This window comes from Caulobacter sp. RHG1 (assembly GCF_013181195.1).
In the GTDB taxonomy this organism is placed as follows: Bacteria; Pseudomonadota; Alphaproteobacteria; order Caulobacterales; family Caulobacteraceae; genus Caulobacter.
Genome location: NZ_SMZP01000006.1, coordinates 57,094 through 284,912, shown reverse-complemented (window position 1 = coordinate 284,912; position 227,819 = coordinate 57,094). Strand labels below are relative to the sequence as shown.

General features: G+C 68.1%; 208 protein-coding genes, 1 tRNA gene and 3 pseudogenes (2 of these 212 only partly in view). 118 read left to right on the top strand and 94 right to left on the bottom strand.

Annotated elements, in window-relative coordinates; all coding sequences use genetic code 11:
- The 8 genes from E1H18_RS17835 to E1H18_RS17800 all read right to left on the bottom strand — a co-directional run.
- Positions 1–960, bottom strand: partial view of a TonB-dependent receptor gene (locus E1H18_RS17835; protein ID WP_206679089.1) — the 5' end (the start) only. 2,106 nt of this gene lie to the left of the window's left edge; only the first 960 of its 3,066 coding nucleotides appear in the window; its start codon is at positions 958–960; its stop codon lies beyond the left edge, outside the window.
- Between the two features lie 122 nt (positions 961–1,082).
- Entirely contained in the window at positions 1,083–2,027 is a 945-nt protein-coding gene (locus tag E1H18_RS17830) for a FecR family protein (RefSeq protein WP_172270938.1), read from the bottom strand.
- Entirely contained in the window at positions 2,002–2,583 is a 582-nt protein-coding gene (locus E1H18_RS17825) for a sigma-70 family RNA polymerase sigma factor (protein WP_172270936.1), read from the bottom strand. Before E1H18_RS17825 ends, E1H18_RS17830 begins: the two co-directional genes overlap by 26 nt.
- Positions 2,584–2,670: 87 nt before the next feature.
- Positions 2,671–4,197, bottom strand: coding sequence for a CRTAC1 family protein (locus E1H18_RS17820; protein ID WP_172270934.1), 1,527 nt, complete (start codon positions 4,195–4,197; stop codon positions 2,671–2,673).
- 11 nt (positions 4,198–4,208) lie between these two features.
- Positions 4,209–6,356, bottom strand: a complete 2,148-nt coding sequence (locus E1H18_RS17815; protein ID WP_172270932.1) for an acylase — start codon at positions 6,354–6,356, stop codon at positions 4,209–4,211.
- Between the two features lie 72 nt (positions 6,357–6,428).
- A complete protein-coding gene (locus tag E1H18_RS17810) occupies positions 6,429–9,209 on the bottom strand; it encodes a TonB-dependent receptor (RefSeq protein ID WP_172270930.1) in 2,781 nt (926 codons plus the stop codon).
- Between the two features lie 87 nt (positions 9,210–9,296).
- Positions 9,297–10,295: a FecR family protein gene (locus E1H18_RS17805; protein ID WP_194248062.1), complete on the bottom strand. Its 999-nt coding sequence runs from the start codon at positions 10,293–10,295 to the stop codon at positions 9,297–9,299.
- Positions 10,228–10,812 carry a sigma-70 family RNA polymerase sigma factor gene (locus tag E1H18_RS17800; protein ID WP_172270928.1) on the bottom strand — a complete coding sequence of 195 codons (585 nt, stop codon included), beginning with the start codon at positions 10,810–10,812 and terminating at the stop codon, positions 10,228–10,230. The genes E1H18_RS17805 and E1H18_RS17800 overlap by 68 nt, the downstream gene beginning before the upstream one ends.
- 326 nt (positions 10,813–11,138) lie before the next feature.
- On the opposite strand from E1H18_RS17800, the gene E1H18_RS17795 reads away from it, so the two are divergent.
- Positions 11,139–12,425, top strand: a complete 1,287-nt coding sequence (locus tag E1H18_RS17795) for an MFS transporter (RefSeq protein WP_172270926.1) — start codon at positions 11,139–11,141, stop codon at positions 12,423–12,425.
- A 159-nt stretch (positions 12,426–12,584) separates the two neighbouring features.
- Here E1H18_RS17795 and E1H18_RS17790 read toward each other — a convergent pair whose 3' ends face one another.
- Positions 12,585–14,441 carry an ABC transporter transmembrane domain-containing protein gene (locus E1H18_RS17790; protein ID WP_172270924.1) on the bottom strand — a complete coding sequence of 619 codons (1,857 nt, stop codon included), beginning with the start codon at positions 14,439–14,441 and terminating at the stop codon, positions 12,585–12,587.
- Positions 14,442–14,565: 124 nt separating this feature from the next.
- On the opposite strand from E1H18_RS17790, the gene rpmE reads away from it, so the two are divergent.
- Positions 14,566–14,796, top strand: a complete 231-nt coding sequence (gene rpmE / locus E1H18_RS17785) for a 50S ribosomal protein L31 (protein ID WP_172270922.1) — start codon at positions 14,566–14,568, stop codon at positions 14,794–14,796.
- A gap of 74 nt (positions 14,797–14,870) precedes the next feature.
- On the opposite strand, the gene E1H18_RS17780 is transcribed toward rpmE, so the two are convergent.
- Together E1H18_RS17780 and E1H18_RS17775 are read right to left on the bottom strand one after the other, a co-directional pair.
- Positions 14,871–15,290, bottom strand: coding sequence for a hypothetical protein (locus tag E1H18_RS17780; RefSeq protein ID WP_172270920.1), 420 nt, complete (start codon positions 15,288–15,290; stop codon positions 14,871–14,873).
- Positions 15,291–15,375: 85 nt separating this feature from the next.
- Positions 15,376–15,867: a YcgN family cysteine cluster protein gene (locus E1H18_RS17775; RefSeq protein ID WP_172270918.1), complete on the bottom strand. Its 492-nt coding sequence runs from the start codon at positions 15,865–15,867 to the stop codon at positions 15,376–15,378.
- 54 nt (positions 15,868–15,921) lie between these two features.
- On the opposite strand from E1H18_RS17775, the gene E1H18_RS17770 reads away from it, so the two are divergent.
- On the top strand, positions 15,922–18,294 hold the full coding sequence (locus E1H18_RS17770; protein ID WP_172270916.1) for a PBP1A family penicillin-binding protein: 2,373 nt from the start codon (positions 15,922–15,924) through the stop codon (positions 18,292–18,294).
- A 47-nt stretch (positions 18,295–18,341) separates the two neighbouring features.
- On the opposite strand, the gene E1H18_RS17765 is transcribed toward E1H18_RS17770, so the two are convergent.
- From E1H18_RS17765 to purE, 4 genes are all read right to left on the bottom strand, one after another.
- Positions 18,342–20,669, bottom strand: a complete 2,328-nt coding sequence (locus E1H18_RS17765; protein ID WP_172270914.1) for a GH92 family glycosyl hydrolase — start codon at positions 20,667–20,669, stop codon at positions 18,342–18,344.
- 43 nt (positions 20,670–20,712) lie between these two features.
- Entirely contained in the window at positions 20,713–22,014 is a 1,302-nt protein-coding gene (locus E1H18_RS17760; RefSeq protein ID WP_172270912.1) for a cation:proton antiporter, read from the bottom strand.
- A 229-nt stretch (positions 22,015–22,243) separates the two neighbouring features.
- Complete coding sequence (locus tag E1H18_RS17755) at positions 22,244–23,329, bottom strand: 5-(carboxyamino)imidazole ribonucleotide synthase (RefSeq protein ID WP_172270910.1); 1,086 nt, start codon at positions 23,327–23,329, stop codon at positions 22,244–22,246.
- 9 nt (positions 23,330–23,338) lie between these two features.
- On the bottom strand, positions 23,339–23,830 hold the full coding sequence (gene purE / locus E1H18_RS17750) for a 5-(carboxyamino)imidazole ribonucleotide mutase (protein ID WP_172270908.1): 492 nt from the start codon (positions 23,828–23,830) through the stop codon (positions 23,339–23,341).
- 273 nt (positions 23,831–24,103) lie between these two features.
- Between purE and E1H18_RS17745 the strand changes: the two genes are divergently transcribed.
- Together E1H18_RS17745 and E1H18_RS17740 are read left to right on the top strand one after the other, a co-directional pair.
- The gene (locus E1H18_RS17745) at positions 24,104–24,820 is read left to right on the top strand and encodes a GGDEF domain-containing protein (protein WP_172270906.1); all 717 of its coding nucleotides are present in this window, start codon (positions 24,104–24,106) and stop codon (positions 24,818–24,820) included.
- Between the two features lie 95 nt (positions 24,821–24,915).
- The gene (locus tag E1H18_RS17740; RefSeq protein ID WP_172270904.1) at positions 24,916–25,278 is read left to right on the top strand and encodes a response regulator; all 363 of its coding nucleotides are present in this window, start codon (positions 24,916–24,918) and stop codon (positions 25,276–25,278) included.
- On the opposite strand, the gene E1H18_RS17735 is transcribed toward E1H18_RS17740, so the two are convergent.
- The 3 genes from E1H18_RS17735 to E1H18_RS17725 are packed head-to-tail and all read right to left on the bottom strand — an operon-like array spanning position 25,275 to position 26,656.
- Positions 25,275–25,502, bottom strand: coding sequence for a YdcH family protein (locus E1H18_RS17735; protein ID WP_172270902.1), 228 nt, complete (start codon positions 25,500–25,502; stop codon positions 25,275–25,277). The genes E1H18_RS17740 and E1H18_RS17735 overlap by 4 nt on opposite strands.
- A gap of 57 nt (positions 25,503–25,559) precedes the next feature.
- On the bottom strand, positions 25,560–26,021 hold the full coding sequence (locus E1H18_RS17730; RefSeq protein ID WP_172270900.1) for a TIGR02444 family protein: 462 nt from the start codon (positions 26,019–26,021) through the stop codon (positions 25,560–25,562).
- A 5-nt stretch (positions 26,022–26,026) separates the two neighbouring features.
- Positions 26,027–26,656, bottom strand: coding sequence for a UbiX family flavin prenyltransferase (locus tag E1H18_RS17725; RefSeq protein WP_172270898.1), 630 nt, complete (start codon positions 26,654–26,656; stop codon positions 26,027–26,029).
- A gap of 129 nt (positions 26,657–26,785) precedes the next feature.
- On the opposite strand from E1H18_RS17725, the gene E1H18_RS17720 reads away from it, so the two are divergent.
- Positions 26,786–26,959, top strand: coding sequence for a YdcH family protein (locus tag E1H18_RS17720; protein ID WP_172270896.1), 174 nt, complete (start codon positions 26,786–26,788; stop codon positions 26,957–26,959).
- 77 nt (positions 26,960–27,036) lie between these two features.
- On the opposite strand, the gene E1H18_RS17715 is transcribed toward E1H18_RS17720, so the two are convergent.
- Both E1H18_RS17715 and E1H18_RS17710 read right to left on the bottom strand, forming a co-directional pair.
- Positions 27,037–27,750, bottom strand: a complete 714-nt coding sequence (locus tag E1H18_RS17715; protein ID WP_172270894.1) for a DUF1013 domain-containing protein — start codon at positions 27,748–27,750, stop codon at positions 27,037–27,039.
- 144 nt (positions 27,751–27,894) lie between these two features.
- Complete coding sequence (locus E1H18_RS17710; RefSeq protein ID WP_172270892.1) at positions 27,895–28,872, bottom strand: NAD(P)H-quinone oxidoreductase; 978 nt, start codon at positions 28,870–28,872, stop codon at positions 27,895–27,897.
- A 76-nt stretch (positions 28,873–28,948) separates the two neighbouring features.
- On the opposite strand from E1H18_RS17710, the gene E1H18_RS17705 reads away from it, so the two are divergent.
- Together E1H18_RS17705 and E1H18_RS17700 are read left to right on the top strand one after the other, a co-directional pair.
- Positions 28,949–29,155, top strand: a complete 207-nt coding sequence (locus tag E1H18_RS17705) for a DUF1192 domain-containing protein (RefSeq protein WP_172270890.1) — start codon at positions 28,949–28,951, stop codon at positions 29,153–29,155.
- A gap of 192 nt (positions 29,156–29,347) precedes the next feature.
- Positions 29,348–29,857 carry a DUF1465 family protein gene (locus E1H18_RS17700; RefSeq protein WP_172270888.1) on the top strand — a complete coding sequence of 170 codons (510 nt, stop codon included), beginning with the start codon at positions 29,348–29,350 and terminating at the stop codon, positions 29,855–29,857.
- A 142-nt stretch (positions 29,858–29,999) separates the two neighbouring features.
- Here E1H18_RS17700 and E1H18_RS17695 read toward each other — a convergent pair whose 3' ends face one another.
- The gene (locus tag E1H18_RS17695; protein WP_172270886.1) at positions 30,000–30,677 is read right to left on the bottom strand and encodes a COQ9 family protein; all 678 of its coding nucleotides are present in this window, start codon (positions 30,675–30,677) and stop codon (positions 30,000–30,002) included.
- 182 nt (positions 30,678–30,859) lie between these two features.
- Here E1H18_RS17695 and rpsU point away from each other — a divergent pair, with 182 nt between their 5' ends.
- Together rpsU and E1H18_RS17685 are read left to right on the top strand one after the other, a co-directional pair.
- Positions 30,860–31,093: a 30S ribosomal protein S21 gene (gene rpsU, locus E1H18_RS17690; RefSeq protein WP_096053900.1), complete on the top strand. Its 234-nt coding sequence runs from the start codon at positions 30,860–30,862 to the stop codon at positions 31,091–31,093.
- Positions 31,094–31,310: 217 nt separating this feature from the next.
- A complete protein-coding gene (locus E1H18_RS17685; RefSeq protein ID WP_172271229.1) occupies positions 31,311–31,652 on the top strand; it encodes a hypothetical protein in 342 nt (113 codons plus the stop codon).
- A gap of 6 nt (positions 31,653–31,658) precedes the next feature.
- Here E1H18_RS17685 and E1H18_RS17680 read toward each other — a convergent pair whose 3' ends face one another.
- The 15 genes from E1H18_RS17680 to E1H18_RS17610 all read right to left on the bottom strand — a co-directional run bounded on the left by E1H18_RS17680 (position 31,659) and on the right by E1H18_RS17610 (position 46,821).
- Positions 31,659–32,480 carry a PhzF family phenazine biosynthesis protein gene (locus E1H18_RS17680; protein WP_172270884.1) on the bottom strand — a complete coding sequence of 274 codons (822 nt, stop codon included), beginning with the start codon at positions 32,478–32,480 and terminating at the stop codon, positions 31,659–31,661.
- Between the two features lie 77 nt (positions 32,481–32,557).
- Positions 32,558–33,136: a nucleotidyltransferase family protein gene (locus E1H18_RS17675; protein ID WP_172270882.1), complete on the bottom strand. Its 579-nt coding sequence runs from the start codon at positions 33,134–33,136 to the stop codon at positions 32,558–32,560.
- On the bottom strand, positions 33,133–33,936 hold the full coding sequence (gene thiD / locus E1H18_RS17670; RefSeq protein WP_172270880.1) for a bifunctional hydroxymethylpyrimidine kinase/phosphomethylpyrimidine kinase: 804 nt from the start codon (positions 33,934–33,936) through the stop codon (positions 33,133–33,135). Before thiD ends, E1H18_RS17675 begins: the two co-directional genes overlap by 4 nt.
- 39 nt (positions 33,937–33,975) lie before the next feature.
- Positions 33,976–34,332, bottom strand: coding sequence for a response regulator (locus E1H18_RS17665; RefSeq protein ID WP_172270878.1), 357 nt, complete (start codon positions 34,330–34,332; stop codon positions 33,976–33,978).
- 80 nt (positions 34,333–34,412) lie between these two features.
- Positions 34,413–35,237: a dihydropteroate synthase gene (folP, locus tag E1H18_RS17660; protein ID WP_172270876.1), complete on the bottom strand. Its 825-nt coding sequence runs from the start codon at positions 35,235–35,237 to the stop codon at positions 34,413–34,415.
- A 10-nt stretch (positions 35,238–35,247) separates the two neighbouring features.
- Positions 35,248–37,731 carry a PAS domain-containing protein gene (locus tag E1H18_RS17655; RefSeq protein ID WP_194248061.1) on the bottom strand — a complete coding sequence of 828 codons (2,484 nt, stop codon included), beginning with the start codon at positions 37,729–37,731 and terminating at the stop codon, positions 35,248–35,250.
- Between the two features lie 185 nt (positions 37,732–37,916).
- Positions 37,917–39,797 (bottom strand): ATP-dependent zinc metalloprotease FtsH, encoded by a 1,881-nt coding sequence (gene ftsH / locus E1H18_RS17650; protein WP_172270874.1) that lies wholly within the window; start codon positions 39,795–39,797, stop codon positions 37,917–37,919.
- A 76-nt stretch (positions 39,798–39,873) separates the two neighbouring features.
- Positions 39,874–41,097 (bottom strand): tRNA lysidine(34) synthetase TilS, encoded by a 1,224-nt coding sequence (gene tilS, locus E1H18_RS17645; RefSeq protein WP_172270872.1) that lies wholly within the window; start codon positions 41,095–41,097, stop codon positions 39,874–39,876.
- Positions 41,088–41,933 (bottom strand): tol-pal system protein YbgF, encoded by an 846-nt coding sequence (ybgF, locus tag E1H18_RS17640; protein WP_172270862.1) that lies wholly within the window; start codon positions 41,931–41,933, stop codon positions 41,088–41,090. The genes tilS and ybgF overlap by 10 nt, the downstream gene beginning before the upstream one ends.
- Positions 41,934–42,008: 75 nt before the next feature.
- Complete coding sequence (pal, locus tag E1H18_RS17635; RefSeq protein ID WP_172270860.1) at positions 42,009–42,575, bottom strand: peptidoglycan-associated lipoprotein Pal; 567 nt, start codon at positions 42,573–42,575, stop codon at positions 42,009–42,011.
- Positions 42,576–42,820: 245 nt separating this feature from the next.
- Positions 42,821–44,122, bottom strand: a complete 1,302-nt coding sequence (gene tolB / locus E1H18_RS17630) for a Tol-Pal system beta propeller repeat protein TolB (protein WP_172271227.1) — start codon at positions 44,120–44,122, stop codon at positions 42,821–42,823.
- Positions 44,123–44,151: 29 nt separating this feature from the next.
- Positions 44,152–45,015 carry an energy transducer TonB gene (locus E1H18_RS17625; RefSeq protein ID WP_172270858.1) on the bottom strand — a complete coding sequence of 288 codons (864 nt, stop codon included), beginning with the start codon at positions 45,013–45,015 and terminating at the stop codon, positions 44,152–44,154.
- A gap of 19 nt (positions 45,016–45,034) precedes the next feature.
- Positions 45,035–45,556, bottom strand: coding sequence for a biopolymer transporter ExbD (locus tag E1H18_RS17620; RefSeq protein ID WP_172270856.1), 522 nt, complete (start codon positions 45,554–45,556; stop codon positions 45,035–45,037).
- Positions 45,557–45,560: 4 nt separating this feature from the next.
- Positions 45,561–46,259 carry a protein TolQ gene (tolQ, locus tag E1H18_RS17615; protein WP_172270854.1) on the bottom strand — a complete coding sequence of 233 codons (699 nt, stop codon included), beginning with the start codon at positions 46,257–46,259 and terminating at the stop codon, positions 45,561–45,563.
- Between the two features lie 106 nt (positions 46,260–46,365).
- The gene (locus E1H18_RS17610; RefSeq protein ID WP_172270852.1) at positions 46,366–46,821 is read right to left on the bottom strand and encodes a YbgC/FadM family acyl-CoA thioesterase; all 456 of its coding nucleotides are present in this window, start codon (positions 46,819–46,821) and stop codon (positions 46,366–46,368) included.
- A gap of 103 nt (positions 46,822–46,924) precedes the next feature.
- Between E1H18_RS17610 and E1H18_RS17605 the strand changes: the two genes are divergently transcribed.
- Positions 46,925–47,101, top strand: a complete 177-nt coding sequence (locus E1H18_RS17605) for a CopG family transcriptional regulator (RefSeq protein ID WP_172270850.1) — start codon at positions 46,925–46,927, stop codon at positions 47,099–47,101.
- A complete protein-coding gene (locus tag E1H18_RS17600) occupies positions 47,101–47,373 on the top strand; it encodes a type II toxin-antitoxin system RelE/ParE family toxin (protein WP_172270848.1) in 273 nt (90 codons plus the stop codon). Before E1H18_RS17605 ends, E1H18_RS17600 begins: the two co-directional genes overlap by 1 nt.
- Here E1H18_RS17600 and ruvB read toward each other — a convergent pair.
- The 7 genes from ruvB to E1H18_RS17565 all read right to left on the bottom strand — a co-directional run bounded on the left by ruvB (position 47,370) and on the right by E1H18_RS17565 (position 53,179).
- A complete protein-coding gene (gene ruvB, locus E1H18_RS17595) occupies positions 47,370–48,407 on the bottom strand; it encodes a Holliday junction branch migration DNA helicase RuvB (protein ID WP_172270846.1) in 1,038 nt (345 codons plus the stop codon). The genes E1H18_RS17600 and ruvB overlap by 4 nt on opposite strands.
- Positions 48,408–48,516: 109 nt before the next feature.
- Positions 48,517–49,134, bottom strand: a complete 618-nt coding sequence (gene ruvA / locus E1H18_RS17590; RefSeq protein ID WP_172270844.1) for a Holliday junction branch migration protein RuvA — start codon at positions 49,132–49,134, stop codon at positions 48,517–48,519.
- Entirely contained in the window at positions 49,131–49,637 is a 507-nt protein-coding gene (ruvC, locus tag E1H18_RS17585) for a crossover junction endodeoxyribonuclease RuvC (RefSeq protein WP_172271226.1), read from the bottom strand. Before ruvC ends, ruvA begins: the two co-directional genes overlap by 4 nt.
- A 50-nt stretch (positions 49,638–49,687) precedes the next feature.
- Positions 49,688–50,635, bottom strand: a complete 948-nt coding sequence (locus E1H18_RS17580; protein WP_172270842.1) for a nucleoside hydrolase — start codon at positions 50,633–50,635, stop codon at positions 49,688–49,690.
- Positions 50,636–50,672: 37 nt separating this feature from the next.
- Positions 50,673–51,368, bottom strand: a complete 696-nt coding sequence (locus E1H18_RS17575) for an MgtC/SapB family protein (protein ID WP_172270840.1) — start codon at positions 51,366–51,368, stop codon at positions 50,673–50,675.
- A gap of 39 nt (positions 51,369–51,407) precedes the next feature.
- Positions 51,408–52,385 (bottom strand): phosphoribosylaminoimidazolesuccinocarboxamide synthase, encoded by a 978-nt coding sequence (locus E1H18_RS17570; protein WP_172271225.1) that lies wholly within the window; start codon positions 52,383–52,385, stop codon positions 51,408–51,410.
- Positions 52,386–52,423: 38 nt separating this feature from the next.
- Positions 52,424–53,179 carry a YebC/PmpR family DNA-binding transcriptional regulator gene (locus E1H18_RS17565; protein ID WP_172270838.1) on the bottom strand — a complete coding sequence of 252 codons (756 nt, stop codon included), beginning with the start codon at positions 53,177–53,179 and terminating at the stop codon, positions 52,424–52,426.
- Positions 53,180–53,329: 150 nt separating this feature from the next.
- Between E1H18_RS17565 and E1H18_RS17560 the strand changes: the two genes are divergently transcribed.
- Positions 53,330–53,983 carry a glutathione S-transferase family protein gene (locus E1H18_RS17560; RefSeq protein WP_172270836.1) on the top strand — a complete coding sequence of 218 codons (654 nt, stop codon included), beginning with the start codon at positions 53,330–53,332 and terminating at the stop codon, positions 53,981–53,983.
- 146 nt (positions 53,984–54,129) lie between these two features.
- Here E1H18_RS17560 and E1H18_RS17555 read toward each other — a convergent pair whose 3' ends face one another.
- Complete coding sequence (locus tag E1H18_RS17555) at positions 54,130–54,543, bottom strand: organic hydroperoxide resistance protein (RefSeq protein ID WP_172270834.1); 414 nt, start codon at positions 54,541–54,543, stop codon at positions 54,130–54,132.
- Positions 54,544–54,686: 143 nt separating this feature from the next.
- Between E1H18_RS17555 and E1H18_RS17550 the strand changes: the two genes are divergently transcribed.
- From E1H18_RS17550 to E1H18_RS17520, 7 genes are all read left to right on the top strand, one after another.
- Entirely contained in the window at positions 54,687–55,841 is a 1,155-nt protein-coding gene (locus E1H18_RS17550) for a fumarylacetoacetate hydrolase family protein (RefSeq protein WP_172270832.1), read from the top strand.
- Between the two features lie 17 nt (positions 55,842–55,858).
- On the top strand, positions 55,859–57,295 hold the full coding sequence (locus E1H18_RS17545; protein WP_172270830.1) for an aldehyde dehydrogenase family protein: 1,437 nt from the start codon (positions 55,859–55,861) through the stop codon (positions 57,293–57,295).
- Between the two features lie 5 nt (positions 57,296–57,300).
- Positions 57,301–58,047 carry a D-xylose 1-dehydrogenase gene (xylB, locus tag E1H18_RS17540; RefSeq protein ID WP_172270828.1) on the top strand — a complete coding sequence of 249 codons (747 nt, stop codon included), beginning with the start codon at positions 57,301–57,303 and terminating at the stop codon, positions 58,045–58,047.
- 124 nt (positions 58,048–58,171) lie between these two features.
- Positions 58,172–59,038 (top strand): SMP-30/gluconolactonase/LRE family protein, encoded by an 867-nt coding sequence (locus E1H18_RS17535; protein ID WP_172270826.1) that lies wholly within the window; start codon positions 58,172–58,174, stop codon positions 59,036–59,038.
- A complete protein-coding gene (gene xylD, locus E1H18_RS17530; RefSeq protein ID WP_172270824.1) occupies positions 59,031–60,806 on the top strand; it encodes a xylonate dehydratase XylD in 1,776 nt (591 codons plus the stop codon). Before E1H18_RS17535 ends, xylD begins: the two co-directional genes overlap by 8 nt.
- A gap of 373 nt (positions 60,807–61,179) precedes the next feature.
- Entirely contained in the window at positions 61,180–61,398 is a 219-nt protein-coding gene (locus E1H18_RS17525; protein WP_172270822.1) for a hypothetical protein, read from the top strand.
- A complete protein-coding gene (locus E1H18_RS17520) occupies positions 61,395–62,036 on the top strand; it encodes an N-acetyltransferase (protein ID WP_172270820.1) in 642 nt (213 codons plus the stop codon). Before E1H18_RS17525 ends, E1H18_RS17520 begins: the two co-directional genes overlap by 4 nt.
- A 9-nt stretch (positions 62,037–62,045) precedes the next feature.
- Here E1H18_RS17520 and E1H18_RS17515 read toward each other — a convergent pair whose 3' ends face one another.
- Positions 62,046–64,226: an outer membrane beta-barrel family protein gene (locus E1H18_RS17515; RefSeq protein WP_172270818.1), complete on the bottom strand. Its 2,181-nt coding sequence runs from the start codon at positions 64,224–64,226 to the stop codon at positions 62,046–62,048.
- A 393-nt stretch (positions 64,227–64,619) separates the two neighbouring features.
- Here E1H18_RS17515 and E1H18_RS17510 point away from each other — a divergent pair, with 393 nt between their 5' ends.
- The 4 genes from E1H18_RS17510 to E1H18_RS17495 all read left to right on the top strand — a co-directional run bounded on the left by E1H18_RS17510 (position 64,620) and on the right by E1H18_RS17495 (position 69,677).
- Positions 64,620–66,056, top strand: a complete 1,437-nt coding sequence (locus tag E1H18_RS17510) for a sugar porter family MFS transporter (RefSeq protein ID WP_172270816.1) — start codon at positions 64,620–64,622, stop codon at positions 66,054–66,056.
- Positions 66,057–66,262: 206 nt separating this feature from the next.
- The gene (locus E1H18_RS17505; protein WP_172270814.1) at positions 66,263–67,891 is read left to right on the top strand and encodes a family 43 glycosylhydrolase; all 1,629 of its coding nucleotides are present in this window, start codon (positions 66,263–66,265) and stop codon (positions 67,889–67,891) included.
- A 106-nt stretch (positions 67,892–67,997) separates the two neighbouring features.
- Positions 67,998–68,855, top strand: a complete 858-nt coding sequence (locus tag E1H18_RS17500; protein WP_172270812.1) for a rhamnogalacturonan acetylesterase — start codon at positions 67,998–68,000, stop codon at positions 68,853–68,855.
- An 84-nt stretch (positions 68,856–68,939) separates the two neighbouring features.
- Positions 68,940–69,677, top strand: coding sequence for a TIGR00730 family Rossman fold protein (locus E1H18_RS17495; protein ID WP_172271224.1), 738 nt, complete (start codon positions 68,940–68,942; stop codon positions 69,675–69,677).
- Positions 69,678–69,703: 26 nt separating this feature from the next.
- On the opposite strand, the gene E1H18_RS17490 is transcribed toward E1H18_RS17495, so the two are convergent.
- Together E1H18_RS17490 and E1H18_RS17485 are read right to left on the bottom strand one after the other, a co-directional pair.
- The gene (locus E1H18_RS17490) at positions 69,704–70,378 is read right to left on the bottom strand and encodes a M23 family metallopeptidase (protein ID WP_172270810.1); all 675 of its coding nucleotides are present in this window, start codon (positions 70,376–70,378) and stop codon (positions 69,704–69,706) included.
- A 158-nt stretch (positions 70,379–70,536) separates the two neighbouring features.
- Positions 70,537–71,133, bottom strand: coding sequence for a TetR/AcrR family transcriptional regulator (locus E1H18_RS17485; protein ID WP_172270808.1), 597 nt, complete (start codon positions 71,131–71,133; stop codon positions 70,537–70,539).
- A gap of 186 nt (positions 71,134–71,319) precedes the next feature.
- Between E1H18_RS17485 and E1H18_RS17480 the strand changes: the two genes are divergently transcribed.
- The 4 genes from E1H18_RS17480 to E1H18_RS17465 all read left to right on the top strand — a co-directional run bounded on the left by E1H18_RS17480 (position 71,320) and on the right by E1H18_RS17465 (position 78,138).
- Complete coding sequence (locus tag E1H18_RS17480) at positions 71,320–72,495, top strand: efflux RND transporter periplasmic adaptor subunit (protein ID WP_172270806.1); 1,176 nt, start codon at positions 71,320–71,322, stop codon at positions 72,493–72,495.
- 12 nt (positions 72,496–72,507) lie between these two features.
- Entirely contained in the window at positions 72,508–75,678 is a 3,171-nt protein-coding gene (locus E1H18_RS17475) for an efflux RND transporter permease subunit (protein ID WP_172270804.1), read from the top strand.
- Complete coding sequence (locus E1H18_RS17470; RefSeq protein ID WP_172271222.1) at positions 75,678–77,090, top strand: efflux transporter outer membrane subunit; 1,413 nt, start codon at positions 75,678–75,680, stop codon at positions 77,088–77,090. Before E1H18_RS17475 ends, E1H18_RS17470 begins: the two co-directional genes overlap by 1 nt.
- Positions 77,091–77,277: 187 nt before the next feature.
- Positions 77,278–78,138 (top strand): hypothetical protein, encoded by an 861-nt coding sequence (locus E1H18_RS17465; RefSeq protein WP_172270802.1) that lies wholly within the window; start codon positions 77,278–77,280, stop codon positions 78,136–78,138.
- A gap of 6 nt (positions 78,139–78,144) precedes the next feature.
- Here the strand turns inward: E1H18_RS17465 and E1H18_RS17460 are convergent, their stop codons facing one another.
- Positions 78,145–78,612, bottom strand: a complete 468-nt coding sequence (locus tag E1H18_RS17460; RefSeq protein WP_172270800.1) for an Lrp/AsnC ligand binding domain-containing protein — start codon at positions 78,610–78,612, stop codon at positions 78,145–78,147.
- A gap of 443 nt (positions 78,613–79,055) precedes the next feature.
- On the opposite strand from E1H18_RS17460, the gene putA reads away from it, so the two are divergent.
- The 4 genes from putA to E1H18_RS17440 all read left to right on the top strand — a co-directional run bounded on the left by putA (position 79,056) and on the right by E1H18_RS17440 (position 86,598).
- Positions 79,056–82,145 carry a bifunctional proline dehydrogenase/L-glutamate gamma-semialdehyde dehydrogenase PutA gene (putA, locus tag E1H18_RS17455; RefSeq protein WP_172271220.1) on the top strand — a complete coding sequence of 1,030 codons (3,090 nt, stop codon included), beginning with the start codon at positions 79,056–79,058 and terminating at the stop codon, positions 82,143–82,145.
- A gap of 67 nt (positions 82,146–82,212) precedes the next feature.
- Positions 82,213–83,586 carry a S9 family peptidase gene (locus tag E1H18_RS17450; protein WP_172270798.1) on the top strand — a complete coding sequence of 458 codons (1,374 nt, stop codon included), beginning with the start codon at positions 82,213–82,215 and terminating at the stop codon, positions 83,584–83,586.
- The gene (locus E1H18_RS17445; RefSeq protein WP_172270796.1) at positions 83,583–84,899 is read left to right on the top strand and encodes a mannanase; all 1,317 of its coding nucleotides are present in this window, start codon (positions 83,583–83,585) and stop codon (positions 84,897–84,899) included. The genes E1H18_RS17450 and E1H18_RS17445 overlap by 4 nt, the downstream gene beginning before the upstream one ends.
- 85 nt (positions 84,900–84,984) lie before the next feature.
- The gene (locus E1H18_RS17440; RefSeq protein WP_172270794.1) at positions 84,985–86,598 is read left to right on the top strand and encodes a carboxylesterase/lipase family protein; all 1,614 of its coding nucleotides are present in this window, start codon (positions 84,985–84,987) and stop codon (positions 86,596–86,598) included.
- Here E1H18_RS17440 and E1H18_RS17435 read toward each other — a convergent pair.
- The 3 genes from E1H18_RS17435 to wrbA form a co-directional block, all read right to left on the bottom strand.
- Complete coding sequence (locus E1H18_RS17435; RefSeq protein ID WP_172270792.1) at positions 86,579–86,734, bottom strand: hypothetical protein; 156 nt, start codon at positions 86,732–86,734, stop codon at positions 86,579–86,581. The genes E1H18_RS17440 and E1H18_RS17435 overlap by 20 nt on opposite strands.
- A 171-nt stretch (positions 86,735–86,905) precedes the next feature.
- Positions 86,906–87,727 (bottom strand): flagellin, encoded by an 822-nt coding sequence (locus tag E1H18_RS17430; protein ID WP_172270790.1) that lies wholly within the window; start codon positions 87,725–87,727, stop codon positions 86,906–86,908.
- 539 nt (positions 87,728–88,266) lie between these two features.
- On the bottom strand, positions 88,267–88,866 hold the full coding sequence (gene wrbA, locus E1H18_RS17425) for an NAD(P)H:quinone oxidoreductase (RefSeq protein ID WP_172270788.1): 600 nt from the start codon (positions 88,864–88,866) through the stop codon (positions 88,267–88,269).
- A gap of 138 nt (positions 88,867–89,004) precedes the next feature.
- Between wrbA and E1H18_RS17420 the strand changes: the two genes are divergently transcribed.
- The 9 genes and pseudogenes from E1H18_RS17420 to E1H18_RS17385 all read left to right on the top strand — a co-directional run bounded on the left by E1H18_RS17420 (position 89,005) and on the right by E1H18_RS17385 (position 98,156).
- A complete protein-coding gene (locus tag E1H18_RS17420) occupies positions 89,005–89,904 on the top strand; it encodes a LysR family transcriptional regulator (protein ID WP_172270786.1) in 900 nt (299 codons plus the stop codon).
- Between the two features lie 37 nt (positions 89,905–89,941).
- Positions 89,942–90,202, top strand: a pseudogene (locus E1H18_RS27135) (helix-turn-helix transcriptional regulator); the annotation flags it as partial.
- Between the two features lie 181 nt (positions 90,203–90,383).
- Positions 90,384–90,734, top strand: coding sequence for a hypothetical protein (locus E1H18_RS26875; protein ID WP_370526542.1), 351 nt, complete (start codon positions 90,384–90,386; stop codon positions 90,732–90,734).
- A 196-nt stretch (positions 90,735–90,930) separates the two neighbouring features.
- A complete protein-coding gene (locus E1H18_RS17410; protein WP_172270782.1) occupies positions 90,931–91,284 on the top strand; it encodes a hypothetical protein in 354 nt (117 codons plus the stop codon).
- Between the two features lie 108 nt (positions 91,285–91,392).
- On the top strand, positions 91,393–91,842 hold the full coding sequence (locus E1H18_RS17405) for a hypothetical protein (RefSeq protein ID WP_172270780.1): 450 nt from the start codon (positions 91,393–91,395) through the stop codon (positions 91,840–91,842).
- A gap of 51 nt (positions 91,843–91,893) precedes the next feature.
- Complete coding sequence (locus E1H18_RS17400) at positions 91,894–93,066, top strand: acetyl-CoA C-acetyltransferase (RefSeq protein WP_172270778.1); 1,173 nt, start codon at positions 91,894–91,896, stop codon at positions 93,064–93,066.
- A 140-nt stretch (positions 93,067–93,206) separates the two neighbouring features.
- Complete coding sequence (locus E1H18_RS17395; RefSeq protein ID WP_194248057.1) at positions 93,207–93,839, top strand: glutathione S-transferase family protein; 633 nt, start codon at positions 93,207–93,209, stop codon at positions 93,837–93,839.
- A 152-nt stretch (positions 93,840–93,991) separates the two neighbouring features.
- Entirely contained in the window at positions 93,992–95,071 is a 1,080-nt protein-coding gene (locus E1H18_RS17390; RefSeq protein WP_370526541.1) for an efflux RND transporter periplasmic adaptor subunit, read from the top strand.
- Between the two features lie 10 nt (positions 95,072–95,081).
- Entirely contained in the window at positions 95,082–98,156 is a 3,075-nt protein-coding gene (locus E1H18_RS17385) for an efflux RND transporter permease subunit (RefSeq protein ID WP_172270772.1), read from the top strand.
- 136 nt (positions 98,157–98,292) lie between these two features.
- Here E1H18_RS17385 and E1H18_RS17380 read toward each other — a convergent pair whose 3' ends face one another.
- Positions 98,293–98,961, bottom strand: coding sequence for an arylesterase (locus E1H18_RS17380; protein WP_172270770.1), 669 nt, complete (start codon positions 98,959–98,961; stop codon positions 98,293–98,295).
- Between the two features lie 74 nt (positions 98,962–99,035).
- Here E1H18_RS17380 and E1H18_RS17375 point away from each other — a divergent pair, with 74 nt between their 5' ends.
- Positions 99,036–100,382, top strand: a complete 1,347-nt coding sequence (locus E1H18_RS17375) for a sorbosone dehydrogenase family protein (protein ID WP_172270768.1) — start codon at positions 99,036–99,038, stop codon at positions 100,380–100,382.
- Here E1H18_RS17375 and tetR read toward each other — a convergent pair.
- The gene (tetR, locus tag E1H18_RS17370) at positions 100,345–100,965 is read right to left on the bottom strand and encodes a tetracycline resistance transcriptional repressor TetR (RefSeq protein ID WP_172270766.1); all 621 of its coding nucleotides are present in this window, start codon (positions 100,963–100,965) and stop codon (positions 100,345–100,347) included. The genes E1H18_RS17375 and tetR overlap by 38 nt on opposite strands.
- An 82-nt stretch (positions 100,966–101,047) precedes the next feature.
- Between tetR and tet the strand changes: the two genes are divergently transcribed.
- From tet to E1H18_RS17300, 14 genes and pseudogenes are all read left to right on the top strand, one after another.
- Positions 101,048–102,247 carry a Tet(A)/Tet(B)/Tet(C) family tetracycline efflux MFS transporter gene (tet, locus tag E1H18_RS17365; RefSeq protein WP_172270764.1) on the top strand — a complete coding sequence of 400 codons (1,200 nt, stop codon included), beginning with the start codon at positions 101,048–101,050 and terminating at the stop codon, positions 102,245–102,247.
- A gap of 37 nt (positions 102,248–102,284) precedes the next feature.
- Entirely contained in the window at positions 102,285–103,736 is a 1,452-nt protein-coding gene (locus E1H18_RS17360) for a carotenoid oxygenase family protein (protein ID WP_172270762.1), read from the top strand.
- 45 nt (positions 103,737–103,781) lie between these two features.
- Positions 103,782–104,117 (top strand): hypothetical protein, encoded by a 336-nt coding sequence (locus E1H18_RS17355; RefSeq protein WP_172270760.1) that lies wholly within the window; start codon positions 103,782–103,784, stop codon positions 104,115–104,117.
- A gap of 77 nt (positions 104,118–104,194) precedes the next feature.
- Positions 104,195–105,583, top strand: a complete 1,389-nt coding sequence (locus tag E1H18_RS17350) for an NAD(P)/FAD-dependent oxidoreductase (RefSeq protein ID WP_172270758.1) — start codon at positions 104,195–104,197, stop codon at positions 105,581–105,583.
- Between the two features lie 121 nt (positions 105,584–105,704).
- Positions 105,705–105,953: a DUF2164 domain-containing protein gene (locus tag E1H18_RS17345; protein WP_172270756.1), complete on the top strand. Its 249-nt coding sequence runs from the start codon at positions 105,705–105,707 to the stop codon at positions 105,951–105,953.
- Between the two features lie 98 nt (positions 105,954–106,051).
- The gene (locus tag E1H18_RS17340) at positions 106,052–107,476 is read left to right on the top strand and encodes an NAD(P)/FAD-dependent oxidoreductase (protein ID WP_172270754.1); all 1,425 of its coding nucleotides are present in this window, start codon (positions 106,052–106,054) and stop codon (positions 107,474–107,476) included.
- Between the two features lie 52 nt (positions 107,477–107,528).
- Positions 107,529–108,164 (top strand): TetR/AcrR family transcriptional regulator, encoded by a 636-nt coding sequence (locus tag E1H18_RS17335; RefSeq protein ID WP_172270752.1) that lies wholly within the window; start codon positions 107,529–107,531, stop codon positions 108,162–108,164.
- A gap of 18 nt (positions 108,165–108,182) precedes the next feature.
- Positions 108,183–109,247 (top strand): annotated as a pseudogene (locus E1H18_RS17330) (alpha/beta hydrolase); the annotation flags it as partial.
- Entirely contained in the window at positions 109,247–110,224 is a 978-nt protein-coding gene (locus E1H18_RS17325) for an NADPH:quinone oxidoreductase family protein (protein ID WP_172270748.1), read from the top strand. The pseudogene E1H18_RS17330 and the gene E1H18_RS17325, both read left to right, overlap by 1 nt.
- Before the next feature lie 225 nt (positions 110,225–110,449).
- A complete protein-coding gene (gene rpmH / locus E1H18_RS17320) occupies positions 110,450–110,584 on the top strand; it encodes a 50S ribosomal protein L34 (protein WP_012284717.1) in 135 nt (44 codons plus the stop codon).
- Between the two features lie 104 nt (positions 110,585–110,688).
- A complete protein-coding gene (rnpA, locus tag E1H18_RS17315; RefSeq protein ID WP_172270746.1) occupies positions 110,689–111,153 on the top strand; it encodes a ribonuclease P protein component in 465 nt (154 codons plus the stop codon).
- Positions 111,154–111,160: 7 nt separating this feature from the next.
- Positions 111,161–113,017 carry a membrane protein insertase YidC gene (gene yidC / locus E1H18_RS17310; RefSeq protein ID WP_172270744.1) on the top strand — a complete coding sequence of 619 codons (1,857 nt, stop codon included), beginning with the start codon at positions 111,161–111,163 and terminating at the stop codon, positions 113,015–113,017.
- Positions 113,017–113,697: a ribosome biogenesis GTP-binding protein YihA/YsxC gene (yihA, locus tag E1H18_RS17305; protein ID WP_172270742.1), complete on the top strand. Its 681-nt coding sequence runs from the start codon at positions 113,017–113,019 to the stop codon at positions 113,695–113,697. Before yidC ends, yihA begins: the two co-directional genes overlap by 1 nt.
- A gap of 143 nt (positions 113,698–113,840) precedes the next feature.
- Positions 113,841–114,320, top strand: coding sequence for an ASCH/PUA domain-containing protein (locus E1H18_RS17300; protein ID WP_172270740.1), 480 nt, complete (start codon positions 113,841–113,843; stop codon positions 114,318–114,320).
- Between the two features lie 82 nt (positions 114,321–114,402).
- Here the strand turns inward: E1H18_RS17300 and E1H18_RS17295 are convergent, their stop codons facing one another.
- From E1H18_RS17295 to E1H18_RS17280, 4 genes are all read right to left on the bottom strand, one after another.
- Positions 114,403–114,855, bottom strand: coding sequence for a chemotaxis protein CheW (locus E1H18_RS17295; RefSeq protein WP_172270738.1), 453 nt, complete (start codon positions 114,853–114,855; stop codon positions 114,403–114,405).
- Between the two features lie 198 nt (positions 114,856–115,053).
- Positions 115,054–115,173 carry a cytochrome bd-I oxidase subunit CydX gene (gene cydX / locus E1H18_RS17290; RefSeq protein WP_035043223.1) on the bottom strand — a complete coding sequence of 40 codons (120 nt, stop codon included), beginning with the start codon at positions 115,171–115,173 and terminating at the stop codon, positions 115,054–115,056.
- Positions 115,174–115,185: 12 nt separating this feature from the next.
- On the bottom strand, positions 115,186–116,337 hold the full coding sequence (cydB, locus tag E1H18_RS17285) for a cytochrome d ubiquinol oxidase subunit II (RefSeq protein WP_172270736.1): 1,152 nt from the start codon (positions 116,335–116,337) through the stop codon (positions 115,186–115,188).
- 14 nt (positions 116,338–116,351) lie between these two features.
- Positions 116,352–117,917 carry a cytochrome ubiquinol oxidase subunit I gene (locus E1H18_RS17280; protein WP_172270734.1) on the bottom strand — a complete coding sequence of 522 codons (1,566 nt, stop codon included), beginning with the start codon at positions 117,915–117,917 and terminating at the stop codon, positions 116,352–116,354.
- 92 nt (positions 117,918–118,009) lie between these two features.
- Between E1H18_RS17280 and cydD the strand changes: the two genes are divergently transcribed.
- Together cydD and E1H18_RS17270 are read left to right on the top strand one after the other, a co-directional pair.
- Complete coding sequence (gene cydD, locus E1H18_RS17275) at positions 118,010–119,710, top strand: thiol reductant ABC exporter subunit CydD (protein ID WP_370526540.1); 1,701 nt, start codon at positions 118,010–118,012, stop codon at positions 119,708–119,710.
- On the top strand, positions 119,707–121,284 hold the full coding sequence (locus E1H18_RS17270) for an amino acid ABC transporter ATP-binding/permease protein (RefSeq protein ID WP_172270730.1): 1,578 nt from the start codon (positions 119,707–119,709) through the stop codon (positions 121,282–121,284). Before cydD ends, E1H18_RS17270 begins: the two co-directional genes overlap by 4 nt.
- A gap of 7 nt (positions 121,285–121,291) precedes the next feature.
- Here E1H18_RS17270 and E1H18_RS17265 read toward each other — a convergent pair whose 3' ends face one another.
- Entirely contained in the window at positions 121,292–121,393 is a 102-nt protein-coding gene (locus E1H18_RS17265) for a hypothetical protein (RefSeq protein ID WP_172270728.1), read from the bottom strand.
- Between the two features lie 131 nt (positions 121,394–121,524).
- Here E1H18_RS17265 and E1H18_RS17260 point away from each other — a divergent pair, with 131 nt between their 5' ends.
- Both E1H18_RS17260 and fixJ read left to right on the top strand, forming a co-directional pair.
- Positions 121,525–123,012: a PAS domain S-box protein gene (locus tag E1H18_RS17260; RefSeq protein WP_172270726.1), complete on the top strand. Its 1,488-nt coding sequence runs from the start codon at positions 121,525–121,527 to the stop codon at positions 123,010–123,012.
- Entirely contained in the window at positions 123,005–123,616 is a 612-nt protein-coding gene (gene fixJ / locus E1H18_RS17255) for a response regulator FixJ (protein WP_172270724.1), read from the top strand. Before E1H18_RS17260 ends, fixJ begins: the two co-directional genes overlap by 8 nt.
- Before the next feature lie 136 nt (positions 123,617–123,752).
- Here fixJ and E1H18_RS17250 read toward each other — a convergent pair whose 3' ends face one another.
- Entirely contained in the window at positions 123,753–124,118 is a 366-nt protein-coding gene (locus tag E1H18_RS17250; protein ID WP_304515720.1) for a nucleoside transporter, read from the bottom strand.
- Between the two features lie 171 nt (positions 124,119–124,289).
- Between E1H18_RS17250 and E1H18_RS17245 the strand changes: the two genes are divergently transcribed.
- On the top strand, positions 124,290–124,934 hold the full coding sequence (locus E1H18_RS17245; protein WP_172270720.1) for a helix-turn-helix domain-containing protein: 645 nt from the start codon (positions 124,290–124,292) through the stop codon (positions 124,932–124,934).
- On the opposite strand, the gene E1H18_RS17240 is transcribed toward E1H18_RS17245, so the two are convergent.
- A complete protein-coding gene (locus E1H18_RS17240) occupies positions 124,931–126,244 on the bottom strand; it encodes an MFS transporter (protein ID WP_172270718.1) in 1,314 nt (437 codons plus the stop codon). The two genes, E1H18_RS17245 and E1H18_RS17240, sit on opposite strands and share 4 nt — an antisense overlap.
- 135 nt (positions 126,245–126,379) lie before the next feature.
- On the opposite strand from E1H18_RS17240, the gene motA reads away from it, so the two are divergent.
- The 3 genes from motA (at position 126,380) to mnmD (ending at position 129,502) form a co-directional block, all read left to right on the top strand.
- A complete protein-coding gene (gene motA / locus E1H18_RS17235) occupies positions 126,380–127,246 on the top strand; it encodes a flagellar motor stator protein MotA (RefSeq protein WP_172270717.1) in 867 nt (288 codons plus the stop codon).
- Between the two features lie 81 nt (positions 127,247–127,327).
- The gene (locus E1H18_RS17230) at positions 127,328–127,666 is read left to right on the top strand and encodes a hypothetical protein (protein ID WP_172270715.1); all 339 of its coding nucleotides are present in this window, start codon (positions 127,328–127,330) and stop codon (positions 127,664–127,666) included.
- Positions 127,667–127,759: 93 nt separating this feature from the next.
- A complete protein-coding gene (mnmD, locus tag E1H18_RS17225) occupies positions 127,760–129,502 on the top strand; it encodes a tRNA (5-methylaminomethyl-2-thiouridine)(34)-methyltransferase MnmD (RefSeq protein ID WP_172270713.1) in 1,743 nt (580 codons plus the stop codon).
- Between the two features lie 230 nt (positions 129,503–129,732).
- Here the strand turns inward: mnmD and E1H18_RS27195 are convergent, their stop codons facing one another.
- Positions 129,733–130,944, bottom strand: coding sequence for an OmpA family protein (locus E1H18_RS27195; protein ID WP_172270711.1), 1,212 nt, complete (start codon positions 130,942–130,944; stop codon positions 129,733–129,735).
- 254 nt (positions 130,945–131,198) lie between these two features.
- Between E1H18_RS27195 and E1H18_RS17215 the strand changes: the two genes are divergently transcribed.
- Together E1H18_RS17215 and E1H18_RS17210 are read left to right on the top strand one after the other, a co-directional pair.
- Entirely contained in the window at positions 131,199–133,178 is a 1,980-nt protein-coding gene (locus E1H18_RS17215; RefSeq protein WP_304515719.1) for a M10 family metallopeptidase, read from the top strand.
- A 90-nt stretch (positions 133,179–133,268) separates the two neighbouring features.
- A complete protein-coding gene (locus E1H18_RS17210) occupies positions 133,269–133,493 on the top strand; it encodes a DUF5961 family protein (protein WP_172270707.1) in 225 nt (74 codons plus the stop codon).
- A gap of 2 nt (positions 133,494–133,495) precedes the next feature.
- Here the strand turns inward: E1H18_RS17210 and E1H18_RS17205 are convergent, their stop codons facing one another.
- From E1H18_RS17205 to E1H18_RS17165, 9 genes are all read right to left on the bottom strand, one after another.
- Positions 133,496–133,864 carry a hypothetical protein gene (locus E1H18_RS17205; RefSeq protein WP_172270705.1) on the bottom strand — a complete coding sequence of 123 codons (369 nt, stop codon included), beginning with the start codon at positions 133,862–133,864 and terminating at the stop codon, positions 133,496–133,498.
- 97 nt (positions 133,865–133,961) lie between these two features.
- Complete coding sequence (locus tag E1H18_RS17200; protein ID WP_172270703.1) at positions 133,962–134,651, bottom strand: hypothetical protein; 690 nt, start codon at positions 134,649–134,651, stop codon at positions 133,962–133,964.
- Positions 134,652–136,817: a TonB-dependent siderophore receptor gene (locus E1H18_RS17195; protein WP_172270701.1), complete on the bottom strand. Its 2,166-nt coding sequence runs from the start codon at positions 136,815–136,817 to the stop codon at positions 134,652–134,654.
- Positions 136,818–136,867: 50 nt separating this feature from the next.
- Positions 136,868–138,019, bottom strand: coding sequence for a PepSY domain-containing protein (locus E1H18_RS17190; protein ID WP_172270699.1), 1,152 nt, complete (start codon positions 138,017–138,019; stop codon positions 136,868–136,870).
- Between the two features lie 271 nt (positions 138,020–138,290).
- The gene (locus E1H18_RS17185; RefSeq protein WP_172270697.1) at positions 138,291–139,829 is read right to left on the bottom strand and encodes a phosphoesterase; all 1,539 of its coding nucleotides are present in this window, start codon (positions 139,827–139,829) and stop codon (positions 138,291–138,293) included.
- Between the two features lie 25 nt (positions 139,830–139,854).
- Positions 139,855–140,646 carry an iron export ABC transporter permease subunit FetB gene (gene fetB / locus E1H18_RS17180; protein ID WP_172270695.1) on the bottom strand — a complete coding sequence of 264 codons (792 nt, stop codon included), beginning with the start codon at positions 140,644–140,646 and terminating at the stop codon, positions 139,855–139,857.
- Positions 140,643–141,269, bottom strand: coding sequence for an ATP-binding cassette domain-containing protein (locus tag E1H18_RS17175; protein ID WP_172270693.1), 627 nt, complete (start codon positions 141,267–141,269; stop codon positions 140,643–140,645). Before E1H18_RS17175 ends, fetB begins: the two co-directional genes overlap by 4 nt.
- Before the next feature lie 49 nt (positions 141,270–141,318).
- Positions 141,319–142,710 carry an ATP-binding protein gene (locus tag E1H18_RS27365; protein WP_206679088.1) on the bottom strand — a complete coding sequence of 464 codons (1,392 nt, stop codon included), beginning with the start codon at positions 142,708–142,710 and terminating at the stop codon, positions 141,319–141,321.
- The gene (locus E1H18_RS17165; RefSeq protein WP_172270691.1) at positions 142,703–143,380 is read right to left on the bottom strand and encodes a response regulator transcription factor; all 678 of its coding nucleotides are present in this window, start codon (positions 143,378–143,380) and stop codon (positions 142,703–142,705) included. The genes E1H18_RS27365 and E1H18_RS17165 overlap by 8 nt, the downstream gene beginning before the upstream one ends.
- A 160-nt stretch (positions 143,381–143,540) precedes the next feature.
- Between E1H18_RS17165 and E1H18_RS17160 the strand changes: the two genes are divergently transcribed.
- Positions 143,541–144,068: a hypothetical protein gene (locus tag E1H18_RS17160; protein WP_172270689.1), complete on the top strand. Its 528-nt coding sequence runs from the start codon at positions 143,541–143,543 to the stop codon at positions 144,066–144,068.
- Between the two features lie 5 nt (positions 144,069–144,073).
- Here the strand turns inward: E1H18_RS17160 and E1H18_RS17155 are convergent, their stop codons facing one another.
- The 3 genes from E1H18_RS17155 to E1H18_RS17145 form a co-directional block, all read right to left on the bottom strand.
- On the bottom strand, positions 144,074–144,808 hold the full coding sequence (locus E1H18_RS17155; protein ID WP_172270687.1) for a tetratricopeptide repeat protein: 735 nt from the start codon (positions 144,806–144,808) through the stop codon (positions 144,074–144,076).
- Positions 144,809–144,881: 73 nt separating this feature from the next.
- Positions 144,882–147,191, bottom strand: coding sequence for a TonB-dependent siderophore receptor (locus E1H18_RS17150; protein WP_172270685.1), 2,310 nt, complete (start codon positions 147,189–147,191; stop codon positions 144,882–144,884).
- 226 nt (positions 147,192–147,417) lie between these two features.
- On the bottom strand, positions 147,418–149,610 hold the full coding sequence (locus E1H18_RS17145; protein WP_172270683.1) for a TonB-dependent siderophore receptor: 2,193 nt from the start codon (positions 149,608–149,610) through the stop codon (positions 147,418–147,420).
- Between the two features lie 244 nt (positions 149,611–149,854).
- On the opposite strand from E1H18_RS17145, the gene E1H18_RS17140 reads away from it, so the two are divergent.
- From E1H18_RS17140 to E1H18_RS17120, 5 genes are read left to right on the top strand one after another with little or no spacing between them, the layout of a single operon-like run.
- Positions 149,855–150,868, top strand: coding sequence for an efflux RND transporter periplasmic adaptor subunit (locus E1H18_RS17140; RefSeq protein WP_206679087.1), 1,014 nt, complete (start codon positions 149,855–149,857; stop codon positions 150,866–150,868).
- 1 nt (position 150,869) lies between these two features.
- Positions 150,870–153,953, top strand: coding sequence for an efflux RND transporter permease subunit (locus E1H18_RS17135; protein ID WP_172270681.1), 3,084 nt, complete (start codon positions 150,870–150,872; stop codon positions 153,951–153,953).
- Complete coding sequence (locus E1H18_RS17130) at positions 153,950–155,344, top strand: efflux transporter outer membrane subunit (RefSeq protein WP_172270679.1); 1,395 nt, start codon at positions 153,950–153,952, stop codon at positions 155,342–155,344. Before E1H18_RS17135 ends, E1H18_RS17130 begins: the two co-directional genes overlap by 4 nt.
- A 9-nt stretch (positions 155,345–155,353) precedes the next feature.
- Positions 155,354–156,028 carry a response regulator transcription factor gene (locus E1H18_RS17125; protein WP_172270677.1) on the top strand — a complete coding sequence of 225 codons (675 nt, stop codon included), beginning with the start codon at positions 155,354–155,356 and terminating at the stop codon, positions 156,026–156,028.
- Positions 156,025–157,401: a HAMP domain-containing sensor histidine kinase gene (locus E1H18_RS17120; protein ID WP_172270675.1), complete on the top strand. Its 1,377-nt coding sequence runs from the start codon at positions 156,025–156,027 to the stop codon at positions 157,399–157,401. Before E1H18_RS17125 ends, E1H18_RS17120 begins: the two co-directional genes overlap by 4 nt.
- A 2-nt stretch (positions 157,402–157,403) precedes the next feature.
- Here the strand turns inward: E1H18_RS17120 and E1H18_RS17115 are convergent, their stop codons facing one another.
- From E1H18_RS17115 to cpdR, 3 genes are all read right to left on the bottom strand, one after another.
- On the bottom strand, positions 157,404–158,933 hold the full coding sequence (locus E1H18_RS17115) for a hypothetical protein (protein WP_172270673.1): 1,530 nt from the start codon (positions 158,931–158,933) through the stop codon (positions 157,404–157,406).
- Positions 158,934–159,082: 149 nt separating this feature from the next.
- Positions 159,083–159,157, bottom strand: a tRNA-Val gene (locus E1H18_RS17110).
- A gap of 101 nt (positions 159,158–159,258) precedes the next feature.
- The gene (gene cpdR / locus E1H18_RS17105; RefSeq protein ID WP_172270671.1) at positions 159,259–159,615 is read right to left on the bottom strand and encodes a cell cycle two-component system response regulator CpdR; all 357 of its coding nucleotides are present in this window, start codon (positions 159,613–159,615) and stop codon (positions 159,259–159,261) included.
- A 175-nt stretch (positions 159,616–159,790) separates the two neighbouring features.
- Between cpdR and E1H18_RS17100 the strand changes: the two genes are divergently transcribed.
- Positions 159,791–160,717, top strand: coding sequence for an N-formylglutamate amidohydrolase (locus E1H18_RS17100; RefSeq protein ID WP_172270669.1), 927 nt, complete (start codon positions 159,791–159,793; stop codon positions 160,715–160,717).
- Between the two features lie 42 nt (positions 160,718–160,759).
- Here E1H18_RS17100 and E1H18_RS27130 read toward each other — a convergent pair whose 3' ends face one another.
- Positions 160,760–160,882 (bottom strand): hypothetical protein, encoded by a 123-nt coding sequence (locus E1H18_RS27130; RefSeq protein WP_255500982.1) that lies wholly within the window; start codon positions 160,880–160,882, stop codon positions 160,760–160,762.
- A 146-nt stretch (positions 160,883–161,028) separates the two neighbouring features.
- On the opposite strand from E1H18_RS27130, the gene E1H18_RS17095 reads away from it, so the two are divergent.
- The 3 genes from E1H18_RS17095 to E1H18_RS17085 all read left to right on the top strand — a co-directional run bounded on the left by E1H18_RS17095 (position 161,029) and on the right by E1H18_RS17085 (position 168,495).
- Positions 161,029–161,913: a LysR substrate-binding domain-containing protein gene (locus E1H18_RS17095; protein ID WP_172270667.1), complete on the top strand. Its 885-nt coding sequence runs from the start codon at positions 161,029–161,031 to the stop codon at positions 161,911–161,913.
- Positions 161,914–162,004: 91 nt separating this feature from the next.
- Positions 162,005–163,723, top strand: a complete 1,719-nt coding sequence (locus E1H18_RS17090; RefSeq protein ID WP_172270665.1) for an ATP-binding protein — start codon at positions 162,005–162,007, stop codon at positions 163,721–163,723.
- Between the two features lie 176 nt (positions 163,724–163,899).
- The gene (locus tag E1H18_RS17085) at positions 163,900–168,495 is read left to right on the top strand and encodes an ice nucleation protein (RefSeq protein WP_172270663.1); all 4,596 of its coding nucleotides are present in this window, start codon (positions 163,900–163,902) and stop codon (positions 168,493–168,495) included.
- A gap of 60 nt (positions 168,496–168,555) precedes the next feature.
- Here the strand turns inward: E1H18_RS17085 and efp are convergent, their stop codons facing one another.
- Positions 168,556–169,122, bottom strand: a complete 567-nt coding sequence (gene efp / locus E1H18_RS17080; RefSeq protein ID WP_172270661.1) for an elongation factor P — start codon at positions 169,120–169,122, stop codon at positions 168,556–168,558.
- Between the two features lie 121 nt (positions 169,123–169,243).
- Between efp and epmA the strand changes: the two genes are divergently transcribed.
- From epmA to E1H18_RS17060, 4 genes are all read left to right on the top strand, one after another.
- Positions 169,244–170,299 carry an EF-P lysine aminoacylase EpmA gene (gene epmA / locus E1H18_RS17075; protein ID WP_241736075.1) on the top strand — a complete coding sequence of 352 codons (1,056 nt, stop codon included), beginning with the start codon at positions 169,244–169,246 and terminating at the stop codon, positions 170,297–170,299.
- A gap of 61 nt (positions 170,300–170,360) precedes the next feature.
- Entirely contained in the window at positions 170,361–170,528 is a 168-nt protein-coding gene (locus tag E1H18_RS17070; protein WP_172270659.1) for a hypothetical protein, read from the top strand.
- A 59-nt stretch (positions 170,529–170,587) separates the two neighbouring features.
- Positions 170,588–171,628: a lysine-2,3-aminomutase-like protein gene (locus tag E1H18_RS17065; protein ID WP_172270657.1), complete on the top strand. Its 1,041-nt coding sequence runs from the start codon at positions 170,588–170,590 to the stop codon at positions 171,626–171,628.
- A gap of 125 nt (positions 171,629–171,753) precedes the next feature.
- Complete coding sequence (locus E1H18_RS17060) at positions 171,754–172,632, top strand: 3-hydroxybutyryl-CoA dehydrogenase (RefSeq protein ID WP_172270655.1); 879 nt, start codon at positions 171,754–171,756, stop codon at positions 172,630–172,632.
- 90 nt (positions 172,633–172,722) lie between these two features.
- Here the strand turns inward: E1H18_RS17060 and feoB are convergent, their stop codons facing one another.
- Positions 172,723–174,609, bottom strand: a complete 1,887-nt coding sequence (gene feoB, locus E1H18_RS17055; protein WP_172271213.1) for a ferrous iron transport protein B — start codon at positions 174,607–174,609, stop codon at positions 172,723–172,725.
- 30 nt (positions 174,610–174,639) lie between these two features.
- Positions 174,640–174,951, bottom strand: a complete 312-nt coding sequence (locus E1H18_RS17050; protein ID WP_172270653.1) for a ferrous iron transport protein A — start codon at positions 174,949–174,951, stop codon at positions 174,640–174,642.
- Positions 174,952–175,188: 237 nt separating this feature from the next.
- Here E1H18_RS17050 and tipF point away from each other — a divergent pair, with 237 nt between their 5' ends.
- From tipF to E1H18_RS17035, 3 genes are all read left to right on the top strand, one after another.
- Positions 175,189–176,463, top strand: coding sequence for a flagella assembly cyclic-di-GMP phosphodiesterase TipF (gene tipF, locus E1H18_RS17045; RefSeq protein ID WP_172270651.1), 1,275 nt, complete (start codon positions 175,189–175,191; stop codon positions 176,461–176,463).
- A 65-nt stretch (positions 176,464–176,528) separates the two neighbouring features.
- On the top strand, positions 176,529–176,756 hold the full coding sequence (locus tag E1H18_RS17040; protein ID WP_172270649.1) for an Ada metal-binding domain-containing protein: 228 nt from the start codon (positions 176,529–176,531) through the stop codon (positions 176,754–176,756).
- A complete protein-coding gene (locus tag E1H18_RS17035) occupies positions 176,753–177,439 on the top strand; it encodes a 2OG-Fe(II) oxygenase (protein ID WP_172270647.1) in 687 nt (228 codons plus the stop codon). The genes E1H18_RS17040 and E1H18_RS17035 overlap by 4 nt, the downstream gene beginning before the upstream one ends.
- Positions 177,440–177,599: 160 nt before the next feature.
- Here E1H18_RS17035 and E1H18_RS17030 read toward each other — a convergent pair whose 3' ends face one another.
- Positions 177,600–178,166: an NnrU family protein gene (locus E1H18_RS17030; protein WP_172270645.1), complete on the bottom strand. Its 567-nt coding sequence runs from the start codon at positions 178,164–178,166 to the stop codon at positions 177,600–177,602.
- 146 nt (positions 178,167–178,312) lie between these two features.
- Here E1H18_RS17030 and E1H18_RS17025 point away from each other — a divergent pair, with 146 nt between their 5' ends.
- From E1H18_RS17025 to E1H18_RS16995, 7 genes are all read left to right on the top strand, one after another.
- Positions 178,313–179,173 carry a TIGR01459 family HAD-type hydrolase gene (locus tag E1H18_RS17025; protein ID WP_172270643.1) on the top strand — a complete coding sequence of 287 codons (861 nt, stop codon included), beginning with the start codon at positions 178,313–178,315 and terminating at the stop codon, positions 179,171–179,173.
- 25 nt (positions 179,174–179,198) lie between these two features.
- Positions 179,199–179,624: a MaoC family dehydratase gene (locus E1H18_RS17020; RefSeq protein ID WP_172270641.1), complete on the top strand. Its 426-nt coding sequence runs from the start codon at positions 179,199–179,201 to the stop codon at positions 179,622–179,624.
- The gene (locus E1H18_RS17015) at positions 179,624–180,565 is read left to right on the top strand and encodes a bifunctional riboflavin kinase/FAD synthetase (RefSeq protein ID WP_172270639.1); all 942 of its coding nucleotides are present in this window, start codon (positions 179,624–179,626) and stop codon (positions 180,563–180,565) included. Before E1H18_RS17020 ends, E1H18_RS17015 begins: the two co-directional genes overlap by 1 nt.
- Positions 180,566–180,643: 78 nt before the next feature.
- Positions 180,644–181,735, top strand: a complete 1,092-nt coding sequence (locus E1H18_RS17010; protein ID WP_172270637.1) for a S1C family serine protease — start codon at positions 180,644–180,646, stop codon at positions 181,733–181,735.
- Between the two features lie 276 nt (positions 181,736–182,011).
- Entirely contained in the window at positions 182,012–184,951 is a 2,940-nt protein-coding gene (gene ileS, locus E1H18_RS17005) for an isoleucine--tRNA ligase (protein ID WP_172270635.1), read from the top strand.
- A 33-nt stretch (positions 184,952–184,984) separates the two neighbouring features.
- Entirely contained in the window at positions 184,985–185,485 is a 501-nt protein-coding gene (lspA, locus tag E1H18_RS17000) for a signal peptidase II (RefSeq protein WP_172270633.1), read from the top strand.
- Positions 185,486–185,597: 112 nt separating this feature from the next.
- Positions 185,598–186,164 (top strand): DUF3035 domain-containing protein, encoded by a 567-nt coding sequence (locus tag E1H18_RS16995; protein ID WP_172270631.1) that lies wholly within the window; start codon positions 185,598–185,600, stop codon positions 186,162–186,164.
- A 79-nt stretch (positions 186,165–186,243) separates the two neighbouring features.
- Here E1H18_RS16995 and E1H18_RS16990 read toward each other — a convergent pair whose 3' ends face one another.
- Positions 186,244–187,188 carry a TraB/GumN family protein gene (locus E1H18_RS16990; protein ID WP_172270629.1) on the bottom strand — a complete coding sequence of 315 codons (945 nt, stop codon included), beginning with the start codon at positions 187,186–187,188 and terminating at the stop codon, positions 186,244–186,246.
- A gap of 62 nt (positions 187,189–187,250) precedes the next feature.
- On the bottom strand, positions 187,251–188,225 hold the full coding sequence (locus E1H18_RS16985; protein ID WP_172270627.1) for a TraB/GumN family protein: 975 nt from the start codon (positions 188,223–188,225) through the stop codon (positions 187,251–187,253).
- Positions 188,226–188,366: 141 nt separating this feature from the next.
- Here E1H18_RS16985 and mutL point away from each other — a divergent pair, with 141 nt between their 5' ends.
- On the top strand, positions 188,367–190,277 hold the full coding sequence (gene mutL / locus E1H18_RS16980; protein ID WP_172270625.1) for a DNA mismatch repair endonuclease MutL: 1,911 nt from the start codon (positions 188,367–188,369) through the stop codon (positions 190,275–190,277).
- A 7-nt stretch (positions 190,278–190,284) separates the two neighbouring features.
- Positions 190,285–190,372 (top strand): annotated as a pseudogene (locus E1H18_RS27360) (hypothetical protein); the annotation flags it as partial.
- Between the two features lie 27 nt (positions 190,373–190,399).
- Here the strand turns inward: E1H18_RS27360 and E1H18_RS16975 are convergent.
- Together E1H18_RS16975 and E1H18_RS16970 are read right to left on the bottom strand one after the other, a co-directional pair.
- Positions 190,400–191,602 carry a hypothetical protein gene (locus E1H18_RS16975; protein ID WP_172270623.1) on the bottom strand — a complete coding sequence of 401 codons (1,203 nt, stop codon included), beginning with the start codon at positions 191,600–191,602 and terminating at the stop codon, positions 190,400–190,402.
- Positions 191,603–191,691: 89 nt separating this feature from the next.
- Positions 191,692–192,288 carry a GNAT family N-acetyltransferase gene (locus E1H18_RS16970; RefSeq protein WP_172270621.1) on the bottom strand — a complete coding sequence of 199 codons (597 nt, stop codon included), beginning with the start codon at positions 192,286–192,288 and terminating at the stop codon, positions 191,692–191,694.
- A 157-nt stretch (positions 192,289–192,445) separates the two neighbouring features.
- On the opposite strand from E1H18_RS16970, the gene E1H18_RS16965 reads away from it, so the two are divergent.
- Together E1H18_RS16965 and E1H18_RS16960 are read left to right on the top strand one after the other, a co-directional pair.
- A complete protein-coding gene (locus E1H18_RS16965) occupies positions 192,446–193,753 on the top strand; it encodes an acyl-CoA dehydrogenase family protein (RefSeq protein WP_172270619.1) in 1,308 nt (435 codons plus the stop codon).
- A gap of 177 nt (positions 193,754–193,930) precedes the next feature.
- Positions 193,931–194,443: a methylated-DNA--[protein]-cysteine S-methyltransferase gene (locus tag E1H18_RS16960; RefSeq protein ID WP_172270617.1), complete on the top strand. Its 513-nt coding sequence runs from the start codon at positions 193,931–193,933 to the stop codon at positions 194,441–194,443.
- Here the strand turns inward: E1H18_RS16960 and E1H18_RS16955 are convergent.
- Together E1H18_RS16955 and E1H18_RS16950 are read right to left on the bottom strand one after the other, a co-directional pair.
- Positions 194,440–194,865, bottom strand: coding sequence for a DUF4345 family protein (locus E1H18_RS16955; RefSeq protein WP_172270615.1), 426 nt, complete (start codon positions 194,863–194,865; stop codon positions 194,440–194,442). The genes E1H18_RS16960 and E1H18_RS16955 overlap by 4 nt on opposite strands.
- An 8-nt stretch (positions 194,866–194,873) precedes the next feature.
- The gene (locus E1H18_RS16950; RefSeq protein ID WP_172270613.1) at positions 194,874–195,284 is read right to left on the bottom strand and encodes a VOC family protein; all 411 of its coding nucleotides are present in this window, start codon (positions 195,282–195,284) and stop codon (positions 194,874–194,876) included.
- A 177-nt stretch (positions 195,285–195,461) separates the two neighbouring features.
- Between E1H18_RS16950 and groES the strand changes: the two genes are divergently transcribed.
- The 4 genes from groES (at position 195,462) to E1H18_RS16935 (ending at position 198,108) form a co-directional block, all read left to right on the top strand.
- On the top strand, positions 195,462–195,752 hold the full coding sequence (groES, locus tag E1H18_RS16945) for a co-chaperone GroES (RefSeq protein WP_172270611.1): 291 nt from the start codon (positions 195,462–195,464) through the stop codon (positions 195,750–195,752).
- A gap of 63 nt (positions 195,753–195,815) precedes the next feature.
- Positions 195,816–197,459 carry a chaperonin GroEL gene (groL, locus tag E1H18_RS16940; RefSeq protein ID WP_172270609.1) on the top strand — a complete coding sequence of 548 codons (1,644 nt, stop codon included), beginning with the start codon at positions 195,816–195,818 and terminating at the stop codon, positions 197,457–197,459.
- 161 nt (positions 197,460–197,620) lie between these two features.
- The gene (locus E1H18_RS26850; protein WP_241736074.1) at positions 197,621–197,752 is read left to right on the top strand and encodes a hypothetical protein; all 132 of its coding nucleotides are present in this window, start codon (positions 197,621–197,623) and stop codon (positions 197,750–197,752) included.
- 41 nt (positions 197,753–197,793) lie between these two features.
- Positions 197,794–198,108 carry a hypothetical protein gene (locus E1H18_RS16935; protein ID WP_172270607.1) on the top strand — a complete coding sequence of 105 codons (315 nt, stop codon included), beginning with the start codon at positions 197,794–197,796 and terminating at the stop codon, positions 198,106–198,108.
- A gap of 1 nt (position 198,109) precedes the next feature.
- Here the strand turns inward: E1H18_RS16935 and E1H18_RS16930 are convergent, their stop codons facing one another.
- Positions 198,110–199,114, bottom strand: coding sequence for an articulin (locus tag E1H18_RS16930; RefSeq protein WP_172270605.1), 1,005 nt, complete (start codon positions 199,112–199,114; stop codon positions 198,110–198,112).
- A 156-nt stretch (positions 199,115–199,270) separates the two neighbouring features.
- On the opposite strand from E1H18_RS16930, the gene E1H18_RS16925 reads away from it, so the two are divergent.
- Positions 199,271–200,434 carry a DUF3089 domain-containing protein gene (locus E1H18_RS16925; protein WP_172270603.1) on the top strand — a complete coding sequence of 388 codons (1,164 nt, stop codon included), beginning with the start codon at positions 199,271–199,273 and terminating at the stop codon, positions 200,432–200,434.
- A 36-nt stretch (positions 200,435–200,470) separates the two neighbouring features.
- On the opposite strand, the gene E1H18_RS16920 is transcribed toward E1H18_RS16925, so the two are convergent.
- A complete protein-coding gene (locus tag E1H18_RS16920; RefSeq protein WP_172270601.1) occupies positions 200,471–200,647 on the bottom strand; it encodes a DUF1328 domain-containing protein in 177 nt (58 codons plus the stop codon).
- A gap of 106 nt (positions 200,648–200,753) precedes the next feature.
- Here E1H18_RS16920 and cobT point away from each other — a divergent pair, with 106 nt between their 5' ends.
- From cobT to E1H18_RS16900, 4 genes are all read left to right on the top strand, one after another.
- On the top strand, positions 200,754–202,694 hold the full coding sequence (gene cobT / locus E1H18_RS16915) for a cobaltochelatase subunit CobT (protein WP_172270599.1): 1,941 nt from the start codon (positions 200,754–200,756) through the stop codon (positions 202,692–202,694).
- Entirely contained in the window at positions 202,691–203,767 is a 1,077-nt protein-coding gene (locus E1H18_RS16910; RefSeq protein ID WP_172270597.1) for an esterase-like activity of phytase family protein, read from the top strand. Before cobT ends, E1H18_RS16910 begins: the two co-directional genes overlap by 4 nt.
- Before the next feature lie 206 nt (positions 203,768–203,973).
- Entirely contained in the window at positions 203,974–204,285 is a 312-nt protein-coding gene (locus E1H18_RS16905) for a hypothetical protein (protein WP_194248056.1), read from the top strand.
- A gap of 256 nt (positions 204,286–204,541) precedes the next feature.
- Positions 204,542–204,841, top strand: coding sequence for a hypothetical protein (locus E1H18_RS16900; RefSeq protein ID WP_172270595.1), 300 nt, complete (start codon positions 204,542–204,544; stop codon positions 204,839–204,841).
- 88 nt (positions 204,842–204,929) lie between these two features.
- Here the strand turns inward: E1H18_RS16900 and E1H18_RS16895 are convergent, their stop codons facing one another.
- On the bottom strand, positions 204,930–206,087 hold the full coding sequence (locus tag E1H18_RS16895; protein ID WP_172270593.1) for an MFS transporter: 1,158 nt from the start codon (positions 206,085–206,087) through the stop codon (positions 204,930–204,932).
- 68 nt (positions 206,088–206,155) lie between these two features.
- On the opposite strand from E1H18_RS16895, the gene E1H18_RS16890 reads away from it, so the two are divergent.
- Positions 206,156–206,641, top strand: a complete 486-nt coding sequence (locus E1H18_RS16890) for a MarR family winged helix-turn-helix transcriptional regulator (protein WP_172270580.1) — start codon at positions 206,156–206,158, stop codon at positions 206,639–206,641.
- 88 nt (positions 206,642–206,729) lie between these two features.
- Here the strand turns inward: E1H18_RS16890 and rpmB are convergent, their stop codons facing one another.
- On the bottom strand, positions 206,730–207,029 hold the full coding sequence (gene rpmB / locus E1H18_RS16885) for a 50S ribosomal protein L28 (protein WP_125155294.1): 300 nt from the start codon (positions 207,027–207,029) through the stop codon (positions 206,730–206,732).
- A gap of 232 nt (positions 207,030–207,261) precedes the next feature.
- Between rpmB and E1H18_RS16880 the strand changes: the two genes are divergently transcribed.
- On the top strand, positions 207,262–207,738 hold the full coding sequence (locus E1H18_RS16880) for a DUF3617 family protein (protein WP_172270578.1): 477 nt from the start codon (positions 207,262–207,264) through the stop codon (positions 207,736–207,738).
- A gap of 285 nt (positions 207,739–208,023) precedes the next feature.
- Here the strand turns inward: E1H18_RS16880 and E1H18_RS16875 are convergent, their stop codons facing one another.
- Positions 208,024–208,599: a methylated-DNA--[protein]-cysteine S-methyltransferase gene (locus E1H18_RS16875; RefSeq protein ID WP_172270576.1), complete on the bottom strand. Its 576-nt coding sequence runs from the start codon at positions 208,597–208,599 to the stop codon at positions 208,024–208,026.
- A gap of 81 nt (positions 208,600–208,680) precedes the next feature.
- Here E1H18_RS16875 and E1H18_RS16870 point away from each other — a divergent pair, with 81 nt between their 5' ends.
- From E1H18_RS16870 to E1H18_RS16855, 4 genes are read left to right on the top strand one after another with little or no spacing between them, the layout of a single operon-like run.
- A complete protein-coding gene (locus E1H18_RS16870; protein ID WP_172270574.1) occupies positions 208,681–210,333 on the top strand; it encodes an amidohydrolase in 1,653 nt (550 codons plus the stop codon).
- 59 nt (positions 210,334–210,392) lie between these two features.
- Positions 210,393–211,772: an OprO/OprP family phosphate-selective porin gene (locus E1H18_RS16865; protein ID WP_172270572.1), complete on the top strand. Its 1,380-nt coding sequence runs from the start codon at positions 210,393–210,395 to the stop codon at positions 211,770–211,772.
- 24 nt (positions 211,773–211,796) lie between these two features.
- Complete coding sequence (locus tag E1H18_RS16860; protein ID WP_172270570.1) at positions 211,797–214,355, top strand: helicase-related protein; 2,559 nt, start codon at positions 211,797–211,799, stop codon at positions 214,353–214,355.
- Positions 214,352–214,639 (top strand): S4 domain-containing protein, encoded by a 288-nt coding sequence (locus E1H18_RS16855; protein WP_172270568.1) that lies wholly within the window; start codon positions 214,352–214,354, stop codon positions 214,637–214,639. The genes E1H18_RS16860 and E1H18_RS16855 overlap by 4 nt, the downstream gene beginning before the upstream one ends.
- A gap of 48 nt (positions 214,640–214,687) precedes the next feature.
- On the opposite strand, the gene E1H18_RS16850 is transcribed toward E1H18_RS16855, so the two are convergent.
- Entirely contained in the window at positions 214,688–216,784 is a 2,097-nt protein-coding gene (locus E1H18_RS16850) for an EAL domain-containing protein (protein WP_172270566.1), read from the bottom strand.
- Positions 216,785–217,039: 255 nt separating this feature from the next.
- Between E1H18_RS16850 and fdxA the strand changes: the two genes are divergently transcribed.
- From fdxA to E1H18_RS16810, 9 genes are all read left to right on the top strand, one after another.
- Positions 217,040–217,381 (top strand): ferredoxin FdxA, encoded by a 342-nt coding sequence (fdxA, locus tag E1H18_RS16845; RefSeq protein WP_172270564.1) that lies wholly within the window; start codon positions 217,040–217,042, stop codon positions 217,379–217,381.
- A 70-nt stretch (positions 217,382–217,451) separates the two neighbouring features.
- Positions 217,452–217,634, top strand: a complete 183-nt coding sequence (locus tag E1H18_RS26510) for a hypothetical protein (protein ID WP_206679086.1) — start codon at positions 217,452–217,454, stop codon at positions 217,632–217,634.
- A 109-nt stretch (positions 217,635–217,743) separates the two neighbouring features.
- Positions 217,744–218,247 carry a CarD family transcriptional regulator gene (locus E1H18_RS16840; RefSeq protein ID WP_172270562.1) on the top strand — a complete coding sequence of 168 codons (504 nt, stop codon included), beginning with the start codon at positions 217,744–217,746 and terminating at the stop codon, positions 218,245–218,247.
- A gap of 130 nt (positions 218,248–218,377) precedes the next feature.
- Positions 218,378–220,231 carry a DUF262 domain-containing protein gene (locus E1H18_RS16835; protein WP_172270560.1) on the top strand — a complete coding sequence of 618 codons (1,854 nt, stop codon included), beginning with the start codon at positions 218,378–218,380 and terminating at the stop codon, positions 220,229–220,231.
- A gap of 96 nt (positions 220,232–220,327) precedes the next feature.
- On the top strand, positions 220,328–221,635 hold the full coding sequence (locus E1H18_RS16830; protein WP_172270558.1) for a DUF5690 family protein: 1,308 nt from the start codon (positions 220,328–220,330) through the stop codon (positions 221,633–221,635).
- Positions 221,616–222,767, top strand: coding sequence for a Na+/H+ antiporter NhaA (gene nhaA / locus E1H18_RS16825; RefSeq protein WP_172270556.1), 1,152 nt, complete (start codon positions 221,616–221,618; stop codon positions 222,765–222,767). The genes E1H18_RS16830 and nhaA overlap by 20 nt, the downstream gene beginning before the upstream one ends.
- Before the next feature lie 71 nt (positions 222,768–222,838).
- Entirely contained in the window at positions 222,839–225,157 is a 2,319-nt protein-coding gene (locus E1H18_RS16820) for a TonB-dependent receptor (RefSeq protein ID WP_172270554.1), read from the top strand.
- Positions 225,154–225,717: a hypothetical protein gene (locus E1H18_RS16815; protein WP_172270552.1), complete on the top strand. Its 564-nt coding sequence runs from the start codon at positions 225,154–225,156 to the stop codon at positions 225,715–225,717. Before E1H18_RS16820 ends, E1H18_RS16815 begins: the two co-directional genes overlap by 4 nt.
- Positions 225,718–227,229 (top strand): PepSY domain-containing protein, encoded by a 1,512-nt coding sequence (locus tag E1H18_RS16810; protein WP_172270550.1) that lies wholly within the window; start codon positions 225,718–225,720, stop codon positions 227,227–227,229.
- Here E1H18_RS16810 and E1H18_RS16805 read toward each other — a convergent pair.
- Positions 227,219–227,819, bottom strand: partial view of a TonB-dependent siderophore receptor gene (locus E1H18_RS16805; RefSeq protein ID WP_206679085.1) — the end only. Its footprint extends 1,427 nt past the window's final position; the window shows 601 of its 2,028 coding nt (coding positions 1,428–2,028); its start codon lies beyond the right edge, outside the window — the gene reads right to left on this strand; the stop codon is at positions 227,219–227,221. The genes E1H18_RS16810 and E1H18_RS16805 overlap by 11 nt on opposite strands.

The window sequence follows — 227,819 nt, the reverse complement described above, 5'->3', positions numbered from 1 at the left end:
CAGCTTGCCGTCGAACCAGGTGTTGGAAGCCAGGACCGCGAAGCGCGGGTCCCAGGACTTGGAGAGGTCGTTGTAGCCCTGCTGGGCCGAGACCACGAGGGTCGCGCCCTTGTAGTCGAACGGCCGGCCGGTCTGCAGGTCGACCGTGGCGCCCAGCGAGCCTTCCTCGGTCTGGGCCGAGGCGGTCTTGCGCACCGTGATGCTGTTGAAGAGCTCCGAAGCGAAGACGTTGAAGTCGAACGCACGGTTGCGGTTGGCGCCGCCCGAGCTGTCGGTGCCGCTGGCCGTGCTCTGGCCTTCGACGCCGTTGATCCGTACGCGGGTGAACTGCGGACCCAGGCCGCGGACGGTGATCTGGCGGCCTTCACCGGCGTCGCGGGCGATCGAGACGCCCGGCACGCGCTGGATGGACTCGGCCAGGTTGGCGTCCGGGAAGTCGGCGATGTCCTCGGCCTTGATGACGTCGACCACGCCGCTGGCGCGGCGCTTGATGTTCATGGCGCTCTGCAGGCTGGCGCGGAAGCCGGTGACCACGACGGCCTCGACCTCGGCGGCGGCCTCTTCCGGCGGCGCGGAGACGGGGGCGACGGCCTGGGCGGCGATCAGCGGCACAGGGGCGGTCGAGGCCAGCTGCAGCGAAGCGGTCTGGCCCAGCACCGCGGTGCGGCCGTTGTTGGAGACGACGGTCAAGTCGCCGCCGCGCAGCAGGCGGGCGAGACCTTCCTCGACCGTATAGGCGCCGCGCACCGCGTTGACGTGCTTGCCCTGGACAGCGCCTTGCGGGGCCAGGATCTGCAGCTCGGCCTGCTTGCCGAACTGGGGAATGCCCGTGGCGGCGGGCTGCTCGGCCACGTCGAACTTGCGCACCTGCGCGTGCACGCCCGAGGCGGCCAGCAGCGCGGTCGCGCCCGCGGCGAGCATCAGATAGGACTTGTCTTGGTTGCGCAGCGACGTTCGCATGCGGCCCCTCCCTTTTTTCGTTTCCAGCGGCGCTTCTTGGAACGCCTGCCTAGAGCGATGCGGCGGAAACCGGTTTCCGTCAGACATCGGCAGATTTTTTTGCAGAGAGCCGCGAAAAACCCTCAGCCGGCCTGCAGGACGATGCTCTCGCCGCTGGTCAGGACCTGGCCGTTGAAGGTGGTGGCGGCGGCCTGCGCGAAGCCTTCAGGGTCGTTGGTGCGGAACCAGCCCACGAAGCGCTCGCCAGCCAGACGAGGGTCGGCGACCTCGATCTTGCGGTCGTTGTAACGGTTGAACTCGGCGGCGGCCTCGGCCAGCGTCTGGCCGTCCAGCACGATCTGGCCATCGCGCCAGGCTAGCTGACGCGCCAGATTGTCGTCGGCCTTGGGCGCGGCCTGGACGCCCACGCCGTTGTCGGCGAACACCCGCTGGCCCGCAACGACGCGGCGCGGCGCCTGACCGTCGGTCCAGACCTCGACCACGCCCTCGGTCACCAGGATGTCGCTGCCGGCCTCGTGCTTGCGCACCGAGAACGCCGTGCCGACCGCCCGCACCCGAACTGGGCCGCTTTCGACCACGAAGGGACGATCAGGATCCTTGGCCACCGCGAACCACGCCTCGCCGCGCTCCAACCGCACGGCGCGCAGGCGGGGACGCATCGAGATCTCCAGCTCGGAGCTGGTGTTGATCGCCGCCACCGAACCGTCGGCCATCGGCACGCGGCGGATCTCGCCAAGCGCGGTGCCGTAGCGCTTGGCCAGCAGGCGCGGCGCAACCACGACAGCGGCCAGGCTGGCCGCCAGAAGGCCCAGGCCGCCGATCACGCCCCGCCGGCGCAACAGGGGTGCGGGGACAGGCTCCGGTGTTTCGAGGGCCAGCACGCTGGCGCTGCCCAGGTGGGTCCAGCCGGCCTCGGCGCGAGCATAGGCGCCCCGGCGCCGGCGATCGCCGGCCAGCCAGGCCTCCAGCTCGGCGCGGACGCCGGGTTCATCGCCATCACGATCGACGCGGACCACCCATCGGGCGGCGGCCGCCTCGATGTCAGCGGCGCTTTCGCGATCGACCATCGGTCTTCTCTCTCAGTCCCTTGGCGCCCGCGGACGCGTCCTGTTCGGTCATGGCCGCGAGGATGGCCCGCAGCCCCCGCACTGCCTCGTTCTCCACGACATTTTCGGTGACGCCCAGCCGGCGCGCGATCTCGCGCTGGGGCAGGCCCTCGATCTTGCGCAGCTCGAAGATCTTGCGGCAGCGATCCGGCAGGGCCGCGATCAGCCCGCGCACCCGCTCCAGCTCACGCCGGCCCGAGACGATGCGCTCGGCCGACGGATCTTCCAGCGCCAGGTCCAGCGCCTCGATCTCGCTGACGGTCTCGATCCGCACCACGCGGGCGCGCCTGATCTGCTCCAGGGCGACGCTGCGCGCGGCCTGGAAGAAATAGGCGCGCGGCTCGCCGATGTGCTCGATGTTGCTGAGGGCGGCCAAGCGGCAATAGGTCTCCTGAAGGATGTCGTCGACGTCTCCGGCGGCGGCGAACGAGCGCCGCAGCCAGACGCGCACGGCGGCTTCATGAGGCAGGATTTCCCGCCCCAGCCACGCCACGACGCGCGCGCGTCCTTCCAACACCGTCCCTCCCCCGTTCTCGCGGTTCATAGAAAGCGATGCACGGGCGCGGAATTTCCGTCAAACAGACCTATCGATTTATCGCAGGCTTCAGGACGCCTTTCCCTCGCGGATGACCAGGGGCTTCTTGGCGAACGCCTTGGGATCGACGTTGCGGAGGGTCTGCTTCTTCACCCCGTCATTGCTCATGAACGACACCTCGACCGTCACCCGGTCGAAGGTCTTCAGGCCGAAGTGCACGGGCAGAGCGCTCTGGGCGTTGTAGCCGCCGCCGGTCGACACCAGACGGGTGGCGAGGATCTTGCCGGCCTTGTCGTAGAGGCGAACCTCGGCGCCGGCCCGGGTGTAGTGGCCCTTGGCGTCCAGAACCAGGACGCTGAGGCTGCGGCTCTTGGCGGGCGCGGCCAGGTCGTTGCGGAACAGGAAGTGGCCGCCCACCGGGCTGTAGCCGCGCATGACCGACAGATCGAGCGCGCCGTCGCCGTTGTAGTCGACCCATTCCACGCCGTGATCGCCGGCGTTCAGCAGGCTCTCGCGGGTCAGGATCTGGTCGAAGCCGCCCTTGCCGTTGTTGTGGTACAGCAGGTCCAGCGGCGTCTGCTTGCCGGTCTCGCCCTCGTAGCTGGTGACGTAGAGATCCAGATAGCCGTCGTTGTCGTAGTCGCCCCAGGCGGCCCCGACCGCGTGGCCGGCATCGTCGACGCCGGCGGCCTTGCCGACTTCCTCGAACGTGCCGTCGCCCTTGTTGCGGTACAGCAGGTTGGCCCCGTAGACGGCGACGAAGATGTCCAGATTGCCGTCGTTGTCGTAGTCGCCGATGGCGCAGCCCACGCCGCCTTCTTCCTTGGTGCGGCCCGGCGCGTCCAGGCCCAGGCTGGCGGCGACGTCGGTGAAGCCCTTGGCCCCGTCGTTGCGCCACAGGGCGTCGGTCGCGCCCGACTGGTTGGCCAGGAACAGATCAAGCTTGCCGTCGCGGTTGTAGTCGAACCAGCACGAACCGACGGTCGGCCGCAGGTCGGTCACGCCGCCGTCGGCGAAGGCCTGCTTGAAGGTCCCGCCTTCGTTGTGGAACAGCTGGTTGGGCCCCAGGCGGTTGGACGCATAGAGGTCGACCCGGCCGTCATTGTCGTAGTCGATCCAGTTGGCCTGCCGGCTCATGCGATCGGGGATGGTCAGGCCGATCTTCTCGGACACCTCGACGAAGCGCTTGCCGCCCTCGTTCTTCCAGACGAAGGATTGGTTTCCCTGCGCCGCCGGGACGTTCGAGCCGCCCAGCAGGTCCAGATAGCCGTCGCCGTCATAGTCGCCCCAGCTGACGCCGCGGACTTCCTTGCCGGTGGTGGGCAGACCCAGGGCCGGACCGATATTGGTCAGCACACCGTTGTCGTTGCGGTACAGGCGGACGTCGCCGCCCTTCAGCGACACGGCCAGATCCAGGTCGCCGTCCTTGTCGAAATCGGCCCAGGCGTTCGACAGCGAGCCGGGGACCGAAAAGATCTCGGGCTGGATCGAGGTGAAGGCCGGATCGGCCGCCCCCTTTTGTGCGGCATGAGCGGCGCCGGCCATCAGGACGGCGGCCAATAGAGACGAGGCCATCAAGGCGTGTTTCTTGGACATCGGTTCGCCTTTCAGGGCTTCAGGTCAGTGCGTTCGGAGACGTGAGCTTCGACCTGCTCGCGCCGCAGCCACAGCTCGCGGAACTGGTCCTTGGACAACATGTCCAGCTGGTCGGCATAGTGGGTCGTGCCGGGCTGGCGGGCGTTGCCGTAGCTCATCAGGCCATAGGCCTTCACGGGCGTGGAGAACTCGATCATCGCCACCCAGGTCTCGCCGTGGTTGGGCGTGCGGATCCCCTTGGCGTCGGGCTCCGACCAGGTGATGACCCGGAAGGCGCCCAGGTTGCCAAAGCCGCCGGTGCCGGGCACGTCGACGCCGTCCAGGATGAAGCGCGAGGCGTCGCCGAAGCGGCGATCGATCGCGCCGTACTTCTTCTTGGTGTTGGCGACCGCGGTGCGCAGTTGCTCGACGGCGGCGGCCGGATCCTTCAGGCCGTAGGGCGTGCTGATCGGGCGGGCTTCCGTCCACGGAATGGCGTAGCCGCCTTGGCCGGCGAAGGTCGGGCCGGCGAACAGCTTGGCCCATTCCTCGAACAGCAGGCCCGCGCGGCTGTCGGCCGTGAAGTTGCGGTCCCAGCCCGCCAGCAGGCGGGCGGCCGCCTGGACCTCGGGGTCCTTGTCCTTCAGCGCGGCCGGAACCAGTTCGGGCAGCACGCGATCGGCCATCAGGGCGTTGGTCGACAGCTTGAGTTCCTTGAAGCGGTCCAGGCTGATCTTGTCGTTCTCGGCCATCAGCTTGACGGCGTTCTGGGCGCGGAACGACTCCGGCGTGCGCGGGGCCAGGTACTTGGGATAGTCGTCCGGCTTCATGGTCACCGGCCAGCTGGCCACCCACGGCGGGTCGTTGGCGTTCTGGACGAAGCCGCCGACCGGGTCGGTGACGCGCGGCAGATCCTGGAAGGGGTGGGTTTCCGTCCACAGATAGCGCGAGCTGTCGCCCGGCACGAGGCCGCTCCAGAAGTTGATGTCGCCTTCGCTGCGCTTGGGCGCGATGCCGTTGAAGGTGTAGTCGATGTGGCCGTCACGGTCGGCGTACATGATGTTGAAAGTCGGCACCTGCAGCCGCTTCATCGCCGTCTCGAACGCCTTGAAGTTCGGCGCCGTGACCATGTCGAAATACTGTTCCAGCATCTTGGGCCGGTCCAGGCCGGCCACGCGAACGGCGACCTTGGAGCCGTCCTTGCGGTCGAACACCGGGCCGTGGACGGTCGAGCGGACCGTCAGCGGCTTGGTCGCCAGAGTCCCGTCGGCCTGGCGCACCTTGTAGGTCAGGCCCTGCGATTTGAACGGCAGCACCTTGCCGTCGAAGACGTAGCCGTCGTCCTTCAGGGTCAGCTTGTAGTTGGTCGCCCCCACCATGCTGTTGACGGTGTTGGTGATGCCCATCTGCTGGTTGAAGGCGAAGCGGATGATCGGCAGGCCGACCTGGGTCGCGCCATAGACCTCGAAGTTGGGCCCGGTCAGGTGGGCCTCGTAATAGATGAAATAGCCGGTGCCCCACGGCAGGTGGGGGTTCTGCAGCAGCAGCGCGTTGCCGTCGGCGGTCTTGGACGGCGACACGGCCCACGAGTTGGAGCCCTGGTCGGCGATGTCCGGCGGATCGCCCTCGCCGATCGTCTTGCCGGGCGAGGCCACGTAGATGAAGTTCATCAGCCGGTGGGCGTGGGCCACGACGTCGACGCCGCTGACCGGCAGCACTTGCTTCAGGTCGGCGTCGATCTTGTCGGGATGGGCCGCCGCATAGGCGTTGATGCCCTTGGCGAAGGCGTCGAGATTGGCGCGGAACGCGGGCGTCTGCTGCTTGTACCAGAGCTTGGCGCGGTCGGGCACGCCGTTGGTCAGCAGCCAGGTAGTGGTCTCTTCGTACTCGGGACCGAAGTACTCCGCGCCCTTCCCGCGCGCCTCGCCGTACAGGCGCAGGATGGTGTTGGCGTGGCTCTGGGCCTGGGCGAAGCCGTAGCCGTAGAACACCGCCTTGGCGTCCGTGCCGTAGATGTGCGGCACGCCGTAGGTGTCCCACAGGATCTCGTTCTTGGTCGGCTTGGCCGGCGCTACGGCGGCCGGCTTGGTCGCTGCCTCTTGAGCGATGACCGGTCCGGCCGCCAGGCCGATCCAGCCCGTCAGCAGCAGCGTCGCGACGGTGCGGCGAAGAATCGTCATGGCCTTGGTGCTCCCCAACCTAGTTCATTCTAAGGGGCCGCCGCAGCGGCCCCCGCAACCCACAACTCTTGATCAGAAGTCCCACTGCAGGCGCGCGTAGTACGAGCCGCCGGTGAAGCCGAACGGCGAGATGCCCGGATACTGACCCGTGCCGGTGTTGACGTTGTACGAGGCGTTGGCGGCCGTCGAAGGGCCGCTGCGCGACGGATAGACGTTCAGCAGGTTGTTGGCGCCGATCGCGATATTGACCGTGGGCAGGACGCGGTAGCCGATCTCCAGGTCGGTGATCCACTTGGCGCCATACGAGCGGTCGTTGGCGACGATGTTCTGCTGCACGGTGTAGCTGCCGAAACGGGTCTCGCGCAGGTTCACGTTCAGCTTGTCCCACGCCCAGTTGACGCCCAGGCTGACCTTGTCCTTCGGGAAGGCCTTGGTCAGGTAGCCCTGGCTGAGACGATCGAACAGCGCGTAGTTGGCGCCCAGCGCCGCCAGCTGGGGCGGGTTGGCGATGATGCCGGTGATCTTCGTCTCGTTGTGGTTATAGCCCAGGGTCAGGCGCAGCGTGCCGTAGTCGCCCAGCTCGTGACGATAGGCGGTGACCAGGTCGACACCGCGCGTGCGGGTGTCGATGGCGTTGGTGTAGTACTGGGCGCTCAGCGAGCTGGGCAGGCCGTTGGCCACCAGGATGTTCGACACCGCCGTCCCCGTCAGGGTGCTGGTGATGGCGATGCGGCCGTCGACGTCGATCTGGTAGGCGTCCAGGGTGACCGACAGGCGCGGCAGCGGCTCCAGGGTCACGCCGACGCTGTAGTTCTTCGACTTCTCCGGCGTCAGCGGCTGCGCGCCCAGGGCGATGGCCTCGCGCGAGCCGACCGGCAGGGTCTTGATCTGCAGCAGATCCAGCACGCCATTGACCTGACGGAACTGGCTGGAGCTGGCGGCGTAGCTGTTCTGGGCCAGGCCCGGCGCGCGGAAGCCGGTGCTGGCCGCGCCGCGGATGGCCAGCCAAGGCGTCAGCTCGTAGCGGCCGTTGATCTTGCCGACCACGGTGTCGCCGGAGGCGTCGTCATAGTCCTCGTAGCGGACCGCCGCGCCCAGGAAGAGCTTGTCGAGGCTGTAGCCGACCTCGCCATAGGCCGCGAGGTTGGTGCGCTTGGTCTTGCTGGCGTCGCTGGGCTGGAAGCCCGGCGCGGCCTGGGCGCCGGTCGCCGGACGCGAGCCCGCCGAGGGCTGGCCCGCCGGAATGACATAGGTCCCGGCCGCGTAGCTCAGCGGCTCGCCGGCGCCGACCTGATAGGTCTCGCGGCGGTGCTGGGCGCCGAACGACAGCTGCAGGTCGCCGCCGCCGGCCTGGAAACCACGGGTGACGTCCAGCGAGTTGACCCACTCCGACGAGACCAGCTTGCCGACGTAGAAGGTGGTCGGGCTTGCCGGACCCAGGCTGGCGTTGATGCTCTCGGAGACGTTTTCCTTGGCCAGGTTCTTGCCGAAGGTCGACGAGACGTCCCAGTCCCAGCCCTGGATCACGCCGCGCGCGCCGAAGGCCAGTTCGAAGTCCTGCTCCTTGATCACCAGGTTGGGGCGGAAGCCGTCCGGATAGACCTGGGGCAGCGAATTGACGTTGGTCGGGGCCCGGAACGTGAACGGCAGGTCCGAGACGCGGTGGCTGAAGGTGCCGAACGAATAGAGCTCGACCTCGCCGACGTCATAGCGGGCGTTGTAGCCCAGATTGACGCCGTTCTGCGGCAGGACGCCCGAGTTGCGGGTCACCATGCGGTTCACCGTGGCCTCGCGCGGGTCCAGCGCGCCGCCCACCAGCGGGTACAGGCGGATGGTGGAGGCGATCGGTTCGGCGCGGTTCGATAGCGCCTGGTCCTTGGTGGCGAAGAACAGGTTCAGGAAGCCATCCTCGCCGATCTTGGTCCCGTAGCTGCCCTGCACCTGGGTGAACTGGCCGTCGCCGCGGTCGAAGTTCTTGCCATGGGTCACGGTCAGCGAACCGCCGGGCGTGTCCTTCAGCATGATGTTGATGACGCCGGCGATGGCGTCCGAACCGTACTGGGCGGCCGCGCCGTCGCGCAGCACCTCGATCCGGCCGATCGCCGAAGTCGGGATCAGGTCCAGGTCGGCGGGCACCGAGCCGTTATAGAGCGACGACACCGAGTTGATCAGCGAGGTCTTGTGGCGGCGCTTGCCGTTGACCAGCACCAAGGTCTGGTCGGGGTTGAGGCCGCGCAGGCCGCCCGTGGCGATGACGGTGGCCGTGCCGCCGCCAGCGCGGGCCGGCAGGTTGAACGAGGGCACCAGGGTCTGCAGGGCCTGGAAGGCGCCGGCCTTGCCGGTGCGCTCCAGGTCGGCGGCGCTGAGCACGTCGATCGGGGTGGGGCTCTCGGTCACGGTGCGGGCGACGCCGCGCGTACCGGTCACCACGACCTCGGTGACTTCTTCGGGGGCCTCGCGCACCGGCGCGACGCTTTCCTGGACGGCGTAGCCCATCGGCGCGCTGGCCTTGATCAGGCCGGTCGGCGCTGCCGGCTCGGCGGTCAGGGCGATCAGCCCCTCCTTCATGATCGCCACCCGCAACGGCGAGCGCTCGATGATGGCGTCCAGCGCCTGGCGGGTCGGCATCCGGCCGTTGACCGCCGGCGAGCGCAGGCCCGAAACTTGGTCGTAGGGATAGAGCAACCGCACGCCCGACTGCTGGGACAGCGCGTTCAGCGCCCCCTGCATCGGCTGGGCCGCAATGTTGAAGTCCTTGGAAACCTCGGCCGCGGCAGCAGGCAGCGCGACCATTGCGACCGTGGCGAACAACGCGCCGCGATACAGAGAATTGAACTTAGAACCACCGGCCATTGGACGCCCCCGAGCGTGATTGAACAGTCTCAATCAAGTGCAACGAGCCGCCGCGCGGGGAACCGCCATCTAATTAGAGAATAATTTTCACGACCTTGTCACAAGCAGGATGCTGCCGTCCGCGGCGGGGATCACATTGACCGGGAAGCTGCCCTCGACCGCGGTCAGGAACTTGTCGGCCTCGTCCACCTCGAAGCGTCCGCCGACCCTCAGATTGGCCAGGCGCGGGTCGCCGATGACGATGGGCGGGCCGCGATAGCGATTGAACTCGGCCACTGCCTGGGCCAGCGTCTCGCCGTCCAGCTCGATCACCCCGTCCTGCCAGGCGGTGCGCTGGCGCAGGATGGCCGGCCCCAGCGCCGTGGGCGCCATGGCCCCAGAACCGATCACCGCGCCGCCGCCGGCCACGACCTTGGGCGCATCGGCGCGCTGCACGTCGGCCTGCGACTTGCCGCCGGCCTCGGCCACGGCCACCACGCCCTCGGTGACGGTCAGTTCGACCACGGTGTCGCGGATGCGGACATTGAAGGCCGTGCCGATAGCCCGCAGGCGGGCCGAGCCCGCCTCGACCAGGAACGGCCGGCCCGGATCATGGGCGACCTCGAACAAAGCCTCGCCCTTGATCAGCCGGACCTGCCGGCTGGTCTTGCGCAGCGCCACCTCAACGGCCGAGGCGGTGTTGAGGTGGATACGCGAACCGTCGGCCAGGGTGACCGTCCGCCGCTCGCCGGTGCGGGTGTGGTGCAGGTCGACATCGCCGAGATAGCGCCAGGCCGCCGTGCCGACCGCCGCGACGAACAGGGCCGCCACCGAACCGCCGACCAGAGCGCGGCGCGACACCATGGGCGGATCTTCGACCACCGCCGCGGGAATCTCGACCGGTGGCGGGCTGGCTCGTAGGCGCTCGCCGGCCTCCCAGGCCGCTTCCATCCGCGCGAAGGCCACCGCATGGCGAGGATCGGCTTCCAGCCAGTCGAAGATGGCCTGACGCTCGTCCGCAGCCGCGCCGGCGTGCAGCCTAACGAGGAGCGCCGAGGCCCTCTCGTCGATCTGCTGCCTTTCGGCCCCTGCGGGTGATGCGGTCAACACTGCCTTCCTCGCGCTCGGACATAGCCTTGGCCACGAGCATCACAGCTCTAGCAAGATGCTTCTCTACTGTCGAAACGGATAGGGACATGCGAACCGCTATCTCTTGGAACGAAACATCGTGCACGCGTCGCAAAATAAACACCTGGCGGCACTGGGCGGGCAGGGTTTCGATGATCGCGTGCAGTCGACGCAGCTCGTCGCGGGCAGTCAGCGAGGCTTCCAGGGTGTCGTCGCTGCGCAGGGTGTCCAGGTCGGCGACGAAATCCAGCGAGACGATGGTTTCGCGCCGCAGGGTGTCGATCAGCAGGTTGCGGGCGATGGTGAACAGATAGCCGCGGCCCGTGGGGATCCGGTCGATGTCCTTGGCCGCATAGGCGCGCGCCAGGCTCTCGGCCACCAGGTTGTCGACGTCGAAGCCGGGCGGGCAGGCGCGGCGCAGGCGCGCGCGCAGAGCCGCCTCATGGGGCAGGATCACCGCCTTGAACCAGCTCAGGCGCGTGGTCAGACCGTCCATGATTGGGTCCCTCCGCAAAAGGGGCGGTGCGCCATCGCGCCATATCCAGAAGGTCTCGTCAAATGGTCCGCGTCGATCGCAAAGGCGCGATCGGGGGCCAAGAGAGGTGGGTTCGTCCAAGTCCGACGCAGTTTGCGATCGAATATGGGCGCCGAGGCTCTTGCCGCGCGCGATCGCGATTGACGATACGATCCTATGGCGGAAATTTTCGCGCCGTTCGTTTTGACAGGACAGGGGGGCCAAGGCCCGGATGATTGCGTCGCCATTGCGCGCGCCGCCGGACCCTGCTCCGCCGCCAGAACGATGAAGACCGGGGAGAAGAGACCTTGAAGGATGCTTTGGACCGCCGCCAGCGGATCAAGTCGATCATCGGCGGCTCCGCCGGCAATCTGGTCGAGTGGTACGACTGGTACGCCTATTCGGCCTTCACCCTCTATTTCGCCCCGGCCTTCTTCCCCTCCGACCACCCGACCGCCCAGCTGCTGAGCGCCGCGGCCATCTTCGCGGTGGGCTTCATCATGCGTCCGGTCGGCGCGTGGATCATGGGGATCTATGCCGACCGCAAGGGCCGCAAGGCGGGCCTGACCTTCTCGGTCACCCTGATGTGCGCCGGCTCGCTGATGATCGCCGTGACGCCCGGCTACGACCAGATCGGCATCTTCGCCCCGGCCATCCTGCTGACCGCCCGCCTGCTGCAGGGCCTGTCGGTCGGCGGCGAGTACGGCGCCTCGGCGACCTATCTGTCGGAAATGGCCGGAAAGCAGAACCGCGGCTTCTTCTCCAGCTTCCAGTACGTGACCCTGATCTCGGGCCAGCTGATCGCCCTGTGCGTGCTGCTGCTGCTGCAGGCGATCATGCCGGTGCACGACCTGGAAAGCTGGGGCTGGCGCATTCCCTTCGCCGCGGGCGGGGTGCTGGCCATCGTGGTGTTCTACATCCGCCGCGGTCTTAGCGAGACCAGCAGCTTTGTGGCCGCCAAGCGCGACTCCACGGCCAAGTCCAGCGGCTGGGCGCTGTTTCGCCACCACCCCAAGCAGGCCTTGACCGTGGTGCTGCTGACGGCCGGCGGCACCTTGGCCTTCTATGCCTACTCGACCTACATGCAGAAGTTCCTGGTCAACACCTCGGGCTTCAGCCGCGAGTCGGCCACCGCGATCACGGCGGCGGCGCTGTTCGTCTACATGCTGCTGCAGCCTGTGGCCGGCGCCCTGTCGGACCGCATCGGCCGCAAGCCGCTGATGGTCGGCTTCGGCGTGCTGGGCGTGGCCTTCACCTTCATCATCTTCCGCACGCTGGAGACCACCAGCAGCTCGTTCGCCGCCTTCCTGCTGGTGCTGGGCGCGCTGGTGATCGTCACCGGCTACACCGCCATCAACGCCGTGGTGAAAGCCGAGCTGTTCCCCGCCCACATCCGCGCGCTGGGCGTGGCCCTGCCCTACGCCCTGGCCAACACCATCTTCGGCGGCACCGCCGAGTATGTGGCCCTGTGGTTCAAGGGCCAGGGGATGGAGCGCGGCTTCTACATCTACGTCACGGCGATGATCGGCGTGTCGCTGATCGTCTACCTGCGGATGCCCGACACCCGGAAGACCAGCCTCATCACCGAGGACTAGGTCTTCGCGAGCGGTCGGCGGGCGTGTTTCGTCGGCCATGGTCGCGTCGCCAGAAAGGAGCCGCCGACGCGAAGATCTCGCGTCGGCCGGTATCCGACCGTGGCGTCACAGAGCGGTCGCGACAAATCAGATCAATTTAGTAGGCATTAAGCCCTGCTATCAGGCCGCCTCGACGCCGAACTGCAGACGGGCCAGACGGGCATAGAGGCCGCCCCTGGCGTAGAGCTCGGCGTGCTTGCCCTGCTCGACCACGCGGCCTTCCTCCATGACCACGATCCGGTCGGCCTTCAGCACGGTGGCCAGGCGGTGAGCGATGACCAGGGTGGTGCGACCTTCCATGGCCGTGGCCAGGGCCTGCTGCACCAAGCGCTCGCTCTCGGCGTCCAGGGCGCTGGTGGCCTCGTCCAGCAGCAGGATCGGGGCCTCGCGGACCAGGGCCCGGGCGATGGCCAGGCGCTGGCGCTGGCCGCCCGACAGGGTCTTGGCGCGCTCGCCGACCGGGGTGTCGAAACCCTGCGGCAGGGCCGAGAGGAAGCCGGCGGCCTGGGCGGCCTGGGCGGCGGCCTTCAGCTCGGCGTCGCTGGCGCCGGCGCGGCCGAACCGGATGTTGTCCAGGGCCGAGCCCGAGAACAGCGGCGAGTCCTGGCCTACCAGCGCCATGCGCGCGCGCACCTCCGACGGATCGGCGTCGCGCAGGTCGACGCCGTCCAGGCGAATGCCGCCCACCTGCGGATCATAGAAGCGCAGCAGCAAGCGCAGGACCGAGCTTTTGCCCGCGCCCGAAGGACCGACCAGGGCGACGGTCTCGCCCGGCTGCACGTCCAGGGAAAAGCCGTTCAGCGCCGGCAGGTCCGGGCGGCCGGGATAGGCGAAGGTGACGTTCTCGAAGGCGATCGCGCCCCTGGCCGGGCTGGGCAAGGTCGCCGGCGCGGCCGGGGCGGCGATGTCGGGCTGCGAGTTGAGCAGCTCGGAGATCCGCTCCATGGCGCCCGAGGCCTTCTGGACGTCGCCCCAGACTTCGCCCAAGGCCCCGATCGAGCCCGCGGCCATCACCGCCAGCATGGCGAACTGGGCCAGGGTGCCGCCGGTCATCTCGCCGGCCAGGACCAGGCGCGCGCCCATCCACAGCAGCAGGGTGACGCCGCCGAACGCCAGGACGATGACCATGGCCGTCATCCGCGCCCGGGCGGTGATGCGCTTGACCGAAGCCTTGTAGGCGGTCTCGACGGCGTCGCCGAACCGGGCGGTCGAGGCCGCCTCGCGTCCGAAGGCCTGCACGGTCTCCAGGGCGTCCAGGCTCTCGCCGGCATAGCCCACGGCGTCGGCGAACCGGTCCTGGGCGGTGACCGACAGGCTGCGCACCTTGCGGCCGAAGAAGAACATCGGCGCCAGGATCACCGGCACCATCAACATGATGAAGCCGGCCAGCTTGGGCGAGACCACCGCCATGTAGCCCAGGCCGCCGACCAGGCTCAGCGTGTTGCGCAGCGCGACCGAGGCCGAGGTCCCGACCAGCTGCTCGACCAGGCCGACATCGGTGGTCAGGCGCGACAGCACCTCGCCCGTGCGGGTCTTGAGGAAATAGCGCTGATCCAGGCTCAGGACGTGGCCATAGAGCGCGCCGCGTAGGTCGGCGACCACGCGCTCGCCCAGGCGGGTGATGAAGAAGAATCGGGCCGCCGTGGCGATGGCCAGCACCAGGGCCACCACGCCCAGGCCCAGGAACGCGCCATTGATGTCGGCCTCCGCCCCGCCGCCGGCGAAGCCCTTGTCGATCACCTGCTTGAAGGCCGCCGTCAGGCCCAGGGTCGCGCCCGTGGAGAACAGCAGGAAGAAGCCCGCCGCCAGCCCATCGCCCTTGTGGGCCTTGATGAACGGCAGCAGATGCAACAGGGGCCGGATGTCCTTGCGACGCTCGCGCTTGGCGCCGGCTTCGGCCATGCCCTGGGCCAAGGCGGCCCCTGCGCCGGGGCGGCCATCAACCTTTTGCTCGCCGCCGTTCACGTCGGTCATCAACAGTCCCTTGCCAAATTCGCGCGGGTTCTTTATAGCCGCCCGTCTTCGAGGGCCACCCCGCGCGTGCGTGGATGGCGCTTATCCAAATTCACACTCGCCGGCTTAGTCGGACTGGATCGCCGCCATGAAACAAGACATTCACCCCGACTACCACTTCATCACCGTCACCCTGACGGACGGCTCGAACTACCAAACCCGTTCGACGTACGGCAAGGAAGGCTCGAACCTGGCGCTCGACATCGACCCGCGCACCCATCCGGCGTGGACGGGCGGCAACGCCCAACTGCTGGACCGCGGCGGCCGCGTCTCGCGCTTCAACGCCAAGTTCGCCGGTTTCACCGGCAAGAAGGCCTAAGCACCCTTCTCGCCGTAAGGGCGACGAAAAGCCGGCTCCGCGCATCGCGGGCCGGCTTTTTCTGTATCTGGGGGTCAGGCGAAGGCCAGGCCCCAACTGGGGTCGGGGTCATCTGAGACCTTGGCCGGAAGCGGGATCCTGCGTGCGCGCGCAGAGCGGGGCCGCAGTCCCACAACGCGTCGAACCCCGCTTCCAAGCAGCGCCCTGAACGACCGCCACCCCGGCGCCAGCCGCGTGACAAGCAGGGTCGCCGCGAACAGCTCGACCCAGCCGATGATGTCGAAGGCCAGCACCCAGACGAGATCGGCGATGACCAGCTCGGCGGCGAAGATGGCGAAGGCCGTCACGACAGCCCCGGCCAGCATCGTCCGCCAGCTCATCGCACCGAGCCGCCGCGCGGGCCAGTCCACGAGCATCCGCCATAACGTCCCGCCCGGCTCGCGCGAGACCGTCAGGGCCAGGAGCCCGATCAGGGCGGCGATCAGCAACGACATGCGCAGGCTCCGGTGAAGCTCTACCCGAGATGGGGAGGGCGCCGGCAGCCGCAAGCGCCCTCCCCGCCCCTTCGGGAGGGGGCGCTCAGTCTTGCTCGTCCGGCTCGTATGGATCGTCCCCACGGTCGCGCATCAGGTCGGTCGCCACGAAGTCCATGGCGTCCTCGGCGTCGACGAAGCTCAGCTCCGACACGGTCTGGTCGCGGATCGAGACGCCGGCCTTGTGGGTGCTGTCGGGATCGCCGGTGACCAGCGGATGCCACTGCGGCAGGTCCTTGCCTTCATGCAGCCGGCGGTAGGCGCAGGAGGGCGGCATCCACTCCAGGTCCTCGATATTGTGCGGGGTCAGCTTGATGCAGTCCGGCACCGTCTTGCGGCGGTTCGGATAGTCCTTGCATTGGCAGCGGTGCTCGTCGAACAGCTGGCAATGCACCCGCGTGGGGATGATCTCGCCGGTATCTTCGTCTTCGAAGCGAACGAGGCAGCAAAGTCCGCAGCCATCGCATAGACTTTCCCACTCGGGGACGGTCATTTGCACGAGCGTCTTCGTCTGCCAGAAATATTTGTGTGGCGTCATGGCGCCGTCCTAAACCCGATTGACCCGGGGACCAACAGAGCCTGACGACGCACCGTGAACGACTGGACGCTGCCGCCCTACAAGTTCGACGACAAGGAACCGCCCAGGAAGCCGGAAGGCCAGGGGCAGGGACCGACGCCGCCTGCGCCCCAGACTCCTACGCCCCAAGCTCCGGCTCCCCAAGCTCCAGCTCCCAGGACTCCAGCGCCCCAGGCGCCCAAGCCTGCGCCCTCCCGGCCCGCGCCTCAGCGGGCTCCGCCGCCCCCGCCTGCGCACGACCCGTGGGCGCCCGAGCCGCCGCTGCGCGATCCGTTCAAGTTCTCCGACAGCCCGCCCCTGCAGTGGGGCGGCTCGCCGCCGTCCAATCCGCCGCCGCCGCCTCCTCCTCCTCCCCCTGAGGAGCCCTTCCGTGCGGACCTCAAGCATCACGCGGCCAAGAAGAAGGCTCGCAAGTGGGGCTGGATCTGGGGCCTGCTGCTGGTTTCGTTCGTGGTCGGCGTGCTCGCGGCCGGCGGCGGCGCGGCCTATGTCTGGTTCAAGTACCTGAAGGACACCCCGCCCCTGCCCTCGCGCGAGGCGCTGTTCGCCGTCAACCGCGCGCCGGGCATCCGCTTCGAGGACCGCAACGGCCAGGTGATCGCCACGCGCGGCCCGCGCTATGGCCAGCGCATCACCGTGGGCTCGGTGCCCAACTACGTGCCGATGGCGTTCCTGGCGGCCGAGGACAAGCGCTTCTACAAGCATGGCGCCATCGACGTGCAGGGCATCGGCCGCGCCGTCTGGATCAACTTCCGCGCCGGCAAGACCCGCCAGGGCGCCTCGACCCTGACCCAGCAGTTGGCCAAGGGCCTGTTCCTGACGCCCGATCGGGTCATGAAGCGCAAGCTTCAGGAGATGCTGCTGGCCTGGCGGCTGGAGCAGGTGCTGAGCAAGGACGAGATCCTCGAACTCTATCTGAACCGCATCTATTTCGGGGCCGGCACCTTCGGCGTCGACGGCGCGGCCCAGACCTATTTCGGCAAGCCCGCCAGCCAGTTGACCCTGTCGGAAGCCGCTCTACTGGCCAGTCTCCCCAAGGCGCCGTCGCGCCTCGCTTTGACCAACGACATGGAGCGGGCGCTCGCCCGCTCGCGCCTGATCCTGGCCAATATGCGCAAGGAAGGCTGGATCACCGCCGAGCAGGAAAGCCGCGCGCTGGACGACACCCCGCGCCTGTCGCCGCTGGCCCTGCAGGACGAGGGCGACTACGGCTGGGTGCTGGACTACGCCACCACCGAGGCCGTCAAGATCGCCGGCCAGAACGCGCCCGACCTGGTGGTGCGCCTGACCATCGATCCGACCTTGCAGCACGAAGGCGCCGAGGTCGTGCGCCAGACCATGGCCACCGAGACCGTCCGCTCGGGCGCGACCCAGGCGGCCCTGCTGTCGCTGTCGGCCGACGGCGCGGTGCGGGCCATGGTCGGCGGGACCAGCTACAGCGAAAGCCCGTTCAACCGCGCGGTCCAAGCCAAACGTCAGCCGGGCTCGACCTTCAAGCCGTTCATCTACGCCGCAGCGGTCGAGAAGGGCGTGCTGCCCACCGACGTGCGCGTCGACGAGCCGGTCAAGTTCGGCGACTGGGCGCCGGCCAACTACAGCGGCGGCTATCGCGGTCCGATGACCGTCGAGCAGGCCCTGGTCAATTCGACCAACACCGTGGCCGTGAAGCTGGGCAAGGAAGCCGGCGCCGCCGCGATTGGCGACCTTGTGCGCCGCTTCGGGATCACCAGCTTGCCGCCGCGTCCGGACCTGTCGGTGTCGCTGGGCTCCTACGAGGTGAATCTCCTGCAGCTGACCTCGGGCTTCCAGGTCTTCCAGCAGGGCGGCGTGCGGCTTGAGCCCTACGTCATCGAATCGATCATCACCCAGGACGGTCGCCAGATCTTCCAGCATCAGGCCCCGCAGGCCGAGCGCCGCGTCTACGACATCAGCCACGCCTCGATCATGGTCAAGATGATGAAGAAGGTGGTCTCGGACGGCACCGCCAAGCGCGCCGCCTTCGGCCGCCCGACGGCGGGCAAGACCGGCACCAGCCAGAACTGGCGCGACGCCTGGTTCGTCGGCTTCACGCCCGACTATGTGACCGGCGTCTGGGTCGGCAACGACGACGAGAAGCCGATGAACAAGGTGGTCGGCGGCGACATCCCCGCCAGCATCTGGCGCCGCTTCATGATGACCGCCCACCAACCTCTGGCCATCCGCGACTTCGCCTGGCTGCTGCCTGACCCCGCGCCGCAGACCACGCCGGACCCGCGCAACGGCTATTACGAGACCCTGTCGGCCGAGTTCGCCCGGGCGGCCTCGGAGCTGGAGGCGGCGGCGAAAGCAGCCGAGACCCTGCAGCCCACCGCGCCCGCCCAACCGGCGCCGGAGCAGCTGCCTTACTAACCCCGTCATCCCGCGCTTTATGCGCAGGATGACGATGGCGGGTGGCCCTAGCGATATCCGGTCATCGACGCCGGCCGGTCCGCCGCCTTCGTCGCCCAGGTCTTGTTGGGCGTGGCGCTCATCGTGAAGACCAGGTCGCCGCCGGCGACGATCTCCTCGTGCTTGAGGTAGGCCCGCGTCAGCGGCTTGCCGTTCAGGGTCACTCTGGCCACGTAAGGCGTCGCGTCCGTCATGCCCTCGGCGCTCACCGTGAAGCGCTTGCCGTTCGGCAGGTTCAGGGCTGCCTTGTCCACGAAGGGGCGGCCGATGGCGTACTCGTTCGAGGCCGGAGTCACGGGGTAGAAGCCGAGGCTGGTGAACATCAGCCAGGCCGACATCTGGCCCAGGTCGTCATTGCCCGACAGGCCGTCAGGGGTCGGCTTGTACTGGCTCTTCACGATCTGGCTGAGCCGCGCCTGGGTCCGCCACGGCGCCCCGGCGTAGTTGTACATATAGGCCACGTGGTGGCTGGGCTCGTTGCCGTGGATGTACTGGCCGATGAGGCCAGCGATGTCCTCGGCGTGGCTGTAGTCGAGCTTGGAATTGTCGAAGTCGAACATGGCGTCCAGCTTCTTCACCGTCGCCGCGTCGCCGCCCAGCACCTTGACCACACCGCCCAGGTCCTGCGGCGCGAACCAGGAATATTGCCAGGCGTTGCCCTCGGTATAGTCCGAGCCATAGTTGATCGCGGTCGGGTCGAAGGGCTCGCGGAAGGCGCCGTCGCTCTTGCGGGCCCGCAGGAAGCCGGTCTTGGCGTCGAAGCTGTTGCGCCAGAAGCCGGCGCGCTTGTCGAAGGTCGCCGCGACGTCGGCTTGGCCCATGTCCTTGGCCATGCGGGCGATGGTCCAGTCGTCATAGGCGTATTCGACGGTCTTGGAGGCGGCTTCCGGCTCCTTGTCGATCGCGACATAGCCCAGCGTCATGTAGTCGCCGAGGCCGCCATAGGGGGCGTAGGTCGCGCTCTTGACCATGGCGTCCAGGGCCGCCTTGCCGTCATAGCCGCGGATGCCCTTCATCCAGGCGTCGGCGATCACCGGCACGGCGTGGTAGCCGATCATCGTCCAGGTTTCCTGACCGTGGAACTGCCAGACCGGCAGGAGGCCGTAAGGGCTGACGCGCTGCGAGGCGATCAGCGAGTTGACCACGTCGTTGGTGTAGCTTTCGGGCTGCACCAGGGTCAGCAACGGGTGCTCGGCCCGGAAGGTGTCCCACAGCGAGAAGGTCGAGTGGAAGGTGAAGGCCCGGCCGTCCAGCTTGCCCTCGTGCACCTGGTCGTCGGGACCGCGATAGCGGCCATCGGCGTCGGCGAAGACGCTGGGGGCCAGCAGGGTATGGTAGAGCGCCGTGTAGAGGGTCTTCTTCATCGGGGCCGGGGCCTCGATCTCGACCGCCCCCAGGGCCTTCTCCCACAGCGCCTTGGCGCGGCCGCGCTGGGCGTCGAAGTCGAAGCCGGGCTCGTCGCTGGCGAGGTTGGCGATCGCCCCGTCCTCGCTGACCGACGACAGCGCCACCTTGGCCGTCAGCGGGCCGTCGATCGGGCCGAAGTCGAAGACGCCGACCAGCGCCCTGCCCTGCACCTGGGCGCGATCGTTCGGCGTGCGCCCCGGCTGGGCGAAGCCCTTGTAGGGGATGTCGGCCTCGCGGTTGTGGAAGGCCTGGCCCACCAACGGCTTGTCGAACCTGATGGCGAAGAACAGCTTGCGGCCGGGCGCCCAGCCGCGCGTCTCGCGATAGCCGGTGATCGTCCCGTCCGGGGCCACGCGCAGCCGCGACCACAGCACCTTGCCCGGGTAGTTGTAGATCGAGGTGCGCAGATCGATCAGCACCTGGGCCTTTTGCCCCTTGGCGAAAGTGTAGCGGTGCAGGCCCGAGCGCAGGCCCGCCGTCAGCTCGGCGCGCACTTGGCTGTCGCTGAGCGTCACCGCGTAGTAGCCCGGCTGGGCGACCTCGCTGTCGTGGCTGTAGCGTGACCGGTAGCCCGAGCCCGGCTTGTCGGCCTCGCCCGGCTCCAGCTTCGCCTCGCCGGTCACCGGGGTCAGCAGGATGTCGCCCAGATCCGAGTGGCCCGAGCCCGAGAAGTGCGTATGCGAGAAGCCCAGGATGGTCGGGTCGCCGAAGCGATAGCCGGCCGCGCGGGCATAGCTCTGCTTGAAGGGCAGGATGTCGGTGTCGGGGCTCAGTTGCACCATGCCGAACGGCACGACCGCACCCGGGAAGGTGTGGCCGTCCCCGCCCGTGCCGATGAACGGATCCACCGACTCGTAGGCCGTCTGCGCCAGGGCGGGGCTCGCCGCCAGCATCGAGAGGCCGGCGAGCAGGGCGAGACGAAAGCGCATGGGAGGACTCCGCAACCTTGGCGAAACGCCACCCTAGCAGCGCCTACCGCGCCGTCGCCAGAGCCGGCGCGCCGTCGTCATCATCCTCGTTCAGCGCCCCCAGCTCGCCCCGCGCGCGGGCGGCCTTGCCGTAGACCCGCTCGAACAGCGGGCTGGCCATCAGGGTGGTGGCGATGGCCATGACCACCAGCATCGAGAACAGGGCCGGGCCGATGATGCCCTTCTGCAGGCCGATATTGATGATGATCAGCTCCATCAGGCCGCGGGCGTTCATCAGGGCGCCGATGCCCATGGCGGTGGCGTTGTCCTGGCCGTTCAGGCGGGCGGCGGCCCAGCAGGCGGCGCCCTTGGCCAGGATCGAGCCGGCCAGGATCACCAGGGCTACAGCCGCCAGGCTGAGACTGTTGACCATGGTCAGCTGCGTGTTGAGACCCGAGAAGGTGAAGAACATCGGCACCAGCAGGGCGAGCGCCAGCGGTTCAAGCTGCTTCTTCAATTCGCGGGTCAGCAGGCCGCGCGGCAGGGTCACGCCCAGGATGAAGCCGCCGAACACCGAGTGCAGGCCGACCGCGTCCATGGCCCAGGCCGACAACATGAACAGCGCCACGATCACCCCCAGCAGCGCGGGCGACAGCTTGCCCTCGCGCTCGGCGATGCGGCCCAGCGGGGCCAGCAGCTTCGGCCCCAGGGTCAACATGAACAGCGCGAAGGCTCCGCCGCCGACGATCGCCTTGACCGCCACGGCCGCGCCGCCGCCGAAGCTGGCCAGCACGATGGCCAGCACCGTCCAGGCGCCGGCGTCGTCGATGGCGCCGGCCGACAGCGACAGGGTGCCCAGCGGCGTCTTGGTCAGGCCGCGCTCCTGGATGATGCGGGCCAGCACCGGGAAGGCGGTGATCGAGATCGCCGCGCCCATGAACAGCGTGGCCTGCAGCGGCTGCACGCCCTTGCCGAACAGGCTCATGCTCATCAGCCACGGCGTCAGGGCGATGGCGACCAGGAACGGCGCGGCCATTCCCGACAGCGACACGGCCACGGCGCTCCTGGCGTTGGCCTTGAAATGGTCGCTGCGAAAGCCCAGCCCGACCAGGAACATGTAGAGTCCGACGCCCAGCTGGGCGCCGACGAACAGCACCGACTTGGTTTCCTTGGGGAACAGCGTCGCCTGCAGCTCGGGGGCCAGCAGGCCAAACAGCGACGGGCCCAGGATCACGCCGGCGATCATCTCGCCCACGACCTGCGGCTGGTCGAAGAACCGCTTCACCAGCCAGCCCATGGCCCGGCACGTGGCGACGATCACCGCCATCTGCAGGAAGAAGGCGACGCTGAGTTCAGCTGGAGTCATGGCGTAAATTCCCCCGGAGCGCCGCCTTTTGACGGTCGCGTTTCCAATCCCTGGCGGAACGCTAGCGGAGGGAGACAGCGTTGTCACGCAAGGAAGTAGAGCGCCCCCTCCGGCCCTTCGGGCCACCTCCCCCGTTTCACGGGGGAGGAGAAGGAAGCTCATCCTCCCCCGTGAAACGGGGGAGGTGGATCGGCGCCGATAGGCGGCGAGACGGAGGGGGCGCTAAGCCCTAATCCCGCAGCGGCCGCAGGCGGTTGACGTGGCCCATCTTGCGGCCGGGGCGGGCCTCGCCCTTGCCATAGAGGTGGACGCGGGTTTCGGGTTCGGCGGCCAGCTTCTTCCAGGCGTCGACGTCGGCGCCCAGCAGGTTGGTCATCTCGACGTGGTGGTGCGGGGCGGTGGGCCCCAGGGGCCAGCCGGCGACGGCGCGGATGTGCTGCTCGAACTGGTCGACCTCGCAGCCGTCCTGGGTCCAGTGGCCGGTATTGTGGACGCGCGGGGCGAACTCGTTGACCAGCAGCTTGCCGTCGGCCAGTTCGAACAGCTCCACGCCGATGACGCCGACATAATCCAGCGCGGTCAGGATCTTGGCGGCGATGGCCTCGGCCTGGTCGCGGGTCGCCGGGGTGACCTTGGCCGGGGCGACAGTGCGACGCAGGACGCCGCCCTCGTGATGGTTCTCGGCCAGCGGATAGCAGGCGATCTCGCCGTCGCGGCCGCGGGCGGCGATCACCGACAGTTCGCGGCCGAAGTCGGCCGGCGCTTCCAGGATGGCGTCCTGGCGGCCGATCTTGTCGAATGAGGCCTCGGCGTCAGCGGCCTTCTGGATCCAGGCCTGGCCCTTGCCGTCATAGCCCTCGCGGCGGGTCTTCAAGAGCGACGGGGCGCCGATCTTGGCCACGGCGGCGGCCAGGCTCTCGCTGTCGTGGACGGGGGCGAAGGCCACGGTCGGCACGCCGATCTCGGCCAGGAAGCTCTTTTCCACCACCCGGTCCTGGGCGGCGGCCAGGGCCTTGGCGCCCGGCGAGACCATCGCGCCCAAGGCGGCCAGCTCGGCCACGGTGTCGGCCGGCACGTTCTCGAACTCGTAGGTGACGACATCGCTGGCCTCGGCCAGGCGCTTCAGCGCCCAGCGGTCGTCATAGGCGGCCACGATCTGGCGGGCGGCGACGCGGCCGGCGGGCGAATTCTCTTCCGGGTCCTGGATGACGACGTCGAAGCCCAGGCGCGCGGCGGCCAGAGCCAGCATGCGGCCCAGCTGTCCCCCGCCAAGGACGCCGATGGTCGAACCAGGAACCAGGGGAAACTCGGCCATTGTCTCTTCTTAGTCCTCGACGCTTTCGGCGACGCTGTCGGTCTGGGCGGCGCGATAGGCCGTCAGGCGCTGGTTCAGGCCCGCGTCCGACAGGGCCAGGATCTGGGCGGCCAGCAGGCCGGCGTTCTTGGCCCCGGCTTCGCCGATCGCCAGGGTCGCCACCGGAATGCCGCCGGGCATCTGAACGATCGAGAGCAGGGAATCGAGCCCGCTCAGCGCCTTGGACTGCACCGGCACGCCCAGCACCGGCAGGTTGGTCATCGAGGCCGCCATGCCCGGCAGGTGCGCCGCGCCGCCGGCCCCGGCGATGATCACCTTGTAGCCGGCCTTTTCCGCGCCCGTGGCGAAGTCGAACAGGCGCTGGGGCGTGCGGTGAGCCGAAACGACCTTGGCCTCATAGGCCACGCCCAGGGCGTCCAGCGCGTCGGCCGCGCCCTTCATGGTCGGCCAGTCCGAGCGGCTGCCCATGATGATGGCGACTGGAGGCGTAGCGGCGGCCATGGCGTCGTTCCCTTTCGGCGCAAATGGAAGGCCGCCCCGTATGCGCGCCTTACCCGCCATGCAAGCCCAAAACGACACGGGGCGGATCAATGATTTGAGGAACCTGCGCGATTTCGTCCAATGGACGTGGTCAAGCCTTGGGCGCAAAGGCTCTGATCGCGGGCGCGTACCTGCGACGTCTTCGCGCCCCTCTTTGCGCGGAACATCGTTCCCGTTAACCATAGCCAAGCTGTGCAATAGCGATTCACGCGTAAAGCCCATGAAGATCGCCCCATGAAGATTACCGGCGCCCGGACCGAACCTTTCGCCGCCATCCGCAAGCGGGCCCTGGTCCGCGCGGGGGCTCAGGTGGTCGCGCGCGAAGTCGCCGCGCCCGACAGCGCCGCCTTCCTCGGCCTGAGCGAAGCGGACATGTCGCCGCAGGTCGTCGAGGCCCTGCAGACCCTGATGGGCGAGATCGAGGACCTGCGCAACGAGGTCTCCTCGCTGAAGCTGCGCCTGAACGAAGCGCAGGGCCTGGCCGACATGGACGCCCTGGCCCCCGTGCTCAATCGTCGCGCCTTCCTGCGCGAGGCCAAGCGCGTCGCCGCCTTCGCCCAGCGCTCCGGCTCGTCGGCCAGCCTGGTGTTCTTCGACCTCGACAACTTCAAGAGCGTCAACGACCGCTTCGGCCACACCGCCGGCGACGAGGCCCTGAAAGTGGTGGCCAAGCGCCTGCTGGCCAATGTCCGCGAGAGCGACGTGGTGGGCCGCATGGGCGGAGACAAGTTCGCCGTGCTGCTGTGCCAGGCAGACCAGGAGATGGCGCTGACCAAGGCCGAGATCCTGGCCGAGGCCGTCCGCTCGCGTCCCGTCGAGTTCGGCGAATGGTCGGTGCCGCTGCACATCTCGTATGGCGTGCGCGAGATCGAGCCCGGCGGCGATCCGGAAGTCGCCCTGGCCGAGGCCGACGCCTCCGTCTTCCTCCGCAAGCGCAAGACCGTCGCCTGACAACTGTCGGTCATGCGACCTTATCGCACGGCGACTCTACCCAGCTCGGCGAGATACAGATTTCATAGTCTGTTAAGCATGTCTGGGCGGGTTCGATGCAGCGTATTCTGGTCGCCGAGGACGATCCCGTCCTCTCGATGATCTACCAAATCACCCTGAGCGAAGCCGGCTTCGACGTGATGCTGTGCGCCGATGGCCAAGCCGCGTTCGAGGCCCTGGACAGCTTCGCGCCGGACCTCGTCATCACCGACCATTCGATGCCGCGCATGAGCGGCGGCGAACTGGTCAGCGCCGTGCGCCGCCGCTGCCCGCAAGCCGCCACCCTGATGGCCTCGGGCGTCAATGCGCGCCTGCTGAAGGCCGACCAGCACGCCGACGCGCGGCTGGAGAAGCCGGTCACGCCGGGCAGCCTGCTGCAGACGGTCCGGGCGCTGGAGGCCCAGCGCTATACGGTCTAGGCGATGATGTCCGGCATCAGCTGATCTTCCAGCCGGCCGATTTCATCCTTCAGCCCCAGCTTCTTCCGCTTCAGGCGGGCGATCTGCAGCATGTCTGGCTGGTAGCGCTCTTCCAGGGCGACGATGGCGTCGTCCAGGTCCTTGTGCTCCTCGCGCAGGTCCGCGATGCGACGTTCGATCGCGATGTCGGTATCGTCCGACGGATCATCGTCGTTCATGGACATGTCTCGAGTGGCCCCTCTAGGCGTCTTAGATAGCAAAGGCTGACGGCCGGTAAAGGCTTAGCCGTTCGGGTTGTCGAGCGCGGCGGCCAGCTGTTCCAGCGCCGAGCGGCGCGGCGGATCTCCCGCAGCCTCCGCGGCCGCGATCAGGCCGCCCAGCATCGGCATGGGCTGGCCGGAAGACCCGCTCAAGGCCTCCAGGCTCTCCATCAGAACGCGCTCGCCCCGCAATTCGACCGCCTTGACCGCATCGCGCAACGCTTCCTTGGCCGCCTCATCGACCGGCGGACGCAGCGGCTTCAGCGCCCGACGCACGCTGCGCAGCGGCGCGCCGATCTCGACGTCCCAGGCGCGCATCATCCGGGCGGCGTCCTTCAGGTCGGCGCTACGCCCCTCCTGCGCCATCCAGGCGGCCCACAGCAGCCACGGCACGTTCTGGCCATGGGCGTCCTGCAGATGCAGGCAGGCGTCTGCGACCGGTTGTCGCGCGTAAGCCTTCAGGGCCCAGTCCCAGAAGCCCATCGCTCTTAACCCTCGGCCCTGCCGGTGATGGTCTGCAGGTCCTCGCCCCAGCGCTTCACCGGGGCCCAGGACAGGTCGAACAGGTCCAGCGTCCGGCCCACCGACTGGTCGACCATCTCATCGATCGAAGTGGGCTTGGCGTAGAAGGCCGGCAGCGGCGGGGCGATCACCGCGCCCATCTCGGCCAGCTTGGTCAGGGTGCGCAGGTGGCCCAGATGCAGCGGCGTCTCGCGCACCATCAAGACCAGGGTGCGGCGCTCCTTCAGGGTGACGTCGGCGGCCCGGGTCAGCAGCGAGGACGTAACGCCGGTGGCGATTTCGCTCATCGTCCGCACCGAGCAGGGCGCGACGATCATCCCCAGGGTGCGGAACGAGCCGGACGCGATGGCGGCCCCAATGTCGCTCACGCGGTGGACGACATCTGCCCGTTCGTTGAGCTCGCTCGCCGACAGGCCGGTCTCCTGCTGCAAGGTCAGGACCGCCGACTTGGAGACGACGAGGTGGCTTTCGACTTCCAGATCGCGGCAGGCGTCCAGCGCTCTAATGCCGTAGATCACGCCCGAAGCGCCTGAAATTCCCACGACCAGCCGGGGCTTTTCACCGGGTCTTTGTGGGGGCTTCGGAGCGTCCGTCATGGTGAATTTTCGTCCGACTTAGGAGCAAGATCGGCGACGTCAAGCGCCGCCGATTGCAATCATATGTGATCTGACAGCGCCGCGCAGCCGGTGTTCACTTTGGTCTCCAACAGCAAGGAGCCGAGAGCCATGGCCATCGAATCCCGTATCCGCGAGCTTGGGACCCGTCACGAGACCCTTGATCGCAAGATCCAGGACGAGACCAGTAGACCCAACAGCGACGGAACCATGCTTAGGGAGCTTAAGCGCCAGAAGCTGCGCCTTAAGGAAGAGATCGAGGGCCTCAGGGCCAGGATGCACTAGCTAGGGAATAGCTGAAAAACACGAGGCCCCGCTCCAGCAAGGAGCGGGGCCTCTGCTTTTTCAGGCGCGGAGGAAGCCTAGTCCTCGTCTTCCTCGTCGACGTAACCCGTCGACTTGCCGAACACGTCCTCGGCCTTGATCTCGCCGCGCTTGGCGCGGAAGTCGACTTCTTCTTCCTCGACCTCGGGCTCGAACTGGCCGGCTTCGGCGGCGGGACGCAGGGTCGGGTCTTCCGGCAGGATGCCCTTCTTCAGGTCGTCCTTGGCCTTCTTCTCGGCGGCCTTCTTGACCAGGGCGTCCAGTTCCAGCTGGCCGACCAGGCCCAGGGTCACGGGATCGACCGGCTTGATGTTGGCGGCGTTCCAGTGCGTGCGGGCGCGGACCTGCTCGATCGTGGCCTTGGTGGTGCCCAGGAGCTTGGAGATCTGGGCGTCGGTCACTTCGGGGTGGTGACGCAGGAACCAGGCGATGGCGTCGGGACGGTCCTGACGACGCGACACCGGGGTGTAGCGCGGGGCCTTCTTTTGCGGCTTCAGCAGCTCGGCGTGGCGGCTGACCTGAGCCTTCATGCGGTATTCCGGCTTGGCCTGAGCCTTGTCCAGTTCCTCGCGGGTCAGCTGACCGTTGCCGATCGGGTCGGCGCCGCGGATGTCGCGCGCCACTTCGCCGTCAGCGATGCCGCGCACCTCCAGCGGGTGCAGGCCGCAGAAGTCGGCGATCTGCTCGAAGCTGAGCGAGGTGTTGTCGACCAGCCAGACAGCGGTCGCCTTGGGCATCAGGATGTCGGACATGCGGCCCTCCAGAAATGACGGCGCCCGGCCTTTCGGCCGGGCGGGATGTTGCAAAAGCTATAATCCCGTTCTTCGGGAAAGGGAACGGGGAGCTTTGGGGTTCCTGGCTCTATTCTATTGAGCGGACGGGACCTTGGCGACGACCTAGTCGACCGTCATCACCACCTTGCCGACATGCTCTCCGGCCTCGAGGTGGGCATGGGCCTTGGCGGCGTCCGCCAGCGGGAAGGTGGCGTCGACGATGGGCTTCAGCTTGCCGGCCGCCACCCAGGGCCAGGCGATACGCTCGACTTCGGCCGCCAGGCGGGCCTTTTCGTCAGACGAGCGGGGGCGCAGGGTCGAGCCGGTGATCACCGCGCGCTTCTGCATGATCTTCATCACCGGGACTTCCAGCACCGCCCCGCCCAGGCTGGCGATGTAGACGATGCGGCCACCGGTGTTCAGGGCGTCGAGGTTCTTGTCGAAATAGCTGGCCCCGACCATGTCCAGCACGACGTCAGCGCCGCCAGCGGCCTTGACGACCTCGGCGAAGTCCTCGGCCTTGGTGTCGATCGCGATGTCGGCGCCCAGCGCCAGCGCCTTGGCCTTCTTGTCGGCGCCGCGGCCAGTGGCGATGACCTTGGCGCCCGCCGCCTTGGCCATGGCGATCGCGGTTGTTCCGATTCCGGACGTTCCACCGTGAACCAGCAGAGTCTCGCCGCCCTTCAGCGCGCCATGCTCGAACACGTTGGCGAAGACGGTGAAGACGGTCTCGGGCAGGGCCGCGGCGTGGATCAGGTCCAGCCCCTCGGGAATCGGCAGGGCGTGGCGGGCGTCGACCACGGCGTACTGTGCGTAGCCGCCGCCGCCCAGCAGGGCGCAGACCTTGTCGCCGGCCTTCCAGCGGCCCGCGCCCACAACGACCTCACCGGCCACTTCCAGGCCCAGGGTCGCCGGCGCGCCGGGCGGCGGCGGGTAGAAACCCATGCGCTGCAGCAGATCGGGACGGTTCACGCCCGCCGCGGCGACCTTGATCAGGATCTCGCCGGGTCCCGGTACGGGACGCTCCAGCTCCACCGCCTGAAGAGCCTCCGCCGGCCCCTTGCCGCCGTCGATCGCGATCGCCGTCATCGTCTCAGCCATGGCCCGGCTCCCTCGTCACGCTTGCCTTGAGACCTAGGTAGGCGTCAGATATCCCGTAGAAAAGGGAGAAAAGCCGATGTTCGAAGAGCCTGCGGAACCCCGCGCCTTCACGCGCGGCGCCTTGAACGAGACGACCCACGAGGATCTCGAGGTCTATGGCGTCGCGGAGCTGGAGGAACGCATCGAGGCCCTGCAGGCCGAAATCGAGCGCACCAAGGCTCAACTGAGCAAGAAAAAAGCCGGCCGCGATGCGGCGAATGCGCTGTTTGGTCGCCTGGACTAATAGCGGTCTAAGGGTCTTTTAAGGTTTCGGTGAGGTTACTGGCGTCTTAAGCGCTCATCCGAACGCGGACGCATTCTTGTCGTGAGAAGGTCGGGGGTGGGTCGCAACGGGACGGCGAGTTCTGGCACGGGCGTTGCAGTCCCTCTGCCAAGCGAGACGTCCTCGCGGCCTTTCGAGGGGCATTGAGTAGCTATGACCGAACTGAACGCGTTCGCCGACACGCCTTGGCGCGCTGGAGTTATCCAGGACTTCGCGCGATCGGAACTGTTCGACCGGACGTTCGAGGAAGGCATGCAGCTGGTCGAGGAGACCGCCGCCTATCTGGACGGGGCTGGACGCCATGACAGCAAGGTGTTGTCGCGCAACGCCGCCCTGGACTACGCCACCGAGAGCATGCGCCTGACCACCCGCCTGATGCAGCTGGCCTCGTGGCTGCTGGTCCAGCGGGCCGTGCGCGAGGGCGAAATGCTCCCGGAAGCCGCCTGCGCCGAAAGCTATCGCCTGAACCTGGAAGCCGCCGGCGCACCGCCCGCGGTGGAAGAGTTGCCTTTCGGCCTGACCAACCTGCTGCAGCGCTCCGAGCGCCTGTACGAGCGCGTGCGTCGCCTGGACCAGCGCATGTACGTCGAATCGCCGAACGAAGAGGCCCCGCGCCCGGTGCAGGCCCAGTTCGACCGCCTGACGGCGGCGTTCGGGGGGTAAGGCTCCATAGATCCGATCTTCCCGGCGAAAGCCGGGACCCAGATCTCATGGCGCCTAAGCTGACGGGAACCGCTCGGCGCTTGTAGAACCCGCCTCAGCGCTCTTCCATCTGGGCCCCGGCTTTCGCCGGGGAACCGGTGAGTTACTTTCCGTACCGCATCCGCGCCAGCGCTCCGACCGCGCTTGCAGCCAGATCCATCGGCTTGAGGCCCGCCTTCCACTTCTCGAAGGCCATGACGTTGTCGATGCGGGCGTCGAGATGCGTCAGGGCCGAGGCGCGGCCCGAGCCTAAGTCGACCGCCAGGGTCGAAACGAGAATCCCCGACAGGATCGCCCGCTTGGAATAGTGGTTCTCGTCGGTCGCCGTGTCGCCCGCCCAGCGCCAGATCGCGTCGGCCGATTCCCAGGTCAGGCGTGAGGCCAGGGCCAGATTGGTCGGAAAGGCCAAGAACGCCGCCAGCGGTCGCATGACGTCGGCATTTTGCTGGGCCGCATCGAGTCGGGCGACGACGCCCTCACGGATTCGCTGGCGAATCTTCAGGCTCGGCAGGTCGAAGGCCGCCAGCGTGTTCAAAGCTGTCGCATCGTGGCGCCGCGACAACAGGGCGGCGAGATCTCGCGCCCCTTCCGGCAGCAGCAATTGCCCCTCGGCGTCGGACAAACCCACTGCGGCAAGGGCTCGGCTGACCAGGCTGGCGTTCCAGCCCGTGCGGGGCGCAAGGCGCAGGGCCTCGTCCAGCACGCGCTGTTCGGCCGTGTCGGCCCAGGACTCGCCAGCGTGACCCGAAGCTTGAGCGGCGGCGGAAGCGGTTTGTGTCATAAATCCGAGTCTACACTGGTGTTTAGGCCGCGTCCCGCATGGACAGCGGCTCCTCGCTCTGCTATCAGCCCCGCCTCATCGCCTGGGAGAACCCCTCTCAGGTTACCCGGTTTTGTTCGCCCGCCCGGCCCCTCAAGAGGGACTTGGGAATATTGGTCGGGCTGTCGAATGGAGAGATACCCCTGGTCCAGATTTTCGTCCGCGACAACAACGTCGATCAGGCGCTGAAGGCCCTGAAGAAGAAGATGCAACGCGAAGGCTCGTTCCGCGAAATGAAGCGGCACGTGCACTATGAGAAGCCGTCGGAAAAGCGCGCTCGCCAAAAGGCTGAAGCCGTCCGTCGCGCCCGCAAGCTGGCCCGCAAGCGCGCCCAGCGCGAAGGCCTGCTGCCGATGCCGAAGAAGCCGAGCCGGTAGATCCGGACTCTTCTTCGCTGAAGATCTTCGAAAGCCGCGCGGCATGCCGCGCGGCTTTCGTCGTTTCCGGCCGGGCGTCAGCGCCCCGCACAAGATGAACGCAACATAACGAGCGGCTCAGAACCGCTTCAGGCTGGACGTGTTTCTCTGTCTTCAACGTCGCTTCCCCCTCCTAACCGAGAGCGACGCGGAACTTGAAAGAGGAACCGAACCGATGATGAAGAAGATCCTGATCCCGATCGTTGCGGTCTCGGCCCTGGCCGCTGCCGCCCTGCCCGCCGTCGCTTCGGCGCAGTCGATCAACCAGCGCCAGGACATGCTGGAGCGCCGCATCGACCAAGGCCAGCGCAACGGCTCTCTGACCCGTCACGAAGCCCAGCGCCTGCGCAGCGAACTGCGTGAGACCAATCGCCTGGAAGCCCGCTATCGTCGCGGCGGCCTGAGCGGCTGGGAACGCGCGGACCTGGACCGCCGCTTCGACCGCATCAGCGCCCAGATCCGCTATGAGCGCCACGACCGCGACTATGGCTATGGCTACGGCCACGGCCCGCGTCGCTAAGCGACCTTAAGCCGGCTCCACCCGGAGCCGACCTTCAAGCACCGTCAGGCCGCGGCCGCGCAACAGAATGCGCGCGCCGCGGCTTTCGCATTCCAGGTCCCCGCCTCGGCCGGGATAGGCCTGGTGGAACTTCAGGACCGTCTCGCCCAGCTTGTCGCCGTACAGCGGCATGAGGATGCAGTGGGCCGAGCCGGTCGTGGGATCTTCCGGGATCCCTGCGGCGGGCGCGAAGAAGCGGCTGACCACGGCATAGGCCCGGCCAGGATCGGCCTGGGCGACCACCACGACCTGCCCCGCCCCATCCGTCGCCTCGCCGCCGATCGCCTTCAGCGCCGCCAGGTCCGGCGTCAGCGCCCGCACCGTCGCTTCGTCCTGCAACACAGCGATCAGATAGGCGCCGGCCCAGACCTCGACCGGCGTGACGCCCAGCGCGTCGACCAGTCCCGCCGGGACGTCCGTGCGACGCGGCGGATCAGCCGGGAAGTCCATTTCCAGTCCCTCGCCGGCGCGCCTGACGGTCAGCGGCCCCGACAGGGTGTCGAAGGTCAGCAAAGGGACGTCGACGCCAATCTCCAGGAACAGCGTGTGGGCCGCCGCCAAGGTGGCGTGGCCGCACAGCGGTGCTTCGCGTGCGGGCGTGAACCAGCGCAGGCCGTAGCGGGCCGGGTCGGCGGTTTTCAGCAGATAGGCCGTCTCAGCCTGATTGTTCTCGGCGGCCAGGGCCTGCATCCAGGCGTCGGAGGGCCATTGCTCGAACGGCTCGACCACACAGGCCGGATTGCCCTTGAACGGGGCGCTGGCGAAGGCGTCGACGGTCCACTGGCGCATAAGCGATCTCCCAAGCTGGACACCGCTGGTATGCGCCCGTCGAGACGGACGCAAAGCCTATATTGTCCCGATTACAATCAGCCCTCGATGCTGATCTCGGGCCAGCGGGCCTTGGCCGAGCCGGTGGTGCGCTCCCAGCCGCCCGCGCCCTTGACCCGCAGCGGGTTGGGCCGCAGGCGCTTGGCGAACAGGTCCTCCAGGCCGAACGGGGCCCAGATGCGCAAGCTGTCGTCCTTCTCCAGCCGCACGCCAACGCAGAAGGCCGTGGCCACGAAGCGCTTCAGGGCCGCGGCGCTGTCCTCCAGCGGCGGATAGGGCTCGTCGGCGCCGAACTTCTTCTCGAACCACAGATGGACCCGGGCCTGATTACGCACCTCGACGAGCTCGCGCAGCGGCGGCTGGAACGCGGCGGCGACGCGCTGGATGACGACGTCCTCGGCCTCGTAGCTGGTGTCGCTGTCGTCGTGATAGGCGACGTCGTAGTCCTTGATGCCGTAGTCCAGCGGCCGCCCCGTCAGGTGGTTCCAGACCGGCTGGTAGACCGCGCCCGAGAAGATCATCCAATCGGGCAGGTCCAGGTCGCGGACGGTCTGGAGCACCGCCCAGGTCATCGGGGTGGCGCGGACGATCTCTTCCAGCTGAGCCTCGAGCGTCATGCGCGCAGCGTCCAGCCGTGGTCCAGAGGGCCATGGCCGGCGCCGAAACCCGGGGCGCGCAGCATGGCCTCGTGGACATAGTTCCAGGCCCGGGCCACGGCCTCTTCCAGGGCCAGGCCCTGGGCCAGGCCGGCAGCGCAGGCTGACGCGAGCGTGCAGCCGGTGCCGTGGGTGTGGCGGGTCTCGATTCGCTCGCCCTCGAAGGTGGTTTCGCCGGCGCTGGTCATCAGCACGTCGACGACGCGGTCACCGGGGACATGGCCGCCCTTCATCAGCACGGCCTGGGCGCCCATGGCCAGCAGGGCCTCGCCGGCGCGACGCAGGTCGTCGGTGGTCTCCACGCTCAGGCCGGTAAGAGCGGCGGCCTCGGGAGCATTGGGCGTCAGCAGGGCCGCGCGCGGGATCATCAAGCTCTTCACTGCGCCGATCGCGGCCTCGGCCAGCAGGGACGCGCCGCCCTTGGCGATCATCACCGGATCGACGACGGCCGGGACGCCTGCCGCATGATCGATGGCGGCGGCCACCGTCTCGACCACGCCGGCGTCGCCCAGCATGCCGGTCTTGATGGCGTCGGCGCCGATGTCGTCCAGCACCACGCGGGCCTGGGCGGCGATCACGTCCAGCGGGATCGGATGCACCCCGGTGACGCCCAGGGTGTTCTGCACCGTGATCGCCGTGACGGCGGTGGCGGCGTAACCGCCCAAGGCGGTGATGGTCTTGATGTCGGCCTGGATGCCTGCGCCGCCGCCGGAATCGGATCCGGCGATGACGAGGACGCGGCCTTGGTGCGCTTTGGACATCCCCGGTGTTTAGGCGGGAATCGGAGGGTTGGGGAGGCCCTAAGCCGCCTGCAGCGCGTGCTGCCAGGCGCCGGCCAGGGCGCGCGGGAGGATCGGCTTCTGGACGACGACGCCGTTGTCCTGCTCCCCCATGGCCTTGGCGTGGCCGGTGACATAGACGACCGGGATCGGACCCAGGTGCGCCATGATCATCGAGACCGCCTCGACGCCGGTGCCACCCACGATCCGGTAATCTGCCGTGATCAGATCCGGCTTTCGTTTGAGCGCACAGTCCAGAGCCTCAAGCGGGCTCTCGGCGATGGCTACCGTCGTGAACCCCTGCTCTTTAAGGAGTTCCTCGATTTCCATCGCGATCAGAATTTCGTCTTCGATGATCAGGGCGTGTCGTGGTCGCATTGTTCACCAGCTTTCGAAAAGCCGTCCCCCGATATTAGGACAAGTGATTCCATCTCCGACAAGCGAGACCGAGTCGCAGTTCAACCCAGAATCGAAGCCTGGACGTCCAGGGCCTGAACCATCTCGCGCACATCGTGGACCCGAACGGCCGCCACGCCGGTGGCTGCGCCGTGCAGATGAACCGCCAGCGAGCCGCCCAGACGGTCCGTGGCCTCGCCAGCCGACGGGTCGATGCCGGCGATGAAACGCTTGCGGCTGGCCCCCAGCAGGACCGGATAGCCCAGGGCGACAAACCGCGGCAGGGCCTTCAGCAGCGCGATGTTGTGCGCCACCGTCTTGCCAAAGCCGATGCCGGGATCCAGCCAGATACGGTCCTTGGACACCCCGGCGGCCATGGCGGTGAAGGCCCGCGCCAGCAGGAAGGCCTCGACCTCGGCGACGACGTCGTCATAGCGCGGATCGTCCTGCATGGTGCCGGGCTCGCCCAGCATGTGCATCAGGACGACCTCGCAGCCCAGCTCGGCGGCGACCTCCGGGGCGTTGGGCGAGTAGCGCAAGGCGGCGACGTCGTTCCAGATCGTCGCCCCGGCGGCGACGGCCGCCTTCGCAACGCCAGGCTTGAGGGTGTCGATCGAGATCGGAATGTCGCTGGCCTTGCGGATCGCCTCGATCACCGGGACCACGCGCAGGATCTCGTCGAACTCAGCGACCTGCGCTGCGCCCGGCCGAGTGCTCTCGCCGCCGATGTCCAGGATATCGGCGCCCTGGGCGATCAGGCGGCGAGCGTGCTCGACGCCCGCGGCGGAGTCGAAGTGCTTGCCGCCGTCGGAGAAGCTGTCGGGCGTGACGTTGACGATCCCCATCACTCTTGGTCGTGTGATGGTCGGGCGCTGGTCCGTGCTCATCTGGAAAAGCCTACGCCTCGCGCAGCATCCGGTCGACCCGGGCGGCCAGGTCGCTGACCGCGAAGGGCTTGGTCAGCACTTCCATGCCGTGCTCGATATGGCCGTGGTTCAGCACCGCGTTCTCGGCATAGCCGGTGATGAACAACACCCGCAGGTCGGGCCGTAGCGCCCGCGCGCCGTCGGCGACCTGCCGGCCATTCAGCCCGCCAGGCAGGCCGACATCGGTGATCAGCAGGTCGATCGCGTCGTTGTTCTGCAGGATCCGCAGGCCGGTCGCGCCGTCCGGGGCCTCCAGGCAGGCGTAGCCCAGCTCGGCCAGCGCATCGACGACCAGCATCCGCACCGTGGGTTCGTCGTCGACCACCAGCACGGTCTTGCCGCCTTGCGCCTGAGCGGCCGGCGCTGTGGGCTCGACCGGCGCGACCTCTTCCTCGCCCAAGGCGCGCGGCAGGTAAAGGCAGACCATCGTCCCCTCGCCCACCTCGGAATAGATCCGGACATGGCCGTTGGACTGGCGCGCGAAGCCATAGACCATGGACAGACCCAGGCCCGTGCCCTGGCCAATCGGCTTGGTGGTGAAGAACGGGTCGAACACCCGCTCCAGCGTGGCCTTGTCGATGCCCGCGCCGGTGTCGCTGACGCAGACCGAAACGTACTGGCCCGGCTCCAGCCCGTGATCGCGGGCGGTGCGGGCGTCCAGCCAGCGGTTGCCGGTCTCGATGGTAATCCGCCCCCCGTCCGGCATGGCGTCGCGGGCGTTGATGCACAGGTTGAGCAGCGCGTTTTCCAGCTGGTTGGCGTCCACCAGGGTGGGCCACAGGCTGGAGGCGGCGACCATCTCGACCTTGATGCCAGGCCCGACCGTGCGGCGCACCAGCTCGGCGAAGTCGGCCATCAGACGATTGATGACCACCGAGCGCGGAGCCAGGGTCTGGCGGCGCGAGAAGGCCAGCAGGCGATGGGTCAGGGCCGCCGCGCGCCGCGCCGCGCCCTGGCCGGCCGCCAGATAGCGCTCGACGTCGCTGCCGCGCCCTTGGGCCAGACGCGCGCCGATCATCTCGAACGAGCCCGAGATCCCCGCCAGCAGATTGTTGAAATCATGGGCCAGGCCGCCGGTCAGCTGGCCGACCGCCTCCATCTTCTGGGCCTGGCGCAGAGCCTCCTCGGCCTCGCGCAGGCGTTCCTGTTCGGCCAGGCGCTCGGTGACGTCGTAGACGAACTGATAGGCTCCGACCTGCACGCCCTCGGCGTCGCGCAGGGGGTGGAAGCGCATTTCGTAGTAGCGCCGCTCGCGGCCTTCCTCGCCGAACTCGCCGATCTCGACGAAGGCCTCGCCCGACAGCGCCTTTTCCCAGACAGCGCGGACCGAGGCCTGATGCTCGGGCTTGTCGGCCAGCAGGGCCAGCATGTTGTCGCCGACCTGCGGCCGCATGCCGAAGATCCGCTCGAACTCGCCGGCTGAGGCGCCGTTGATGGCCAGCCAGTTCAGGTCCATGTCGGCGACCTGGACGAAGATGTTCGTGCCCTCGACGATGTCGGCCAGCAGCCGGCGCTCGGCCAGGGCCTGGGCGACGCGGGCTTCCAGCGTCTCGTTGAGGCGACGCAGTTCCGCCTCTGCCTGCTTGCGAGCCGTGACGTCCTGGAACAGCACCGCCACCTGGCGAAGCTCGGGCGGCTCGATGCGGAACGAAGACAGCGACAGGTGCCGGCCGGTAGCGACCAGCTCCTGCTCGAAACGGATCGGCTCGCCCGTGCGCAGCACCGCGCCATAGCGGGCCACCCAGGCGTCGGCTTCCTCGCCGACCATCTCGCGCAGCTTCTGGCCCACGACATTGGGAATACCGGCGTGGCGCTCGTACGCCGCATTGGCCATGATGTGCACGTAGTCGCTGAGCGGGCCGAATGGCCCGTCCAGGAATTCGATGACGCAGAAGCCTTCGTCCATCGACTCGAACAGCGCGCGATAGCGGCGCTCGTCGGCGATGCGGGCGTGCTCCAGGCGCACGCGCTCGGTGACGTCGTTGCAGTGGACCAGGACGCCCTGGACCAGCCCATTCTCGTCGCGCACGGGCGAGAACAGCAGGTTGCACCAGGCCGCCTCGCCGTCGGGCCGCGTGAAGCCGACCGTCTCGCGCACCACACTCTCGCCGGCCTGCGCCCGGGCCAGCAGCGACAGGCCCTCGCGGATCGGGAACACTTCGGTGAACGGCGCGCCCAGGGCCGTGGCGTTGGCCGCGCCGAGCAAGTTTCTGGCGGCGTCGTTGTGCAGCACCGCCGCGTCTTCGCCCCAGGCCAGGAACGAGGGAATCGGCGAGGCCAGCATCATGCCGGTCGCCACCTTCAGCGCCGGCGGCCAGCCCTCGGGCGCCCCCAGCATGGAGCCGGACCAGTCGCGCCCCGCCACCGTCGCGCCCATCTCGCCGCCACCGGTCAGGAAGGCGGGGATCAGGGGCGAATTGGAAGGCGAGTGCGAGGGCTCGTCGGCGACAGTCATGGTGTCCAAATAGCAGAGCCCCCAGGCCGCGTCTGCGTCGACACGCGCCCTGAGCTTGCAACGCCCACTTGGCGGGACGGTTGCGGTTCGTCGATGAAAAATCTCGGCGGGCGACAGAGCGCCCTCCCCCCAACGAAAAAGGCCGGCTCTTTCGAGCCGGCCTTTCCGTTTCGATCTCAGCCTGTTCAGGCCGTGACGCTGGCGCCCGCGCCTGGCGAGAGCGGAACCAGGGATGGCGCGACGACCGTCTCCTTGTTCTCTTCCTCTTCGCGCGTGGGCAGTTCGCCCTTCAGCACGCCCAGGATCTCGTCGCCCGACAGGGTTTCATATTCCAGCAGCGCCTTGGCGACCGAGTGCAGGTGGTCCAGTTCGGTGGACAGGATACGGCGAGCCTCGTCCTCGCCGCCCTTGACCAGGCGACGGACTTCGCTGTCGATCTTGATCATGGTCTCTGGCGAGACGTTCTGGGTGCGGGCGACCGAGTGGCCCAGGAACACCTCGTCCTGGTTGTCGCCATAGGCCACCGTGCCCAGCTCGTCCGAGAAGCCCCAGCGGGTGACCATGTTGCGGGCCAGGCTGGTGGCGGCGCTGATGTCGCTGGACGCGCCCGAGGTGATCTTCTCCTTGCCGAAGATCAGCTCCTCGGCGACGCGACCGGCCATCATGATGGCCAGGCGCGAGGTCATCATGTCGTAGCTCATCGAGTAGCGGTCGCCCTCGGGCAGCTGCATGACCATGCCCAGGGCGCGGCCGCGCGGCACGATCGTGGCCTTGTGGACCGGATCGGCGACGGGGACGCGCAGGGCCACCAGGGCGTGACCACCCTCGTGATAGGCGGTCAGCTTCTTCTCGGCGTCGCTCATGGCCATCGAGCGGCGCTCGGCGCCCATCATGACCTTGTCCTTGGCCGACTCGAAGTCGTGCATGGTGACCATGCGGCGGTTCTTGCGGGCGGCCAGCAGGGCGGCTTCGTTGACCAGGTTGGCCAGGTCGGCGCCCGAGAAGCCCGGGGTGCCGCGCGCCAGCGTCTTGACGTCGACGTCGGCGGCCAGCGGCACGTTCTTCATGTGGACGCGGATGATCTTCTCGCGGCCGGCGACGTCGGGATTGGGCACCACGACCTGACGGTCGAAGCGGCCCGGACGCAGCAGCGCGGGGTCCAGCACGTCGGGACGGTTGGTGGCGGCGATCAGGATGATGCCTTCGTTGGCTTCGAAGCCGTCCATCTCGACCAGCAGCTGGTTCAGCGTCTGCTCGCGCTCGTCGTTGCCGCCGCCCAGGCCGGCGCCGCGGTGGCGACCGACGGCGTCGATTTCGTCGATGAAGATGATGCAGGGCGCGTTCTTCTTGGCCTGCTCGAACATGTCGCGCACGCGGCTGGCGCCGACGCCGACGAACATCTCGACGAAGTCCGAACCGGAGATGGTGAAGAACGGCACGCCCGCCTCACCCGCGACGGCGCGGGCGATCAGTGTTTTACCCGTACCCGGAGGGCCGACCAGCAGAGCGCCCTTGGGGATCTTGCCGCCCAGGCGCTGGAACTTGGCCGGATCCTTCAGGAAGTCGACGACCTCCTGCAGCTCTTCCTTGGCCTCGTCGACGCCGGCGACGTCCTCGAAGGTGATGCGGTTCTTGTTCTCGGTCAGCAGGCGAGCCTTGGACTTGCCAAAGCCCATGGCGCCTTTGGCGCCGCCTTGCATCTGGCGCATGAAGAACAGCCACACGCCCACGACCAGCAGGATCGGCAGCAGCTGGATCAGGATCGCCCAGGGGCTGATCGAGCCGCTCTTGAACTTCACGTCGGCGTTCTTGGCCACCATGCGGTTGACCAGTTCCTCGGAGTTCATCGGCGCGTTGACGACGAGCTTCTTGTTGTCGGCCGTCGTGGCGGTGACCTGCTGGCCCGCGATCTCGGCAGACTTGATCTTGCCCGCGTCAACGTCCTTGAGCAGCTGCGAATAGCTGACTTCGCCGGTGTTGCGGGTGCGCTGGTTCTGGCTGACGACGAACACGCCGCCCAGCACCGCGATGATCACCAGCCAGATGGCCAGGTTCCTGAAGTTCATACGCCTCGTCTTCCCAACGAATAGTCTCGACCCGATAAGATAAGGGGTCGAGGGCGCTTGCGCCATCCACGTGACATCAGGTCACGGATTCTTGGTCATGAAGGCCGATCGCGGCCTCGAAGCGACCCAGAACGAGCAGGCGCGCGCGCCCTCCCCCATCGACTGCAAACTCCGGGCCGTCAAGCGCGGGACACCACGGTTCGGTTCCCGCGAGACTCAGCAAGGGCAAGGCCGGACGGGCCGGCGCCGGGAAGGCGAGCAGGCCTGCGCGCTGGCTGGGCGACAGGACCGAAGCGCTTCCCTTCAAGGCATTGATGGTCAGCGGCCGCGTTCCGGCGGTGACCTCCCAGCGACCGTCCCAGACGCCGGTCTCGCCAGGCCGCAGCGCCAAGGGCGCCAGGCCGCCGCGCGCCGTCTCGCCGGCGTCGCGACAGACCAGCACGTCTTCTCCGGCCTCGACCCGCGCCCCGGCCAGGGTGGCGGCGAAGGTCTCTCCCGTCCGGATCCGCTGGACCAGGCGCTGCAACCGCTCGCCGCGCGGCGGCCGTTGGGTTCCGGCGGCGCACAGCAGGGCCGCGGCCAGGTGGCTGGCGGCGACGTCGCGCGGCAGACGGATCGCCCCGGCCGTGTCGATCACAAAAGCCGGCGGCGCGCGGCGCAAAGACTCCTGGGCCTCGACCTCGTCGACGCCGGCGGCCCTGGCCCGCGCCCGGGCGTAGCGCAGGTCGTCATTGGCGGGATCGTCCAGCCAGATCTCACCGTCGGCCTCGAGGGCCGAGCGGATCTCTTCGCGCCCCAGCGCCAGCAAAGGTCGCAGAAGAAACACCTCCCGCCCCTCCGGCCACACCGGCGACGGCGCCCACTCGCGAGGGTCTGAGACCGTCGAGCCCTCCGAGCGCATGGCCGCGCCCTCGGCCAGGTCGCTGGCGGTGTGGCCCAGCAGCAGGACCTCCGCGCCGGCAGCGCGCGCAGCGCTGGCCAATAAAGCATGGCGAGCGCGGCGGGCCGCGGCGGGAACGCCTGAGGTCGGCTTGGCTCCGATCCAGGTCAAGGCTCGCGCTTGCGCGCCCAGGGCCCGCGCCTTGGCGACGGCGTCGGCGGTCCACCGGGCGCTATCGGCCTGCAGCCCGTGATCGACGACCAGCGCCAGCACCGGCCGGCCAAGCGGCCGCGCCCAGTCCAGCACGGCCTTCAGCAGGAAAAGCGAATCTCCGCCGCCGGAGAATCCGACGGCCAACGGCGCGGCGCGGGCTGGATCGAGCCGCCGGTCGAAGGCGGCTCGAACAGTGTCTAGCCGCACTTGGCCGCGGTGCGGGTCGAGGCCGCGCGCGAGGTGACGTTGGCCGGGGCCTTCGGATAGCGCTTGGTCAGCTCGTCCAGGGTGCGACAGGCGTCGGCGGTCTTCTTCAGGGCCACCATCGAGCGGGCCAGCTTCAGGGTCGCATCGGGCGCCCAGGTCGTCTGCGGCCAGCCGCGGATCGCGCCGATATAGGCGCCAGCGGCGTCGGTATAGGCCTCGCGCACGAACAGGGTCTCGCCCAGCCAGTAGCGGGCTTCCGGCGTGCGGGCGTTGTCGGGATAGTTGGTCACATAGGTCGAGAAGGCCTGCTCGGCATTGCCGTAGTCGCCGCCCAGCAGCAGGTCCTTGGCCTGCTTGAAGGCTGCGGCCGGATCGGCCGGCGGCGCGGGCGGCGGCGGATAGGCGCCGGCAGCCGGGGCAGCGGCGGCCTGGGTCTTAAGATCGTTGAAGGCGTTCTCCAGCGCGACCAGGCGCTGCTCCAGCGCGTCGGCGCGAGCTTTCTGGTCGGCGGCGGCGCGGTTGGCCTTGGTCAGCTCGAAATTGGCCGTCTCGTTCTGACCGTTCAGGCGGGTCAGGGTCTGCTCCAGGTCGGACAGGCGCTGGTTCAGCGACATGATCTGGGCGTCGGTCTCGGCTGGTTGTACGACCACCGGCTTACCGGTGTCGCGGCCCTGGAAGACGATCGAACGCAGTTCGCGGACCACCTTCTCCATGCGCTCGACGCGCTTGGCCGAGCGGTCGTCCAGCGGATCGGCCGGCGGCAGCGGCGTTTGGGCCACGGCGACGGCGGCGGTCGAGGCGAACAGGACGGCGAGCAGGGCGGATTTCAGCGTCATGACCGTGATCTATCGGTAGGAGGCAGACAAAACTAGGGCGGCTTCTCGAAAGAAGCCGCCCCGTTCTAGGCGATCTTAGCGAGCGCCGTCCGTGATGGCCGTGCGGCCGTTACGGTTCTTGGCCCAGGCTTCGTCGTTGGTGCCCGGATCCATCGGACGTTCCTTGCCGAACGAGATCGTCTCGATGCGCGAGGCCGAGACGCCTTGACCGATCAGGAAGTCGCGGATGGCGTTGGCGCGGCGAGCGCCCAGGGCCAGGTTGTATTCGCGGGTGCCGCGTTCGTCGGCGTTGCCTTCGATGCGGACGCGCACGCCCGGATAGCGGTTCAGCCACTGGGCCTGACCGGCCAGGACCGGCTGGGCGTCGGCGCGGACCGAATATTCGTCGGTGTCGAAATAGACGCGATCGCCGACATTGACGACGAAGTCTTGCACCGAACCGGGCAGAACGCCGCTCGACACCGGCGGGGCCGGCGGCGGGGTGTAGGGGGTGCTCGGCGCGGCCGGAGCCGGCTCGGGCGTCGGGGCGACCGGCTGGGGCTTCGGACGCGAAGCGCAGGCAGCCAGCGAGGCGGCGGCAATACCGACGAGCGCCAGTCTAACGGCGCGCTGGGTGTCGAAGCTCATCCAGGATCTCCTCAAGTCTACAAAATCTGGACCTGATCCATACCTGCGGTGCGCTTGGAATGGACCCTCTAAATGTCTGACGATATCTCACAATGATGTCAGATAGCTGTCAGTCGATGCGGATTCACTTCCGACGCGAAACTGGCAAGCAACGCCGGGCCACGCTTCAACGCCCGCACAAGGCTCAGGTTGCCACGATTGTGGCTCATTGGAGAAAGTCGGGCGAAAGTTCGTAGATTTCGCCCGACCTTGCTCAAGTCTTAGTCCAGCAACGGCGACCAGGCCGGGTCCGAGCCCGAACCGGTATAGGCCGCCGGGCGCAGGATGCGGCCGGTGATGTCCACCGTCCAAAGGCGCGGATTGCCGGCCGAACCCTCGCGGAAGAACATCAGCACCCGGCCGTTGGGGGCCCAGGTGGGACCTTCGTCCAGATAGCTGGTGGTCAGCAGGCGCTCGTCGCTGCCGTCCGGGCGCATGACGCCGATGTGGAACTGGCCGCCGGTCTGTTTGGTGAAGGCGACGAAATCGCCGCGCGGGCTCCAGACCGGGGTGGTGTAGCGGCCGCCGCCGTACGAGATGCGGCGCACGCCGGAACCGTCGGTGTTCATCACATAGATCTGGGCTTGGCCGCCGCGGTCGGAGTTGAAGGCGATCTTGGTCCCGTCCGGCGAGAACGACGGCGAGGTGTCGATGGCCGGGTCGGTGGTGATGCGGGTCGAGTTCCGGCTGCGCAGGTCCATCACGTAGATGTCGCTGTTGCCGCCCTTCTCGACCGAGAAGGCCACCTTGCCGCCGTCCGGCGAGAAGCGCGGGGCAAACACCATGCCAGGGAACTTTCCGACCGTTTCCTGGCGGCTGGTTTCCAGGTTCAGCAGGTAGATCGACGACCCCGTCGGCCGCAGGGCCATGTAGGTCAGTTCCTGGCTGGTCGAGGAGAAGCGCGGCGTCATCACGATGTACGAGCCGTCGGTCAGGTACTGCGGGTTGGCGCCGTCCTGGTCCATGATCGCCAGGCGCTTGATGCGGTTCAGCTTGGGGCCGCTCTCGGCGACGAAAGCCACGCGGGTGTCGAAATAGCCCTTCTCGCCGGTCAGGCGCTCATAGACGGCGTCGCTGATCTTGTGAGCCACTCGGCGCCAGTTGTCGGGCGTCGAGGAGAACTGCAGGCCCAGGAGCTGCTGCTGGCTGAACACGTCCCACAGGCGGAAATCGACGCGCAGGCCGCCGTCCGCGCCGACCGTGACCTGGCCGTTGATCAGCGCCTGGGCGCCGGTCGCCTGCCAGTCGGGGAAGCGCGGCTGGACGTTGACGTCCGACAGCTTGTCGGCGACGCCGGTGACGTTCAGGGGTTGGAACAGGCCCGAGCGCTCGAGATTGCCGGTGATCACGGTCGCGATGTCGGCGCCGCGCGTGCCGCCGCCCGAGAAGGCCGGCACGGCGATCGGCAGCGGCTTGACGGCGCCGGCGTTGATGTCGACCTCGATCTGCGCGGCGGCCGGGGTCACGAAAGCCGCGCCGCCCAGCAGGACGGCGGCCATCAGCACAAGAGCCTTCAAGCGCATCGGGACTTCCTTCTTCGTCATTCCAAGCATCAACGCGAACAGGCCTGTTTCGCGTTGAAGTTCAGGGCGATTTTCTGACCGTACAGGTCGGATGGCAGATACGCGAACGGCGAGGCGGCGAACAAGGCGCGGATGGCGCGGTCGGACGCGGTCTTGACGACGGGGTCGGGCGAACTGGTGCCCGGCGACTCCGGCTGGCCCACGACGCGGCCGCCGGGGCCGATCACGAACACAACGCGGACATTGACGTTGGCGCCGCCCTCGACCTCGCAATTGGGGTTCCAGCGGTCCTGGACCTCGCCCTGCAAACGGCCCAGCGCCGAGGCCGACAGGCCGGTGGCCGCGCCCAGCGCCGGACGGGCCGAGACCGAGGTCTCCGCGCGGGCCGGGCCTTTGGGAGCGTTGGCCGTCGGCTTGCCCGTCGCCTTCTGGGTCTTGGCGATCGAGGCTTCCAGCGAGGCGAAGAAGTCGTTGTCGTTCTTCTTGGTCGGGGTCGGCTTGGGCTGCGGCTTGGCCGGTGTCGGCTTGGGAGTCGGCGCGGGTTTCGGCGGCGGGGTGGGCGTCGGCGGCGTCGGCTTGGCCGGGGTCGGCGCAGGCTTGGGCGGCGGCGCGGGCGTGGGAGTCGGCGCAGGCGTCGGAGCCGGCGGCTGCGGCGCAGCCTCCGGCGTCGGGTCCGGGGTCTGGGCCGTCTGTTCCTCGGGCGCCTGCTCGGCCGGACGCACGTTGGTCGGGCCGTTGGTGACGATGGTCACCGGCACGGACTCGCCAATCGTGATCGGCTTGGAAGACTTCCACGGCAGGCCAAAGATCGCCAGCGCAGCGACAGCGCCGTGCAAGGCGACCGAGCCGATCAGGGCCGGCGAGACCTTCTTTTCGCGGTCAACGCTGCTCATGAATGCCATAGAGCTGGGCCTACTGCACCGGCCGCAGGTCGCCCGCACCTTCCGGCTGGGCGTCGCGCGGCGCGGCTCCCGACGACGGACCGCCCGTCTCGGTGATCAGGTTGATCTTGTTGAAGCCGGCGTTCGACAGGCCAGCCATGACCTGGGCCACGACCGAATAGGTCGCGCCGCCGTCGGCGCGCACGAACAGCGGCTTGTCGTAGCCGTCGCCGGCGATGGCGCTGATGCGCGGAGCCAGGTTCTCGAACGGGATCTCGGTCTCGCCGACGAAGATCTTGCCCTCGCGGTTGATCGACACCGTGATCGGCTCTTCCTGGTTCTGCAGGGCCGCGGCCTCGGTCTTGGGCAGCTCCAGCGGCACGCCAGCGGTCAGCAGCGGCGCGCTGATCATGAAGATGATCAGCAGCACCAGCATGACGTCGACCAGCGGGGTGACGTTGATCTCGGACAGGGCGCCCTTGCCGCGGCGGCCGCGACGGCGACCGCGACGACCACCGCCCGTGGCGAAGGCGTCGTTGGAGGACATCGCCATGGGATCAGCCCCGCTCGGCCAGGCGGCGCTGGATCGCGGTCGACAGGTCGTCGGCGAAGCCTTCCAGGCGGCCGGCGTACTTGCCCGCGTCGGTCGAGAACTTGTTGTAGGCGATATAGGCCGGGATGGCGGCGATCAGGCCCACGGCCGTGGCGAACAGGGCCTCGGCGATCGACGGGGCCACGACGGCCAGCGAGGTGTTCTTCGACAGGGCGATGCTCTGGAAGGCGTGCATGATGCCCCAGACCGTGCCGAACAGGCCGATGAACGGGCTGGCGGTGGCGACGATGGCCAGGCTGCCCAGACCTTCCTCGACCTTGGCGTTCTCGCGGGCGATCTGCGCATCCAGGATGCGGTCGATGCGGGCGATCAGGAAGCCGGCCTGGTTCTCGCTCATGGAGCCCTTGGCCTTGGCGTCCCGCCATTCCTTCAGCGCCGCCTGCAGCATGCGCGGCAGGGCGTGGCGCGGATTGGCGCCGGCCTCGCCCGCGACGTCCTCCAGCGAACGCCCGCCCGACACCTGCTCCTCGAAGCGGTCGGCGGCTCGGTTCAGGGTCTGGAAGCGGAACAGCTTGTCCAGGATCACGGCCCACGAGCCCAAAGACGCCAGAATGAGGCCGATCATGACCCCTTTGACGACCCAGTCGGCCTGCATGAAAAGGGCGAAGAACGAGAAATTGGCGGCGGGGGCCGAGGCGTCCATGCGGGTTTGGGCTCCGTTGGGGCGTCTGAACAAAACAGATAAGCGCCGTATGGCATGAAGCAGCGCTTGGGTGAAACTATGACAAACTTAGAGGGATCCGAAAAATCTAGCCTTCGGGCGTTTCGGACAGCCACGGGGCCAACTGGGCCAGCATCTGGGCGGTCGGTCGGCGCGGCCGTCCCGACAGGCTGATGCACACCGCCTCGCCCTTGGCCTCCAGGATGACGTCGTCGCCACGGGTGATCCTCTGGGTCACGTAAAGCCGCGGTCCCTTCACCCGGTCATAGGTCGTGCGCACCACCAAGGCGTCGTCGATCCGCGCCGAGCGCTTGAAGTCCAGCTCCAGCCGGATGATCGCGAACGCGGTGTCTTGGGTCGCCAGCTCGGTGTGCGAGATCCCGACCATCCGGAAGAAGTCGCTGCGCCCGCGCTCCATGTAGCGCAGATAGTTGGCGTGATAGACGATCCCCGAGAAGTCGGTGTCCTCGTAATAAATCCGCACGGGCAGCTGATGCTCGCGGCCGTCGAAGACGCCGGCGGTAGGGTCGGGCGGGGTCGTCATGGGTTGGGTTTAGCGGCTGGGATCGCGGACGTCAGCCCCAAAGGCGAGCTCAACCCATGCGCGCCACACTGGACACGTTCTTCTTTTGTGCTAACCTCCCACCATGAAGATCGAACCCGCCATCTTCGACGAGATCGACGAGGCTGCTGAAGCCGCCGCCGATGCGCGGGCCGAGGCTGACGTCGCGGCCGGTCGCGTGATCAGCCACGAAGCTATGAGCCGCTGGCTGTCTTCGTGGGCCGAAGGTAATCCGCAGCCACCGCCTGAAATCGGCGAGTAATGCGGCAGGTCGTCTGGACGGCCGAGGCCCGGAGTAACCTCCGAGGCATTCTGAGCTACGTCTCGGCATTCAACGCACCGGCCGCCTTTCGATTGGCGAAACGGCTTCAGATGGCGGCCAATAGCCTCGCGGAGCATCCAGAGCGCGGTCGCGAGACGTCCCGCGGCCTACGTGAGCTGGCGATCATTCATCCGTATCTGATCCGCTATCGGATCCAGGACGATGCCGTGATCATTCTGCGCATCCGCCACGGCGCAAGAGCGGACGGCTAACCCGCGTCGAACAAACCGCCCTGCCCTTGCGGGACTGCAGGCGGGGTCAGCCCCAAGTGCAGATAGGCCTTGCCGCAGGCGACGCGGCCGCGCGGGGTGCGCTGGATGAAGCCCTGCTGCATCAGGTAGGGCTCGATGACGTCCTCGACGGCGTCGCGGGCCTCGGCGATGGCGTAGGCGATGGTTTCGACGCCGGCGGGGCCGCCGCCATAGTGCTCGATCAGGGCGCGCAGGTAGCGGCGGTCCAGGCTGTCGAGGCCGACCTCGTCGACTTCCAGGCGGGCTAGGGCCATGCCGGCGGCCTTGCGGTCGATCACAGTCGCGCCGTCGGCGGTGGCGAAGTCGCGGACCCGGCGCAGCAGGCGGCCGGCGACACGCGGCGTGCCCCGAGCGCGGGCGGCGATCTCGGCGGCGCCGTCGTCCGACAGCGGCGCGCCCATCTTGCGGGCGGCGTGCAGCAGGACATGTTGCAGCTCGGCGTGAGTGTAGAACTCCAGCCGGATCGGAATGCCGAAGCGGTCGCGCAACGGCGTCGCCAGCATCCCCGCCCGCGTCGTGGCCGCCACCAGGGTGAAGGGCGCCAGGTCGATGCGGATCGAGCGCGCCGAGGGCCCCTCGCCGATCACCAGGTCCAGCACATGGTCCTCCATGGCCGGATAGAGGATCTCCTCGACGTTCGAGGACAGGCGGTGGATCTCGTCGATGAACAGGACGTCGTTCGGCTCGAGATTGGTCAGGATCGCCGCCAGGTCGCCGGGCTTATTCAGCACCGGGCCGGAGGTGGCGCGAAAGTTCACCCCCAGTTCGCGGGCGACGATCTGGGCCAGGGTGGTCTTGCCCAGGCCCGGCGGGCCGAACAGCAGCACGTGGTCCAGGGACTCGCCCCGGCCCTTGGCGGCCTCGATGAAGATGCGAAGGTTGCCCTTGGCCTGCTCCTGACCGACGAACTCGGCCAGGGTCTGGGGCCGCAGGGCGCGGTCGGTCGCCGGGACCTGGTCGCCGTGCTGCTGATCGCCGGAGATGATGCGGGTCACTTGCCCCCTCCGCGCTTCGCGCGCCTCCCCCGGAGGGGGAAGACGGTATCCATCCGCCCGCCTTTGGGGGCGGACGACCTGCGCAGCAGGTCAGGTGGGGGGAGCCGCATCACCGCCCGAGCTCCTGCAGGCCAGCCTTGATCAGAGCCTGGACGGTGGCCTCGTCCCCCAGCTGGATGGCGGCGGCCTCGACGACGCGGCGGGCGTTCACCTCGGCGACGCCCAGGCCCATCAGGGCGGCGACGGCGTCGCCGGTGGGGGCGGGTTTGGCGGGCGCGGTCGGGGCGGACGAGGTCGGCGCGGTCATCAGCACCGGCCCGTCGGTGATCGGCTTGTCCTTCAGCTCGGTGACGATGCGCAGAGCCAACTTGGGCCCAACGCCATTGGCGCGGCCGACGGCGGCCTTGTCCTCGCGGGCCACCGCCGAGGCCAGCTCGGCCGGCGACAGCACGTCCAGCACCGCCATGGCCGCCTTGGGGCCGACGCCCTGGATCGCCTGCAGCAGCACGAAGGCGCGGCGGTCCTCGCGGGTCCCGAAACCGTAGAGGCGCAGGCCCGCGCTCTCGCTCCACTGGCTCTCGATATGCAGCAGCGTCTCCTCGCCCAGGGCCGGCAGGCGCTGGAGGGTGCGCTGGCCGCAGCGGACGACATAGCCGACGCCCATGACGTCGATCAGGGCCTCTTCCTCGCCGACCTCGGCGACGGCGCCGCGTAGTCTGCCGATCATGCGACCCTCCGGGCGGTGCGGGCGTGGGCGTGGGCGATGGCCACCGCCAGGGCGTCGGCGGCGTCGGCCGTGGGCGAGCCGGCGGTCGGCAGGATGCGAGCGATCATGAAGGCGATCTGGGCCTTGTCGGCGCCGCCGGTCCCGACCACCGCCTTCTTGACCATGGCGTTGGAATATTCGGCCACCAGCAGCCCAGCGCGGGCCGGCGCGATCATCGCCGCGGCGCGGGCGTGGCCCAGCTTCAGGGTCGACTGAGCGTTGGTGTTGACGAAGGTCTCCTCGACCGCCGCCTCGTCCGGCGCATATTGCTCGATCACCGCGCAGACGCCTTCGAACAGGGTCAGCAGGCGGTCGGAAAAGGCGGCCTTTTCGTCGGGCGCGATGACGCCGTGCGCCACGTACGTGACCCGAGAGCCCAGCACGGAGACGACGCCCCAGCCGGTGCGACGGAGGCCGGGATCAAGACCCAGGATGCGAATCGCGTTCATCATGTGTTCTCGCACCATCCTCGGTTCCGCCCCCGAGGAAAAGCCCCGTCTTCCTTAACGATGGGTTAAGCCGGGACGGTCTCGCAGGCCTCGACGGCGCGCATCCCGAACAGGCCTGACAGGATCAGGCGCTTGACGGCGTCGACATCGACGCGTGTGCAGACCTCGGCGTTCGGCGCGCCGTCGATGCGTTCGATGCGACCCAGGCGCTCGCCGTCGATGACCACGCGCAGGCGGGCGGGTTCGAAGGTGAAGAGCTCCGGCGCGACCAGGCTGGCGGCGGCCACGGCGTCGTGCGGCCGGCAGCCCTGCCCGCCCCAGACCTGGCGGTGGAAGGCGATGTAGCCGCCGGCGGCCTTGGTCAGCCGCGCGGACAGGGGCGAGCCGCAACAGAGCGCGCCCTTGGAAAGGTCCTCGGCGGTGATCTCGACCTGATGGCTGACGTCCAGCGGCATCAGACGCGGCATGATCCCGGCTTCCAGCGTGCGCTGCAGGGCCTCGGGGTCGCTCCAGCTGTTGAAGTCGGCGCCCCCCTTGGCCTTGCCCTCGACGGCAAAGGCGCCCGCCATGATCGTCGGACGCCAGTCGCGGAAGGCGGCGGGATCCTCCAGCAGGCTCTTGGCCAGGTTGGTCAGCGGACCCAGGAACAGGCCGGCGATCTTGCGACGCGCGGCGAAGGCCAGGAAGTTGGCCGAGTGGCCGCGGTCCAGCTCGGGCAGCTTCCAGCGTTGCGAAAAGCCCGAACCGTTCAGGCCGTCGACGCCGTGGGCCGGCCGCATGCGCTCGACCCGGCGCTTGGCCAGGCCCGAGCCGGCGCCGATATAGACCTCGGCCCCGCAGCCGGCGAGGCGCAGCACCCCTCGCGCATTGGCGGCGGCCTGATCGACATAGGTGTTGCCGAACACGGCCGAGACCGAGACCACCTCGACGGCCTGCCGCGCGCGGGCCATCAGGGCCAGCGCCAGGGCGTCGTCCACGCCGCAATCGGTGTCGATGTGAACCCGCAGGACCATGGTCGCAGTCTAGCCCTGCCGTGTGACGGCGAGAAGATCAGTCCTTACGGGGAAGAATGTCGAACTCGACGATCCTCGCGTCCTCGCGCAGCCGGTCGGCCACCGCCGACAACGGCAGCGCATCCTTGCCCGAGAACATGCCCGACAGTTCGAAGGCCGCGCCGCCCTCGACCAGCTTGTGATCCAACCGCGCGCCCTTCAGCTCGAAACCCAGCAGCAGGGCGCGCAGGTCGGCCTCACCCAGGCTCGCCTCGCGGCGCGAGCGCACGCGGATATGGACGAAGTTCTTTTGCGGCAGCCGATGGTCCAGGAACCGGGCGGCGCTGAGCATGACCAGGGCCAGCACCGTGCCCAGGGTCGCCAGGCCGTAGAGCCCGACGCCGAACAGCGTGCCGATCGCAGACGTTATCCACAGGGAGGCGGCCGTGGTCAGGCCGTGCACCGAAAAGCCTTGCTGGAAGATCACCCCGCCGCACAGGAAGCCGACCCCGGTCAGCACGCCGTGCGCCATCCGCACCGGGTCGATCCGCACCACGTCCATCGGCGTGTCGCTCATCCACCGCACCTGATGGACGGCGGCCAGCATCAGCAGACACGAGGCCAGGGCCACCAGGACGTGGGTGCGCAGACCCGCCGGCCGGCTGCGGTATTCGCGTTCGACCCCGATCGCTCCGCCGGCGATCATCGCGCCGACGATAGGCAGGTAGTCCCGAGGATCCAGCAGCCAGTCCATGCCGGCTGTAACGGACGGGAAGCTGGAGCGATCCCGGCCTTAGCCGGCCAGATAGGCGTCCAGGTTCCGCTTCACCCGGGCCAGCACCGACTCGTCCGTGTCCGGACGCTGGAAGGCCTGGCCGGTGATGGTCTCGAACGCTTCGACATAGACGTCCGAGGTCGACTGGATGATCGCTTCGGGGATCTCCGGGACCGGGTCGTTATAGGGGTCGCAGCGCTGGGCGACCCAGGCGCGGACGACGTCCTTGTCGAAGCTGTCCGGACGCTCGCCGGCTTCGAAGCGGGCGTCATAGGTCGCGGCCTTCCAGAAGCGGCTGCTGTCGGGGGTGTGGATCTCGTCAGCCAGGACGATACGGCCGTCGGCGTCGAGGCCGAACTCGTACTTGGTGTCGGCCAGGATCAGGCCACGCTGGGCCGCGAGCTTTTGCCCGCGCGCGAACAGAGCCAGGGCGTAAGCGCTGAGCTGCTCCCACTGGGCGGCCGTCAGCAGGCCCTGCTCCAGGATCTCCCCGGGCGACAGCGGCGCGTCGTGGTCGCCGTCGGCGGCCTTGCTGGTGGGGGTCAGGATCGGTTGCGGCAGGCGCTGGTTGGCGCGCAGGCCGTCGGGCAGCGTGACGCCGTACATCTGGCGCTCGCCCTTGTTGTACAGCGTCAGGATCGAGGTCGAGGTGGTCCCGGCCAGATAGCCGCGCACCACCAGCTCGACCGGCAGCATCTCCAGCCGCTGGCCGATCAGCACGTTGGGGTCGGGATAGGCCACGACGTGGTTGGGGCAGATGTCGGCCGTGGCGTCAAACCAGAACCGCGCCGTTTCCGTCAGCACCTGCCCCTTGTAGGGCACCGCGCACAGGTTGCGATCGAAGGCGCTGAGGCGGTCGGAGGCGACGATCACCCGGCGGCCGTCCGGCAGGTCGTAATTGTCCCGCACCTTGCCGCGATAGTGGTTGGGCAGGCCGGGCAGATCGACCTCGGCCAGGGCGTTCGAAAGGCTCAACGGAAGTCCTCGACCTTCAATGTAGAAAGGGGAGACCGATCGGCCTCCCCTGGGAATGATCAACCCAGCTTGGCCAGGTCTTCGTCGCTGATGTCTTCGTTCGAATAGACGGCCTGGACGTCGTCGTCGTCGTCCAGCAGGTCGAGCAGCTTCATCAGGGTGGCCACCGAGTCGCCGGTGACCGGAACCTGCATCTTCGGACGCCAGGCGACCTTGGTGTTCGACGCCGCGCCGAACTTGGCTTCCAGAGCCGCGGCCACCTCGTTGAGGCCGTCGAAGGCGGTGTAGATGGTGTGACCTTCGCCCTCTTCTTCCATGTCCGAGGTGACGTCGTCGGCGCCGGCCTCGATGGCGGCTTCCATCATGTCGTCTTCCGACGCGACCTTGGCCGGATAGGTGATCTGGCCGACGCGGTCGAAGTTGAAGGTCACCGAACCGGTGGCGCCCATGTTGCCCGCCACCTTGGTGAAGTACGAGCGGACATTGGCGGCGGCGCGGTTTTTGTTGTCGGTCAGCACCTCGACGATGATGCCGACGCCGCCGGCGGCGACGCCTTCGTAGCGGATTTCCGAGTAGTCGGCCGCATCGCCCATCTGCGACTTCTTGATCGCGCGGTCGATGACGTCCTTGGGCAGACTTTCAGCCTTGGCGTTGTTCACGGCCAGGCGCAGGCGCGGATTCATGTTCGGGTCGGGCAGGCCGGCCTTGGCGGCCACGGTGATTTCCCGCGACAGCTTGGAGAACAGCTTGGAGCGCGCGGCGTCGGCGCGGCCCTTGCGGTGCATGATGTTCTTGAATTTCGAGTGACCGGCCATTCGGGGGCTCTGTCTCTGATCTGAAAAATGGAGTGTGGCGCTTCTAGCGTCCGGGAACGGGTTTTGTCACCCCCAAGGGCCCGCTGCGCGGCTTGCGCATCAGCGCGGGATGGATATGGTTAGGCAACTGCTTAAGCATTAGGGACCGCCATGCGCCTGACGCTGCACGCCCACCCGCTGTCCTCGTTCTGCTGGAAGGTGCTGATCGGCCTCTATGAGAACGAAACCCCGTTCGAGAACGCGATGGTCAATCTGGGCGATCCGGTCGGGCGCGCGGCGTTTCTGGCGCTGTCGCCGATGGGCAAGATGCCGGCCCTGCGCGACGACGCCCGCGACGAGACAGTGAACGAGACCAGCGTCATCCTCGACTATCTGGACGCTCACTACCTGGGCCGCGTGCGCTTCGTGCCGACCAATCCGGACTTCGCCTGGCGGATGCGGTTCTGGGACCGGTTCTTCGACCATTACCTGCACCACCCGATGCAGCGGATCATCGCCGACCGCATCCGGCCCGCGGACGCCAACAAGGATCCATTCGGTGTGCAGGCGTCCTACGACCAACTGGCCCAGGCCTGCGATCATCTGGAGGGCGTGCTGGCCGACGGCCGGATCTGGATGTGCGGCGACTTCGGCCTGGCCGACTGCGCGGCGATGCCGGCGCTCTACTATGCAGACAAGGTTCAGGCTCTCGAGGACCGCTGGCCGCGCTGCCTGGCCTATCTCGAACGCCTGAAGGCGCGGCCATCGGTGCAGCGCGTGCTGACCGAGGCCGAGCCGTACTTCAAGTTCTTCCCGGCTCAATAGATCCCAAACCCGATCTTCCCGGCAAAAGCCGGGACCCAGATCTCGAGGCGCTGGGGCGGATGGGAAGGACTCGGAATTCGTAGAGCCAACCCCAGCGCTCTTCCATCTGGGCCCCGGCTTTCGCCGGGGAAACGGATAGGGAGGCTCTAAGCCACGTCCAGCGTCACATCCACATTGCCGCGGGTCGCCTTCGAGTAGGGGCAGACCTCGTGGGCGGCGTGCAGCAGCTTCAGGGCCGCGTCGCGGTCCAGGTCCGGGGCGTTCAGCTTCAGGCGCACCGCGATGTGGAAGCTGGTCTCGTCCTTGATCAAATCGACCTCGCTATCCAGGCTGTGCTCGCCCAGCTTGACGCCCGTATTGCGGGCCACCAGGCCCAGTGCGCCCAGGAAGCAGGCGCCGTAGCCGGCCGCGAACAGCTGCTCGGGATTGGTGCCGCTGCCGTCGCCGCCCAGCGACTTGGGATAGCCCAAGGTAACGTCGAGATGGCCGTCGTCGGTCTTGGCGGTGCCTTGGCGGCCGCCGACAGCGTGGGCCTTGGCGGTGTAGAGGGCGTCGGTCATGGGGCGTTCTCCATTGGACTGGACGGCCATCTGAAACCGAGCGCGTGACAGCCGCAAGCGGCGGCGTGACAAGCCGCTTGCCGCCGCCACATGTTAGCGCTACCAAGTTCGCGAACAACGAACACAATCGGGGAGACGACGCCGTGGGCGTGAGCGAATTCCTTCCGGAAGACTGGAAAACCGCGACCCTGCTGGGCCGCATCGACTTCGGCGAAGGTCCGACGCCGGTGATCGTGCGCGGCGGCCGCGTCGAGGATCTGTCGAAGATCGCCCCCACCCTCGCCGACCTGATGAACGCCTTCGGTCCTGACGCTGCGATCCCGCGCGGCGAAGACAAGGGTCCGCTCGAAGACCTCGACATTCGCCCGGTCTGGGAAGATCGCGATGGCGCGGCGCCCGTTAAGCTCCTCGCCCCTGTCGACCTGCAGGTGCTGAAGGCCGCCGGCGTCACCTTCGCCGTCTCGACCCTGGAGCGGGTGATCGAGGAGCGCGCGCGCGGCGACGCCGCCGCCGCCCTGAAGATCCGCGAGCAGCTGTCCGAGAGCATGGGCGGGGACCTGCGCAGCGTGAACCCGGGCTCGGAGGGCGCCGAGCGCCTGAAGCAGACCCTGATCAAGGACGGCCTCTGGTCGCAGTACCTGGAAGTCGCCATCGGCCCCGACGCCGAGATCTTCACCAAGGGCCCGACGCTGTCATCGATGGGCTGGGGTGATCAGGTCGGCGTTCGCAGCGACAGCCACTGGAACAACCCCGAGCCGGAAGTCGTGCTGCTGTGCGACGGCGAAGGCCGGATCCGCGGCGCCTCGCTGGGCAACGACGTCAACCTGCGCGACTTCGAGGGCCGCTCGGCCCTGCTGCTCAGCAAGGCCAAGGACAACAACGCCTCGGCCTCGATCGGTCCGTTCTTCCGCCTGTTCGACGCCACGTTCGCGCTGGACGACGTGCGCTCGGCCGAGGTCGAGCTGAAGATCACCGGCCGCGACAACTTCGTGCTCGACGGCAAGTCGAACATGAGCCTGATCAGCCGCGATCCCGCCGTGCTGGCCGGCCAGGCCTATGGCAAGCAGCACCAGTATCCGGATGGCTTCGTGCTGTTCCTGGGCACCATGTTCGCGCCGATCCAGGACCGCGACACCCCCGGCCAGGGCTTCACCCACAAGGTCGGCGACCGCGTCCGCGTCTCGACCCCCAAGCTGGGCGTGCTCGAGAACGAAGTCACCACCTGCGACCAGGCCAAGCCGTGGACCTTCGGTCTGACGGCCCTGATCCGCAACCTGGCCGGCCGCGGCCTCCTCTAATTCAAGGAACTCGGCACATGACCGACACCCTGCGCCACTATATCGGCGGCGAACGCGTCGCCGCCGACGCCCCGGCCGAGAGCCTGAACCCGTCCAACACCAACGACGTCGTCGCCAAGGTGCCGATGGGCGGCCAGGCCGAGGTCGACGCCGCCGTCGACGCGGCCAAGCAAGCCTTCCCCTCGTGGTCGGAAGCCTCGCCGGAAGTCCGCTCGGACCTGCTGGACAAGGTCGGCTCGACCATCATCGCCCGCAGCGCCGACATCGGCCGCCTGCTGGCCCGTGAGGAAGGCAAGACCGTCGCCGAGGGCATCGGCGAGACCGTCCGCGCCGGCCGCATCTTCAAGTACTTCGCCGGTGAGGCGCTGCGCCGTCACGGCCAGAACCTTGAATCGACCCGTCCGGGCGTTGAGGTCCAAACCTATCGCCAAGCGGTTGGCGTCTTCGCCCTGGTCACCCCCTGGAACTTCCCGATCGCCATCCCGGCCTGGAAGGCCGCGCCCGCGCTGGCCTTCGGCAACACCGTGGTGATCAAGCCGGCCGGCCCGACGCCCGCCACCGCCAACGTCCTGGCTGACATCTTCCAGGAAAGCGGCGCTCCGGCCGGCGTGTTCAACATGCTGTTCGGCCGCGGCTCGATGGGCGACGCCCTGATCAAGCACAAGGACGTCGACGGCGTCTCGTTCACCGGCTCGCAGGGCGTGGGCGCGCAGGTCGCCGCCGCCGCCGTGGCCCGCCAGGCCCGCGTGCAGCTGGAGATGGGCGGCAAGAACCCGCTGATCATCCTGGACGACGCCGATCTGGACCGCGCCGTCGCCATCGCCCTGGACGGCTCGTTCTTCGCCACCGGCCAGCGCTGCACCGCCAGCTCGCGCCTGATCGTCCAGGACGGCATCCACGACAAGTTCGTCGCCCTGCTGGCCGAGAAGGTCGCTGCCCTGCGCGTCGGCGATGCGCTGGATCCGAACACCCAGATCGGCCCGGCCGTCTCCGAAGACCAGATGGAGACGAGCTACAAATATATCGACATCGCCAAGGGCGAAGGCGGCCGCTTGGTCACCGGCGGCGATCGTTTGAAGCTGGAAAATCCGGGCTGGTACGTGCAGCCGACCCTGATCGCCGACACCCAAGCCGGCATGCGGATCAACAACGAGGAGGTCTTTGGCCCTGTCGCCTCGACCATCCGCGTCGGGTCCTACGAAGAGGCCCTGGAGATCGCCAACGGCGTCGAGTTCGGCCTGTCGGCCGGCATCGCCACCAGCTCGCTGAAATATGCGCGCCACTTCCAGCGCCACGCCAAGGCCGGCATGACCATGGTCAACCTGGCCACGGCCGGCGTCGACTACCATGTCCCGTTCGGCGGCACGAAGAGCAGCTCGTACGGCGCGCGTGAGCAAGGCTTCGCGGCGGTCGAGTTCTTTACCCAGACCAAAACCTCGTACTCGTGGTCGTGAGCCGAATGACGTCAGCCATCTATCCCAGCCTGCAGGGCAAGCGCGTCGTCGTCACCGGCGGCGGCAGCGGCATCGGCGCGGGCCTGACCACCGGCTTCGCCCGCCAGGGCGCCGAAGTGATCTTCCTCGACATCGCCGATGAAGACGCCAAGGCCCTGGAAGCCGAGCTGGCCGGTTCGGCTATCCCGCCGGTCTACAAGCGCTGCGACCTGACCAATCTGGACGAGGTCAAGGCCGTGTTCGCGGCCATCGGCGACGTCGACGTGCTGGTCAACAACGCCGGCAACGACGACCGCCACAGCTTGGGCGACGTGACCCCGGCCTATTGGGACGAGCGGATCAACGTCAATCTGCGCCACATGCTGTTCTGCACCCAGGCCGTCGCGCCGGGCATGAAGGCGCGCGGCGGCGGGGCGGTGATCAACTTCGGTTCGATCAGCTGGCACCTGGGTCTGGAAGACCTGGTCCTCTACGAAACCGCCAAGGCCGGCATCGAGGGCATGACCCGGGCGCTGGCCCGCGAGCTGGGACCCAACGACATCCGCGTCACCTGCGTGGTGCCCGGCAACGTCAAGACCAAGCGCCAGGAGAAGTGGTACACGCCGGAAGGCGAGGCCGAGATCGTCAAGGCGCAATGCCTGAAGGGCCGCATCCTGCCAGAGAACGTCGCCTCGCTGGTGCTGTTCCTGGCCTCGGACGACGCTGCGCTCTGCACCGGCCACGAATACTGGATCGACGCCGGCTGGCGTTAGGACCTGAAAACTGTCATCCCGGCCAAGCGCGAAGCGCGCCGAGCCGGGACCACGGCCAGCGCTGAGCATCCGGAGGTCCCGGCTCTCCGCTACGCTACGGCCGGGATGACAGAGGAACAATGATATGACCGCTCAAGTCACCTGCGTCTGGGATCTGAAGGCCACGCTAGGCGAAGGCCCCATCTGGCATGACCGCGCCCTGTGGTTCGTGGACATCAAGGGCCACAAGATCCACCGCTACGAGCCGACCCGCGGTGACGCGCACGTGTTCAACGTTCCCGAGCCGGCGACCTTCCTGGCGCCCATCGCCAATACCCCCCACCTGCTGGTCGGTCTGAAGTCGGGTCTCTACCGCTTCCATCCCGCCCTGGGGCTGCAGCTGCTGACCCAGGTCGAGGACCCGGCGCTGGACAACCGCACCAACGACGCCACCGTCGACTTCCACGGCCGCCTGTGGTTCGGCACCATGCACGATGGCGAGACCGAAAAGACCGGCTCGCTCTACCGCATGGACGCCGAAGGCCTGGCGCGGATGGACAAGGGCGTCTGCATCACCAACGGCCCATGCATCTCGCCGGACGGCAAGACCTTCTACCACACCGACACCCTGGAAAAGACCATCTGGGCCTATGACCTGTCGCTGACGGGCATGCTGTCGAACAAGCGTGTCTTCGTGCGGCTGTCGATCGACGACGTCTATCCGGACGGCTCGGTGGTCGACAGCGAAGGCCATCTGTGGACGGCCCTGTGGGGTGGCGGCGCGGTCATCCGCATCTCGCCCGCCGGCGAGGTCGTGCACCGCGTCGAACTGCCGGCCCCCAACGTCACCAAGGTCGCCTTCGGCGGCCCTGACCTCAAGACCCTTTACATCACCACCGCCCGCAAGGGCCTGAGCGACGAAACCCTGGCCCAGTATCCGCTGGCCGGCGGTCTGTTCGCCGTTCCGGTCCACGTCGCCGGCCAGCCCCAATACGAGGTCCGCCTTGCCTGATCGCACGCCCCGCCGGTTCCGGTCCCGCGATTGGTTCGATAATCCCGACCATATCGACATGACCGCGCTCTATCTGGAGCGCTTCATGAACTACGGGATCACGCCGGAGGAGCTGCGCAGCGGCAAGCCGATCATCGGCATCGCCCAGACCGGCAGCGACATCTCGCCCTGCAACCGCATCCACCTGGATCTGGTGTCGCGGGTGCGGGACGGGATCCGCGACGCCGGGGGCATCCCCATGGAGTTTCCGGTCCACCCGATCTTCGAGAACTGCCGTCGCCCGACGGCGGCGCTGGACCGGAACCTCTCCTATCTGGGTCTCGTCGAGACCCTGCACGGCTATCCGATCGACGCCGTGATTCTGACCACCGGCTGCGACAAGACCACCCCGGCCGGCATCATGGCCGCCACCACGGTCAACATCCCGGCCATGGTGCTGTCGGGCGGCCCGATGCTGGACGGCTGGCACGACGGCGAGCTGGTCGGCTCGGGCACCGTGATCTGGCGCTCGCGCCGCAAGCTGGCGGCCGGCGAGATCGACGAGGCCGAGTTCATCGAGCGCGCGGCGTCTTCCGCCCCCTCGGCCGGCCACTGCAACACCATGGGCACGGCCTCGACCATGAACGCCGTCGCCGAAGCCCTGGGCCTGTCGCTGACCGGCTGCGCGGCGATCCCCGCCCCCTATCGCGAGCGCGGCCAGATGGCCTATCGCACGGGCCAGCGGATCGTCGACCTGGCCTATGAGGACATCAAGCCCAAGGACATTCTCACGAAGAAGGCCTTCGAGAACGCCATCGCCCTGGTGGCGGCGGCGGGCGGCTCGACCAACGCCCAGCCGCACATCGCGGCCATGGCCCGTCACGCCGGCCTCGAAGTCACCGCCGACGACTGGCGCGCGGCCTATGACATCCCGCTGATCGTCAACATGCAGCCGGCCGGCAAGTATCTGGGCGAGCGCTTCCACCGGGCCGGCGGCGCGCCCGCCGTGCTGTGGGAACTGCTGCAGCAGGGCCGCCTGCATGGCGACGTGCTGACCGTCACCGGCAAGACCATGGCCGAGAACCTGGAAGGCCGCGAGACGTCCGACCGCGAGGTGATCTTCCCCTACGACCAGCCGCTGACTGAAAAGGCCGGCTTCCTGGTGCTGAAGGGCAACCTGTTCGACTTCGCGATCATGAAGGCCAGCGTCATCGGCGCCGACTTCCGCGAGCGTTACCTGTCGCAGCCGGGCCAGGAAGGCGTGTTCGAGGCCCGGGCCATCGTGTTCGACGGCTCGGACGACTACCACCACCGGATCAACGACCCGGCGCTGAACATCGACGAGAGCTGCATCCTGGTGATCCGCGGCGCCGGTCCGATCGGCTGGCCGGGCTCGGCCGAGGTCGTCAACATGCAGCCGCCGGATCACCTGCTGAAGAAGGGGATCATGTCCCTGCCGACGCTGGGCGACGGCCGTCAGTCGGGCACCGCCGACAGCCCCTCGATCCTCAACGCCTCGCCGGAAAGCGCCGTCGGCGGCGGCCTGTCGTGGCTGCGCACCGGCGACGTCATCCGCATCGACATCAACACCGGCCGCTGCGACGCCCTGGTGGACGAGGCGACGATCGCCCAGCGCAAGCAGGAAGGCATTCCCGCCGTCCCCGAGACCATGACGCCGTGGCAGGAGATCTACCGCGCTCATACCGGCCAGCTGGAAACGGGCGGCGTGCTGGAGTTCGCCGTGAAATACCAGGACCTGGCCGCCAAGCTGCCGCGACACAACCACTGACACGGCTTATCTCCCTCTGCGGGAGATCGAAGAAAGACGCCGCGGCGGCCGATGGGCCTGCCGCGGCGTTTTCGTTTTGGACCTGCAGAACCGGCCTGAGCGCTGCTCCGTGACGACGCGCGATCACAACCCTGTCACTAGAAAAGGCCTCAGGCGGAAAGCTTGACCAGCACTTGCTGTTAAGAAACAGCGCAAGATTGAGCCTTAATTCAACCCAAGATTGCTACTTATAGTAAACGCTGAAACCCGTCATGAATATCCTAAGCAATCGTTAACAAACCTGCAGTCAATTGTAAAATTCCCCCTTAGGGAGAACTCAAAATAGGTAGTACAAAGAGCGCCCCGAAGGTAATTCATCCTCAGCGCCGCCAAGATGTTAATCTTCAACCGATTGCACGATGAAAGACGCGAATCGCCCACGCTCGTGGTGCTGACGACGAGCCTGCAACTCGCGCTCGTCGTCCTGGTCTGGCTGCTGGCCCTGATCCCCGCGGCGCTCGCCGCCTTAACCGTCTTGACGATCAAAACCGTGCGCGCAGCGTTCCGTAAGGTTAGCGTCGCCAAGCCCCCTGTCGGAGGCGACAAGGCATGAGCGTCCGTTCCGCCGAAGCCGCAGATCTCGCCCCCCTGGCCCTCCTTTGGTGGCGGGGCTGGCGAGACGCGCACCTGCCGATCGTCCCGAAGGCTCTGGCGACCAGAAGCACGCTGGACAGCTTCATCGACCGCATGGCGGTAGCCATGCCGCGCATCCGCACCATGGGACCGGTCGGCGCACCGTTCGGCTTTCACCTGATCAAGGGCGACGAACTGCATCAGCTGTACGTGGCCGAAGAGTCGCGTGGCGCAGGGATCGCCGCCTTGCTGATGATCGACGCCGAGAACCGACTGCTGGAGGCGGGAGCCACTAAGTCCTGGCTGGCCTGCACGGTCGGCAACACGCGCGCCGCACGCTTCTACCAGAAGGCGGGCTGGACCCTGGCCCGAACCCAGACCTTGCCGTCCGAAATCCCAGGGGGCTGGTTCCCACTCAAGGCCTGGCGTTACGAGAAGACGCTGACCCAACGCTCAGCCTGGGCTGCGCGCGCGGAGAGCGAGCAGCTTGAAGCTCGCCTCCCCTCCCTCAGGGGATCCACCGAAGACGAGGGTCGTCAGGCGGGCGTCTATCTCACATCGGACGGCGTCCCATGGGGCCGCCGCGCCGGCGACCGCCTGGGATCACGTCAGGTCTGACGACCTCTCCTAGCCTGGCCCGCCAGCGTTGAAGTCGAACTGCTCCGCCTTGGGCTTGCCCCCGCCGAACGCGTAGCTGAAGCCGAAGAACACCGAACGCACATTGGCCGAACGCCGCGTACGGTCGCGCAGGGCGGGCGTGTCGGTGACCGAGACGTCCTGGAACCAGTCCAGCGCGTCCTGAGCGGTGACCACGAAGGACAGCTTGTCGTTGACCTTCCGGCGATAGCCCAGGTTCAGCATCTTGAACGGCTCGCGATGGCCCTGCGGCGTCAGGCGCTTGCCCGAGCTGAAGACGTTCAGCTGCACGAAGTCCTTGGACGTCGCCTGCCAGTTCAGGTTGGCGCGGCCGGCGACCGCCGTGCCAGAACGCGTGCCGGTAAAGCCCAGGTTGGCGGCGTCGATCTCGTTCCAGAACAGGTTGCCGCTGAGATTGTAGGTCAGCTTGGGCGTCAGCCGGCCGTTGGCCACCAGCTCCAGGCCGCCGCTGCGGCTCTTGCCCAGATTGGCCCGCGAGGTCAGGAACGCACCGCCGCCCAGGTCGCTGACCACGTCGGTGACGCTGTCCTTGGTGTCGCGGAAATAGGCCGTGGCCAGGTAGTAGGTCTGACCCTTGCGCATCTGCCAGCCCAGCTCGAAGCTATCGGTGATCTGCGGCTTCAGGTCCGGATTGCCCTGCCGGTAATTATAGGGGTCGATATAGACCCGATACGGATGCAGGTCCTGGGCCCCGGGGCGCTGGACGCGGCGGCTGAAATTGGCGCTCAGCGTCTGGCTTTGGCTGAGCGTGTAGCCCATGTGCAAGGTCGGATAGACCTTGAAGTACTGGTTGTCGCCGGTCACCCGGTTGGTGACGTCGTCGACCTTGATCTGCACCTGCTCGGCGCGCAGGCCGCCCTGCACCGAGAAGTCGCCGAACGGCCGCTCGTAGGTGACGTAGGCGGCGTAGACGTCCTGATCGAAGACATAGCGGTTGTTGCGCGACGGCACGGGGATCAGACCGCTGGCGCTCGGACCTTCAGCGCCGCGGTTGACGTAGTCGTTGCTGGCCACCTCGAAGTCGAAGCCGGTCTTCAGCTTGACGCTGTCGGGCATCGGCCGGGTGTAGTCGGCCTTCAGGTTGGTGCGGGTCTGCTCGACCTCCATGCCGATGCGCTCATAGAGATCCAAGCCCGGCGTGTTGCGGGTGAAGGCCTGGCTGTCGCGCGTGAAGTCGGTGATCTCGTGCTCGAGATGGGTGGTCAGGACATGGTCCGAACCGCCCTTGAACTGCCGGCGCCAGTCGGCGCTGATCGCGCCGTTGTCACGGGTCATCTCGCCCGACGTCGTGCGCAGATAGGCCCGCGAGGGCGCGCCCGCGGCGGTCAGAGCCGAATAGGTTTCGTCGACGTCGGTGTCGAAGGCGATCCGACGCAGGCGTAGTTCGCCGCTCAGGCGGTTGTTCTTGTCGACGTCGTAGTCGAACGCGCCGCGCAGGCTGGTCATGCCGCCGGAATTGTCGACGACGGCGTCCTGCTTGCTGGTCAGATAGCCCCCGCTGGCCCGATCCAGCGTGGCGCGATCGATGACCTGGGCGGCGTCCTGGGTGTCGCGACGATAGCTGGCGTCGCCGGTCAGGGTCAGCTTGCCCGCCCGACGCGTGGCGCTGATCCCGCCGTTGTGACGCCCCAGGGTGTCGACGTTGAAGCGCACCGTGCCGTTGACGCCCGGCTTCTGGGTCTTCTTGGTGATCAGGTTGATGATCCCCGCCGAGCCGTCAGGACGATAGGCGGCCGACGGATTGGTCATCACCTCGACGCGGTCGATCTGGTCGGCCGGCATCGACGACAGGGCGTCGCCCTTGCCCTCGCCCGTGAACTGGCTGGAGGGCTTGCCGTCGATCAGGATGGTGACGTTGGCGTCGCCGCGCAGGCTGACGTTGCCCTGCACGTCGACGCTGACCGAAGGCACGTTGCGCAGGGCGTCGGCCACCGAGCCCGTGCGGGCCGACAGGTCGTTGGCGACACTATAGCTGCGGCTGTCGATCGAGCTGCGCATGGCCGTGGAGTCGCTGGTGATCACCACGCCCTCGACGGCCGTCGCGGCCTCCTTGGCGGCGGGTTTCGCAGCCGGCGCAGGCGTCTGAGCTAGGCCCACGGCGGGCGGCAGGATGACCGCGGCGGCGGCCAGAAGGGCGAACTTCAGTCGCAAGAGCTTTCCCCAAAGCAATAGCGCTCGGCGGCGAGGCGCGCACCGATTGCACAAGCGTAAATCACAAGGATTTACGCGCGTAAAGACAGTTGAATTACCCCTGTTAAGCCTGGGCTTGCGGCCAAAGACAAATGTCTTTTCCGCAATGTTTGTGCGGGCTTTCGGATGGCGTCATTCACGCCACACCTCATAGACTTGGCGCGCCCCATCGCACTCGGCCCAGCTTCTGCTATCGATAGGCTCAAGCAGGGGTGAGTCCCGCGCGAGAAGAGGGTCACAGAACCCAAGCTTGCGCGCTGATACCGGTAACACTAAGGTCGCCGGCAACCAGAGACCCGGAAAGGGTCGTCAGGGCATCAATTTGGGCCGAGCGGCCCCATGGGGAGGAAACCTGTGGCTAGTGTAACCAACGCCGGGCCCAGCGCCGGCATGAGCGCCGATGGGCTGAAGGTCAACATGGCCTTCGTGTCCGCCATCGTCGCGGTCGCCACGATCGGCGGCTTCATGTTCGGCTACGACAGCGGTGTCATCAACGGCACCCAGGAAGGCCTGAACAGCGCCTTCAATCTCACCGAATTCGGCACCGGCCTGAACGTCGCCGCCATCCTGATCGGCTGCGCCATTGGCGCCTTCGCCGCCGGCCGTCTGGCCGACGTGTGGGGCCGCCGCACGGTGATGATCATCTCGGCCCTGCTGTTCGTGCTCAGCGCCATCGGCACGGGCGCGGCCCACACCTCGACGATCTTCGTCATCTTCCGCCTGATCGGCGGCCTGGGCGTCGGCGCGGCCTCGGTGCTGTGCCCCGTCTACATCTCGGAAGTCACGCCCGCCAACATCCGCGGCCGCCTGTCGTCGGTGCAGCAGATCATGATCATCACCGGCCTGACCGGCGCGTTCGTGGCCAACTACGTGCTGGCCCACACCGCCGGCAGCTCGACCGCAGAGTTCTGGCTGGGCCTGCCCGCCTGGCGCTGGATGTTCTGGATGCAGGTCATCCCGGCCGGCGTGTTCTTCTTCGCCCTGCTGACCATTCCGGAAAGCCCGCGCTACCTGGTCGCCAAGGGTAAGGACGCCGAGGCCGAAGCCGTGCTCTCGCGCCTGTTCGGGGCCGGCGCCGGCGCGGCCAAGGTCGCCGAGATCCGCGCCTCGCTGAACGCCGACCACAAGCCGAAGTTCTCGGACCTGCTGGACCCGGTCAGCAAGAAGATCCGCCCCATCCTGTGGGCCGGCCTAGTCCTGGCCATCTTCCAGCAGTTCGTCGGCATCAACATCGTCTTCTACTACGGCTCGGTGCTGTGGCAGTCGGTGGGCTTCACCGAGGACGACAGCCTGAAGATCAACATCCTGTCGGGCGCCCTGTCGATCATCGCCTGCCTGGCCTGCATGGGCCTGATCGACCGTGTCGGCCGCAAGCCCTTGCTCTTGATCGGTTCGGCCGGCATGGCCGTGACCCTGGGCGTGCTGACCTGGTGCTTCTCGACCGCCACCACGGTCAACGGCGCCCTGCAGATGGCCGACGGCGCCGGCCCGATCGCCCTGATCGCCGCCAACGCCTATGTGGTGTTCTTCAACCTCAGCTGGGGCCCGGTCATGTGGGTCATGCTGGGCGAGATGTTCCCCAACCAGATGCGCGGCTCGGCCCTGGCCGTCGCCGGCTTCGCCCAGTGGATGGCCAATTTCGCCATCTCCTTCAGCTTCCCGGCCATGGCCAAGCTGAGCCTGCCGATGACCTACGGCTTCTATGCGGCCAGCGCCGTGGTCTCGTTCTTCCTGGTCCAGAAGCTGATCCACGAGACCCGAGGCAAGGAACTGGAGGCGATGGAGGGCTGAAGCCTTTCACCGCTTCAACGATGCGACGCCCGGGAGGAGACTCCCGGGCGTTTTTCTTGGCCGGCGTTGCGCTCGCCCAAATTGTCGGACATTTCTTTTCATGTCTGGCCTTGGACACCGGTGGACAATGCAACCGCCACCTGACTAAGTTACCGGTAACAAGGTAACGGCCCCGAGGGCCGGTCTGTGGTTCGGGAGGAACACCCATGGTCGATATCAACCGTCGCGGCGCGCTCGGTTCGCTGCTCACTGGCGCGGGTCTGGCCGCCCTGCCCGCAGCTGCCGCCGAAGCCGCTCCCCAGATGGGCCTGCTGCCCGCCAAGCAGACCTCGGGCCCGACCTGGACCAAGGGCATCGAAGGCCAGCGCAAGGCCGACCTGGGCGATGGCACGTTCCTCAACCCGATCCTGGCCGGCGACCGTCCCGATCCTTCGATCCTGAAGGACGGCGACGACTACTACATGACCCACTCGTCGTTCGACGCCTATCCGGGCCTGCTGATCTGGCACTCGAAGGATCTGGTGAACTGGACGCCGGTCACCACCACGCTGAAGACCAATGTCGGCTCGATCTGGGCCCCCGAAATCTGCAAGCACAAGGGCCGCTACTACATCTACCTGCCGGCCAAGTTCCCCAACAACAACACCAGCTACGTGATCTGGGCCGACAAGATCGAGGGCCCATGGTCCGAGCCGGTCGACCTCAAGCTGCCGCGCTACATCGACCCCGGCCACATCGTCGACGAGAAGGGCGAGCGCTGGCTGTTCCTGTCGGGCGGCGACCGCATCAAGCTGACCCCGGACGGCCTGAAGACCGTGGGCGAACCCGAGCACGTCTATAATCCGTGGAAGTACCCCGACACCTGGGACGTCGAAGGCTTCTCGCCCGAAGGCCCCAAGGTCATGAAGCACGGCGAGTACTTCTACATGATCACCGCCGTAGGCGGCACGGCCGGCCCGCCGACCGGCCACATGGTCATCGCCGCCCGAGCCAAGTCCCTGGCCGGTCCGTGGGAGGATCACCCGCAAAACCCGCTGGTCCGCACCGTCGACAACAGCGAGAAGTGGTGGTCGCGCGGCCACGCCACCCTGGTCGAGGGTCCGACGCCCGGCGACTGGTGGACCGTCTATCACGGCTACGAAAACGGCTATTACACCCTGGGCCGCCAGACCCTGCTGGCCCCGGTCACCTGGACCAAGGACGGCTGGTTCGAGATCGGCGGCGGCGATCTGTCCAAGCCCATCCCCAAGCCCAAGGGCGGCAAGGCCGGCCCGCACGGCATGGCGCTGTCGGACGACTTCTCGACCGACAAGTACGGCGTGCAGTGGAACTTCTTCGATCCCAAGCCGGGCGAGCACCAGCGCCTCACCCGCGCCAATGGCGTGCTGACCCTGAAGGGTTCGGGCGAGGCGCCGTCCAGCGGTTCGCCGCTGATCTTCGTCAACGGCGACCAGGCCTATGAGTTCGAGTGCGAGATCGAGATCGATCCGGACACCCGCGCCGGCCTGATCCTGTTCTACGATCGCCAGCTCTATTGCGGCCTGGGCTTCGACGCGAAGAACTTCGTCACCCACCAATACGGCATCGAGCGCGGCCGTCCGGCCAATCCGCACGGCGCCAGGATGCTGATGAAGGTGATCAACACCCGCCACATCGTCAGCTTCCACACCAGCAGCGACGGTGGGAAAACCTGGAAGCGCTTCGACCGCGGCATGGAAGTCTCGGGCTACCACCACAATGTCCGTGGCGGCTTCATGATGCTCAAGCCCGGCCTCTACGCCGCCGGCAAGGGCTCGGCCCGGTTCAAGAACTTCAAGTACCGGGCGCTGGACTGATCCCCACACACCGATCTCCCCGGCGAAAGCCGGGGCCCAGGTGAAACCCACGAACCTTTCTGGATGAATCTGGGTCCCGGCTTTCGCCGGGGAAACGGAAATTGAGATGCTGAAAGCCGTCCTGGCAGCCGCCGCCCTCCTGGCCTTCCCGACGATCACGGCCGCGCAGGAGCCCTTTTTCAAAGCCCCCAAGGTCGTCCTCGTCGGCGACTCCACGACCGCCGTCGGCAGCGGTTGGGGCGGCAGTTTCTGTTCCAAGCACGTGACCTCCAACGTCGCCTGCGTGAACCTGGGCCGCGGCGGACGCTCGACCCGCACCTATCGCGAGGAAGGCTCCTGGGCCCTGGCCCTGAAGGAGATGTCGTCGGGCGGCTTCGCCAAGACCTGGGTGTTGATCCAGCTGGGCCACAACGACCAGCCGGGCCGCCCCGAGCGTTCGACGGATCTGGCGACCGAGTTCCCGGCCAACCTCAGGCGCTTCGTCGAGGAGACCCGCGCGACCGGCGCCCAACCGGTGCTGGTCACCCCGCTGATCCGCCGGCAGTTCCACAACGGCCAAGTTCATGACGACCTCGCCCCCTGGGCCGACGCCATCCGCAAGGTCGCGGCCGAAACCCAAACCCCGCTGGTCGACCTGCACCAGCTGTCCAAGGACGCCGTCCAGGCCATGGGTCCGGTCGCGGCTCTGCGCTTTGGCGAAATCCCGCCGCCGACCGACATCGCCGAGGCGGCCAAGTCCGGCACGACGACCGGCGCGATGTTCTACGAGCCCGCCATTCCCGGGGCCGTGGTCCCGCCGCGCCCGCCGGCCCAGCCGCCTGGCCCGCCCAGCGCCATGGCCGAGTTCAAGCCGGTGTTCGACTACACCCATGTCGGCCCCGAAGGCGCGGACTACTTCTCGACGATGATCGCCAAGGCGCTGGCGCAGGCGGTTCCGGAGCTGGGCAGAAACCTGCTGCCCTAGGGTCGCTCCACGCCTATATCCGGGGTCTCGCCAGCTAGAGTATCCCGCGTGACTGATCACACCCTCGCCGCCAACCGCGCCCAGATGGATTCGCCCTCATACCGGCTGGCGGCGCAGGATCAGGACTTCCTGCTCGGCGACTCGATGCGCGGCGTCCGGTTCCTGCTGGAGTTCGCCAAGGCCGACGAGGCCCTGCGGCGCTGGGGCGTGCGCTCGACCGTCGTGGTGTTCGGCAGCGCCCGCGTGCGCGAGGATGGCCCGGGCCGCCAAGCCGACTGGTACGCGCAGGCCCGCCAGCTGGGTCAGATCGTTTCCGAGCGCGGCGGCGCCAAGCTGGAGAACGGCGAGCACGTCCGCGACAACGTCATCGCCACCGGCGGCGGCCCCGGCGTGATGGAGGCCGCCAACCGCGGCGCCTTCGACGCGGGCGCGCCGTCGATCGGCTTCAACATCACCCTGCCGCACGAGCAGACGCCCAATCCGTACAGCACGCCGGACCTGACCTTCCGGTTCCACTACTTCGCCATGCGCAAGATGCACCTGGCGATGCGGGCCAACGCGCTGGTGGTGTTCCCCGGCGGCTTCGGCACCTTCGACGAGCTGTTCGAGATCCTGACCCTGCGCCAGACCGACAAGGCGCCGCCGATCCCGATCGTGCTGTTCGACGAGGCCTATTGGCGGTCGGTCATCAATTTCGAGGCCCTGGCCGAGCACGGCATGATCGCGCCCGCCGACCTGGAGCTGCTGCGCTTCGCCGACGACGCCGAAAGCACATGGGCCGAGTTGGTTCGCGGCGGACTGCCGGTCCCTGACGGCCTCTGACGCCGCGCCCGCAGGTCTCTTGAGTCCTAGGCCGCCTGACCAACCTTCGCCACCATCGTCGGGGTGATCAGCTGGGCGGCGTTCACGCGGTCGCCGCCGGGGGCCAGGATCTCGAGGTGCACGTGGTCGGTGATGCCGCGATAGTGGTCCTGCAGGCTGGCCACCGTGCCGATCGACTGGCCCAGACGCACCGTCTGCCCGACCTCGACGCCCGGGTTCACATAGAAGGCGCGGGCGGCGTAGCCCAAGGCCGGGTTGGTGATCTCGACGAACTTCAGCGCGGTGTCGCCGGCATAGGCGAAGCCGATCTTGGTGACGTAGCCCGACATCGGCGCGCGGACGGCCTGACCCGCCTGGGCCACGTAGTCGACGCCCTCGTGGGCGCGGGTCCCGCCATCGCGGCGGGCGCCGAACTCACCGTCGCCGAAGGCGTCGTGGCCCCGCGGCGCCGCGCCGGTCGGATTGGCGAAATCGGGCGCGCCGTCGCCGTCGATGTCGGCGCCCTTCCAGACCAGCTCCATCAGCGGCGGCTTGGGCGTCTCGGCCTTGATGTCGGCCAGCAGCCTGACGATGGCCGGCATTTTCACCTGCCGCGACACCGGCCGCTCCATGGCGGCCACCAGCATCGGGGCGAAGACCGTCGCGAGACCCAGCGCGCAGCGAACCGCAGGCGCGCTGGTCTTCACGGTGAATGACGTCATCAAGGGACTTTCCGTCTCGTGTGGAAGCCCCCCACGCGTGACTGAAGTCGTATCTAAGGGTTAACAGCGGCTGGGGAAATGCCCGCCCCATGCGACCGACCGTCGCGCCAAACCCACACTTAAGCTATGAAATCGTTGATATATTCCGACAACCCGACTTAGCCCAGCAGGTGACGGACGGTCGAGCGCAGAACCGCGGCCAGGGCCTGGCGGTCCAGGTTCGGGTGATTGACCCCACGCATCAGCAGGCCATCGAAGATCATGCCCACGACCTCGCAGCGGGCGTTGAACTCGGCCTCGCTCCATTCAGGCTTTCGGTCGCGCTCCATCATGCCCCGGGCCAAGGCGCGCTCCTGCTCGTCGGCGGCGCGGACGATGGCGGCGACCTTGGGATTGCGGGCGGCTTCGGCGACCACCTCGATGGCCAGGGCTGCGCGGCGCGGGTCGAAGCACTTGTCGATGCCGTCGGGCAGATGCTCCTCGATGGAGTCCAGCAGCGTGCCCGGGCGGCTCTCCATCTCGGCGAACTTGTCGCGCATCTCGGCCAGGTCCTGGGCGACGATGGCGGCGATGATCGCTTCCTTGTTCTCGAAGTAGCGATAGATCTGGCCGACGCTCAGGCCGGCGGCCTTGGCGATGTCGGCCATGCTGGCCCCATGGAAACCGGACTGACGCACGCGCTCGCAAGCCGCGTCGAGGATCTGCTGACGGCGCGATTCTGGCGACGGACGGGCCGAATGGGTCTCGTCAGTCATTGAAAAACCTGATCGACATTACATTTCCGTTAGGTCAGCGAAAGCTGGACGCTGGGGAGGTTGACTTGCGTCAACACCGATCCTTTGTCCAGCCCGCTTGAGAATGAACGTTCATTCTCAGATTGTTCATCATGCCGGCTTCGTCAAGAGCAATCGCTCGCGAGGCCCACGCATCCGGGGTTAAACATGCACTTTCAACGCACCGCCGTGACGACGGCCGTGGGGCTTGCCGCCATCGCGCTCACTCTGTCGGCCTGCGGCAAGAAAGACGCCGGCGGCGCGGGCATGGGCATGGGTGGCCCGGTCGAGGTCGGCTATGTCGTCGCTCAGGCTCAGCCGGTCGGCCTGACCGCCGAGCTGTCGGGACGCACATCGGCCTTCCTGGTCTCGGAAGTCCGCCCGCAGGTGGGCGGCGTGATCAAGTCGCGCCTGTTCGAGGAAGGCTCGTACGTCCGCGCCGGCCAGCCGCTGTACCAGATCGATCCGGCCACGTTCCAGGCCGCCTACAACAGCGCAGCCGCCAACCTGGCCCAGGCGCAAGCCACTGCGACCAGCGCCAAGCTGAAGGCCGACCGCTTCAAGGGCCTGGTCGACAGCGGCGCGGTGTCCAAGCAGGACAATGACGACGCCCAGGCCGCAGCCCTGCAGACGGCCGCCGCCGTCGCCGTGCAGCGCGCAGCCCTGGACAACGCCCGCATCAACCTGAACTGGACCAAGGTCGCCGCGCCGATCTCGGGCCGCATCGGCAAGAGCGCGGTCACGCCGGGCGCCCTGGTCACCGCCGGCCAGACCACCGCCCTGGCCACCATCCAGGACATGTCGAAGATCTATGTCGACCTGACCCGGACCTCGGCCGAGCTGCTGAAGCTCAAGCAACAGTTCGCCAGCGGCAAGGTCGGCAAGACCAACACCGCCCAGGTGAACCTGGTGCTGGAAGACGGCTCGACCTATCCGACGCCGGGCACGCTGGAGTTCTCGGACATCACCGTCGACGCCGGCACCGGCTCGGTCGGCCTGCGCGCCGTGTTCCAGAACCCGAACGGCACGCTGCTGCCGGGCATGTATGTCCGCGCCACGCTCAGCCAGGGCGTCGCCGCCAGCGGCATCCTGATCCCGCAGGCCGGCGTCCAGCGCGACCCGAAGGGCAACGCCATGGTCAGCCTCGTCGGCGCCAAGGGCGCCGAGATGCGTCCAGTGACCCTGGGTCAGACGGTCGGCGACAAGTGGCTGGTCACCAGCGGCCTGACCGCCGGCGACAAGGTCATTACCGAAGGCCTGATGAAGCTGCGCCCCGGCGCGCAGATCAAGGCCGTCCCCGCGGGCTCCAAGCCCGCCGCCCCTGCTGCTCAAGCCCAACACTAAGGCGGGCCCAAGATGCTCTCGCGCTTCTTCATCGACAGACCCATCTTCGCATGGGTCATCGCCATCGTGATCATGCTAGCCGGGGCGCTCGCCATCCGGACCCTGCCGATCGCGCAATATCCTGAGATCGCCCTGCCCCAGGTGTCGGTCGCCGCCATCTACCCGGGCGCCTCCGCCAAGACGGTGGAAGACAGCGTCACCCAGGTCATCGAACAGAAGATGAAGGGCCTGGACGGCCTGGAATACATGTCGTCGACCAGCGACAGCTCCGGGGCGGCCACGATCACCCTGACCTTCAAGGCCGGGACCGACATCGACATCGCCCAGGTGCAGGTCCAGAACAAGCTGCAGACGGCCACCGCGCTGCTGCCGCAGGAAGTGCAGCAACAGGGCCTGACGGTCGCCAAGTCGGCCCGTAACTTCATGATGGTCGTGGGCCTCTATTCCGAGGATCCGAAGACCACCAACACCGACCTGGCCGACTATCTGGCCTCGAACATCCAGGACCCGTTGAGCCGCGTCGACGGCGTGGGCGACATCCAGCTGTTCGGCGCCCAGTACGCCATGCGCATCTGGCTGGACCCGCAGAAGCTGGCCGGCTTCAGCCTGACCCCGGCCGACGTCGCCGCCGCCATCCGCGCCCAGAACGCCCAGGTCTCGGCCGGCCAGCTGGGCGGCACGCCCAACCTGCCGGGCACGGGCCTCAACGCCACGATCACCGCCCAGTCGCGCCTGCAGACCCCCGAGCAGTTCCGCAACATCATCGTCAAGAACAGCACGGGCGGCGCCACCGTCCGCCTCAGCGACGTGGCCCGCGTCGAACTCGGCGCCGAGAACTATGGCTCGCTGGCCAAGTTCAACGGCCACCAGGCTTCGGGCATCGCCATCCGTCTGGCCCCCGGCGCGAACGCGCTGGACACCGCCAAGGCGGTCAAGGAGCGGATGTCGCAGCTCGAGAAGTCGTTCCCGAACGGCTACAAGTACGTCGTGCCGTATGACTCGACCCCGTTCGTCGAGCTGTCGATCCACGAAGTGATCAAGACGCTGATCGAGGCCATCATCCTCGTCTTCATCGTCATGTACCTGTTCCTGCAGAACTGGCGCGCGACGCTGATCCCGACGATCGCCGTCCCCGTCGTCCTGCTCGGCACCTTCGGCGTGCTGGCGCTGTTCGGCTATTCCATCAACACGCTCACCATGTTCGGCCTGGTGCTGGCCATCGGCCTGCTGGTCGATGACGCCATCGTCGTGGTCGAGAACGTCGAGCGGGTGATGTCCGAAGAGGGCCTGTCGCCCAAGGAAGCCACTCGCAAGTCGATGAACGAGATCACCGGCGCCCTGATCGGCATCGCGCTGGTGCTGTCGGCGGTGTTCGTGCCGATGGCCTTCTTCGGCGGCTCGCAAGGTGTGATCTACCGCCAGTTCTCGATCACCATCGTCTCGGCCATGGCCCTGTCGGTGCTGGTCGCCCTGGTGCTGACGCCGGCCCTCTGCGCCACCATGCTCAAGCCCGTCGAAGCCGGTCACCACGACGACAAGAAGGGCTTCTTCGGCTGGTTCAACCGCAGCTTCAACGACATGTCGACGCGCTACCAGGGTTCCGTCCGCGGCATCCTGGGCAAGAGCGGCCGCTGGATGGCGATCTACGCCGCTATCCTGGTGGCCATGGGCCTGCTGTTCATCCGCCTGCCCAGCGCCTTCCTGCCGGAAGAAGACCAGGGGATCATGATGACCCTGGTGCAGCTGCCCGCCGGCGCGACCGAGGAAAAGACCCAAGCCGTCCTGACCCAGGTCCGCGACTACTATCTGAAGAACGAGAAGGACGCCGTGCAGTCGGTCTTCACCATCTCGGGCTTCAGCTTCGCCGGCGCGGGCCAGAACGCCGGCATGGCCTTCACCCGCCTGAAGGACTTCGACGAGCGCAAGGCCGCCAACCTCAAGGCTCCGGCCGTCGCCGGCCGGGCCATGGGCGCCTTCTCGCAGATCCGCAACGCCATGGTCTTCCCGATCATCCCGCCGGCCGTGCCGGAACTGGGCACCTCGTCGGGCTTCGACTTCCAGCTGCAGGACGTCGGCGGCGTCGGTCACGAAGCCCTGGTCAACGCCCGTAACATGATGCTGGGCATGGCCGGTCAGGATCCGAACCTGGCGGGCGTGCGCCCGAACGGTCAGGAAGACACCCCGCAGCTGCAGATTGAGGTCGACCAGGCCAAGGCCGGCGCCATGGGCCTGACCACCGCCGACATCAACAGCGCGCTTAGCGCCGCCTGGGGTGGTTCATACGTCAACGACTTCATCGACCGCGGTCGCGTGAAGAAGGTCTACATGCAGGCTGACGCCCAGTTCCGCATGACGCCGGAAGACCTTAACCGCTGGTACGTCCGCAACAGCAGCGGCCAGATGGTGCCCTTCCCGGCCTTCGCGACCGCGGACTGGACCTTCGGCTCGCCGCGCCTGGAACGCTACAACGGCGTCTCGTCGATCAACCTGCAAGGCTCCCCGGCGCCGGGCAAGAGCTCGGGTCAGGCGATCGCGGCGATGGAGGCCCTGGCCGCCAAGCTGCCGCCTGGCATCGGCTTCGAATGGACCGGCCTGTCGGCCCAGGAACAGGAGTCCGGCAACCAGGCGCCCGCCCTGTACGGCATCTCGATCCTGGTGGTGTTCCTGCTGCTGGCCGCCCTCTATGAGAGCTGGTCGATCCCGCTGGCCGTCATCATGGTGGTGCCGCTGGGCATCGTCGGCGCCCTGCTGGCCACCTTCGCCCGCGGTCTCAGCAACGACATCTACTTCCAGGTCGGCCTGCTGACGACCATGGGCCTGGCCGCCAAGAACGCCATCCTGATCGTCGAATTCGCCAAGGATCTGTACGAGAAGGGCATGGGCCTGACCGAAGCCACGCTGGAAGCGGTTCGTCTGCGCCTGCGTCCGATCATCATGACCTCGCTGGCCTTCGTCTTCGGCGTGCTGCCGCTGGCGATCTCCAACGGGGCCGGCTCCGGCGCCCAGCACGCGATCGGCACCGGCGTGATCGGCGGCATGATCTCGGCCACCCTCCTGGCGATCTTCTTCGTCCCGCTGTTCTTCGTGGTCGTCGAGAAGATCTTCAAACCCAAGCACCCCGGCCACGACAAGGCCGTCGCCGAGCACGGCGGCGACGTCCCGGCCTCCGAGGCTCACCAATGATGCTGCGCAACCTCTCCCTGGCCCTGATCGCCTCCACGGCGGTCGGCGCCTGCACCATGGCCCCGCGCTACGAGCGGCCCGCCATGCCGGTGGCCCAGACCTGGTCCACGCCGGCGCCCGAGCCCACGGGCTCGGTGTCGGCCGCCGACCTCGACTGGCGCCAGGTCCTGCTCGACCCGCGTCTGCAAGGCGTGGTCGACCTGGCCCTGCAGCAGAACCGCGACCTGCGCGTGGCGGTGCTGAACATCGAGAAGGCCCGCGCCCAGTACGGCATTCAGCGCGCGGCCCTGCTGCCGGCGGTGAACGGCGTGCTCTCCGAGCAGCGCATCCACCAGCCGGCCGCCGGCTCGCAGTTCGGCGTCGGGATCGACACCACGATCTACAGCGCCAATCTGGGCGTCAGCGCCTATGAACTGGACCTGTTCGGCCGCGTCCGCAGCCTCAGCGCCGCGGCGCTGCAGAGCTTCTTCGCGACCGAGGAGAACAGCCGCGCGGCCCGGATCTCGCTGATCTCGGAAACCGCGACGGCCTGGCTGACCCTGGCCGCCGACCAGGACCGCCTGGCGCTGGCCAAGGACACCCTGGCGACCCGCGAGGAGTCGCTGCGCCTGGTTCAGCAGCAGGTCGACGGCGGCGTCGGTTCACGTCTGGACCTGCGCAACGCCCAGACCTTGGCCGAGACCGCCCGTGGCGACGTGGCGACCTACACCGCCCAGGTGGCCCAGGACCGCAACGCCCTGACCCTGCTGGCCGGGACCGAGGTGCCGGTGAACCTGCTGCCGCCGAACGGTCTTGGCGGCGCGGCCGAGACGACAATCCTGGCCGACCTGCCGGCCGGTCTTCCGTCGGACGTGCTGCTGCGTCGTCCCGACGTGCTGGCCGCCGAGCACCAGCTGCAAGGCGCCAACGCCAATATCGGCGCGGCGCGAGCGGCGTTCTTCCCGCGCATCAGCCTGACCGGACAGTACGGCACGACGAACAACCAGCTGTCGGGCCTGTTCGACGCCGGCACCAAGGCCTGGAGCTTCTCGCCCCAGATCAGCCTGCCGATCTTCGCGGGCGGCGCCAACATCGCCAACCTGAAGGGCGCCAAGGCCGATCGCGACATCGCCGTGGCCACCTACGAGAAGGCGGTCCAGACAGCCTTCCGCGAGGTGTCGGACGCCCTGTCGGTGCGCGCCACGGTCACCGACCGCCTGGCTTCGCAGGAACGCCTGGTCGAGGCCGCGTCCGACAGCCAGCGCCTGTCGCTGCAACGTCGCGACGCCGGCCTGGACAGCGCCCTGACCCAGCTGGACAGCCAGCGCACGCTGTACACGGCCCAGCAGGGCCTGATCACCGTGCGCCTGGCCCGGGCCGCCAACCTCGTTTCGCTCTACAAGACCCTCGGCGGCGGCGCGCCCGCCGCCTGACGGTCTTTCCACCCCTTCCCCGGCTTCGGCCGGGGGAGTTCACGGCCATCACTCCCCCCGATGGCCGCGAACCGGAAGGGGCGCCTCCTTCCCCCCACCCCTGGAGCCGCCCCTTCCACCCACTTTTCCGCTTTACAGCGACCGCCGCACGCGCGACCCAGGGTTGATCGCCCTTGTCGAGGTTCGCATGCGCCTTTCCACCCTGTTTCTGGCCGCTGGCCTGCTGCTCGCCGCCGCCCCCGCCCAGGCCCAGAAGGCCGCGCCCGCGCCGCCCGCCCAGCCGGTCACCATCGCGCTCGAGCCCTATCTGGGCGTGCTCTGGTCGTTCGAGGCCAAGGTCGCCGGCGCCCCCCGCCGCTTCCTGATCGACACCGCCGGCGGCTTGACCGCCATCACCCCCGCCGCCGCCAAGAGCATCGGCTGCCAGCCCTGGGGCCGCATCACCGGCCACCGCATGCGCGGCGATCGCGTCGACCTGGAACGCTGCGACAAGGTCGCGATCGAGGCGGACGGCGTCGCCCTGGCCCCGCCGACCGTGGGCGTCTTCGACTTCGCCAAGCTGCTGCCGCCCAACGCTCCGCCGCTCGACGGCTCGGTGGCGCTCGACGCCTTCGCCGGCCGCGCCGTGACCCTGGAGTTGGGCGCCCAGCGCCTGGTGATCGAGACCCCCGCCAGCCTGAAGGCTCGCATCAAGGGCGCCGCCGAGGTCCCGGTCCGCTTCGCGCGCGACGCCGGCGGCCTGGCCCTGACCCCGTTCGTGCCGGTCCCCACGCCCAAGGGCCCGGTCTGGATGGAGCTGGACAGCGGCAGCAACGGCGCCGTCGTCGTCGCCCAGCACAACGCCGCGCTGCTCGGCTTGAACCCCGACAGCAAGGACCGTCAGCCCATCAAGATGTCGATCGAGGGCGGCCCCAAGATCGACGCCCAGGCCCTGGTCATGGACCTGGTCATCGACGGCAACATCGGCGTGCCGACGCTGAAGGACTGGGTGGTGACCCTTGACCTGGCCAACGAGCGGGCGTGGATCAACGCGGCGGCGCACCCCTAGCGCCCCCTATAGCGGCAGTTGCACCGTGCTCTTGACCTCTTCCAGCACCGCATAGGTCCGCGTCTCGCGGACGCCAGGCATCTTGACCAGGATGTCGCCCAGGAAGTTGCGGTAGGCCTCCATGTCGCGCACGCGGGCCTTGATCAAATAGTCGAAGCCGCCGGCGACCATGTGGCATTCCAGGATCTCGGGAGCGCGGCGAACGGCGGCGGCGAAGTCCTCGAAGGTCTCGCCCGTCGTGCGCTCCAGCACCACTTCCACGAAGATCAGCAGCGCCCGGTCGACCTTGGCCGGGTCCAGCAGGGCGGCGTAGCCGGTGATGTAGCCCCGCTCGCGCAGGCGGCGAACGCGGTCGAAGGTGGCGGCCGGCGACAGGTTGCAGCGCTTGGCCAGTTCGGCGTTGGTGATGCGCCCATCGGCCTGCAGAACTTTCAACAGCCTGCGATCGGTATCATCAAGAGCGGAAATGGCCATGGCGCGATATTACCGAAGAAGCTTCGAAAATGAGCGACGACAAACGTAGCACATTCGGCAAGCTTGGCGTTACACCTTTGATCGTTCCAGTCCTGCTCGGCGCCCCTCCCCCTCCTCAAAGGGCGCTCTGCAGAAGCGGCAAGGCCGCGGCTGGGACTGACGCGACGCTCGCATCTCTCCCCCTAGCTGGGCGTCGCGCATGAGAGGAAGGGACGTCAGCGTCTCCCCCACCAGACGTCCCTTCCTCCCTCCCCCCTTTTTCAGCGAACGCTTCCAGCGCATCCTCATGCCTGGCTTCCGCCGATGACGCCGCTGGAGCGGACGCTGATTTTCGGCGCTCATGCCGAATAAGCAACGACCTCCGCGCCGAACAAACGAAGCACCTTTGGCTGAAGTCGAGTTAGACCGACGATATCTCAATAACGGAACCGACCATGACCGACCTGGCCAACTGGGACAGCCTCGACGACGGCAAGTATCGCGACGAAGCGGCCGTGATCGCCGACCTGCTGGCCGCCGCGCCCCTGTCCAGCGAAGACCGCGCCGCCGTCCGCGCCGAGGCCGAGGCCCTGGTTCGCGGCGCCCGCCGCAGCGTCCGCAAGCAGGGCGTGGTCGAGAGCTTCCTGCAGGAATTCAGCCTGGGCACCCGCGAGGGCCTGGCTTTGATGTGCCTGGCCGAGGCTCTGCTGCGCACCCCCGACGACGACACCCGCGACAAGCTGATCGCCGAGAAGATCGGCTCGGCGGATTGGGCGTCTCACCTGGGCGGCAGCGACAGCCTGTTCGTCAACGCCTCGACCTGGGGCCTGATGCTGACCGGCAAGATCGTCGAGCCCGACGACGAGGCCAGGAAGGACCTGCCCGGCTTCGTCAAGAAGCTGGCCGGTCGCCTGGGCGAGCCCGTGATCCGCGCCGCCGTCGGCCAGGCCATCCGCATCATGGGCGAGCAGTTCGTCCTGGGTCGGACGATCGAAGCCGCCATCAAGCGCGCCGCCAATGACGGCGACATGTGCAGCTTCGACATGCTGGGCGAAGGCGCCCGCACCGCCACCGACGCCGAGCGCTATGAGAAGTCGTATGCGGACGCGATCGAGACGGTCGGCAAGCTGTCGAAGGCCGCGGGTCCGGAAGCCGGCCACGGCGTCTCGGTCAAGCTGTCGGCCCTGTGCCCGCGCTACGAGGCCACCCACGAGGACCGCGTGTGGGAGGAGCTCTATCCCCGCACCCTGCGCCTGGCCAAGATCGCCGCCAAGCACAACCTCAACTTCACGATCGACGCCGAAGAGGCCGATCGCCTGGCCCTGTCGTTGAAGCTGCTGGACAAGCTGTGCCGCGAGCCGGAGCTGGGCGACTGGACCGGCCTGGGCTTGGCCGTCCAGGCTTATCAGAAGCGCTGCGGCGAGGTGATCGCCCGCCTGAAGGCCTTGTCGCAGGAGACTGGGCGTCGCCTGATGGTGCGTCTGGTCAAGGGCGCCTATTGGGACAGCGAGATCAAGCGCGGCCAGGTCGCCGGCCGTCCCGACTATCCGGTGTTCACCACCAAGCCGGCCACCGACCTGTCGTACTTGGTCAACGCCAAGGCGCTGATCGGCGCGGCCCCGCACCTCTACGCCCAGTTCGCCACCCACAACGCCCACACCCTGGCGGCCGTGGTGCGCATGGCCAAGAACGCCGGCGTCAAGATCGAACACCAGCGCCTGCACGGCATGGGCGAGGCGCTCTACAAGGCCGCCGACGACCTCTATGACGGCATCACCCTGCGGGCCTACGCCCCAGTCGGCGGTCACGAGGACCTGCTGCCCTACCTCGTTCGCCGCCTGCTGGAGAACGGCGCCAACACCTCGTTCGTCCACGCCCTGCTGGACGAGCGGGTGCCGGTCGAGAAGGTCGTCACCGACCCGATCGACACCGTCGAGGCTCATCCCGACCGCCACGCCAAGATCCCGACGCCGATCGACGTCTATGGCCCTCGCCGCCAGAACTCAGCCGGCCTGGACCTGTCGGTGAAAGCCGACCGCGAGCGCCTGCAAGCGGCTGTTGCGGCCCTCGACACGGTCACCCTGTCGGCCGGTCCGCTGATCGCCGGCAAGGTCGCCGCCGGCGGCCCGCCCCTGCCCGTGGTGGCGCCCGCCGACGCCAGCAAGGTGGTCGGCGCGGTCTCCGAAGCCCAGATCCCGCAGATCGACGAAGCCTTCCGCCTGGCCCGCGCCGCACAACCGGCCTGGGACCTGGCTGGCGGCCCGGCCCGCGCCAAGATCCTGCGCGCCATGGGCGACGCGCTGGAAGCCAATATCGACCGCCTGATCGCCATCCTGTCGCGCGAAGCCGGCAAGACCCTGTCGGACGGCATCGCCGAGGTCCGCGAGGCCGTCGACTTCTGCCGCTACTACGCGGTGCTGGCCGAGGACCAGTTCGGCGACGGCGAACTGCTGAAGGGTCCGGTCGGCGAGACCAACACCCTGCGCCTGGCCGGTCGCGGCGTCTTCGTCTGCATCAGCCCTTGGAACTTCCCGCTGGCCATCTTCACCGGTCAGATCGCCGCCGCCCTGGCCGCCGGCAACGCCGTGCTGGCCAAGCCCGCCGAGCAGACGCCGCTGATCGCCTTCGAGGCCGTGAAGCTGTATCACGCCGCCGGCCTGGACAGCCGCCTGCTGGCCCTGCTGCCGGGGCGCGGCGAGACGGTGGGCGCGGCCCTGACCAGCCACGAAGGCCTGGACGGCGTCGCCTTCACCGGCGGCACAGACACCGCCTGGCGGATCAACCAGACCCTCGCTCAGCGTCAGGGCCCGATCGTGCCGTTCATCGCCGAAACCGGCGGCCTCAACGGCATGTTCGTCGACACCACCGCGCAACGCGAGCAGGTCATCGACGACGTCATCGTCTCGGCCTTCGGTTCGGCCGGTCAGCGCTGCTCGGCCCTGCGCCTGTTGTTCCTGCCGGAAGACACCGCCGACCACATCGTCGACGGCCTGAAGGGCGCCATGGACGCCCTCGTGCTGGGCGATCCAGCCCAGGCCGTCACCGATGTCGGCCCGGTCATCGACACCGAAGCCAAGGACGCTCTGATCAAGCACCACGAGCGCCTGAAGCGCGAGGCCAAGGTGCTGCACGCCCTGCCCTCGCCCGACGGGGGGACCTTCTTCGCCCCGGTGCTGGCCGAGATCCCGGCCGCCGACTTCCTGGAGCGCGAGGTGTTCGGCCCCGTGCTGCACGTGGTGCGCTACAAGCCCGAGCACCTGGCGGAGGTCGCCGGCGCCCTCGCCGCCCGCCGCTATGGCCTGACCCTGGGCATCCACTCGCGGATCGAGAGCTTCGCGGCCGACGTCCAGCGCCTGGTCCCGGCCGGCAACGCCTACGTCAACCGCTCAATGACCGGCGCCGTCGTGGGCGTCCAGCCGTTCGGCGGCGAGGGCCTTTCGGGCACCGGCCCCAAGGCCGGCGGCCCCCATGCGCTGCTGCGCTTCGCGGTCGAGCGGGCGCTCAGCGTCAACATCACCGCCCAGGGCGGCGACCCGGCGCTGCTGAACCTGTAGGACGCGACTTCACAACCCCCGCGCGCACGGCCTACACTCCCCCTCGGTTTGGGGGAGTGTAGGCCACATGCGTCATCCGTCTCACGCGGCGTTCGTCGCCGCCCTGCTCGCGCCCGCCGTCGCCCTGGCCCAGGCCGGACCGATCGCCGGCGACTGGTCCGGGGTGCTGGACGCGCCCAGCGGCAAGCTGCCGCTGATGTTCCACATCAAGCCGGACGGCTCGGCCACGCTGGACAGCCTGGCCCAGAAGGCGATGGGCCTCCCCGCCCGCGCCACGTTCACCAACGGCAAGGCGCGGTTGGAGCTGACGATCGCGGCCGCCAGCTTCGAAGGGACGCTGTCGGCGGACGGCAAGACGCTGCAGGGCCAGTGGCGCCAGGGCGGCGGCGACGCCCCGCTGGTCATGACCCGGACAGCCGCCACCGCCATCGAGGTCGAACGGCCGCAGACGCCCAAGCCACCCTTCCCCTATCGCGCGCAGGACGTGACCTACGCCAATCCGGCCTCTGGGCTGGTTATGGCCGGGACCCTGACCCTGCCGCCGGGCCAAGGTCCGTTCCCCGCCGTGCTGCTGATCACCGGTTCAGGGGCGCAGGATCGCGACGAGACGATCTTCGGCCACAAGCCGTTCCTGCTGCTTGCTGACGCCCTGACGCGGCGAGGCGTGGCGGTGCTGCGCGTCGACGATCGAGGCGTTGGCGGCTCCGCGCCTTTCGCCGCAAACGCCACCCTCGACGACCAGGTCAGCGACGTGGCGGCCGGCCTGGCCTGGCTGCGCGCCCGCCCGGAGATCGACAAGGCTCGCGTCGGCCTGCTGGGCCATAGCGAGGGCGGAACCCTGGCGATCCGCGCCGCGGCCGCCGATCCGAAGGTCGCCTTCGTCACGCTGCTGGCCGCGCCGGGCATACGCGGCGGCGATCTGATCGTCGATCAGGTCGGCTCGATCCTGAGGGCCGCCGGCGCCCCGCCCGCCACGATCGCCTCCGCCCAGGTCAGCCAACGCGAGATCATCGACGTGGTGATTTCGCCGCGCGAGCCCGAAGAGGCCCTGGCGGCCCTGAACGCCATCCTCGACCGCCACGGCGCTCCCGCCGACGCGCCTCAGCGCCAGATGCTGAAAACCATGCTTTCGGCGCACTATCGGTCGTTCGCCCGGTTCGATCCTCGGGCCGATCTGAGCCGTATCCGCGTCCCGGTCTTGGCCGTCGGCGGCGGCAAGGACACCCAGGCGCCGGCGGCCGAGAACCTGGAGGCGATAAGGGCAGGCCTGCCGGTCGGGGCCGACCTCACGACCACCCAGTTTCCAGGCCTGAACCACCTCTTCCAGACCGCCGGGACCGGCCTTATCGGCGAGTACGCGGTGATCGAGGAGACCATGGCCCCGGCGGCGCTGTCGGCGATCGTCGACTGGACCGTCGTCCACGCCGGCGCCGGCAAATGAACCCCACGCGCCGCGCCCTGCTCGCGGCGCTGGCCGCCCTGCCAGTGCTGGGCGCCGCGCGGCCGCCCAGGGGCTTCGTCGCCGTGGCGAACGGCCGCCTCACCCTCGACGGCAGGCCCTATCGCTTCGTCGGCGCGAACCTTTGGTACGGCGCCTGGCTGGGCGCGCCGGCGGCCTATGGCGACCGCGCGCGGCTCTCGCGGGAGCTGGATCGCCTGAAGGCGTTGGGCGTCACCAATCTGCGAGTCCTGGGCGCAGGCGAGCGCTCGCCGGCCAAGGCCGCGGTCAGCCCGACCTTCCAGGAGCGTCCCGGCGGCTACGACGCCAACCTGCTGAAGGGCCTGGACGTCCTGCTGGCCGAGATGGCCGCGCGAGACATGAAGGCGGTGATCTATCTGAACAACTTCTGGGATTGGTCCGGCGGCATGCCGGCCTATCTGCGCTGGGTCGGAAACGGGCCGTGGTTTCAGCACGGCGACGCCAATCATCCGTGGCCAGATTATCCAGACTACACCGCCCGCTTCTACGCCGACGACAAGGCCAACGCCCTCTTCCGCCGCTACGTGAAGAGCCTGGTCGGAAGGGCCAATACCGTGACCGGCAAGCCCTATCGCGACGATCCGACGATCATGGCCTGGCAGCTGGCCAACGAACCGCGGCCGGGCGGTTCGGACGCGTTCGGTCTTTCCAACCTGCCCGCCTACCAGCGCTGGATCGCCGAGACGTCGGACTTCATCAAGACCCAGGATCCGCGCCATCTGGTCAGCACCGGCAGCGAGGGCGAGATGGGCTGCCTGGGCCGCGAGACCTGCGTGCTGGACGCCCATCGTCCCGCCAGCATCGACTATGTGACGGCGCACATCTGGCCCAACAACTGGAGCTGGATCGACGCCAGCAACCCCGCCGCCACCTACGACGCTGGCGAGGCGCGCTGCCGCGACTATGTCGCCCGCCACATCGCCCTGGCCCGACAGTTGAACAAGCCTCTGGTCATCGAGGAGTTTGGCCTCGCCCGCGACGCCCGCGCCTTCGCGCCGGGCTCGGCCACGGCCGACAAGGACCGCTTCTACCAGGCGATCTACGATCTGACCCTGGCCGACATGCGGGCTGGCGGGCCTCTGGCCGGGACCAACTTCTGGGCCTGGAACGGCGAAGGCCGCGCTCAACATCCCGACGCCTGGTTCGCGCCAGGCGACAAGGCCTTTGTCGGCGATCCCCCGCAGGAGGAGCAGGGCCTTTACGGCGTCTTCGACACCGACGCCTCGACGCTGGACATCATCCGCGACCATGCGATGGCGGTGCGTAAGATTTAGCGGATTGTCACCGGTGTCACGCGTGCTACCGGTACCCGCAAGTCGCCCCCAGAAGCGCCACAAAGACGCTTGGAGAGGAACCGCCATGACCGCTACCCGCCGCACCCTGATCACCGGCGCCGCCGCGCTGACCGCCTATGCCGCCCTGCCCGTGGTCGGCTACGCCGCCCAGCCGCGCTCGCCGATCGTGACGACCACCGCCGGCAAGGTCCGCGGCTATGTCCAGGATGGGGTCAGCGTCTTCAAGGGCCTGCGCTATGGGGCCGATGCGGGCGGTGAACGACGCTTCGCAGCCCCGGTCGCGCCGCAGCCCTGGACCGACGTCAAGGACGCCACCGCCTATGGCGCGGCCTCGATGCAGACCGGCAAGGGCGAAGAGGGCGAGGCCCTGTCGGAGGACTGCCTGTTCCTCAACGTCTGGACGCCTGCAAAAGCCGGCAAGAAGGGCCTCGCGGACGGGGCCAAACGGCCGGTGATGTTCTACATCCACGGCGGCGCCTATAACGGCGGTTCGGGCGCCAGCCCGTGGTACGAGGGGACCAAGCTGGCCAAGCGCGGCGACGTCGTGGTCGTCACGGTCAACCACCGCCTGAACGCCTTCGGCTATCTGTATCTGGCCCGCCTCTTCAACGATCCGTCGGTGGCCGACAGCGGCAACGCCGGCCAGCTGGACTTGGTGCTGGCCCTGCAGTGGGTGCGCGACAACATCGCCGCCTTCGGGGGCGATCCGGGCAATGTGATGCTGTTTGGCCAGTCGGGCGGCGGGGCCAAGATCGCCACCCTGATGGGCATGCCGGTCGCCAAGGGCCTGTTCCACCGCGCCGCCACCATGAGCGGCCAGCAGGTCACCGTCGGCGGCCCGTTCAACGCCACCCGCCGCGCCCAGGCGTTCCTCGACAAGCTGGGGATCAAGGATCTGGCGGCCCTGCGCGCCCTTCCCGCCGACCAGATGCTGGCGGGGATGAAGGCCATCGACCCGATCGCCGCCGCCGGCGGGGTCTATATGGGCCCGACCCTGGACCAGCGCAGCCTGACCCGCCACCCGTTCTTCCCCGACGCCTCGCCGGTGGGCCTGTCCGTGCCGATGATGTGCGGCAACACCCACGACGAGACCAAGGGCTTCATCGGCTTCGACGCCAAGGCCTTCCCCAAGACCTGGGACGAGGTCATCGCCCGCCTGCCGGGTCAGTTCGCCGCCCGTATCGACATCGATCCGGAGACCGTCGTGGCCTTCTACCGCCAGACCTATCCGAACTATTCGCCGGCCGACGTGTTCTTCGCCGCCTCCACCGCCGGCCGCTCGTGGAAGGCCGCGATCATCCAGGACGAGGAGCGGGCCCGCGCCGGCGCGCCGGCCTACGCCTATCAGGTCAATTGGAAGTCGCCCAAGGAAGGCGGCATCTTCGGCGCGCCGCACACCATCGACATCGGCCTGGTGTTCGGCACGCTGGACGCCAAGGGCTCGATCGTCGGCGCGGGGCCGGACTCGGTCGCCATGTCCAACACGATGAGCGACGCCTTCATCAACTTCGCCCGCAGCGGCGATCCGAACGGCGGCGCGCTGCCCAAGTGGGAGCCCTATACCCTGGAGCGCCGCCAGACGATGGTGTTCGACACCGTCTCACGCCAGGAAGACGACCCGCGCGGCGCCGAGCGCAAGTTCTTCAACCAGGTCCCGTTCACTCAGTTCGGGACTTGAGTTCGTAGGGAAGAACCGTCGGCAGGCAATCGACCAGGATCCGGGCAGCCAGTTCCGGCTCGGCCTCGATCGCCGGCGGCTCGCCGAACACGGCCCACCACAGCTCGATCCACGCCTGACGCTCGTCGTAAGTCACTCTCAACGCTCCTCCTCGAACCTAAAATGGTTAGAAGGAACAAGACGTTGCTGGTTAACGACGGGGTAACCAAGGAATCGTGCTGAAGCTTGGACAAAGAAAAAAGGGCGGACCCGGAGGTCCGCCCTTTCTGAGGCTCGTCGACCGCCGAAGCGGCCAACCGTACCGCTATTAACGGAACAGGCTCAGGATCGACGAGGTCGACGAGTTGGCGATCGACAGCGCCTGCACACCCAGCTGTTGCTTGGTTTGCAGCGACTGCAGCTTCGCGCTTTCCTTGGCCAGGTCGGCGTCCACCAGGTTGCCAACGCCGGCGTCCAGGCTGTCTTGCAGCTTGCCGACGAAGCTCAGGTGAGCGTCGAGGCCGGCCGAGCTGGTGCCCAGCGAGGCCAGCTTGTTGGTGGCCGATTGCAGGGCGCCAGCGATCTTGGTGATCGCGCCCTTGGCGCCGGCGGCGTCGGTGAAGGTCTCACCGTCGGTCAGGCCGATGCCGGCCAGCGAGATCGTCTGAGCGTTGACCGTGAAGCTGTCGCCGTCGGCGTTGGCCAGGAAGGTGAGCTTCGTGGTCTTGCCGTTGGCGATCGACACGCCGTTGAACTTCGAGTTGTCGACAGCCTTGATGATCTGGTCGCGCAGCGAGTGGAAGTCAGACTGCAGCGCCTTGAACGACGCGGTGTTCAGCGAGGTGTCGGAAGCGGCCAGGGCCTTTTCCTTCATCTTGCCGAGCAGGTCGATCACGGTGTCGCCCGAGGCCAGAGCGACGTCGATGGTCGACTGACCGCGTTGCAGCGAGTCCTTCACCGAGTTCAGCGACTGGCTGGCGGCCGTCTGGTTCTTGGCGATAGCCCACGTGGCGCCGTTGTCCTTGGCGGTCGCCACCTTTTTACCGGTGTTGATGCGCTGCTGGACGACGCCCAGTTCCGAGTTCGTTTGGTTCAGGTTTTGCAGGGCGATCAGAGCGCCCGAGTTCGTGTTGATGCTGTTCAGCGCCATGACGAAACACTTCCTATTCGAGGTGTCCCGGCGTCGTTTTGACGGCCGGTGGGCATTTTGCCCAGCGACCAATATCCACAAGCTAGCTTTCTACTTCGTTGAGAAAATCCAGAATCAAAATGAAGATCGAGGTCTATTTTGTTAATGATGAAGGGAAGTGAAAGTAAAAATCTCTGAATCAAAATTATAGTATTTGTTCCAAAATGGCACATCGGCGTCCTGCCACGCACGACGGCCAGACTCGCTAGACTCAGCGAGCCCGCAGCGCTCAGAGTCTAGACAAATCCCCGGACTCATTGATCCACAGCGTAGACTCGGCGCGATCGGTAGGGCTTGGCCACGGCCCGCAGGGCAAGGACATAAGCGGCGGCTTTCCAGATCCCGGCCAGAAAGGCGGTGCGACGGCGCATCGAGAGTCTCCCTTTCTGAGTGCAACGAAGAAAAGGCCGGCTGGCTCCCGGGAGGGGGAAGGAGCCAGCCGGCCTTTCATGCCGGTCGCGATGGGGGAGGCAGCGACCGGCGGGTCGCCCAGGCTGAGATCAGCCGTGCAGCTTGATCGCCGTCTCGGCGATGCGACGACCCTGATAGCGGGCGCCGTCCAGCTCGATCGTGCTGGGCTGACGCGAGCCGTCGCCGCCAGCGATGGTGGTGGCGCCGTACGGGCTGCCGCCGGTCACTTCGTCCAGCGTCATCTGGCTGGCGTGGCCGTAGTCCAGGCCCACGATCGTCGTGCCGAAGTGCAGCAGGTTGGTGATGATCGAGAACAGGGTGGTTTCCTGACCACCGTGCTGGGTCGCCGTCGAGGTGAAGGCGCCGGCCACCTTGCCGTGCAGGGCGCCGCGGGCCCACAGACCGCCGGCCTGGTCGAAGAAGGCCGCGACCTGCGAGGCCATGCGGCCAAAGCGGGTCGGCGCGCCGACGATGATAGCGTCGTAGTTGGCCAGGTCCTCGACCGCGGCGACCGGGGCTTCCTGGTCGAGCTTGAAGTGAGCGCCCTTGGCGATCTCCAGCGGCACGGTCTCAGGGATGCGCTTGATGTCCACTGTGGCGCCGGCTTGCTGCGCGCCTTCGGCGACGGCCTTGGCCATGGTCTCCAGGTGACCGTAGGACGAATAATAAAGAACCAGAACCTTGGCCATCACGGCCTCCTTGCTTGCGGTCGAAGGCGGGGACGTCACGTCCTCGTCGTTGGCGGAGGTTTTGGCGCCGCGCGCGCTCGCAAAACAGCCGAATAAAATCGTCTGTTATGTTCGAGATTTTCGAACGATCATGGGATCATGACCGAGCCCCGCACGCCGACCCTGGACCAGCTGACCGTCTTCCTGACCGTGGTCGACGCGGGCGGGTTCGCCGCGGCCGCGCGACGGCTGAACCGGGCCAATTCGGTGGTCAGCTATGCGATCGCCAATCTGGAAGCCCAGCTAGGCCTCGTCCTGTTCGACCGCGATGCGGCCAAGTCGCCGGTGCTGACCGAGCAGGGTCATGCTGTGCTGGCGCAGGCCCGCCTGATCGCCGCCGACGTCGCGGGCCTGCGCGCCAAGGCCAAGGGGCTGCTGCAAGGCCTGGAGGCCGAGGTCCACCTGGTGCTGGATGTCATGATGCCGACGGCGCGGGTGGTCGACGCCTTGCGCGCCTTTCGCCAGACCTTCCCGACCGTGACCCTGCGCCTGCACGTCGAGGGTCTGGGCGCGGTGACCCAGATGGTGCTGGACGGCCGCGCGACCCTGGGCGTGGCCGGACCGCTGGACGTCGTCAACGGCGGCGAGGCGCTGGAGACCATCGCTGTCGGCGCCACCCAGCTGATCCCGGTGGCCGCGCCCGACCATCCGCTTTCCCAGGGCCCCAATCCGCCCGGCGCGGGACGCGGCCACACCCAGCTGGTGCTGACCGATCGCTCGCACCTGACGCAAGGCCGCGACTTCGCCGTCGCCAGCGCCCACACCTGGCGGCTGGCCGATCTCGGGGCCAAGCACTTGCTCCTGAAAGAGGGACTGGGCTGGGGCAACATGCCCGAACCCCTGGTTCGCGAGGATCTCGCCAACGGCCGTCTGGTGCGCCTGGACATGCCCGAACTGGTCGAGGCGCACTACGCCCTGCACGCCATTCACCGCCGCGACACGCCGCCCGGTCCGGCGACGGCCTTCCTGATCGAACGCTTCCGCCAACAGGCCGCCTGAGCCCTTGCCGTACAACGGATGGGCAGCCGAAGACTTCATGGCCAAGTTTTCATGTCGCCAAGCTTGCAGAACGGAAAAACGTTCGCCTAAGGTTCCGCCCGATGGACAAGGGCGACCCTTCACTGCAGACCCGATCGAAGGGTTGGACCGTCTCACGGAGCGTGAGCGCGAATGCTTGGCGTTGGTCGATCGCCACATGAGCTCCAAGGAGATCGCTCGCGAGCTGGGCCTTTCCAAGCACACTGTCGACTGGCACCTGGACAAGGCCCGCAAGCGCCTGGGCGCAAGTGATCGCTACGACGCCGCCCGGCGGGTGTTTGCCAGCCGGGTGCTTGATAGGGCGCATCAGCCCCCCTCCGATAAGACCCGCCCCGATCAGGGGGGCGCCCCCCCTCCGATCGCATCGGGGTCCGATCCGTCCCGGCTAGGCGAACAGCCCTCGTCGCGGTCAGCTGACCGCATCGACGAAGGAGTTGTCCGTGAAAGAGCTTACCCCCCAACAGAAGGACGTCATCGGCCGGGTGACCTATCTGCGCCAGGACGTGACGAACTTCCAGCAGACCTGGCCGACCCTGAACCTGGCCGAGCAACTGCCGCCGATCACCTGGGGCGAGCTGGAACGCCAGTTGGTCAGCCTGGCGGCCACGCCGTCCAGCGCGGACATGGTTCACGACCTGATGACGGCCACGCGCAAGCAGGCGCCGTTCAAGCCTTCCGAGATGGTGATGCGCGAGATCCTGTGCATCGCCAGCGCAGTGATGGACGAGACGTTCCTGTCGGACTCCGAAGCCTCCTCTCCGGACTGGGAGGCGGACGACCCAATGAACTGAGCCTTCCGCTCAGACTGGCCTTCATCGCCGCGGTGATGATCGTGACCGCGATCGCCTTCGGTTCGATCCTGGCCGGCCTGCACGCTCTGGAAGCCATCTTCCCCTAGAGACTCCCTGCCCGCCGACTTGGGCGAGCCCTTCGCACAGATCCCATCCCTTGCAACGCGCCGAGCCGATCGGCGCGAGGAGACTGCTCATGCTGAAAGAACGCCGCCTGGCCGCCGAAACCGTCGCCGAAGCCCTGTTCGCCGCCGAGAAGGCCATCGACACCGCCATCGCCCAGACCGCCAATCTGGCAGGACTGATGCCGACCACCCGTCAGGACGCCCGCCTCTCGGCCATCGTCGGCCAGGAAGCCCTGATGCGCGCCATCGAGACCATGCAGGCGCTGGGCGTGGCGCGGCAGAACATCGTCGAGACCCACAAGCAGCTCTCGGTCGCCCAGCGCGACATCGGCCTGGGCGCGGTGGCGTTCGGCAATGCCGGCGAGAAGCCCGACTCCGTCCCGCCCTCGGGCCGCCTGGGCGTGGTCGGTCGCAGCGCCGCCTGACGCCCGCCTCCCCTTTCAGGGCGCCGTCGCCGCTCCTCGTCACGCGAGGGGCGGCTTCGTCGTTCGAAGTGCTAGGCAGAGCGGATTGAAAACGGCAACCTGGAGCCGATGAACTACGCCCACCTCTACCAATGGATCGGTTTCGCCTGGCTGGCGGCCGGAGTCGCGCCGGCGCTGCTGCGCGGCGGCTGGCCCGAGCGCAGCAGCGCAGCCGCGATGATCGTCGCGTGGTTCGGCAGCGGCCTCGTCCAGAACACGAGCCAGTTCTTTGGCCCGCAGGTCGGGATCACCCTCATCGACCTGATGCTGCTGACCCTGCTGGTCACCATCGCCCTGGTCTCGGACCGCTGGTGGCCGATGTGGGCGGCCGCCTTCCACGGCCTGGGGGTGATGCTGCACCTGGCCGTGCTGCTGGACGAGAAGGTCATGGGCCGCGCCTATTTCATCGCCGGGACGGTGTTCAGCTTCCTGACGGTGCTGGCCCTGTTCCTGGGCTCGATCCAGCGCCGGCGCGTTTCAGCGCTGTCGCCTCCTGACGCCGCGTCACCGCTGACATAGCGTCGAACGCCTGTTTCACTTCCTCCCAACCAACGACCTCGGGAGGACATCATGGGCGAAGCCTATATCGTGGCGGCCGCGCGGACGGCCGGCGGACGCAAGGGCGGACGGGCCTCGAGCTGGCATCCCGCCGACCTGGCCGGCACGGTGCTGGACGCCCTGGTCGCCCGCAGCGGCGCCGATCCGGCGTTGATCGAGGACGTGATCATGGGCTGCGTCGGCCAGGTCGGCGAGCAGGCCATCAACATCGCCCGCAATGCGGTGCTGGCCTCCAGCCTGCCCGAGAGCGTGCCGGCCACATCGGTCGACCGTCAGTGCGGCTCGTCGCAGCAGGCCATCCACTTCGCCGCCGCCACCGTGATGTCGGGGGCCATGGACGTGGTCATCGCCGCGGGCGTCGAGAGTATGAGCCGGGTGCCGATGGGGCTGTCGTCGGCCCTGCCCTACAAGAACGGCTTCGGGACCTACAAGAGCCCGCGGATGGAGGCGCGTTATCCCGACATCCAGTTCAGCCAGTTCGCCGGCGCCGAGATGATCGCCAAGAAGTATGGCCTGACCCGCGAGGCGCTGGACGCCTACGCATTGTCCAGCCACCGGCGGGCCGCCGCGGCGACCAAGGCCGGCAAGTTCGCCGCCGAGATCGTGCCGATCGAGATCACCCTGCCCGACGGCTCGACCGCCCTCCACGACGCCGACGAAGGCATCCGCTGGGACGCCAGCGCCGAGTCCATCGGCTCGGTGAAGCTGCTGACCGAGGACGGCCGCCTGACCGCCGCCACCTCCAGCCAGATCTGCGACGGCGCGGCCGGCGTGATGATCGTCAACGAGCGGGGCTTGAAGGCTTTGGGCGTCGAGCCCCTGGCTCGGATCCACCACATGACCGTCATCGGCCACGACCCGGTGATCATGCTGGAAGCTCCGATCCCCGCCACCCAGAAGGCGCTCGAGCGCTCGGGCCTGAAGATCGGCGACATCGATCTCTATGAGGTCAACGAAGCCTTCGCCTCGGTGCCGACTGCCTGGATGCAGGTGACCGGCGGCGACCCCGACAGGCTGAACGTCCACGGCGGCGCCATCGCCCTGGGCCACCCGCTGGGCGGCTCGGGCGCCAAGCTGATGACCACTCTCGTCCACGCCCTAAAGGACCGCGGCGCCCGCTACGGCCTGCAGACCATGTGCGAGGGCGGCGGCCTGGCCAACGTGACGATCGTGGAACGGCTTTAAAGCTCTCCGTCTCCCCGGTGAAAACCGGGGCCCAGATCGAACCCACGAACCTCCCCCCGTGTCAAAGGCCGTTGGCGCGAACTCTCCAGACGCTCAGGATGAATCTGGGTCCCGGCTTTCGCCGGGAAGATCGGGTTAAGATGATCACCCTCTTCCACTGCCGCGACGCCCGCTCCTTCCGCCCGCTCTGGGCGCTGGAGGAGCTGGCCCTGCCCTATGAGCTCAAGCTCCTGCCGTTCCCGCCGCGCTTCCGGGCGCGGGAGTTTCTGGAGGAGAACCCGCTGGGCACCGTGCCGTTGCTGGTCGACCGCGACACGCGGATGACCGAGTCCGCGGCGATGATCGAATATCTGTCGATGCGCCACGGCGGCGGCGCGCTGTCGGTGCGGCCCGACGAGCCCGGCTACGGCGCCTATCTGAACGGCCTGCACTATGGCGAGGCGACGCTGACCTTCCCGCAGACCCTGGTGCTGCGATACGGCCGACTGGAACCGGAGGAGCGCCGCAACCCGCAGGTCGCCGCCGACTACGCTCGCTGGTTCCTGGCCCGGTTGCAGGGACTGGAGACGACCTTGCAGGCCGCGCCGTTCGTCGCCGCCGGACGCTTCACCGGGGCAGACATCTCGGTGGCCTACGCCCTGCTGCTGGCCCAGGCCCTGGATCTGTCGGAGGAGTTCCCGCCCGCCGTCGCGGCCTATTGGGAGCGGCTTCGCAAACGTCCCGCCTTTGTCCGCGCCCAGGCCGCGCAGGAGGTCGCCCCCCCCAGCTTGTGACCGCCCCTTATCGTCTTACGGCAAATTAACTCAGCGACTACGGCTTTGTCGGCTAGAAGGCCTTCGGATATCAGCAGTCTCTGGGGATGATCGTGCTTTACCGGATCGATGGGCGCCGCCCGACGTTGCGCGCGCTGGCTTTGGTCCTGGGCGTGAGCGCGATCGCTCTGGCCGGCTGCGGCGGCAAGGACGACAAGAAGACCAAGAAGCCGACCGGCCCCGCCGCGGCTCAGACGGTCAGCGTCGCCACGGTCTCCAGCCAGCCGATCCCGCGCCAGATCAACGCCACCGGCACCATCTCCCCCTGGGAAGAGGTCCCGGTCGGAGCCGAGACCGGCGGCCTGACCGCGCTCTCGGTCAATGCCGAGGAAGGCCAGACCGTCCAGGCCGGCCAGGTGCTGGTCAAGCTGAACGACAGCCTGATCGCCGCCCAGCTGCGCCAGCAGGACGCCAGCGTCGCCAGCTCCCGCGCCACCCTGGCCGAAGCCCAGGCCGCCCTGGGCCGCGCCCAGGAGCTGAAGGCCCGCGGCTACCTGTCCCAAGCCTCGCTGGACACCGCCACCGCCCGCCAGGGCACGGCGACCGCCAACCTCGCCGCCGCGCAAGCCGCTCGCGCCGAGACCGCCGCCCGCCTGGCCCAGACGTCGATCCGCGCCCCGGTCGGCGGCTTGATCAGCCGTCGCAGCGTCACCAAGGGCCAGATCGTCAGCGCCGGCAGCGAGCTGTTCCGCATCGTCCGCGACAGCCGCCTGGAGCTGGACGCCGACCTGCCCGAGACGGACCTGGCCTCGGTCAAGGCCGGCATGCCGGCCCGCATCTATTCCGACAAGGTGGGCGAGACGACGGGCCGCGTGCGCATCGTCACCTCGGAGGTGAACACCACCACCCGCCTGGGCGTCGCCCGCGTGGCGTTGTCGTCGATGGGCGGCTTCCGCCCGGGGATGTTCGCCCGCGCCGTCATCGACGCCGGCGACCAGCCGGCGCTAGTCGTGCCCAGCGCTTCGGTTCTCTATCGCGAGAACCGTCCCGGCGTGTTCGTGGTCGACGCGGCCAAGAAGGTCCACTTCCGTCGCATCACCGTGCTGACCAACACCGGCGACCGCGTGGCCGCCACGGGCCTGAGCGCGGGTGAGAAGGTGGTGGTCGACGGCGCCGGCTTCCTGGGCGAAGGCGACCTGGTGCGCATCGGCCTCTCGCCGACCCCTGCTCCCCAATCGACGCCCAAGCGCTGAGGCCGGACCGATGCGCAACATCTCGTCCTGGTCGATCAAGAACCCGATCCCCGTCATCCTGCTGTTCCTGCTGCTGACGATCGCCGGGGTCGCCGGCTTCCGCAGCATGCGGATCAACAACAATCCCGACGTCGACCTGCCGCTGGTCGTAGTCACGGCCGTGCGCCCCGGCGCCGCGCCCAGCGAGCTTGAGACCCAGGTCACGCGCCTGATCGAGGACTCGATCGCGGGCCTGGGCCAGGTGCGCCACATCAACTCCACCGTCGTCGACGGCGCCTCGACCACGGTCATCGAGTTCGAGCTGGGCGTCGACCACGAGCGCGTCACCAACGACGTGCGCAACGCCATGTCCAACCTGCGCGGGGCCCTGCCGCAGGACATGCAGGAGCCGATCGTCAATCGGATCGACATCTCCGGCGATGATTTGATCACCTATGTCGTCAAGGCGCCGACCCTGACGCCCGAGCAGCGCAGCTGGTTCGTCGACAATGACGTCAGCCGCGCCCTGCTGGCCCTGCGCGGGGTGGGCGAGGTCAATCGCCGCGGCGGCGTCAATCGCGAGATCGAGGTCGCTCTCGATCCCGACCGCCTGGCCGCCCAAGGCGTCACCGCCGCCGCCGTCAGTCAGGCCCTGGTCTCGGCCAACGCCGACCTGCCCGGCGGCCGCGTGACCATCTCGGGCGCCGAACGGGCCATCCGCACCCTGGGCGCAGCGGGCTCGGTCGAACAGCTGCGCGAGACCCGCGTGCCCCTGCCCTCGGGCGGGGCCGTGCGTCTGGCCGACCTGGGCGCGGTCACCGACCACTGGGCCGAGCCCCGCTCGCGCGCCCGCTTCGACGGCCAGGAAGTCGTGACCTTCTCGATGATCCGCTCGCGCGGCGCCTCGGAAGTCCAGACCGCCCAAAAGATCCGCGAGGTCGTCAAGAAGCTCGACGAGGAGCATCCCGAGGTCGAGATCGAAGAGATCACCTCGAACGTCAAATATATCGAAGAGAGCTATCTGGCCTCGATGGAGGCGCTGATCGTCGGCGCCATCCTGGCCGTGCTGGTGGTGCTGCTGTTCCTGCGCGACTGGCGCGCCACCCTGCTGGCGGCCGTGGCCATTCCGCTGTCGCTGCTGCCGACCTTCGCCGTCCTGGCGCCGATGGGCCAGTCGCTAAACGCCATCACCCTGCTGGCCCTGTCGCTGACCGTCGGCATCCTCGTCGACGACGCCATCGTCGAGATCGAGAACATCGTCCGCCACATGCGCGGCGGCAAAAGCGCCTACGCCTCGGCCATGGAAGCCGCCGACGAAATCGGCCTGGCCGTCGTCGCCACCACCTTCACCATCGTGGCGGTGTTCGCGCCGGTGGGCTTCATGCCCGGCATCATCGGCCAGTTCTTCAAGGCCTTCGCCCTGGCGGCCTGCGTCTCGGTGCTGTTCTCGCTGGTGGTCGCCCGCCTGCTGACGCCGCTGATGGGCGCCTACATGCTCAAGGCCGACCACAAGCACGAGGACAAGGACCCGCCGTGGATGGGTCCGTATCTCAAGAGCCTGGAGTGGGGTCTGTCCAACCGCTGGAAGGTCCTGCTGATGGGCATTCCGCTGTTCCTGATCTCGATCTTCCTGGCCACCCGCCTGCCGTTCGAGTTCCAGCCCCAGGCCGACCGCGGCCGCTCGCAGTTCTCGGTCGAGCTGCCGCCCGGCGCCACGCTGGACGAGACCGACGCCATCGTGCAGCGCGTGACCAAGCAACTGATGGCCCGCTCGGAAGTCGTCGGGGTCTATGCCTCGGTCGGCAGCAACAACGCCGTCAACAAGGGCTCGGTCACCGCCGACCTGACCGACAAGAGCAAGCGGATCAGCCAGCAGCAGTTCAGCCGCCAGATGGTCGACCAGTTCGCCGAGATCCCCGGCGCACGGATCGGCGCGGGCAGCAACAACGGCGGCGGCCCGTCGAACGGCGGCAGCTACACGCTGAGCCTGGTCGGCGACAACGGCCCGCAGCTGGAAGCCACGGCCCGCAAGGTCGAGGCCGAGATGCGCAACGTCCCGGGCCTGGCCCACGTGGTCAACACCGCCGCGATCGCCCGACCCGAGATCGTGGTGACGCCCAAGGCCGACCAGGCCGCCCGCGCCGGCGTCTCGGCCGGGGCGATCAGCCAGGCCGTGCGCGTGGCCACGATCGGCGACGTCGACCAGAACCTGCCCAAGTACAATCTGGGCGACCGCCAGGTGCCGATCCGCCTGCGCCTGAACGATGACGCACGCGAGGACATCGCCGTGCTGCAGACCCTGCGCGTGCCGACGGCCCAGGGCGCCGTGCCGCTGAACGCGGTGGCCGACGTGCGCTTCGGCGCTGGCCCCTCGCAGATCAGCCGCCAGGACCGCTCGCGCGTGGCCACCATCACCGCCGAGCTGGACGGCATCGTCGTCGGCGAAGCGGCCCGCCGCGTCCACGCCCTGGCCTCGGTCAAGAACCTGCCGACCGGCGTCAAGGAAGTGGCGGCCGGCGACGCCGAGTTCATCGCCGAGATGGTCACCGGCTTCGTCGGAGCCTTGGTCACCGGCATCCTGCTGATGTACGTCGTGCTGGTGCTGCTGTTCCGCAGCTTCGCCCACCCGGTGACGATCATGGTCGCCCTGCCCCTGGCCATCGGCGGCGCCTTCGGCCTGCTGGTGCTGGCCAAGTCCAGCTTCTCGATCTCGACCCTGATCGGCATCCTGATGCTGATGGGGATCGCGGCCAAGAACTCGATCCTGCTGGTCGAGTACGCGATCATGGCCATGCAGGAACACGGCATGGACAAGCGCACGGCGATCATCGACGCCGCCCACAAGCGGGCCCGGCCGATCCTGATGACCACCGTGGCCATGGGCGCGGGCATGCTGCCCACCGCCATCGGCCTGGGCGCCGAGGTCGAGTTCCGCGCCCCGATGGCCATCGCGGTCATCGGCGGCCTGATCACCTCGACCCTGCTGTCGCTGCTCTACATCCCAGTGGTCTTCGTGCTGATGGACGGCCTGAAGACCCGCACCGAGCGCCTGCTGCACCGCGTGTTCGGCGGCCGCCATCACGCGGCGGGGACGAAGACCTCCTGATCCGTCTCCCCGGCGAAAGCCGGGGCCCAGATCGAACCCACGAGCGCCCTCCGTCAGGTCTCTGCGGAGGGCGCTTTCACGTTTGACGATCAGGATGAACCTGGGCCCCGGCTTTCGCCGGGAAGGCGGATGAGGCCTAAGCCTTCAACGCCCGCGCCACCACCGGCGCCAGGCGCTCGGCGATGATCCTCGCCCCTTCAGCGTTGGGATGGATCCCATCCCGCTGCATGTAGCGCGAGACGCCGATCACGCCGGTGAAGAAGTCGGGCGCGTAGAAGACGTCCTGCTCGCGGGCCAGGTCCGGATAGATCTGGGTGAAGCGGCGGGCATAGTCGACGCCCAGCAGGCCCGGGGCCTTCACCCCGGCCAGGACCACGCGGATGCCTCGCGCCTTCAGGTGCGAGATGATGGCCCGCAGGTTGGCCTTGCTCCGCGACGGGTCGGTCCCGAGCAGCAGGTCGTTGCCCCCCAGGGCGACGACGCAGACGGTCGTCTCGGCCGGCACGCGGTCAACGCGGGCCAGGCCGTTGGCCGTGGTGTCGCCCAGCACGCCAAAGCCCCGCACGCGCGAGGTCGTGCCCATGCGGTCCAGCGCCGCCTGCAGGCGGGCGGGCATCGAGAGTTCGGACGACAGGCCAAGGCCGGCCGTGATCGAGTCGCCCAGAACCGTCACCACCGGTGGCGGTGGGGGCGGCGGACGCGGGGTCCGGCGCTGAGCGGCGGACACGACGCCGGGCGCGGCCAGGACCAGAAGGCCGGCCAGAACGTTTCTGCGGTCAAAGGGTGTGGACGGGAACTTCGCCATGGTTGAACCGTATCAATCTCCTGACTGCATCTAAGCTGATCCTGGTTGAACGCAGCCTGAAGAAAGTAGCGCCCATGACCCGCCGATTTCGCGAAATCTTGATCATCGGCGGCGCGGTCGCCGCGCTTGGGGCCTGTAGCCAGGCCCCGCTGGAAACCTCGAAGATCGGTTATGGCGCCAATCCCGAACTGCCCGCTCCGACCAAGACCCTGATCCCGACGGTCAGCGTATCGGAAGTGGTCGGCTGGCCGGCGGGCGTGACGCCCAAGGCCCCGGCAGGCTTCAAGGTCCAGCCGTTCGCCAGCGGCCTGGATCACCCGCGCTGGATGCTGGTGCTGCCCAACGGCGATGTCCTGGTGGCCGAGAGCAACAAGCCGCCCAAGAAGGAAGAAAAGCCCAGCATCCGCGGGTTCTTCCAGAAGATGCTGATGAGCAAGGCCGGCGCCGAGGTGAAGAGCGCCAACCGCATCAGCCTGCTGCGCGACGCCGACGGCGACGGGGTGGCGGAAATGAAGACGCCGTTCCTGACCAACCTGATGTCGCCGTTCGGCATGGCCCTGGTCGGCGACACGCTCTACGTCGCCAACGCCGACGCCATCGTCGCCTTCCCGTATCAGGAGGGCGCGACCCAGATCACCGCCGCGCCGCGCAAGGTCGCCGACCTGCCGGGCGGGCCGATCAATCACCACTGGACCAAGAACATCATCGCCAGCCCGGACGGGACCAAGCTCTATGCCACGGTCGGGTCGAACAGCAATGTCGGCGAGAACGGCATGGACAACGAGGTCGACCGGGCCGCGATCCTTGAGGTCGACCTGGCCACGGGCGCCAAGCGCCTGTTCGCCGGCGGCCTGCGCAATCCCAACGGCATGGGCTGGAACCCCGCCAATGGCGAGCTGTGGACCGCCGTCAACGAGCGTGACGAACTGGGCAACGACCTGGTGCCCGACTACATGACCTCGGTGCGCGAGGGCGGCTTCTACGGCTGGCCCTACAGCTATTTCGGCAAGACCGTCGACAAGCGGATCAAGGACGCCGACAAGCGCCCCGACCTGGTCGAGCGCGCCATCGTTCCCGACTACGCCCTGGGCGCCCACACCGCCTCGCTGGGCCTGACCTTCTACACGGGCGCGAGCTTCCCGGCCGCCTATAACGGCGGGATTTTCGTGGGCCAGCACGGCTCTTGGAACCGCAAGCCGCAGGTCGGCTACAAGGTGATCTTCGTGCCGTTCGCGGGCGGCAAGCCCGCAGGCCAGCCGCAGGACTTCCTGACCGGCTTCCTCGACAAGGATGGCAAGGCCCAGGGCCGCCCCGTCGGCGTCAACGTCGACAAGTCCGGCGCGCTGCTGGTGGCCGATGACGTCGGCAACGTGGTGTGGCGGGTCAGCCCGCAGTCGCCAGCGACACCTCTGCCCCGCTGACGATCAGGTCCAGGCCTCGCTCGAACATGGTCCCGTAGCCGCTCTGGCGATAGCTTGCCAGGGCCTGGGCCAGCAGCGGGTAGGCCTGGACGGCATCGTCCAGAACCTCGGTCTCGGCCTCGCCGTCCAGCGGTTCGGCTTGCTCCTCCAGGACGCATCCGACGACGTAGCGGCTGATCGCCACCAGCACCTCCATGGCGCGGCCCACCGGAAAGCCGGCTGCGACCAGGTAGGCGATCTGGGCCTCGACGTCTTCCAGGTCCTGCGGGTCGGCTTCGGTGCCGGCATGGACACGCGCGCCGTCGCGATAGGCCAGCAGAGCGCGCCGGAAACTGCGGCCGTTCTCGCGGAGGAAGGTCTGCCACGGCTCGCCCGCGATCGGCTGCGAACGGGTGTGCCCGCGCGCCAGGATCTCCAGGTTCAGAGCGTCCAGCAGCGCGCGACGATTGGCGAAGTGCCAATAGAGCGCCGGCTGACGCACGCCCAGGCGCTGGGCGATCGCCCGCGTCGACAGGGCGTCGACCCCGACCTCGTTCAGCACGTCCAGCGCTGTGGCGATGATGCGCGCGCGATCGACCTTCATGATCGCCCTATAGGAAACGACTTGACCCGGCGGCAAGGACAATCTTTATCGCCGATAAATAACTTTATCATTGATAAATTCCATGCGCGACCGCTCCAAGTTCGCTTTCCCGCTGATCCTGGCCACCGTGGCCCTGGACGCCGTCGGCATCGGCCTGGTGATCCCGATCATTTCGCGCCTGCTGCGCGAGGTGGGGCATACCGGCGAACTGGGCTGGCGGTTCGGGGCGTTCCTGGCGCTGTACGCCCTGATGCAGTTCCTGTGCGCGCCGGTGCTGGGCGCGATCAGCGACAAGGTGGGCCGCCGGCCGGTGCTGCTGGCGTCGCTGGCCGGCGCGGCGATCGACTATCTGTTCATGGCCCTGGCCCCGACCCTGGCCTGGCTGTTCGTCGGCCGCGCCATCGCCGGGGTGACCGGCGCCAGCATGGCCGTGGCCCAAGCCTATATCGCCGACATCACGCCCGAGGACCGGCGCGCCCGGCGCTATGGCCTGTTCAGCGCCGTGTTCGGCCTGGGCTTCATCGCCGGCCCGGTGATCGGCGGCCTGCTGGGCGAGGTGTGGGTGCGCGCGCCGTTCCTGGCGGCGGCGGGCCTGAACGGCCTGAACCTGCTGATGGCGCTGGTGCTGCTTCCGGAGTCGCACAAAAATCGGGGCGCGCCCATCGACCGCTCGGCCTTCAACCCCTTCGCCGCCCTGCGCTGGGCCAGCGCCTTCCCGGTGCTGGCGCCGCTGATGATCGCCTTCGTGCTGATCGTCTGCGTCGGCGAGGTCGGCGGCACGGTGTGGGTGCTGTACGGCGAGGACAAATTCGGCTGGGACGGCTGGACGATCGGCCTGTCGCTGGCGGGCTTTGGCCTGTTCCACGCCATCGCCCAGGCCTTCGTGGCCGGCCCGGTCGCCGAGCGGCTGGGCGAGCGTAAGGCCCTGGCCATCGGCATCGTCAGCGACGCCTTCGCCTATGTCGCGCTGGCCCTGGCTACGAAGGGTTGGATGGCGTTCGCGCTGCTGCCGGTGTTCTGCCTGGGCGGCATCGGTCACCCGGCCTTGCAGGCGCTGATCTCGCGCCAGGTCGGCGAGGACCAGCAGGGCAAGTTGCAGGGCGTGGTCGCCAGCCTGCAAGGCCTGGCCACCGTCGTCGCGCCCGTGGCGATCGCCCAGATCTACTTCTCCAGCCGCGCGTCGTTCCCCGGCCTGGTCTGGGTGCTGGGCGCGCTCCTAGGCCTGTGCTGCCTGCCGATCCTGTTGGGCGGACGCCAGGGGAAACTTGCACAACAAGACTGACTGGATCTAGGGTCGCTCCAACGAGGAGGAGCCGCCCATGAAAATCGAACGCCTGCCCAAGGTGCGCACCTCGCTGTCGCCGACCAACCACCCGTACATGACCGGCCCCTGGACGCCGCTGCACGAGGAGGTCAACGCCTGGGAGCTGGAGGTGCTTGAGGGCGCCATACCCGCCGACCTGGACGGCGTCTATCTGCGCAACACCGAGAACCCGGTCCACGACCCGGTCGGCCGCTACCACCCGTTCGACGGCGACGGCATGGTCTGCCAGATCGAGTTCAAGGCCGGCGAAGCGACCTATCGCAACCGCTTCATCCGCACCCGGTGCTTCGAGGCGGAGCAGGAAGCCGGCGAGGGCCTGTGGGGCGGTCTGATGGACGGTCCCGGCGTCTCCAAGCGTCCCGGCTTCGGGGCCCACGGGAGCCTGAAGGACACCGCCAGCACCGACATCGTCGTCCACAATGGCGAGGCCATCGCCACCTTCTACCAATGCGGCGAGGCCTATCGCCTGGATCCGCTGACCCTGGAGAACCTGGGCGTCGCGGCCTGGGCGCCGCTGGAGGGCGTCTCGGCCCACCCCAAGGTCGACGAGGCCACGGGCGAGCTGATGTTCTTCAACTATTCCAAGGCCTGGCCGCACATGCACTACGGCGTGGTCGACGCGGCCGGCAAGCGCACCGTCTATCAGGGCGTGCCGCTGCCGGGGCCGCGCCTGCCGCACGACATGGCCTTCTCGTCGAAATACGCCATCCTCAACGACCTGCCGGTGTTCTGGGACCAGGAGCTGATGGCCAAGGGGGTTCATGCGGTGCGCCTGCACAAGGGCGTGCCCAGCCGCTTCGCCCTGGTCCCGCGCCAGGGCGGCGAGCCGCGCTGGTTCGAGGCCGCGCCGACCTATGTGCTGCACTGGCTGAACGCTTACGAGGACGGCGACGAGGTCGTGCTGGACGGCTACTTCCAGGAAAACCCGATCCCACGCCCGCTGGCCGACGCCCCCGATGGCCACGGCCACCTGATGGCCTATCTGGACGAGCACAGCTTCCAGCCCAAGCTGCACCGCTGGCGCTTCAACCTTGCCACCGGCGAGACGACGGAAAAGCACCTGGACGAGCGGAACCTGGAGTTCGGCATGTTCAACCAGCAATACGCCGGCAAACCCTATCGCTACGCCTATTCCACGACGTCCAAGCCGGGCTGGTTCCTGTTCAACGGCTTCGTAAAACACGACCTGGAAACCGGCGAGAGCTGGTCGATCGATCTACCTGAGGGCCACTACGCCAGCGAAGCCCCGTTTGCGCCCAAGGTCGGGGCGGTCGACGAAGATGACGGCTACCTGATCAGTTTCCTGATCGACGAGAACCGCGGAACCTCGGAGTGCGCGATCATCGACGCTAAGCGCTTCGAGATCGTCTGCCGCATCGCCCTGCCCCACAAGCTCAGCAGCGGCACGCACAGCGTCTGGGCGGGGCGGGAGATGCTGAGGGGGTGAACAGGGTTAACCGCCCCTTCACCACGATCCGCTAGCTTGAGAACCATGCGCCGCGCACTTCTCGCCCTGCTGGTCATCGCCTGCGCCGGTCCGTCGCTGGCGGCCCAGCCCACGCCGCCCAAGCCGCAGCCGAAACCGGCCGCGTCGGCGCTCGCGCCGATGCAGAGCCCGCTGGATGCGCCGAACTTCGTGCTGCCGACGCCCATTCCTCTGGCTGCGGGGCGGCCGTACGGCGACGCCGCCCAGTGTCGCGCGATCTGTTCGCGCACGCTCTATTTCTGCAACGCCGCCAGCGACGACGACGGCTGCTCCAGCCGCTGGGCACAGTGCAACTCCAGCTGCGCGGCGTCCTATGTCGCTCCGCGTTTCGGCGGGCGCTGAGGCTTCCGCAAGGTCCGCTTGCCCCCTCGCATAACGCTGATACGCTCACCTGAACAACGATAAGTCAGGAGGGTGGAATGGCGGCCCAGGCTCTTCCCAAGGCATGCGTCATCGGCGCCGGCTGCAGCGGCTTCACGACCATCAAGCGGCTGAAGGACTACGGCGTCCCCTACGACTGCTTCGAGATGTCCGACGAGATCGGCGGCAACTGGTACTACAAGAACCCCAACGGCCTGTCGGCCTGCTACGAGAGCCTGCACATCGACACGTCGAAGTGGCGGCTGGCGTTCGAGGATTATCCCGTGCCGGCCGGCTGGCCCGACTTCCCGCACCACGCCCAACTGCACCAGTACTTCAAGGACTATGTCGACCATTTCGGTCTGAGGCCGACCATCACCTTCAACACCCGGGTCGAGCGCGCCCAGCGCACCGAGGACGGCCTGTGGGCGGTGACGCTCTCCACAGGCGAAACACGGCTCTACGACGTGCTGTTCGTCTGTAACGGCCACCACTGGGACCCGCGCGTGCCGGAGTATCCTGGCGAGTTCGACGGCCCGGCCTTCCACGCCCACGCCTATTGCGACCCGTTCGAGCCGGTCGACATGCGGGGCAAGAATGTCGTGGTGGTCGGCATGGGCAATTCGGCCATGGACATCGCCAGCGAGCTGTCCCAGCGGCCGATCGCCAAGAACCTGTGGGTCTCGGCCCGTCGCGGGGTCTGGGTGTTCCCCAAATACATGAATGGCAAGCCGGCCGACAAAAGCGCCATGCCGTCCTGGATGCCGCGCAAGCTGGGCCTGTCCCTGGCCCGCAAGGTCATCAAGAAGACCATCGGCAATATGGAGGACTACGGCCTGCCCAAACCCGACCACGAGCCGCTGGAGGCCCATCCGTCGGTCTCGGGCGAGTTCCTGACGCGGGCGGGTTGCGGCGACATCAAGTTCAAGCCGGCCATCAAGGCGCTGGAGGGCAGCTGCGTCCGATTCGCCGACGACAGCGTGGAAACCGTCGACGCCATCGTCTTCGCTACGGGCTACAAGATCACCTTTCCCTTCTTCGACGAAGCCGAGCTGAAGCCGGACGCCGACCACCGCTTCCCACTGTTCAAGCGGATGATGAAGCCGGGGGTGCCGAACCTGTTCTTCATGGGCCTGGCCCAGCCGCTGCCGACCCTGGTGAACTTCGCCGAGCAGCAAGCCAAGCTGGCGGCGGCCTATCTGGCCGGGGCGTATGCGCCGCCGGCGGAGGCCGAGATGGTGCGCATCATGGAGAAGGACGAAGAGCGCCACACCGGGCAGTTCTATGACTCCGCGCGTCATACCATCCAGGTCGACTTCAACGTCTACTGCGCCGACCTGAAGAAGGAGATCGTCAAGGGCGAGGCGCGGGCGCGGAGCCAGGGCGGCAAGCTGCCGGTGACGGCGCGGGCGGCGTTACAACCCGAACCGCAGCTGGCCCCCACCTGACCTCGCTGCGCGAGGTCGTCCGCCCCCGGGCGGGGGCAGACGCATCGTCGTCTTCCCCCTCCGGGGGAGGAGCGCCGTAGGCGCGGAGGGGGCTAGTATGGGCAAGGATTCGGAGTTCCCCATGCCCAAGATCACCTTCGACAAGCCCACCCGCACCAAGCTGTCCGGCGCGCTGTCAGACTACCTGCGGACCGAGCTGGACCTCGAGGTGAAGGGCTTCGACGCCGAGTTCCTGCTCGACTTCATCAGCGAGACCCTGGGCCCGCACTACTACAACCAGGGCCTCCAGGACGCTCAGGAGCTGTTCCGCACCAAGTTCGAGGCGGTGCTGGAGGCGGTCTACGAGATCGAGCAGCCGATCAAGGGCTGACTTCCCCTCGCGTAAACATTGACCTGCCCGGCCACGAGCGCATCCTTCCTGAACAACGATAAGTCGCCCATCTCAACCGGGCGACGGGAGGAAGCTCGATGGCTGACGGCTCCGCCGCGTTCGCCCTGCCCCGCGTCTGCATCATCGGCGCGGGCTCGTCGGGGATCGCGACCTGCAAGCAGCTGCACGCGGTGGGCATTCCGTTCGACTGCTTCGAGGCCTCGGACCGGATCGGCGGCAACTGGGTGTTCCAGAACCGCAACGGCATGAGCAGCGCCTATCGCTCGCTGCACATCAACACCAGCCGGGACAAGATGGCCTATTCGGACTTTCCGATGCCGGCCGACTATCCGGACTATCCGCACCACAGCCAGATCGCGACGTACTTCGACAGTTATGTCGACCATTTCGGCTTCCGCGACCGCATCACCTTCCAGTGCGCGGTGACCTGGGCCAAGCGCCGCGACGACGGGATTTGGGAGATCACGCTGGAGACCGGCGAGAAACGACTCTACGACGTGCTGTGTGTCGCCAACGGCCACCACTGGGATCCGCGCTGGCCCGATCCCAAACCGCCCGGCCAGTTCGACGGGCTGGAGATGCACAGCCACTATTATATCGACCCAGCGAGCCCTGAAGACCTGCGCGGCAAGAAGATCGTCATCGTCGGCTTCGGCAATTCCGCCCTGGATCTGGCCTGCGAGCTAGGCCGCAAGGAGAACGCCGACGACGTCTATCTGTCGGTGCGTCGGGGCTATTGGGTGGTGCCGCGCTATTTCGGCAATGCGGTTCTGGACTTCTTCAACAACCATCCCAGCCAGGACCCGCCGCTGCTGTCGCGGATCCTGCCGGGCAAGTGGTCGGCTCGGATCCTAGAGAACAAGATCGCCGCCGTGCACGGCCGGCCGCAAGACCACGGCCTGCCAAAGCCCGACCACGACTTCGGGGCGTCGCACCCGGCCATCAGCCACGAGCTCTACAACCGCATCGGCTCGGGCGACGTGACCATCAAGCCCGACATCGAGCGCTTCGACGGCAGGCAGGTGTTCTTCAAGGACGGCACGTCGGTCGAGGCCGACGCGGTGATCTGGTGCACCGGCTACAAGATCACCTTCCCGTTCTTCGACAAGCTGACGATCGACGCGCCCGACAACGACATCGCCCTGTGGAAGCGGATGGTCGACCCACGCTTCGACAACCTGTTCATGGTCGCCCTGGTCCAGCCGCTGTGCGCCATGATGCCGATAGCCGAGGAGCAATCGAAACTGATCGCCGCCTATCTGACCGGCCGCTACGCCCTACCCGATGCGGCGACCATGGCCCGCGAGCGCGATGAGATGCACCAGGCGGTGAAATCGCACTATGTCGCCTCGGCCCGGCACACGATCCAGATCAACTGCGGGGAGTACGCTTTCGACCTGCGCAAGGAGCTGAAGAAGGGCGTCAAACGCGCGAAGTCAGCCGGTAATCCCCTGCCAATTCCCGCCCGCGCCGCGAAGGTCTTGCCTCTTGCCGCAGAGTAAGGCTGTGATCGTGACGGGGCGTCATGAAGGCCCCGTCTTCGAGTCGCCGTCCATGTCGAACATCGCCTATTTCCCCAAGCCCCATGTCGACCAGCGGCCGGGCAAGCGGGAGCGGACCAAGACCGCCAACCGTCAGGCGATCCTGGACGCGGCGCGCGAGGTGTTCGGCGAGCTGGGCTACGATGTGGCCACGGTGCGCGACATCATCCGCCGCACGGGTTTGGCCTCGGGCACCTTCTACAATTACTACAAGTCCAAGGAGGAGGTGTTCGACGCCTTGGCCGACGATGGCGCTCGGCGCTTCCGGCCCCTGCTGCGCGAACAGTCCGACAAGGCCACCGACTTCGAGAGCTTTCTGCGCGGGGCGATCCTGGCCTATTTCAACTTCGTGGCCACCGAGCAGGAGAGCTGGCGCATCAACCGGCCGGCCGGCGAGCAGATCCCCCACGCCCGCGCCACGCCCGAGATGGCGGCCGTGTTCGACGAGGTCCGCGAGGGCTTTGCGAAGGTGCTGGAGATGGACCACGCGCCCAAGGTCGATCTGGATTACCTGACCTCGGCCTGCATCGCGGTGGCCCGCGAGATCGGCGACAAGATGCTGGACCGCCGGCCCGTCGACACCGAAGGCGCGGCCGACTTCGCCGCCAAGCTGATCCTGGGCGGGGTCTCCGCCCTTCCGCGGCTGTAGCAGCCGAAACCATAAGAACAACGACAGGGAAGAAACATGGCCTCGGACGCCGCCCAGAAGACCATTCTGAAGCTGATCCTGTCGCTGCCCAGCCCCGTGCTGCGGGCCCTGTCCGGCGGCGGGGTCGTCTATCGCGGCGGCCGCACCCTGGACCCGCGCTTCCAGTTCTTCGCCCACGCGGCCAAGAAGATGCCGCCGATGAGCAGCGTGTCGCCGGCCGAGGCCGTGGCCGGCAGCGCCAAGGGCCTGGCCGCCGTCCAGGGGCCGCTGGAGCCGGGCGTGCGCACCGAGAGCCTGTCGATCGAAGGCCCCAACGGTCCCGTCCCCTGCCGCGCCTATCGCCCCGAAAGCCAGGACAGCGATGCGCCGCTGATCGTCTACGCCCACATGGGCGGCGGGGTGATCGGGGACCTGGAGACCTGCCACGCCTTCTGCTCGATCCTGGCCCGCATCGCCCGCACGGCGGTGATCTCGGTCGACTACCGCCTGGCCCCCGACCACAAGTTCCCGGCCGGGCTGGAGGACGTGCTGGCCGCCTATCGCTGGGCGCGCGACAACACCGGCCGCTTCGGCGCGGCGGCCGCTCCGCCGGCCATCGGCGGCGACAGCATGGGCGGCAACTTCGCGGCCATCATCGCCCAGGAGATGCAGCGCACCGGCGAGCCGCAGCCGGCCCTGCAACTCTTGATCTATCCCGCCGTCGACGTGGCCAGCGAGACGCCGTCCATGACGACCTATGCCGACGCCTATCCGCTGACCAAGGCGACCATGGACTGGTTCATGGGTCACTATATGGGCGCGGACGCCAATCCAGCCGATCCGCGCCTGTCGCCAGACAAGACCGAGAGCCTCGCCAGCCTAGCGCCAGCCGTCGTCGCCACCGCCGGCTTCGACCCGCTGGTCGATCAAGGCCAGGCCTACGCCCAGCGCCTGCAGGCGGCCGGCGTGCCGGTGGCCTATCGCTGCTACGACAGTCTGGCCCACGGCTTCACGGCGTTCACCGGTGCGATCCCGGCGGCGGACGGCGCGTGCCGCGAGATCGCGGGGCTGGTGCGGGAGATGTTCGACAAGCGGGCGGCCTGATGCGGGCCCTGGTCGTCGAGGATCTGGCGCCCGACTTCGCCGGCTGCGCGGTGCGCGAGGTCGCCACGCCGGCGCCTGGTCCAGGCCAGGTGCTGGTCCGCGTGCGGGCCGCCAGCGTCAACTTCCCCGATCTGCTGATGACGCGGGGCGAGTACCAGTTCAAGCCGCCCCTGCCCTTCACGCCGGGCCTGGACCTCTCCGGCGAGGTCGCGGCGCTGGGCGCGGGCGTCACGGACTTCAGCGTCGGCGACGCCGTGGTCGGCGGGGCGCGGCTGGGCGGGTTCGCCGAATATGCGGTGCTGGACGCGGCCGGCCTGAAGCCCAAGCCCACGCGGTTGTCGCATCCCGAAGCCGCCGCCTACGGCGCGGCGTACCTCACCGCCTATGTCGCCCTGGTCCGCCGTGCGCGGCTGGAGCCCGGCGAGTGGGTGCTGGTCCACGGCGCGGCCGGTGGGGTGGGCCTGGCGGCGGTCGACTTGGCCAAGGCCCTGGGGGCGCGGGTGATCGCCGCCTCGGCTTCCGACGACAAGCTGGCGCAGATCCAGGCGCTCTACGCCCCCGACGCCGTGGTCAACGTCACCGGCGGCTTCCGCGAGCAGGTGAAGGCGATCACCGGCGGTCGCGGGGCTGACGTAATCTACGACCCGGTCGGCGGCGACGTCTTCGACGAGAGCACCCGCTGCATCGCCTTCGACGGCCGGCTGCTCGTCATCGGCTTCACCTCGGGGCGCATCCCGACGGTCTCGGTCAACATGCCGCTGATCAAGGGCTTCTCGGTCATGGGCGTGCGGGCGGGGGAATATGGCCGGCAGTTTCCCGACAAGGGCCGCGAGAACGGCGAGGCGGTGTGGCGAATGGCCGACGAGGGGGTGATCAAGCCGCACGTCCATGCGCAACTGCCGCTGGACCAGTGGCGCGAGGCGTTCGAGCTGCTGGCGGGGCGCAAGGTGGTGGGCAAGGCGGTGATCGTTCCGTAAAACGCCCCCACCTGACCTGCCACGCAGGTCGTCCGCCCCCAAAAGCGGGCGGATGGTAGCCGTCTTCCCCCTCTGGGGGAGGCGCGCGAAGCGCGGAGGGGGCAAGGATGTTAAGTCCCTGAACCGACTCAGGTTGACATCCCCGCCTCGTTCTTTTATCCACCGCCCCTCACTCGCGGGGCCTATCGGTTTCGCGTCCAACGTTTTGCATTTCGGAGCCACGTCGTGAAGCGCACCTTCCAGCCGTCGAAGCTCGTGCGTGCTCGCCGTCACGGCTACCGCGCGCGTATGGCCACCAAGAACGGTCAAAAGATCGTCGCGCGTCGCCGCGCCAAGGGCCGCAAGCGTCTGACCGCCTAAAAGCGTTCATTCTGCTTTTCCTCCCTCGGGAGGCGAGACCATGAATAAAGCCGCCTTTTCCACAGACCTGTCTTCAGGTTCTCGCCGGAAAGGCGGCTTTTTTCATGTCTGATCTCAAGCCCGACCTGAAGTTCGAGCGCCTCCGCAAGCGACCCGACTTCCTGCTGGCGGCCAAGGCCCCGGCCCTGTCGCGTGGCGCCGTCTTCATCCAGATGCGCAAGCGCCCCGACGAAGATCCCACCGTCCGGGTCGGCTTCACCGCCACCAAGAAGATCGGCGGGGCCGTCGATCGCAACCGCGCCAAACGTCGGCTGCGCGAGGCCGCCCGCCTCGTCTTGCCCCTTCATGCGCGCCCTTCGCACGACTATGTGTTCATCGCGCGCGGCGGAACCACCGCCCGTGAATGGGGGCGTTTGCTTGACGACGTCAAAACCGCGCTGATAAGCCTCGCCGCCGAGCATGATCGCGGAGGACCCAAGGTTCCGCGACCATCACCTTCCTCATCTTCTGGGGGCGCTTCTACGAACGCCACCTCTTCTACTCACCCCGATCAAACAGTTTCCGGTTAAGCGCTCCATGCAGAACGACAACAAAAACACGCTGATGTTCATCGTCAGCGCGTTCGTGATCCTGATCGGGTACCAGTTCTTCATCCTGGGTCCGCAGCAGAAGAAGGCCGAGGCCGAAGCCCGCGCCAAACAGGCCGCCCAAGCGCAGGCGAAAGCCACGCCCGGCGTGACCCTGGACGCCAACGGTAACCCCGCCCCGCTGCGCCTGTCGCGCGACGCGGCCAAGGCCCAGAGCCCGCGCGTCGTCGTCGACACCCCGACCCTGTCGGGCTCGATCGCCCTGAAGGGCGGCCGCATCGACGACCTGCTGCTGCGCAAGTACGCCGAGACCACCGACAAGAACTCGCCGCCGGTCGAGCTCTTCCGTCCGGAAGGCGCAGAGCACGCCTGGTTCGCCGATTTCGGCTGGGCCGGCGCCAACCTGCCGGGCCTGCCCGACAGCCGCACCGTCTGGACCGCCGCGCCGGGCCAGGTGCTGCGTCCCAATTCGCCCGTCACGCTCACCTATGAGAACGGCCTGGGCCTGACCTTCACCCGCGTCATCGCCATCGACGACCAGGCGATGTTCACGGTCACCGACAGCGTCAAGAACAACGGCACGCAGGGCCTGCAGCTAGCTCCCTACGCGGCCGTGCAGCGCCAGGGCATCCACGACACCCTGGGCAAGAACCAGATCGTCCACGAAGGCGCCATCGGCGTGCTGGGCTCGGGCAAGGACCAGAAGCTGGAACTGGCCAAGTACCAGAAGTGGAAGAAGGACAAGCCGCTCACCAGCTTCGACTCGGTCGGTGGCTGGGCCGGCATCACCGACAAGTACTGGCTGGCCGCCCTGATCCCGAGCCAGGACGAGACTATCAAGGCGCAGTATCGCGTGACGCAAGCCGGCGGCACCGACATCTACGACGTCAACTTCGTCGGCCCGACCCAAGCCCTGAACCCGGGCGCGACCCTGGTCCAGAAGACCCGCCTGTTCGCCGGCGCCAAGACCGTGCCGCTGCTGCGCAAGTACGAATACAACGGCCAGGCTCCGGCCTGGTGGCAGTTCTGGGACAGCCGCAAGGCCGAGATCCCGCGCTTCGACTGGGCCGTGGACTGGGGCATGTTCTCCATGTTCACCCGTCCGATCTTCAATATCCTGGAGATCTTCTACAAGATGGTGGGCAACTTCGGCCTGGCCATCATGGCGCTGACCGTCCTGCTCAAGCTCATCCTTTATCCGATGGCGGACAAGAGCTATGAGAGCATGGCCAAGATCAAGAAGATCCAGCCGGAAGTCGAGAAGCTGAAGGCCAAGCACAAGGACGATCCGGCCAAGCAGCAGCAGGAGATGATGCAGCTGTACCAAAAGGAAAAGATCAACCCGATGATGGGTTGCCTTCCGATGCTGGTGCAGATCCCGGTCTTCTACTCGCTGTACAAGGTGCTGACCGTCACCATCGAAATGCGCCACGCGCCGTTCTTCGGCTGGATCCAGGACCTCTCGGCCCGCGACCCGTCGACGATGTTCAACCTGTTCGGCCTGATCCCCTGGGATCCGGCGACGGCCCCGCTGATCGGCTCGTTCCTGGGCGGTCCGCTGCACATCGGCGTCTGGCCGCTGCTGTACGGCTTCACCATGTGGCTGACCACGGCCATGAACCCGCCCGCCGGCGACCCGATCCAGCAGCGCATCTTCCAGCTGTTCCCGATCATCTTCACCTTCACCCTGTCGCAGTTCGCGGTGGGTCTGGTGATCTACTGGTGCTGGTCGAACGTCCTGACCATCATCCAGCAGTACATCATCATGCGCCGCTACAAGGTCGAGAACCCGATCGACAAGATCATCGCTCGCCTCAAGGGCAAGCCTGCCAGCGCGGCGACCTGATGAGCGACGAACCGATCATCCCGCAAGACGCCGAGACCGACGAGGCCATCTTCTCGGAAGAGGAGCTGGAGACGGGGCGGGTGTTCTTCGCCCAGCCCGTCTCGTTCATGATGGGGGCGGTGCGCATGGACACCATGCCCGCCCCGGACCTGCCCGAGGTGGCCTTCGCCGGCCGCTCGAACGTGGGCAAGTCCAGCCTGATCAATGGCCTGGTCGGCCAGAAGTACCTGGCCCGCGCCTCGAACGAGCCGGGCCGGACGCGGGAGATCAACTTCTTCCTGCTGGCCGAACAGATCCGCCTGGTCGACCTGCCCGGCTACGGCTTCGCCCGCGTCTCGCGCTCGATCGCCGACAAGTTCCAGGACCTGGGCCGCGCATACCTGCGCGGCCGCGCCAACCTCAAGCGCGTCTATGTGCTGATCGACGCCCGCCATGGTCTGAAGAAGGTCGACCTGGAGGCGCTGGACGCCCTGGACGTGGCGGCGGTCAGCTACCAGATCGTCCTGACCAAGTCCGACAAGATCAAGCCGCACGAGGTCGACAAGGTCGTGGCCGAGACGATCAAGGCCATCGCCAAGCGCCCCGCCGCCTTCCCCCGCGTGCTGGCCACCTCGTCCGAAAAGGGCCTGGGCATGCCGGAACTGCGGGCCGAGATCATCCGGGTCTGCTCGGACCAGTAGGCCATGGCCGCCCAACTTACCCCGTCATCCCGCACCTAAAGCGCGGGATGACGGGGTTGCTGGGGACAATTTTACGATATTAACCATCCGCTAGGGTTCCGCCGCCAGAACCCCCGCCTCTCCTTTTCCAGATTGAAGCCGCCATGAACCGCCACGAACTCAAGACCTGGCCCAAGTACTTCGCCGCCGTTCGCTCGGGGCAGAAGCGCTTCGAGATCCGCCGCAACGACCGCGACTTCAAGGTCGGCGACATCCTCGTGCTGTCCGAGTTCGATCCCGCCACCGACACCTATACTGGCCAGGCCGAGGAACGGCAGATCACCTTCCTGCTGTCGGAAGAAGACTATGGCGGCGTGATCCACGGCTTCGTGGCCATCGGCTTCGGCGAGGTCGCCCCGCATCCGGACGCCGACGCCGACGTCACCCCCGACAGCCTGGCCCAGTGGCACGAAACGGCAGCCTCCAACGCCGCCCTGCGCGGCCAGGAAGCCCGCAAGGTCTCGGAGAGCTACGCCAAGAGCAATATGAGCGTCGCCAGCGATCGCCATGCCGCCGTGGCCGCCCTGGCCGAAGCCGACGCCGGCTTCCACGCCGCCGCGGCCCGGATCGTCCGCAAGGGCTGATCCGCCGAACGACGGACAGAGACAAGGCCGCCGAGGGCAACCTCGGCGGCCTTTTTTCTAGGTCGGGGAAGACCCGAAGCGCTTAGGCGGCTTCCTTCACGTGCGCCGGGAACACGTCGTCCATGCGCAGATAGGTGATCAGGCGGTTTTCCATCGAGATGATCGCCTGGATGTAGCGCAGCTCTTCCACACCGACGTCCGGGGCCGGCTGCAGGCTGTCGCGCGACACGGTGAAGGTTTCCGACACGGCGTCCACGAGAATGCCGGCCAGGCGGTCCTGGCACTCGACGACCACGATCACGTGGCGGGTCTCGGGAATGGTGAAGCCCAGGCCCAGGCGGTTGCGCAGGTCGATGACCGGCATGATCGCGCCGCGCAGGTTGATGACCCCGCGCATGTAGGTCGGAGCGTGGGGGATCGGCGTGGCCGGGGTCCAGCCGCGGATTTCGCGCACCGTCTTGACGTCGATGCAGAACTCCTGCTCGCCGATGCAGAACGAGATCAGCTCCAGCGCGGGCGCGGTGTTGTCGGTCATTGGAATCCCCGGGTCGATACGGGGCCAGAAGACGCTAACTGCCTTTAAACACCGTTAAGGCTGCGCCGGGGTGAACGCGCTCGTTTGTCGCGGGGGCCGAAACCTCGCCCTTCGACAAGCTCAGGGTGAGGTTTCTAGTGAACCGCCGTGAAAAGTAGTCCTCACCCTGAGCCTGTCGAAGGGCGAGGACGGCCCCGCCTACGGCTCCGACAGCCCTTCGTCGCCGTCGTCCGACAGGTTGAACTCGTACCAGACGCCGTTCAGCACGCCGAAGGCGACGGCCAGGCCCAGGCCCAGGATCCAGGTGAAGTACCACATCGCTCTCGCTCCTCAGTACAGGTCGGGGTTGGTGGTCAGGGCGCCGGTCGTGCTGCGCCCCCAGAGAACTTTGTAGACCCAGCTGGTGTAGAGCAGGATCAGCGGCAGGAAGAACGCCGTCACCAGCAGCATCACGAACAGGGTCAGGTGGGTCGACGACGAGTTCCAGACCGTCAGGCTGGAGCGCGGGTCGACGCTGCTGGGCAGGATGAACGGGAACATCGACAGGCCCACGGTGGCGACGATGCCCACCGTCGAGGCCGACGAGCCGGCGAAGGCCATCCAGTCCTTGCGGAACTGTAGGCCGGCCAGCGCCAGGGCCGCGCCCGCGAAGCCCAGGATCGGGGCGATCATCATCCAGCCGTGACGGCCGTAGTTGTCCAGCCAGGCGCCAGGCGCGCGCACGGCCGAGGCGCCGCGCAGCGGGTTCGACGGCCCGGCCGCGTCGGCCAGCCCTTCGATCCGGAAGCCCAGCCCCCCGAACGCCACCCAGAAGCCGCCGGCCGCGAACAGCACGATGCTGGCCAGGCCGGCGATCTCGCCGAAGCGGCGGGCGCGCTCGGTGACCGGGCCCTCCTCGGCCTTGACCACGATCCAGCCCGCGCCGTGCAGCACCAGCATCGACACCGACAGCAGGCCGCACAGCAGGGCGAACGGCGAGAAGAGGCCGATGAACGAGCCGTCGTAGAAGGCCCGCAGGTCGCCATCCAGGCGGAAGGGCGCGCCTTGCAGCACATTGCCCAGGGCCACGCCGAAGCACAGCACCGGCACGAAGCCGCCGACGAACAGGCCCCAGTCCCAGAACGAACGCCAGCGCGGGGTGGGCCGCTTGGACCGATACTTGAAGCTGACCGGCCGCAGGATCATCGCGGCCAGCACCACGAACATCGCCAGATAAAAGCCCGAGAAGCTGACGGCGTAGACGAACGGCCAGGCCGCGAAGATCGCCCCGCCGCCCAGGATGAACCACACCTGGTTGCCTTCCCAGGTCGGGCCGACGGTGTTGATCACCATCCGCCGCTCGGCGTCGGTCTTGGCGACGAAGGGCAGCAGCGCCCCCACGCCCATGTCGAAACCGTCGGTCAGGGCAAAGCCGATCAGCAGGATGCCCACCAGCGCCCACCACAGGACGCGAAGGGTGGCGTAGTCGATTGGGAGTTCCATGACTGTGATCTCCTCTAGGCCGCGGCCGTTTCGGGCTCGGACGGCTCGCCGTCCGGGACGGGGTCGTGCTGAGCGAACGGGCCTTTCTTGATGGCGCGCAGGATCAGGCCGACCTCGACCACGGCCAGCGCGCCGTACAGCAGGGTGAACACCGCGATGCTGGTCAGCAGCTGCGGAACGGAAAGGCTGGAGGCCCCCAGGAAGGTCGGCAGCACGCCCTCGACCGCCCAGGGCTGACGCCCGACCTCGGCCAGCACCCAGCCCAGTTCGGTCGAGATCCACGGCAGCGGCAAGGCGGCGACGGCCAAGATCAGGAACCACTTGGTGTCATGCTTGCGCAGCGTGACCAGCACGAAGGCGGTGGCGAACAGGGCGATCATCAGCAGGCCGATGCCCGCCATGATCCGGAACGCCCAGAACATCACCGGCACGTTGGGCACGGTGTCCCAGGCGGCCTTCTTGATCAGCTCGGGCGTCGCCTGACGCGGATCCTTGACGTAGCGCTTGAGCAGCAGGCCGTAGCCCAGGTCGCGGCGGTGCGTCTCGAAGATCGCCCGCACGGCCAGGTCATTGGGATTGGCCTTCAGATGCTCGACCGCGCCATAGGCCACGATGCCGCTCTCGATGCGATCCTCGGCCTTGGCGACCAGCTGGAAGATGCCCTCCACGGGCTTGTCGATGCTGCGGGTGGCGATCAGGCCCAGCACATAGGGGATCTTGACCTCGTGATGGGTCTTGCGGTCGGCCAGGCTGGGGATGCCGAAGGCGGTCAGGCCGGCCGGGGCGGGCTCGGTCTCCCACATGGCCTCCAGGGCCGCGAGCTTCATTTTCTGGTTGTCGGTGAGGGCGTAGCCGCTCTCGTCGCCCAGCACGACGACCGACAGCGACGAGGCCAGGCCGAAGGCGGCGGCCACGGTCATCGACCGCTTGGCGACGCCGATGTGCTTGCCCTTCAGGAGGTACCAGGCCGAGATCCCCAGCACGAACACCGAGGCGATGACATAGCCGGCGCTGACCGTGTGCACGAACTTGGCCTGGGCCACGGGGTTGAACAGCACGTCGCGGAAGCTGGTCACCTCCATGCGCATGGTGTCGGGGTTGAAGGCCGCGCCCATCGGGTTCTGCATCCAGCCATTGGCGACCAGGATCCACAGCGCCGAGAAGTTGGTGCCGATGGCGACCAGGAAGGTCACGCCCAGGTGGCCGACGCGGGACAGCTTGTCCCAGCCGAAGAACATCAGCCCGACGAAGGTGGCCTCCAGGAAGAAGGCCATCAGCCCTTCGATCGCCAGCGGGGCGCCGAAGATGTCGCCGACATAGTGCGAATAGTAGGACCAGTTCATGCCGAACTGGAATTCCATGGTGATACCGGTGGCCACGCCGAGGGCGAAGTTGATGCCGAACAGCACGCCCCAGAACCGCGTGACCGTGCGCCAGATCGGGCGCTTGGTCATCACATAGATGCTCTCCATGATGACCAGCAGGAACGACAGCCCGATCGTCAGGGGCACGAACAGGAAGTGATACAGAGCCGTGAGCGCGAACTGCAATCGCGACAGGTCGATGACCGCGGGATCCATGGGCTACTCCGTGACGAACGGCGAGGAACGCGCCGAGCCAGAGCCAAGCCCTAGATCGACTACCCCCTCGAAACCTTGATTCCGATCAAGGAATGATGACCGACACAGCCTACACTCAACCCATGACGGCCCGCATAGCCCAGTTTGACCGCTCCCCCGCCAAGCCCGCGAAGGCCCCAGAAAGGGCCCAAGAACCGGGCAAGGCATGGCTGGCGCGCCTGTCGCGGAGCGGCGGCGGATCGGCCATGGGCCGAGCCCGCGCCGCCGGTCTGCTGGACGGCTTGGCCGCCGTCGCCTTCGCCGCGGGCCTGGCCTTCTCGGTCGACGCCGTTGCTTCGCACAGAGGTCCAGTGACGATCGCCGGCTGGCTGCTGCTGGTCATCGTCGCCTGTCTCTTTCGCGCCCTGCTCACCTATGTCGGGGCAGAGGCCGGGGCCCGCGCCGCCGCTCAGGCCAAGGCCAGCCTGCGGGTGGACCTGGCCCGCTCGGTGTTCGGCGGTCCGCGTCGTTCGGCCGGCCAAGCGCTCACCGCCCTCGTCGAAGGGGTCGAGGCCCTGGACGGCCTGTTCGCGCGCTTCCTGCCGACCAAGCTGGCCGCCGCCGTCCTGCCGCTGGTGCTGATCGCTGCCGCCGCCTTCGCCAGCCCGATCGCGGCGGCGATCATGCTGGCTACGCTCATTCCCTTCATCATCGCCATGATCTTCGCCGGCACGGCCGCCGCCGCCGAGGCCCGCGCTCAGTTCCAGGCCCTGGAGCGCCTGTCGGGCCTGTTCCTCGACCGCGTCCGCGCCCTGCCGGTGGTGCTGGCCTTCCAGGCCGAGGGGACGACGACCAAGGCCCTGGGCCGCTCAGCCTCGGAACTGGCCGAACGCACCATCCGCGTGCTGCGCGTGGCCTTCATCTCCTCGGCGGCGCTAGAGTTCTTCGCCGCCCTGTCGGTGGCCCTGGTCGCAGTCTACTGCGGCTTCAACCTGCTGCGCCTGCTGCCCTTCCCGGTCCCCGAGACGCTGGACCTGAAACGCGCCTTCTTCGTCCTGGCCCTGGCGCCGGAAGTCTACGCGCCGATGCGCCGCCTGGCCGCCGCCTATCACGACCGCCAGGCCGCCGAGGCCGCCGCCGCGCGGCTCGTCGCCTTCGAAGCGCCCCCGGCCAAGCCCGCCGTCGCGCCGCTGGCCAAGGCGCCAACGATCCAGTTCGACGGCGTCACGATCCGCTATCCCGACGCCGACATGCCGGCCCTGTCGAAGTTCGACCTCACCGTTCCCGCCGGCGCCATCATCGCCCTGGTCGGGGCCAGCGGCGCAGGCAAGAGCTCGCTGCTGAACCTGCTGCTGGACCTCGCCCCCCTGACCGAGGGCGCGATCCTGGCCGACGGCGAGGTCCGCGCGAACCTGGCGGCCGACATCGCCTGGGCCGGCCAGTCGCCGCTGATCCTGCCCGCCTCCATCGCCGACAACATCGCCCTCTCCCGCCGCGACGCCCCCCGCGCCGAGATCGAGGCCGCCGCCCAGGCCGTCGGCCTGATCCTCGACCGCCCCGGCGGCCTCGACTTCGTGCTCGACGAGCGCGGCAGCGGCCTGTCCGGCGGCGAGCGCCGGCGCCTGTCCCTGGCCCGCGCCCTGCTCAAACCCGCCCCGATCCTGCTGCTGGACGAGCCGACCGCCAATCTGGAACTCGCCAGCGAGACCCAACTGCTGGGCGCCATCCGCGCCGCTGCCCGCGGCCGCACCACCCTGATCGCCACCCATTCCGAAGCCGTGGCGGCCCTCGCCGACAAGGTCGTGCGCCTATGAGCCCGTTGGAAGAGCTGATCCGCGCCCAGCGGCGCGAACGCGCCGAGGCCCTGGCACTGGCGGTGCTAAGCGCCGTCGTGGTCGGGGCGGCTTCGACCATCCTGCTGGGTCTGTCCGGCTGGTTCATCGTGGCCAGCGCCGCCGCGGGCGCAGCGGGCCTGGCCGTCGCCCATACCTTCAATGTGCTGATCCCCAGCGCCATGATCCGCCTGCTGGCCATCCTGCGCACCGCCGCCCGCTACGGCGAGCGGCTGGCGGGCCACACCGCCGCCCTGCGGGCCCTGGCCGCCATTCGTCCGGCCGTGTTCGAGAGCCTGGCCGCCGCCCCGCCGTCCCAGTCGCTGACGATGTCGCGTGGCGAGGCCTCGGCCCGGCTGGTGCAGGATGTCGACGCCGTCGAGACCCGCTTCGTGCGCCTGTCCGCGCCGTGGAGCGCCGGCGCGGGCCTGTCGGCCGCCGTCGCCATGGCGGTGCTGGCCGGCTGGCTGCCGGCGCTGGCGATCCTCAGCGGCGCGACCGGCGCCATGCTGGCCGCCCGCGCCATCGCCCGCCGCCGCTCGGCCCCCGCCCGCGCGGCGGTCCAGAGCCGGATAGGCGCGCTGAAGGAGACCACCGCCAGCCTGGTCGCCGCGTCGGCTGAGCTGCGCGCCTACGGCCTGGAGGCCTGGGCCGGCGAGACCCTGAACGCCCGTGCGACCGACCTGGAGGACGCCCGCTTGGCCGCGGCTCGCGCCCAGGGCCTGATCGCCGCCAGCCAGGCGGCCATCACCGGCGTGACGGTCGCTGCCGCCATGGCCGCCGCCATCCCGGCCGGCGCGCCGTTGGCCGCTCTCGCCGGCTTGGCCGCCGCGATGAGCATCGAGGTCCTGGCCGGACTGGCCGCCGCGCTCGACCAGGACGGCGCCGCCGGCGAGGCCCACAAGCGCCTGGACGCCATCCTGCAGCATCGCCCGCAGTCGGCGAGCACGCCCGCCGCCGCTCCTACCTTGCTGGGCCAGGCCCTACGGTCCGGCGAGCGCCTGGCCGTTGTCGGTCCGTCCGGCTGTGGCAAGACCACCGCCGTCGAGACCCTGCTGGGCCTGCGCGGCGAGGGCTCGGCCGTCGCCCGCAGCCTGTTCGCCTGGCTGCCGCAGGACGCCGGCCTGATCGCCGGCACGGTGCGCGACAACCTGCGCCTGGCCGCCCCGAGCGCGACCGATGACCAACTTTGGGCCGTGCTGGAAGACGCCGCCCTGGCCGACCGCGTGCGCGCCGCGCCTGGCGGCCTGTCGGCCTTCCTGGGCGACGATGGCGAGCGGCTGTCGGGCGGCGAGCGCCGTCGCCTGGCCCTGGCCCGCGCCTATCTGCGCGACGCCGCCTGGTTGCTGCTGGACGAGCCGACCGAGGGCTTGGACCCCGTCACCGAGGCCCGCGTCGTCGAGCGCCTGGAGCAACGCCTGGACCGCACCGGTCAGGGCCTCGTCTTGATCAGCCACCGCCCCGCTCCCGCCGCGATCTGCGACCGCGTCCTGGCGATGAGCGCGCAAGAAAAAGGCCCGGCGATCTGGCCGCCGGGCCTGGTTTCCACGTCATGAGGACGCGCTATTTCAGGTTCACCCGGATGTGGGTGACGAACAGGACCACGATAAAGGCCGAGAAGGCCGCGATCACCAGTCCGAGATATGCCGTTTGACCGCCAGTCATGAAACGTCTCCATTGCTTGAAGACCCGACAGTGTTCCCGCGATCTCTTCCCCGCCTTGACCTTCGTCAATTGCGCCCGGCTATAAAGGCCCCAAGTCCCTCCCACGAGGTTCTGCTGGAGTCGCCCCGCCGATGACGCCTACCCGGGGCCTGTCCTCGACCCTTTACAGCGATCCGCATCCGACCGCGTACCTGGCCGCCTTCGCGGCGGTGATGGCGACGGCGACCGCGCGCCTGTACCTGCCCGAGGCCTTCACCGCCCCCTCCTCGTTCCTGCTGTTCGTGCCCGCGGTGCTGATCGCCGCGGCCTTGGGGGGTCTGGGTCCCGGCATCTTCGCCACGACCTTCGCCTGGGGAACGGTGTGGTGGGTGACGCGCGACATCCCGTTCGACCTGGTCAGCGGCCTGTCGGCGGCGATCTTCCTGTCGGTCGGCTTCGGCATGGCCATCGGCGGCGGCTGGTTCCATGCCGCGCGGCGGCGGGCGGCCTCGATCAACGACCACCTGCGCTCGATCCTCGACACCGTGCCCGACGGCGTGGTGGTCATCGACCGCGCCGGGATCATGACCTCGTTCAGCCCCGCCGCCGAGCGGATGTTCGGCTGGACGGCCAAGGAAGTCGTCGGCCGCAACGTCGAGATGCTGATGCCCGAGCCCTACCGCTCTGCCCACGACGGCTACATCCAGCGCTATCACCGCACCGGCGACAAGCGGATCATCGGCGCCGGCCGCGTCGTGGTCGGGGCCCGCAAGGACGGCACGACCTTTCCCATGGAGCTGGCGGTCGGCGAGACCAAGGGCCCCGTCCCTTCCTATACCGGCTTCGTCCGCGACCTGACCGAGACGCAGGAGACCGAGACCCGCCTGCAGGAGCTGCAGAACGAGCTGGTCCACGTCTCGCGCCTGACCGCCATGGGCGAGATGGCCTCGACCCTGGCCCACGAGCTGAACCAGCCCCTGTCGGCCATCGCCAACCTGCTGACCGGCTCGCGCCGCCTGATGGACCGCGGCCGCGAGGCCGACCAGGTCAAGATCCGCGACGCCATCGACCGCGCCGCCGCCCAGGCGCTGCGGGCCGGCGAGGTCATCCACCGCATGCGCGACTTCGTCCGCCGCGGGGCCAGCGAGCGCGCCGTCGAGAGCCTGTCCAAGCTGATCGAGGAAGCCAGCGCCCTGGCCCTCATCGGCGAGAAGGAGCGTCAGGTCGACGTGCGCCTGAACCTCGCGCCCCAGGCCGACGCGGTCTATGCCGACCGTGTTCAGGTGCAGCAGGTGCTGCTGAACCTGATCCGCAACGGCATCGACGCCATGCAGTCCGAGGAGCCCCGCAAGCGCGGCCTTCTGATCAGCACCGCCCTGACCGACGAGGGCTGGTCGCGGGTCACCGTCGCCGACAAGGGTCCCGGCATCGCCGACGAGATCCTGGAGCGCCTGTTCCAGCCGTTCATGACCACCAAGCCGCAGGGCATGGGGGTCGGCCTTTCCATCTCGCGCTCGATCATCGAGGCCCATGGCGGCCGGATCTGGGCCGAGGCCAATCCGGGCGGCGGCGCCCTGTTCCACTTTACCCTGCCGCCGGCCGGGCAGTTCGAAGAGCATGAGGAGACAGCCGATGAGTGACGCGACACAGGTCGTCCACGTGGTCGACGACGATGAGAGCGCCCGCGAGTCCCTGGCTTTCCTGCTGGAGTCGGCCGATTTCGAGGTCGTGTCCTACGCCAGCGCTCCGGCCTTTCTCGAGGCCCTGGCCAACGCTTCCCCGGGCGTGATCATCACCGACGTGCGCATGCCCGAAATGAGCGGCCAGGAGCTGGTCGCCCGGCTGGGCGCGCTGAAGGTCAAGATGCCGATCGTGATGATCACGGGCCATGGCGACATCCCGATGGCCGTCGAGGCCATGCGCTCGGGGGTCGTGGACTTCATCGAGAAGCCGTTCTCGGAATCGCGGATGCTCGACGCTCTGGGTCGGGCCTTCAAGTCGATCGAGGTCGCGCCGGCGTCCAACGACCAGACCGCCACCCTCAAGCGCATCGAGACCCTGTCCGAGCGCGAGCGCCAGGTGTTGGACGGCGTCGTCGCCGGCCACGCCAACAAGGTCATCGCTCGCGAACTGGGCATCAGCCCACGCACCGTCGAGATCTATCGCGCCAAGCTCATGACCAAGATGCAGGCGGACAATCTGGCGGCGCTGGTGCGGATGACGTTATCCGCGCGGGGGGATTGAGGGACGGGGCCAAGCGCCCCCTCCGTCTCGATACGTGTCCGCATCGATCCACCTCCCCCGTTTCACGGGTGAGGAAAGCCGTCTCTCCTCCCCTGCGAAGCGGGGGAGGTGGCCCAAAGGGCCGGAGGGGGCGCTGCTAGCCCCGCGCCACCAAATGCGACAGCTCCCTGGCCAGCGCATCGTCCAGCAGCGGCTTTTCCACCACGGTCACCCCGACCACGCCGCGACGAACCAGCCGCTCGGGATCCCCCGTCAGCACGATCGTCGGCCGCCCCGCGGCGGGCGGCGGCAGGGGGCTCAAGCCATCGTCGATGACCACACAGGCCGCCGCCCGGCACTCGACACAGGCCGCACAGGCGTCGACGCAGTCGGGCGCATTGACCGCATAGCCGTCGGTCTCCAGCGAGAACTTCAGCGCCTCACGCAGAGGTTCGTCATCCACCAGCAGCAGGATCAGGGGACGGACCGCATCGCCGTCCGACGGGACGGACCGGTCGCACATGGGGTGCATGTTTCGCCAGCATGTCGCCGCACGCCTTGATCCGGATCAAACCGGAGGGGGTCAGGACGCGCCACTAAGGGGTTTCCCTTAGCGGTAGCCTCCCTAGGGGAGCCTCCCGAATTTCGCGGCATTTGCTTTGGCGCAATAACCGCATGGTCACAGGGGGTTTCCATGTTGTCTCCGATCCGCACCGCCACCGCTCAACCGGCCTTCGGCCTCGACGCCGTCTTCGGCGGCGCCTGCCCGCGCTTCGTCCGCGACGAAGAGATCTTCGGCGAGGGCGAGGCGGCCGACTACGTCTACCAAGTGGTCTCGGGCGCAGTGCGCACCTACCGCATCCTGCGCGACGGCCGCCGCCAGATCGACGAGTTCCACTTCGCCGGCGACCATTTCGGCCTGGAGCTGAGCGACGTCCATCGCGTGACGGCCGAGGCCATGGCCGACACCACCGTGCGGATGATCCGCCGCGGCGCCCTCAGCGACCTGGCCGCCCAGCGCGGCGATGCGGCCCGCGCCATCTTCCGCCTGACGGCCGAGGGCCTGCAGCGCAGCCAGGACCACGTGCTGATGCTGGGCCGTCGCTCGGCTTGCGAACGCGTCGCCGGCCTGCTGCTGGACATCGCCGAACGCACCCACGCCAAGGCCGAGCTGGACGTGCCGATGAGCCGCCAGGACATGGCCGACTATCTGGGCCTGACCATCGAAACGGTGTCGCGCACCCTGACCAGCCTGCAGGACGAGGGCCTGATCGCCCTGCCGACCGTCCGCCACGTGGTGCTGCAGGACCGCTCGGCTCTGGAGCGGATGACGGCCTAGACGCCGCCCTCGTCCGACCGCTCGAGCCCGGCCAGCGTCGCTTCCTTGTCGGCGTCGACCTGGTTGACCGAGCGCAGCTGCGACTGGCGGATGGCGTAGACGACCAGCGCCGCCAGCACGACGGCGTTCAGCACGAAGGGCCCCCAGCCGATCTGCTCGTACAGCAGCACGAACAGCGGGGCGACCACCACGTTCAGGCCGTTGATGGCGGCGATGGCGCCCGCCGCGCCGGCCTGGTCCTTGGCCTCGACCGACAGCGACGCGCCCGCCGTGAAGCCCGGCCGCGCGAAGCCGTAGCCCAGGCTGGCGATCGCATAGCCGATGGCCACGGCCGCATAGTCCGGCGCGAAGGCCACCACGATATTGCCCAGCGCCGCCGCGGCCACGCCCCAGCGCATCAGCTCGCGCGGGCCCATACGGAACATGCGGATCAGGCCCCATTGCGCCAGCAGGCCTGCGACCGCGCCCGCCGCCATGGCCAGGGTGATGTAGCCCTGGGCCTGGGTCGGCGGCAGGCCCAGCTTGTCGATGATCAGGAAGCCCAGGGTCTGGGTCTGGGCCGTCTGGCACGAGGCGACCAGGAACCCGTAGATCAGGAAGGGCTTCAGGCGCGGATCGCGCCACAGGGCTGCGCTCTCGCCGCGCCAGGGCAGCTCCAGCCGCCGACGGGGCGGCCGCTCGCCGCCGTTGGGCTTGGCGACCTCGGGCAGGCCGCGATGGACCACCGCCAGCATCACGCCGGCCAGGATGGCGAAGGCGAACATCGGCCCGGCCAGGCCCACGCCCGGCAGCACGAACAGCGGCGCCAGCAGCGGACCGACCACCGTGCCCAGGCCGAAGGCGCCGGCCAGGGTGGCCATGCTCTGGGTGCGCTCCTCGCGGCTGGTGCGCTCGGCCATATAGGCCTGGGTGGCGGGATTGGCGGCCGAGCCGAACGCGCCGAACAGCGCCCGGCACAGCAGGAACAGCACGAAGATCACCATCGGCGGAGCCAGGTGATGCAGGCCGGCCGAGACCACGATCGCGCACAGGATCATCGAGGTGCAGAAACCCGCCAGGCCCAGCATGATCAGCGGCTTGCGCCCGCGCAGGTCCGACTGCCGCGCCCAGATCGGCGAGGTCGCCGCCCACAGCACGGCCGACAGGGAGAAGATCGCCGCGACCATGGCGTCGGGGATGCCGATCTCGCGGCCAATGGCGGGAAGCACGGACAACATGCCGGTGTTCCCCAGGGCGGTCGCGACCGACACGCCGAAGAGGATCATGAAAGGGCGCCGGTTGTCCCGGGCTTCTTGGGTCCCGCTAGTCATCAAACAGTTGTTAGACGCCCCTGGCGACGTGCGCAATGTGTCGCAGGCCCTTCGTGAAGGGTCCGATCGGCCGGGAACCTTGGATTAATCATTAATCGTGATGATGCCCCGTCATTCTCGGGGTCGCCTTCCACCATGTTCCAGATCATCGGCATCGTGCTGCTCTTCGGCCTGGTGTTTGGCAGCTACATCATCTCCGGCGGCAAGATGGACGTGATCATTCACGCCGCGCCGCACGAACTGATGGCCATCGGCGGCGCGGGCGTCGCCGCCTTCCTGATTTCCAACTCGATGACGGTCATCAAGGCCACGCTCGGCGGCTTCGGCAAGATCTTCAAGGGTCCCAAGTGGAAGCCGCAGGACTATCGCGACCTGCTGTCCCTGCTGTTCCTGCTGACCAAGACGATGAAGTCCAAGGGCGTCATCGCCCTGGAAGCCCACATCGAGAAGCCGCAGGAAAGCACGATCTTCTCGCGTTATCCCAAGATCGCCCACGACCACTTCGCCGTCGACTTCATCTGCGACACCCTGCGGATGATGACCATGAACCTGGAGGATCCCCACCAGGTCGAGGACGCGATGGAGAAGCAACTCGAGAAGCACCACCACGAGGCCCACCAGGCCGCCCACGCCCTGACCATGCTGTCTGACGGCCTGCCCGCCCTGGGCATCGTCGCGGCCGTGCTGGGCGTCATCAAGACCATGGGCTCGATCACCGAACCGCCGGCCGTCCTGGGCGGCATGATCGGCGGCGCTCTGGTCGGTACGTTCATGGGCGTGTTCATGGCCTATGGCCTGGTCGGCCCGATGGCCCAGCGCCTGGGCGCGGTGCTGGACGAGGACCACGCCTTCTACAAGATCATCCAGGCCGTCCTGGTCGCCCACCTGCACGGCAACGCCGCCCAGATCTCGGTCGAGATCGGTCGCGGCAACGTGCCGAGCTCGGCCCAGCCCAGCTTCGCCGAGCTGGAAGAGGCTCTGTCGCAGATCCCTAACGAATAAGACATCTTGCGCACGGCCGCTCGCGCTTGCGCGGGCTTTCGAACCGGTATTCCCTTTGGACCAAGTTCCAAGGGGAAACCGATGACCACCATTCGCAAGATCCTGATCGCCGGCATGGCCGTCTCGGCCCTGTCGCTGGCCGCCTGCGGCAAGAAGGACGAGGCCGAGCACGACAGCGCCGCCGCCAAGGCCGCCGCCGCTGACGCCAGCACCGTGACCGACGCCGCCTCGGCCCAGGACCAGGCCGCCGCCGACGCCAACAAGGCCGCCGCCGACGCCGCCGCTGCGCCCGTCGATCCCGCCGACGCCGCGACCCAGACCGCCAACGACGCCGCCGCCACCGGCGCCACTTCGGTCGCCGCTTCGGCCGAAGCCGCCGCCGACGCCAAGCCGCCCGAAGAAAAGAAGGCCGCGCACTAAGCGCTATCCCAACGCTTCGAGATCGAAGGGCCGCCTCCTTAAGGCGGCCCTTTTTCGTTGACGCCCATACCGCCTCGGCGCTCTAGCAGGCCGATGGAACCCAACACCCCTTCCCCCCTCGTCTGGCGCGAGGACGGCCTGCCGCAGTCGAGCCTGTACGGCGACGTCTATTTCTCCAGCGTCGACGGCCTGGCCGAGACCCGGGCGGTGTTCCTGACCGGCTGCGGTCTTCCCGAACGCTTCGCCGACCGCCGCGACTTCGTGGTCGGCGAGCTGGGCTTCGGTTCGGGCCTGAACATCGCCGCCCTGCTGGACCTGTGGCGGCGCGAGAAGCCGGCGAACGGTCGCCTGCACATCTTCTCGATCGAGGCCCACCCTCTGGCCCGCGACGAGGCCGCCCGCATCCTGGCCCACTGGCCCGAACTGGGCCAAGCCGCTCAGGCGCTGCTCGACCGCTGGCCCGGCCAGGCGCGCGGCTTCCACCGGGTCGAGCTTCCCGAATTCGACGCCGTGCTGGATCTAGCCGTCATGGATGTGGTCGAGGCCCTGCAGGCCTGGGATGGCGCAGCCGACGCCTGGTTCCTGGACGGCTTCTCGCCCGCCCTGAACCCCGCCATGTGGCGCGAAGAGGTGTTGGCCGCCGTCGCCGCGCGCTCGGCGCCGGGCGCCAGGGCGGCGACCTTCACCGTGGCCGGCGCCGTGCGACGGGGTCTGGAGGCAGCCGGCTTCGAGATCGCCAAACGCCGAGGCTTCGGCCGCAAGCGCGAGCGTCTGGAGGCGTGGCTGCCGGGCCAGCGCGACGAAGCCGTACGCCCCACTAGCCTGGCGATCGTGGGCGGCGGCGTCGCCGGCGCCTCTTTGGCCCGCGCAGCGCGCGCCGAGGGGCTGACCGTCACCGTGATCGACGATCCGGACGGCGTCGCGGCCTCGGGTAATCCGGCCGGCCTGGTTACGCCCGCCCTCGACGCCGGCGGCGGCCCGCGCGCGGCGCTTTACGCTCAGGCCTTCGCCCGCGCCGTCCAGCTCTATGAAGAGACCCCCGGCGTCGTCATCGCCCGCGAGGTGCTGCAGCTGCCGGCCGCCGAGCGCGACCCGGCCCGCTTCGCCACCGTCGCCGGCCAGGACCTGTTCGAGCCCGGGACCATGACCGCGACGCAAGTCGGCGCCCTGGCCATGCGGTCGGCGCTGGTGATCGAGCCCCCCCTCCTGACGGCGGCCTGGTCCGGAGACCGCGTCCGCCGCCGGGTCGCCAGATTGGAGCGGAACGCAGACGGCTGGCTCTTGCTGGACGAGGCTGGCGATCTGATCGTCCGGGCCGACCGCGTCGCCCTGGCCAGCGGCGCCGCGACGGGCCGTCTGGACTCTGCCGTCCGCCTGCGCCCCGTGCGGGGCCAGACGAGCTGGACGACCGACGCCTCGACCCCTGCGGTCGCCTTCGGCGGCTATGCCGTCCCGACCCGCAATGGCGTGCTGTTTGGCGCGACCCATGATCGCGACCAGACCGACACCGATGTGCGGACCGAAGACCACCAGCGCAACCTCGCCACCCTCGCCAAGGGCCTCCCGGATTTGGCCGAACAGCTGAAGGACAAGGCGTTCGAGGGCCGCGCCGCGGTGCGCGCCACCACGCCCGACCGCTTGCCGCTGGCCGGGATCCGCGACGACGGCGTGCTGGTGCTGACGGGTCTGGGCTCGCGCGGCCTGTGTCTGGCGCCATTGCTGGCCGAACACCTGATCGCCGAGGCTCTGGACATTCCCTCGCCGCTGCCGCGCCATTTGTCGCAGATGGCGAATTGGCGCCGTTTCGACTCGCCTGACGCGAGTACCGGCGTATAGTCGAACACGGTTATCGCACGGCGGAGACCCTCCGCTTGGGGCGATGATCACGTGCTCGGGGCCCTTAACGCCGAGCGCGTCTCGGCGGTCCTCCGCCCTCTTGGTCCGCCGAAATTTGACGCTCCCGAACCCCATCGGGAGCGTCTTTTCGTTTTGGGCCCTTCCCCCGCACGCAAAGAAAAAGGGGCCAGCCTCGCGGCCAGCCCCCAATTCCTTCGATCAAGACTTCCTTATTGGAAGTTGATCGAGACCGTCGAACGGCGGTTCAGCGGTTCCTTCACGCCATCGCCGGTCGCGACGGCCGGAGCGCTTTCACCCTTCCAGTCGACCGAGACGGTCGTGGCGTTGATGCCCTGGCTGACCAGGCCATCGGCAACGGCCTTACCACGGCGTTCCGAGAGCTTCTGGTTGTAGGCGGCCGAGCCCGAGGTGTCGGTGTGACCCGTCACCACGACGCGCGTCGCGCTGCCGCCGCGGGCGTATTCAGCAGCCTGCTGAACCACGGCCTGGGCTTCCGGCGTCAGGACCGATTGGTCGAACGGGAAGTAGACCACGAACTCGCGCGCCTCATAGGCCGGAGCGACCGGCGGCGGCGGGGGCGGAGGCGGCGGGGGCGGCGGAGGGGGCGGCGGCGGAGGCGGGGGCGGCGGGGGCGGCGGCGGCGGAGCCGAGCCGAACGTGTAGCGCAGACCCAGGGTCACCGAGCTGTCCTTGTAGCGACCCGAGAAGGTGCCGACGTCGGTGATGAAGCCACCGGCCGGGCCGGCGTTCTGCGTGGTCGAACCCCAGTCGAGCTTGGCGGTGCGCAGGTAGCGACCCGTCAGGTCCATCGACCAGTTGTCCGAGATGTTCCAGGCCACGCCGACGATGCCTTGCATCGCGAAGGCTTGGTCGACGTCGTCGAAGCTGGTGTTCTGGAAGCGCGCAGCGCCAGCCGGAACGCCGGCCAGCTGGCCGTACACCTTGTTATGCACCCAGGCCGTACCGACGCCGGCGCCGATGAACGGGCTGATCGCCGAGTTCGGAGCCGCGTCGAAGATGACGTTGGCCATCAGGGTGGTGGCCTTGAACTCACCGTTCGGCTCGCCGCAGGTCGGCGAAGCGGGCGAGCGACCCACGCCGGCCGTGCAGAGGCCGACCGGCTGAGCCGCCGCGGCGTTGTCGCTGCGGACGCTGGTGATGTCGCTGCCGCGGTAGCCGTATTCGGCTTCCACGCGCCAGTTCGGGGTGAACTTGTAACCCAGGCGGCCGAACGCGGTCCAATCGCGGTCGCTGCCGAAGTTCCAGTTGTAGTTGTTGGTAGACGTGGCTTTCACGTCGTCCGGCCAGTGAACGCCGGCGTCGCCAGCGACATACCAGCCGCTCGTGGCGCTTTGGGCCATAGCGCCCGTGGCCGCGCCGAGCGCGACGACGGCGACGCCGACCAGCAACCGCATTTTCATAATAAAACCCTCTGCTACGTAAGTCGTAGGCCCGACTTCCCCGGGACCCATGCGACCAAAACGCGCCATGTGCGGATTTGGGTGTGGCCGTCGCGCCACAGAGGGTTCCCAAATGTAAGAATTATGGCGGAACAGCCACGATGCGGTGACGCTTAGCTTGGCCGAAATGCTGCGCGCTCTTGTCGCAAATAGCTAAGATTGCAGGAGAAATTGCGGTTAGCCATACTTCCGGGACGGGTGATTGGAGTATGAGTTTGCGCACCGAGTTTTTTGCCGACCGTCCTGAAGCCATCACCATCGACGACGATGGGCAGGCGCATGGCTTCGTCAATGCCGACGCCCGCAGCGGTGTGGTCGCGGGCAAGACCAGCCTGACCGTCTCCGAAGCGGCGATGCGCCTGCTGGGCAATCAGCCCGGCTGGTCCCACGCGTTCAATGTCGGCGCGACCGTCACCTACGCCTACCGCGCCACCGCGCCCAACGACATGCCCAACGGCGTGAGCGGCTTCTCGCAGTTCAACGCCGCTCAGATCCTGCAGGCCGAGAAGGCGCTGCAAGCGTGGTCCGATGTGGCCAACATCACCTTCGTGCGCGTCGCCGAGGGCGGCTACAGCAACAACGCCTCGATCCTGTTCGCCAACTACAGCAGCGGCGAGTCCGGCGCGGCCGCCTTCGCCTTCTATCCGGGCAATGCTGCGTTCAACAGCCGCTCGGGCGATGTCTGGATCAATTCCAGCCTGTCCTACAACGCCAATCCGACCCCCACGAACTATGGCGGCATGGTGCTGGTCCACGAACTGGGCCACGCGATCGGCCTGGCCCACCCGGCCGACTACGACGCCGAGGCGGGCAAGACCCTGACCTACGCGGCCAACGCCGACTATTATCAGGACAGCCGTCAGTACACGGTCATGTCCTACTTCGGCGAAGGCAACACCGGCGGCGCGTTCGGCGGCGTCTATGCCTCGGCGCCCTTGCTGGACGACATCGCCGCGGCCCAGGTGGCCTACGGCGCCAACATGACCACCCGGACGGGTGACACGGTCTACGGCTTCAACTCGAACGCCGGCCGCGACTGGTTCTCGGCCAATTCGCCCGCCACCAAGCTGGTCTTCGCCGTGTGGGACGCCGGCGGCGTCGATACCTTCGACTTCTCCGGCTATCGCGTTCCGCAGACCATCGACCTGCGCGAAGGCTTCTTCTCCAGCGTCGGCGGCCAGACCGGCAACGTCGCCATCGCCATGGGCGCGGTGATCGAGAACGCCATCGGCGGCTCGGCGGCCGACACCATCAACGGCAACGCCTTCGCCAACCAGATCATCGGCGGCGGCGGCAACGACATCCTGAACGGCGGGCTGGGCATGGATGTGGCCGGCTATTCGGGCCGCTTCGCCGGCTACGCCATCAATCCGCTGGCCACCGGCGGCTGGTCGATCAAGGACACCGTCGGCGCCGACGGCACCGACACGATCATCAACATCGAAACCCTGGTCTTCAGCGACCGTATGGTCTCGGTCGTCGACAGCCGGGTGGCGGCGGTCATGAGCAGCGTGCTGCGCCTGACGCCCTTCACGACCGGGGCCGAGGCGGTCACCCAGTCCCTGGCGGCCGGCATGGCCGCAGGCGGCGACCACACCGCCGCCATCGCCCAGGTGCTGACGCTCGCCGACGCCACCAGCGGCGTGGCCGCCCTCTCCTACCAATTCTTCACCGGCAAGACGCCGACCACGCTGGGCATGGACTATCTGCTGGCGCCGGATGGTCCCAACCCGACCAACCTGAACAGCGCCTATTACGACGGCTTCAACACCGTGAACCGCTACATCAACTTCGCCATGAATCTGGGCAAGAACGGCGAGGCCGCCTCGGCCTTCACCGCCAGCTATGGCGGGCTGACGCTGTTCGAGGCCACTCGCAAGGCCTATGCGACGATCTTCGGGGCCACGCCCGGCGACCAGAAGCTGCACGACATCTTGGACGCCAACGTCACCATCAACGGCCTGACCATGACCCGCGGCCAGTATCTCACCTACTACGCTCAGGACACCGCCGACGGCCAGGGCGCCAAGGCGGCGATGGTCGGCTGGCTGCTGGCCGCCGCCCAGGTCGAGAACGTCGGGGTCTACGCCAAGTCGGCCGACGTCTTCTTCGCCGACCAGGCCACCCACAACGTCTACGGCGTCGACCTGATCGGGACCTACGCCAAGCCGGAATACAATCTGGTCCTGACCTGAGGAAACGGCGGCGCGCTTCGGCTCGCCGCCTTTTTCATGCGCGATGAATCCGGTCTCGCCGCGGCGCGTTGTGCTGGCGAGGAGACCGCCATGCCCAGCTTCACCGTCCGTCCCCGCCATCCGCACGGCCGCCATGGTCGCGCCGTCGACGAGCCGACGGCCGAGGCCGCCGCCCTGGCCTATCTGGAAGACTTCGGCGGCGATCCCGACGAGGATGACGTCGTGGCGGTCGTCGTGCGCGACGCCGAGACCGGCCGCGAGCAATGCTTCCGCATCGATCTGGCGACCGGCGAAACCGCGCCCTGCTCGGCCTGAGATCAGCGGTCCTTGGACTTGCCGCGGATGATGTCCAGCGCCTGGGCCGGCTTGCCCTTGATCAGCACGCCGGCGGCCAGGCCCGCGACGAAGGCGCCGCTGGGGTGGGCCTGGATCAGGTCGACCAACCGCTGCTCGAACGGCGGCTTCTTGGACCTGGCGCGGTGCTGCCTCTGCATCAGACCCCAGATCGCCACCGTGGCGGCCGCCAGGGCCGTGACCACGACATAGGACCAGGCCGGCCCCAGGTGCGGGGCCAGGAAGGCGTAGATCGCCATCGCGCCGGTCACCGCAGCGATGGCGGCGGCCATGATCAGGCCCGCGCCGGTCATCAGCTTCGCGATCAGGTTGTCGATGAAGTCGTCCAGCATCCTATCCTCCCAGCCGTTGCCGGGGTTCAACGCCTCGGACGCCGATTGGCGCCCGACGGATCAGTCGCCAGGGACGTAAAATGCTCCGTGGACGGCTCTAGCCCATCGCCCAGGCGACCGCGGCGTCGAAGAGCGCCAGACCGGCTGGAGACAGGTTGGAGAAGGTGTCGTTGTTCAGGAAGATCATCACGCGCCGCGCCGGGGCCAGCGCCTCGTAGTCCATGGTCGCACCCTTCTCGTAGCCGAAGATCGCGGCCTTCTCCGGCTGGCCGTACAGGGTGGCGATGGTCGTGGCGCCCAGGCCCGGCTTGCCCCAGCTCATGCCCGCCTGCCGGACATAGACATTGGCAACGCCAGCCGGCAGCCCTGCGGCCATCGGATGCGGCGCATTGACGATCCAGAGATAGCGCTCCTTCTCGGCCTCGCCGAAGTCGACGTCATGACGCTTGCCGGTCATGGCCAGATCGTCGAGGGCGTCGTTCTCCCACAGCAGCAGCGGGACCGGCGACTGGCGCCAGCCGGCCTTCAGGTCCTTGGCCGCCACGGTCGAGGACAGGATCACCAGGTCGAAGCCCTTGGCCGCGGCCGGGTCGGCGTCCTGGTTGGCCAGCGTCACCGCACAGCCCTGCGCCGTCAGCCGCTCGCGCACCTTCTGGTCGTCGGCCAGGCTGGCGCCCTCGGTCTGGACGACCAGCAGCACCTTGCGCGCCGCCGCCGCCAGCGCCGGCGTCGCCAGGACGCTTACCGCCAGTCCGGCCAGGACGCCGCGGCGCTTCACGACAGCCATCTAGAACTCCACCGAGGCCTGCAGCGACACGCGGCGCGCGTCGCCGATCGAGACGAAATACTGGTTCACGGCCGAGGGATAGTAGGCCTTGTCGAACAGGTTCTTGACGTTCAGCTGCAGCTTGAAGGGCTGGTCGCCGACCTTGGCGCCATAGGTCACGAAGGCGTCGACCGTGGTGTAAGAGGGCAGCATGAAGGTGTTGGCCGAGTCCCCGGCCCGCTTGCCGACGTAGCGCGCGCCGGCCCCGGCCCGCAGCCGCGTCGCGCCCAGCACCGCGCCGAAGTCGTAGACCGCCGACAGCCCCGCCGTGCTCTTGGCCACGTTCCACAGGCGGTTGCCGGCGTACAGCGGATCCTCGGTGGTCTTGGCGTCGGTATAGGCGTAGCTGCCGATCAGGCTCCAGCGGTCGGTCACCTGGCCGGCGGCGTCCAGTTCGAAGCCGCGCGAGCGCGCCGCCCCGGCCGTGCGCCAGTCGGTCAACTTGGTCACGTCGTTGAACTGCGAGACCAGCACGTTCTTCTTGTCGATGTCGAAGAGGGCGGCGGTGGCGGTGATGCGGCCGGGGATGTCCAGCTTGACGCCGGCTTCCCAGGACTTGGACTCTTCGGGCGCGATGGCGTTGTCGATGATCACTCCGCTGGACAGCGGCGCGATGGTCGAGGTCGGGCGCAGCGACTGGGTGTAGCTGCCGTAGACCGACACCACCGGCGACCATTTGTAGACGAGGCCGAAGCGCGGCAGCCAGCGGTTGCTGTCGGTGCCGGTATTGGCGCGGAACGGCCGGCCGCGGCCGGCGGTCTGCTGCCAGGCCAGGTAGCGAACGCCCGCCACGGCGATCCAGCGGTCGCCGAAGTGCAGCGAGTCCTGGATGAACAGCGACTGGTTGCGCAGCTTGTCGGTCTGCTCGCTGTCGCTGGCCGACACGGTCTTGGAGGGCTGCTCGGTCCCGTAGACCGGGTTCAGATAGCTGAAGGTCGTGGTCGTCGCCTGACGCAGCAGGTCCTTGCGATAGATCTTGCGGCGCTCCATCTCGCCGCCGAACTGCACGTCGTGGCGGATCCCGCCCAGGGTGAACGAGCCGTCGACATAGGCCGTGCCATAGCCGTCGGTGCTGAGCGCGCCGTGCGTGGCGTCGTTCGAGCGGGTCAGCGTGCCGCGCGTGGTGTTGACGCCGTTCACCCGCAGCTGGTTGGCGTCGTAGGTCTCTTCATTGTAGCTGAGGCTGGCATGCGCGGCCCAGCCGCCGCCCAGTTGGTGGTCCAGCGAGAACTGGGCCAGGTGGGTCTCGCCGTCCATGCTGTTGAACGGCTCGTCCAGGCGGCGGGTCTTGGGGATGTCCAGCGGCTTGAAGGTGGCCGGGTTCAGCGCTGTGCCGCGGTCGAACGGGGCCAGGTAGTTGCGGTACTCGTACCAGAGCACCGCCTGGGTGCTGCGGCCGTAATAGGCCAGCGACGGGGCCACCAGGGTCTCGCGGCGCGTGCCGAAATTGCGCCAGTAATCCTCGTCCGAATAGTCGACGATCAGGCGATAGGCGAGCGAGCCGGCCAGCGGGCCGGTCGTGTCGATCGTGGCCCCGCCGCCGTTGCGACCGCCCTCGTAGCCGGCGGCATAGGCGGTCAGGACGGTGCGACGCTTCAGCTGGGGCTTCTTGCTGACCACATTGACCACGCCGCCCGGGTCCATGATCCCGTAGAGCAGCGAGGACGGCCCCTTCAGCACTTCCACGCTCTCGGCGGCGGCGTTGAAGCCCCGGCCCTGCACCAGCGGCATGCCGTTGTGCATGATCGAGCCGTCGCGGTTGCCGCCGAAGCCCCGCTTCATGATGGTGTCCTGGGTCGCCGCCAGGGTGTTGCCCTGAGTGATGCCGCTGACATTGGTCAGGACGTCGTCCAGGTAGCGCGGCTTCTGATCGCGGATGACCTGGGCCGGCACCACGTTGACGATCTGCGGGGTGTCCAGCACGGCCACCGTGCTGCGCAGGGTCGAGGCGTCGGGCGTGGGCTGATAGCGGTCATCGGCCTCGACCGGGACCGGCGCGGCGCGCGCCACCACCCGCACTTCCGAGACCGAGGCGTCGGTCTCCTGGCCGGCGGCCTGGGCGGCCAGCGGCAGCAGCGAGGCGGACGCCGCCAGGCACAGGCGGAAGAGAGCAGTCGAAGCGGTCATGACGTGAAGATCCAGTGCGTCGTCGTATGCGAATGGAGGAATGGCGCGCGTCAGGCGGCCGCGAGGGCCTGCTTGCGACGCCGGGCCTGGGCGGCGCTGCGGCGGCCCAGGTAGAGCAGGTAGCCGGTGATCGGGAACAGCGGCATCGAAAGAGCCGCCAGCATGAACAGGATCGCGCCCGGCAGGCCGAAGAACGAGCCGCGGTGCACGGCCAGACGGGCGCTCATGATCTTTTCACCCAACGACTTTTCGGCGTAGCGGACGTTCGCGGTCACGACGCCGGCGGCGCTGACCTTCAGCTCGTCCCAGGCCCGCTCGTGGGCCGCGCCCTTGGGCAGCACCCGAATGCGCACGGCCTCGGCGGCGGACTTGGGCAGGGTGATGATGGTCTGGGTCGCGCCGGGCTCGGCGCCCTGGGCCGCGCGCCAGGCCAGATCCAGGGTGAGCGGTTCGACCGCCTTGGCCTTCTTGGCGCCGGCCTTCTTGGCGGGCGCCGCGGCGGCCTCGGTCTTGCCGGTCATGACCGTCTCGAACCCGGCCTTGTACCAGCCATACGACCAGGTCAGGCCGGTCATGGCGATGGTCAGATAGATCAGGAACACCCAGGTCCCGGCCACCGCGTGCAGCGACCAGTACAGGCCGCGCTTCTTCAGTTTGAGATTGGGCTTCAGCCAGACCTTCCAATCCAGAAGACGCTTGGGCCAGCGCAGATACAGACCCGAGATCGCGAAGAAGATCAGACTGATGGCGGCTGCGCCGGTGATCTGCCGGCCCATCCCCTCGCCGTCGCCAGGCAGCAGCAGCCAGCGGTGCAGCCGGCGCACGGTGGCGAAGAACGGCTCGCCCGTGGCCTTGCCCAGCACCACGCCGCTGTAGGGATCGAGATACAGCTTCTGGGCCTTGGGCGCGTCCGGGCTGGTGAAGGTCACCTGGGCCGAGGCCCCGGCCTTGTCGCGCAGGGTCAGGCTGGTGGGCTTGGCCTCCGGCGCCTGAACGGCGAAGCGGGCCAGCAATTGGTCAGGCGTCAGGACCGGCTCGGCGCGGACCGCCACCTGGACGACGCCGGGACTCAGCGTCTCCATGATCTGATCCTCGAAGGCCATGGTCGCGCCGGTCACGCCCATCAGGCCCAGGACGACGCCCAGCGTGATCCCCAGCAGCCAGTGGGCCTGGAATATGATCCAGCGAAACTTGGAAGCCATGGCGAAACCTGCTCGCCGCCGGACGCGGCGGGCGCTCCCTACGCCCAGCGCCTTCTGCAAGCAATTCTCAATCGCGGGTCGACGTTCGTCGAGGAGCCGATGCGGCGCGGATGCTCATGGGAAGGGCGCCGACGGCTCGCCAGTTCGCCATTCAAAACAGGAGCTTGCCCGTTCGACTGCCTCCTCCGGCCGCAGAACGCAGACTTCTATACAATTTCCCAATCTCGCCGGCCCCGGCCCGCCGCGCACGCGACGGACCGGGCCGCCAGGATCAGGACTTGGCGCCGGCGGGCGGCGTGACGGTGATGAAGATCGGGTTGGCGTAGAACCACAGGTCGGTCCACGGGTTCTCGCCGTGGGGATCGGGCTGCGGCTCCAGCTCCTCGCCATTGGTGCCGCGGATGCGGACATAGCCCGAGCGTTTCACGTCCTTCAGCACATAGACCATCGACAGCATCTCGCCCTCGCGCGCCCAGGACTTGGGCGTGAAGCGCGTGACGACATGGGTCGAGGGGTTGGTGTCTTGGCTGCGGTCGGCGACCGGACCCGTGACATCGCCGCGGATCAGGTCGATCCGCGCCACATCGGGCGAGACGCCGCCGAAATTGGCGCCCTTGGGATCGCGCACGCGAATGACGATGGTCACGTCGGCGCCTTCGGCGACCTTCAGCTCGCCGCCGATCTCGGCGCGCTTGCCATTGGTTGTGGCGGTGAAGTCCACGGCCGAGACCAGGTCGCCCAGGGTCACGAAGCCGCGGCCATTGCGCAGGCCGTCCAGCACGTCGTCATAGCTGCGCACGGCCTTGACGTAGGTCTTGGAATATTCACCCGGCCAGAAGTCCTCGCCGCCCGTGGTGTAGTGGCGGTGCGAGTCCGAGGTCGAGGTCACCCAGAACCGGCGGCCCTCGCCCAGCATCGAGTCCCAGAACCCGCCCAGGCGCGCCGTCATCTGGTCGAAGCCCCCCATGGTCGGGGCGCGACCATAGCCGCCGCGCTCGCCGTCCGCCCGACGCCCGCCATCGGCGGTGAGACCGGCGGCCTGGTGACCCGGCGCGCCCTCCATGCCGACCGCCACCTGCGGCGCGGTGTCGTTCCAGCCGCGCAGCTCGGCCGGCGAATAGGCGCCATAGACCCCGACGGCCTTGGCCGTGCGCGAGGGGTGGTTGGCGATGACCAGCGGCGGCTTGGGCTGGGCCTCGAGCTGGCGCAGAGCGTCCAGCATGAAGCCTTCGGTGTCGCGAACCGGCTCGGCGGGCCACGGTTCACGGCGATTATAGGTGTGCTCGATATCGTACAGCGCGTCGCGCTCGGCGGCCGAGCGCGGGATGATGACGCTGGAATGCTCGGCGGCCGGGGTGTCCAGCTCCATGCCCCAGAACTGCAGCACGCTGGGGGTCATCTTCCGCGAGCGCACCAGCTCGGGATAGGCCAGGTCGCGGTTCATGCGGGCGTGATCGGGGCCGCCGTGGTCGGTGGCCACCATCCAGGCCAGGCCGTGCTTGGCGGCCATCTGGGCGTTGGTGGTGATCGGATTGACCCCGTCGCCGCCCTTGATCAACGTTGGCGGCTTGGTCGGATCCTCGGACGGCTTGGCCGAGGCGCTGTACCAGCTGTGGACGTGGTGATCGCCGGCCAGCCACTCGCGCTTGGCCGGGTCGACGCGGACCTTCTTCGCATGGGCCGGCCCCTTGGGGACGATGGCATGACCCGGATGGGCCAGGGCCTGGCCCGCGGGCGTCGCGGCCAGCGCCAGCAGAACGGCCGCCGCCCCCAGGAGGCCGCGACGGCGGCGTTGGTCGTGCTTACTCATGAACTGCCTCTAAACCCTCGAAACCTCAGTACAGCCGGTCCAACCGCAGGCGCTGACGTTCGTCGGTCAGGCGCGTCACGGTCAGCCAGGCGATCGCCAGGCTCGCCAAGCCGCTGGCGCCGGCCAGCAGGAACATCAGCAGGATCTGGTATTTGACCGCCTCGACCGGATCGAGCCCGGCCAGGATCTGGCCGGTCATGATGCCCGGCAGGGTGATGATACCCGCCGCCGACATCTGATTGATGACAGGCATCAGACCCCGTCGCAGGCTCTCGCGCAGCAGCGGTCCCATGGCCTTTTGGAAGGGAACGCCCAGGCCCAGCTGAGCCTCGATCGCCCCCCGCTCGCGCCGCACGCCGCCCAGCAGGCCGTCGAAGGTCAGGCTGCCGGCGTTCAGCACCGAGCCCAGAATGATCCCGGCCAGCGGGATGGCGTAGCGCGGATCGTACCAGGGCTGGGGTCGGATGGCGGTGGCCAGGGCCAGGCCCGCCGTGACGAAGATGGCCAGGAGAACGCTGGCCGCGCTCAACAGATGGCCTGCCAGGCCCTTGAAGCGTCGGGCGGGTCGGGTGGCGATCTCGCGCGCGGCGATCAACGACATCAGCATCACGACGGCGAAGGTCGCCAGCGGGCTGTTCAGGGCGAAGACGAAGCGCAGCAGATAGCCCACCGCCACCAACTGCACGACCATGCGCAGGCCCGCCCAAAGCACCTGGCGATGCAGCTGCAGGCGCAGGACCACCGAGATGACCGCGTCCAGCACCACCAGCAGCGCGGCCAGGGCCAGGTCGGTGGGCGTCAGGACGATCGGGCTCACGCCGCCGCCTCCAGGCGTCCGTCGATCATCCGATAGCGCGCAGCCGCCAGGCGCTGGGCCTGGCCCGCGTCGTGGGAGACCATCAGCAGGACGCCGCCCGCGGCGATCCGCTCGGCCAGCACTGCCTCGACGGCGGCGGTCGACAGCGGGTCCAGCGGCCCCGTCGGCTCGTCCAGCAGCAGTAGCGGCGGCTCCAGGACCAGGGCGCGGATCAGGGCCAGACGCTGGCGCTCGCCAGTCGACAGACGCGAGACCGGGCCATCCCAGGCGCGCACGTTGACGCCCAGCCGCGTGGCCAGGGCCTGGGCGGCGGCCAGGTGCGACGGCTGGAAATGGTCGGCCAGCAGATCGGCCCACCAGGCGCTCTCGGCGGCGACATAGGGCGCCAGCGTCCGCCAGGCGGGGCCGCTCATCTGGCTGCGCGACACGCCGCCGAGCTCGACCTCGCCGCAGCAGGGATCCAGGTCGGCCACCATCCGCAGGAAGACGCTCTTGCCCGAACCCGAGGCGCCTGAAATCACCACCGCTTGGCCCGGCGCGACATCCAGGTCGAACGGCCCGGCCAGGTCGCTGGCCAGACCACGGAGGCTGAGGCCAACGGAAGAGAGCGACGGTCCAGGCACGATCTCTTCCTCTCGCTACACGGTGCGACGTCGCCGGTTACGCCTGGCCTCAGCGATCTTCCAGAGCTGGCAAGTCGATGACGTAGACCAGGCCGCGCTCGCTAGGGACCACACGGATCGATCCGCCGTGCGCCTCGATGATGGCCGCCACGGTCGCCAGTCCCAGGCCATGGCCCGGGGCCGAACGGGACGGGTCCAGCCGCACGAACCGCTGGAAGATCCGCTCGCGCGCCTGAGACGGCACGCCCGGACCGTCGTCGCCGAAATCGATCCTCACCCGCCGGGCTTGCGTGCTCACGGCGAGCCGGACCTGAGCGCCGGTTCCCGCATGGGTAAGGCTGTTGTCGAGCAGGTTGGACAAGGCCTGCAGCAGCAGCGGACGATCACCCCGCACCTGCGCGAGCGCGAGATCAGTGATCAGCCGCTGTCCGGCCGCCTCGAAGTCGGGTTCATAGGCCTCGGCCAGGTCGGCGATCGCTGCGGCCAGGTCCACGGGCGCGAACCGGTCGCGCACCGAATGGCCCTCGATCTCGGAAAGCGCCAACAGCCCCGACAGCAGGGCCTGCAGCTCATCGACCTCGCGCAACGCGCCTTCCAGCCCGTCCGGATCAATGGCTTGCGTCCCCGCCGTGTCGAGGTCCTCCAGGCGCGCACGCAGACGGGTCAGCGGCGTGCGCAGGTCATGGGCGATGTCGCCGGACACCTGCTTGAGATTGCTCATCAGGTCCTCGATCCGGACCAGCATCTGGTTGAGGACCTTCGCCAGCTGGTCGAACTCGCCGTCCGAGCCATCCAGGGGCATGCGGCGCGACAGGTCGCCGGCCATGATGTCCCCGGCCGCGCCGTGGATGCTCTCCAGCCGCCGCTGCACGACCCGCCCGAACCAGAACGTCGCCAGCACGGCGACCGCCGCCACCAGGCCGACCTGCATCAGAGCCAGGCGGATCATCTTGCGGTCGACCGCCATCAGGGCGCTGCGATCGGCCACGACGACCAGACGGCCGCCGCCATCCAGCGCCAGGTTCATCGCCTGGGCGACGCCCGCCGAACCGTCCGGCCGGCGATAGCGCGCAAACTCCGACCAGCCGGCCTTGGGCATAGCTCCGTCGAAGTCGCCGCCGCGCCGGCGCCCTTCGGCGTCGACCACCAGATAGCCCATCCGACTGTCGGTCTCGGATCGTCCTGACAGATAGCCGATCGTACCCCGGGCCGCCGATCGCGCCCGGTCGTCGACCTCTCGGACCAGGGTCTCGAAGTCAGTGCGGCGGTAGGTCCCCAGCAGCGCCTGGGTCTCCAGCTCGATCCGGCGATCCAGCTGCCGCTCGATCTCATGGTGCACGAGGCTGAAGGTCATGACCCCGACGACCAGGGTCAACAGGCAAGACACGCCCGCCACTACCAGGCTGAGGCCGCGGATCGTGCGCGGCGCGCGCTTAAACACTGTCTTCCATCAGATAGCCGGAGCCCCGCACGGTGCGGATGGCGCTGCGGGAAAAGCCTTCGTTGAGCTTGCTGCGCAGGCGCGACATGTGGGTCTCGACGATGTTGGTCTTGGGATCGAAGCCGAAGTTCCAGACCTGGTCCAGCAGCATGGTGCGGGTGACGACGCGGCCGGGATTGCGCATCAGCTGCTCCAGCAGCGTAAACTCGCGCGGCTGCAGCTCGACCGCCTTGCCGCCCCGCCGGACCTCGCGTCGCAGCAGGTTCATCTCGACGTCCGCCACCTTGAGGATCGCCGCCGCTTCGCTACCCAGCGGGCGACGCCCCAGGGCCGTGACGCGCGCGGCCAGTTCGGCGAAGGCGAACGGCTTGACCAGATAGTCGTCGGCGCCCTCCTCCAGGCCGGCGACCCGGTCGGCGATCTGGGACTTGGCGGTCAGCATCAGCACCGGCGTCGCATGGCCCGCGGCCCGGACCGCCTTCAGCACCGTCAGGCCGTCGAGGCCCGGCACCATGCGGTCCAGAACGATGACGTCGAACCGGTCCGCGAGCAGGCGGGTGATCGCGGTGACGCCGTCGCCGGCGACCTCCACCTGATGCCCCTTCTCTTTCAGTCCCCGCGCGATGAAGGCGGCCGTGTCGGCGTCATCCTCAAGTAGGAAGATGTTCAAGGCCAAGGCCCCCAACGCGGCGGCAATCGAGCGCGAAGTTTAACGGCAGATTGCCCGAACTATACATTTTCCCAACATTGACGCGCAGACGTCGACAGGCGTGGTCCAGACTGCTCATGAAGCAATTGGATCGCATTATCACGGCCTCTTTCGCTCCACCATGTCTCAAGCTCGCGCCCTCTATCGGTTGAACGGCCAAAGGCTGCGGGCCCGCGTGGGCGGCCCGTTGGCGCCGCGCGTCGCGCCGCCGCAGACGGCCGCGATCGACCCGGCGACGCTGCATGACGTGCAACGGCCCAGCGTCGTCGAGCGCTGCGAGCAACTGGGCGTGCGCCTCACGGAAAAGCGCCGCCGCCTGGCCGAAGTTCTCGACATGGTGCCCTCGCCGATCGACCTCGAGGCGGTGTGGTGGAAGGCGGTCGAACTGCAGATCGATGTCAACCGCTCCTCGCTGCACCGGATGTGCAACGACCTGGTCGAGGTCGGCGTGCTCAACGAGATCGGCCTCGCCGACCGGCGCGGCCGCTACGCCACGCCGCCGGCGGTCAGCCTGGCGATCACCACCGCCGAAGGCGAGACGGTGTCGGTGAGCGATGATGCGACCTTGGTCGAACTGCTGATCGAGGCCCTGGCCAGGACCGGGATCGAAGCCTCCGGCCGACGGATCATCGTCTCGGTCGAAGACTGAGCCCGTCACCCCGCCGCCAGGCGCTCGGCCAAAGCCCGGTAGGCGTCGATCGGAGCGGTGCGCAGCAAGGCGACCATCTTGGCGATAAAGGCCGGGGTCGCGGTCGTCGCGGCGGCCTCGAACCGAGCCAAGGCGCCGCTGATATCGCCCTCCGACGCCAGCGCCCGGCCCAGATTGAAGTGACCGCGGAAGTCGCCGCCATCCGCGGCGCGCTGGTAGCATTCCTTCGCCTGGGCCAGGTCGCGCTCGACCTCCCAGCCGTCCTCATAGAAGCCGCCCAGGACGTTGATCGACTTGGCGTGGCCCAGGGCCGCGGCCTTCTGGAACCAGGCCAGGGCGCCCGCGCGGTCGACCGGACCGGCGTCGCCCAGCATCAGCCGGGTGGCGTGGTTGTACATCCCCCAGTCGCCGCCCTGCTCGGCGGCCCGACGATACCAGTCGGCGGCGATGACGATGTCGGCTGCGACGCCCCAGCCGTTCTCATGGCAGCGTCCGACCATGTTGAGCGCCATCGGCTCGCCGGCCTCCGCGGCCTTCCGGAACCAGCCCAGCGCCGCGGCCGGATCGGCCGGACCGCCGAAAGCGTCCAGCAGCATCTGGCCCAGCAGCGCCTGAGCCGCGGCCGAGCCCTTGACGGCCAGGTCGCTCGCGGTCGCCCGGGCGACCTCGGGAGACCCGGACATCAGGGTGGCGACATCCTCGGCGACGAGGGTGCGGATCGGAAACGAGAAGGCGCTCATGGCTCAGCCCAAATGAAAGCGCCGCCCCGACGCGATGCGCCGAGGCGGCTGGCTCGACCCTTCCGGAGAAGGATCAGAACCGGGCGTTCAGCGACAGCACCGCTGAGCGCCCGGGGGCGATGGTGGCGTAGTGGGTCGGATAGGCCTGGGTGAAATAGACCTCGTCGGTCAGGTTCTGGATGTTCAGCTGGGCGGTCATCCGGTCGTTGATGACGAACGTGGCGCTGGCGTCGAAGCGCCAGTAGTCCGGCACGAACTTGGGCAGGGCCGGATTGGTGCTGCCCATGACCTTGGCCATGTAGTTGGCGCCGCCGCCCACCGTCAGTCGCGGCAGGACATCATAGGTGGTCCACAGCGAGAAGCTGCTCTTGGGCGTGTTGGGGAAGGGCTGGCCGTCGGTCAGGCCCGCCGCCGCGCCCGAGCCGCCGTTCTTGACCAGGATGGCGTCCAGATAGGTGTAGCCGCCGAACACATCCCACTTGTCGGTGATCGCACCGGAAGCGCCGACCTCGAAGCCGCGGACTCGCTTCTCGCCGGCCATGGCCACCGTGCCGTCGGTCTGGGTGATGCGGGCGTTGGTGGTCTTGACCTCGAAAGCCGCGCCGGTCAGCGACAGCTTGCCGCCGAACACGTCCCACTTCGCGCCGGCTTCCAGCGTGTGGTTCTTCTCGGGGCTGAGGGCGGCGTTGACGTCGCTGCTGAGCGGCGTGCTCTCGCTGCCTTGGGCGATCGAGCTGCCCGAGGGGGTCGAGGCCGTGGCGTAGGAGACGTAGAGCGCAGCGGCTTCGACCGGCTTGTAGACGACGGCCGCCTGGTAGTTCCACAGCTTGTCAGTGCGGCTGAAGGTGCTGCGGGCGAACGGCGTGGCCGCAGCGCGGGCGCTGGTGAAGCGCGCGTCGTAGTCGTCGTAGCGGACGCCCAGGTTCACCTGCCAGTTCGGGTTCAGCTCGATCGTGTCGAAGGCGTAGACCGACTTGGTGACCGTGCGGGCGTTGGTCGGATTGGCGTTGCGCGTGATCGTGCCGGTGAAGGCGTCGTCGGGGTTGGGATTGTTCACGCTGGTGCACAGCAGCGCGGTGATCGCCGCCGAGCTACAGGCCGCCAGCGCCGCATTGGTCGAAACCACCCCATTGTAGGTGACCACGTAGCTGTCGTTCTCGCCTTCCTCGCGCGAGAACTCCAGGCCGGTGGCGAAGTTGTGGACGACGCCGCCGGTGGTGAACTTGCCGTAGAAATCGGTCTGGTTGGTCAGATAGCTGACCTCGGTCACGCGGCTGTTGGGCCGGCGCCAGATCAGGCCGTAATAGATGTTGCCCTTGCTGTCGTCGGGCTGGGTCCAGATGTAGTCCTGGGCGCTCTCGGCGTAGCGGGTGGTGTTGCGCAGGTGCAGGTCGTGGCCGAAGTCATGCTCCAGGCGCACGGTGGCCATGTCGACGCGTTCCTTGCGGAAGTCGCGGTTCTTCATGCCGTAGTAGGTCGAGCGGTCGACCTTGATCGGCGAGCCGTCGCCGGCCTGCAGCACCCGCACGCGGCCATCGGTGCGAGCCACGAAGTTGGGGTTGCTGTAGGGGATGCCGCTGTCGGGCAGGTCGTCGCTCTCGAGGTGATAGTAACTGACCGTCGCGCGGGTGGGCGAGCCCAGGCCGAAGGCGATCGACGGCGCGACGCCCCAGCGGCTCTGATTGACTTCATCGCGACCGGCCACGCCGGCGTCGTGGACCATCAGGTTCAGGCGGACGGCCACGCCGTCGGCGACCACGTGATTCACGTCGAAGGTGGCGCGCTTGTAGTCGGCCGTGCCGACCCCGACCTGGCCGCTGATCGCGTTCGTGCGGTTCGGCGTCTTGTTGTTGATGTAGATGCCGCCGCCGGCTCCGCCGCGTCCGGCATAGCTGCCGCTGGCGCCCTTGATGACCTCGACGCTCTCGGTGTTGAACACTTCGCGCGACTGGGCGCCGATGTCGCGCAGGCCGTCGACGAAGGTGCTGGACTGAGCGTCATAGCCGCGCAGGAACGGCCGGTCGCCGACCGGATTGCCGCCCTCGCCGGCCCCGAAGGTGATGCCCGGCACGGTGCGCAGGGCGTCGACCAGGCTGGTCGAGCCGGTCGACTGGATCAGGTCCTGCGAGATGACGGTGATCGACTTGGGCGTGTCGCGCAGCGGCGCGGTCTGCTTGGGCGAGGTGTTCGACTTGCGGGCGTCGATCTGGACGCCGCTGACTTCGGAAGACTGGTCGTCGGCCGGCGCGGTGGCGATCGCGCCATCGTCGGTCTCGGCATGAACCAGGGCCGGCAGGCCAAGACCGGCGACGCCCGCCACGGCGGCGACGCTCAGCACGCGCCCGCGACGGCTGCGGACGCCGTTGTTCACAGTCGATTTCATAGCAAAATCCCCAACACTCACCCGGTCTTGGGAAGAGGCCGAGCGCTACCTAACAATGCGAAGCGCTCTTAACTGCGACACACTACGACATCAATGAGAAGCATTCGCGATACGCATTGATTATTCCCAATGAAAAAGGGCGCGAACATTGGGATTTCCCAATGTTCGCGCCCTCGTGCTCTTCGAGACGCGTCAGGACCGCGTCGAATTCCTCAACTTGCGAACGCTAGAAGCGCGCCGTGAGGGCCACCTTCACCGCACGGGGAGAGCCTGGGGTGATGTTGTCGTTGGAGTGGGCGAAGACGTAGTAGTGCTTGTCGAGCAGGTTCTCGACGTTCAGCTGCACGTTGACCTGGTCCGACAGAGTGTAGAACACCGCACCGTCCACGCGCTCGAAGCCCGGCATGGCCACGATGTTGTCGGTCGCCGCGTAGCGCTTGCCCTGCACCACCGCGCCCAGGCCAAGACCCAGCTTCGGGGTGACGTTGTAGCGGGTCCAGAGCGAGCCGCTGTGCTTGGGCAGGTTGGCCAGTTGGTTGCCCGCCCGCACCGTGCCCGAAACGGTGTCCAGGAACGTGCCGTCCGAATAGCTGTAGGCGGCCACGAAGCTCCACTGGGCGGTCAGCTCGCCCGTGGCGCTGGCCTCGAAACCCTTGGTGCGCTGCTTGCCGATCGGCACGGTCGGCGAGGCGGCGTTGTTGGGATCCGACAGCGCCAGGACGTTGCTGCGGTCCAGCTGGAACACGGCGGCCGTGACGTTGAACGCCGGGCTGATGTCCCACTTGGCGCCCAGCTCCAGGTTCTGGAACTCTTCCGGATCCAGGTTCTGGTTGCTGATCGACAGGCCGGTCAGCTGGTCGCCGCCGCGCGGCAGATAGGTGCGCGAATAGCCGGCATATACCGAGGCGTTCTCGACCGGCTTCCAGATCAGGCCGACACGCGGCGACCACAGCTTGTCGGTGACGTCGAACACGCGCTGCTGGCTGGCCGGGAAGCCGACGGTGCGGCGGTCGGTGACATTGGTGTTGAACTCTTCGTAGCGTACGCCGGCGACCAGCTTCAGCTGGCTGGTCAGCGACACTTGGTCTTGGACGTAAGCCGCCTTGACCGTCGTCGTGCCCTTGTTGTCGCCGCTCGAAGCAATGGCCACCCAGGTGGTCGGCAGGCGCTGGTTCGAGGCCGAGATCGGCAGGGTCACGGACGCTGCGCCGCCGGCGAAGCGGCCTTCCAGACGACGGTTTTCGGTGATCTGGCGGCCATATTCGAAGCCGGCCAGGATGGTGTGCTCCATGCCGCCCGCGTCGACCGTCAGGTTCAGGTCGGTCTGATTCAGGAAGTTCTGGCGCTGGGTGGTCTGGTTGTAGGCCGAGATCGGAACGGTGGTCTGGGCCCCATTGACCGCGCCGGTGAAGACGTTCTGGTAGAATTTGTCGTAGTCGGCGTAGCGGGTGCGGTTACGCAGGCTGAACCGGTCGCTGAAGCTGTGCTCGACGAAGACCGTGGCCGCATCGGTATTGGTCCAGGTCAAGCTGCCCTCGGAGTCGCCGAAGAACTGGCCCCGCGGAGTCTTCAGCGGCTTGGCCACCTTGCCGGCGACGCGGAACTCCGACGGGACGCCACGGTCGGCGATGCGGTCGTCCTCGAAGTGCTCATAGCCCAGCTGCAGGACGGTGGCCTGGCCCAGGCGGACGACGGCGGTCGGGTTGACGCCCCAGCGCTTGTTGTCGACGCCGTCGCGATAGCTGCCGCTGTCCTGCCAGACGCCCGTCAGGCGCAGGGCCAAGGTGTCGTTGACCGCGCCGCCGATGTCGCCCTGCAGGCGCTTGTGGCTGTAGCTGCCCAGCTCGGCGCGAACCTCGCGCACGGGGTTCCAGCCGGCGACCTTGGTCACGCGATTGATCACGCCGCCGATGCCGCCCCGGCCGAAGATCATGGCGTTGGGGCCGCGGAAGATCTCCAGGCGGTCGATGTTGTAGAGGTCGCGATAGGTCTGGATGTCGTCACGCACGCCATCGACAAAGAAGTCGCCGGTGGTCGAGTTGCCGCGCAGGACCAGGGTCTCGCGGTTGCCCTCGCCCTGGGCCGAGAAGATGCCGGGGGTGTAGCGGACGGCGTCGCCGATGCTGCCGGCGGCCTGGTCGTTGATCTGCTTGATCGAGACGACGCTGACGGCCTGCGGCACGTCGATCAGGTCGGTGTCGGTGCGCGTGGCCGAGGTCGAACGGGTGATCTTGTAGCTGGACTTCGACTCCTGCTCGCGCTTGGCGCCGTGAACCGTGACGCTGGAGACGGCCGTGCCGTCCTGTTCGGCGGGCGTCGCTTCGTCGGCGACGGCGGCGGCGGTGGCCAGGAACGAGGCGGCGGTGGCCAGCAGCAAGGCGCGCAGCGTCGCGCCGCGGAAAGCGGGTTTGGTCGACATGAGAATGATCCCCGGTGGGTCCGCTTAGGTGCGAACGATTTTCATTCTCGCGTCATAGCGCCGTGATCCGGACGGTTCAGCCGGAAAGCCCGAACCTTCGCGACATGTATAAAATGCGCAATGAAACCGTAATGTCGGCCCGACAGAGCTCGTAACCTTCGGAGATCGTATAGCGGAGGCCATGGGGACCCAAGGCCTGCCCCGTCATCAACGTCGCGGATCATCCACCTGAGGAGACCGCGTCTTGGCGCCCCCATCGACCCCCGCCCGTCTTCTCGCTCCCGAGACCCTGGCCCTGCTGGGCGCCTGCTTGGCCCTGACCGCCTGCGGCCCCGGCAAGCCCGCCGCCTCGCACGTCAAGCCGGCCAAGGTCGAGGCGATCGGTCACGAGACCGAGCTGATGCGCCTGACCCTCACCCAGCAGGCCGAAAATCGCCTGGGCCTGAAGTACGCTACGGTCGAATCCGGTTCGGCCCGCCAGAGCCGCGCCCTGCATGGCGAGGTCATGGCCTCGCCGGCCGCTGGCGGGCTGCCCGTCACCACCAGCCAGGATCTCGGCGCGCTGGCCGCATCCCAGGCCCGCGCGGACGGCGAGGTCGGACGCCTGACCGCCGAAGCCGAAGTCGCCCGCCGCGCCTTCGAGCGCGCCCAGGCCCTGGTCCGCGAGGGCGCCGGCAGCCTGCGCGCCCAGGACGAAGCCGAGTCGGTCCTTGGCGCGGCCCGCGCCAACCTCGCCGCCGCGCGGCAACAACGGGCGCTGCTGGGTCCGCGGCTGACCGGCCAGGCGCAATCAGCCCACATCTGGATCAAGGTTCCGGTCTTCGTCGGCGATCTGGCCAGCCTGGATCGAGACGGCGCCGCCCAGGTGCGGCCGTTGGGCGGCGACAGCCAGGCGATGCTGGCCCGCCCCGTCGCCGGTCCACCCTCCGCCAGCCCGACGGCCGGCGCGGTGGACCTTTACTACGCCCTGGCCAATCCCGGCGGTCGACTGCGACTGGGCGAACGGGTCTCGGTCTCGCTGCCGGTCGGCGGTCAGGACACTGGCCTGATCATCCCCGCCTCCGCACTGCTGCGCGACATCCATGGCGGCGAGTGGGTCTATGTCCGCACCAAGCCCCAGACCTTCGAGCGGCGGCGGGTCGAGACGGCCAGCCAGCAGGGCGACCGCGTCGTGCTGGCGCGCGGCCTGAGCGCTGGACAGCTGGTGGTCTCCGCCGGCGCCGCCGAACTGTTCGGCACGGAATTCGGAGCCAAGTAAGATGCTGACCTGGCTTGTTCGAAGCGCGCTGCAGCAGCGCGTGCTGGTGATCGCCATCGCCCTGGTGCTGGTGCTGATGGGCCTGCGGGCCACGCGCGACGTGCCGCTAGACGTCTTCCCCGAATTCGCCCCGCCGATGGTCGAGGTGCAGACCGAGGGCCCGGGCCTCTCGACCGAAGAGGTCGAGAACCTGGTGACCGTACCGCTGGAGGCCGCCGTCAACGGTGTGCCGGGCCTTGCGACCCTGCGCTCGAAGTCGGTGCTGGGCCTGTCGTCGGTCGTGCTGATCTTCAAGGAAGGCACCGACGTCGTGCGCGCCCGCCAGCTGGTCCAGGAGCGGGTGGCGATGATCGCGCCGCGCCTGCCGACCAGCGTCCGGCCGCCGGTCATGTTGCCGCCGCTGTCGGCGACCAGCCGGGCGATGAAGATCGGCCTGTCGTCCAAGACCATGGACCAGATGGCCCTGTCGGAACTGGTGCGCTGGACCATGAAACCGCGCCTGATGGCCGTGCCCGGCGTCGCCAATGTCGCCGTCTGGGGCCAGCGAGATCCGCAGCTGCAGGTGCTGGTCGATCCGGCCCGCCTGAACGCCGCCGGCGTCACCCTGGCCGAGGTGCAGCGCGCCGCCGGCGACGCGGCGGTGGTCGGCGGCGGCGGTTTCGTCGACACGCCCAACCAGCGCCTGGCCGTCCGCCACCTGGCTCCCGCCGTTACCGCCGAGGACCTGGCCCGCACGGTGATCAAACTGTCCGGCGGCGCTCCCGTCCGGCTGGGCGACGTCGCCGAGGTGGTGCGCGGCCACGCCGCCCCGATCGGCAGCGCCATCATCAATGACGGCCCGGGCCTGCTGCTGATCGTCGAGAAGCAGCAGGGCGGCAACACGCTGGAGGTCACGCGCGGCATCGAGGCGGCGCTGGCCGAGCTGAAGCCCGGCCTGACCGGCGTCGAAATCGACTCGACCATCTTTCGTCCCGCCACCTTCATCGAACGCTCGATCGGCAACCTGACCAACGCCCTGTGGCTGGGCTGCGCCCTGGTGGCCATCGTGCTGATCGCCTTCACCCGCGACTGGCGCTCGGCGACCATCAGCCTGACAGCCATCCCGCTGTCGCTGCTGGGCGCGGCCCTGGTGCTGTCGTGGAGCGGCGCCAGCATCAACACCATGGTCATCGCCGGCCTGGTCATCGCCTTGGGCGAGATCGTCGACGACGCCATCATCGACGTCGAGAACATCGGCCGCCGCCTGCGCCTGAACCGCGCCTTGGACAACCCCGCGCCGCCGTTGCAGGTGGTGCTGCAGGCCTCGCTGGAGGTGCGCAGCGCGGTGGTATTCGCCAGCCTGATCGTGATGCTGGTGTTCCTGCCGATCTTCTTCCTGGAAGGCGTATCGGGTTCCTTCTTCCGCCCGCTGGCCACCGCCTACATCCTGGCCATCGGAACCTCGCTGCTGGTCGCCCTGACCGTGACGCCGGCCCTCTGCCTGTTCCTGCTGCCCAAGGCCGCCGGCCACGCCAAGGAGCCGAAATTCGTGCAAGGCCTGAAGGCTCGCTACCGCGCCTTCCTGCCCAGCGTCCTGCACCGCCCGCGCCTGGCGGTCGGGATCATCATCGGCGGCCTGGCCCTGGCCGGCGTCGGTTCGCTGTTCACCAAGGACCAGTTCCTGCCGAACTTCCGCGAGACCGACTTCCTGATGCATTTCGTCGAGAAACCGGGCACCTCGATCGACGCCATGGACCGCGTGACGATCCAGGCCTCGCGTGAGCTGCGCTCCATCCCCGGCGTCCGCAACTTCGGCGCCCACATCGGCCGCGCCGAGGGCGGCGACGAGGTCTATGGCCCACACTTCACCGAGCTGTGGGTCAGCCTGGACGAGAAGGCCGACTACGACGCCAGCGTCGCCAAGATCCAGGAAGTCATCGACGGCTATCCCGGCCTCTATCGCGACGTGCTGACCTATCTGCGCGAACGCATCAAGGAGGTGCTGACCGGCGCCGGCGCCAGCATCGTGGTCCGGATCTACGGGCCCGAGGTCGAGGGTCTGCGCAACACCGCCGAGACCGTCCGCGCCGCCCTGGCCGGCGTGCCGGGCGTCACCGAGCTGAAGGTCGAGCAGCAGACCCTGATCCCGCAGATCCAGATCCAACCCCGGCCCGAGGCCCTGGCCGCCTACGGCCTGACGCCCGGCGAGGTCCGCCGCGCCGTCAGCACGGTGATCGCCGGAACCAAGGTCGGCGAGGTCTATCGCGATCAGGTCAGCAACGACGTCACCGTCTGGGGCGTCCCGGCCGTGCGCGGCGACCTGCATGCGATCGGCGACCTGCAGATCACCACCCCGCTTGGCGCCCAGGTCCGACTGTCGGAAGTGGCGCGGGTGCAGGTCGCCCCGGCCGCCAACGAGATCAAGCGCGAGAACGGCTCACGCCGGATCGACGTGACCCTGAACGTCGCTGGTAGCGACCTCGGGACCGTGGCCCGCGCCGTCGAGGCCAAGGTCGCAGGCGTGCGCTTCGCCCAGGGCTACCACCCCGAGGTGCTGGGCGAATACGCCGAGCGCCAGGCCTCGTCGCAGCGGCTGTCGATGCTGGGCGCCCTGTGCTTTGTCGGCGTGCTGCTGCTGGTCTGGCTGGAGTTCCGCTCCCTGCGGATCACCGCCCTGGTCGCCGTCAGCCTGCCGTTCGCCCTGCTGGGCGGGGTGATCGCCGTGCTGCTGTCGGGCGGAACCATGTCCCTAGGCTCGGTCGTCGGCTTCGTCACCGTGCTGGGCATCTCGGCCCGCAACGGCATCATGATGCTGAGCCACTTCCAGCACCTGGAGCGGCACGAAGGCGAGACCTTCGGCCCAGGCCTGATCCTGCGCGGGGCCGAGGAGCGGCTGGCCCCGATCCTGATGACCGCCGCCTGCGCCGCCCTGGCCCTGCTGCCCCTGGTGATCAACGGCGACAAGCCCGGCCACGAGATCGAGCACCCGATGGCGCTGGTCATCCTGGGCGGCCTGGTCAGCTCGACCCTGCTGAATCTCTTGCTCATGCCGACCCTGTACGGCCGCTTCGGCCGCGCTCCCGAACCGAAAGGCCTGGCCCGATGAGGCGCTCGCTCTCCCTCCTGGCGGCGTCGGCCCTGCTGACGGCCTGCGCCACTGCGCCGACGCCCTCCCTCGCCCCGCCGGCCGCCGCCCTTGCGCCGTTCGTCGGGACCCAAGGCGCCGGCGCTCTTCCCGGCGCGCCGCCGCAGCAATGGTGGCGGCTGTTCGATGACCCGACGCTGGACGCCCATGTGCAGCGCGCCCTGGCTGCCAATCTCGATCTCCGGGTCGCTCTGGCCAATCTGGAAGCCGCCCGCGCCGCGGCCCGCCAGGCCGACGCCGCGCGTCTGCCTTCCACGATCCTGGAGAGCGGCGTCGGCCCCCAGCGCGCCGGCCGCCAGCCCAGCACCTCCGCCGTGCCCAAGACCAGCTACGAGCTGGGCGCGACCGTGGCGTTCGAGATCGATCTGTTCGGCCGTCTGCGCCAGGCCGCCCTTGCCGCCGACGCGGATGCGCAAGCCGCCCAGGCCGCCCGCGACGCGGCCGCCGTCACGGTCGCGGCCGATACGGTCGGAGCCTATCTCGACCTTTGTGTCGCCAACACTAGTCTCGCCCTCGCCCGCGAACTGGCGGCGACGCAGCAGAACGCCTTCGCCCTGGTCGAGGAACAGCTCAAGGCCGGCGAGGTGTCGCCGCTGGAGCGCGCCCAGGCCGCCACCCTGCGCGACCAGGCCGCCGCCGCCATCCCGGACCTGGAGGCCGACCGCCGCCGCGCGCTCTTCCGCCTGGCGACCTTGCAGGGCCTGCCGCCCGCTTCGACCGCCGGCTTCGACGCGTCCTGCGCGGCCATCCCCCACATCGCGTCGCCGTTCCCGGTCGGCGACGGCGCAGCCCTGCTGGCGCGGCGTCCCGACATTCGCGAGGCCGAACGCCGGCTGGCCGGAGCGGCCGCCAGGGTCGGCGTCGCCCGCGCCGATCTCTATCCACGCATTCAGCTAGGCGGTTCGGTCGGCCTGATCGGCGGCGGGAGCGACGCCTTCCTGACGCCGCTGATCACCTGGGCCTTCCCCAACCAGGCCGCCATCCGCGCCCGGATCGGCGCCGCCGACGGCGCGCGCCAAGCCGCCGCGGCCGGCTGGGAGCGGGTCGTGCTGCGCGCGCTGGAAGAGGTCGAGACGGCCCTGTCGGACTATCAGGCCCGCGCCGCGCGCCGGGAAACCCTGACGGCCGCCGCGCGATCCAGCGCCGACGCCGCCCGCCGCGCCCAGGCCCGCCAGCGACTGGGCGCCGACAACTATCTGGTCGTGGTCGACGCCGAGCGCACCCGTAACGCCGCTGCGACCCAGGCCCTGGCCGCCGAGGCTGGCGTCGCCCGCGCACAGCTCGCCGTATTCCGCGCCTTGGGCGGCGGCTGGGAAGCCGTGCCGGATGGCGTCGGCGCGTCCGATCGCTAGATTAGCCCCATGAAGATCCTCATCGCAGAAGACGACGAAGAGACCGCCGGCTTCCTGACCCAGGGCCTGCGCGAGGTCGGTCACGTCGTCTCGCGGGCCGCCTCGGGCAACGACGCCCTGTTCCTGGCGACCAGCGAGACCTTCGACGTCATGGTGCTGGACCGCATGCTGCCGGGCCTGGACGGCTTGTCGGTGCTGAAGATGTTGCGGGCCGGCGGGGTGCGGACCCCGGCCCTGATGCTGACGGCCGTCAGCCGCATCGTCGATCGCGTCGAGGCGCTGGAGAACGGGGCGGACGACTATCTGATCAAGCCGTTCGCCTTCTCCGAACTGCACGCGCGCCTGAACGTCATCGCCCGTCGCCCCACCCCGCCGGAGACCGAGCGGAGCCTCAACGTCATGGACCTGGAGCTGGATCTCCAGAAGCGCATCGCCCGACGCGGCGGCCGGCGGCTGGACCTGCAACCGCGCGAGTTCACCATGCTGGAAGCGCTGATGCGCAACGCCCATCGCGTCATGACCCGCACCATGCTTCTGGAGCAGGTGTGGGACTTTGATTTCGATCCCCGCACCAACATCGTCGAGACCCACATCAGCCGGCTGCGCGCCAAGCTGAACGCCGGCTTCGAGGAGGACGCGATCATCACGGTGCGCGGCTCGGGCTACATGATCCGCAGCGAATGATCCGCGCCCTTCCCCGCTCGACCTCCGGCCTCGTCGTCCTGGTGGCGATCGTCCTGGCGGTCACCACGATCCTGCTGGGCTTCGTCGTCTACACCGTCTCGCACGAGGCGCTCGAGCAGCAACTTGACCATCGGATCGCCGTCGAGACCAAGGGGCTGCTGACGCTGCATAGCCAGGGTGGCCTGGACGCCCTGGCGGCCGGGATCGCCCAGCGCGAGGCGGCGGCGCGTGGCGACGGCATGGGCTACATCCTGGACGACGCCCAGGGCCGGCGCCTGGCCGGCGCGCTGCGCGCCAGGACGCCCCAGCCGGGCTGGCTGGAGTTCCTGCATTCCGAGCAGCCGAACGGCGAGCAGCGCACCTCGCAGGCCCTGACGACCGTGCTGCCGGAAGGCGCCCGCCTGGTCGTGGCCGCCGACCGCGCGCCGATCGGCGAAATCGACCTGGCGATCCTCGGCGTGTTCGCCGCGGCCTTTTCGCTGATGCTGATCGCCGGGGTCGGCAGCGCCTGGCTGCTGGGCTCGGTGACCCGCCGGCGCCTGGCCCGGATCAACGCGGCGGCCGAGGCGATCATCGACGGCGACCTGGCCCGGCGGGTGCCACGCGATCCGACCTCCAACGAGTTCGACGACATGGCCGCCACCCTCAACCGGATGCTGGACCGCAACGAGGCGCTGCTGGAGAACCTGCAGCAGGTGTCCAGCGACATCGCCCACGACATGCGCACGCCCTTGGCCCGGCTGCGCAACGTGCTGGATGCAGCCCTGCGCCAGGACCTGGACGCCGAGCAGGCTCGCAACGCCCTGACCCGCGCCTCCAACCACGCCGAGGACCTGCTGGACCTGTTCGCGGCCCTGCTGCGGATCTCTGAGATCGAGACCTTCCAGATCCGCACCGCGTTCCAGGCGACGAACCTGTCGGAGGTGGCCGAGCGCTGCATCGACGCCCTGCGGCCCGACGTCGAGGCCGACGGCTACCGGATGGTCGCCGACATCGCCCCCGGAGTGATGCTGGACGGCGACAAGCACCTGCTCTCCCAGCTGATCGTCAATCTGATCGAGAACGCCGCGCGCCACACGCCGCCGGGCAGCACGATCACGGTGTCGCTCGGCGCCACGGCCAGCCACGCCCTCCTGTCGATCGCCGATGACGGTCCCGGCATCCCGCCGGACAAGCACGCCTTCGTCCTGCGCCGGTTCTCAAGACTGGAGCAGAGCCGCAACACGCCCGGCAACGGCCTGGGCCTGAGCCTGGCCGCCGCCGTGGCCCGCGCCCACTTCAGCGAACTCCGCCTGCAAGACCGCGCCCCCGGCCTGGAAGCCTCGCTCTCGATCCCCTTGCGCGCACCGATCCGGCAACGGTCGGGGGACTAAACTCAAGGGATTGGCGGGGCGACACGGTGGCGCGAAACCATCCAGCCTCCCGCGTCGAACTCTAGCCGGACATCGCCCTTGGTGTTGCTGTCCGCGGGGGTAGTGGGAGCAAAGCGTCCCAACACGTCCTTCACGTTCGCCAAGGATGGCTGGGCGGTGAACAGCAGCTTCACGTCGGGGGCAGGCGGCCCCAGTGACTTGACGAAATTCGAGAACGCTGGCGACGGGCGACTGGCGCTTGAGGCCTCGTGGGAAAGCAGCAGATAGCTCCCGCCCGCCGCCTGCCGGTAGCCCGACGCCGTCAGGCAGTTATAGAAATAAGCGTTTGCTCCACCGTGATGCGCGACCTGCACGACATTAAGTCGGTCGAGCGCGGTGATCAGGTTCGGATGGAAGGGCGTTCCCGGGGATGGCGCAAAGTCCACGCATCCCGCATCTCCCGCGACGAGGATGTGCTGCCCCTGGTGATCGAACCGGATGACGTAGCTTAGCTCGTTGCTCGCCGTCGTGTTGACGATCTCGGCCACAAAACGGCTCGCCCACCTTAAGCTCCCGACCGGCAGCCTGTGCTGGTACTTGGCCACCAGTCCATCCGAGGGGCCCAGCAGCATCAGGTTGGGCGTCCGTGGCCTGGGTATGGCCGTCTGGCGAAAGGCTTTCGCGACGTCATCCCAGGAGAAGACCTGGGGAACGCCATCGGGGATCGTATGGCAGAAAGCCGGGATCCGGCGATCCTTCAACGCGACGCAGACCTGGTTGAGCCATCTGGCGTTCAGCGCATCCTTGGCCGCGGATTCTCGGACGATCGCAGCCAACAGCCCTAGCCAGTCCGGTTTCCCGCCGTCTTTCAGGATCGCTAGGGCATCGAATGTGAACGGGCGAGTTCGCCATCCATGCGGTTCGATCGGTTCATCCGGATCATGGATGTGGCCATCGACCACGTGGTCGGAAAGAGCTCTCTCCCGGTCCAGCCCTTCAAACGGCCGCAACTCCGCGCGCGCGGCGGCCAGGTGCTCGCCGAAGAAGACTTCCGGGTTGGAGATCGCGACGACATCCTCGCCGTCAGCAGCCTCGAAAGCACGCTCGGCCGCGTCCCTATCACTGAAGCCGCGCGCCGCAATGCGGCACATCATGGCCTTGTGGCGCAGATAGCGCCTCAGAACCGACGGCCCTTCCGGACCCATGAACTGGTGCGTGAGCGACGGATCGTCCGAAGGCGGTACCTCCGCCGTTGTAGCCTCGACATCGTTGGCCACCGGCGGCAGCCAGGCCTCGCCGATCTCGATGGCGTCGTCTTTGATGACGTCGACCAAGCCGGCCAGATGATCGGCGTCGTAGTGAGTGCCGACGATCAGGTCGATCCGCTTCTCGCCGCCGTTGAACACAGCCATCGCCTTGTCCAGGCGCTTGCCGACCTTGTGCTTCTTGTTGCCGCCATCGGCGAGGACCCGCACGACGCCATCTTCGGTCCTGAACTGGAGCAGCAGCGCCGCGCCCAATTGCACATCGAACATGTCGACCTGAATGGACATCAAAGCTCTCCCGACACAATTCAACCCAAGGGGATCTATGTCAGAGATGCATCTTTAGATTTTATTGAAGCGACGACGCTTCGGGAACGGCGCAGGATGCGTCCGCACCGGGTGCAGGATCAAGTCTGCTGAATTTTCAGAAGGGAGAATGGTGGACGCGACAGGGATTGAACCTGTGACCCCCTCGATGTCAACGAGGTGCTCTCCCGCTGAGCTACGCGTCCGCCGAAGCGGTCCGAAGCGCCTTCAAGAAGACGTCCCGGCCGGGAAGGTGTGGGGGTATAGCGGCGGCTTTGCCGGTGCGCAAGCCGCCAAAATCAGTTTTTTAGGCCGCCATCATTTTTTCCACCTCGGCGACCAGGTCGCGCAGGTGGACGGGCTTGGACAGCACCTTGGCGCCAGCCGGCGCGCGGTCCTGAGCCGACAGGGCGACGGCGGCGAAACCCGTGATGAACATGATGCGCAAGGACGGATCGCGCGCGGCCGCCTGACGGGCCACCTCGATGCCGTCCATGCCGGGCATGACGATGTCGGTCAGCAGGAGATCCCAGGGATCTTCCAGGTGCTGCACGGCTTCTTCGCCATCGGCGCAGGCCTGGACTTCGAAGCCGGCGCGCTCCAGCGCCCGAGCCAGGAAGCCGCGGAGGGAATCATCGTCTTCGGCGAGAAGGATGCGGGCCATGAGGTCACGTGTCCGAGAAAGTCACTTGAAAAGCCACCTTAGCGCGTTGTCCGTAAATCGGGGATGAACCTAAACGTCGCGCCCGCCATCCCATCTGTGGACGGATGCCGCGCTCTGGGGACAGTGTGGCGCATTGTCGTTTGACCCGGCGCAAGGACACTTCGATTATCAGCCCATGAGCGCTTGGCGGCCCCTATCGACGGACGAGCCCACGACCGGCTTGCTGGAGACCTTCGGCGGCCCGGCGTTCGAGGTCATGCGCGCCGCGCCGGCCGGCGCCCCGCCTCCCACGCCGCTAGTGTTCGCCTCGCCGCATTCGGGCGACGTCTATCCCGAGCCCATGGTCGCGGCGACCCGCCTGCCGATCGAGGCGCTGCGGGCTTCGGAAGATTCCTTCGTCGACCGGATCGTGGCCGCCGCCCCCAGGCTGGGCGCGGCGCTGATCCGCGCCCGCTTCGCCCGCGCCTATATCGACCTCAACCGCGAGCCCTGGGAGATGGACCCGGCGATGTTCGAAGGCGACCTGCCGGAATACGCCCGCGGTCGCTCGGCCCGGGTGGCGGCAGGCCTGGGCGCCATTCCCCGCCTGGCTGGCGAGGGCCGCCCGATCTACGCGCGCAAGCTGACCTTCGACGAGGCCCGCGACCGGGTCGAGCAGGGCCACCGCCCCTATCACGACATCCTGGACCGCCTGCTGGCCGCCGCCCGCAGCGCGCACGGCGTGGCGATCCTGATCGACTGGCACTCGATGCCCGCGGCAGCCGCCGCCGGCCAACGCGCGCGCGGGGGCGGACCTTGCGACATCGTGCTGGGCGACCGCTTCGGCGCGTCCTGCGCGCCCAAGCTGACCGGCCTGGTGGAGCGCGAGCTGGAAGCCATGGGTTACCGCGTCGCCCGCAACGCGCCCTATGCCGGCGGCTACACCACCGAGCACTACGGCCGTCCGGCCAAACGCACCCACGCGCTGCAGATCGAGATCAACCGCTCGCTCTACATGGACGAGGCCTCGCGGACGCCGACCCAGGGGCTGGCCAAGCTGACGGCCGACGCCCAGATCCTGACCCGCGCCCTGGCGGCGATGGACCTGTCCGAGCTGAAATAGAAAAAGGCCCGGAGGCGAGTCCAGGCCTTTCCTTCAGGGCCCTCATCGCACCGTGTGGACGATCCGCGCCCAGGGCGCATGGGGTTGCGCGAGGCCGGCGGGATCACGCACGACGCCCGTGATTGCGGCGAGCAGCATCGCGCCCACCAGAAGCAGGGTCTTCATCACACTGTCCTTGAAAAGATCGGGAAAGATCGGGGTTGGGGCAGGTGCGGCGCCGCGATCGGGACCATGCCAAGTTCAGCTAGGCTTTACGAACGATGCTAACTGCGGAAAGTTGTGAGCACAGCTAACAACCTAGCGACTTCAACGTGCGCCTGCCGCCCTTCTCCTCTCTGGTCGCCCTCGAGGCCGCCGCTCGCCACAGGAGCTATAGCCGGGCGGCCGATGAGCTGTTCGTCACCCACGGCGCCGTCAGCCAGCAGGTGCGCAAGCTGGAGGAGGAGCTGGGAGTTCAGCTGTTCACCCGACGCGGCAACCAGATGGAGCCGACGGCCACGGGCGCCGCTCTGGCCGCCGAGATCGGGGTCGCGATCGCCGCGCTTCGCCACGGCGTCGACACGGCGCGACGTGCGGCCAGCGGCCCGGTTGTCATTTCGACCGGCGCAGCTTTCGCCAGCAGCTGGCTTTCGCCGATGCTGGCCCGCCTGGCCGCCGACACCGACGAGCCGGACCTGACCATCCGGGTCGAGGACCGTGTCGCCGACCTCGGAACCGACGGCGTCGACATCGCCCTGCGCTACGGGACGGGTCCCTGGCCGGGCATGGAATCGGCGCGGCTGATCGACGATCGGATGTTTCCGGTCTGCAGCCCCCAACTGCTGGCGCGCTACCCGATCGACAAACCCGAGGACCTGCTGGCCGCGCCGCTGCTGCGCCACACCGACCTGCCGTGGTCGATCTGGTTCCGGGCCATGGGCATCGAGCCGACGGAACTTCGGCCGGCCCTGGGCTTCGACGGCTCGGCGATGATGCTGGACGCGGCCGTGCAGGGGCTGGGCTTCGCCCTGGCCCGCAGCGGCTACGCCAAGCGCGACCTGGAGGAGGGCCGCCTGGTGCGTCCCTTGTCCGGCGAGATCGACGTCGAGACCGGTCACCACTTCGTCTGGCGCCCTCTGAACCCCAAGCTGCCGCGCATCCTGAAGCTGCGCGACTGGCTGCTGAAGGAGACCGAACGCGAGCGCGGCCGGGCCTAAGGGCTCACACACTGTTGCACGGGGCGCAAAGCGGGTTACCAAGCTCAACTCTAGTTGGCGCCGGGGGGCGTCGCGTTGCGCGTGAGGGCCCGTGCCGGACTGGTCGAAGTGGCTGGGAGAAGGGGTGACGGCGGTGACGGCGCGCAGCCTGCCGACCTTGGGCCTGCGTCTGGTCATCTCCGCCACCTGCGCGGCGCTGTTCACCTGGAAGATCGACCTGGTCTCGGGACTGGTGTGGGGCCTGGCCGTGGCCAGCGCCGAGGCCGCCGTCTGGACCGCCAGCGATCCGCAGCGCAAGGCGCGCGCCACCACCCTGGGCCAGCGGGTCGCCTATGTGGCGGCGGTGAGCTGGATGAACCTCGTCTGGTGGGCCCTGGTGCTGCGGCTGTGGACCCTGGACACCGAGGCCATGCGGCTGGCGGCCCTGTGCCTGATGTCGGCCCTGCTGGTCCACGCCCAGGCCTTCACCGCACGCTCCACGCTCTTGCTGGTGATCATCGGGGGCGGGGCGGCCACCTTGCTGCTGAGCCTGTGCGCGGTGTTCAACGACTTCCCGCCGGGCCAGCGGGTCGTGCTGACGGCCGCGGCCCTGATGCTGATCGCCTATACGTCCAAGGCCGCCATGACCAACGCCGTCCAGGGACGGGCGCTGGAGACAGCCAAGATCCAGGCCGAGACCGCCAGCCAGGCCAAGTCCGAGTTCCTGACCCTGATGAGCCACGAACTGCGCACGCCGCTGGCCGGCATGCTGGGCCTGGCCCAGGCGTTGAAGCTTGAGCCCCTGGAGCCGAGCGAGCGCGAGCAGGTCGAGTTGCTGGAGGACCAGGGCCGCGCCCTTCTGGGCCTGTTGAACGACGTGCTGGACCTGGCCAAGATTGAGGCCGGCAAGCTGGAGATCGCCCCGATCCCCGGCGACCTCGGACAACTGGCCGATCGCGTGGTGCGCCTGAACGCGCCCCTGGCCCGCGAGAAGGGCAGCGACATCGTGCTGACGATCGACGAGGCGCTGCCTGCTAGCCTGGTGTTCGATCCGCTGCGGGTGCGCCAGTGCCTGGCCAATCTGATTTCCAACGCCGTGAAGTTCACGCCCGCGGGTCAGATCCAGGTGCGGGTGTCCTGCGCTCCCGCCGCAAATGGCCGGGTCATGGCCAAGGTGGTGGTCGCCGACACCGGCGTGGGCATGAACCCGGCTGTGCTGGACAAGCTGTTCGCCCCCTTCACCCAGGCTGACGCCAGCGTGGCCCGGCGCTCGGGCGGCACGGGCCTGGGCCTCAACATCACCCGGCGACTGGCGCAGATGATGGACGGGGCGGTGACCGCCCGCAGCGTCGAGGGCCAGGGCTCGACCTTCACCCTGACCTTCGCCTGCGCCCCGCCGGCGACCGAGGCCTTGCTGCCCGCCGTCGACGGCGAGGGCCAGAACCCGCCGCTGCGCCTGCTGGTCGTCGACGACTATCCGATCAATCGCAAGGTCATCGGCATGATGCTGACGCCGCTGGGCTGCAAGGTCGCCGAGGCCGGCGACGGCCAGGCGGCGCTGGACGCCTTGCGGGCCGACGAGTTCGACATGGTGCTGATCGACTTCAACATGCCCGTGATGGGCGGGCTGGAAGCCACCCGCCGCATCCGCGCCGAAGCCGGCTGGAAGCAGTTGCCGATCATCTGTCTGACCGCCGGCGTCACCGACCGCGAGCGTGACGACGCCCTGCAGGCGGGCATGGACGCGTTCGTCGAGAAACCCGTCGAACTGGCGGCCCTGGTCTCCACCATCGGCCGTTTCGATCGCCGAACCGACCCAGATCGGCGCTGAACCGCCGCTCCTGCGACGAAAACACCCGGCCGTGGAGGTTAATGCAGTTTGAACTGTAGAAAACTCCACCTAGAGTGGCCCCGCTAGATTCGCCCTTGGAGTTAAAGGGCGTCGTGGGCTTGCGCCGTCCTCGAATGGGACGCCGGAGCGGATGCAGAGTCGGTGGGAGTATCGTGATGGTGGCCGTAAGTTCGGACCCCTCCCCCCTTTCGAAGCTAACGCCCGCCGCGATCGCCGCGCTGAGCCCGGCCAGCCTGTCCGAGGCCCCTCCGTCCGAGTTCGCCAAGTTGACCAGGGCCCAGGTCGCGGCCATCTCGACCTCGGCGATCAGCGGCCTGACCGCCGAGCAGTTCGCCTCGTTCGGCCTCACCCAGCTGTCGGGCCTGAGCGCCGCCCAGCTGCCGCGCCTGTCGCAGGGCGTGACCTTCAGCGGCAGCCAGCTGATGCTGCTGAACAAAGTGCAGGTTCAGGCCCTGTCGAGCACCACGGTCTCGGGTCTGAGCACCGAAGCGCTGGACGATTTCCTGCCCGCGCAGATGACCTCGCTGAGCACGGCGGCGCTGTCGGCCCTAAGCCAGGAGCAGGTCCAGAGCCTGTCGCCCGAGCAGGTGCGGGCCCTGACGCCCACCCAGCTGCGCGCCCTGCCGGCATCCGACATCGCCGAGTTCGGTCCCGAGCAGATCGCCGCCCTGTCCGCCTCTCAAGTCGGCGCTCTGAGCGTCACCCAGTTCTCCGGGCTCTCGGCCGACCAGGTGGCCACCCTGACCCCGACCCAGTTCGCGGGGCTGTCGGCGGTGACGATCCGGGCGATGTCGCCCGAGACCCTGGCCCTGACGCGGGCGGAACAATGGACCAACGCCGTCCCCGCCCAGCTGTCGGTGCTGAGCGCCAGCCAGATGAACGCCCTCGGCTCGCGCCTGGCCACGCTGCAGCCCACCCAGGTTCGTTCGCTATCGGCCACCGAGCTGGGTCGGGCAGGCGCTGAGTTCCTGGCCGGTCTGACGCCCGCCCAGCTCACCGGCCTGGCCGGAAACCACGCCGTGCAGCTGTCGGTCACGGCGGTCACGGCCCTGTCCCCCGAGCAGTTGTCCGGAATGGACCCGGCGGCGATCGCCGGCTTCTCGCCCGCCGCCTTCGCCGCTCTGGATGCGACCCAGGTCGCTTCGCTCAACGCCAGCCAGATCGCCCGCCTGCTGCCCGCCCAGCTGAAGAACCTGGACGGCGAGAATTTCAGCGAGTTCACCCGCTCGCAGCTGAAGGCCTTCACGGCCGCCCAGATCCGCGAGCTGGCGCCCGAGCGCTTGGCGAACATGTCCGACGACGACTTCGCCGCCTTCACCGCCACGCAGATAAAGGGGATGACCGCGCTCCAGCTGAAGGCGCTGTCGACCAGCGACCTGGCGGCCATGACGGCCGAGCAGGTCGCGGCGATGACCGCGCCCCAGATCCAGTCCCTGACCGGCACGCAACTGGCTAGCCTGCGCGGCGTCACCGCCTTCGCGACGACGCAGATGGCCGGCATCACCGCGGCCCAGCTGAAGATCTTCACGACCTCGGACATCGCCCGCATGACGGCGACCGAGATCGGCGCGCTCAATCCGGGCCAGTTGAGCGGCCTGTCGCCCGAAGCGGTGTCGGTTCTCGACGACGAGCAGGTGTCGCGCCTGTCGACGGCCCAGGTCCGCAGCCTGACGACCACGCAGCTGAACGGCCTGACCGACGAGGACGTCGCCCAGTTCAACACGACCCAGATGGCCGTGCTGGGCGGCGCCCAGGTCGGCGTCCTGCTGCCGCACCTGTCGACCACCATGCTGTCGGGCCTGGGCGCCACCCAGATCGGCCAGATGAGCGCCACCGCCATCGGCAGCCTGACGACCAGTCAGATCTCGGTCCTGAACCCCACTCAGCTGAAGGCGCTGACCACCGGCCAGCTGAGCGCCCTGCCCCCCAGCCTGGCCGCCGCGCTCAGCGCCACCCAGATCGCCGCCCTGACGCCGGCGCAGCTGGCGGCCCTGTCGACCGACAACATCGCGCTGCTGGACGGCGACGGCCTCAAGCAGCTGAGCCCCACCCAGGTGCGAGGCCTGAGCGTCGCCCAGGTCCGCAGCCTGACGCCGACCCTGTTCGCGATCCTCACCGAGACCCAGATCGGCGCCCTGACGGCCACCCAGATCTCGGCGCTGAACCCCGACCTGGTCGGCGATCTGAGCACCACCCAGTGGGCCAGCTTCAACAGCACCCAGGTTCAGGGCCTGAACGCCACGCAATTGGCCGGTCTGGACGTCGACGACCTGGCCAAGCTCAGCGACACCCAGTGGAGCGCCCTGCGCTCGACCCAGCTGACCAGCCTGACCCACACGACGGTCGCGGCGCTGGAGACCTCGCGCCTGGCGGGCCTGTCGACCACCCAGATCTCGGGCTTCAGCCCTACCGCCGTCTCGGCCCTGGACGCCACCCAGATCCGCGCGCTGTCGGTCAGCCAGATCGCCGCCTTGACCGCTACCCAGCTGAGGGGCCTCAGCACCGAGGACATGGCCGACTTCACGGCCACCCAGATCGGCGCCATGACCCCGGTCCAGCTGGCGGCGCTCTCGGGCGACAACTTCGCCCGCCTGGACGGCGACAGCCTCAAGCAGCTGAACACCACCCAGGTGCGGGCGCTCAGCGCCACCCAGATCAGCAGCCTGACCCCGACCGCGTTCTCGGCCTTCGCAGGCACGCAGATCGCCGCCCTGACCGCCACCCAGGTCACGGCGCTGGCCCCCGAACTGGTCGGCGTGCTCGACGCCACCCAATGGGCCAACCTCAACGCCACCCAGGTTCAGGGCCTGAGCACCACACAGATGGCGGCGCTGGAAGCCGACGACCTGGGGAAACTCAGCACCACACAGTGGAGCGCTCTGCGCTCGACCCAGCTGACCGGCCTGACCTCGACCGCCGTCGCCGGGCTGGACACCTCGCGCCTGACCGTTCTGACGACGACCCAGGTCTCGGGCTTGAGCCCAAGCGCCATCTCGGCGCTCAGCGCCACCCAGTTCGGCGCCCTGACGACGACCCATATCGCCGCCCTGACCGCCAGCCAGCTGAAGGGCCTGGTCCCCGAGGACATGGCCGACTTCACGGTCACCCAGATCGGCGCGATCAATGCGGCCCAGCTTTCGGGCCTGCCGGCCAGCGACATCGCGGCCCTGACCCCGAGCCAGCTGGCCGCCCTGACCACCACCCAGGTCAAGGCTCTGGCGACGACGCAATTGACCGCCCTGGTCGCCGACCAGGCGACCGGCCTGTCGACCACCCAGCTGGCGGCCCTGAGCTCGACCCAGGTCGGCGCCCTGTCTGCCGACATGCTGCCGGCCATCACCGCTACGCAGCTGGCCACCCTGAGCTCGGCCCAGCTGACGGGCCTGTCGACCACCCAGGCCGGCGTACTGACCGGCGATCAGGTCGCCGCCCTGGGCGTGACCCAGGTCGGCAGCCTGGCCGGGGGCCTGCTGGCGGCGCTCAGCACGTCGGCGCTCTCGGCGCTGACGGCCACCCAGGTGGCGCGCCTGTCGATGTCGCAGGTCCAGGCCCTGACGCCCACCCAGATGGGCTCGCTGTCGACCACCGACTTCGCCGAACTTTCGACCACCCAGGTCGGCGGCCTGACCGGCGGCCAGCTGGGCGCGCTTTCGACCACCAATCTTTCCAGCCTGACGACGACGGCCTTGACCGCCCTGTCCACGACGCAGCTCTCGGGCCTGTCGCCGACCCAGATCGCGGTGCTGCCGGACACCATTCTGCAAAAGCGCCTGGCCCAGCTGACCCCCACCCAGATGAGCGGGGTCTCCACGACGGTGATCGCGGGCCTGTCGACCAGCGACCTGGCCGCCCTGAGCGCCAGCCAGGTGGGCGCGCTGTCGCCGTCGGCCTTCGCGGCGCTGGGGACCAGCCGCCTGTCGGCGCTGTCGACGACCCAGGTCGCCGGCCTGGCGACCACCCAGGTGGCCAGCCTGGACGCCACCGGCTTCGGCGTCTTTTCCTCCAGCCAGGTCGCGGTGCTGTCGGCCGGGCAAATCGGCGCGGTGCGGGGTGAAATCCTGGCCGCCCTGGACGCCACCCAGTTCGCGCGCCTGACCACCACCCAGGTGCGCGGCCTGACCACGGCCCAGATCGAGCGGTTCAGCGTCACCGACATCGCCGAGATGGCCACCACCCAGGTCGGCGCCCTCACGGCCGACCAGTTGGAAGGCTTCTCGCCGGAGGGCATCTCGGCCCTCACGGGCACGCAGGTGGCGGCGATGACCGCCGGCCAGATCGCCGGCCTGACCCCCATCCAGCTGCGCGGCCTGTCGACCGGCGACATGGCCGAGTTCAACGCGTCGCAGATCGCCGCCCTCACCGGCGCCCAGATCGGCGCCCTGTCGATCGGGGCCGTGACCGGCATGAACGAGACCCAGTTCGCCAGCCTCAGCGCCACCCAGGTGCGCGGCTTCACGGCCGAGCAGCTGGGATCTTTCGGCTCCCAGGGCCTGGCGCGCCTGTCGGGTCAGCAACTGGGCGCCCTGAGCACGACCCAGATGGGCCAATTGCCCGCCGCGGCGATCGAGAGCCTGAACACCACCCAGATCGGCCAGATCATGCCCAGCCAGATCAGCGGCTTCACCAGCACGCAGATCGCCGCCTTCACCCCGGGTCAGCTGGCGCAGTTCTCGCGCGCCCAGGTCAACAAGCTGACTTCGGCGCAGCTGAACGCCATGACCCCCAGCCAGCTGGAAGCGATCGGACTGTAGAACGAAAAAGGCCCGGAGCTTTCGCCCCGGGCCTTTTCCAAGTCTCGAGCTGAAGGACGATTAGTCCTTGGCGCGTTCCTGATAGCTGTTGTCTTCCGTCAGGATGATCACGCGGGTGCCGACGGTGATGTACGGCGGGACCGTGGTCTTGACGCCGTTGCTGAGCACGGCTGGCTTGTACGACGACGAAGCGGTCTGGCCCTTCACCGACGGTTCGGTGTCGACGATTTCCAGGATCACGGTGCGCGGCAGCTCGATGGCGATCGGCACGTCGTTGTGCGTCGACAGCTGGACCGTCATGTTTTCTTGCAGGTAGGGCGCGGCGTCGCCGATCACGTCCTCGGTCGCCACGAGCTGGTCGTAGGTTTCCGGGTTCATGAAGTGGAAGCCGTCGCCGTCCTGGTACAGGAAGGTGTGGTTGCGCTGGTCGACGAAGGCGCGCTCGACCTGCTCGGTCGTGCGATAGCGCTCCGAAACCTTCACGCCGTCCGAGATGCGGCGCATGTTCAGCTGGGTCACCGGGGTGCCCTTGCCGGGGTGGATGTTGTCGACCGTCAGGACGACGTAGAGCTTGCCGTCCATGTCGACGACGGCGCCTTTGCGGAGCGAGCTGGCTGCGACCTTCACGTACTTATCGTCCTTGGGTGGAATGCGCGCGCAAGTGCGCTGGCGCGTTCGTGCTATTGATCCGTGAGCGCCCTCGTATAGCGAACGGGGGCAAATCGCCAGTCTCTTCGGTTTACTGACCTTGTCCTCGACTTCCTCCACCTGGTGGCGCAGCGACGTCCACGCCGACCGCCGGCCGTTCCTGCTGGCCCGCAACCGGATCACCAAGGCCTTCCGCGCCTGGTTCGAAGCCGAGGGGTTCGAGGAGGTCGAGGCCGCCGCCCTGCAGGTCTCCCCCGGCAACGAGGCGCACCTGCACGCCTTCGCGACGCAAGCCCTGACGATTTCGGGCGAAGCCAGCCCGCTCTACCTGCACACTTCGCCGGAATTCGCCTGCAAGAAGCTGCTGGCGGCGGGCGAGGAGAAGATCTTCAGCCTGGGCAAGGTCTGGCGCAACCGCGAGCGCGGGCCGTTGCACCATCCCGAGTTCACCATGCTGGAATGGTACCGGGCCGGCGCGCCCTACCAGACCCTGATGGACGACTGCGCGACCCTGCTGGCCCTGGCGGCCAAGACCGCCGGGACGACGCGCTTCGACTTTCGAGGGATGAGCTGCGATCCGTTCGCCGCGCCGGAGCGGCTGTCGGTGGCCGAGGCGTTCGAACGCCACGCCGGCGTCGACCTGCTGGCCAGCATCGCCGCCGACGGTTCGACCGACCGCGAACAGCTCGCGGCGAGCGCCCGCGCCGCCGGCATCCGGATAGCCGATGACGACGCCTGGGCCGACATCTTCAGCCGCATCATCGTCGAGAAGGTCGAGCCCCGCCTGGGCGAAGGCCGAGCCACGGTGCTGTGCGAATATCCGATCAGCGAGGCGGCCCTGGCCCGTCCCAAGGACGCCGACCCGCGCGTGGCCGAGCGCTTCGAGCTCTATGCCTGCGGCGTCGAGCTGGCCAACGCCTTCGGCGAACTGACCGATCCGGCCGAGCAGCGCCGGCGCTTCATGATCGAGATGGACGAGAAGGCCCGCATCTACGGCGAGCGCTATCCGATCGACGAGGACTTCCTGGCGGCCCTGGAGGCGATGCCCGAAGCCTCCGGCTCGGCCCTGGGCTTCGACCGCCTGGTGCTGCTGGCCAGCGGCGCGCGCCGGATCGAGGACGTGATCTGGACGCCCGTGGCCGAAGGGTCCTTGTGATCCCTGCGGCGCACCGCATAGTCGCGGTCGGGCCGGATTCTCCCGACCCGAGGGGACGCCGATGAAGCCGCCGATCAAACGTCTGGGCGACTTGAAGCCCGCCGCCCAGGCCGAGGCCTATGCTCGCCCGACGCCGAAGGTCGCGCGGCGCAAGACCGCCAAGGTGCTGACCCCGGAAGAGAAGGCGGCGTTCCTGGCCTCGCGACCGGACCTGGGCTCCAAGAGCTGAACCTTCGGCGGCGCGCGCATTTGCCAGGGCCGTCGTTTTCCCCCATATCCCCGCGCCTCATGGCTCCCACCGCGAAAACCCTGCGCGACGCCGCCTCGCTGGCCGAGGCCGGACTGGTTGCGCCCGAGCGCCTGCCCGCGCTCGAGGCTGTCGCGGCGCGCTATGCTGTGGCCATCACCCCGGCGATGGCCGAGCTGATCGATCCGGCCGACCCCGAAGATCCGATCGCCCGGCAGTTCGTCCCGGCGCCCGAGGAACTGATCTCGACGCCCGGCGAGGATCCCGACCCGATCGGTGATGATATCCACAGCCCTGTGGATGGAATCGTCCATCGCTACAGGGACCGGGTGCTGCTGAAGCCGACCCACACCTGCGCGGTCTACTGCCGGTTCTGCTTCCGCCGCGAGATGGTCGGGCCCGAGGGCCTGTCGAACCTGACCCCGGCCCAGCTGGACGCAGCCTTCGCCTATATCGCCGGCCGGCCGGAAATCTGGGAAGTCATCGTCACCGGCGGCGATCCCTTCGTGCTGTCGCCGCGTCGCCTGACCGACCTGATGGACCGGCTGGAGGCGATCGACCACGTCAAGATCGTCCGCTTCCACACCCGCGTGCCCGCCGTCGATCCGGAGGCGGTGAACGTCGATCTGATCGCCGCGCTCAAGCGCTCGACCAAGACCGTCTATGTCGCCCTGCACGCCAACCATGTGCGCGAACTGACCCCGGCGGCGCGGGCCGCCTGCGCCAGGATCGTCGACGCCGGCATCCCGATGCTGAGCCAGACCGTGCTGCTGAAGGGCGTCAACGACGATCCCGACACCCTGGCCGCGCTGATGCGGGCCTTCGTCGAGACGCGGATCCGCCCCTACTATCTGCACCACCACGACTTCGCCCCGGGCACTTCGCACCTGCGTACCAGCCTGGCCGAGGGACAGGCGATCATGCGAGCCCTGCGCGGCGATCTGTCGGGCCTGGCCCAGCCGACCTACATCCTGGATATCCCCGGCGGTCACGGTAAGGCGCCGGTTGGGCCCAACTATTTGGACAAGGGTCAGGTCGAGGATCCGGCGGGCGTCAGCCACCCCTATCCGCCGCGCGACTGAAGGCCGCGTTCGTTGCATCGCAGCAAAGCCTTGCCGAGCGCAGGGTTTCTCGTGCTACAAAACTGCGCATATCCGTAGGCCGTGGCTGGAAAGTCCGGCGCGAATTCAAGCGAAGGCTTGGCTTTATGAGTGAAATCAAGACGGTCGGCGTAATCGGCGCAGGCCAGATGGGCGCAGGCATCGCGCATGTCGTTGCCCTGGGCGGTTATGGCGTGCAGTTGCACGACGTCTCGCGCGAGCGGATCGACGCCGGCCTGGTGCTGATCGAGAAGAATCTGGCCCGTCAGGTCAGCCGCGGCATCATCGACGACGAGGCCATGCAGGCGGCTCTCGCCCGCATCCATCCCGCCGAGGGCCTGGAAGCCGTCGGTGCGACGGACCTGGCCATCGAGGCGGCGACCGAGAACGAGGAGATCAAGAAGTCGATCTTCCGCAGCCTGCAGCCGCACCTCAAGCCCGACACGCTGCTGGCCTCGAACACCTCGTCGATCTCGATCACCCGCCTGGCCTCGTCGACCGACCGGCCCGAGCGCTTCATCGGCCTGCACTTCATGAACCCCGTCCCGCTGATGAAGCTGGTCGAGATCATCCGCGGCATCGCCACCGACGTGCCGACCTACGAGACGGCCGTGTCCTTCGCCCAGTCGCTGGGCAAGATCACCAGCAACGCCGAGGACTTCCCCGCCTTCATCGTCAACCGCGTGCTGGTGCCGATGATCAACGAGGCCATCTACACGCTGTACGAGGGGGTCGGCACGGTCGACGCCATCGACACGGCGATGAAGCTGGGCGCCAACCATCCGATGGGTCCGCTGGAGCTGGGCGACTTCATCGGCCTGGATACCGTGCTGAGCATCATGAACGTGCTCCACGAGGGCCTGGCCGACAGCAAGTACCGCCCCTGCCCGCTGCTGGTGAAATATGTCGAGGCCGGTTGGCTGGGCAAGAAGACCGGCCGCGGCTTCTACGACTACCGCGGCGAGGTCCCGGTCCCGACGCGCTGATCGCGCGCCGCGCTCCAGAACGACAAAGCCCGCCCTGGTCTCCCGGGGCGGGCTTTTTCTTGGCGGCTTCCTGGCCGCTGGCGACCGGCCTCAGCCCGCGCCGAGCGCCACGGCCGTGTGGTAGACGATGAAGGCCGCCAGATAGGCCAAGCCGACCATGTAGACGAACATCACCGTCGGCCAGACCCAGCTGTTGGTCTCGCGCTTGACCACGCCCAAGGTGGGCAGGCACTGCGGCGCGAAGACGTACCAGGCTAGGAACGACAGGGCGGTGGCCAGCGACCACTGGTTCTTCAGCAGGGTCGACAGGGCGCCGGTCTCGCCGTCCTCGCCGCCGACCGCATAGACGGTGCCCAGCACGGCCACGGCCACTTCGCGAGCGGCCATGCCGGGAATCAGGGCCACGGTCATCTGCCAGTTGAAGCCGATCGGGGCCATCAACGGGGCCAGGAACTGACCCAGGCGACCGGCGATGCTGTAGTCGATGGCCGGCCCCGTCGCGCCTTCCGGCGGGTAGGGGAAGGTCGACAGCACCCAGACCAGCACCATCAGCGGCATGATGATGCGGCCGGCGCGGCTGAGGAAGATGCGGGCGCGGGTCCACAGGTTCATCAGCACGTTGCGCGGCTCGGGCCAGCGATAGGTCGGCAGCTCCATCATGAACGGCTCGACCGTGCCTCGCCAGAAGATGCGGCGGATGATCGTCGAGACGACCAGGGCGCTGACGATGCCGACGGCGAACAGGCCAAACATCACCAGCCCCTGCAGCGACAGCCCGCCCCACACCGTGGTGCGCGGGATGAAGGCCCCGATGATCAGGGTGTAGACCGGGATCCGCGCCGAGCAGGTCATCAGGGGCGCGATCAGGATCGTCGTCAGCCGGTCCTGCTTACTGTCGATCACCCGCGTCGACATGATGCCGGGGATGGCGCAGGCGAAGCTGGACAGCAGCGGGATGAACGCACGGCCATGCAGCCCCGCGACGCCCATCAGCTTATCCAGCAGGAACGCCGCGCGGGTCATGTAGCCGCTGTCTTCCAGCAGCAGGATGAAGAAGAACAGGATTAGGATCTGCGGCAGGAACACTAGCACGCTGCCGACGCCGGCGATCAGGCCGTCGGCGACGAAGCTGGTCAGCAGCCCCGCGGGCAGGTGGGCGTTGGCGAACTCGACCACGGCCGCGAAGAGCCCGTCGATGCCGTCCATGATCGGCGCGGCCCAGGTGAACACCGCCTGGAACATCACGAACATCAGGGCGACCAGGATCAGCAGGCCCGCGACCGGGTGCAGCAGCACGCCGTCGATCTTGCCGGTGATGGTGTCGGGCCGCTCGGGCGGCTTCACGCAGGCCTTGAAGATGCGCTCGGCCTGAGCGTGGGCGGCGCGGATCTCGGACGGGGTCGGCTCATGCCAGACGTTCTCCGCCGCCAGCTCCGGCTTGCGTGCGGCGACGATGGCCTCGACCTGCTCCAGCAACTCAGACAGGCCGCGCTTGCGGGTGGCGACCGTGGTGACGATCGGCGCGCCGATCTCCTGGGAGAGGCGCTCCAGGTCGATGCGCAGGCCCTGCCGCTGGGCGATGTCGTACATGTTGAGGGCCAGCACGAACGGGCGGCCCACCTGCTTCAGCTCCAGCACCAGGCGCAGCACCAGGCGCAGGTTGGTGGCGTCGGCCACGCAGATCAGCGCCTCGGGCGCGTCCTCGCCGCTGAGCTTGCCCAGCACCGCGTCGCGCGTGACCACCTCGTCGGGGCTGCGGGCGCGCAAGGAATAGGTGCCGGGCAGATCGAGCACGCGCATCTGGCGGCCGGCCGGCGTGGTCAGCACGCCTTCCTTCCGCTCGACGGTGACGCCGGCGTAGTTGGCGACCTTCTGACGGCTGCCGGTCAGGGCGTTGAACAGAGCGGTCTTGCCGGCGTTCGGGTTGCCGACCAGGGCGACCCGCGCGGTTGGGGTTGTGACGGGAGCGGCTTCCAAGGGCGCGGCGACGGTGTCGGTGGTCAAGGCTTACTGTCCGTCGAATTTTACTGAAACGGCGTCGGCTTCACGCCTGCGCAGGGCCACGCGGGTGTCGTCCACCCGCACGGCGATCGGATCGCGGCCGAACAGGCCTTCGTGCAGCACCTCGATGGCGGCGCCCTCAACGAAGCCCATCTCCAGCAGCCGACGCTCCAGCTCGTCGGCGGCCACGGCCTCGGCCGCGCCGGACACGCCGGTGACCCGGACGATCACACCGCGATCGCCGCGTCGCGCGGTGGCCAGCGGCCGCACATCGGCTTCAAGGGGGGCTTCGAGAGAGGGGGAGAACGCTTCGACCATAACCACTCCGATCAGGTTGCGAGTGATTATCAGCGACAAGCAGCGCTGTCGATTCAGCGTACGAGCGTAAGGACTCAGCAGCGGCCTCGACTTGGGTTATGCTGCGTTAAGAGTTTCAATAAGGAGCCTTCAGGCTCCGGGGCTGTTGGGACCGAATGGCGCAGGGTCGTTAATAGATTCGACTCTTTGGCGGCGGACCGGTCTGATTGCACCTTAACGATTCGTGTGGGCGAATTCATGCGTAGGCTGATGCTGGCGCTCCTGACGGGCGCCTATCTTTGTTTGGCCCTGATCGTCTCCCTCTTCCTCTGGAGGATGGGTGCGACCCCGGCTGTCGGCGTCTCGGCCTTCATCGGCATGCTGGGCCTGTGCTTCGCCTTCCATAGCCTGGTCGCCCAGACCTTCCTGGCCGCCGCCCTGCGCGGCGACATCGACACCGTGCGCGAAGCCCACGCTATCCTGCTGGACCAGATCGAGAAGGTCGACGCCCGCGTCACCGACCTGGTGGAGACCGTCGCCGCCGACGCCGAGCGCCGCAGCGAGGCCCTGACCTCGGAAGTCCATCAGCTGGAAGACATGATCCAGCAGATGAACGGCCGGCTGGAGCACCAGCTCAGCCACCAGGTTGCCGCCGCCTCTGCCCGCCATCAGAGCCAGGGCCGCGAGCGCGCGCCTCAGACCAGCCACATGCTGCAGGTCGTGCAGGACGCGCTCGCCGAGAACCGCGTCGACCTCTATTTGCAGCCGATCGTCAGCCTGCCCCAGCGCCGCACGGTCTATTACGAGAGCTTCTCGCGTCTGCGCGACGACACCGGCCGCGTGATGATGCCGGCCGAGTATCTGGCCGTGGCCGAGCCGGAAGGCCTGATGACGGCCATCGACAACCTGCTGCTGTTCCGCTGCGTGCAGATCGTACGCCGCCTGGCCAAGCAGGATCGCAAGGTCGGGATCTTCTGCAACATCTCGCTGGCCAGCCTGGGCGACGAGACGTTCTTCCCGCAGTTCCTGGAATTCATGCAGGCCAACAAGGATCTGGCCGGCGCGGTGATCTTCGAGCTGGGCCAGGCGGCGTTCGATCGCCGCGGTCCGGTCGAAGCCCGCCACATGGCCCGCCTGGCCAGCCTGGGCTTCAGCTTCAGCCTGGACAAGGTCGCCGACCTGGACCTGGACTTCCAGGACCTGGCCCGCGCTGACGTGAAGTACCTGAAGGTCGGCGCCCAGATGATGCTGGACCAGCTGGAAGAGCAGGACGGCAAGCTGGTCATCGCCTCGCTGCCCGACCTGAACGCCACCGACTTCGCCGCCCTGACCCGCCGCTACGGCATCGAGGTCATCGTCGAGAAGGTCGAGGCCGAAAAGCAGATCGTCGACATCCTGGATCTCGATATCGGCTACGGCCAGGGTCACCTGTTCGGCGAACCCCGCGCCATCCGCGACGCCGTCCTGGCGGAAGCCGAACCGCCGGCCGACTTCATGCGCGGCACGATGCGTCGCCGCGCGGTGGGCTGGTAATCGCAAGCTTCGGAATGACGCCGGGCTAAGGCGACTGCAAGGTCCCTCGCGAGAGGAGATCGCCGATGCGCTACGACACCGAAGACGCCCGCTGGGCAGCCTGGGAGGCGCGCGACCGCAGCGCCGATGGGGCGTTCTATGTCGCCGTGCGCACCACCGGCGTCTATTGCGTGAGCAGCTGCGCCGGCCGACCCTTGCGCAAGAACGTTGAGTTCCACGACACCCGCGAGAGCGCCCGCGCAGCCGGCTTCCGCGCCTGCCTGCGCTGCAAGCCCGACCGCGAGGCGGCGTGACCCTCGACTGGACCCGTATCGCCGCCGAGCTCGACGCGCGCGGCTGGGCCCTGACCGGGCCGATCCTGAAGCCCGAGACCTGCGCGGCCGTCGCCGATCTCTATCCCCAGGACGCCGGCTTTCGCAGCCGGGTGGTCATGGCCCGTCACGGCTTCGGGCGCGGCGAGTACAAGTATTTCAGCTATCCGCTGCCGGACATCGTTCAGCGCCTGCGCCAGGGCCTCTACGGTCCGCTGTCCAGGATCGCCAACGGCTGGGCCGAGCGTTTGGGCGAAGACCACCGCTTCCCCGACACGCTGGACGAGATGCTGGCCCGCTGCCGCGACGCCGGCCAGGTGCGGCCAACGCCCCTGCTGCTGACCTACGGTCCCGGCGACTACAACTGCCTGCACCAGGACCTCTATGGCGAACACGTCTTCCCGCTGCAGGCGGCCTTCCTGCTGGATGAGCCGGGCCGCGACTTCGAGGGCGGCGAGTTCGTGCTGGTCGAGCAACGCCCGAGACAGCAGTCAGCGCCCCAGGTGGTTCCATTGCGGCAGGGCGAAGGGGTGATCTTCGCCGTCCGTGCGCGACCGGCGGAGGGTGTGCGCGGCGTGCACCGGCGGATCTTGCGGCACGGAGTCAGCGAGGTGCGATCAGGGCGGCGGCGGACGATGGGGATCATCTTCCACGACGCGACATAAGAAACTCTCCTCCCCTCTTGGGGGAGGGGGACCGCCGAACGGCGGTGGAGGGGGCCGGCCGCAAGCTCAGAACCGCTTCGCGGACCCCCTCCGTCTCGGCGCGTATTCGCGCCGATCCACCTCCCCCTAATGGGGAGGAGAGAGAAAACCACGACGCGACCTAGCCCAACGGCGACACCCCGAACAACACCCGGTGCAGGCCCATCACGAACACCGCCCACAGCGCCGTGCCGGCGAACACCGCGATGACGTCGGCCCGCGGCTTGACCACCACCGGCGCCGGCTCTCGCCGCCCAAGCGCCGAAATCAGGTCCAGGATCGCCCAGACCAGAAACGATCCGAACAGCGCCGCCGAGGCTTGGTCGCCATTGCCCAGCAGGTGGCCACTGGACCAGAAGATCACGCCCAGCAGCATCGGATGGCGCACCGTCGCCTTGATATGGCCGGCCGGCGCATTGGCGGTCGGCAACAGGATGAAGGCCAGCCAGACCAGCAGCAGGGTCGCATGCCGGCCCCAGGCCGGCGGATCATAGAGCTGCGGCGCCGTCGGCCAGGCCAGGATCCAGCCCCAGATGACCAGCCCCAGCCCAACCGCCGCGGCCACCGAGTAGAGCCCCTTCCAGCGGTTCGAATTGGCCGCCACCTGGGCGTCTCGAAACGGCGCGGCCAGGATCCGCACCGAATGCACGCCCAGAAACACGACAAGCCCCAGGATCAGTATCGTCATCGGCCCCTCCCCTTTGACGGAAGGATAGTCACGGAACGCCGGTCTTCGAAAGCGATACGGTCAAGTCTTGAAACCGGCCCGCGAGACGACAGCTATAGGGCCCAGCGACATTGACGCCCCGCCTCCCGATCGGTACCGCCCAAGCCATGATGGATTTTCCCGCCGGCCTCTCCGCCCTTTCCGATCGCTACGACGTGGTGCTCTGCGACGTCTGGGGCGTGATCCACAACGGCGTGCAGAACTTCCCGGAGGCCTGCGACGCCCTGGTGAAGTGGGGGGAAACGCAAGGCCCGGTGGTGCTGATCTCCAACTCGCCGCGCCCGTCCCCCGACGTCGTGCCGCAGCTGGACGGCCTCAACGTGCCGCGCGCGGCCTACAGCGGCTTCGTCACCTCGGGCGACGCCACCCGCGCGCTCCTGACGCCGCACAGGGGCAAGAAGGTCTGGAAAATCGGCCCCGAGCGCGACGCGCCGCTGTGGGCGGGGCTGGACCTGACCCTGGCCGGACCCGAAGACGCCGACTTCATCCTGAGCTCGGGCCTCTATGACGACGAGACCGAGGTCCCCGAGGACTATCGCGAGCGCCTGCAGATCGCCGCCGACCGGGGTCTACTATTCATCTGCGCCAATCCCGACCGCGTGGTGCAGCGCGGCGACCGGCTGATCTTCTGCGCCGGCGCGCTGGCCGACCTCTATGAGAGCCTGGGCGGCCCGGTGGTCATGGCCGGCAAACCCTATGGCGCGATGTACGACCTGGCGCTGGAAAAGGCCGCCGCCCTGCTGGGCCGCCCCGTCGATCGCTCGCGGGTGCTGTGCATCGGCGACGGCGTCATCACCGATGTGAAGGGGGCCCACGACCAGAAACTGGCCTGCCTGTTCATCGCCAAGGGCATCCACGGCGAGACGGCCGTCGGCCCCGACGGCCAGCTGATCCCCGACGCCGTCCAGGCCCTGCTCGACGCCGAGGCGGTGGGCGCGACCCACGCCATCGGCGATCTGGTCTGGTAGAGAACAAGAAAAAAGGGCCGGCCGAATGCAGGGCAAGTTTCTCGAAGATCTCAGCATCGGCCAGTCGGCCGAGCTGGTCCGCACCGTCGGCGAGGCCGATATCGTCGCCTTCGCCGAGGTGACCGGCGACACCAATCCGGTGCACCTGGACGCCGACTATGCGGCGACCACCAGCTTTGGCCAGCGCATCGCCCACGGCATGTTGTCCGCCGGCTATATCTCGGCGGTGCTGGGCACCCAGCTGCCCGGGCCGGGCGCGGTCTATCTGTCGCAATCGCTGAAGTTCAAACGGCCGGTGAAGATCGGCGACGCCGTGACCGCCATCGTCACGGTTACCGAGATCAACGCGGCCAAGGCCCAGGCGACGCTGTCGACGGTCTGCAAGGTCAATGGCAAGGCCGTCGTCGACGGCGAGGCCGTGGTCATGGTCCCGCGCAAGGCGGTCGCGTGATGAGCTTCAAGACCGTCAACGCCTGGAAGGACCTGCAGCCAGAGGAACGCGGCGCGTCCGTCGCGCTCGGCAATTTCGACGGCGTCCATCGCGGCCATCAGCAGGTGATCGCGCAAGCCGCGAAAGCCGCCCTGGCCGAGCACACCCCGTTGGGCGTCATCACCTTCGACCCGCACCCGCGCCGCCTGTTCCGCCCGACCGAGCCGGCCTTCAAGCTGATGACCCACGCCCAGCAGGCCCGCGCCCTGGGCGGCCTGGGCGTCGACCTTTTGTACCTGCTGCCGTTCGACTTCGAGATGGCCAGCTTCGGCGACCGCGAGTTCGTCGAGAAGGTGCTGGTCCAGGGCCTGGGGGTGAAGCACGTCGCCGCCGGCTTCGACATCTCGTTCGGCCGCGGCCGCACCGGCAGCGGCGACCTGCTGAAGGCCTATGGCCAGGAATACGGCTTCACCGTCTCGATCGCCGAGCCGGTGGCCGGACAGGACGGCGAGAAGTTCTCGTCCACCGGCGTGCGCGACGCCCTGCGCGATGGTCACCCCGAGCAGGCCGCCCGCATCCTCGGACGCCCCTTCGCCATCGAAGGCGTGGTCCGCCGAGGCCAGCAGCTGGGCCGGCAACTGGGCTTCCCGACCGCCAATGTCGAGGTCGAGGACTATGTGGTCCCCAAGCTGGGCGTCTATGCCACCCGCACCCGTCTGCCCGACGGCCGCGAGGTCCCCGGCGTGGCCAATCTCGGCAACAATCCGACCACCGGCATCGTCGAGACCCGGCTGGAAACCTGGCTGTTCGACTTCGACGAAGATCTCTACGGCCAGGTGCTGGAGACCGACCTGATCGCCTTCCTGCGCCCGGAATTGAAGTTCGACAGCCTGGAGCTGATGATCGAACAGATCCGCCGAGACGAGCAGGAAGCCCGAGCGATCGTCGCGCCGGGGTTTTGAGCGCTCGCGGTTCACGCGAAACCCTTTCCTGTTCCCGCCTACGCCGTTAACCTTCCCTAACGCTGGGGTGGGGACCGCATGCTCAAGGGACGGAAATACGATCTCTTCGCGCGGGCCAAGCGGCCGGCGCGACGGCGCGCGCACGAGATCCTGGCCTATCCGGACAACGCCCAGCTCGTGTTCGAAACCGGCCGCGCCATCGAGGTCGAGGGCGGCTATTGCGCCCTGCCCGACGGTGATTTGCTGGACGCCTATTCGAACGCCGTGGTCCGGGCGGTCGAGCGGATCGGCCCCAGCGTCGTGCGCATCCACCCGATGCTGGACGATCCGCGGCTGCAAGGCGTCGGTTCGGGCTTCGTGATCGGGGACGGCGGGCTGATCCTGACCAACAGCCACGTGATCCAGGGCGCCAAGCGCTATGTCGTGATCACCGCCGAGGGGCGCAGCTTCACCGCCCGCTGCGTCGGCGACGATCCCGACACCGACCTGGCCGTGATCAAGCTGGACGAGCCGGTCGACATCCCGCCGGCCCGCCTGGGCGACTCCAAGAAGCTGCGACGCGGCCAGCTGGTCATCGCCATCGGCGCGCCGCTGGGCTTCGAGGCCACGGTGACCACCGGCGTGGTCTCCGCGCTGGGCCGCAGCTTGCGCGCCGAGCGCGGCCGGCTGATCGAGGACCTGATCCAGACCGACGCGGCGCTGAACCCGGGCAACAGCGGCGGCCCGCTGGTCAATTCCACCGGCGAGGTCGTCGGCATCGCCACCGCGATCATCGCCGGCACGCAAGGCCTGTGCTTCGCCGTGGCCGCCAACACCGCCAGGTTCGTGATCGCCGAGCTCCTGGCCCATGGCCACGTGCGGCGCGGTTCGATCGGCCTGGTCGCTCAACAAGCCCCGATCCCGCCGGCCCTGGCCAAGGCCACCGGCGTGACCCAGCCCTATGCGGTCTATGTGGCCAGCGTCGACTACAACGGCCCGGCGCTGAAGGCGGGGATCCAGGTCGGGGATCTCCTGGTGGCGGCCGGCGACCAGGTGCTGACCGGGCTGGACGACCTGCTGCGCGCACTGGACCACCACAGCATCGGCCGGCCGACCGAGTTCATCGTCATCCGCAATGCGCGGCTGATGTCGGTGACGATCACGCCGCGGATGCGGCGGCGGGTGGCTTAGGCGCTCACTTGCCCCCTCCGCGCTTCGCGCTCCTCCCCCGGAGGGGGGAAGACGGCTCCGTCTGCCCCCTCCGGGGGCGGACGACCTCGCGCAGCGAGGTCAGGTGGGGGCAAGCACTGGCGTCCCCGCCGCCCCTCTGCTATCCCGCTCCTTATGAGTTCCGTTCGGAATACAGCGCGAATTATCCGCCCGGCGTGACGCCGCCGGTCAGGCTTGCGCGCGCGCCGGGTTTTCAGTCCGCGCCCCTCCCGAACTTCCAGCTTGGATCATCATTCCATGGCCGACGACGCCACGACCGCCCGCGACTATCGCGAAACCGTCTTCCTTCCCGACACCCCGTTCCCGATGCGCGGGGGCCTGCCCAAGAAGGAGCCCGAGATCCTCGAGGGCTGGGCCGCGCTCTCTGACAAGGGCCTGTACGGCGCCATCCGCGCCAAGCGTCAGGCCGACGGCGCGCCGCTGTTCGTGCTGCACGACGGCCCGCCCTACGCCAACGGGGCCATCCACATCGGCCACGCCCTGAACAAGACGCTGAAGGACTTCGTGGTCCGCTCGCGCTTTGCTTTGGGCTACGACGTCGACTACGTGCCGGGTTGGGACTGCCACGGCCTGCCGATCGAGTGGAAGATCGAGGAACAGTTCCGCGCCAAGGGCCGCCGCAAGGACGAGGTCCCGGCCGAAGAGTTCCGCCGCGAATGCCGCGCCTATGCCGGCGGCTGGATCGAAGCCCAGAAGACCGAGTTCCAGCGCCTGGGCGTGCTGGGCGACTGGTGGAACCGCTACGCCACCATGGACTTCAGCAGCGAAGCCACGATCGTCGCCGAGTTCCACAAGTTCCTGGCCAGCGGCCAAGTCTATCGCGGCTCCAAGCCGGTGATGTGGAGCCCGGTCGAGCGCACGGCCCTGGCCGACGCCGAGATCGAGTACCACGACCACGTCTCGCCGACGGTGTGGGTGAAGTTCCCGGTGGGAGCGACGCGCTCCGTTCCCGGTTATCAACGGGAAAACCTTCACGGCGCGAGCGTGGTGATCTGGACGACCACGCCATGGACCATCCCCGCCAACCGAGCGATCTCCTATGGCCCGAAGATCAAGTACGGGATGTACGAGGTCGCCTCGCTAAAGGAAGGCCTTGAGTTTGCACCGTGGGCCAAGGTGGACGAACGTCTCATCGTCGCTATGAACTTGGTCGAGCAAGTCATGGCAGCAGCGAATGTCACTAGCTGGAAGCTGCTAGAGCCAGTCGATCCAGACGAAATCCTTTGGTGCAAGCATCCGCTTTCGGCGCTTGATGACGGCTACAGCTTCAATGTCCCCATGCTGGCCGGCGATCACGTCACGGACGACGCCGGCACCGGCTTCGTCCACACCGCCCCGGGCCACGGCGCCGACGACTATCTGGTGTGGCTGAAGAGCGGCTATAGCCTGGACGCCATTCCCGACACCGTGGACGCCGACGGCGCCTATTATCCGCACGTGCCGCTGTTCGCGGGCCTCAAGGTCATCGAGACCGAGGGCAAGAAGGCCGGCAAGTTCGGGGCCGCCAACGGCGCGGTCATGGACAAGCTGATCGAGGCCGGCAACCTTCTGGCCCGCGGCCGCGTCGAGCACAGCTATCCACACAGCTGGCGCTCGAAGGCGCCGGTGATCTTCCGCAACACCCCGCAGTGGTTCATCCGCATGGACCAAGCGGTGGACAGCCTCGGCGGCAAGACCCTGCGCGAGGTCGCGGTGCAGTCCATCGCCGACACCGCCTTCCACCCGGAAGCCGGCCGCAACCGCATCGGCTCGATGGTCGAGACGCGTCCCGACTGGCTGGTCAGCCGCCAGCGCAACTGGGGCACGCCGCTGGCGATGTTCGTGGACAAGCACACCGGCCATCCGCTGAACGACGCGGCCGTCAACGGCCGCATCCTGGACGCCATCCGCGAGGGCGGCGCCGACGCCTGGTTCACCCGTCCCGACGCCGACTTCCTGGGCGTCCACGACCCGGCCCAGTACGAGAAGATCACCGACATCCTGGATGTCTGGTTCGACAGCGGCTGCACCCACGCCTTCACGATCGAAGGCCGCAAGGACAGCGCCTGGCCGGCCGACCTCTATCTGGAAGGTTCGGACCAGCACCGCGGCTGGTTCCAGTCGTCGCTTCTCGAAGGCTCCGGCACCCGCGGCCGCGCGCCGTACAAGGCGGTTCTCACCCACGGGTTCACCCAGGACGAGAACGGCGAGAAGATGTCCAAGTCCAAGGGCAACACCGTCGAGCCGCAGTCGGTCACCAAGGAGAGCGGCGCCGAGATCCTGCGCCTATGGGCGGCGATGGTCGACTATTCGGAGGACCAGCGGATCGGCAAGACGATCCTGGCCACCACCACCGACGCCTATCGCAAGCTGCGCAACACCACGCGTTACCTGCTGGGCGCCCTGGCCGGCTTCACGGAAGAGGAGCGGGTCACCGACTACGCCGACTTCCCGCCGCTGGAGAAGTACATCCTGCATCGCCTGTGGGAGCTGGATCGCGACGTCCGTGCGTCTTACGAGGCCTATCGCTTCAGTGACGTGGTCCGGCCGCTGATCGAGTTCTGTCAGGGCGACCTGTCGACCCTGTTCTTCGACATCCGCAAGGACAGCCTCTATTGCGACGCGCCCGACGCTCTGCGCCGCCGCGCCTATCGCACGGTGCTGGACTATGTCTTCGAGCGCCTGACGATCTGGCTGTCGCCGCTGACCAGCTTCACCATGGAAGAGGCGTGGATGACGCGCTTCCCCGACGCTGGCTCCAACAGCCTGCGGGTGATCCCGGCGACGCCGGCTGCGTGGAAGAACGACGCCGAGGCCGCCCGCTGGGCCAAGGTCGAGACGGTGATGTCGGTGGTGACCGGCGCCCTGGAAGTCGAACGCCGCGAAAAGCGCATCGGTTCGGCGCTTGAGGCGGCTCCGGTCGTCCACGTCGCCGACGCCGAATTGCTGGCCGCCTTCGACGGCCTGGACGCCGCGGAGGTGTTCCGCACCTCGGCCGCCACGCTCGTCTCGGACGATGCAGGCGCGTTCCGGACCGACGAGGTCAAGGGCGTGTCGGTGGATCCGAAGCTGGCCGAAGGCGCGCGCTGCGCCCGCTCTTGGCGGATCCTGCCGGAGGTGGGAACCGATGCCCGCTATCCGGAGCTTAGCCTTCGCGACGCCGAAGCTGTGGCATATTGGGATGCGCAGCGCGGCTAGCGATCAGAGGCGTAGGACGGTTAAGCTAAGCAGATGAAATCGATCACTCGCCTGGGCTGGACCGCCTACGCCGTCGCCGCCGCCACCGTGGTGCTGGACCAGATCTCCAAGCTCTGGGTGCTGTCGGTGCTGAGCCGCGAGCAGGGTTCGACCCTGCCGCTGCTGGGCCCGCTGCACCTGACCATGGTGCATAACTACGGCATGAGCTTCGGCCTGCTGCGCGGCAACGACTGGGGCCGCTGGCTGCTGATCGGCTTCTCGATCGTAGTGGTGATCGGTCTGGCGATCTGGGCGCGCAAGGCGGTCAAGCTGCTGCCCGCCCTGGGCATCGGGATGATCATCGGCGGCGCGATCGGCAACAATCTGATCGACCGGGTGCAGTACGGCTACGTCGTCGACTTCATCGACGTCTCGCGGCTCTATTTTCCCTGGGTGTTCAACGTCGCCGACTCGGCAATCTCGATCGGCGTGGCGCTGCTGCTGATCGACAGCTTCTGGTCGGAAGAGAAGAAGCTGTCCCATCAAACCGAATAGACCAGACTGAATGACGCCGTAATCGCGTGGGACATTGGCGCCCGCGCGATGATGTCGTATCGAGAGCGTCCGAATTTCTGGGCCGGGGGTCGGCCTGCTGGAGCATGGTTTCATGAGTTTCAATCGGGTCGCGACCGTGAGCGCCCTGACCGTCGTGGCCGCGATCGGCCTGGCGGGCTGCACCTCGACCAAAAAGGCCCTGGGCATGAACAAGGTCGTGCCCGACGAATTCCGCGTCGTCAGCAAGGCCCCGCTGGCCGTGCCGCCCGACTATGCGCTGCGTCCGCCGGCGCCGGGCCAGCCGCGTCCGCAGGAGCTGCAGCCTGAAAGCGCCGCCCGCGCCGCGCTGATCGGCCAGAGCAACGCCGCCGGCCGCTCGGAAGGCGAAAAGGTCCTGGTGGCCCGCGCCGGCGCCGAACGCGCCGACCCGCTGATCCGCTTCGTCGTCGATGACGAGAACGGCGACCTGGCCCACAAGGACGAGAGCTTCGCCAGCAAGGTGATGTTCTGGAAGAAGGGCGAGGCCAAGACCGACGTGGCCACCGCCGCTCAGGCTGGCGCCAACGCCCAGCTGGAAGACGCCGCCGCCGAAGAGGCCCGCCTGAAGAAGCTGGTGGGTACGGGCGGCGTGGTGATCAGCCGCGAGAAGAAGGGCGGCATCAAGCTGCCCGGCCTCTAAGCCGCGACACACCGACAAGATCCGAACGGCCCGGAGGCGATGCTTCCGGGCCGTTTGCGTTTGAGCCGTTCAGCGCCCGCTAGCCATCCCCCGGCGTGCGCACCGTGATCCCGCGCGCGCGCAGCTTCTCCAGCACCCCGTCCTCGGCGACCAGGCCACGGATCGGATAGAGGGCCACGGCATGGCCGGGGGTCTTGAGCAGACCGGCCAGCGCCTCGACCTCGTCGTCGATCGACTGGCGGCGCGCATCGGCCACGCCCGGCAACAGCAGTTCGCAACGCTCAGTGCTGCGCGGCGCGGCCATGGCCGCCTTGACCCGCCCCTGCGCCCACCCCTGCGCCGCCGCGCGGTAGGGACCCGCCCCCGCCTCGACGGCGTCGAGCGTTTCGGAGAGGCAGGTCAGTCCCGCCTCCTGACTGTGCTGACGCACGATGGTCTTCAGCATCGGCATGGCCTTGTGGACCGCCCCCGGGCGCACCTTGACGCGATGCTTGCGGGCCAGGTCGCGGACGGTCTTCATCGGCTCGGCGGTCTGCAGCCCGGCCTGCCGCGTGGCCTTGCCGCCCAGCTGCATGGCGATCATCACCGGCTTCCAGTCCCGCCAGCCGTCGGGATCCTTGGAATGGGTGGCGGCCCAGGCGCGCTGGGTGCGCGCCGACAGGGCCGGAGCGCCCCGGGCCCAGTCGCCGTCGTCCTTCATGCCCTTGCGCAGCTTCAGCAGGGCCGGCAGGTCGGTCACGCCCGCCTGCCAGCTCGGCGGGGTCAGCACCGCGAAGGCCCCTTCCAGTCGCCGGTCCAGCACGGACCGGTCCCAGGCCAGGTCCTTGGGCAGGACGCCAGGCGTGCCCAGAACATAGACGGTGGTGTCGCCGTCGGAGATCCGCCACCAGGCCGGCCCCGGGAGCTTGGCGCTGACCACCAGCGCCTCGACGACATTGGCCTCCGGATCGTCCAGCGCCTGAGCCTGCGCCCCGCCAGCGGCCATCGCGAAGGTCAGGGCCAGGCCGGCCAGGATCGTGCGCATTCGAAATGATTCCCCGATCATGAAGCTCAACCGTGGCGAGACGATGCGGCGGAAGCTTGACCTTATTCGGGCGGGGTCACGGTGAAGCCCTGGGCGCGCAGGCGGTCCAGCACGCCGTCCTGGGCCAATAGGGAGCGCAGCTCGATCACCGCCACGGCCTTGCCCGGGGTCTGCAGCGCCTTGGCGATGGCGGCGACCGCATCGTCCCGGCCCTCGCGCAGTTCCTTGGCGATCGACGGCGTCGAGTCCAGGCAGCGCTGGAAGCCGCGATCGGCCGAGACCACCTCGCGGACCTGGCCTTCGGCCCAGCGCCGAGCTGTGGCCTGGACGCCGCCCTCGCCGCTCTCTGCCTGCCGCAGACCAGCGTCCAGGCACAGTTGCTGCAGCGGCTGGGGCGCGGTGGCCAGGGCCTTGATGGCGTCGACCAGGCTGTAGTCGGGCAGGTTCTGGATGCGCGGACGCTGCTTGAGGTCGCGGCTCCTGGCGATATTGCGGATGCGCTCGGTGACGCCGCCCACGCTGATCGAGATGTCGCCGCCATCCTGGCTGTTGGCGAGCAGGAAGCCAGCGAAGGCAGGTTTGACGTCGTCCATGGCGTCCGGCTTTTCCTTCATAACCTTCAGCCGCGCCTCCAGCCGCTCGCGCAGGTTGGCCGGCAGGGCCTGGCGCATCGGCTGGTCCATGACGAACAGCTTGCGGCTGCCCATCGCCAGGGCGATCAGTCTCACCATGCCGACATCGGCCTCCTGGCCCATGATCAGGACATTGGCCCCGTCCAGGCGACGGCGCAGCACCGACTCGTCGGCCTGGGTCTTGGACGGGACCATGGCCGGCACGCCCAGGACGTAGACCGTGGTGTCCGCGTCGCTGACCTTCCACCAGGCGGGTCCCGGCAGACGGGCGTTGACGATCAGTTCCTCGACCAGATTGGCGTTGGGGTCGACGCGGGTGAGCTCCACGGGCGCTTGCGCCTGAGCCGAACCCGCCAGCCCCAGCGAAAGCGCCAGGCCGGCGGCGGCGAAACGGATCGGCGTCACTATGTGTCTTCCTCGAACGGCGGCGGAATCGAGCTAAACTGGCTCGTTTCCCTGTCGTTGGCCGATCGTGGATCGCTCGGTCAACTTAAGGAGTCGCAATGTCGATCCGCGCGATCGGCCTGCCTCGTGAAAGTCCGCTTGATGCCCATCCGCCGCCTGCCGCCCGAGACCGTCAACCGCATCGCCGCCGGCGAGGTGGTCGAGCGCCCGGCCAGCGCCATCAAGGAACTGGTCGACAACGCCATCGACGCCGGCGCCACGCGCATCGAGGTCGAGGCCCACGGCGGCGGCCTGACCCGCATCCTGGTGGCCGACGACGGCACGGGCCTGTCGGCCGAAGAACTGCCTGTCGCCATCGAGCGCCACGCGACCTCCAAGCTGGCGCCCGACGAGGACGGCCTGTGGGACCTGCTACGCATCCACACCATGGGCTTCCGGGGCGAGGCCCTGCCCTCGATCGGTTCGGTGGCGCGGCTACAGATCAGCTCGCGCGCCAGGGGGAGCAAGGACGCCTTCTCGATCCTGGTCGAGGGCGGCCAGGTCGGCGATGTCGCGCCCGCCGCCTTCCCCGGCCCGCATGGGGCGCGGATCGAGGTGCGCGATCTGTTCTACGCCACGCCCGCGCGCCTGAAGTTCATGAAGTCCGAGCGCGCCGAGGCCCTGGCGATCACCGAGGAGATCAAGCGCCAGGCCATGGCCAATGAGAGCGTCGGCTTCTCGCTGGACATCGACGGCCGCAAGATCCTGCGCCTGCCGGCCGAGCATCCGGGGCCGCAAGGCCGTCTGGCGCGCCTGGCCGCCGTGCTGGGCCGCGACTTCCAGGACAACGCCCTGGAGATCGACCAGACCCGCGACGGCGTGCGGCTGTCGGGCTTTGCGGGCCTGCCGACCTACAACCGCGGCAACGCCGCCCACCAGTACCTGTTCGTCAACGGCCGGCCTGTGCGCGACCGCCTGCTGACCGGCGCCCTGCGCGCGGCCTATGCCGACTTTCTGGCAAGGGACCGTCACCCGACCGCGGCCCTGTATGTCACGCTCGAGCCGACCGAGGTCGACGTCAACGTCCACCCCGCCAAGGCCGAGGTGCGCTTCCGCGACCCGGCCCTGGTGCGCGGCCTGATCGTCGGCGCCCTGCGCCACGCCCTGGCCGGGGCCGGCCACCGCGCCTCGACCACCGTCGCCAACCAGGCCCTGGACAGCATCCGCGCCCAGCAGAGCCCGTTCCCTGGGTATCAACCGGGTCCCTCTCCGGCGGGCTTCTCGGCCTGGCGCGAAGGCGGTTGGATGCCGCCCACCCAGCGGCCGATGGACCTGCCGGGCCTGAACGAAGTCTCCGCACGCGTCGAACCCAGCGACTCGTCTGGTTTTGGGGGCGAACTGGCCGAGGTGGTGCGCGAGGTCTACACGTCCGTCGCCTTCGAGGACCGGCCCAGCCCCGACTACGCCCCCGCCGCGCCGTTCGACCCGGTCGACTTCCCGCTAGGCGCGGCCCGGGCCCAGGTGCACGAAACCTATATCGTCTCCCAGACCCGCGACGGCATGGTGATCGTCGACCAGCACGCCGCCCACGAGCGCCTCGTCTACGAGCGGATGAAGGGCGAGATGGCCGCCGGCGGCGTCGCGCGCCAGACCCTGCTGCTGCCCGAGGTGGTGGACCTCGATCCCGCCGAAGCCGAACGCGTCCTCGCCCGGTCGGAAGAGCTGGCCAGCCTGGGCCTGGTGCTCGAGGCCTTCGGACCCGGCGCGGTTCTGGTGCGCGAGACGCCGGCGCTGCTGGGCAAGACCGACGCCGGCGCTCTGGTCCGCGACATCGCCGACGACCTGGCCGAAAACGGTCAGGCCCTGGCCTTGAAGGAGCGGCTGGAAGAGGTCTGTTCCACCATGGCCTGCCACGGCAGCGTCCGCGCCGGCCGCCGCCTCAATGGCGTGGAGATGAACGCCCTGCTGCGCGAGATGGAAGCCACGCCCCACTCAGGCCAGTGCAACCACGGCCGCCCGACCTACGTGGAACTGAAGCTGTCGGACATCGAGAAGCTGTTCGGTCGGCGCTAGAGCGTGGCCCTCGCCCTTCGACAAGCTCAGGGTGAGGTCCAAGGGTCGGCGCAGTAGAAAACCTCATCCTGAGCCTGTCGAAGGACGAGGTTTTCGGCCTCTCGGCGCTCAGCGGTGTTTATCTAGGCCGCCTCATGGGCCAGGGCGACGGGCGCGCCCTCGGCGGCGGCGATCGGCTTGTCCAGCAGGCTCGTGACGGCCGGACCCGAGACGCGGGCGACGCCGCCGGCGCGGCACGCTTCCAGTTCGATGGCCGAGCCGACGCCAGCGACCGCCTGGACCACGCCCTTGCCGGCATAGGCGCCCTTGCGCTCGACGAACTTGAGGATCTCCGACAGGCGATCGCGATCGGTCTCGCCGGTCAGCACCAGGGTGACGCTGTCCAGCAGCTCGTGCGGCAGACCGTGGATCGGAAAGGTCGGGTCGGTGACCTGCAGGTCCATCAGGGCGAAGCTGCCTTTCAGGAACATCCGCATCTGCTGCAGCATGCCGATCGAGGCCTCGCGCGGCGTACCGTAGATCGTGGCGCACAGGCGCGGACGCTGGTCCATCGGGTAGCGCGACAGCCGGCTCTTGTAGGCGTCCTGAGCGCTTGGGGTGTTGAGGTTCCAGAAGCCGAACGGCGTGTGGACCTCGCCGAACGGCGAGGTCTTGAGCAGGCCCTGGGCGTCGGTCAGGCACAGCAGGTCGCGCTTGAGCAGCTTGTCGTCGTCTTCCGGCACGGGGTCGTGCAGGTCGGCGCGCAGGCCGATAGCCGAGCCGACGAAGACGCCCTGGATCAGGTCATGGACGCCCCACCAGCCGGTCTGCGCGAGCGGCGGCGGGGGCGGCGCGGCCTTGGCGACCGGCGGACGCGGCGGGGCCGCGGCGGCGGCGGCCTTCACGGCGCGCGCTTCCTCGTGGGTGCTGGGGACGGCGTGAATGGCCTCGGCGGTGATCACGTGGACGCGGCCGGCGGCCCCGCCGTAGCCATCGCCGGCGATCAAACCGGCCAGCTCTTCCTGGGTCAGGCTGGCGAACTTCAGAACCGCCCGCTCGTCGCCCTCAAAGGTCATAAGGCAGATCTGGCCGCTCTTGCGCCCGGGGAACAGGACGTTCTCCAGCTCGGCCGCCAGGGCCTGCATCTCGACGGGGTCCAGGGTCTCGACACGATTGTCGGCCAGCACGAAAGCCAGGGGAGCCACGGCGCCGCATTTGCGCGGCGGCGGCCAGTGGGCTTTCAGGAACGCGTCGGCGACGGTCTGAGCCTTGTCGCGCGGGACTTCACCCGGCTGGCTCTCGCCGTCAGCGTTGAACAGGATACGCAGGCACGCAATGGCAGTCATGAGGCCTGAAGCTACAGGCCCATGATTGGCGAATCCTTACAACCGAAGCGACTGCGACGTTTTATTCAAACGCCGGTTCAAACGCCCGATCAGACGAAGGTTTCGCTGAGCCGGAACTCCAGGCGCTCGCGCACGGCCGGCCAGTCATAGTCGGTGATCGAGAACACCGCCGTGTCGCGGATGTGACCGGTCCAGGTGACCTTGTGATTGCGCAGCACGCCTTCCTTGCTGGCGCCCAGCTTCTGGACGGCGGCCTGACTGCGGGCGTTGCGAACGTCGATGGCGAACTCGACACGGATGGCGCCGGCCTTGTCGAAGGCGTGACCCAGCAGCAGGCGCTTGCTCTCCGGGTTGACCGGACCCGAGCGCGCCTCGGGGTTCAGGAAGGTCGAGCCGACCTCCAGCCCGCCGTGCAGGCGGCGGATGTTCAGATAGCTGGTGGTGCCGACCACCTTGCCGTCCGACAGGCGGCGGATCACGAAGCCGATGCGCTCGCCGCGATCGGTCTCGCCCTGCAGCGCGCCCCAGAAGTCGTCGAAGCCCTCGCCGCAGCCGTTGACCGACATGATCTCCCAGCTGTCGGGATCGCAGTCGACGGCGGCCTTCAGCTCGTCGCGGTGATCGATGGTGATGGGTTCCAGGCGCACGTAGCGGCCCTGCAGGATGTCGGCGGTCAAGGTCAGCATGGCGGTGTTTTCGGCCAGGCGTTGAGCTGTGACAACCCACGCCGGTTCGATTTGCGCTGCAATCGCCAAGCTGCCCGCTTGCCCCGCGCGTCAGGGCGGTGTTACAACCACTTCAAACAACTGTTTGAGACAAAGAAAGCGGGAAGAGGGAACGACCATGGACTTCGACATCTCCCCCAAGCAGCGCGCCTTCCTGGATCGCGTCACCGCGTTCATGGACGAGCACATCGTTCCGGCGATCCCGGTCTACGAGGCCGAGATGAACGTCCTAGGCGCCGAGCGCTGGAAGATCGTCCAGGTCGTCGAGGAGCTGAAGGCGAAAGCCAAGGCCGCCGGGCTGTGGAACTTCTTCATGCCGCCGCACAGCGGCCAGGTTCACGTCGACGACACCTTCCAGTTCGAGGGCGTCCAGCTGACCAATCTGGAATACAGCCTGATCGCCGAACAGCTGGGCAAGGTCGGCTTCGCTTCGGAAGTCTTCAACTGCTCGGCGCCCGACACCGGCAACATGGAAGTGCTGATGCGCTACGGCACGCTGGCGCAGAAGGAAAAGTGGCTGCGCCCGCTGATGAACGGCGAGATCCGTTCGGCCTTCCTGATGACCGAACCGGCGGTGGCCAGCTCGGACGCCACCAATATCGAGACCCGCATCGAGCGCGACGGCGACCACTATGTGATCAACGGCCGCAAGTGGTGGTCCTCGGGCGTGGGCGATCCGCGCTGCAAGGTCGCCATCGTCATGGGCAAGACCGATCCCGACAACGCCAGCCGCCACCAGCAGCAGAGCCAGGTCCTGGTGCCGCTGGACGCGCCGGGCATCGAGATCGTCCGCATGCTGCCGGTGTTCGGCTATGACGACGCCCCGCACGGCCATGCCGAGGTCATCCTCAAGGACGTGCGCGTGCCGATCGAGGACGCGCTGCTGCTGGGCGAAGGCCGCGGCTTCGAGATCGCCCAGGGTCGCCTGGGCCCCGGCCGCATCCACCACTGCATGCGCACCATCGGCACGGCGGAAGTCGCGCTGGAAAAGATGTGCAAGCGCCTGATGAGCCGCAAGGCGTTCGGCAAGTACGTCTCGGACCACTCCGTCTGGGAAGAGCGCGTCGCCGACGCCCGCATCGACATCGAGATGTGCCGCCTGCTGTGCCTGAAGGCCGCCGACATGATGGACAAGGCCGGCAACAAGTCGGCCCGTCTGGAGATCGCCATGATCAAGGTCGCGGCCCCGCGCCTTGCCCTGAAGATCATCGACGACGCCATCCAGGCCCACGGCGGCGGCGGCGTGACCACCGACTTCGGCCTGGCCAAGGCCTATGCCGGCATCCGCACCCTGCGCCTGGCCGACGGCCCGGACGAGGTGCACCAGCGCACGATCGCGCGGATGGAATACGGCAAGTACGGGGATCTGGTGTTCAAGCAGAAGGCCGAGAAGGAAGCGGCGCTGCACGTGCCGGGGATTCGCTGATCTAGCCCCCCACTTGCCCCCTCCGGGCCTGCGGCCCTCCTCCCCCGAAGGGGGAAGACGGGTCGCGGCGCACCGTCTGCCCCCTCCGGGGGCGGACGACCGCGAAGCGGTCAGGTGGGGGCCAGTGACCGCAAAATCCGGGCGGACGACGCCTCGCGCATGGGCGATAACCGCCCCATGTCCCGCCCTGCCAGCCTCCTCCTCGACCGCCTCCCCTCGCCCATCGGCGAGCTGTTGGTCGTCACCGACGAGACCGGCCTGCTGCGGGCGATCGATTTCCACGACTACGAACACCGCCTGGATCGGCTGCTGAAGATCCACTACGGCCCGCTGCGGCCAGAGCCTGGCGCTGCGCCGGCCGCCACGCGCGACGCCCTGACCGCATATTTCGCCGGCCAGACGGATGCTCTGAGACCCCTGCCCTGGGACACGAACGGCACCGATTTCCAGACGGCCGTGTGGAAGGCGCTTGGCTCGATCCCGGCCGGAGCGACCATCACCTATTCCGAACTGGCCAGTCGGATCGGCCGCCCGGCCGCCGTCCGCGCCGCCGGCCACGCCAACGGCGCCAATCCGCTAAGCCTCGCCGCGCCCTGCCATCGCGTGATCGGCATGAACGGCGCGCTCACCGGCTACGGCGGCGGCATCGAGCGCAAGCGCTGGCTGCTCACCCACGAAGGCGCGCTCTAGACCAGCCGCGCCCCGTGCAGCACGACCTGGCCGATGTTGAAGAACGGCAGGCACAGGGTGACGCCGATCAGGGCGTTGAACACCATTGCGCCCGTGTTGAACCTAGCCCCTGAGCCGTCGACCATCAGCGACACGGCCCGTCCCAGGCCCGCGCCCAGCCAGGCGATCCCCAGCACCAGCGCCATCGCCGCACCGATCCGGGGCTGGTAGCCGAGATAGAGCGCCGCCGCGCCGTGCGACACGATCAAGACCCCGCCCAACGCCCGCCCCTCGGCGAACAGCGGCGGCTTGGGCGTGGTCTCGTCGGCCAGACCCGCCAGGTCCAGCATCGCCTGCGGCCGCGCCAGGATCATCCCGCCCAACACCCCGCCGATCACGCAGGCCAGGACCGCCAGGAACAGCGACAGGACGTAACTCGACATGGGCGACCTCAGGCGGGCTTGTGACAGACGGCCTCGACGTTGCGGCCGTCGGGGTCAAGCACGAAAGCCGCATAATAGTTGGGATGATAATGAGGCCGCACGCCGGGCGCCCCATTGTCGGTTCCGCCCGCCGCCAGGGCCGCGGCGTGGAACGCGTCGACCTGGGCGCGGTCGGCGGCGACGAAGGCCACGTGCATCGGACCGGTCGGCGTCGCGCTTTCGGAGACCCAGAAACTGGGCTTGCCGGCCTGGATGTCGCGGCGATCCGAGGTCGGACCATAGCCGAAGAAGGCCGTACTCCCGGTCTCCTCGGCGCTGACGCTCATCACGACACCGATCCCCAGCGGCGCGAACGCGGCGTCATAAAACGCCTTCGCCGCCTGGAGATCACGGACGCTCACACCCATATGGTCGATCACGGAAGCCCACTCCTCATTAACCCTTCGCGAAAAGTTCGCGGCTGGCGTTCTTGACTCCCCAGAGGGGGCTGCCTAACTCACGCCCGACGTTGGCACTCGATGGGAGCGACTGCTAACAGCACCGCTCCCCCGGACCAGCGAAGCCTTTATTTCAAACCGTTCCGACGGAGAACATCCATGAAATTTCGTCCCCTGGGCGACCGCGTCCTCGTGAAGCGCGTCGAAGAAGAAACCAAGACCAAGGGCGGGATCATCATCCCCGACACCGCCAAGGAAAAGCCGCAGGAAGGCGAAGTCGTCGCCGTCGGCCCCGGCGCGCGTAACGACAAGGGCGACGTCGTCGCTCTGGACGTCAAGGCTGGCGACCGCATCCTGTTCGGCAAGTGGTCGGGCACGGAAGTGAAGGTCGACGGTCAGGACCTCCTGATCATGAAGGAAAGCGACGTCCTGGGCGTGGTCGAGGGCTAATCCCTCCCCGTCTCCCCAGACGCTCTCCTCTCCCAGAATTCCAGATTCAGAAAGGCGCCCACCATGGCCGCTAAAGACGTTTATTTCGGCTCGGACGCGCGCGACAAGATGCTGCGCGGCGTCAACATCCTCGCCAACGCCGTGAAGGTGACCCTGGGTCCCAAGGGCCGCAACGTCGTCATCGAAAAGTCGTTCGGCGCCCCGCGCACCACCAAGGACGGCGTCTCGGTCGCCAAGGAAATCGAACTGTCGGATAAGTTCGAGAACCTCGGCGCGCAGATGATCCGCGAAGTCGCTTCGAAGACCAACGACAAGGCCGGCGACGGCACCACGACCGCCACGGTCCTGGCCCAGGCCATCGTCCAGGAAGGCCTCAAGTCGGTCGCCGCCGGCATGAACCCGATGGATCTGAAGCGCGGCATCGACAAGGCCGTCCTGATCGCCGTCGAGGACATCAAGTCGTCGTCGAAGAAGGTCACGACCAACGCTGAAATCGCCCAGGTCGGCACCATCTCGGCCAACGGCGACAAGGAAGTCGGCGAGATGATCGCCAAGGCCATGGACAAGGTCGGCAACGAAGGCGTCATCACCGTCGAAGAAGCCAAGACCGCCGAAACCGAACTCGACGTCGTCGAAGGCATGCAGTTCGACCGCGGCTACCTGTCGCCGTACTTCATCACCAACGCCGACAAGATGGAAGTTCAGCTGGAAGAGCCGCTGATCCTCCTGTTCGAAAAGAAGCTGTCGTCGCTGCAGCCGCTGCTGCCGGTGCTGGAAGCCGTCGTCCAGTCGGGCCGCCCGCTGGTCATCATCGCTGAAGACGTCGAAGGCGAGGCCCTGGCCACGCTGGTCGTCAACAAGCTGCGGGGCGGCCTGCGCGTCGCCGCCGTCAAGGCTCCGGGCTTCGGCGACCGCCGCAAGGCCATGCTGGAAGACATCGCCATCCTGACCGGCGCTCAAGTCGTCAGCGAAGACCTCGGCATCAAGCTCGAGAACGTTTCGCTCGACATGCTGGGCAAGGCCAAGAAGATCTCGATCACCAAGGACGACACCACGATCGTGGACGGCATTGGCGAGAAGGAAGCGATCGAAGCCCGTATCGCCCAGATCAAGCGCCAGATCGAAGACACCACGTCGGACTACGACAAGGAAAAGCTGCAAGAGCGTCTGGCCAAGCTGGCCGGCGGCGTTGCGGTCATCCGCGTCGGCGGCTCGACCGAAGTCGAAGTGAAGGAAAAGAAGGACCGCGTCGACGACGCCCTGAACGCGACCCGCGCGGCCGCCGATGAAGGCATCGTCCCGGGCGGCGGCACGGCTCTGCTGAAGGCTTCGAAGGCCCTGGCTGGCGTGACCGGCGACAACGACGACCAGACGGCCGGCATCGCCATCGTCCGTCGCGCCCTGCAATCGCCGATCCGCCAGATCGCCGAAAACGCCGGCGTCGAAGGTTCGATCGTGGTCGGCAAGATCCTGGAAAGCGACAGCAGCTCGTTCGGCTTCAACGCCCAGACCGAGCAGTATGTCGACCTGGTCGTCGATGGCGTCATTGACCCGGCCAAGGTTGTCCGCACGGCTCTGCAGAACGCCGCCTCGGTGGCCGGCCTGCTGATCACGACGGAAGCCGCGATCGTCGAAGCCCCCAAGAAGGGCGGCGGCGCCCCGGCCGGCGGCGGCATGCCGGGCGGCATGGGCGACATGGACTTCTAATCTAGAAGTTCAGCCTACCGCTGAAAACGGATCAGGGCGGGGCCGAAAGGCTCCGCCCTTTTTCGTGTTCGGGGCTGAGCCGAAAATCGCCTGCCACGCGCATCCAATGTCCGCCTGCCGACGTTAACGATGTGGCAAGAATTGGGCACTGGGAGGTTGTGATGACGTCGATGCGTCTGTCCCCCACTTACCGCCGCCGGCGGCAATCGCGGACCACGCTGGTGGTCCTGGGGCTTTCAGTCTGGCTGGCCCTGGGCCTGATCAGTCAGGCGGCGTTCCAGCTGATCGGCTAGAGCCCCTTTGCGGACGACGCGGGGAAGACTACATCCCGCCCATGTTCCGCCAACGCCCCGACGCCGATCTGATCGTTCAAGGCTGGGTCATCGGCGTGATGGTCGAGGTCCCGGGCGAGCGCGTCCCTGTCCGCCACTACTTCGCCGTCGGCAAGGCCGACCGCGCCCAGGCCGAGTGGACGGCCGTCGACATGGCGATGAACGCCGGCTCCGTGGCGTCCAGCCCCGTGAGCGGCAAGGAGCCCGTCGAGGCCCTGCGCGAGATCCTGGCCTTCCGCATGCGCGACCTGGGCCTCAAGCCCGGCGAGGCGCGGGCGCTGGGGGACAAGAACCCGCGGCGCTGGCTGTCGTTGTAAGCTAGTGGCCCTTGCCGCCGCCCCCGCAGCGGCTGCAACCGCCGCCGCCGTGACCGCCACCGCCGACTCGTACGGAGGTCGACGCCGAAGCGGCGGCCGAGGCCGAGCTGGAGGCATAGCCCCCGGCGTGACCGCCAGCCCAGCCACCGCCGCCCACCAGGCCGTAGCCGCCATAGCCACCCCCGCGTCCGCCCGACTGCGCGCCGACATAGCCCATCGGCAGCGGCGGCGGTTCGGGATAGTAGCCCCAGGCCTCGGAAGGCTCGGCGCGCGGGTTCCAGCCACCGCCCGGCGCATAGCGGCCAGTGTAGGAATTGCCGCCGTAGTATGAGCCGCCGCCGCTGCTGTATGATGAGCTTTCGCGGCTTTCCTCGTAATAGGATTGCTCGGACGACTGATAGCCCTGGCCGTAGCCGTAGTGGGCGTGGTCGCCGCCGCACACCTGAACGCACGGCGCTGGCTGCTGCGGGGCCGGCACATACACCGGACGCTCAACCGGGCGGTCGACATAAACATAGACCGGCACCTGGATGATCTTGTCGACCACCTCGCGCGGCCCCTCGACCGGCACGGGACGATCGACATAGACGGGGCGGTCCACAGGAACCTCGACCCGCTTCTCGACGATGCGGTCCACCGGGCGGTCGACATAGACCTTCTTTTCCACGATCCGCTCGACGGGGACCTGGACGATGCGCTCGACCGGCACCTCGACGCGCTTTTCGACCGCGACCTGGCGCTCGATGATCACCGGCTTTTCGACCACCTTCTCGACCACCTGGGTCGTGGGGCGATCGACATAGACCGGGACCTGCTTTTCGACGATACGGTCGACATAGACGATCTTGGTCCGCGCGGCCGGGGCCTTGTGCGCCTTGGCCCGTTTCGGGACGTGTTCGCCACGCACCGGCGCGCCGGGATAGCCGTCGGCCAAGACGGGCGAAACGGCCGCGCCGCCGGCGAAAGCCGCCGTGGCGCCGAGCAGGAGAAGGGTCCGAAGGGTCATCGTCGACCTCGATACGAGAAAGCAGCGCCGTCCCAGGGCGGGACGACTCCGGCCTCTCCCCGCAACCTTCGGGCCAAGCCCCCTTGGCGACCGCTGCGCTTTTGGCCATGCTCCGCGCCAAACGGGCGTTCGAAAACGCACCTGGGGAGAAACGCGATGACGAAGATGCTGGCCGCGCTCGGCCTGACGATAGGCCTGGCTCTGGCGAGTCCGGCCGGTGCTCAAGCCCCGGCGAACACCGCGCCCAACGACTATGGCAAGACCGACAACTGGCTGTGCCTGCCCGGCCGCGCCGACGCCTGCGCCGTCGACCAGACCACCACCATCGTCCAGGCCAACGGCAAGACCGCGACCGAGGCCTTCAAGGCCGCCGCCAAGCCGGCTTATGACTGCTTCTATGTCTATCCGACCGTATCGACCGATCCGGGCGGCAACAGCGACATGAGCATCGACGACGCTGAGAAGCGTGTGGTCGACATGCAGCTGGCCCGCTTCGCCGGCCAGTGCCGGGTGTTTGCGCCGATGTACCGCCAGGTGACCCTGGCCGCTCTGCGCCAAGTGATGATGGGCCAGCCCTCGCCGGGCAACGGGGTCCTCGCATACGGCGACGTGCGCGACGCCTGGCGCTGGTACCTGGCCAACGGGAACAAGGGACGCGGCGTGGTCCTGATCGGCCACAGCCAGGGCGCGCGCATGGTCCTGGACCTGCTGAAGAACGAAATCGACGGCCAGCCGGCCCAGAAGCAGATGATCTCGGCCCTGGTCATCGGCATGAATGCCCCGGTCGATGCGGCCGGCAAGTTCCACTCGATCCCGACCTGCGCCAAGGCCGACCAGGCCGGATGCCTCGTCTCCTACGTCTCGTTTCGCGAGACCAGCCCGCCGCCGGCCAACAGCCGCTTCGGCAAGACCGATGAACAGGGCCATCGCGCGGCTTGCGTGAACCCCGCCGCCCTGGTGGCCGGCAAGGCCTCGACCGACGAGGCGGTGCTGCACGCCTATCTGAGCAGCAAGGGCTTCGGCGCAGTCTCGGGACAACCGCCTGCGCCGTTCGCCAAGGACCTGACGGTGACCACGCCGTTCGTGGCGCTACCAGGCCTGCTGTCAGCCCACTGTGTCAGCGAGGGCGAGTTCAGCTATCTGGCGGTGAAGGTCAACGCCGACCCGGCCGATCCTCGCACCGACGAGATCACGGGCGACGTGGCCGTGAACGGCGTGGTGCTGAAGGACTGGGGCCTGCACCTGATCGACATGAACCTGGCCATGGGCGACCTGCTGACGCTGGTCGGGCGGCAGGCGAAGACCTACGCCGCTAAATAGGAATGAGGCTCCCCCGTGGCGCGGGGGAGCCTTCGTCTATTTCGCGACCGCCTTGAATACCGTCGCGCCGAGCACCAGCATGATCACCACGCCGATCAGGAAGATGAAGAACAGGATCTTGGCCACGCCGGCCGCGGCGCCGGCGATGCCCGTGAAGCCCAGGGCCCCGGCGATCAGGGCGACGACGGCGAGAATGATGGCCCACTTCAACATGTCTATTTCCCTCTTCGAGCGCCAAAGCGGCGCTGTTGGCAAATCAACGTCGCGCCCGCGCACGCCGTTCCTTGTTTTCGCCGCCCGACGTCGCTAACCCAGACGCATGGTCTCCAAGCCCGAAAGCCCGACCGAGCCCTTCAAGCGCGCCCTGGCCCACGCGGCCCGCTCGCTCGCCGAGACCCCGGACCTGGAGGTCGTGTTCTCCGGTGACGGTCCCCAATTGCTGGGCAAGCGCGCCGTGCTGCCGCATCCCCCCCGCGATCTGTCGTCCAAGGAAGCCGCGCGCATCCGCGGCCTGGCCGACCAGATGGCCCTGCGCCTGGCGCACCACGACGCGATCGCCCACGCCCGCGCCCGTCCCTCCTCGCCCGACGGCCAGGCCGCCTTCGAGTCGATCGAGCAGGCGCGACTGGAAGCCATCGGCGCCAACGCCCTGGGCGGCGTCCGACAGAACCTGACGGCCGCGCTGGAGGCCCGGCTGGAAAAGCAGGGCCTGACCCGCGCGGTGGCCACCGACCGCCAGTCGGCCCCCATGGCCGAGATCCTGGGCCTGATGGTGCGCGAGCGCCTGACCGGCGACGCCCCGCCCGATGGGGCCAAGGCCCTGGTCGACATCCTGCGCAACGACATCGAACTGCGGGCCGGCAAGGACCTGGACCGCCTGGCCGCCGCCATCGACGATCAGGCCGCCTTCGCCCGGGTCACCCGCGAGATCCTGCGCGACCTGGACCTCTCCGAGGAGATGACCGACGCCGAGCAGTCGGACGACCAGGAGGACGAGGGCGAGGACGACACGCCGACCGAACAGTCCGACGAGGATCAGGGCGAGGGCGAAGGCGAGCAGCCCGAGGGCTCCTCGCCGCAGGAGAGCGAGGCCTCCGACCGCGAGACCGAAGCCGGCGACGAGGAAATGGTCCAGTCGGACCAGGACGGCGAGGTCGAGGAGACCGACGAGCAGCCCGACATGGGCGACGGCGCCAAGGCCGCCCGTCCCGATACCGGCCCCGCGCAGAACGGCGAGCCGCTCTACAAGATCTACACCACGGCCTATGACGAGGTCGTCGACGCCGAAGACCTGTGCGACGCCGAGGAGCTGACCCGGCTGCGCGCCTATCTCGACCAGCAGCTGACCGCGCTTTCCAGCGTCGTCTCGCGCCTGGCCAACAAGCTGCAGCGTCGCCTGCTGGCCCAACAGAACCGCGCCTGGACCTTCGATCTCGAGGAAGGGATGCTAGACGTCGCCCGCCTGACGCGGGTGATCATCGACCCGACCGCGCCCCTGTCGTTCAAGCAGGAAGAGGACCAGGAGTTCCGCGACACGGTCGTAACCCTGCTGATCGACAACTCCGGCTCGATGCGCGGCCGCCCGATCATGGTGGCGGCGATCTGCGCCGACATCCTGGCGCGCACCCTGGAGCGCTGCGGGGTCAAGACCGAGGTGCTGGGCTTCACCACCCGCGCCTGGAAGGGCGGGTCCAGTCGCGACGAGTGGATCAAGTCGGGCAAGCCCGCTGCCCCGGGCCGCCTGAACGACCTGCGCCACATCATCTACAAGGCCGCCGACGCGCCCTGGAGAAGAGCCCGCAAGAACCTGGGCCTGATGATGCGCGAAGGGCTGCTGAAAGAGAACATCGACGGCGAGGCGCTGATGTGGGCGCACCAGCGCGTCATCGCCCGGCCCGAAGCCCGCCGCATTCTGATGGTGATCTCCGACGGCGCGCCGGTGGATGACAGCACCCTGAGCGTCAATTCGGGTCACTATCTGGAGCGCCACTTGCGCCAGGTCATCGCCGAGATCGAGGGCAAGAGCCCCGTGGAGCTGATCGCCATCGGCATCGGCCACGACGTCACGCGCTACTATCGCCGCGCCGTCACCATCGTCGACGTCGAGCAGCTGGGCGGCGTGCTGGTCGAACAGCTGGCGGCCCTCTTCGAGGAAGAACCACGCGCTGTGGCCCGCACGCGCGGCCTGCTGGCTCCGCTGCCGGTCGTCACGCCGCAGGCCGCCAAGACCGGCCCCAAGACGGGCAAGGTCCCCGCGTGATCGGTCTGCGCACGGCGCTGGTCCTGGGTCTGATCGGCGGCTTCAGCGGCCTGGCGACCCAGTGCACGCCCAAGCGGCCGGCGCCGGTCGTCATTCCCGCCGCCCCGGTCAAGGCCGGCCCCGAGATCACTGTCCTCGCCACCCCGGTGCCGCTGGACGCCGCCAACCCGGCCAAGACCACCGTCGACGGCTTCGTCTATGCCGGCGGCCTGGCCCTGACCAGCAACGACACCTCGCGCCTGCATGGCCTGTCGGACCTGGCGATCGGCGGCGACAACCAGCTGACCGCGATCAGCGACGATGGCGACCTGTTCGAGGCCCGCCTGCAGCTGGACGAGACCGGCCGCCTGGTCGGCCTGACCCATACCAAGCTGCAGCCGCTCAAGGGCCTCGACGGCCAGCCTCTGCAGGGCAAGACCCAGGCCGACGCCGAGGGCCTGGCGGTGATGCCCAATGGCGACCGCCTGGTCAGCTTCGAGCGTGACCATCGCATCTGGCTCTATCCGGTCGGCGCGGACGGCGTCTGGGGCACGCCCCGGCCCGTTCCCAAGCCTTCGACCATCTTCCCCGACAACGAGGGCATGGAAGCCCTGGCCGCCTACCCCGTCGCTGGTCCCGACGCCTATCTGGTGGGCGGTGAAGAGGGCGAGGTCTGGATCTGCCGCCTGTCGGCCGCGTGCACTGCCCTGCCGCCGCAATCGGGCCCGGACTTCACCTGGGGCCTGACAGGCTTCGCGGCCTTCCACGGCTCGGCCATCGCCACCCTGCATCGCGGCTTCGATCCGATCCGCGGCTGGCGCGCCACCGTGCGGTTCATTTCCGACCCGACCAAGCCCTTGGCCCAGCAGCGCACCGTCGCCAGCCTGCGGCTGGAGGGCGCGGTCCCACACGACAATTTCGAGGGGGTGGCGCTGTCGCAGTCCCCCTCGGGCGCGACGCGGATCTACCTGGTCTCGGACGACAACTCGGCCCCGGGCCAGCGCACCCTTTTGCTGGCGTTCGACTGGACCCCGCCGCCCCCACCGCCGCCCGCGCCCGCCACACCGGCCAAGCGGCCCGTTCGCAGGCGCTAAGCCGTTTCGTTTCAAACGAGACAGTATCGTTGTCAACTATATGATTAGATTGAACTTTTTTGCGAAAGTCGCGATTTCGCACTTGCGGTAGACACCGGTGTCATCTACCAATGCCTTCGACGGACGACGAGGCGAGATCCTGGGGGCCGTCAGAGGAACGCGTCGGGAGGCGGTTGAAATCAACCTCCTTTCCGGAACTGAAAACCATGATCCGTCTGCTCGCTATCGCCATCGCCGCCCTGATGACCACCGCCGCCGCCACCTCGGCCAGCGCGGGTGAGATCACCGTCAAGGTCGCCGGCCGCACCGCCCCGGTCGTCCACGCCGAAATCGTCGACGCCGCCAAGAAGCTCTGCCAGGAAGACCTGGTTGGCGTTCCCGACGCCGGGGACGTCGCCGTCTATTGCGTCCGCGAAGTGACCCGCGACGCCGTGAACCGCGCCAAGAGCCGCGAACTGGTCGCCTTCGACAAGGCCCAGGCCCGCAGCACCTACTTCCTGCGCGTCGCTTCGCGCTAAGAAGCGCTGAGATCATTAGCGAAATCGGCCCGCGAAGCTCTGGCTTCGCGGGCCTTTTTGCGTCCGCAATCGGTTGCTTCGACGGAGATGTTTCATCCGTACCCAATCAGGGTGCAGCGCAACATTATCGTTGATAACTCAAAAGAACGCCGCTATATCCACATCGACGGCGCGACAGGCGAGAGACCGAGCAGGAGCCGTCAGAGGAACGCGTCTGGAGGCGGTTGATCCCAACCCCTTCTTTCGGAACATCGACATGATCCGCTCTATCGTTCTGGCCGCCTCGGCCATCGCTCTGACCATCGCTGCTCCCGCTTCGGCCGCCGAAATGCGCGTCAAGGTTTCCGGCAAGTCGGCCGCCGAAGTCCGCGCCGAAATCGTCAAGGCCGCCTCGTCGGTCTGCTGGCAGGACATCCGCGGCGAAGCCCTCGCCGGCTACCTGTACCCGGCCTGCATCCGCGCCTCGGTCAATGACGCCGTCGCCAAGATCAACAACCCGGCCCTGACCGCCTACAACACCGCCAACCCGGCCTCGAGCGCCGTCCTGGCCCGCTAAGCGGTCACTACCAGTACCAAGCGTTCAAAACCCGTCGCGGCCCAGCCGCGGCGGGTTTTGCTTTATGCCCCCCAAGGACGGCGGACCATTACGAAAGCCGCAGCCCAGGACGCAGGCGGGCCGCGATCAGCGCCATGACCAGACACAGTCCCGCCATCAGCCACCATGCCGGGCTCAGGTCCGACAGCTGCTGGCGCAAGACGCCGGCCGCGAAAGGCAACAAGGCGGCCAGCACATAGCCGCCGCCTTGCACCACGCCCACGATCAAGCCCGCCTCGGCAGGGCCATCGCCATGATCCATGGCTACGATCAACGACAGTGGGAACAGGGCGCCGATGCCCAACCCCGCCAACAGGGCCGCCGGCCAAGCCAGGACCAGGGGTGACAAACCAAGGCACACCAGCCCGACCAGCAAGGCGCCGATGGCCGCCAGCAGCAGCGGGCACCGGTCGGGAAAACGGCCGATACACAGCGAGACAGCCGTTCCGGCCGCGACTTCGGCCAGCGTGACGCCAGCCAGCAGGGCCCCCGCCGCCGAAGCATCCCAGCCCAGCTGAGTATAGAAGGGCGGCAGCCATGCCAGGACCAGCGTGTAGGCTCCCGTGCCCAGGCCGAAGAAGGCCAGCAGCCGCCAGACCTTGGCGCTGCGCCAGACATCGCCGTCGGCCGCGGCGCTGGGCGGGTCATCGGCGGCCTTCGCCGTCGCGCCCCAGACCGCCAGGCCGACGATCGCCGGCAGGATCCACACGCCCAGCGCGGCAGGCCAGCCCTGGACCGCCGCGATACGGGGACTGGCGAAGCTGGCGATCGCCGCCCCACCCATGACCCCCGTGGAATAGAGCCCCATCAGGCTCGCCGCTCCGGCCCCAGCGCGATGACGGATCACCGCAGGCAGCAGCGCCTGGACAACGGCGATGCCGACGCCGCCCAGCATGGCGGTCAGGATCAGCGACGGCGCGGCCGGCCATAGCCAGCGGCCGAGGCACGCGGCGGCGACGCATGACAGGCCCAGCGCGATTCCGCCCCGGCTGCCCAGCCGCGCCTTCAACCCTCGGGTCCCGAGCAGACAGAGCCCCATCAACAGGACAGGCAAGCTGGTCAGTAGGCTGGCCCCGGTGTCGCCGAGACCCGTCGCAGCCTGAATCCGGTCCAGCACAGGACCGATCGCGGCCAGGGCGGGACGCAGGTTGAGACCCACCAGGAGGATGGTCGCCGGAAAGAGGATCCTGTCGGCAGGTCTTGGCATGTCGGTGCTCCACGCGATATGCCTCTACGTAGAGACAGATATCTCTACGTCAAGACAATGAGGTCGTCATGGACAGGGCCGAACACGCCGCCGCCCAATGGACTCGGGAACGCCCCGACATCGACACGGCGGCGATGGTGCTGCTTGGAAGACTGGCGGAGGCCGCGCTGGTCATCGCCCGCGATCGCGTGAACCCGCTCTTCGCCGAACATGACCTTCAGCCAGGGGAGTTCGACGTGCTGGCGACCTTGCGTCGGAGCGGCGCGCCCCACGCCCTGACCCCGACCGACCTCTATGAAGCGGCGATGATCTCGTCAGGCAGCATGAGCAACCGGATCAATCGGCTGGAGACAGCGGGCCTGATCGAACGCCGGCCCAATCCCGACGACAGACGGGGAGTCCTGGTCGCCCTGACGGATCGGGGCCTGACCCTGATCGACCGCGTCGTCGGCCTTCACGTCGCCAACCAGCAGGCGATCGCAGGCGTTCTGGCTCCTCATGAGCAGGCGACCCTGTCGGCGCTGCTGGCCAAGCTGCTGCACGGCCGCGGCTAGCCGGTCGCAGTCCGCCATCGTGGACACGCGAAAAGCCCGCCGGGCGAACCCGGCGGGCTTTCGATAGTCCAGCCTTGGACCGTAAGCCTTAGGCGGCTTGAGCGGCGGCCTTGGCCTTCGCCTTGACCTGGCTCTTGATCTTCAGGGCGCGCGGCGACAGCTGCTCGTCCTTGGCGCCCAGCAGGAACACGTCCAGGCCGCCCTTGAAGTCCAGGGTGCGCAGGGCAGCGTTGCTGATGCGCAGCTTGAAGCTCTGGCCCAGCGACTCCGACTGGAGCGTGGCGGGCGACAGGGCCGGCAGGAAGCGGCGCTTGGTCTTGATGTTCGAGTGGCTCACATTGTGGCCGACCATCGGACCGATACCGGTAAGTTCGCAACGGCGCGACATGGGAGTTACCTTGGCTTGGGCGAGACCGCTCGGCTCGGTAAAGAGCCTGGTCCCACTAAGATATGAATTCGGGCACACGACCGGACAGGCCTGCCGCGCGAGAGCCGGCGATATAGGCGAAGGCTCCCCCCTGAGTCAAGGCGGGTTGGTCATGGCGAGTTTGGAACCAGCCCCTTCAAGCACGGTTCATCAGGCGCTCTATATATAGAGCCGCATGAAGGAGACCTGCCGTATGCGTTCGAAGACCCTTGCCGCTTCCGTTCTTGCTGTCGCCATTGGCGGCGCCGGCTTCGCCCTGGCCCAGCCGGTCGTGCGCGCCGCGGCGGCGAGCAAGGCGACGATTCTGCCCGGCTACTGGGAATACGACTACAAGGTCGGCGTTATCCCGATCAGTAACGAGACCAAGTGCCTCAAGCCCGCCGACGCCGAGCAGTTCTCGCGCGGCATCTGCACTAAGCGCTATCGCTGCGACTACACCACCAATGTGGTGAAGGACGGCAAGATCGCGCTGAAGGGCACCTGGACCGACAAGAAGGACCGCGCCTCGCCCGTGACGGCCAACGGGACCTATTCGCCTGAGGCCTTCAAGATGGACATCCACATCAAGACCATCAACGGCATGCCGCTGGCCGGCAGCCTGACCGCCAAGCGCCTCTCGGCCGAGTGCCCCGCCCCTGCAGAGAAGACGGCGGAGACGGCGGCCAAATAGGGCCGGCCTGGAAACCGATTTGTGGTTAATCCGCTTTAAGCTACAATAGCTTGTAGGGAACAAAGCCTGAATCGGAGAACGTCGCCGATTCGGTCCTGATTCGTTTCGCGCCTGTTCGGCGAAGCGTTACCAGGCGTTAAGATAGCGCCCTCCCCCGGCTGAACACCGTCATCCCGCGCTTTATGCGCGGGACCAATGGCTCAGCTTCCATGTGGGATTTCGTTCTCGCCCAGCACGTGCGGCGGACGAATGGGTCCCGCGCATAAAGCGCGGGATGACGGGAGCTCAGAACCCCCGTGGCGGCGCCACCGAGAATTCCAGGTCGAACAGCGTCGGGACGTCACTGGTCTTGGCCCGCTCCAGCGTCAGGAGACGGGCCTTCGTCTCCGCGCCGCCATTGGCCGAGAAGCCGCCCATCTTGCCCGAGGCCGCCAGCACCCGGTGACAGGGCACCACAATCGGCCAGGGGTTCTCGCCCAGGGCCTTGCCCACGGCGCGCGAGGCGCCCGGCTCGCCCATCGCCGCCGCCACCTGGCCATAGGTCGAGGTCTCCCCCGGACGGATGGCCCTGGCGATCGCATAGACCCGCAGATTGAAGGACGACTGGCCATCCAGCTCCAGCGGAACATCAGCCAGATCGTCGCGCTCCCCGCCCAGCAGGTCGCGGATCCGGTCGATCACCGCGTCCATCTCTTCGGGCGGCTCGGCCTCCAAGGCGTCGGGGAAGCGCTTGCGCAGACGCGCCCAGGCGGCGCCAGGCGTCGCTTCGGGCAATTGCACGCCGATCAGGCCGCGTGCGCCCCAGGCGAGGCCGCAGCGTCCGATCATCGTGTCGAAAAGAGCGAAACCCGGAGGAGACATGGTTAAAAAATAGCAGGCCTGTTGCAGCTGTGGAGGGGTGCGACCTACGATTTCCGAAACTTGTCACACGGGGGATTGTTCATGCGCCGGATTCTGCTCGCCGCCCTGTTGGCTGCGACCTCTCTGACCACCGCGAACGCCGGCGATATCCTGATCCACGGCGGGCCGATCCATACCGGCGTCGACACGGTCCCCACCGCCCAGGCGGTGCTGATCCGCGACGATCGCATCCTGTTCGTTGGCGACCTGAAGACCGCTAAGGCCAAGGCGGCCACAGGCGTCCAGGACATCGACCTGAAAGGCGCGGCGGCCTATCCCGGTTTCGTCGACGCCCACGCTCACCTGACCGGCATCGGCCTGCGCGAGTTGACCCTGAACCTGGACCAGGTGAAATCCGTCGCCGAACTGGTCGCCTCGGTGAAGGCCTATGCCGCCGCCCATCCTGAGGGCGCGATCTATGGCCGGGGCTGGATCGAGACCCACTGGCCCGAAAAGCGTTTTCCCACTCGCGCCGACCTGGACGCCGCCGCGCCGGGCCGGATCATCGTGCTGGGCCGCTCGGACGGCCACGCCAGCGTCGCCTCGACCGCCGCCCTGGCCAAGGCCGGGATCACCGCCGCCACCGCCGCTCCGGCCGGCGGCCAGATCCTGAAAGGGACCGACGGCGCGCCCGACGGCATGCTGATCGACCACGCCCAGGACCTGATCGAGGGCGTCATCCCGCCGCCCAGCGAAGCCCTGAAGCGCGAGGCGCTGCGCAAGGCGGGCCAACTCTACGCCTCGCGCGGCTGGACGGGCTTGGACAATATGAGCGTCATGGCCGACGATCTGGCCCTGCTGCGCGACGAGGCCGCCAAGGGCGCGTTCCACATCCGCGTCGACAACTACATGGACCCCAGCGGCGCGGCCGAGGTGCTGGCCAAGGGTCCGCAGACCGATACGACCGGCCTGATCCGCACGCGCGGGATCAAACTCTACATGGACGGCGCCCTGGGCTCGCGCGGTGCGGCCCTGCTGGAGCCCTATAGCGACGCGGAGGGTCTTGGCCTGATCCTGACGCCGCGCGATCAGGGCCTGGCCCTGATGAAGCAGGCCAAGGCGGCCGGCGCCCAGGTGGCGATGCACGCCATCGGCGACCGCGGCAATCGCCTGGTCCTGGACTGGTTCGACGAGACCCTCAAAGACAAGAATGGGGCGGGCGACAAAGCCGCCCGCTGGCGGATCGAGCACGCCCAGATCGTCGCCGACACCGACCTGCCGCGCTTCGCCAAGCTGGGGGTCATCGCCTCCATGCAGCCCAGCCACGCGATCGGCGACCTGTTCTTCGCGCCGGCGCGCCTGGGCAAGGACCGCCTGCACGAAGGCTATCGCTGGAAGGACTTCCTGACCGCCGGCGTCGTCGTGGCTGCTGGCTCGGACGCCCCGGTCGAGGTCGGCGACCCGCGCATCGAGTTCTACGCCGCCGTCCACCGCCACAGCCTGGACGGCTTCGCCAATGCCGACTGGCATCTGGACGAGGCCGTCACCCGCGCCCAGGCCCTGAAGATGCTGACCCTGGCCCCGGCCTATGCCGTGTTCCGGGAGAAGGAGCTGGGCACGCTGGAGGCCGGCAAGAAGGCCGACATCACCGCCTTCTCCAAAGATTTCATGACGGTGGAGCCCAAGGAGATCCTGACCGCCCAGCCTGTCCTCACCGTGGTGGACGGTAAGGTCGTCTTTCAGCGCAAGCCTTAGCGACATCGTCACCAAACTGTCGCATTAAGAGCCCGCTCGGCGTCTAGGCTGGCCGGGCGATGCGATACGAGGTGGCCGTGCGCCCGTCCCTGCCGACTCTCTTCAGCGCCGCGGCGCTGGGTCTGTCGTCCTCGCCGGCCATGGCGCAGGCTCTGAGCGCCGATGAGGCGGCGGCCCTGCGCGCCGAGATCGCGACGCTGAAGGCGCAACTGCAACGCATGGAGCAGAAGCTGGACGCCGCCAGCGCCGCGCCTCAGCCGGTTGCGCCGGTGGCGCCTCCGGCCGAACCCGCGACCGAGATCGCCTGGAAGGGCTCGCCGCAGTTCGCCAGCGAAGGCCGCACCTTCAAGGCCAAGGGCCGAATTCAGGCCGACGCCGGCTACGTCTCGCATCCTCGGGGCGCGTCCGACCGCGGCCTGGGCTACGCTGCCGAGATGCGCCGCATCCGCCTCGGCGGCGAGGGCAGCCTGAGCAAGGCGTTCGGCTACAAGCTTGAGCTTGAGCTCTCCGACAACGCCGTCGATCTGGTCGACACCTTCGTCACCTGGAAAAGCGGCCCGTGGGAGCTGGCCCTGGGCAATCAGAACCAGTTCCAGGCCCTGGACGAACTGACCGGCGACACCACCGGCGCGACCATGGAGCGGGCCGCCTTCACCGACGCCTTCAACTTCGAGCGCCGCCTGGGCCTGGCGGCCCAGTACGAGAAGGCCGACTGGATCCTGCAGGCCGGGCTGTTCGCCGACGACATCGACGCCCTGGCCGACAGCGCCGACGGCCCTGACGGCGGCGACGAAAACAACAGCTACGGCTTCGACGGCCGCGTGGTCTATGCGCCCAAGCTGGGCCAGACCCAGCTGCACCTGGCGGCCTCGGCCCACTGGCGCGACCTCAAGCGGCTGCGCGAAGCCGGCGCGCGCTATCGCCAGCGCCCCTATCTGCACACCAGCAACAGCCGGCTGATCGACACCGGCGTGCTCGATGTCCGCGACGAAGCCCACTACGGTGTCGAGGCAGCCTTCGTGCGGGGTCGCTGGCATGGCGCGGCCGAGGCCCATTGGCTCGAGAGCGACCTGGCCATTGGCCCGACGCCGCGCTTCTTCGGCGGCTATGCCGAGCTGGGCTACTTCTTCACCGGCGAGACACGCGGCTATGGCGGCGGCATCTTCGAGCGCACCAAGACTGCTCGGCCGCTGGGGTCCGGCGGCCTGGGCGCGCTGCAGGCCAGCCTGCGCTACGACTATCTGGACATGAACGACCGCGGCGTCGTCGGCGGCCGGCAGGACGCCTGGATCGCCGCCCTGATCTGGCAGCCGATCGACTATCTGCGCTTCAACCTCAACCACGGCTGGCTGTCCTATGGCGACGCCGCCCCGCTGGCCAACGGCGACCGCAGCTATCGCGTCCGGACCACCGGCGCGCGCATGGAACTGGACTTCTAACCGCTCCCGCCCCACCTTCGGGTCATGAGTGACCGTTCGACCGGCCTTGCCCCGTCCAAGCTTACCGCGGTCCTGGGTCCGACCAACACCGGCAAGACCCACCTGGCCGTCGAGCGGATGATGGCCCACGGTTCGGGCATGATCGGCCTGCCCCTGCGCCTGCTGGCCCGCGAGATCTACGATCGCATCGTCAAGCTGCGCGGCAAGGCCAGCGTGGCGCTGATCACCGGGGAAGAGAAGATCGTCCCCGCCCGGGCGAACTATTTCGTCTGCACGGTCGAGGCCATGCCGCTGGGCCGCGAGGTCGAGTTCCTGGCCGTCGACGAGATCCAGCTGTGCGCCGATCCCGAGCGCGGCCACATCTTCACCCATCGCCTGCTGCACGCCCGCGGCAAGTTCGAGACCATGTTCCTGGGGGCCGGGACCATGGCCCCGCTGGTCCGCCGCCTGCTGCCGGATGCCGAGATCGTCGGGCGCGAGCGGTTCTCCAACCTGTCCTACGCCGGCTCCAAGAAGCTGACTCGCCTGCCGCGCCGCACGGCCATCGTCGCCTTCTCCACCGACGCGGTCTATGCGATCGCCGAGCTGATCCGCCGCCAGCGCGGCGGCGCGGCCGTGGTCATGGGCAGCCTCTCGCCCCGCACCCGCAACGCCCAGGTCGCCCTCTATCAGTCCGGCGAAGTCGACTTCCTGGTGGCCACCGACGCCATCGGCATGGGCCTGAACATGGACGTCGACCACGTGGCCTTCGCCGGCCTGCGCAAGTTCGACGGCAAGCGCACTCGCTGGCTCTATCCCCAGGAGGTCGGCCAGATCGCCGGCCGGGCGGGCCGCTACACCCGCGACGGCACCTTCGGCGTGACCAGCGACTGCGAGGAGATCGACGAGGACCTGGTCGAGGCCGTCGAGAGCCACACCTTCGAGCCGATCCAGGCCGCCGAGTGGCGCAACGCCCGGCTGGATTTCGGCTCCCTGCCCGGCCTGCTGCGCTCGCTGTCGGAGACGCCCAAGCGCAACGGCCTGTCGCTGTCGCAGGAGGCCCTGGACGAGCGCACCCTGCGGGCCCTGGCCAAGCAGGAAGACGTGGTCGCCCGCTGCAAGACCGACCGCTCGGCCCTGCTGAAGCTGTGGGACGTGTGCCAGACGCCGGACTTCCGCAAGACCACCGACGACGAACACCAGCGCATGGCGCGCACCCTGTTCGACGACCTCACCACCGGCCGCAAGCGCCTGCCCGAGGACTGGGTCGGCGGCCAGTTCAAGGCCTTGGACCGCACCGACGGCGAGATCGACAGCCTGGCCGCGCGGCTGTCGGGGGTGCGCACCCTCAGCTACATCGCCAACCGTCCCGACTGGGTGGGAAACCCTGCCCATTGGCAAGGTTTGACCCGCCAGCTTGAGGACCGGATCAGCGACACCCTGCACGAAAAGCTGATGGCCCGGTTCATCGACCGCCGCACCAGCGTGCTGATGAAGCAGCTGGGCGAGCGCGAGACCCTCTATGCCGGCGTCGGCCAGGACGGCGAGGTCACCGTCGAGGGCCATGTGGTCGGGCACCTGTCGGGCGTCGCCTTCACCCCGGTCAAGGCGACCTCGGCGCTGGAGGAAAAGGCCCTGCGCAACGCCGCCCAGCGCGCGGTCGGCCCCGAAATCGCCCGCCGCCTGGGCGTGATGGCCAGCGAGGCCGACGACGCCTTCGCCCTGACGCCGGACGGCGCGATCCTGTGGCGCGGCGAGGCGGCCGGGGCCGTGCGCCGCGATCTACCGCTCCTCTCGCCGCGCGCGCGCTTGTTGGGAGAGCTGGGTCACGCCGCCGCTCGCGAACGGGCCGAGCGGCGCCTGGACGCGTTCCTGGCCGGCGAGGTCGACCGCTACCTCGCCCCGCTGCGCAAGCTGGAGCGGGCCCTGGTCGGGGGCGAGCTGCGCGGCCTGCCGCGCGGGATCTCCCACCGCCTGCTCGAGGCCGGCGGCGTGCTGGACAAACGACCCGTGGATCCGGAGCTGAAGGCCCTGAGCCAAGGCGAGCGCCGCACCTTGAAGAGCCTGGGCGTGCGCATCGGGGCGTTCAGCCTCTATTGCCCTGGCGTGCTGAAGGCCGAAGCCATCGCCTGCGCCCGCGCGCTCAATCCGACGGGCTGGCGCGGCGCGCTGACGACGCTGGAGCCCCTGCCCTCGCCCGAGCCGTCGTTGCGTGAACTCTCGGCCAGCGGCCTGCGCGCCGTGGCCGGCTATACGACGCCGGTCGAAGCGCTGGAGATCCTGGACGCCCTGTTGCGCGCCGATCAGCAACTGGGCGGCGTGGTGCTGACCGATCAGGCCCTGGAAAAGCTGGGCTGGACCGCAAAGCAGGCCTCCAACATCCTGCGCGCCCTGGACTACACGCCCGCGATCCGCGCCAAGCCAGACCAGCCCATCGTCTGGAAACGCCGCGGCGCGGCCAAGCTGGAGCAGAAGCCGGTCAAGGCCCGCCCAGACTCGCCGTTCGCGGCGCTCGCCAAGCTGACCGAACCGCCGCCTCCGCCCGCGCGGCGCAAGCGGCCGCGGCGGAAGAAGCCGGCCGCGCCGAAGGCTGCCGCGTCGTGACTGACACGCACGGGGATTCGGTGCGCGCCGACGTCTGGCTGTGGCGGGCGCGGTTCTTCAAGACCCGCTCGCTGGCGGCCAAGTTCGTCGACGAGGGGCGGATCCGCCTCACCCGCACGGGCGTGGAAAGTCGGATCGACAAGCCCTCGCGGACCGTGAAGCCGGGGGATGTTCTGGTGTTCGGCCTGGCGGGGCGGCTGATCGCCGTGCGGGTGCTGGACTGCGGCGAGCGCCGAGGGCCGGCGATCGAGGCGCGGGGGCTGTACGAGGCGGTCGACGGCTGACGACTTGCCCCCTCCGCGCTTCGCGGTCAGGTGGGGGCCAGTGCTGAGCTAGCCGCCAAACCCCCGCAAGAACCCCGGCACTTCCCCCGCCGGCATCGGCCGGCCGAAGTGATAGCCTTGCACCTGGTCACACCCGTACCGCGACAGGGCCGCCAGCTGTTCGGCGTCCTCGACGCCTTCGGCCACGACCTTCATGCCCATGGACGTGCCGAGCGTGATCACCGCCCGCACGATGGCCTCGTCCTCGTCGTTCTGGACGAAGGACTTGTCGATCTTCAGGCGGTCGATCGGGAACTGGCGCAGGTTGGCGAGGCTGGCATAGCCCGTGCCGAAGTCGTCCAGGGCGATCATCACCCCGGCTTCGTGCAGCTGGCGGACCGTGTCGCTGACCAGGTCCGAGCCCCAGCCCATATAGACATTCTCGGTGACCTCGATGGTCAGGCGCTCGCAGGGCACGTTCCAGCGAGCCAGGCGCTCCTGGATCTCCTGAGCCAGGCGGCCGCTGCGGAACTGGGCCGAGCTGATATTGACCGCCACCCGGCCGAAATCGACGCCCTGGTCCAGCCACTCGCGCATCTGCCGAAGGGCTGTCTCGAAGGCCATGTCGCCCAGCTTCAGGGACAGGTCCTGATCCTCGAAGGCGGCCATGAAGCGGGCCGGCGTCAGGATTCCCTGCTCGGGATGCTCCCAGCGCATCAGCGCCTCGAAGCCGGCGACCTTGTGCTCTCGGATGTCGACGACCGGCTGGTAGAACAGGGTGAACTCGTTCTCGGCCACGGCGGCGCGCACGTCGCGCAGCAGCTCCAGCCGCTGCTCGACCTCGGATCGCATCGACGGCTCGAACACGATGCTGCGGTTACGGCCGGCCTCCTTGGCCCGATAGAGCGCGATGTCGGCGTTCTTGATCATGTGGGCCGGGTCGGCGTCGGGATCGCCGTGCAGGGCCGCCCCGATGCTGGCGCTGGCGGTGAAGCTGCGCCCCCCGTGCTCGATGGGCCGGCGCAGCAGGTCCTGCAGCTTCTCGATCGGCCGGGTCATGTCGGCCTCGCCGTGCAGGCCGCGCAGGATCACCGCGAACTCGTCGCCACCGAGGCGCGCGACGGTGTCGCTGGACCGGAAGGCGTGCTGCAGCATGCCTGCCAGGCGCTTGAGCAGGGCGTCGCCGGCGTCGTGACCCAGGCTGTCGTTGATGTCCTTGAAGTGATCGACGTCGATCATGATCAGGCCGAACATCTCGCCCAGGCTTTCAGACGCGGTGACCGCCTCCTGGAAGCGATGCTGGAACAGCGCCCGGTTGGGCAGGCCGGTCAGCGGATCGCGGAAGGCCAGGGTCTCGATCGCCTCGGTGTGACGTCGACGGTCGGTGATGTCCTTGAAGAGATTGACCAGCTTTTCAGGCTTGCCGTCTGCGCCGACGAACACCTTGCCCACTGAGCGGACCCAGGTCTCGACCCCGTCGTCGCGATTGAGCTTGAACTCGAAGACCCGGGCCTCGCCGACCTTGCGGGTGGCCACAAGGTCCGTACAGCGCTGGCGATCATCGGGATGGGCGACCTCCAGCGGATCGTCCTGGAACGTGCACCACTTCTGCAGTTCGGGCGCGGTGCCGGAGAAATAGACCTCTTTGGTGCGCAGGTCGTATTCGCGGACCAGCAGGTCATCCAGCTCCAGCGCCATGCGAAGGCGTTGCTGATCGCGTTCGGCGCGCAGCACGCTGTCGGCATAGCCGGTGACGTCGCGGGCGGTGACCATCACCGCATAGGCCCGCCCCTCCTCGAATTCCGCATCGCGGCAGGCGCTGAACTCGGTGCGCCAGACACGCTGGACGCCGTGCTCATCCAGCACCGGCAGGTAGCGGGAGAAGGCCAGGCCGTCCTGCGCGCAGGCCCGCAGCGCCTCGACATCCTCGGGCGCGACCAGACCGCCGGCGACGGCGTCGCCCTCGATCTCGAGGCGCGGGGCGACGCCCTGCGCGGCCCATTCGGGACTGACGGCGACCAGCGCCAGATCACGATCCAGCAAGGCGGTGGCGAAGGGGATCTCACGGACGAACGCGCCCAGCGCCCGGGCGCGGGTTCGCGCCTGGACATGGGTTTCGGTGTCGACCTCGAATCCAGTTTGGACGGCCAAGGCGTGAATCTTCATATAGTCGGCTTTCCGACGTTGTTTTTATTGGGCGTTTCCCCAGCCGGCATAATCACGTTCGTTCAATAAGAAATGGTTTGCAGCCGGACGATGGAACCGCGTTCTTGAACAGGTTTCCTTCGGTGCAGGGATGCGCCGCAGCCACGCCTGTAGAAATCCTGGCCGCGTACGCAGGCGAGCCGCATTGACAAGCGGCCCCCAGGCTTCGAAAACGCGCGCGCCGTAACTTCCCGCGACTTTCTTCCCGAGTTTTCGATGACCTACATCGTCACCGACGCCTGCGTCCGCTGCAAGTTCATGGACTGCGTGGAGGTGTGCCCGGTCGATTGCTTCTACGAGGGCGAGAACTTCCTCGTCATCAATCCCGACGAATGCATCGACTGCGGCGTGTGCGAGCCGGAATGCCCGATCGACGCCATCAAGCCGGACACCGAGGACGAGGCCGACGGCAAGTGGCTGCGGATCAATTCCGACTACGCCAAGGTCTGGCCCAACATCACGGTCAAGGGCGTGCCGCCGGCGGACCGCGAGGATTTCGAGCGCGAGACCGGCAAGTTCGAAAAGTATTTCAGCGAAAAGCCCGGCAAGGGTTCCTGATCCCAGTCGCGTCCCAAGCTTGATTTCTCAAGGTTGAACCACCGCCCGGCCGCGAAAGCTTGGCGGTGCGATGCTGCATGCCGGGACGCAACCCTTTCATCGGGCTGAATTTTATGCTATTGTCTCCGCCGACGTGACAGTTGCGGTCAATCGCGATTGGTCCGTCGTGTCGAAGAAGCCGTTTCGTGAAGCCATTGAACCGGCTCGCCCGATTGAAGGCGAAGGTGTCTTAAAGGTCTATTCCAAATCCTGACAGGCTAGCCCCCGCATCCAGTATTTCGCGGCGCGGGAACTCGTCTCCTTTTGATTTGGAACAGCACACGACGTTCGGGCCCCGCGGGCCCGCATTGATGAGGACGAACATGAGCAAGACTGGTCTGGAATTCTCGGTCGACGATCACGTCGTTTATCCTGCCCATGGCGTGGGCACGATCCAGGCGGTCGAGACCCAGGAAGTGGCCGGCATGTCGCTCGAAGTCTACGTCATCACCTTCGACCACGAGAAGATGACCCTGCGCGTCCCGACCAAAAAGGCCAAGACGGCCGGCCTGCGCCCGCTGGCGGAAGGCGGCACGGTCAGCCAGGCCCTGACCACCCTGAAGGGCCGCGCCCGCGTGAAGCGCACCATGTGGTCGCGTCGCGCCCAGGAATACGAAGCCAAGATCAACTCGGGCGACCTGATCTCGATCGCCGAGGTGGTCCGCGACCTGCACCGCGCCGAGAACCAGCCGGAACAGTCCTATTCGGAACGCCAGCTGTATGAATCGGCCCTGGACCGCATGGCCCGCGAAGTCGCCGCCATCGAGCGCATCGACCGCGAAGCCGCCATCGGCATCCTGACCAAGTCGCTGGTCAAGGCCGCCTAAGCGGACTTTCCGGTTACGAGAACGAAGACGCCCCCTGCGAAAGCCGGGGGCGTTTTTGTTTGCGGCAACCCCAAGCTTGACCTTCGAGAGACAGCTCGGCTGATGTGAGATCAGCAACCAGGAGCTGTTCGTGAAGCCCTTTACGCGCACCATCATCAACCTGTTCGACGGCAAACGACGCTATCTCATTCCCCTGTATCAGCGGCAGTACGCCTGGAATGTGACGCCTCAGTTAGAACTCTTGTGGGCGGATCTGGCGCGATCCGCGGATCGACTTGAAGCCGGCGGCGGGACACATGCGCCGCACTTCATGGGCGCGATGGTGATCTCCCAGATCAAGACATTCGGCAAAGAGGTCCAGGCCTACGAGGTCATCGACGGGCAGCAGCGCCTGACGACCTTCCAGCTCCTGCTGGGCGCGGTGCGCACTGTCGCCAGTGAGTTCGGCTCGCCCTACGGCGATGAGGTTCTCAGCTACCTGCTGAACGAAGGCGTAATGGCCGATCCGGAGATCGAGAAGTTCAAGCTCTGGCCTTCGCTCGTCGACCGTTCGGCGTTCACAAAACTCGTCGATCCGACGGGCGTAGGCGCACCAGCCCGAGTCGTGCTGGAAGACGAGGATGGGATCGTAAAACCGGCGATCGCCGCACATGCCTACTTCGTTGAGAAGGTGCGAGAACGCGTCCATCACGCCGGCGCGTTTGACGCCTTTAAGATGGAAAAGCTATTCGAGGCGCTGAAGGACGGCCTTGCGGTCGTGTCGATCGAACTCGAAGGCGGCGACGATCCGCAGACGATCTTTGAAACCCTGAACAGCCGGGGCGTCGATCTGAGCGCAGGCGACCTTATGCGCAACTTCATCTTCCAGCGCGCTGTCGGGATGGGTCAGGAAGACGGGTCTTTGAAAGCTGACCGTCTCTATGAGACTTACTGGCTTCCTCTCGACCGCTGGTTCTGGCGAACAGGGGAAACCCGCGGGCGTCTGACCCGCCCAAGGCTCGACTGGATGCTTGTCGACCATCTTCAGATGAAGAAAGCGGACCTCGTGTCGGCCGAAACGCTCTTCGAAGCCTATCGGATCTGGACCATCGGCCAGCAACCTTACATCAACATAGAATCTGAACTGCAGGACATCGCTGCGACGGCCGCTGTGCATCGTCGGATAGTCGAACAGGACAAGACTGACCCACTTGGTCGTTTCGGGCGCTTCGCGAAGGCCTTCGACGTAACAACGACGATGCCGCTCGTCCTTTACCTAGCGACGGAAGCGAAATTGGAAAATCGCCTGGATGCGGCGCTTGTGTTGCTGGAATCTTTTGTCGTCCGGCGCGACCTGTGCGGCCTGGCCACCAACAACTACAATCGGTTCTTTATCGACGCGGTTGCAAAGCTAAGAACCGGGCAGGACGACAAGATTGAACACCTGGCCAAGCTGCTCGCCGCAAGCAGCAGTGACATTTCTCGCTGGCCTGGAGACGAGGAACTTCGAAACGCCTGGCAAGGGCGCGCCCAGTACAAGCCAGCGCGACAGTCACGGCTTCGATACGTTCTGGAAGCCGTCGAAACGAGTCGACGCTCCACGGCGAGCGAGGTTGTGGAGATCAAGTCAGATCTCACCCTAGAACATATATTACCTCAGAAGTGGCGACAGCATTGGGGCCTCGAACCCACGCCCGGCATCGCGGAAGACGACATCGATATCGAGCTGATGGCCAACGAGATGAATCGAGAGTCCAAGATTCACCTTATGGGCAATCTGACGCTGCTGACTCAGGCCCTGAACTCGACGGTGTCCAACGGCGCGTTTTCGGTGAAGATGCCCGCGCTCCAGGCTCAATCGGCCCTCATCCTCAACCGCGACCTTCACGCCTATGCGAGATGGGACGAGGAGGCGATCATGACACGTGGCCTGGCCCTCTTGGGCGTGGCTCAAAGAATTTGGGTCGCCCCGCCGGCGAATGCAGCCGGCGGCCAGTCTCAGTAGCCACACCCGCAGCGATCGTCAGGCCGCAAGCCGTTCCTCCTTTTCCCCTCCCCTCAAACCTTGCTAGCTATCAGATGGGCGGACAAGGGGGATGGGATGGGCGATGCAGCCAATAACAGGCTTGGAAGCCCGGTCACCCGCTTTTTGACCACCGCTCCGCCCTGGCTGTTCGCGCTGTATGGCGGGCTGTCGTCGTTCGCGGTCTATTTCGCCATGTTCGGCTATCGCAAGCCGTTCACGGCCGCAGCCTATGCTCAGGCCGCCGGCTGGCCGTTCGCCTTCGACTTCAAGATCGCCCTCGTCATCGCCCAGGTCGCCGGCTACGCCACGGCCAAGTTCATCGGGGTCAAGGTGATCTCGGAAATGCAGGCTGGCCGTCGGGCGATCGCGATCCTGGCGCTGATCATGGGCGCGGAGCTGTCCCTGCTGCTGTTCGGCCTGGTCCCGGCCGCAGCAGGGCCGCTGGCGCTGTATCTGAACGGCCTGTGCCTGGGGATGATCTGGGGCCTGGTGTTCGGCTTCCTGGAAGGCCGTCGCCTGACCGAGGTGCTGGGGGCGATGCTGTGCGCCAGCTTCATCCTGTCGTCGGGCGTGGCCAAGTCGGTCGGCAAGATGCTGCTGCTGTCGAACGTGGACGAGCGCTGGATGCCGGCGATCTCGGGCCTGATCTTCGCGCCGCTGATGCTGGTGGCCGTGCTGGCCCTGGCCCAGTTGCCGCCGCCGAACGCCGCCGACGAGGCCGAGCGGGTTCGCCGCGCCCCGATGAACGCCCAGGACCGCAAGGCGCTGTTCGCCGCCCACGCCCCGGCCCTGATCCTGCTGATCGCGGTTTATATGATCCTCACCGCCCTGCGCGACTTCCGCGACAACTTCTCGGCGGAGATCTGGGCCGAGCTGGGCTTCAAGAGCACGGCCTCGATCTTCACCCTGTCGGAGCTGCCGGTGGCGGCGATCGTGCTGGTCGGCCTGGCCGCCCTGATGGGAGTCAAGGACAACGGTCGGGCCGTGGCCTTCAACCTCGGCTGCGTGGCTTTGGGCTTCGTGCTGCTGGGCGCCGCGACCTTGGCGTTCCAGCTGGGCGTGCTGCCGCCGGTCTGGTGGATGATCCTGGCGGGCGCCGGGCTCTACATGGGCTACACGCCGTTCAACGCCATGCTGTTCGACCGGATGATCGCCGCGACCGGCAAGGTCGGGACGGCGGGCTTCCTGATCTATGTGGCCGACTCGTTCGGCTATGTCGGCAGCATCTCGCTGCTGCTGGTGAAGTCGTTCGCCAATCTGAACATCGCCTGGGGCCAGTTCCTGGCCATCGGCGCCTATGTCGCCTGCGGTCTGGGACTGGTTGGCCTCGCCCTTGCCAACCGCTTGCTGGTAAACCTCAGGGATGGTTCCGCCCAAGCTTAGTTCCCGCGCCCGCCTCGCCCTCGATGCGTTCCTGAAAAACGAGGCGGCCGGCGGCTATGTGCTGATGGTCGCAGCAAGCCTGGCCCTGCTCGTCGCCAATTCGCCCCTGGCCCCGGCCTATTTCGCGGCCCTGCACGCTGGCGTCGCCGGGATCAGCGTACAGCACGCGATCAATGACGGGCTGATGGCGCTGTTCTTCCTGTTGGTTGGACTGGAGATCAAGCGCGAGGTCCTGGACGGTCAGCTGTCGCGGCCCGCGGACGTGCTGCTGCCCGGCGCGGCGGCCCTGGGCGGCGTGGCGCTGCCGGCGCTGATCTACCTGGCCTTCAACGCCAAGCATCCGGACAGCGTCGCCGGCTGGGCCATCCCTTCGGCCACCGACATCGCCTTCGCCCTGGGCGTCCTGGCGTTGCTGGGGCCGCGCGTCCCGAGCTCGCTGAAGGTCTTCCTGACCGCCATCGCCATCATGGACGACCTGGCGGCCATCGTGATCATCGCGCTGTTCTACACAGAGCAGCTGAACACCCTGGCCGTGGCCGGGGCGGGCGTGGTGCTGCTGGCCCTGGTCGCCTTGAACCGGCTGAAGGTGCTGGCCCTGTGGCCCTACCTGCTGCTGGGCGCAGTGCTGTGGCTGCTCGTTCTGAAGTCGGGGATCCACGCCACCCTGGCCGGCGTCGCCCTGGCCCTGACCATCCCGCTGCGCGAGGGCGACCACTCGCCGCTCCACCGGCTGGAACACGCCCTGCACAAGCCCGTGGCCTTCGGGATCACGCCGCTGTTTGGCTTCGCCAATGCCGGCCTGTCGTTCGCCGGCGTCGGCCTGGCGAGCCTCCTCGCCCCGGTGCCGTTGGGCGTGGCCCTGGGCCTGTTCCTAGGCAAGCCGGCCGGCGTGTTCGGCGTCGCCTTCGGCCTGATTAAGCTGGGCCTGGCGCAGCCGCCCCGCAACGCTTCGACGGCCCAGCTGTTTGGCGTGGCGGTGCTGTGCGGCGTCGGCTTCACCATGAGCCTGTTCATCGGCGGCCTGGCCTTCGCCGACCCCGCCCTGATCGACGCGACCAAGATCGGGGTTCTGGCCGGCTCCCTGGCTTCGGCCCTTTTGGGCCTGCTGATCCTACGCTTGGCCAAGCCTTAGCGCGAATGAGATTGACTCGCAATTTTAGCTGAAGTAGCGGCGTCCCCCAGTACGGATCTTCGGGGGACTTCATGCGACTTCATCTGCTGACCGCCTGCGCGTTTGGCGCTTTGGCGATGGCGCAGGCGGCCTCGGCGGCCGAGGCGACGCCAGCACCCGATCAGGCCACCGCGGTCGACGCGGTGATCATCACCGGTGAAAAGACCAACCGGAGCGTCCAGGACACGGTCACCAGCGTCGCGGTCACGACCGCCGCCAAGATCGATCGCGAGATGATCCGCACCTTCTACGACGTGGTCGCCGGCACGGCGAACATGAGCGAGACCTACGGCAAGGCCGGCTTCACGATCCGCGGCGTCAGCAATAGCAATGTCTCGGGTGGTGGCACCGAAGGCTTGGCCACCATCTATGTCGACGGTGCGGCCCTGCCGATGGAAGCCTCCTATAGCGGCCCGCTGGAAATGTGGGACATCGGTCAGGTCGAGGTGCTGCGCGGACCGCAATCGACGCTACAGGGCCGCAACTCTTTGGCCGGCGCGGTGATCATCAGCTCGGCCAACCCGACGTTCGAGCCGCAGGCTCGTGTGCGCCTGAACCTGGCGAGCGGCGACGAGCGCCAACTGTCGTTCGCCGTGGGCGGTCCGATCATTGCCGATCAGGTCGCCTTCCGCGTGGCGGTCGACAAGAAGACCAGCGACGGCTTCATCTACAACCCGACCCTGAAGCGCGACATCGACGCGCTGGACGTCGGCAGCGTCCGCGGCAAGCTGTTGTTCACACCGACGGCCCTGCCCGATCTGAAGCTGCTGGCCACCTATTTCCACGCCAAGCGCGACGGCGGCTATCTCTACACCTACGCCCGCGTCGACCGGCCGGACTATTTCGACCACCGCACCGACCTGGCGGGCGACCCGACCCGCACGATCGCCAAGACCGACATCTTTACCCTGGACGGCTCCTACAAGCTCAGTGACGCCCTGACGCTGAACGCCATCGCGTCGTGGAACAAGGTCGACACCGATGCGACCTACGACCTGGACTTTCTGCCAGCCCGCACCTCGTACGGCGCGCGCACCCAGCAGACCAAGACCAGCTCGCAGGAGCTGCGCCTGAACTATGAGGGCGAGCGCCTGACCGGCCTGGTGGGCCTGTTCCACGCCCGCCGCGACGCTCAGGACTTGCTGGTCAGCCAGATCAACGTGCCGTTCCCGCGCGCTACGCTCGTCAATGTGCTGACCTCGACCCTGCTGACGGGCGTGCCCTCGCCGACCCCGGCGCAGCAGGCTGGCGCGGCGGCCCAGGCCAACGCCTTCGCCAACCTCTATATCGCCGCCTTGCCGTCGGTGCCGGTCAGCTACAGCGGCGACACCCCGTCGCTCATCGAGACCAGCGCCGTCTTCGCTGACGCCAGCCTGGCTCTGACCGACAAGCTCAGCCTGCTGGCGGGCTTCCGTTATGATCACGAGGAAAACACCGGCAGCACGAAGCAGATCGCCAGCTTCACGGGGACCTATCCGACTCCGGCGGCCTTTGGCCCCTATGCGCCCTACGTGGTGCAGGTAAACGCCTTCGTCACGGGCATGGTGGCCCAGGCCGCGTCCTCGGCGCCCGAAAGCACCCGCAAGTTCAACGCCTTCCTGCCCAAGGTCGGGCTGAAGTACCAGTGGACGTCGGATATCAGCACCAGCCTGATGGCGCAGCGCGGCTACCGCTCGGGCGGCTCGCTCGTCAACATCGCCCGCTCTACGGTGGTGGCCTACGATCCGGAGTACACCTGGAACTACGAGGCCTCGCTGCGCACCACCTGGCTTGACGGCAGTCTGACGCTTAACGCCAACGCCTTCTATGTCGACTGGAAGGACCAGCAGGTCACGGTCAATCTGGGCCTCAACAGCTACGACTACCAAGTCGAGAACGCGGGCAGCTCGCACCTGTACGGCTTCGAAGTCGAGGTCGCCCAGCGCCTCACGCCACAGCTGTCCTGGTACGGATCGGTGGGCCACACCAAGACCGAGTTCGATGCGTTCACGATCACCTCGGGCGCCGACCTGCGCGACCTGGCGGGCTCGGAGTTCCCCTATGCGCCGCACTGGACGCTAGCGGCCGGCGCCGATTATCGCTGGGACAGCGGGTTCTTGGTCCACCTGGACGGCAACTATCGGGCCAGCGCCTTCTCGGCGGCGGGCATCGACCAGTCGCAGGACAGCCCCGTCAAGAAACGCGCGCTGTTCAACGGCCGCGTCGGTTACGAGACCGAGCACTGGGGCGCCTACGTCTTCGGCAAGAACCTGCTGAACACCACCTATAGCCAGTACACTCGCCGCCTCGACAACATCGCTCTGCTGAGCGAGCCCCGCATCGTCGGCCTGACCCTGGAGACCCGCTGGTGAGCCCTCTCTGGGCCCTGGCGCTCTCGCCATTGCCGCTGGCGGGCGCGGTCCTGCTCAAGCGGGCCTGGGATCGGCCCAGCCCCGAACGGCCGTGGCTGATCGCCGGCGGCTGGGGCCTTCTGGTTCTGGCGGTCGCCGCCTCGGTCCCGCTGATGGGCGCCGCGCGCGGACCGTTCGCCATGCTGACCCTGGCCTCGATGGTGGCGCTGGCGCTCGTCGCCGCCGGCGTCGAGCGTCGCAACGCCAAGAAGAAGGCCGCCCGCGAACTGGCGCCCGAGCCGTCGGACCGCAAGCGAGTCGTCTGGCGCGGCTGGCTGCGCGGCTTCCTGGCCGGGCCGCTGGCCGGGATCGCCGCCATGGGCTGCGGCCTGGCGGTCGCCATCTGCGCGCCCGGACAGATCCAGAGCCGCATGGTCATCGGCGGGCTGATGGTGCCGTTCCTGTGGGCCGGCGGCATGGCCTGGACCCTGTCGGACGACAAGATCCTGCGCGCCACCGCCGTGCTGGTCGGCGTCTCGGTCGTCACCCTGGGCGCGGCCTTCCTGAAGGGAGCGCTCTAGATGGACGGCTCGACCACCGCGCCGACCAAGGCGAAACCGAAAGTCGGCAAGCCGATCTGGCCCAAGGTCCCCGCCGAGTTCGTGCGCGCCATGCTGGCCGGCCACTCGGCCCTGGGCCTGGCCTTCGCGGCGCTGATCTACGTCGTCTGCTTCTCCGGCTCGATCGCCGTCTTCACCTATGAGTTCATGCGCTGGGAGCAGCCGGAGAGACCCGTGCTGCACGAGGTGTCGCCTCAGGCCGCCGACGCGGCCTTCCGCGCGGTCCTGGCCAAGAACCCCAAGGCTCACGACCTCTTCATCCGCCTGCCCGAGCCTTCCTCGCCGCGCCTGTCCGTACACGGCGACGACGCCCAGGGCGGCGAGCACACCTGGTACGCCGACGCCACCGGCAAGCTGGTCGGCGAACAGAAGACCCCCTGGTCCACCTTCCAGGCCACGTTGCACACCGTGCTGCACCTGCCCCGCGCCTGGGGCGGCTTCATCGTCGGCCTGACGGGCGTGGCCCTGCTGTCGTCGCTGGTCTCGGGCGTGCTGTCGCATCCGCGCGTGTTCAAGGACGCCTTCGCGTTTCGGTGGGGCGGCTCCAAGCGCCTGCAGGAAGCCGACCTGCACAACCGCATCTCCGTGTGGGGCCTGCCCTTCCACCTGATCGTCTCGCTGACCGGCGCCTTCCTGGGCCTGACCCTGATCATCGTCGGCGTCCTGGCCCTGGCCACCTTCAAGGGCGACACCAGCAAGGCCTACGCCCTGTTCACTGGGCCCAGCGTCAAGGACGATCCGCGCCCGGCCGCCAAGGTCATCGACATCGCGGCGATCCTGACCAACCTCAAGGCCCGCTATCCCGACGCCCGCGCGAGCTATCTCTATGTCGAGCACCCCGGCGAGACCGGCCAGCACGCCAGCGTCAACCTGGTCACCGAGGGCCGGCTGTCGCGCGGCGAGACCGTGATCGTCGACGGAACGGCCAAGATCCTGGGCGAGGTCGGCTACGAGAGTGGTTCGGTCGGCCTGCGCGTGCTGGCGACCATGACCCCGCTGCACTTTGGCTGGTTCGGCGGCTGGCCAATCAAGGTCGCCTATCTGCTGCTGGGCCTGGGGCTGACCTCGGTGACCTCCAGCGGCGTCGCCATCTGGCTGGCCCGCCGTCGCGACAAGGGCCGCCCCGCGCCACGCTGGGAACGGGTCTGGACCGCCTTCGTCTGGAGCCAGCCGCTGGGCTACGCCGTCTCGGCCCTGGCAGCCCTGGTCGTCCCCGCGCCGCCGGTGGCGGTGTGGGGCGCGGTCACCCTGCTGGCCACGGCGACGGCGATCGCCTGGACGCCGAAGGCGATCTCGGCCGCCCTGCGCCTGGCCACCGCCGGCTTCCTGGTGCTGACCGCGATCGTCCACGTCGCGGTCAATGCCGGGCGGATCGCCGATCCGGTCGCCTGGATCATCGATGCGTCGCTGATCGCCACCGCGGCGATCCTGGCCGGCTCGGTCTGGCTGAGCCGGCCGAAGGCTACAGCTTGAGCCGCAGCGAGACCTTGAACGTGCGTGGCGCGCCCGGGAAGATCCAGACCGGGCTGTAGGAGCTGGCCGCGTAGCGCGCGTCGAACAGGTTGTCGACCTCGGCCCTGACCGTCAGGGCCGGGGTAAGGCCGTAGTCGACCGCCGCCTTGGCCTTCCAATAGGCCGGCAACTGGACGCCGCTGCCGTCCAGCCCCGCGGCGCGGTCGCCCTGATAGGCCGCGCCGGCGGTCATCGACCAGTTGGTCCCCCGCCCAGTCGGGAAACGCCCGACCACGAACAGCCCGCCCGAGTGCTTGGGCACGTTCAGCACATCCGGACTGGCGAAGGCGCTGTCGTCGGCCCGGGCCTTGGTCCAGGCGTAGTTGGCCACCAGCTGCCAGCCCTGTCCCAACTTCATGGAGCCGTCAAACTCGACGCCCTTGCTGGTCAGGCGGCCGACCGGGGCCAGGAAGTTGGGATCGGTCGGGTCGCTGGTCAGGATGCCGCGCTTTTCGATGTCGAAAGCAGTCAGGCCGATGTCGACGCCGGCCCAGGTCCCCGAGACCCCGACCTCATAGCCCTTGGCCGTTTCCGGCGCGAAGCCGGTCCCG

Coding starts and splice junctions, on each gene's coding strand:
- E1H18_RS17830 (WP_172270938.1), bottom strand. CDS start 2,027: ATGGTCGATCGCGAAAGCGCCGCTGACATCGAGGCGGCCGCCGCCCGA.
- E1H18_RS17820 (WP_172270934.1), bottom strand. CDS start 4,197: ATGTCCAAGAAACACGCCTTGATGGCCTCGTCTCTATTGGCCGCCGTC.
- E1H18_RS17815 (WP_172270932.1), bottom strand. CDS start 6,356: ATGACGATTCTTCGCCGCACCGTCGCGACGCTGCTGCTGACGGGCTGG.
- E1H18_RS17810 (WP_172270930.1), bottom strand. CDS start 9,209: ATGGCCGGTGGTTCTAAGTTCAATTCTCTGTATCGCGGCGCGTTGTTC.
- E1H18_RS17800 (WP_172270928.1), bottom strand. CDS start 10,812: ATGGACGGTCTGACCACGCGCCTGAGCTGGTTCAAGGCGGTGATCCTG.
- rpmE (WP_172270922.1), top strand. CDS start 14,566: ATGAAACAAGACATTCACCCCGACTACCACTTCATCACCGTCACCCTG.
- E1H18_RS17780 (WP_172270920.1), bottom strand. CDS start 15,290: ATGTCGTTGCTGATCGCCGCCCTGATCGGGCTCCTGGCCCTGACGGTC.
- E1H18_RS17775 (WP_172270918.1), bottom strand. CDS start 15,867: ATGACGCCACACAAATATTTCTGGCAGACGAAGACGCTCGTGCAAATG.
- E1H18_RS17765 (WP_172270914.1), bottom strand. CDS start 20,669: ATGCGCTTTCGTCTCGCCCTGCTCGCCGGCCTCTCGATGCTGGCGGCG.
- E1H18_RS17760 (WP_172270912.1), bottom strand. CDS start 22,014: ATGACTCCAGCTGAACTCAGCGTCGCCTTCTTCCTGCAGATGGCGGTG.
- E1H18_RS17755 (WP_172270910.1), bottom strand. CDS start 23,329: ATGGCCGAGTTTCCCCTGGTTCCTGGTTCGACCATCGGCGTCCTTGGC.
- purE (WP_172270908.1), bottom strand. CDS start 23,830: ATGGCCGCCGCTACGCCTCCAGTCGCCATCATCATGGGCAGCCGCTCG.
- E1H18_RS17745 (WP_172270906.1), top strand. CDS start 24,104: ATGAAGATTACCGGCGCCCGGACCGAACCTTTCGCCGCCATCCGCAAG.
- E1H18_RS17740 (WP_172270904.1), top strand. CDS start 24,916: ATGCAGCGTATTCTGGTCGCCGAGGACGATCCCGTCCTCTCGATGATC.
- E1H18_RS17735 (WP_172270902.1), bottom strand. CDS start 25,502: ATGTCCATGAACGACGATGATCCGTCGGACGATACCGACATCGCGATC.
- E1H18_RS17730 (WP_172270900.1), bottom strand. CDS start 26,021: ATGGGCTTCTGGGACTGGGCCCTGAAGGCTTACGCGCGACAACCGGTC.
- E1H18_RS17725 (WP_172270898.1), bottom strand. CDS start 26,656: ATGACGGACGCTCCGAAGCCCCCACAAAGACCCGGTGAAAAGCCCCGG.
- E1H18_RS17720 (WP_172270896.1), top strand. CDS start 26,786: ATGGCCATCGAATCCCGTATCCGCGAGCTTGGGACCCGTCACGAGACC.
- E1H18_RS17715 (WP_172270894.1), bottom strand. CDS start 27,750: ATGTCCGACATCCTGATGCCCAAGGCGACCGCTGTCTGGCTGGTCGAC.
- E1H18_RS17710 (WP_172270892.1), bottom strand. CDS start 28,872: ATGGCTGAGACGATGACGGCGATCGCGATCGACGGCGGCAAGGGGCCG.
- E1H18_RS17705 (WP_172270890.1), top strand. CDS start 28,949: ATGTTCGAAGAGCCTGCGGAACCCCGCGCCTTCACGCGCGGCGCCTTG.
- E1H18_RS17700 (WP_172270888.1), top strand. CDS start 29,348: ATGACCGAACTGAACGCGTTCGCCGACACGCCTTGGCGCGCTGGAGTT.
- E1H18_RS17695 (WP_172270886.1), bottom strand. CDS start 30,677: ATGACACAAACCGCTTCCGCCGCCGCTCAAGCTTCGGGTCACGCTGGC.
- E1H18_RS17685 (WP_172271229.1), top strand. CDS start 31,311: ATGAAGAAGATCCTGATCCCGATCGTTGCGGTCTCGGCCCTGGCCGCT.
- E1H18_RS17680 (WP_172270884.1), bottom strand. CDS start 32,480: ATGCGCCAGTGGACCGTCGACGCCTTCGCCAGCGCCCCGTTCAAGGGC.
- E1H18_RS17675 (WP_172270882.1), bottom strand. CDS start 33,136: ATGACGCTCGAGGCTCAGCTGGAAGAGATCGTCCGCGCCACCCCGATG.
- thiD (WP_172270880.1), bottom strand. CDS start 33,936: ATGTCCAAAGCGCACCAAGGCCGCGTCCTCGTCATCGCCGGATCCGAT.
- E1H18_RS17665 (WP_172270878.1), bottom strand. CDS start 34,332: ATGCGACCACGACACGCCCTGATCATCGAAGACGAAATTCTGATCGCG.
- folP (WP_172270876.1), bottom strand. CDS start 35,237: ATGAGCACGGACCAGCGCCCGACCATCACACGACCAAGAGTGATGGGG.
- E1H18_RS17655 (WP_194248061.1), bottom strand. CDS start 37,731: ATGACTGTCGCCGACGAGCCCTCGCACTCGCCTTCCAATTCGCCCCTG.
- ftsH (WP_172270874.1), bottom strand. CDS start 39,797: ATGAACTTCAGGAACCTGGCCATCTGGCTGGTGATCATCGCGGTGCTG.
- ybgF (WP_172270862.1), bottom strand. CDS start 41,933: ATGACGCTGAAATCCGCCCTGCTCGCCGTCCTGTTCGCCTCGACCGCC.
- tolB (WP_172271227.1), bottom strand. CDS start 44,122: ATGCGCTTGAAGGCTCTTGTGCTGATGGCCGCCGTCCTGCTGGGCGGC.
- E1H18_RS17625 (WP_172270858.1), bottom strand. CDS start 45,015: ATGAGCAGCGTTGACCGCGAAAAGAAGGTCTCGCCGGCCCTGATCGGC.
- E1H18_RS17620 (WP_172270856.1), bottom strand. CDS start 45,556: ATGGCGATGTCCTCCAACGACGCCTTCGCCACGGGCGGTGGTCGTCGC.
- tolQ (WP_172270854.1), bottom strand. CDS start 46,259: ATGGACGCCTCGGCCCCCGCCGCCAATTTCTCGTTCTTCGCCCTTTTC.
- E1H18_RS17610 (WP_172270852.1), bottom strand. CDS start 46,821: ATGACGACCCCGCCCGACCCTACCGCCGGCGTCTTCGACGGCCGCGAG.
- E1H18_RS17605 (WP_172270850.1), top strand. CDS start 46,925: ATGAAGATCGAACCCGCCATCTTCGACGAGATCGACGAGGCTGCTGAA.
- E1H18_RS17600 (WP_172270848.1), top strand. CDS start 47,101: ATGCGGCAGGTCGTCTGGACGGCCGAGGCCCGGAGTAACCTCCGAGGC.
- ruvA (WP_172270844.1), bottom strand. CDS start 49,134: ATGATCGGCAGACTACGCGGCGCCGTCGCCGAGGTCGGCGAGGAAGAG.
- E1H18_RS17580 (WP_172270842.1), bottom strand. CDS start 50,635: ATGGTCCTGCGGGTTCACATCGACACCGATTGCGGCGTGGACGACGCC.
- E1H18_RS17575 (WP_172270840.1), bottom strand. CDS start 51,368: ATGGACTGGCTGCTGGATCCTCGGGACTACCTGCCTATCGTCGGCGCG.
- E1H18_RS17565 (WP_172270838.1), bottom strand. CDS start 53,179: ATGGCCGGTCACTCGAAATTCAAGAACATCATGCACCGCAAGGGCCGC.
- E1H18_RS17560 (WP_172270836.1), top strand. CDS start 53,330: ATGCGCCTGACGCTGCACGCCCACCCGCTGTCCTCGTTCTGCTGGAAG.
- E1H18_RS17555 (WP_172270834.1), bottom strand. CDS start 54,543: ATGACCGACGCCCTCTACACCGCCAAGGCCCACGCTGTCGGCGGCCGC.
- E1H18_RS17545 (WP_172270830.1), top strand. CDS start 55,859: ATGACCGACACCCTGCGCCACTATATCGGCGGCGAACGCGTCGCCGCC.
- xylB (WP_172270828.1), top strand. CDS start 57,301: ATGACGTCAGCCATCTATCCCAGCCTGCAGGGCAAGCGCGTCGTCGTC.
- E1H18_RS17535 (WP_172270826.1), top strand. CDS start 58,172: ATGACCGCTCAAGTCACCTGCGTCTGGGATCTGAAGGCCACGCTAGGC.
- E1H18_RS17525 (WP_172270822.1), top strand. CDS start 61,180: ATGTTAATCTTCAACCGATTGCACGATGAAAGACGCGAATCGCCCACG.
- E1H18_RS17520 (WP_172270820.1), top strand. CDS start 61,395: ATGAGCGTCCGTTCCGCCGAAGCCGCAGATCTCGCCCCCCTGGCCCTC.
- E1H18_RS17505 (WP_172270814.1), top strand. CDS start 66,263: ATGGTCGATATCAACCGTCGCGGCGCGCTCGGTTCGCTGCTCACTGGC.
- E1H18_RS17500 (WP_172270812.1), top strand. CDS start 67,998: ATGCTGAAAGCCGTCCTGGCAGCCGCCGCCCTCCTGGCCTTCCCGACG.
- E1H18_RS17495 (WP_172271224.1), top strand. CDS start 68,940: ATGGATTCGCCCTCATACCGGCTGGCGGCGCAGGATCAGGACTTCCTG.
- E1H18_RS17490 (WP_172270810.1), bottom strand. CDS start 70,378: ATGACGTCATTCACCGTGAAGACCAGCGCGCCTGCGGTTCGCTGCGCG.
- E1H18_RS17485 (WP_172270808.1), bottom strand. CDS start 71,133: ATGACTGACGAGACCCATTCGGCCCGTCCGTCGCCAGAATCGCGCCGT.
- E1H18_RS17480 (WP_172270806.1), top strand. CDS start 71,320: ATGCACTTTCAACGCACCGCCGTGACGACGGCCGTGGGGCTTGCCGCC.
- E1H18_RS17475 (WP_172270804.1), top strand. CDS start 72,508: ATGCTCTCGCGCTTCTTCATCGACAGACCCATCTTCGCATGGGTCATC.
- E1H18_RS17470 (WP_172271222.1), top strand. CDS start 75,678: ATGCTGCGCAACCTCTCCCTGGCCCTGATCGCCTCCACGGCGGTCGGC.
- E1H18_RS17465 (WP_172270802.1), top strand. CDS start 77,278: ATGCGCCTTTCCACCCTGTTTCTGGCCGCTGGCCTGCTGCTCGCCGCC.
- E1H18_RS17460 (WP_172270800.1), bottom strand. CDS start 78,612: ATGGCCATTTCCGCTCTTGATGATACCGATCGCAGGCTGTTGAAAGTT.
- E1H18_RS17450 (WP_172270798.1), top strand. CDS start 82,213: ATGCGTCATCCGTCTCACGCGGCGTTCGTCGCCGCCCTGCTCGCGCCC.
- E1H18_RS17445 (WP_172270796.1), top strand. CDS start 83,583: ATGAACCCCACGCGCCGCGCCCTGCTCGCGGCGCTGGCCGCCCTGCCA.
- E1H18_RS17440 (WP_172270794.1), top strand. CDS start 84,985: ATGACCGCTACCCGCCGCACCCTGATCACCGGCGCCGCCGCGCTGACC.
- E1H18_RS17430 (WP_172270790.1), bottom strand. CDS start 87,727: ATGGCGCTGAACAGCATCAACACGAACTCGGGCGCTCTGATCGCCCTG.
- wrbA (WP_172270788.1), bottom strand. CDS start 88,866: ATGGCCAAGGTTCTGGTTCTTTATTATTCGTCCTACGGTCACCTGGAG.
- E1H18_RS17420 (WP_172270786.1), top strand. CDS start 89,005: ATGACCGAGCCCCGCACGCCGACCCTGGACCAGCTGACCGTCTTCCTG.
- E1H18_RS17410 (WP_172270782.1), top strand. CDS start 90,931: ATGCTGAAAGAACGCCGCCTGGCCGCCGAAACCGTCGCCGAAGCCCTG.
- E1H18_RS17405 (WP_172270780.1), top strand. CDS start 91,393: ATGAACTACGCCCACCTCTACCAATGGATCGGTTTCGCCTGGCTGGCG.
- E1H18_RS17400 (WP_172270778.1), top strand. CDS start 91,894: ATGGGCGAAGCCTATATCGTGGCGGCCGCGCGGACGGCCGGCGGACGC.
- E1H18_RS17395 (WP_194248057.1), top strand. CDS start 93,207: ATGATCACCCTCTTCCACTGCCGCGACGCCCGCTCCTTCCGCCCGCTC.
- E1H18_RS17385 (WP_172270772.1), top strand. CDS start 95,082: ATGCGCAACATCTCGTCCTGGTCGATCAAGAACCCGATCCCCGTCATC.
- E1H18_RS17380 (WP_172270770.1), bottom strand. CDS start 98,961: ATGGCGAAGTTCCCGTCCACACCCTTTGACCGCAGAAACGTTCTGGCC.
- E1H18_RS17375 (WP_172270768.1), top strand. CDS start 99,036: ATGACCCGCCGATTTCGCGAAATCTTGATCATCGGCGGCGCGGTCGCC.
- tetR (WP_172270766.1), bottom strand. CDS start 100,965: ATGAAGGTCGATCGCGCGCGCATCATCGCCACAGCGCTGGACGTGCTG.
- tet (WP_172270764.1), top strand. CDS start 101,048: ATGCGCGACCGCTCCAAGTTCGCTTTCCCGCTGATCCTGGCCACCGTG.
- E1H18_RS17360 (WP_172270762.1), top strand. CDS start 102,285: ATGAAAATCGAACGCCTGCCCAAGGTGCGCACCTCGCTGTCGCCGACC.
- E1H18_RS17355 (WP_172270760.1), top strand. CDS start 103,782: ATGCGCCGCGCACTTCTCGCCCTGCTGGTCATCGCCTGCGCCGGTCCG.
- E1H18_RS17350 (WP_172270758.1), top strand. CDS start 104,195: ATGGCGGCCCAGGCTCTTCCCAAGGCATGCGTCATCGGCGCCGGCTGC.
- E1H18_RS17345 (WP_172270756.1), top strand. CDS start 105,705: ATGCCCAAGATCACCTTCGACAAGCCCACCCGCACCAAGCTGTCCGGC.
- E1H18_RS17340 (WP_172270754.1), top strand. CDS start 106,052: ATGGCTGACGGCTCCGCCGCGTTCGCCCTGCCCCGCGTCTGCATCATC.
- E1H18_RS17335 (WP_172270752.1), top strand. CDS start 107,529: ATGTCGAACATCGCCTATTTCCCCAAGCCCCATGTCGACCAGCGGCCG.
- E1H18_RS17325 (WP_172270748.1), top strand. CDS start 109,247: ATGCGGGCCCTGGTCGTCGAGGATCTGGCGCCCGACTTCGCCGGCTGC.
- rnpA (WP_172270746.1), top strand. CDS start 110,689: ATGTCTGATCTCAAGCCCGACCTGAAGTTCGAGCGCCTCCGCAAGCGA.
- yidC (WP_172270744.1), top strand. CDS start 111,161: ATGCAGAACGACAACAAAAACACGCTGATGTTCATCGTCAGCGCGTTC.
- yihA (WP_172270742.1), top strand. CDS start 113,017: ATGAGCGACGAACCGATCATCCCGCAAGACGCCGAGACCGACGAGGCC.
- E1H18_RS17300 (WP_172270740.1), top strand. CDS start 113,841: ATGAACCGCCACGAACTCAAGACCTGGCCCAAGTACTTCGCCGCCGTT.
- E1H18_RS17295 (WP_172270738.1), bottom strand. CDS start 114,855: ATGACCGACAACACCGCGCCCGCGCTGGAGCTGATCTCGTTCTGCATC.
- cydX (WP_035043223.1), bottom strand. CDS start 115,173: ATGTGGTACTTCACCTGGATCCTGGGCCTGGGCCTGGCCGTCGCCTTC.
- cydB (WP_172270736.1), bottom strand. CDS start 116,337: ATGGAACTCCCAATCGACTACGCCACCCTTCGCGTCCTGTGGTGGGCG.
- E1H18_RS17280 (WP_172270734.1), bottom strand. CDS start 117,917: ATGGATCCCGCGGTCATCGACCTGTCGCGATTGCAGTTCGCGCTCACG.
- cydD (WP_370526540.1), top strand. CDS start 118,010: ATGATGACCGACACAGCCTACACTCAACCCATGACGGCCCGCATAGCC.
- E1H18_RS17270 (WP_172270730.1), top strand. CDS start 119,707: ATGAGCCCGTTGGAAGAGCTGATCCGCGCCCAGCGGCGCGAACGCGCC.
- E1H18_RS17265 (WP_172270728.1), bottom strand. CDS start 121,393: ATGACTGGCGGTCAAACGGCATATCTCGGACTGGTGATCGCGGCCTTC.
- E1H18_RS17260 (WP_172270726.1), top strand. CDS start 121,525: ATGACGCCTACCCGGGGCCTGTCCTCGACCCTTTACAGCGATCCGCAT.
- fixJ (WP_172270724.1), top strand. CDS start 123,005: ATGAGTGACGCGACACAGGTCGTCCACGTGGTCGACGACGATGAGAGC.
- E1H18_RS17250 (WP_304515720.1), bottom strand. CDS start 124,118: ATGTGCGACCGGTCCGTCCCGTCGGACGGCGATGCGGTCCGTCCCCTG.
- E1H18_RS17245 (WP_172270720.1), top strand. CDS start 124,290: ATGTTGTCTCCGATCCGCACCGCCACCGCTCAACCGGCCTTCGGCCTC.
- E1H18_RS17240 (WP_172270718.1), bottom strand. CDS start 126,244: ATGACTAGCGGGACCCAAGAAGCCCGGGACAACCGGCGCCCTTTCATG.
- motA (WP_172270717.1), top strand. CDS start 126,380: ATGTTCCAGATCATCGGCATCGTGCTGCTCTTCGGCCTGGTGTTTGGC.
- E1H18_RS17230 (WP_172270715.1), top strand. CDS start 127,328: ATGACCACCATTCGCAAGATCCTGATCGCCGGCATGGCCGTCTCGGCC.
- mnmD (WP_172270713.1), top strand. CDS start 127,760: ATGGAACCCAACACCCCTTCCCCCCTCGTCTGGCGCGAGGACGGCCTG.
- E1H18_RS27195 (WP_172270711.1), bottom strand. CDS start 130,944: ATGAAAATGCGGTTGCTGGTCGGCGTCGCCGTCGTCGCGCTCGGCGCG.
- E1H18_RS17210 (WP_172270707.1), top strand. CDS start 133,269: ATGCCCAGCTTCACCGTCCGTCCCCGCCATCCGCACGGCCGCCATGGT.
- E1H18_RS17205 (WP_172270705.1), bottom strand. CDS start 133,864: ATGCTGGACGACTTCATCGACAACCTGATCGCGAAGCTGATGACCGGC.
- E1H18_RS17200 (WP_172270703.1), bottom strand. CDS start 134,651: ATGGCTGTCGTGAAGCGCCGCGGCGTCCTGGCCGGACTGGCGGTAAGC.
- E1H18_RS17195 (WP_172270701.1), bottom strand. CDS start 136,817: ATGACCGCTTCGACTGCTCTCTTCCGCCTGTGCCTGGCGGCGTCCGCC.
- E1H18_RS17190 (WP_172270699.1), bottom strand. CDS start 138,019: ATGGCTTCCAAGTTTCGCTGGATCATATTCCAGGCCCACTGGCTGCTG.
- E1H18_RS17185 (WP_172270697.1), bottom strand. CDS start 139,829: ATGAGTAAGCACGACCAACGCCGCCGTCGCGGCCTCCTGGGGGCGGCG.
- E1H18_RS17160 (WP_172270689.1), top strand. CDS start 143,541: ATGTCTCAAGCTCGCGCCCTCTATCGGTTGAACGGCCAAAGGCTGCGG.
- E1H18_RS17155 (WP_172270687.1), bottom strand. CDS start 144,808: ATGAGCGCCTTCTCGTTTCCGATCCGCACCCTCGTCGCCGAGGATGTC.
- E1H18_RS17150 (WP_172270685.1), bottom strand. CDS start 147,191: ATGAAATCGACTGTGAACAACGGCGTCCGCAGCCGTCGCGGGCGCGTG.
- E1H18_RS17145 (WP_172270683.1), bottom strand. CDS start 149,610: ATGTCGACCAAACCCGCTTTCCGCGGCGCGACGCTGCGCGCCTTGCTG.
- E1H18_RS17135 (WP_172270681.1), top strand. CDS start 150,870: ATGCTGACCTGGCTTGTTCGAAGCGCGCTGCAGCAGCGCGTGCTGGTG.
- E1H18_RS17130 (WP_172270679.1), top strand. CDS start 153,950: ATGAGGCGCTCGCTCTCCCTCCTGGCGGCGTCGGCCCTGCTGACGGCC.
- E1H18_RS17125 (WP_172270677.1), top strand. CDS start 155,354: ATGAAGATCCTCATCGCAGAAGACGACGAAGAGACCGCCGGCTTCCTG.
- E1H18_RS17120 (WP_172270675.1), top strand. CDS start 156,025: ATGATCCGCGCCCTTCCCCGCTCGACCTCCGGCCTCGTCGTCCTGGTG.
- E1H18_RS17115 (WP_172270673.1), bottom strand. CDS start 158,933: ATGTCCATTCAGGTCGACATGTTCGATGTGCAATTGGGCGCGGCGCTG.
- cpdR (WP_172270671.1), bottom strand. CDS start 159,615: ATGGCCCGCATCCTTCTCGCCGAAGACGATGATTCCCTCCGCGGCTTC.
- E1H18_RS17100 (WP_172270669.1), top strand. CDS start 159,791: ATGAGCGCTTGGCGGCCCCTATCGACGGACGAGCCCACGACCGGCTTG.
- E1H18_RS27130 (WP_255500982.1), bottom strand. CDS start 160,882: ATGAAGACCCTGCTTCTGGTGGGCGCGATGCTGCTCGCCGCAATCACG.
- E1H18_RS17085 (WP_172270663.1), top strand. CDS start 163,900: ATGGTGGCCGTAAGTTCGGACCCCTCCCCCCTTTCGAAGCTAACGCCC.
- E1H18_RS17070 (WP_172270659.1), top strand. CDS start 170,361: ATGAAGCCGCCGATCAAACGTCTGGGCGACTTGAAGCCCGCCGCCCAG.
- E1H18_RS17065 (WP_172270657.1), top strand. CDS start 170,588: ATGGCTCCCACCGCGAAAACCCTGCGCGACGCCGCCTCGCTGGCCGAG.
- E1H18_RS17060 (WP_172270655.1), top strand. CDS start 171,754: ATGAGTGAAATCAAGACGGTCGGCGTAATCGGCGCAGGCCAGATGGGC.
- E1H18_RS17050 (WP_172270653.1), bottom strand. CDS start 174,951: ATGGTCGAAGCGTTCTCCCCCTCTCTCGAAGCCCCCCTTGAAGCCGAT.
- tipF (WP_172270651.1), top strand. CDS start 175,189: ATGCGTAGGCTGATGCTGGCGCTCCTGACGGGCGCCTATCTTTGTTTG.
- E1H18_RS17040 (WP_172270649.1), top strand. CDS start 176,529: ATGCGCTACGACACCGAAGACGCCCGCTGGGCAGCCTGGGAGGCGCGC.
- E1H18_RS17030 (WP_172270645.1), bottom strand. CDS start 178,166: ATGACGATACTGATCCTGGGGCTTGTCGTGTTTCTGGGCGTGCATTCG.
- E1H18_RS17025 (WP_172270643.1), top strand. CDS start 178,313: ATGATGGATTTTCCCGCCGGCCTCTCCGCCCTTTCCGATCGCTACGAC.
- E1H18_RS17020 (WP_172270641.1), top strand. CDS start 179,199: ATGCAGGGCAAGTTTCTCGAAGATCTCAGCATCGGCCAGTCGGCCGAG.
- E1H18_RS17015 (WP_172270639.1), top strand. CDS start 179,624: ATGAGCTTCAAGACCGTCAACGCCTGGAAGGACCTGCAGCCAGAGGAA.
- E1H18_RS17010 (WP_172270637.1), top strand. CDS start 180,644: ATGCTCAAGGGACGGAAATACGATCTCTTCGCGCGGGCCAAGCGGCCG.
- ileS (WP_172270635.1), top strand. CDS start 182,012: ATGGCCGACGACGCCACGACCGCCCGCGACTATCGCGAAACCGTCTTC.
- lspA (WP_172270633.1), top strand. CDS start 184,985: ATGAAATCGATCACTCGCCTGGGCTGGACCGCCTACGCCGTCGCCGCC.
- E1H18_RS16995 (WP_172270631.1), top strand. CDS start 185,598: ATGAGTTTCAATCGGGTCGCGACCGTGAGCGCCCTGACCGTCGTGGCC.
- E1H18_RS16990 (WP_172270629.1), bottom strand. CDS start 187,188: ATGCGCACGATCCTGGCCGGCCTGGCCCTGACCTTCGCGATGGCCGCT.
- mutL (WP_172270625.1), top strand. CDS start 188,367: ATGCCCATCCGCCGCCTGCCGCCCGAGACCGTCAACCGCATCGCCGCC.
- E1H18_RS16975 (WP_172270623.1), bottom strand. CDS start 191,602: ATGACTGCCATTGCGTGCCTGCGTATCCTGTTCAACGCTGACGGCGAG.
- E1H18_RS16970 (WP_172270621.1), bottom strand. CDS start 192,288: ATGCTGACCTTGACCGCCGACATCCTGCAGGGCCGCTACGTGCGCCTG.
- E1H18_RS16965 (WP_172270619.1), top strand. CDS start 192,446: ATGGACTTCGACATCTCCCCCAAGCAGCGCGCCTTCCTGGATCGCGTC.
- E1H18_RS16960 (WP_172270617.1), top strand. CDS start 193,931: ATGTCCCGCCCTGCCAGCCTCCTCCTCGACCGCCTCCCCTCGCCCATC.
- E1H18_RS16955 (WP_172270615.1), bottom strand. CDS start 194,865: ATGTCGAGTTACGTCCTGTCGCTGTTCCTGGCGGTCCTGGCCTGCGTG.
- groES (WP_172270611.1), top strand. CDS start 195,462: ATGAAATTTCGTCCCCTGGGCGACCGCGTCCTCGTGAAGCGCGTCGAA.
- groL (WP_172270609.1), top strand. CDS start 195,816: ATGGCCGCTAAAGACGTTTATTTCGGCTCGGACGCGCGCGACAAGATG.
- E1H18_RS26850 (WP_241736074.1), top strand. CDS start 197,621: ATGACGTCGATGCGTCTGTCCCCCACTTACCGCCGCCGGCGGCAATCG.
- E1H18_RS16935 (WP_172270607.1), top strand. CDS start 197,794: ATGTTCCGCCAACGCCCCGACGCCGATCTGATCGTTCAAGGCTGGGTC.
- E1H18_RS16930 (WP_172270605.1), bottom strand. CDS start 199,114: ATGACCCTTCGGACCCTTCTCCTGCTCGGCGCCACGGCGGCTTTCGCC.
- E1H18_RS16925 (WP_172270603.1), top strand. CDS start 199,271: ATGACGAAGATGCTGGCCGCGCTCGGCCTGACGATAGGCCTGGCTCTG.
- E1H18_RS16920 (WP_172270601.1), bottom strand. CDS start 200,647: ATGTTGAAGTGGGCCATCATTCTCGCCGTCGTCGCCCTGATCGCCGGG.
- cobT (WP_172270599.1), top strand. CDS start 200,754: ATGGTCTCCAAGCCCGAAAGCCCGACCGAGCCCTTCAAGCGCGCCCTG.
- E1H18_RS16905 (WP_194248056.1), top strand. CDS start 203,974: ATGATCCGTCTGCTCGCTATCGCCATCGCCGCCCTGATGACCACCGCC.
- E1H18_RS16900 (WP_172270595.1), top strand. CDS start 204,542: ATGATCCGCTCTATCGTTCTGGCCGCCTCGGCCATCGCTCTGACCATC.
- E1H18_RS16895 (WP_172270593.1), bottom strand. CDS start 206,087: ATGCCAAGACCTGCCGACAGGATCCTCTTTCCGGCGACCATCCTCCTG.
- E1H18_RS16890 (WP_172270580.1), top strand. CDS start 206,156: ATGGACAGGGCCGAACACGCCGCCGCCCAATGGACTCGGGAACGCCCC.
- rpmB (WP_125155294.1), bottom strand. CDS start 207,029: ATGTCGCGCCGTTGCGAACTTACCGGTATCGGTCCGATGGTCGGCCAC.
- E1H18_RS16880 (WP_172270578.1), top strand. CDS start 207,262: ATGCGTTCGAAGACCCTTGCCGCTTCCGTTCTTGCTGTCGCCATTGGC.
- E1H18_RS16875 (WP_172270576.1), bottom strand. CDS start 208,599: ATGTCTCCTCCGGGTTTCGCTCTTTTCGACACGATGATCGGACGCTGC.
- E1H18_RS16870 (WP_172270574.1), top strand. CDS start 208,681: ATGCGCCGGATTCTGCTCGCCGCCCTGTTGGCTGCGACCTCTCTGACC.
- E1H18_RS16865 (WP_172270572.1), top strand. CDS start 210,393: ATGCGATACGAGGTGGCCGTGCGCCCGTCCCTGCCGACTCTCTTCAGC.
- E1H18_RS16860 (WP_172270570.1), top strand. CDS start 211,797: ATGAGTGACCGTTCGACCGGCCTTGCCCCGTCCAAGCTTACCGCGGTC.
- E1H18_RS16850 (WP_172270566.1), bottom strand. CDS start 216,784: ATGAAGATTCACGCCTTGGCCGTCCAAACTGGATTCGAGGTCGACACC.
- fdxA (WP_172270564.1), top strand. CDS start 217,040: ATGACCTACATCGTCACCGACGCCTGCGTCCGCTGCAAGTTCATGGAC.
- E1H18_RS26510 (WP_206679086.1), top strand. CDS start 217,452: ATGCTGCATGCCGGGACGCAACCCTTTCATCGGGCTGAATTTTATGCT.
- E1H18_RS16840 (WP_172270562.1), top strand. CDS start 217,744: ATGAGCAAGACTGGTCTGGAATTCTCGGTCGACGATCACGTCGTTTAT.
- E1H18_RS16830 (WP_172270558.1), top strand. CDS start 220,328: ATGGGCGATGCAGCCAATAACAGGCTTGGAAGCCCGGTCACCCGCTTT.
- nhaA (WP_172270556.1), top strand. CDS start 221,616: ATGGTTCCGCCCAAGCTTAGTTCCCGCGCCCGCCTCGCCCTCGATGCG.
- E1H18_RS16820 (WP_172270554.1), top strand. CDS start 222,839: ATGCGACTTCATCTGCTGACCGCCTGCGCGTTTGGCGCTTTGGCGATG.
- E1H18_RS16810 (WP_172270550.1), top strand. CDS start 225,718: ATGGACGGCTCGACCACCGCGCCGACCAAGGCGAAACCGAAAGTCGGC.